Origin of the sequence: Paenibacillus sp. FSL H7-0756, from assembly GCF_038006765.1 — a bacterium.
In the GTDB taxonomy this organism is placed as follows: Bacteria; Bacillota; Bacilli; order Paenibacillales; family Paenibacillaceae; genus Paenibacillus_AQ.
In genome coordinates this window covers 3,287,271-3,517,956 of record NZ_JBBOVT010000001.1, presented here as the reverse complement: position 1 = coordinate 3,517,956, position 230,686 = coordinate 3,287,271, and the positions used below count along the sequence as shown (strand labels likewise).

The 230,686-nt window shown below is 53.5% G+C and carries 221 protein-coding genes and 2 riboswitches (2 of these 223 only partly in view); of the genes, 47 read left to right on the top strand and 174 right to left on the bottom strand.

What is annotated here, in order from left to right; all coding sequences use genetic code 11:
- The 3 genes from NST04_RS15345 to NST04_RS15335 all read left to right on the top strand — a co-directional run.
- A protein-coding gene (locus NST04_RS15345; protein ID WP_341184941.1) for a carboxymuconolactone decarboxylase family protein crosses the window boundary here: on the top strand, positions 1 to 294 show its 3' portion. 87 nt of this gene lie to the left of the window's left edge; 294 of the gene's 381 nt are visible here — the last part of the coding sequence; the start codon falls outside the window, past its left edge; it ends in the stop codon at positions 292 to 294.
- Between the two features lie 151 nt (positions 295 to 445).
- Positions 446 to 796, top strand: coding sequence for a hypothetical protein (locus tag NST04_RS15340; RefSeq protein WP_036727352.1), 351 nt, complete (start codon positions 446 to 448; stop codon positions 794 to 796).
- A 139-nt stretch (positions 797 to 935) separates the two neighbouring features.
- Positions 936 to 1,928, top strand: a complete 993-nt coding sequence (locus tag NST04_RS15335; RefSeq protein ID WP_341184940.1) for a 3-oxoacyl-[acyl-carrier-protein] synthase III C-terminal domain-containing protein — start codon at positions 936 to 938, stop codon at positions 1,926 to 1,928.
- Positions 1,929 to 2,008: 80 nt separating this feature from the next.
- Here the strand turns inward: NST04_RS15335 and glpK are convergent, their stop codons facing one another.
- The 21 genes from glpK to NST04_RS15230 form a co-directional block, all read right to left on the bottom strand.
- A complete protein-coding gene (gene glpK, locus NST04_RS15330) occupies positions 2,009 to 3,514 on the bottom strand; it encodes a glycerol kinase GlpK (protein WP_341184939.1) in 1,506 nt (501 codons plus the stop codon).
- Positions 3,515 to 3,635: 121 nt separating this feature from the next.
- Positions 3,636 to 5,075: a HAMP domain-containing sensor histidine kinase gene (locus NST04_RS15325; RefSeq protein ID WP_341184938.1), complete on the bottom strand. Its 1,440-nt coding sequence runs from the start codon at positions 5,073 to 5,075 to the stop codon at positions 3,636 to 3,638.
- Complete coding sequence (locus tag NST04_RS15320; RefSeq protein WP_036727360.1) at positions 5,076 to 5,792, bottom strand: response regulator transcription factor; 717 nt, start codon at positions 5,790 to 5,792, stop codon at positions 5,076 to 5,078.
- A gap of 78 nt (positions 5,793 to 5,870) precedes the next feature.
- Positions 5,871 to 7,133 carry a cytochrome c biogenesis protein CcsA gene (gene ccsA, locus NST04_RS15315; protein ID WP_341184937.1) on the bottom strand — a complete coding sequence of 421 codons (1,263 nt, stop codon included), beginning with the start codon at positions 7,131 to 7,133 and terminating at the stop codon, positions 5,871 to 5,873.
- Positions 7,130 to 8,818 carry a cytochrome c biogenesis protein ResB gene (gene resB / locus NST04_RS15310; RefSeq protein ID WP_341184936.1) on the bottom strand — a complete coding sequence of 563 codons (1,689 nt, stop codon included), beginning with the start codon at positions 8,816 to 8,818 and terminating at the stop codon, positions 7,130 to 7,132. The genes ccsA and resB overlap by 4 nt, the downstream gene beginning before the upstream one ends.
- Entirely contained in the window at positions 8,815 to 9,339 is a 525-nt protein-coding gene (resA, locus tag NST04_RS15305; RefSeq protein WP_341184935.1) for a thiol-disulfide oxidoreductase ResA, read from the bottom strand. The genes resB and resA overlap by 4 nt, the downstream gene beginning before the upstream one ends.
- A gap of 112 nt (positions 9,340 to 9,451) precedes the next feature.
- On the bottom strand, positions 9,452 to 10,210 hold the full coding sequence (locus NST04_RS15300) for a pseudouridine synthase (protein ID WP_036727368.1): 759 nt from the start codon (positions 10,208 to 10,210) through the stop codon (positions 9,452 to 9,454).
- A 20-nt stretch (positions 10,211 to 10,230) separates the two neighbouring features.
- Complete coding sequence (locus tag NST04_RS15295) at positions 10,231 to 10,575, bottom strand: N-acetylmuramoyl-L-alanine amidase (protein WP_341184934.1); 345 nt, start codon at positions 10,573 to 10,575, stop codon at positions 10,231 to 10,233.
- Between the two features lie 756 nt (positions 10,576 to 11,331).
- The gene (locus tag NST04_RS15290; protein ID WP_341184933.1) at positions 11,332 to 11,865 is read right to left on the bottom strand and encodes a spore maturation protein; all 534 of its coding nucleotides are present in this window, start codon (positions 11,863 to 11,865) and stop codon (positions 11,332 to 11,334) included.
- 6 nt (positions 11,866 to 11,871) lie between these two features.
- The gene (locus NST04_RS15285; protein WP_076162260.1) at positions 11,872 to 12,543 is read right to left on the bottom strand and encodes a nucleoside recognition domain-containing protein; all 672 of its coding nucleotides are present in this window, start codon (positions 12,541 to 12,543) and stop codon (positions 11,872 to 11,874) included.
- Positions 12,544 to 12,597: 54 nt separating this feature from the next.
- Positions 12,598 to 13,881, bottom strand: coding sequence for a D-alanyl-D-alanine carboxypeptidase family protein (locus NST04_RS15280; protein WP_341184932.1), 1,284 nt, complete (start codon positions 13,879 to 13,881; stop codon positions 12,598 to 12,600).
- A 175-nt stretch (positions 13,882 to 14,056) separates the two neighbouring features.
- Positions 14,057 to 14,551: a GerW family sporulation protein gene (gene ytfJ / locus NST04_RS15275; protein ID WP_076079149.1), complete on the bottom strand. Its 495-nt coding sequence runs from the start codon at positions 14,549 to 14,551 to the stop codon at positions 14,057 to 14,059.
- Positions 14,552 to 14,631: 80 nt separating this feature from the next.
- Positions 14,632 to 15,330, bottom strand: coding sequence for a DUF2953 domain-containing protein (locus tag NST04_RS15270; RefSeq protein ID WP_341184931.1), 699 nt, complete (start codon positions 15,328 to 15,330; stop codon positions 14,632 to 14,634).
- Between the two features lie 176 nt (positions 15,331 to 15,506).
- Positions 15,507 to 16,103, bottom strand: a complete 597-nt coding sequence (gene scpB, locus NST04_RS15265) for an SMC-Scp complex subunit ScpB (RefSeq protein ID WP_036698207.1) — start codon at positions 16,101 to 16,103, stop codon at positions 15,507 to 15,509.
- Positions 16,072 to 16,863, bottom strand: coding sequence for a segregation and condensation protein A (locus NST04_RS15260; RefSeq protein WP_036727376.1), 792 nt, complete (start codon positions 16,861 to 16,863; stop codon positions 16,072 to 16,074). The genes scpB and NST04_RS15260 overlap by 32 nt, the downstream gene beginning before the upstream one ends.
- A 133-nt stretch (positions 16,864 to 16,996) precedes the next feature.
- Entirely contained in the window at positions 16,997 to 17,464 is a 468-nt protein-coding gene (ribH, locus tag NST04_RS15255; RefSeq protein WP_341184930.1) for a 6,7-dimethyl-8-ribityllumazine synthase, read from the bottom strand.
- Positions 17,465 to 17,506: 42 nt separating this feature from the next.
- On the bottom strand, positions 17,507 to 18,760 hold the full coding sequence (locus NST04_RS15250) for a bifunctional 3,4-dihydroxy-2-butanone-4-phosphate synthase/GTP cyclohydrolase II (RefSeq protein WP_341184929.1): 1,254 nt from the start codon (positions 18,758 to 18,760) through the stop codon (positions 17,507 to 17,509).
- Positions 18,761 to 18,822: 62 nt separating this feature from the next.
- The gene (gene ribE, locus NST04_RS15245; RefSeq protein WP_340939598.1) at positions 18,823 to 19,491 is read right to left on the bottom strand and encodes a riboflavin synthase; all 669 of its coding nucleotides are present in this window, start codon (positions 19,489 to 19,491) and stop codon (positions 18,823 to 18,825) included.
- A 26-nt stretch (positions 19,492 to 19,517) separates the two neighbouring features.
- Positions 19,518 to 20,624 carry a bifunctional diaminohydroxyphosphoribosylaminopyrimidine deaminase/5-amino-6-(5-phosphoribosylamino)uracil reductase RibD gene (gene ribD / locus NST04_RS15240; RefSeq protein WP_341184928.1) on the bottom strand — a complete coding sequence of 369 codons (1,107 nt, stop codon included), beginning with the start codon at positions 20,622 to 20,624 and terminating at the stop codon, positions 19,518 to 19,520.
- Positions 20,625 to 20,847: 223 nt separating this feature from the next.
- Positions 20,848 to 21,021: riboswitch (FMN riboswitch) on the bottom strand.
- Positions 21,022 to 21,138: 117 nt separating this feature from the next.
- Positions 21,139 to 21,540, bottom strand: coding sequence for a large conductance mechanosensitive channel protein MscL (gene mscL / locus NST04_RS15235; RefSeq protein ID WP_341184927.1), 402 nt, complete (start codon positions 21,538 to 21,540; stop codon positions 21,139 to 21,141).
- 780 nt (positions 21,541 to 22,320) lie between these two features.
- A complete protein-coding gene (locus NST04_RS15230) occupies positions 22,321 to 25,866 on the bottom strand; it encodes a collagen binding domain-containing protein (protein ID WP_341184926.1) in 3,546 nt (1,181 codons plus the stop codon).
- 281 nt (positions 25,867 to 26,147) lie between these two features.
- On the opposite strand from NST04_RS15230, the gene NST04_RS15225 reads away from it, so the two are divergent.
- Complete coding sequence (locus NST04_RS15225; RefSeq protein WP_341184925.1) at positions 26,148 to 26,909, top strand: YwaF family protein; 762 nt, start codon at positions 26,148 to 26,150, stop codon at positions 26,907 to 26,909.
- Between the two features lie 301 nt (positions 26,910 to 27,210).
- Here NST04_RS15225 and NST04_RS15220 read toward each other — a convergent pair whose 3' ends face one another.
- The 5 genes from NST04_RS15220 to NST04_RS15200 all read right to left on the bottom strand — a co-directional run bounded on the left by NST04_RS15220 (position 27,211) and on the right by NST04_RS15200 (position 33,128).
- The gene (locus NST04_RS15220; protein ID WP_036727386.1) at positions 27,211 to 27,642 is read right to left on the bottom strand and encodes a peptidylprolyl isomerase; all 432 of its coding nucleotides are present in this window, start codon (positions 27,640 to 27,642) and stop codon (positions 27,211 to 27,213) included.
- A 125-nt stretch (positions 27,643 to 27,767) separates the two neighbouring features.
- Positions 27,768 to 29,102: a diaminopimelate decarboxylase gene (gene lysA, locus NST04_RS15215; RefSeq protein WP_341184924.1), complete on the bottom strand. Its 1,335-nt coding sequence runs from the start codon at positions 29,100 to 29,102 to the stop codon at positions 27,768 to 27,770.
- Positions 29,103 to 29,294: 192 nt separating this feature from the next.
- Positions 29,295 to 31,058 (bottom strand): spore germination protein, encoded by a 1,764-nt coding sequence (locus NST04_RS15210; RefSeq protein ID WP_445667920.1) that lies wholly within the window; start codon positions 31,056 to 31,058, stop codon positions 29,295 to 29,297.
- Positions 31,059 to 32,040: 982 nt separating this feature from the next.
- Entirely contained in the window at positions 32,041 to 32,466 is a 426-nt protein-coding gene (locus NST04_RS15205; RefSeq protein WP_339249408.1) for a stage V sporulation protein AB, read from the bottom strand.
- Positions 32,463 to 33,128, bottom strand: a complete 666-nt coding sequence (locus tag NST04_RS15200; RefSeq protein WP_341184923.1) for a stage V sporulation protein AA — start codon at positions 33,126 to 33,128, stop codon at positions 32,463 to 32,465. Before NST04_RS15200 ends, NST04_RS15205 begins: the two co-directional genes overlap by 4 nt.
- A gap of 188 nt (positions 33,129 to 33,316) precedes the next feature.
- Here NST04_RS15200 and NST04_RS15195 point away from each other — a divergent pair, with 188 nt between their 5' ends.
- Positions 33,317 to 34,474: a hypothetical protein gene (locus NST04_RS15195; protein WP_341184922.1), complete on the top strand. Its 1,158-nt coding sequence runs from the start codon at positions 33,317 to 33,319 to the stop codon at positions 34,472 to 34,474.
- 147 nt (positions 34,475 to 34,621) lie between these two features.
- Here the strand turns inward: NST04_RS15195 and NST04_RS15190 are convergent, their stop codons facing one another.
- The gene (locus tag NST04_RS15190) at positions 34,622 to 35,584 is read right to left on the bottom strand and encodes a DMT family transporter (protein ID WP_341184921.1); all 963 of its coding nucleotides are present in this window, start codon (positions 35,582 to 35,584) and stop codon (positions 34,622 to 34,624) included.
- A 127-nt stretch (positions 35,585 to 35,711) separates the two neighbouring features.
- Positions 35,712 to 35,860, bottom strand: a riboswitch (FMN riboswitch).
- 236 nt (positions 35,861 to 36,096) lie between these two features.
- Here NST04_RS15190 and NST04_RS15185 point away from each other — a divergent pair.
- The gene (locus NST04_RS15185; RefSeq protein WP_341184920.1) at positions 36,097 to 37,275 is read left to right on the top strand and encodes a PstS family phosphate ABC transporter substrate-binding protein; all 1,179 of its coding nucleotides are present in this window, start codon (positions 36,097 to 36,099) and stop codon (positions 37,273 to 37,275) included.
- 739 nt (positions 37,276 to 38,014) lie between these two features.
- On the opposite strand, the gene NST04_RS15180 is transcribed toward NST04_RS15185, so the two are convergent.
- The 5 genes from NST04_RS15180 to NST04_RS15160 form a co-directional block, all read right to left on the bottom strand.
- Positions 38,015 to 39,496, bottom strand: a complete 1,482-nt coding sequence (locus NST04_RS15180) for a carboxylesterase/lipase family protein (protein WP_341185259.1) — start codon at positions 39,494 to 39,496, stop codon at positions 38,015 to 38,017.
- 20 nt (positions 39,497 to 39,516) lie between these two features.
- Positions 39,517 to 40,674 carry an AI-2E family transporter gene (locus tag NST04_RS15175; protein ID WP_341184919.1) on the bottom strand — a complete coding sequence of 386 codons (1,158 nt, stop codon included), beginning with the start codon at positions 40,672 to 40,674 and terminating at the stop codon, positions 39,517 to 39,519.
- Positions 40,675 to 40,775: 101 nt separating this feature from the next.
- The gene (locus NST04_RS15170; protein ID WP_341184918.1) at positions 40,776 to 41,507 is read right to left on the bottom strand and encodes an SDR family NAD(P)-dependent oxidoreductase; all 732 of its coding nucleotides are present in this window, start codon (positions 41,505 to 41,507) and stop codon (positions 40,776 to 40,778) included.
- 42 nt (positions 41,508 to 41,549) lie between these two features.
- Positions 41,550 to 42,359 carry a GNAT family N-acetyltransferase gene (locus tag NST04_RS15165; RefSeq protein ID WP_341184917.1) on the bottom strand — a complete coding sequence of 270 codons (810 nt, stop codon included), beginning with the start codon at positions 42,357 to 42,359 and terminating at the stop codon, positions 41,550 to 41,552.
- A gap of 110 nt (positions 42,360 to 42,469) precedes the next feature.
- A complete protein-coding gene (locus tag NST04_RS15160; RefSeq protein WP_341184916.1) occupies positions 42,470 to 42,829 on the bottom strand; it encodes a (2Fe-2S) ferredoxin domain-containing protein in 360 nt (119 codons plus the stop codon).
- A 145-nt stretch (positions 42,830 to 42,974) separates the two neighbouring features.
- Between NST04_RS15160 and NST04_RS15155 the strand changes: the two genes are divergently transcribed.
- The 3 genes from NST04_RS15155 to NST04_RS15145 all read left to right on the top strand — a co-directional run bounded on the left by NST04_RS15155 (position 42,975) and on the right by NST04_RS15145 (position 46,070).
- The gene (locus NST04_RS15155; RefSeq protein ID WP_341184915.1) at positions 42,975 to 44,564 is read left to right on the top strand and encodes an AraC family transcriptional regulator; all 1,590 of its coding nucleotides are present in this window, start codon (positions 42,975 to 42,977) and stop codon (positions 44,562 to 44,564) included.
- Between the two features lie 103 nt (positions 44,565 to 44,667).
- Complete coding sequence (locus NST04_RS15150) at positions 44,668 to 45,693, top strand: ABC transporter substrate-binding protein (RefSeq protein ID WP_341184914.1); 1,026 nt, start codon at positions 44,668 to 44,670, stop codon at positions 45,691 to 45,693.
- Positions 45,694 to 45,836: 143 nt separating this feature from the next.
- On the top strand, positions 45,837 to 46,070 hold the full coding sequence (locus NST04_RS15145) for a hypothetical protein (protein WP_341184913.1): 234 nt from the start codon (positions 45,837 to 45,839) through the stop codon (positions 46,068 to 46,070).
- Positions 46,071 to 46,075: 5 nt separating this feature from the next.
- On the opposite strand, the gene NST04_RS15140 is transcribed toward NST04_RS15145, so the two are convergent.
- The 29 genes from NST04_RS15140 to NST04_RS15000 all read right to left on the bottom strand — a co-directional run bounded on the left by NST04_RS15140 (position 46,076) and on the right by NST04_RS15000 (position 79,283).
- Positions 46,076 to 47,173 (bottom strand): GerAB/ArcD/ProY family transporter, encoded by a 1,098-nt coding sequence (locus tag NST04_RS15140; RefSeq protein WP_341184912.1) that lies wholly within the window; start codon positions 47,171 to 47,173, stop codon positions 46,076 to 46,078.
- Between the two features lie 34 nt (positions 47,174 to 47,207).
- Entirely contained in the window at positions 47,208 to 48,413 is a 1,206-nt protein-coding gene (locus tag NST04_RS15135; protein ID WP_341184911.1) for a Ger(x)C family spore germination protein, read from the bottom strand.
- A complete protein-coding gene (locus tag NST04_RS15130; protein ID WP_341184910.1) occupies positions 48,403 to 49,935 on the bottom strand; it encodes a spore germination protein in 1,533 nt (510 codons plus the stop codon). Before NST04_RS15130 ends, NST04_RS15135 begins: the two co-directional genes overlap by 11 nt.
- 278 nt (positions 49,936 to 50,213) lie before the next feature.
- The gene (locus NST04_RS15125; protein WP_341184909.1) at positions 50,214 to 51,254 is read right to left on the bottom strand and encodes an NAD(P)/FAD-dependent oxidoreductase; all 1,041 of its coding nucleotides are present in this window, start codon (positions 51,252 to 51,254) and stop codon (positions 50,214 to 50,216) included.
- 27 nt (positions 51,255 to 51,281) lie between these two features.
- Positions 51,282 to 52,316, bottom strand: coding sequence for a FecCD family ABC transporter permease (locus tag NST04_RS15120; protein ID WP_341184908.1), 1,035 nt, complete (start codon positions 52,314 to 52,316; stop codon positions 51,282 to 51,284).
- A 2-nt stretch (positions 52,317 to 52,318) separates the two neighbouring features.
- Positions 52,319 to 53,377, bottom strand: a complete 1,059-nt coding sequence (locus tag NST04_RS15115) for a FecCD family ABC transporter permease (protein WP_341184907.1) — start codon at positions 53,375 to 53,377, stop codon at positions 52,319 to 52,321.
- A 174-nt stretch (positions 53,378 to 53,551) separates the two neighbouring features.
- Positions 53,552 to 53,863: a hypothetical protein gene (locus tag NST04_RS15110; RefSeq protein WP_341184906.1), complete on the bottom strand. Its 312-nt coding sequence runs from the start codon at positions 53,861 to 53,863 to the stop codon at positions 53,552 to 53,554.
- A 95-nt stretch (positions 53,864 to 53,958) separates the two neighbouring features.
- The gene (locus tag NST04_RS15105; protein ID WP_341184905.1) at positions 53,959 to 54,180 is read right to left on the bottom strand and encodes a hypothetical protein; all 222 of its coding nucleotides are present in this window, start codon (positions 54,178 to 54,180) and stop codon (positions 53,959 to 53,961) included.
- Positions 54,181 to 54,250: 70 nt separating this feature from the next.
- Positions 54,251 to 55,945, bottom strand: coding sequence for an oleate hydratase (locus tag NST04_RS15100; RefSeq protein WP_341184904.1), 1,695 nt, complete (start codon positions 55,943 to 55,945; stop codon positions 54,251 to 54,253).
- A 133-nt stretch (positions 55,946 to 56,078) separates the two neighbouring features.
- Positions 56,079 to 56,684 carry a TetR/AcrR family transcriptional regulator C-terminal domain-containing protein gene (locus tag NST04_RS15095; RefSeq protein ID WP_341184903.1) on the bottom strand — a complete coding sequence of 202 codons (606 nt, stop codon included), beginning with the start codon at positions 56,682 to 56,684 and terminating at the stop codon, positions 56,079 to 56,081.
- Between the two features lie 85 nt (positions 56,685 to 56,769).
- Positions 56,770 to 57,531 (bottom strand): metallophosphoesterase family protein, encoded by a 762-nt coding sequence (locus NST04_RS15090; RefSeq protein WP_341184902.1) that lies wholly within the window; start codon positions 57,529 to 57,531, stop codon positions 56,770 to 56,772.
- A gap of 141 nt (positions 57,532 to 57,672) precedes the next feature.
- Positions 57,673 to 59,268 (bottom strand): sigma-70 family RNA polymerase sigma factor, encoded by a 1,596-nt coding sequence (locus NST04_RS15085; RefSeq protein WP_341184901.1) that lies wholly within the window; start codon positions 59,266 to 59,268, stop codon positions 57,673 to 57,675.
- Between the two features lie 167 nt (positions 59,269 to 59,435).
- Positions 59,436 to 59,969 carry an RNA 2'-phosphotransferase gene (locus tag NST04_RS15080; protein ID WP_341184900.1) on the bottom strand — a complete coding sequence of 178 codons (534 nt, stop codon included), beginning with the start codon at positions 59,967 to 59,969 and terminating at the stop codon, positions 59,436 to 59,438.
- A gap of 812 nt (positions 59,970 to 60,781) precedes the next feature.
- Positions 60,782 to 61,537, bottom strand: coding sequence for an RNA polymerase sporulation sigma factor SigF (sigF, locus tag NST04_RS15075; protein WP_209984211.1), 756 nt, complete (start codon positions 61,535 to 61,537; stop codon positions 60,782 to 60,784).
- 11 nt (positions 61,538 to 61,548) lie between these two features.
- Positions 61,549 to 62,004 (bottom strand): anti-sigma F factor, encoded by a 456-nt coding sequence (gene spoIIAB / locus NST04_RS15070; protein WP_036698265.1) that lies wholly within the window; start codon positions 62,002 to 62,004, stop codon positions 61,549 to 61,551.
- Positions 62,001 to 62,354: an anti-sigma F factor antagonist gene (gene spoIIAA, locus NST04_RS15065; RefSeq protein ID WP_042138682.1), complete on the bottom strand. Its 354-nt coding sequence runs from the start codon at positions 62,352 to 62,354 to the stop codon at positions 62,001 to 62,003. The genes spoIIAB and spoIIAA overlap by 4 nt, the downstream gene beginning before the upstream one ends.
- A gap of 193 nt (positions 62,355 to 62,547) precedes the next feature.
- On the bottom strand, positions 62,548 to 63,786 hold the full coding sequence (locus tag NST04_RS15060) for a D-alanyl-D-alanine carboxypeptidase family protein (protein WP_445667897.1): 1,239 nt from the start codon (positions 63,784 to 63,786) through the stop codon (positions 62,548 to 62,550).
- A gap of 135 nt (positions 63,787 to 63,921) precedes the next feature.
- The gene (locus NST04_RS15055; protein WP_341184898.1) at positions 63,922 to 64,926 is read right to left on the bottom strand and encodes an acyltransferase family protein; all 1,005 of its coding nucleotides are present in this window, start codon (positions 64,924 to 64,926) and stop codon (positions 63,922 to 63,924) included.
- An 833-nt stretch (positions 64,927 to 65,759) separates the two neighbouring features.
- Positions 65,760 to 66,722, bottom strand: a complete 963-nt coding sequence (locus NST04_RS15050; RefSeq protein ID WP_341184897.1) for an ABC transporter ATP-binding protein — start codon at positions 66,720 to 66,722, stop codon at positions 65,760 to 65,762.
- Positions 66,719 to 67,696 carry an ABC transporter ATP-binding protein gene (locus tag NST04_RS15045; RefSeq protein ID WP_341184896.1) on the bottom strand — a complete coding sequence of 326 codons (978 nt, stop codon included), beginning with the start codon at positions 67,694 to 67,696 and terminating at the stop codon, positions 66,719 to 66,721. The genes NST04_RS15050 and NST04_RS15045 overlap by 4 nt, the downstream gene beginning before the upstream one ends.
- Positions 67,697 to 67,857: 161 nt before the next feature.
- The gene (locus NST04_RS15040; protein WP_341184895.1) at positions 67,858 to 69,138 is read right to left on the bottom strand and encodes a M20 family metallopeptidase; all 1,281 of its coding nucleotides are present in this window, start codon (positions 69,136 to 69,138) and stop codon (positions 67,858 to 67,860) included.
- A 119-nt stretch (positions 69,139 to 69,257) separates the two neighbouring features.
- Entirely contained in the window at positions 69,258 to 70,859 is a 1,602-nt protein-coding gene (locus tag NST04_RS15035) for an ABC transporter substrate-binding protein (protein ID WP_341184894.1), read from the bottom strand.
- A 146-nt stretch (positions 70,860 to 71,005) separates the two neighbouring features.
- A complete protein-coding gene (locus NST04_RS15030) occupies positions 71,006 to 71,902 on the bottom strand; it encodes an ABC transporter permease (RefSeq protein WP_445667896.1) in 897 nt (298 codons plus the stop codon).
- 30 nt (positions 71,903 to 71,932) lie between these two features.
- Entirely contained in the window at positions 71,933 to 72,943 is a 1,011-nt protein-coding gene (locus NST04_RS15025; protein ID WP_341184893.1) for an ABC transporter permease, read from the bottom strand.
- 241 nt (positions 72,944 to 73,184) lie between these two features.
- Entirely contained in the window at positions 73,185 to 74,711 is a 1,527-nt protein-coding gene (locus NST04_RS15020; RefSeq protein ID WP_341184892.1) for a PucR family transcriptional regulator, read from the bottom strand.
- A gap of 1,033 nt (positions 74,712 to 75,744) precedes the next feature.
- Entirely contained in the window at positions 75,745 to 76,416 is a 672-nt protein-coding gene (locus tag NST04_RS15015; protein WP_341184891.1) for an aspartate/glutamate racemase family protein, read from the bottom strand.
- Between the two features lie 180 nt (positions 76,417 to 76,596).
- Positions 76,597 to 77,541 carry an aminopeptidase gene (locus tag NST04_RS15010; RefSeq protein ID WP_341184890.1) on the bottom strand — a complete coding sequence of 315 codons (945 nt, stop codon included), beginning with the start codon at positions 77,539 to 77,541 and terminating at the stop codon, positions 76,597 to 76,599.
- Between the two features lie 17 nt (positions 77,542 to 77,558).
- A complete protein-coding gene (locus tag NST04_RS15005) occupies positions 77,559 to 78,227 on the bottom strand; it encodes an AroM family protein (protein ID WP_341184889.1) in 669 nt (222 codons plus the stop codon).
- A 105-nt stretch (positions 78,228 to 78,332) separates the two neighbouring features.
- On the bottom strand, positions 78,333 to 79,283 hold the full coding sequence (locus NST04_RS15000) for a DUF1177 domain-containing protein (protein ID WP_076086874.1): 951 nt from the start codon (positions 79,281 to 79,283) through the stop codon (positions 78,333 to 78,335).
- Positions 79,284 to 79,528: 245 nt separating this feature from the next.
- On the opposite strand from NST04_RS15000, the gene NST04_RS14995 reads away from it, so the two are divergent.
- Positions 79,529 to 80,578, top strand: coding sequence for a serine hydrolase domain-containing protein (locus NST04_RS14995; RefSeq protein WP_341184888.1), 1,050 nt, complete (start codon positions 79,529 to 79,531; stop codon positions 80,576 to 80,578).
- Positions 80,579 to 80,697: 119 nt separating this feature from the next.
- Here the strand turns inward: NST04_RS14995 and NST04_RS14990 are convergent, their stop codons facing one another.
- From NST04_RS14990 to NST04_RS14940, 11 genes are all read right to left on the bottom strand, one after another.
- Positions 80,698 to 82,887, bottom strand: a complete 2,190-nt coding sequence (locus NST04_RS14990; RefSeq protein WP_445667919.1) for a collagen-like triple helix repeat-containing protein — start codon at positions 82,885 to 82,887, stop codon at positions 80,698 to 80,700.
- A gap of 332 nt (positions 82,888 to 83,219) precedes the next feature.
- Entirely contained in the window at positions 83,220 to 84,551 is a 1,332-nt protein-coding gene (locus NST04_RS14985) for a pyrimidine-nucleoside phosphorylase (protein ID WP_341184886.1), read from the bottom strand.
- On the bottom strand, positions 84,551 to 85,414 hold the full coding sequence (locus NST04_RS14980) for a purine-nucleoside phosphorylase (protein WP_341184885.1): 864 nt from the start codon (positions 85,412 to 85,414) through the stop codon (positions 84,551 to 84,553). Before NST04_RS14980 ends, NST04_RS14985 begins: the two co-directional genes overlap by 1 nt.
- Positions 85,415 to 85,475: 61 nt before the next feature.
- The gene (locus NST04_RS14975; protein ID WP_341184884.1) at positions 85,476 to 86,300 is read right to left on the bottom strand and encodes a purine-nucleoside phosphorylase; all 825 of its coding nucleotides are present in this window, start codon (positions 86,298 to 86,300) and stop codon (positions 85,476 to 85,478) included.
- Positions 86,301 to 86,319: 19 nt separating this feature from the next.
- Positions 86,320 to 87,498, bottom strand: coding sequence for a phosphopentomutase (gene deoB, locus NST04_RS14970; RefSeq protein ID WP_341184883.1), 1,179 nt, complete (start codon positions 87,496 to 87,498; stop codon positions 86,320 to 86,322).
- A gap of 198 nt (positions 87,499 to 87,696) precedes the next feature.
- Positions 87,697 to 88,590, bottom strand: a complete 894-nt coding sequence (gene xerD / locus NST04_RS14965) for a site-specific tyrosine recombinase XerD (RefSeq protein ID WP_341184882.1) — start codon at positions 88,588 to 88,590, stop codon at positions 87,697 to 87,699.
- A 140-nt stretch (positions 88,591 to 88,730) separates the two neighbouring features.
- Positions 88,731 to 88,964 (bottom strand): DUF4227 family protein, encoded by a 234-nt coding sequence (locus NST04_RS14960; RefSeq protein WP_036732023.1) that lies wholly within the window; start codon positions 88,962 to 88,964, stop codon positions 88,731 to 88,733.
- Positions 88,965 to 89,746: 782 nt separating this feature from the next.
- Positions 89,747 to 90,214: a ferric iron uptake transcriptional regulator gene (gene fur / locus NST04_RS14955; RefSeq protein WP_036698309.1), complete on the bottom strand. Its 468-nt coding sequence runs from the start codon at positions 90,212 to 90,214 to the stop codon at positions 89,747 to 89,749.
- A gap of 204 nt (positions 90,215 to 90,418) precedes the next feature.
- Complete coding sequence (gene spoIIM / locus NST04_RS14950) at positions 90,419 to 91,054, bottom strand: stage II sporulation protein M (RefSeq protein WP_341184881.1); 636 nt, start codon at positions 91,052 to 91,054, stop codon at positions 90,419 to 90,421.
- A 67-nt stretch (positions 91,055 to 91,121) separates the two neighbouring features.
- Positions 91,122 to 92,315 (bottom strand): endonuclease Q family protein, encoded by a 1,194-nt coding sequence (locus tag NST04_RS14945; RefSeq protein WP_341184880.1) that lies wholly within the window; start codon positions 92,313 to 92,315, stop codon positions 91,122 to 91,124.
- Positions 92,306 to 92,878 carry an NUDIX domain-containing protein gene (locus NST04_RS14940; protein WP_209871107.1) on the bottom strand — a complete coding sequence of 191 codons (573 nt, stop codon included), beginning with the start codon at positions 92,876 to 92,878 and terminating at the stop codon, positions 92,306 to 92,308. The genes NST04_RS14945 and NST04_RS14940 overlap by 10 nt, the downstream gene beginning before the upstream one ends.
- 77 nt (positions 92,879 to 92,955) lie before the next feature.
- Between NST04_RS14940 and NST04_RS14935 the strand changes: the two genes are divergently transcribed.
- Positions 92,956 to 93,129 (top strand): hypothetical protein, encoded by a 174-nt coding sequence (locus NST04_RS14935; protein ID WP_209871109.1) that lies wholly within the window; start codon positions 92,956 to 92,958, stop codon positions 93,127 to 93,129.
- Positions 93,130 to 93,394: 265 nt separating this feature from the next.
- Here the strand turns inward: NST04_RS14935 and NST04_RS14930 are convergent, their stop codons facing one another.
- Positions 93,395 to 94,522, bottom strand: coding sequence for a M20/M25/M40 family metallo-hydrolase (locus NST04_RS14930; RefSeq protein WP_341184879.1), 1,128 nt, complete (start codon positions 94,520 to 94,522; stop codon positions 93,395 to 93,397).
- Between the two features lie 99 nt (positions 94,523 to 94,621).
- On the opposite strand from NST04_RS14930, the gene prli42 reads away from it, so the two are divergent.
- Entirely contained in the window at positions 94,622 to 94,723 is a 102-nt protein-coding gene (prli42, locus tag NST04_RS14925) for a stressosome-associated protein Prli42 (protein WP_143803916.1), read from the top strand.
- On the opposite strand, the gene lipB is transcribed toward prli42, so the two are convergent.
- The 5 genes from lipB to lpdA form a co-directional block, all read right to left on the bottom strand.
- On the bottom strand, positions 94,720 to 95,478 hold the full coding sequence (lipB, locus tag NST04_RS14920; protein ID WP_445667895.1) for a lipoyl(octanoyl) transferase LipB: 759 nt from the start codon (positions 95,476 to 95,478) through the stop codon (positions 94,720 to 94,722). The two genes, prli42 and lipB, sit on opposite strands and share 4 nt — an antisense overlap.
- A gap of 33 nt (positions 95,479 to 95,511) precedes the next feature.
- Complete coding sequence (locus NST04_RS14915; protein WP_341184878.1) at positions 95,512 to 96,963, bottom strand: dihydrolipoamide acetyltransferase family protein; 1,452 nt, start codon at positions 96,961 to 96,963, stop codon at positions 95,512 to 95,514.
- A 370-nt stretch (positions 96,964 to 97,333) separates the two neighbouring features.
- Complete coding sequence (locus tag NST04_RS14910) at positions 97,334 to 98,320, bottom strand: alpha-ketoacid dehydrogenase subunit beta (protein WP_341184877.1); 987 nt, start codon at positions 98,318 to 98,320, stop codon at positions 97,334 to 97,336.
- Between the two features lie 3 nt (positions 98,321 to 98,323).
- A complete protein-coding gene (locus tag NST04_RS14905) occupies positions 98,324 to 99,355 on the bottom strand; it encodes a thiamine pyrophosphate-dependent dehydrogenase E1 component subunit alpha (RefSeq protein WP_036731999.1) in 1,032 nt (343 codons plus the stop codon).
- A 294-nt stretch (positions 99,356 to 99,649) separates the two neighbouring features.
- A complete protein-coding gene (gene lpdA / locus NST04_RS14900) occupies positions 99,650 to 101,071 on the bottom strand; it encodes a dihydrolipoyl dehydrogenase (RefSeq protein ID WP_341184876.1) in 1,422 nt (473 codons plus the stop codon).
- 167 nt (positions 101,072 to 101,238) lie between these two features.
- On the opposite strand from lpdA, the gene NST04_RS14895 reads away from it, so the two are divergent.
- The gene (locus tag NST04_RS14895; RefSeq protein WP_341184875.1) at positions 101,239 to 101,544 is read left to right on the top strand and encodes a DUF2627 domain-containing protein; all 306 of its coding nucleotides are present in this window, start codon (positions 101,239 to 101,241) and stop codon (positions 101,542 to 101,544) included.
- A gap of 128 nt (positions 101,545 to 101,672) precedes the next feature.
- On the opposite strand, the gene NST04_RS14890 is transcribed toward NST04_RS14895, so the two are convergent.
- From NST04_RS14890 to NST04_RS14880, 3 genes are read right to left on the bottom strand one after another with little or no spacing between them, the layout of a single operon-like run.
- Positions 101,673 to 103,520 (bottom strand): ABC transporter ATP-binding protein, encoded by a 1,848-nt coding sequence (locus NST04_RS14890; protein ID WP_341184874.1) that lies wholly within the window; start codon positions 103,518 to 103,520, stop codon positions 101,673 to 101,675.
- The gene (locus NST04_RS14885; RefSeq protein WP_341184873.1) at positions 103,501 to 105,243 is read right to left on the bottom strand and encodes an ABC transporter ATP-binding protein; all 1,743 of its coding nucleotides are present in this window, start codon (positions 105,241 to 105,243) and stop codon (positions 103,501 to 103,503) included. The genes NST04_RS14890 and NST04_RS14885 overlap by 20 nt, the downstream gene beginning before the upstream one ends.
- 18 nt (positions 105,244 to 105,261) lie before the next feature.
- Positions 105,262 to 105,471, bottom strand: coding sequence for a hypothetical protein (locus NST04_RS14880; RefSeq protein ID WP_340752771.1), 210 nt, complete (start codon positions 105,469 to 105,471; stop codon positions 105,262 to 105,264).
- Positions 105,472 to 105,653: 182 nt separating this feature from the next.
- On the opposite strand from NST04_RS14880, the gene NST04_RS14875 reads away from it, so the two are divergent.
- Positions 105,654 to 106,223 carry a thymidine kinase gene (locus NST04_RS14875; protein ID WP_036731981.1) on the top strand — a complete coding sequence of 190 codons (570 nt, stop codon included), beginning with the start codon at positions 105,654 to 105,656 and terminating at the stop codon, positions 106,221 to 106,223.
- Positions 106,224 to 106,296: 73 nt separating this feature from the next.
- Here the strand turns inward: NST04_RS14875 and NST04_RS14870 are convergent, their stop codons facing one another.
- Positions 106,297 to 106,551 (bottom strand): hypothetical protein, encoded by a 255-nt coding sequence (locus NST04_RS14870; protein WP_340951491.1) that lies wholly within the window; start codon positions 106,549 to 106,551, stop codon positions 106,297 to 106,299.
- A gap of 15 nt (positions 106,552 to 106,566) precedes the next feature.
- Positions 106,567 to 107,085, bottom strand: coding sequence for a DinB family protein (locus tag NST04_RS14865; RefSeq protein WP_340951488.1), 519 nt, complete (start codon positions 107,083 to 107,085; stop codon positions 106,567 to 106,569).
- A 137-nt stretch (positions 107,086 to 107,222) separates the two neighbouring features.
- Here NST04_RS14865 and NST04_RS14860 point away from each other — a divergent pair, with 137 nt between their 5' ends.
- The 5 genes from NST04_RS14860 (at position 107,223) to sda (ending at position 109,279) form a co-directional block, all read left to right on the top strand.
- Positions 107,223 to 107,888 (top strand): hypothetical protein, encoded by a 666-nt coding sequence (locus tag NST04_RS14860; RefSeq protein WP_341184872.1) that lies wholly within the window; start codon positions 107,223 to 107,225, stop codon positions 107,886 to 107,888.
- Positions 107,872 to 108,396 (top strand): accessory gene regulator ArgB-like protein, encoded by a 525-nt coding sequence (locus tag NST04_RS14855; protein WP_341184871.1) that lies wholly within the window; start codon positions 107,872 to 107,874, stop codon positions 108,394 to 108,396. Before NST04_RS14860 ends, NST04_RS14855 begins: the two co-directional genes overlap by 17 nt.
- Positions 108,393 to 108,512, top strand: coding sequence for a cyclic lactone autoinducer peptide (locus NST04_RS14850; RefSeq protein ID WP_341184870.1), 120 nt, complete (start codon positions 108,393 to 108,395; stop codon positions 108,510 to 108,512). The genes NST04_RS14855 and NST04_RS14850 overlap by 4 nt, the downstream gene beginning before the upstream one ends.
- Before the next feature lie 21 nt (positions 108,513 to 108,533).
- Positions 108,534 to 108,869, top strand: coding sequence for a LytTR family DNA-binding domain-containing protein (locus NST04_RS14845; RefSeq protein WP_341184869.1), 336 nt, complete (start codon positions 108,534 to 108,536; stop codon positions 108,867 to 108,869).
- A gap of 236 nt (positions 108,870 to 109,105) precedes the next feature.
- Positions 109,106 to 109,279, top strand: coding sequence for a sporulation histidine kinase inhibitor Sda (gene sda, locus NST04_RS34015; protein WP_445667894.1), 174 nt, complete (start codon positions 109,106 to 109,108; stop codon positions 109,277 to 109,279).
- A 100-nt stretch (positions 109,280 to 109,379) separates the two neighbouring features.
- Here sda and NST04_RS14840 read toward each other — a convergent pair whose 3' ends face one another.
- A complete protein-coding gene (locus tag NST04_RS14840) occupies positions 109,380 to 109,688 on the bottom strand; it encodes a hypothetical protein (RefSeq protein WP_036698353.1) in 309 nt (102 codons plus the stop codon).
- Positions 109,689 to 109,807: 119 nt separating this feature from the next.
- Positions 109,808 to 110,467, bottom strand: a complete 660-nt coding sequence (locus tag NST04_RS14835) for a helix-turn-helix domain-containing protein (RefSeq protein WP_341184868.1) — start codon at positions 110,465 to 110,467, stop codon at positions 109,808 to 109,810.
- Between the two features lie 239 nt (positions 110,468 to 110,706).
- Between NST04_RS14835 and NST04_RS14830 the strand changes: the two genes are divergently transcribed.
- Both NST04_RS14830 and NST04_RS14825 read left to right on the top strand, forming a co-directional pair.
- On the top strand, positions 110,707 to 111,078 hold the full coding sequence (locus NST04_RS14830) for a hypothetical protein (RefSeq protein ID WP_341184867.1): 372 nt from the start codon (positions 110,707 to 110,709) through the stop codon (positions 111,076 to 111,078).
- A gap of 1,028 nt (positions 111,079 to 112,106) precedes the next feature.
- Complete coding sequence (locus tag NST04_RS14825; RefSeq protein ID WP_341184866.1) at positions 112,107 to 112,508, top strand: hypothetical protein; 402 nt, start codon at positions 112,107 to 112,109, stop codon at positions 112,506 to 112,508.
- A gap of 5 nt (positions 112,509 to 112,513) precedes the next feature.
- Here the strand turns inward: NST04_RS14825 and spo0A are convergent, their stop codons facing one another.
- The 26 genes from spo0A to NST04_RS14695 form a co-directional block, all read right to left on the bottom strand.
- Entirely contained in the window at positions 112,514 to 113,332 is an 819-nt protein-coding gene (gene spo0A / locus NST04_RS14820) for a sporulation transcription factor Spo0A (RefSeq protein WP_036731960.1), read from the bottom strand.
- A 197-nt stretch (positions 113,333 to 113,529) separates the two neighbouring features.
- Positions 113,530 to 114,639, bottom strand: coding sequence for a SpoIVB peptidase (spoIVB, locus tag NST04_RS14815; RefSeq protein WP_341184865.1), 1,110 nt, complete (start codon positions 114,637 to 114,639; stop codon positions 113,530 to 113,532).
- 138 nt (positions 114,640 to 114,777) lie between these two features.
- Complete coding sequence (gene recN, locus NST04_RS14810; RefSeq protein ID WP_341184864.1) at positions 114,778 to 116,505, bottom strand: DNA repair protein RecN; 1,728 nt, start codon at positions 116,503 to 116,505, stop codon at positions 114,778 to 114,780.
- Between the two features lie 49 nt (positions 116,506 to 116,554).
- The gene (ahrC, locus tag NST04_RS14805) at positions 116,555 to 117,004 is read right to left on the bottom strand and encodes a transcriptional regulator AhrC/ArgR (protein WP_340752740.1); all 450 of its coding nucleotides are present in this window, start codon (positions 117,002 to 117,004) and stop codon (positions 116,555 to 116,557) included.
- Positions 117,005 to 117,030: 26 nt separating this feature from the next.
- The gene (locus tag NST04_RS14800; protein ID WP_341185256.1) at positions 117,031 to 117,507 is read right to left on the bottom strand and encodes a hypothetical protein; all 477 of its coding nucleotides are present in this window, start codon (positions 117,505 to 117,507) and stop codon (positions 117,031 to 117,033) included.
- Positions 117,508 to 117,623: 116 nt separating this feature from the next.
- Positions 117,624 to 118,514 carry a TlyA family RNA methyltransferase gene (locus NST04_RS14795; RefSeq protein WP_341184863.1) on the bottom strand — a complete coding sequence of 297 codons (891 nt, stop codon included), beginning with the start codon at positions 118,512 to 118,514 and terminating at the stop codon, positions 117,624 to 117,626.
- Positions 118,515 to 118,556: 42 nt separating this feature from the next.
- On the bottom strand, positions 118,557 to 120,461 hold the full coding sequence (gene dxs, locus NST04_RS14790; RefSeq protein ID WP_341184862.1) for a 1-deoxy-D-xylulose-5-phosphate synthase: 1,905 nt from the start codon (positions 120,459 to 120,461) through the stop codon (positions 118,557 to 118,559).
- Positions 120,462 to 120,558: 97 nt separating this feature from the next.
- Positions 120,559 to 121,506, bottom strand: coding sequence for a polyprenyl synthetase family protein (locus tag NST04_RS14785; RefSeq protein WP_341184861.1), 948 nt, complete (start codon positions 121,504 to 121,506; stop codon positions 120,559 to 120,561).
- The gene (gene xseB / locus NST04_RS14780) at positions 121,493 to 121,750 is read right to left on the bottom strand and encodes an exodeoxyribonuclease VII small subunit (protein ID WP_036698378.1); all 258 of its coding nucleotides are present in this window, start codon (positions 121,748 to 121,750) and stop codon (positions 121,493 to 121,495) included. The genes NST04_RS14785 and xseB overlap by 14 nt, the downstream gene beginning before the upstream one ends.
- Positions 121,734 to 123,107, bottom strand: a complete 1,374-nt coding sequence (gene xseA / locus NST04_RS14775) for an exodeoxyribonuclease VII large subunit (RefSeq protein ID WP_341184860.1) — start codon at positions 123,105 to 123,107, stop codon at positions 121,734 to 121,736. The genes xseB and xseA overlap by 17 nt, the downstream gene beginning before the upstream one ends.
- A 9-nt stretch (positions 123,108 to 123,116) precedes the next feature.
- Complete coding sequence (gene folD, locus NST04_RS14770) at positions 123,117 to 123,974, bottom strand: bifunctional methylenetetrahydrofolate dehydrogenase/methenyltetrahydrofolate cyclohydrolase FolD (protein WP_341150857.1); 858 nt, start codon at positions 123,972 to 123,974, stop codon at positions 123,117 to 123,119.
- Between the two features lie 86 nt (positions 123,975 to 124,060).
- On the bottom strand, positions 124,061 to 124,510 hold the full coding sequence (gene nusB, locus NST04_RS14765; protein WP_036698385.1) for a transcription antitermination factor NusB: 450 nt from the start codon (positions 124,508 to 124,510) through the stop codon (positions 124,061 to 124,063).
- A 133-nt stretch (positions 124,511 to 124,643) separates the two neighbouring features.
- A complete protein-coding gene (locus tag NST04_RS14760) occupies positions 124,644 to 124,877 on the bottom strand; it encodes a DUF2273 domain-containing protein (protein ID WP_036698387.1) in 234 nt (77 codons plus the stop codon).
- A gap of 15 nt (positions 124,878 to 124,892) precedes the next feature.
- A complete protein-coding gene (amaP, locus tag NST04_RS14755; protein WP_036698389.1) occupies positions 124,893 to 125,432 on the bottom strand; it encodes an alkaline shock response membrane anchor protein AmaP in 540 nt (179 codons plus the stop codon).
- Between the two features lie 72 nt (positions 125,433 to 125,504).
- Positions 125,505 to 125,921 carry an Asp23/Gls24 family envelope stress response protein gene (locus NST04_RS14750; RefSeq protein WP_036698392.1) on the bottom strand — a complete coding sequence of 139 codons (417 nt, stop codon included), beginning with the start codon at positions 125,919 to 125,921 and terminating at the stop codon, positions 125,505 to 125,507.
- 112 nt (positions 125,922 to 126,033) lie between these two features.
- Positions 126,034 to 127,377, bottom strand: a complete 1,344-nt coding sequence (gene accC, locus NST04_RS14745; protein ID WP_341184859.1) for an acetyl-CoA carboxylase biotin carboxylase subunit — start codon at positions 127,375 to 127,377, stop codon at positions 126,034 to 126,036.
- Between the two features lie 56 nt (positions 127,378 to 127,433).
- Complete coding sequence (accB, locus tag NST04_RS14740) at positions 127,434 to 127,943, bottom strand: acetyl-CoA carboxylase biotin carboxyl carrier protein (protein ID WP_341018124.1); 510 nt, start codon at positions 127,941 to 127,943, stop codon at positions 127,434 to 127,436.
- 277 nt (positions 127,944 to 128,220) lie between these two features.
- The gene (locus tag NST04_RS14735) at positions 128,221 to 129,135 is read right to left on the bottom strand and encodes a SpoIIIAH-like family protein (protein ID WP_341184858.1); all 915 of its coding nucleotides are present in this window, start codon (positions 129,133 to 129,135) and stop codon (positions 128,221 to 128,223) included.
- A gap of 109 nt (positions 129,136 to 129,244) precedes the next feature.
- Positions 129,245 to 129,886: a stage III sporulation protein AG gene (spoIIIAG, locus tag NST04_RS14730; RefSeq protein WP_341184857.1), complete on the bottom strand. Its 642-nt coding sequence runs from the start codon at positions 129,884 to 129,886 to the stop codon at positions 129,245 to 129,247.
- A gap of 17 nt (positions 129,887 to 129,903) precedes the next feature.
- Entirely contained in the window at positions 129,904 to 130,704 is an 801-nt protein-coding gene (spoIIIAF, locus tag NST04_RS14725) for a stage III sporulation protein AF (RefSeq protein WP_341184856.1), read from the bottom strand.
- 24 nt (positions 130,705 to 130,728) lie between these two features.
- A complete protein-coding gene (gene spoIIIAE / locus NST04_RS14720; RefSeq protein ID WP_341184855.1) occupies positions 130,729 to 132,024 on the bottom strand; it encodes a stage III sporulation protein AE in 1,296 nt (431 codons plus the stop codon).
- A 47-nt stretch (positions 132,025 to 132,071) separates the two neighbouring features.
- A complete protein-coding gene (gene spoIIIAD / locus NST04_RS14715) occupies positions 132,072 to 132,461 on the bottom strand; it encodes a stage III sporulation protein AD (protein WP_036698407.1) in 390 nt (129 codons plus the stop codon).
- 9 nt (positions 132,462 to 132,470) lie between these two features.
- Positions 132,471 to 132,674 carry a stage III sporulation protein AC gene (gene spoIIIAC / locus NST04_RS14710; protein WP_020426549.1) on the bottom strand — a complete coding sequence of 68 codons (204 nt, stop codon included), beginning with the start codon at positions 132,672 to 132,674 and terminating at the stop codon, positions 132,471 to 132,473.
- A gap of 13 nt (positions 132,675 to 132,687) precedes the next feature.
- Positions 132,688 to 133,206 carry a stage III sporulation protein SpoIIIAB gene (gene spoIIIAB / locus NST04_RS14705; RefSeq protein ID WP_341184854.1) on the bottom strand — a complete coding sequence of 173 codons (519 nt, stop codon included), beginning with the start codon at positions 133,204 to 133,206 and terminating at the stop codon, positions 132,688 to 132,690.
- The gene (gene spoIIIAA, locus NST04_RS14700; RefSeq protein ID WP_341184853.1) at positions 133,199 to 134,206 is read right to left on the bottom strand and encodes a stage III sporulation protein AA; all 1,008 of its coding nucleotides are present in this window, start codon (positions 134,204 to 134,206) and stop codon (positions 133,199 to 133,201) included. The genes spoIIIAB and spoIIIAA overlap by 8 nt, the downstream gene beginning before the upstream one ends.
- A gap of 81 nt (positions 134,207 to 134,287) precedes the next feature.
- Positions 134,288 to 134,551 carry a YqhV family protein gene (locus tag NST04_RS14695; RefSeq protein WP_445667893.1) on the bottom strand — a complete coding sequence of 88 codons (264 nt, stop codon included), beginning with the start codon at positions 134,549 to 134,551 and terminating at the stop codon, positions 134,288 to 134,290.
- Between the two features lie 242 nt (positions 134,552 to 134,793).
- On the opposite strand from NST04_RS14695, the gene NST04_RS14690 reads away from it, so the two are divergent.
- Positions 134,794 to 135,660 carry a YitT family protein gene (locus tag NST04_RS14690; RefSeq protein ID WP_341184852.1) on the top strand — a complete coding sequence of 289 codons (867 nt, stop codon included), beginning with the start codon at positions 134,794 to 134,796 and terminating at the stop codon, positions 135,658 to 135,660.
- Between the two features lie 165 nt (positions 135,661 to 135,825).
- Here the strand turns inward: NST04_RS14690 and NST04_RS14685 are convergent, their stop codons facing one another.
- The 5 genes from NST04_RS14685 to NST04_RS14665 all read right to left on the bottom strand — a co-directional run bounded on the left by NST04_RS14685 (position 135,826) and on the right by NST04_RS14665 (position 140,116).
- Positions 135,826 to 137,079, bottom strand: a complete 1,254-nt coding sequence (locus tag NST04_RS14685; RefSeq protein ID WP_341184851.1) for an aspartate kinase — start codon at positions 137,077 to 137,079, stop codon at positions 135,826 to 135,828.
- A gap of 541 nt (positions 137,080 to 137,620) precedes the next feature.
- Positions 137,621 to 137,794, bottom strand: a complete 174-nt coding sequence (locus NST04_RS14680; protein ID WP_341184850.1) for a hypothetical protein — start codon at positions 137,792 to 137,794, stop codon at positions 137,621 to 137,623.
- 80 nt (positions 137,795 to 137,874) lie between these two features.
- A complete protein-coding gene (gene efp / locus NST04_RS14675) occupies positions 137,875 to 138,432 on the bottom strand; it encodes an elongation factor P (RefSeq protein ID WP_036731916.1) in 558 nt (185 codons plus the stop codon).
- 45 nt (positions 138,433 to 138,477) lie between these two features.
- A complete protein-coding gene (locus tag NST04_RS14670; protein ID WP_036731914.1) occupies positions 138,478 to 139,548 on the bottom strand; it encodes a M24 family metallopeptidase in 1,071 nt (356 codons plus the stop codon).
- A gap of 76 nt (positions 139,549 to 139,624) precedes the next feature.
- Entirely contained in the window at positions 139,625 to 140,116 is a 492-nt protein-coding gene (locus tag NST04_RS14665; protein WP_341184849.1) for a YqhR family membrane protein, read from the bottom strand.
- Positions 140,117 to 140,322: 206 nt separating this feature from the next.
- On the opposite strand from NST04_RS14665, the gene NST04_RS14660 reads away from it, so the two are divergent.
- Together NST04_RS14660 and NST04_RS14655 are read left to right on the top strand one after the other, a co-directional pair.
- The gene (locus NST04_RS14660) at positions 140,323 to 141,276 is read left to right on the top strand and encodes a DUF1385 domain-containing protein (protein WP_445667918.1); all 954 of its coding nucleotides are present in this window, start codon (positions 140,323 to 140,325) and stop codon (positions 141,274 to 141,276) included.
- Between the two features lie 7 nt (positions 141,277 to 141,283).
- Positions 141,284 to 141,622, top strand: coding sequence for a hypothetical protein (locus NST04_RS14655; protein WP_341184847.1), 339 nt, complete (start codon positions 141,284 to 141,286; stop codon positions 141,620 to 141,622).
- Between the two features lie 74 nt (positions 141,623 to 141,696).
- Here NST04_RS14655 and NST04_RS14650 read toward each other — a convergent pair whose 3' ends face one another.
- From NST04_RS14650 to mntR, 3 genes are all read right to left on the bottom strand, one after another.
- A complete protein-coding gene (locus tag NST04_RS14650; RefSeq protein WP_341184846.1) occupies positions 141,697 to 142,677 on the bottom strand; it encodes a patatin-like phospholipase family protein in 981 nt (326 codons plus the stop codon).
- A 64-nt stretch (positions 142,678 to 142,741) separates the two neighbouring features.
- Positions 142,742 to 144,418: a family 10 glycosylhydrolase gene (locus tag NST04_RS14645; protein WP_341184845.1), complete on the bottom strand. Its 1,677-nt coding sequence runs from the start codon at positions 144,416 to 144,418 to the stop codon at positions 142,742 to 142,744.
- A 177-nt stretch (positions 144,419 to 144,595) separates the two neighbouring features.
- A complete protein-coding gene (gene mntR, locus NST04_RS14640; protein WP_036698430.1) occupies positions 144,596 to 145,021 on the bottom strand; it encodes a transcriptional regulator MntR in 426 nt (141 codons plus the stop codon).
- Between the two features lie 193 nt (positions 145,022 to 145,214).
- Between mntR and splB the strand changes: the two genes are divergently transcribed.
- Positions 145,215 to 146,291, top strand: coding sequence for a spore photoproduct lyase (splB, locus tag NST04_RS14635; RefSeq protein WP_341184844.1), 1,077 nt, complete (start codon positions 145,215 to 145,217; stop codon positions 146,289 to 146,291).
- A gap of 9 nt (positions 146,292 to 146,300) precedes the next feature.
- On the opposite strand, the gene NST04_RS14630 is transcribed toward splB, so the two are convergent.
- The 27 genes from NST04_RS14630 to NST04_RS14500 all read right to left on the bottom strand — a co-directional run bounded on the left by NST04_RS14630 (position 146,301) and on the right by NST04_RS14500 (position 183,165).
- Positions 146,301 to 147,032 carry a cytochrome c biogenesis CcdA family protein gene (locus NST04_RS14630; RefSeq protein ID WP_445667917.1) on the bottom strand — a complete coding sequence of 244 codons (732 nt, stop codon included), beginning with the start codon at positions 147,030 to 147,032 and terminating at the stop codon, positions 146,301 to 146,303.
- A gap of 90 nt (positions 147,033 to 147,122) precedes the next feature.
- Positions 147,123 to 147,926, bottom strand: a complete 804-nt coding sequence (locus NST04_RS14625) for a metal ABC transporter permease (protein WP_341018096.1) — start codon at positions 147,924 to 147,926, stop codon at positions 147,123 to 147,125.
- A 697-nt stretch (positions 147,927 to 148,623) separates the two neighbouring features.
- Positions 148,624 to 149,373 (bottom strand): metal ABC transporter ATP-binding protein, encoded by a 750-nt coding sequence (locus NST04_RS14620; protein ID WP_076154425.1) that lies wholly within the window; start codon positions 149,371 to 149,373, stop codon positions 148,624 to 148,626.
- Positions 149,374 to 149,406: 33 nt separating this feature from the next.
- Positions 149,407 to 150,384 carry a metal ABC transporter solute-binding protein, Zn/Mn family gene (locus tag NST04_RS14615; protein ID WP_341184842.1) on the bottom strand — a complete coding sequence of 326 codons (978 nt, stop codon included), beginning with the start codon at positions 150,382 to 150,384 and terminating at the stop codon, positions 149,407 to 149,409.
- Positions 150,385 to 150,440: 56 nt separating this feature from the next.
- Positions 150,441 to 150,563 (bottom strand): hypothetical protein, encoded by a 123-nt coding sequence (locus NST04_RS14610; RefSeq protein ID WP_341184841.1) that lies wholly within the window; start codon positions 150,561 to 150,563, stop codon positions 150,441 to 150,443.
- 22 nt (positions 150,564 to 150,585) lie between these two features.
- Positions 150,586 to 152,616 (bottom strand): methionine--tRNA ligase, encoded by a 2,031-nt coding sequence (gene metG, locus NST04_RS14605; protein WP_341184840.1) that lies wholly within the window; start codon positions 152,614 to 152,616, stop codon positions 150,586 to 150,588.
- 360 nt (positions 152,617 to 152,976) lie between these two features.
- Positions 152,977 to 153,240, bottom strand: coding sequence for a membrane protein insertion efficiency factor YidD (gene yidD / locus NST04_RS14600; protein WP_339249555.1), 264 nt, complete (start codon positions 153,238 to 153,240; stop codon positions 152,977 to 152,979).
- 2 nt (positions 153,241 to 153,242) lie between these two features.
- The gene (locus tag NST04_RS14595) at positions 153,243 to 153,704 is read right to left on the bottom strand and encodes a Fur family transcriptional regulator (RefSeq protein ID WP_341184839.1); all 462 of its coding nucleotides are present in this window, start codon (positions 153,702 to 153,704) and stop codon (positions 153,243 to 153,245) included.
- A gap of 174 nt (positions 153,705 to 153,878) precedes the next feature.
- Positions 153,879 to 156,173, bottom strand: a complete 2,295-nt coding sequence (locus tag NST04_RS14590) for a copper amine oxidase N-terminal domain-containing protein (protein WP_341184838.1) — start codon at positions 156,171 to 156,173, stop codon at positions 153,879 to 153,881.
- Between the two features lie 452 nt (positions 156,174 to 156,625).
- Positions 156,626 to 157,417, bottom strand: coding sequence for a response regulator transcription factor (locus tag NST04_RS14585; protein WP_341184837.1), 792 nt, complete (start codon positions 157,415 to 157,417; stop codon positions 156,626 to 156,628).
- Positions 157,395 to 159,248, bottom strand: coding sequence for a cache domain-containing sensor histidine kinase (locus NST04_RS14580; protein ID WP_341184836.1), 1,854 nt, complete (start codon positions 159,246 to 159,248; stop codon positions 157,395 to 157,397). The genes NST04_RS14585 and NST04_RS14580 overlap by 23 nt, the downstream gene beginning before the upstream one ends.
- Positions 159,249 to 159,275: 27 nt before the next feature.
- Positions 159,276 to 160,106 (bottom strand): carbohydrate ABC transporter permease, encoded by an 831-nt coding sequence (locus NST04_RS14575; RefSeq protein ID WP_341184835.1) that lies wholly within the window; start codon positions 160,104 to 160,106, stop codon positions 159,276 to 159,278.
- A complete protein-coding gene (locus NST04_RS14570; protein WP_341184834.1) occupies positions 160,106 to 160,990 on the bottom strand; it encodes a carbohydrate ABC transporter permease in 885 nt (294 codons plus the stop codon). The genes NST04_RS14575 and NST04_RS14570 overlap by 1 nt, the downstream gene beginning before the upstream one ends.
- A gap of 161 nt (positions 160,991 to 161,151) precedes the next feature.
- A complete protein-coding gene (locus tag NST04_RS14565; RefSeq protein WP_341184833.1) occupies positions 161,152 to 162,555 on the bottom strand; it encodes an ABC transporter substrate-binding protein in 1,404 nt (467 codons plus the stop codon).
- A 198-nt stretch (positions 162,556 to 162,753) separates the two neighbouring features.
- A complete protein-coding gene (gene pflA / locus NST04_RS14560) occupies positions 162,754 to 163,491 on the bottom strand; it encodes a pyruvate formate-lyase-activating protein (RefSeq protein WP_341184832.1) in 738 nt (245 codons plus the stop codon).
- 122 nt (positions 163,492 to 163,613) lie between these two features.
- A complete protein-coding gene (gene pflB, locus NST04_RS14555; protein WP_341184831.1) occupies positions 163,614 to 165,875 on the bottom strand; it encodes a formate C-acetyltransferase in 2,262 nt (753 codons plus the stop codon).
- A 261-nt stretch (positions 165,876 to 166,136) separates the two neighbouring features.
- The gene (adhE, locus tag NST04_RS14550) at positions 166,137 to 168,758 is read right to left on the bottom strand and encodes a bifunctional acetaldehyde-CoA/alcohol dehydrogenase (RefSeq protein WP_341184830.1); all 2,622 of its coding nucleotides are present in this window, start codon (positions 168,756 to 168,758) and stop codon (positions 166,137 to 166,139) included.
- Between the two features lie 415 nt (positions 168,759 to 169,173).
- The gene (locus NST04_RS14545; protein ID WP_341184829.1) at positions 169,174 to 169,557 is read right to left on the bottom strand and encodes an S-layer homology domain-containing protein; all 384 of its coding nucleotides are present in this window, start codon (positions 169,555 to 169,557) and stop codon (positions 169,174 to 169,176) included.
- A 593-nt stretch (positions 169,558 to 170,150) separates the two neighbouring features.
- Positions 170,151 to 171,617, bottom strand: a complete 1,467-nt coding sequence (locus NST04_RS14540) for an ABC transporter substrate-binding protein (protein WP_341184828.1) — start codon at positions 171,615 to 171,617, stop codon at positions 170,151 to 170,153.
- Between the two features lie 132 nt (positions 171,618 to 171,749).
- Positions 171,750 to 172,622: a carbohydrate ABC transporter permease gene (locus tag NST04_RS14535; protein WP_341184827.1), complete on the bottom strand. Its 873-nt coding sequence runs from the start codon at positions 172,620 to 172,622 to the stop codon at positions 171,750 to 171,752.
- A 1-nt stretch (position 172,623) separates the two neighbouring features.
- Entirely contained in the window at positions 172,624 to 173,547 is a 924-nt protein-coding gene (locus NST04_RS14530) for a carbohydrate ABC transporter permease (protein ID WP_341184826.1), read from the bottom strand.
- A gap of 118 nt (positions 173,548 to 173,665) precedes the next feature.
- Positions 173,666 to 174,994, bottom strand: a complete 1,329-nt coding sequence (locus NST04_RS14525; protein ID WP_341184825.1) for a response regulator — start codon at positions 174,992 to 174,994, stop codon at positions 173,666 to 173,668.
- Positions 174,995 to 175,007: 13 nt separating this feature from the next.
- Positions 175,008 to 176,801, bottom strand: a complete 1,794-nt coding sequence (locus tag NST04_RS14520) for a cache domain-containing sensor histidine kinase (RefSeq protein ID WP_445667892.1) — start codon at positions 176,799 to 176,801, stop codon at positions 175,008 to 175,010.
- A 214-nt stretch (positions 176,802 to 177,015) separates the two neighbouring features.
- Positions 177,016 to 177,816 carry an alpha/beta hydrolase gene (locus NST04_RS14515; protein ID WP_341184824.1) on the bottom strand — a complete coding sequence of 267 codons (801 nt, stop codon included), beginning with the start codon at positions 177,814 to 177,816 and terminating at the stop codon, positions 177,016 to 177,018.
- 80 nt (positions 177,817 to 177,896) lie between these two features.
- Positions 177,897 to 178,526 (bottom strand): beta-phosphoglucomutase, encoded by a 630-nt coding sequence (gene pgmB, locus NST04_RS14510; protein ID WP_341185253.1) that lies wholly within the window; start codon positions 178,524 to 178,526, stop codon positions 177,897 to 177,899.
- Entirely contained in the window at positions 178,526 to 180,862 is a 2,337-nt protein-coding gene (locus NST04_RS14505) for a glycosyl hydrolase family 65 protein (RefSeq protein ID WP_341184823.1), read from the bottom strand. The genes pgmB and NST04_RS14505 overlap by 1 nt, the downstream gene beginning before the upstream one ends.
- On the bottom strand, positions 180,862 to 183,165 hold the full coding sequence (locus NST04_RS14500) for a glycoside hydrolase family 65 protein (protein WP_341184822.1): 2,304 nt from the start codon (positions 183,163 to 183,165) through the stop codon (positions 180,862 to 180,864). The genes NST04_RS14505 and NST04_RS14500 overlap by 1 nt, the downstream gene beginning before the upstream one ends.
- A 415-nt stretch (positions 183,166 to 183,580) precedes the next feature.
- Here NST04_RS14500 and NST04_RS14495 point away from each other — a divergent pair, with 415 nt between their 5' ends.
- On the top strand, positions 183,581 to 184,300 hold the full coding sequence (locus tag NST04_RS14495; protein WP_405115098.1) for a Crp/Fnr family transcriptional regulator: 720 nt from the start codon (positions 183,581 to 183,583) through the stop codon (positions 184,298 to 184,300).
- A gap of 110 nt (positions 184,301 to 184,410) precedes the next feature.
- Here NST04_RS14495 and NST04_RS14490 read toward each other — a convergent pair whose 3' ends face one another.
- The 6 genes from NST04_RS14490 to ric form a co-directional block, all read right to left on the bottom strand.
- On the bottom strand, positions 184,411 to 185,031 hold the full coding sequence (locus NST04_RS14490; RefSeq protein ID WP_341184821.1) for an NAD(P)-dependent oxidoreductase: 621 nt from the start codon (positions 185,029 to 185,031) through the stop codon (positions 184,411 to 184,413).
- A gap of 91 nt (positions 185,032 to 185,122) precedes the next feature.
- The gene (locus tag NST04_RS14485; protein ID WP_341184820.1) at positions 185,123 to 185,941 is read right to left on the bottom strand and encodes a formate/nitrite transporter family protein; all 819 of its coding nucleotides are present in this window, start codon (positions 185,939 to 185,941) and stop codon (positions 185,123 to 185,125) included.
- A 19-nt stretch (positions 185,942 to 185,960) separates the two neighbouring features.
- Positions 185,961 to 186,305, bottom strand: a complete 345-nt coding sequence (nirD, locus tag NST04_RS14480) for a nitrite reductase small subunit NirD (protein ID WP_341184819.1) — start codon at positions 186,303 to 186,305, stop codon at positions 185,961 to 185,963.
- Between the two features lie 25 nt (positions 186,306 to 186,330).
- Complete coding sequence (nirB, locus tag NST04_RS14475) at positions 186,331 to 188,757, bottom strand: nitrite reductase large subunit NirB (RefSeq protein WP_341184818.1); 2,427 nt, start codon at positions 188,755 to 188,757, stop codon at positions 186,331 to 186,333.
- Positions 188,758 to 188,991: 234 nt separating this feature from the next.
- Complete coding sequence (locus tag NST04_RS14470; RefSeq protein ID WP_341184817.1) at positions 188,992 to 189,612, bottom strand: hypothetical protein; 621 nt, start codon at positions 189,610 to 189,612, stop codon at positions 188,992 to 188,994.
- A 198-nt stretch (positions 189,613 to 189,810) separates the two neighbouring features.
- Positions 189,811 to 190,536, bottom strand: coding sequence for an iron-sulfur cluster repair di-iron protein (ric, locus tag NST04_RS14465; protein WP_445667891.1), 726 nt, complete (start codon positions 190,534 to 190,536; stop codon positions 189,811 to 189,813).
- Between the two features lie 196 nt (positions 190,537 to 190,732).
- On the opposite strand from ric, the gene NST04_RS14460 reads away from it, so the two are divergent.
- The gene (locus NST04_RS14460) at positions 190,733 to 190,957 is read left to right on the top strand and encodes a helix-turn-helix transcriptional regulator (protein WP_036698494.1); all 225 of its coding nucleotides are present in this window, start codon (positions 190,733 to 190,735) and stop codon (positions 190,955 to 190,957) included.
- On the top strand, positions 190,935 to 191,381 hold the full coding sequence (locus NST04_RS14455) for a DUF6773 family protein (protein ID WP_341184816.1): 447 nt from the start codon (positions 190,935 to 190,937) through the stop codon (positions 191,379 to 191,381). Before NST04_RS14460 ends, NST04_RS14455 begins: the two co-directional genes overlap by 23 nt.
- A gap of 109 nt (positions 191,382 to 191,490) precedes the next feature.
- On the opposite strand, the gene NST04_RS14450 is transcribed toward NST04_RS14455, so the two are convergent.
- The 4 genes from NST04_RS14450 to NST04_RS14435 all read right to left on the bottom strand — a co-directional run bounded on the left by NST04_RS14450 (position 191,491) and on the right by NST04_RS14435 (position 194,235).
- Positions 191,491 to 192,213, bottom strand: coding sequence for a hypothetical protein (locus NST04_RS14450; RefSeq protein ID WP_341184815.1), 723 nt, complete (start codon positions 192,211 to 192,213; stop codon positions 191,491 to 191,493).
- A gap of 287 nt (positions 192,214 to 192,500) precedes the next feature.
- Positions 192,501 to 192,818 carry a winged helix-turn-helix transcriptional regulator gene (locus NST04_RS14445; RefSeq protein WP_341184814.1) on the bottom strand — a complete coding sequence of 106 codons (318 nt, stop codon included), beginning with the start codon at positions 192,816 to 192,818 and terminating at the stop codon, positions 192,501 to 192,503.
- 125 nt (positions 192,819 to 192,943) lie between these two features.
- On the bottom strand, positions 192,944 to 193,267 hold the full coding sequence (locus tag NST04_RS14440) for a hypothetical protein (protein WP_341184813.1): 324 nt from the start codon (positions 193,265 to 193,267) through the stop codon (positions 192,944 to 192,946).
- A gap of 32 nt (positions 193,268 to 193,299) precedes the next feature.
- A complete protein-coding gene (locus tag NST04_RS14435) occupies positions 193,300 to 194,235 on the bottom strand; it encodes a Gfo/Idh/MocA family protein (protein WP_341184812.1) in 936 nt (311 codons plus the stop codon).
- Positions 194,236 to 194,507: 272 nt separating this feature from the next.
- On the opposite strand from NST04_RS14435, the gene NST04_RS14430 reads away from it, so the two are divergent.
- Complete coding sequence (locus NST04_RS14430; protein ID WP_341184811.1) at positions 194,508 to 195,008, top strand: TVP38/TMEM64 family protein; 501 nt, start codon at positions 194,508 to 194,510, stop codon at positions 195,006 to 195,008.
- 98 nt (positions 195,009 to 195,106) lie between these two features.
- Positions 195,107 to 196,093, top strand: coding sequence for a peptide-methionine (S)-S-oxide reductase MsrA (gene msrA, locus NST04_RS14425; RefSeq protein WP_341184810.1), 987 nt, complete (start codon positions 195,107 to 195,109; stop codon positions 196,091 to 196,093).
- A gap of 374 nt (positions 196,094 to 196,467) precedes the next feature.
- Here the strand turns inward: msrA and NST04_RS14420 are convergent, their stop codons facing one another.
- Positions 196,468 to 197,607 carry a DUF4349 domain-containing protein gene (locus NST04_RS14420; RefSeq protein ID WP_341184809.1) on the bottom strand — a complete coding sequence of 380 codons (1,140 nt, stop codon included), beginning with the start codon at positions 197,605 to 197,607 and terminating at the stop codon, positions 196,468 to 196,470.
- Positions 197,608 to 197,982: 375 nt separating this feature from the next.
- On the opposite strand from NST04_RS14420, the gene NST04_RS14415 reads away from it, so the two are divergent.
- A complete protein-coding gene (locus NST04_RS14415; protein WP_076079942.1) occupies positions 197,983 to 198,135 on the top strand; it encodes a DUF1540 domain-containing protein in 153 nt (50 codons plus the stop codon).
- Positions 198,136 to 198,324: 189 nt separating this feature from the next.
- Here NST04_RS14415 and metE read toward each other — a convergent pair whose 3' ends face one another.
- Positions 198,325 to 200,625 carry a 5-methyltetrahydropteroyltriglutamate--homocysteine S-methyltransferase gene (metE, locus tag NST04_RS14410; protein WP_341184808.1) on the bottom strand — a complete coding sequence of 767 codons (2,301 nt, stop codon included), beginning with the start codon at positions 200,623 to 200,625 and terminating at the stop codon, positions 198,325 to 198,327.
- Between the two features lie 193 nt (positions 200,626 to 200,818).
- Entirely contained in the window at positions 200,819 to 201,679 is an 861-nt protein-coding gene (locus tag NST04_RS14405; RefSeq protein ID WP_341184807.1) for an undecaprenyl-diphosphate phosphatase, read from the bottom strand.
- Positions 201,680 to 201,878: 199 nt separating this feature from the next.
- Here NST04_RS14405 and NST04_RS14400 point away from each other — a divergent pair, with 199 nt between their 5' ends.
- The 4 genes from NST04_RS14400 (at position 201,879) to NST04_RS14385 (ending at position 204,645) form a co-directional block, all read left to right on the top strand.
- Positions 201,879 to 202,910: an NADH:flavin oxidoreductase/NADH oxidase gene (locus tag NST04_RS14400; RefSeq protein WP_341184806.1), complete on the top strand. Its 1,032-nt coding sequence runs from the start codon at positions 201,879 to 201,881 to the stop codon at positions 202,908 to 202,910.
- A gap of 88 nt (positions 202,911 to 202,998) precedes the next feature.
- Positions 202,999 to 203,433: a MarR family winged helix-turn-helix transcriptional regulator gene (locus NST04_RS14395; protein ID WP_341184805.1), complete on the top strand. Its 435-nt coding sequence runs from the start codon at positions 202,999 to 203,001 to the stop codon at positions 203,431 to 203,433.
- 127 nt (positions 203,434 to 203,560) lie between these two features.
- Positions 203,561 to 203,833 (top strand): PQ-loop domain-containing transporter, encoded by a 273-nt coding sequence (locus NST04_RS14390; protein ID WP_341184804.1) that lies wholly within the window; start codon positions 203,561 to 203,563, stop codon positions 203,831 to 203,833.
- Between the two features lie 77 nt (positions 203,834 to 203,910).
- Positions 203,911 to 204,645 (top strand): class I SAM-dependent methyltransferase, encoded by a 735-nt coding sequence (locus NST04_RS14385; protein ID WP_341184803.1) that lies wholly within the window; start codon positions 203,911 to 203,913, stop codon positions 204,643 to 204,645.
- A gap of 128 nt (positions 204,646 to 204,773) precedes the next feature.
- Here the strand turns inward: NST04_RS14385 and NST04_RS14380 are convergent, their stop codons facing one another.
- The 5 genes from NST04_RS14380 to NST04_RS14360 all read right to left on the bottom strand — a co-directional run bounded on the left by NST04_RS14380 (position 204,774) and on the right by NST04_RS14360 (position 210,154).
- Positions 204,774 to 205,460: a YitT family protein gene (locus tag NST04_RS14380; protein WP_036698508.1), complete on the bottom strand. Its 687-nt coding sequence runs from the start codon at positions 205,458 to 205,460 to the stop codon at positions 204,774 to 204,776.
- 321 nt (positions 205,461 to 205,781) lie between these two features.
- Entirely contained in the window at positions 205,782 to 206,282 is a 501-nt protein-coding gene (locus tag NST04_RS14375; RefSeq protein ID WP_341018027.1) for a Crp/Fnr family transcriptional regulator, read from the bottom strand.
- 175 nt (positions 206,283 to 206,457) lie between these two features.
- Complete coding sequence (locus NST04_RS14370) at positions 206,458 to 208,395, bottom strand: PTS fructose transporter subunit IIABC (RefSeq protein WP_341184802.1); 1,938 nt, start codon at positions 208,393 to 208,395, stop codon at positions 206,458 to 206,460.
- A gap of 46 nt (positions 208,396 to 208,441) precedes the next feature.
- Positions 208,442 to 209,353: a 1-phosphofructokinase gene (pfkB, locus tag NST04_RS14365; RefSeq protein ID WP_341185251.1), complete on the bottom strand. Its 912-nt coding sequence runs from the start codon at positions 209,351 to 209,353 to the stop codon at positions 208,442 to 208,444.
- Positions 209,354 to 209,392: 39 nt separating this feature from the next.
- Positions 209,393 to 210,154, bottom strand: a complete 762-nt coding sequence (locus NST04_RS14360; RefSeq protein WP_341184801.1) for a DeoR/GlpR family DNA-binding transcription regulator — start codon at positions 210,152 to 210,154, stop codon at positions 209,393 to 209,395.
- 377 nt (positions 210,155 to 210,531) lie between these two features.
- Here NST04_RS14360 and NST04_RS14355 point away from each other — a divergent pair, with 377 nt between their 5' ends.
- Positions 210,532 to 210,849, top strand: a complete 318-nt coding sequence (locus tag NST04_RS14355) for a hypothetical protein (RefSeq protein WP_341184800.1) — start codon at positions 210,532 to 210,534, stop codon at positions 210,847 to 210,849.
- Positions 210,850 to 210,875: 26 nt separating this feature from the next.
- Here the strand turns inward: NST04_RS14355 and NST04_RS14350 are convergent, their stop codons facing one another.
- Positions 210,876 to 211,343, bottom strand: a complete 468-nt coding sequence (locus NST04_RS14350) for a general stress protein (protein WP_341184799.1) — start codon at positions 211,341 to 211,343, stop codon at positions 210,876 to 210,878.
- Positions 211,344 to 211,516: 173 nt separating this feature from the next.
- Between NST04_RS14350 and NST04_RS14345 the strand changes: the two genes are divergently transcribed.
- Entirely contained in the window at positions 211,517 to 212,653 is a 1,137-nt protein-coding gene (locus NST04_RS14345; protein ID WP_341184798.1) for an AI-2E family transporter, read from the top strand.
- A 79-nt stretch (positions 212,654 to 212,732) separates the two neighbouring features.
- Here the strand turns inward: NST04_RS14345 and NST04_RS14340 are convergent, their stop codons facing one another.
- From NST04_RS14340 to NST04_RS14325, 4 genes are all read right to left on the bottom strand, one after another.
- Entirely contained in the window at positions 212,733 to 213,137 is a 405-nt protein-coding gene (locus tag NST04_RS14340; RefSeq protein WP_341018019.1) for a hypothetical protein, read from the bottom strand.
- A 31-nt stretch (positions 213,138 to 213,168) separates the two neighbouring features.
- The gene (gene ung, locus NST04_RS14335; RefSeq protein ID WP_339219046.1) at positions 213,169 to 213,837 is read right to left on the bottom strand and encodes a uracil-DNA glycosylase; all 669 of its coding nucleotides are present in this window, start codon (positions 213,835 to 213,837) and stop codon (positions 213,169 to 213,171) included.
- A 71-nt stretch (positions 213,838 to 213,908) separates the two neighbouring features.
- A complete protein-coding gene (rnhA, locus tag NST04_RS14330) occupies positions 213,909 to 214,574 on the bottom strand; it encodes a ribonuclease H (protein WP_341184797.1) in 666 nt (221 codons plus the stop codon).
- 155 nt (positions 214,575 to 214,729) lie between these two features.
- On the bottom strand, positions 214,730 to 215,305 hold the full coding sequence (locus tag NST04_RS14325; RefSeq protein WP_341184796.1) for a TetR/AcrR family transcriptional regulator: 576 nt from the start codon (positions 215,303 to 215,305) through the stop codon (positions 214,730 to 214,732).
- 157 nt (positions 215,306 to 215,462) lie between these two features.
- Here NST04_RS14325 and NST04_RS14320 point away from each other — a divergent pair, with 157 nt between their 5' ends.
- The 3 genes from NST04_RS14320 (at position 215,463) to NST04_RS14310 (ending at position 218,447) form a co-directional block, all read left to right on the top strand.
- Positions 215,463 to 216,017, top strand: a complete 555-nt coding sequence (locus tag NST04_RS14320; protein ID WP_341184795.1) for a hypothetical protein — start codon at positions 215,463 to 215,465, stop codon at positions 216,015 to 216,017.
- 91 nt (positions 216,018 to 216,108) lie between these two features.
- Positions 216,109 to 217,470, top strand: a complete 1,362-nt coding sequence (locus tag NST04_RS14315; protein ID WP_341184794.1) for a metallophosphoesterase — start codon at positions 216,109 to 216,111, stop codon at positions 217,468 to 217,470.
- A gap of 74 nt (positions 217,471 to 217,544) precedes the next feature.
- A complete protein-coding gene (locus tag NST04_RS14310; RefSeq protein WP_341185250.1) occupies positions 217,545 to 218,447 on the top strand; it encodes a manganese catalase family protein in 903 nt (300 codons plus the stop codon).
- Positions 218,448 to 218,572: 125 nt separating this feature from the next.
- On the opposite strand, the gene NST04_RS14305 is transcribed toward NST04_RS14310, so the two are convergent.
- The gene (locus tag NST04_RS14305; RefSeq protein WP_341184793.1) at positions 218,573 to 219,682 is read right to left on the bottom strand and encodes a hypothetical protein; all 1,110 of its coding nucleotides are present in this window, start codon (positions 219,680 to 219,682) and stop codon (positions 218,573 to 218,575) included.
- A 201-nt stretch (positions 219,683 to 219,883) separates the two neighbouring features.
- On the opposite strand from NST04_RS14305, the gene NST04_RS14300 reads away from it, so the two are divergent.
- The 7 genes from NST04_RS14300 (at position 219,884) to NST04_RS14270 (ending at position 227,816) form a co-directional block, all read left to right on the top strand.
- Positions 219,884 to 220,102 (top strand): hypothetical protein, encoded by a 219-nt coding sequence (locus NST04_RS14300; RefSeq protein WP_341018011.1) that lies wholly within the window; start codon positions 219,884 to 219,886, stop codon positions 220,100 to 220,102.
- A 227-nt stretch (positions 220,103 to 220,329) separates the two neighbouring features.
- Entirely contained in the window at positions 220,330 to 221,325 is a 996-nt protein-coding gene (locus tag NST04_RS14295; protein ID WP_341184792.1) for a LacI family DNA-binding transcriptional regulator, read from the top strand.
- A gap of 134 nt (positions 221,326 to 221,459) precedes the next feature.
- A complete protein-coding gene (locus NST04_RS14290) occupies positions 221,460 to 222,881 on the top strand; it encodes a tagaturonate reductase (RefSeq protein WP_341184791.1) in 1,422 nt (473 codons plus the stop codon).
- Positions 222,882 to 223,007: 126 nt separating this feature from the next.
- On the top strand, positions 223,008 to 224,495 hold the full coding sequence (locus NST04_RS14285; RefSeq protein ID WP_341184790.1) for a UxaA family hydrolase: 1,488 nt from the start codon (positions 223,008 to 223,010) through the stop codon (positions 224,493 to 224,495).
- A 45-nt stretch (positions 224,496 to 224,540) separates the two neighbouring features.
- Positions 224,541 to 225,962: a glucuronate isomerase gene (uxaC, locus tag NST04_RS14280; protein WP_341184789.1), complete on the top strand. Its 1,422-nt coding sequence runs from the start codon at positions 224,541 to 224,543 to the stop codon at positions 225,960 to 225,962.
- 16 nt (positions 225,963 to 225,978) lie between these two features.
- Positions 225,979 to 226,665 carry a rhamnogalacturonan acetylesterase gene (locus NST04_RS14275; RefSeq protein WP_341184788.1) on the top strand — a complete coding sequence of 229 codons (687 nt, stop codon included), beginning with the start codon at positions 225,979 to 225,981 and terminating at the stop codon, positions 226,663 to 226,665.
- A gap of 308 nt (positions 226,666 to 226,973) precedes the next feature.
- The gene (locus NST04_RS14270; RefSeq protein ID WP_341184787.1) at positions 226,974 to 227,816 is read left to right on the top strand and encodes a sugar phosphate isomerase/epimerase family protein; all 843 of its coding nucleotides are present in this window, start codon (positions 226,974 to 226,976) and stop codon (positions 227,814 to 227,816) included.
- Between the two features lie 203 nt (positions 227,817 to 228,019).
- Here the strand turns inward: NST04_RS14270 and NST04_RS14265 are convergent, their stop codons facing one another.
- From NST04_RS14265 to NST04_RS14250, 4 genes are all read right to left on the bottom strand, one after another.
- Positions 228,020 to 228,160 carry a hypothetical protein gene (locus NST04_RS14265; RefSeq protein WP_341184786.1) on the bottom strand — a complete coding sequence of 47 codons (141 nt, stop codon included), beginning with the start codon at positions 228,158 to 228,160 and terminating at the stop codon, positions 228,020 to 228,022.
- A 705-nt stretch (positions 228,161 to 228,865) separates the two neighbouring features.
- Positions 228,866 to 229,306, bottom strand: coding sequence for an L-fucose mutarotase (gene fucU / locus NST04_RS14260; protein ID WP_036698546.1), 441 nt, complete (start codon positions 229,304 to 229,306; stop codon positions 228,866 to 228,868).
- A 25-nt stretch (positions 229,307 to 229,331) separates the two neighbouring features.
- Entirely contained in the window at positions 229,332 to 229,982 is a 651-nt protein-coding gene (locus NST04_RS14255; RefSeq protein ID WP_341184785.1) for a class II aldolase/adducin family protein, read from the bottom strand.
- Between the two features lie 42 nt (positions 229,983 to 230,024).
- On the bottom strand, positions 230,025 to 230,686 hold the 3' portion of the coding sequence (locus NST04_RS14250; protein WP_341184784.1) for a rhamnulokinase. It continues 919 nt past the right edge of the window; 662 of the gene's 1,581 nt are visible here — the last part of the coding sequence; the start codon falls outside the window, past its right edge; the stop codon is at positions 230,025 to 230,027.

The window sequence follows — 230,686 nt, the reverse complement described above, 5'->3', positions numbered from 1 at the left end:
CATTTCCCGGAATTAGCCGAGTATATCATGGGCAACGCCTATGGTGATATTTTTCAGCGGACCACAATTGGCTCTGACTGGAAAGAGATCGCGGTGATCTCGTCTCTGATTACGATGGGGCAATATGAGCAGTTAGGGGTTCATTATGTAATGGCGCTCCGCGTTGGCATGACCATCGAGCAGATCAAGGGGGTGCTGCTGCATCTAACTCCTTGCGTCGGTGCCCCCCGGGTGATTTCAGCCTTTAATGTGCTGCTGGATACCCTGGAGGAGATCAAAGAAAAATCTTCATAAATCTACAATTTTCGACTTTTGATTGCACATTTCAGTATGATCTGGTTATAATGAAGGCAAAATATCCCAAATCCAATTGCGATTTTGTCGAATAGAGTCGCAGAAATGAGGTTTTGGAGGTATTACAAATTACACTTAGGGAGAGATCAACATGGGACAATTTATTTTGAAGACAGACACTGCGAAGAAAGTAATCAATATTGAGCTGGAGGGAACTTTTTCTAACGAGGACGGGCTCAAATCTATACAGGCTTACCAGCAGACCATTAACCCGATCAGCCCTGCTGAATATGCATTAGAGATCGACTGCCGCAAGTTGAATGTAACGGCTCCTGATGTTGTACCGCTGCTTGAAGGCTGCTTCATCATGTTCAAGGCTGACGGCTTCCAGAAAGTGAGTCTTACCCTTGAAAATAACCCGATCCTCAAAATGCAGCTGGCACGTCTGGGCCGCAAAGCCGGACTTGAGAACCTAGAGATCACTTCAACCGTACAAGCTTAACAATTACAATTTAAACTAAAATCCGCAGCATGAAACGCACATATTCATTCATTGTTCTGGCTGCTAACGCCGGAAGAGAGTTTTGTAAGAAGCAGATTCGTGAGAAGTATAGCTAACAAAACTTTAGGAGGTCTGTACTATGGCGGGGATTCGCATTAAGGACATTGATATCTACCATCCAGACAAAAGAATCGGCAATGAGTTTTTCATTCAGCATTTTGATGACAAAGGTATTGATATCCGCGGACTGCTGGCTACTCTGGGCCGTGAAAACCGCTACAGCATCGACAGCCCGGATGAGAACTCCCTGACAATGGCTTTTGAAGCCGCAAGTAATGTTCTGGAGAAGACCGGTCTTACCGGCCCTGACATTGACCTGATCGCTTATGCAAGCCAGACCCCTGAATATATATTTCCTACGAACTCATTGATGATTCACCGCCTGATTAACGGGGCTTCGCATACCATCTGTATTGACAGCAATGCCAACTGTGCCGGAATGACCGCCTCCGTTGAGCAGGTCAGCCGCCAGATGATGGCGAACCCGAGAATCCGCCGCGCTCTGGTCATCGGCTCTGATTACGTGGCGCCTCATGCGGACAAGAATGATCCGGTATATTACGCGAACTTCGGTGATGCCGCTGCGGCGGTCATTCTGGAGCGCGATGAGCATTCGGTCGGCTTCATTGACTCTATCTACCAGACAGACACCTGTGTGTACGGCAACTCTCTGTTCCCGGCAGAAGGCCTGGCTAAGCTCGGACGCACCGGTGTTGCCGCAGGAGAGTTCAATGTGAAGTTCATTCCGTTCGATGATTCCATCTGCGTGGACGCTGCTTCCGAATCGATTAACATTCTGCTGAGCAACAACGGGATTGCCCCTGAATCGGTTAAGGCCGCCTGCTTCTCACAGCTGTCTCTTCCGAACATCCAGGCTGTCTCCGGCAAAACCGGCATTAACCCTGAGGCCGCAGTCTACATAGGCGATGAGTTCGGCTATACCTCGACCAGCAGCCCGTTCATCGCCCTTCACAAAGCCGTCACTACCGGGCAGCTTGAACGCGGAGACAAGGTCCTGTTCTGGACCGTTGGCGCCGGATGGCAGAATGTCGCATTTGTAATGGAGTACTAATCATACTGTTCATATTGTTCCAGCGTAAAAAAACGGCCCGCAGCAGAGTCTCTGCCTACGGGCCGTTTTTGTTCTTATATTTAAAGTCTGCCTTCGTGCTTGCTCTCATGCTTCTCCCAGCCCATCGTACGCGACACAGCATCCTGCCAGGCGCCGTATCTGCGTTCCCGCTCTTCAGGCTCCATCTGCGGCGAGAATACCTTCTCAGCGGTGTTGAAGCTCTCCAGCTGCTCACGGGTCCATACCCCGGAGGTGAGTCCGGCGAGCAGCGCAGCACCAAGTGCCGTAGTCTCGGCATAGGTTGTACGTGTCACCTCGCTGCCCAGAATATCGGCCTGGAACTGCATTAGCAGATTGTTGCGCACCGCCCCCCCGTCCACTCTCAGGCCGGTGAGCGGCATGCCGGCGTCCTTCTGCATGGCATCGATGACATCACGGGACTGGAAGGCCAGGGATTCCAGCGTCGCCCTTACCAGGTGGGCAGAGGTGGTGCCCCGCGTCAAGCCGAATATGGCGCCACGCGCATACATATCCCAGTAAGGCGCACCCAGTCCGGTAAAGGCCGGTACCACCACAACCCCTTCACTCTCATCCACTTCGCTGGCCTTCTCTTCCGAGTCAGCGGGCGCAACAATCAGCCCCAGCCCCTCTTGCAGCCACTGTACAGCCGCTCCAGCTACGAACACACTGCCCTCCAGAGCATAATAGAGATCATCGCCCATGCCCCAGGCTACCGTGGTCAACAGGCCGTGACTGGATGCCACAGCTTCAGTGCCAGTATTCATGAGGATGAAGCAGCCTGTTCCATAGGTATTCTTGGCACTGCCGGCTTCCAGGCAGGTATGGCCAAAGAGTGCTGCCTGCTGATCTCCCAGCACCGACCGGATAGGAATCTCCAGACCGAACCACTGCTGGTTACAGAACCCGAAATCTCCGCCCGACATCCTCACCTCCGGCAGAATGGACGGCGGAATACGCAGCATGTCCATCAGCTCTTCATCCCACTGACGCTCATGCAGGTTATACATCATCGTTCTTGAAGCATTAGTAACGTCTGTAGCGTGAACAGCGCCTCCGGTCAGCTTCCAGATCAGCCAGGTGTCTATTGTCCCTGCCAGGAGCTCTCCCTTGGCTGCCCGGTCTCTTGCTCCCGGTACATGATCCAGAATCCACGCCAGCTTAGTCGCCGAGAAATACGCGTCAATGACCAGCCCCGTCTTGTCCGCAATGACTCCGGCCATCCCGCGTGACTTCAGCTCCTCACATTGATCTGCTGTCCGCCGGTCCTGCCAGACAATTGCCGGATAGATCGGCTCGCCTGTAATTTTATCCCAGATGAGTGCCGTCTCCCGCTGGTTGGTAATGCCGATAGCCGTTATGTGATCAGCCGGTTCGGAGCTTGCTGCAATGGCATCTCTGGCTGCTGCAAGCTGACTCTCCCAGATCTGCTCCGGGTCATGCTCAACCCAGCCCGGGCGGGGAAAGGATTGCTTGATCTCATATTGCCCCTGCGAGATCACTTCCGCCTCTGCATCAAAGAGAATTGCCCGTGAGCTGGTAGTACCTTGGTCCAAGGATAAGATCATAATGCCCAGCCTCCTGCAAGCCTTAGCTTGAAATATATGTTTCACGATGAACAATATTAATGTGGTGATTTCAACAAAAAGCACCTCTGCTCTCAGAGGCGCTGTCATGCATGGTCTTGGTTTACTGTTTTTCGACAGGAAGCCGCAGGGTAAATGTGGTGCCTTCTCCTAGCTTGCTGGAGGCATAAATACTGCCGTGATGCGATTCGACGATATTCTTCACGATCGCCAGCCCCAGCCCCGTACCGCCCGATTCTCCGCGCAGGCGGGCTTTATCTGCTTTGTAGAAGCGTTCGAAGATAAACGGCAGATCCTCGGGATTGATTCCGGCCCCCTGGTCTCTGATCGCGATCTCCACCAGACTTCTGCCTTCCAGTATTACTGTGCCTGCCAGAATGGAGATTCTCCGGTCAGCCGGAGTATGGCGGAAGGCATTATCCAGCAGATTGGTCAGCACCTGCTCCAGCTTGTCTTCATCGGCAGCCCCCAGCAGCAGTTTCTGCTCCGGCCGCTTCAGTTCAAGCATAATATCCCGCTCCTTGGCTCTGACGGAGAATTTGCGGTACACCCGCTCCAGCAATTCTCCCACATCGACCTGAGCTTTAAGCATATCCGTATGCCCTGCTTCCATTCGTGCCAAGTCCAGCAGATCCTTCACCAGACGGCCCATACGCAAGGATTCATCATGAATAACCTGAACCAGCTCACTGCTCTCCTCCGGTGAGGAGGCCATTCCGTCCAGCAGCGCTTCACTATAGCCCTGCATCATCGAGAGCGGGGTGCGGATCTCATGGGATACATTCGCCACGAAATCACGCCGCATCTTCTCCAGTCGCACCTCTTCCGTCACATCACGCAGAACAGCAACGGCGCCGCGCAGATGATCTTCGGAATAGAGCGGTGCCATGTGCACCGACCATACCCCCTGCCGGACATGGACATTGGAGCGCTGATCGCCCCCGTTCTCAAGGGTGCTGAGGAATAATGGACGCAGCGGCGGCGGGACCTCGCTGGAAGCAGAGGCCTTCGGAACAGGTCCGTTATCCTCTTCCTCCTCCCAGGCAAGATCACTCCACGTTTCGAGGAGGGTCTGGCCATGCGGATTGGTGAGGATGATCCGGCCTTCGATATCGAAGGTAATCACCGCATCGCTCATACTGCGCAGGACACTGGATAAATGCCCTTTTTCATTATTCAGACTGCGTATATTCTCTTCCAGCTCTTCTGCCATGTGGTTAAACGATGTGGCGAGCTGGCCGATCTCATCGCTCGTGACCAGGGTCAGTCTTGTTCCATATTCGCCGCGGCGGATGTCATTCGCTGCCTCAATAACCTGCTGCATCGGCTGAGTGATCTTCGTGAACAGGAACAGGGCAAAGAAGGTGGTCAGCGAGAACCCAATCATGCACGTATACATGAACAAGCGCTTGATTGCCCCGGAATTGGTGAAATTACTGTCGATGTAAGGCAGCAGGAACAGCCCGAGTGTAATGAGCACGACAGCAACCAGAAAGATAATCGTGATCCACAGCTTACCGACTAGGCTTCTCCAGAAGTTCACTTATTTAGGCACCTCAAGCTTATAGCCTACTCCCCACACCGTTGTAATCATCGCTGCCGATTCCGGGGATACCTTATTCAGTTTTTCACGGAGACGCTTGACATGGGTGTCCACGGTGCGCAGATCTCCGAAGAACTCGTAATTCCATACATCCTTCAGCAGTTCCTCACGCGAGAATACCTTGTCCGGTGAGATCGCCAGATAATGCAGCAGCTCGTATTCCTTGGGCGTCAGACTTACCTCTTGGCCCCCTGCGCTTACGCGGTGTGCATCATGCTCAATAATCAGGAACGGGAACACGATATTGTTGCTTGAATTACTCTCTTTGGACAAAAATGCTGTTGCGGAAGAACGGCGCATAATCGCCTTGACCCGGTAGATCACCTCGCGCGGGCTAAATGGCTTGACGACATAATCGTCTGCCCCCATCTCAAAGCCCTGAACCCGGTTGATCTCCTCGCCCTTAGCGGTAAGCATCAGGACCGGTGTGGATTTCACGCCTCTCAGCCTGGTCAGCACTTCTATCCCGTCAATACCCGGCAGCATCACATCCAGCAGAATCAGACCGTAGTCATTGGCGGTTGCTTTGCGCAGGGCGATTTCACCGTCCTCTGCCTCATCAATCTCATAGCCTTCTTTTTCAAGATACATTTTGAGCAGGCGGCGGATGCGTTCTTCGTCATCCACTACCAGAATTCTATTCAAGTGCTCAGCCATTTACACAACAACCCCTTCATCAATTACAGTAGAACGTCACCTTGGATCATACGCATGCCCGAAAGAAGCCTGAGCTTATCAGTCCGTTCCCGCATATGAATGAAGTCCGGCGATAACCAGGTTAACACCGACCAGGGTAAACATTACGATTAGAAAGCCGAGTACAGCGAGCCAAGCGGATTTGCGTCCCTGCCATCCGCGGGCCAGCCGCAAATGGAGATACGCACTGTAGAACAGCCAAGTGACGAGTGCCCAGACTTCCTTGGGGTCCCATCCCCAGAATCTGCCCCAAGCCACCTCAGCCCATATCATTGCAAAAATCAAAGCCCCCAGTGTGAAAATCGGGAACCCGATGGCGATTGCCCTGTAGGTAATCTCATCCAGGTCATTCTCGTCGATTCCATCAAGCACCGGATGAAGGGCCTTCCCAAGCGGCTTACGCACGGCCAGCCGAAGAATGCCATACAGTATCAGTCCGGATAGCAGTGACCAGATCACAGTGTTGAACTTGCGCCCTGCATTGACACCATTCATCCAGGAAGGCGCTTGAAACAAAGGCTTCTGAAGCCCAAGAAACGGCTGGAAGCTCTCAATTTCGCTATGGTACGGTGCCACAATCGGCGGCATTTTATAACTCACTTTCTCTATTGTACTATCTTCCTGCCCGGGGCTGTCAATCGTAACGTTCGAACGGACAAAAACAGATTCATAGCCCGCGCCGCGAAAGGCAAATACCGATCCAAGAAATCCAATTATAACAATGATCGAGAACAGAGTAAATTCGACCAGCCGCTGCTGCTTACGGTCACTGCGTTCCTTGCTGTCAAATTTCACTGTCCGCAGCAGATACATAAGTCCGGCAGCAAAGCCCACCGCGAAGAAGGACTCCCCGAGGGCTGCCAGCGTGACATGAATATTCAGATAGATCGATTTGAGTGAAGGAATAAGCGGCTGCACTTCCTGCGGAAATACCGCTGCATAGGCCATCACAACTATGGAGATCGGAACCGCGAATACCCCGAGAATTATCTTGCGGTAGATGGCAAAGATCACCGTAAAGGCAACCATCACCATCATCGATAGGAAGGTCATGAACTCATACATATTGCTGACCGGAATATGACCGGCCCCCATCCAGCGGGTAACGAAGTAGGCCAGATGGCAGATCAGCCCGAGTGAAGAGGTGATAAAAGCAATCCGCCCCCACCGTGCCGTATGCTCCTCCGGCTTCCTGCCCGACCATTTGCGGCCCATAATGGCAATGGTGAACAACATGAAGGCACCGCTGTATAAAAGAAATGCGGCTATAAAGACGTCACTGCTGAAATCGAGCAAGCTCATGCCATGCCTCCTCCGTTGTCCAATGATTTGTCATCGACTGTCATGTCTATCTGCTCCAGAATAGAAACGAGCTCACGGCGGAAGCCGAACCAGTTCTTGTTGGTATGGCCTCCAAGCACCAGCTGTCCGCCCTCAACGATCAGCCAAATGCGTCTGTGCTGCCAATAGAAGCCGAGAATCAGCCCCAGCATGACAATACCCGCACCAATCCAGACAAACGGCATTGCCCGGTCTACACGGATATTGAGATAGGTGGTGGATTCCGAGAAATCCACATCCGTCATACTGCCCACCTCAAGCTCCAGAAACCGTGTGCCGCCTCCAAGCTTGTCATTGATGGCCGACTGCTGGAAGCGCTCCTTGTCGACCTGCTTCGGGAAATAGAAATATTGCTGCCCCTCTGCCGGCAGATCCGGACCACGGATCAGGAAGAGAAACGCCGGAGCGTTCGGATAAGGGGAGGTAGAGACCGGACGGCCTTCCTCATTCAATCCGAAATCCATATACTTCTCCTTCAGCTCAAGGGTGTAGGGTCCCGCCTTGAAGCTGCGCTGCGGATTCTTCATATCCAGTCTGAACTTGCCGTAGCTCTCACCGGTTGAAGCATTGACGAGATCAGGCTGCACGGAACGCAGCACAGGCGTAAGATCATAGTCGAACTGATACGCTTTCATTCCTTGGTAGCTCAGCGGAGAATTCACCTGAATGTCGTGCCGGGCAACTTCCGCAAGCTGAGGCTCCTTGGAGGGATCGCTGCAATCCGCCGTACATTCATATAGAACCGCCTTAGTCTCGTAAAGCTTAGGGAGAACCTTCTTGCCCCGGAATTCCTCGGGCATCTCTTCTTCACTATAGAATTCTACTGTGAACTTCTCATTCTTCAGGTACATGCTGGTGTCCGGTATCCGTACTGCCTCTCCCTGCGGGAAGGCAAGATGCTGATCCATATTGAGACCCGGCAATCCTCTGGCGAGCACAGCAAGCAAAAATATAATCAGGCCAATATGTATTACATAAGGTCCCCAGCGGCTGAAACGGTGTTTCTCGGCCAGTAATGCCCCTCCCTCCGTCCGCACGCGGTATCCTTTCTTCTTAAGCGGCTGAACGATCCGTGCCACCCATTCCTCCGGCTCCCCCTCCACCTCTGTAATCAGCGTAAGCTTTTGACGGGTAAGGAACTGGCGGTGCTTGCGGACCTTCTGCCGGGTTAGCGCCTTGTAGAGCGGAAGCACGCGGTCCAGGCTGCAGATGACCAGAGAAGCTCCGATCATGACCAGCAGTGTCACGAACCACCAGGATTCATAGGTATGCGAAAGGCCGAGTCTATAATATATATTCCCGGCTGTTCCATACGTTTGTTCATAATAGGTTGAAGCGTCAATATTCAGAAAGGTGCTTTCTTGCGGAAAAATCGTACCGAGCATCGCACCGAGCAGTGTCAGCACAATCAGGTAGATGGCAATTTTGACTGAGGAAAAAAAGTTCCAGACCTTATCGATCACTCCCGGACTTACCCGTTGTGAACGGCGGGCTACCCCATCGTAGCGCATCTCCAGGTTCCCCGAGGCGTTCTCTTCCTTCTCATCCAGCGGCTTGCCGCAGGCTTCACAGAGAACCGTTCCTACCGGATTCTGGTGACCGCATTCACATTTGGTGTTGCTGATCAGCGGCTCACGCTTATTCATGGTTCCACCAGCTTCCCGATTTGCTCGTCAAGCGAGCTCAGATCCAGCTGGCCGATATGAATGCTGTCCACCCTGCCCTTTGTATTAATGAAGAAGGTGGTGGGCAGCGGGGAGACCCCGTAGCTGCGGACCGCGTCGCGTCCCTTATCCATCACAACCGGAAAATCAATATCCACGAGCTTCACGAAATTGTCCACCGTCATCTGATCCTCGCCCACATTCACGCCCAAGACTACAACACCCTGGTCCTTCCATTTCTCCCACTGTGCCTGGAGTGCAGGCATTTCCTTCACGCATGGTGCGCACCAGGAGCCCCAGAAGTTCAGCACAACCGACTTCCCTCTGAATTCCTCCAGCGTATGGGTCGCACCGTCCAGCCCAAGCAATTCAAAATTAGGCGCTTTCCCGCCTTCTTGCGGCTTGCCGTCCCCCCCGAACACAGAGGAGCTGATAGCATAACCCCCAAGCAGTACGATTAGAAATAGTATCACGATTTGGATTGGCTTCCTGGCTTTGCCCATACAGGGGTACCCCCTTCTGTGACGCAACTCATTACTTTAGTTGTAAGGTGTGAACATCCTATGAACATTATAACGAATATTGTCACAGTTTTAGGAGGGGAAATTGTGAACTTTATGTGTCTTTACGTGTCTGATTATCCCGAAGCATTCCCGCTTTGGCAATTTGCTGCAGATGATTGATCTCATCCTTGGTCAAATGGCGGTAGGAGCCGCGTTTGAGATTCTGGAGCAGGATATCCCCGAAGGAAATCCGCTTCAGCCGGATAACCGGATGTGATACGGCCTCGAACATCCGCCGGACCTGGCGGTTGCGGCCTTCATGGATGGTGATGCTGATTACCGCTTCCTTATTGGCTTCATCGATATCCTTGTATTCAACTTCCGCCGGAGCGGTCATGCCGTCCTCCAGCTTAATGCCGGCCTTCAGCTTGTCCAGCGCTGTGCCGTGCGGCACACCCTTGACCGTGGCCAGATACGTCTTCGGCACATGATGCTTCGGATGCGTGAGCAGGTTGGCAAACTCACCGTCATTCGTCAGCAGCAGCAGCCCTTCGGTATCGTAGTCCAAGCGGCCTACAGGGTATACGCGCTCTGTGATTCCTTTCAGGTAATCCGTTACTACCTTGCGGCCCTTGTCATCCGAGGCGCTTGTAATTACACCTTTGGGCTTGTTGAACATAATATAGATTTTATTCTCGCCCCGGATCAGTCTGCCCGAGACTTTAATAATATCGGTTGCGGGGTCCGCCTTCGTGCCAAGCGTAGTTACGAGTTCCCCGTTGACTTCCACTTTACCGGCCAAAATCATTTCTTCACATTTGCGTCTGGACGCAACACCTGCTTGCGCCAAAATTTTCTGTAATCTTTCCATTTTCGACTACTCACCTCAGGTTAATGATAACCATCAGAGGCATAAATCACAAGGTCATTCCACGGAAAAAATGCGCCGGGGCAAGTTTCGCTATGCGGCTCCACCGTAAGCGGCGACATTTGATAGCGCCCGGACAGCTCCAGTATAAGCTTCCCTGCCGCGAACAGCTGCTGCTGGCGCTCCGCCAGCTGGGGCAATTGCTCCGCCTCCCCATAGTTGCCCTCAAGGCATATATGAATATGCTCCGGGTCTGTCAGCAGCGGAGCCGCATAGACCGAGCCGTTCAGTCCGACCCAGAAGTCAAAGCCTTTGCCGTTAATAGACGGACAGCGGGAATGATGCAGAATAAAGCCTTTGTATTCCACCCTTGTCGTCCTCCCTCCGTATTGCTGAAATAGCATATGAAGTGGGGGGGCGGGCGGTGAGAAATGTTTGTTAAAATGTTTGGGGAGCGGGGTGGGAGCGGGGCCAAAGAGAATAAAAGCGTTGACTAATCGTAACCCCGAGGAATGTTTGGACTTCCGGCCACTGTTAAAGTTGGATTTCCTTGATTAGACTGCCCTGCGGCAGTAGAAATCCAACTTTAAAGGCGGACGCTAGCGCTCCTCCAGTTCCAAAATTCCTCTCCGTTACTCCGTCTACGCACGGGCAAACCTAATAACAATCAGTCCTCACCTCCCGGAAGGGGGGGAGGACTGTAGGGAAGACGCGGGACGAGCAAGCGGCTGCGGGGCAGCGCTTGGGAATCACAACCACTGGCGGCAGGTTGCCAGGGAAGTGATCAGGTGCATTTATACCCTTCATTTGCTCATCCGGCTAACTTTTGCTGAAATCAAGTGCATTAATACCCTTCATTCGCTCATCCGGCCAACTTTTGCTGAAATCAGGTGTACTTATACTCTTCATTCGCTCTCTCCTGAAGGCAACAATTGGATAAACGTATCGTAATTTATGAGTTTCGGGGATATTGGCTGAAACAGGTGGAAAAAGGGCATTTAATTTGTTTAATTTCAACACTTTGGCGAGAATGCGTATAATTAAGCGGCATTTTTCCAACTGTTGTCTTCACAGCGCTCATTCGTCTAGCAGCAGGTGGAGGAAATCCATCTATCAATCTACTGCTACCCGAACACCAGCAGACAAACGGCAATGGCAGCTATAAAGCCGACAACGTCCGAGAACAGGCCCACCTTCAGGGCATAGCGGCCGTTGCGGATGCCTACGGCGCCGAAATACACAGTAAGCACATACAGGGTGGTGTCTGTGCTGCCCTGTATAGTAGAAGCAATCATACCGATGAGAGAGTCCGGGCCGTGGACGCGGATCAGGTCTGTGGTATAGGCAAGTGATCCAGTGCCCGTCAGCGGGCGCAGGAGACCGAGCGGAAGCACCTCTGACGGAATGCCCAGCCCCTGCAGCAGAGGGCTTACAAAGCCCATGAGGAAGTCCAGCGCGCCGGACGCGCGGAACACACTGATCGCCACCAGCATACCGACCAGATGGGGGATAATTGCAATGGCGGTGCCGAACCCGTCCTTCGCACCCTCCACGAAAGATTCATAGACCGGAACCTTACGCGTGAAGGCATACAGCGGAATAAAGGTAACCATCACCGGAATCGCCCAGGCAGAGATCAGACTGATCAGTTGTAACACGGACGGTCACCCTTTCACCGAAGATTGTGGGAGTGCCCCGCTCCCGTTCGCCGGGCCTGTCCCGGTGTTGAGGACCGGCGGCGGTCCGGGCGGCCTGCGGAGCAGAGTCAGGCGGCGGAACAGCCTGTCCGCAGCAATCGCCGCCAGGGTCGCCACCGCCGTCGCCGCCAGAGTGGTTCCGACTATGGCCGCCGGGTCCGCGGATCCGTAATTCAGCCGGATCGCAATCAGGGTCGCCGGAATCAGGGTGATGCTGGCGGTATTCAGCGCAAGCAGGGTACACATGGCCGGCGTTGCGGTCTCCTTATCCGGGTTCAGTGTCTGCAGCTCCTGCATCGCCTTAATGCCCATCGGAGTGGCCGCATTCCCCAGACCCAGCAGGTTGGCGCTCATATTGGAGAGAATGTAGCCGATGGCGGGGTGCCCTTTGGGCACATCCGGGAACAGAAAGGAGACTACCGGACCCAGCACTCTGGAGATTTTCTTCAGCAGGTCGGCATCCTCCGCAATCCGCATAATGCCCAGCCAGAACACCAGCACACTGATCAGCCCGAAGCTGACAGTCACCCCGCTCTTCGCACCATCGAATACAGCGGCGGTGAATTCATTCATCCTTCCGTTAACTGCCGCAAAGCCAAACCCGATCAGAATCATCCCCAGCCAGATTCCATTTAACATGGGTATCCCCTCCCCCGCTTCATTTTTTATACTCTATCTTACCGAATGCTTTCGCTATTCCCCCGTGTGAAACAGCGCCCGCAGCGCACTGCCGAAGGCCTGCAGCCAGTTGCCCGCCGGGTAGGCGGAGGCACTCGCAGCGTTATATTTTTTCACATACGGCGAGGTCTCCGGCGGGAGCTGACCAGGCGTGTACACCGGAACCCGCCCGATCTCCTGATCCCCCAGCCGTAAAATAATCACACCTCTGAGCCCGAAGTTAACATCGCCCTCACTCCCGCTGGCATTTACACCTGCCCTGCCCGCACCCGCACTTACACTGGAACCAGCACCTGCGCTCCCCGTACCCGCAGCATTGCCATTCGCAGAAGTCTGCGGATCTGCACTAAGCACCAGCTTGTTGACGAGCCTTGCTTCCTCCCCCTGACCCAGCGGATAGGCGAAGGCCTTGCCGGTCACCAGACTGTAGCCTTTGACGGACTCGCCCCGCTCGACCAGCGTCTTCAGAGGATAATGGTTGAAGCCGAAGTCCAGCAGTGAGGCATGGTCGTTCCAGTCATTTCCGTCGTTCAGCGTAACGGCCACGAGCTGCTGCCCGTCCCTTGTAGCGGAGCTTACCAGGCAGCGCAGCGCTTTTTTGGTATACCCCGTCTTGACCCCATCCGCTCCTTCGTAGAGGCGCAGCATCTTATTCTTGTTGCTCCATTTATAGTCCCACTTCTCATAGGGATTGTCCGCTGTCTTCTCTTTGGTGGCTACGATCTCCTTGAACACCGGATTATGCATTGCATAGGCAGTCAATATGGCCAGATCATTTGCACTGGAAAAGTGGCCTTCTGCATCTAATCCGTGCGGATTGGCAAAATGCGTATTTTTCAAATTCAGCTCCTGCGCCTTGGCGTTCATCAGGTAGACGAACCCCTGCTCCGAACCGCCGACATGCTCGGCGATTGCCGTTGCCGCATCATTGCCGGAGCGCAGCATCAGTCCGTACAGCATATCCTTCAGCGTCATTTCCTCGCCCAGCTTCAGGTACAGGGAGGAGCCCTCCTTGGCAAAAGCATTTTTGCCGACCTTGACCTTCGACGTAATATCGCCGTTCTCTATCGCCACAAGGGCGGTCATAATTTTGGTCAGACTGGCAATCAGCATCGGTTCATCCCCGCGGCTGCTGTACAGAATTCTTCCGGATGTCACATCAATTAGCGCAGCCGCCCTCGCGTGCGTGGAAATCGAAAGGTTCTCCGCCCGGATGGCAGACACCGGCACCAGCGCAAGCAGCAGCGCACATAACAGTAAGGACAGCATAGATTTTCGGGTTAATGTCTTCATGTTCATCCTCCGGCTTCTTATCCGTTCCTTACGCAACGGTTCATCAGTCTTGCCTGGTTGTACAAGTGTATGCGGGGCATGGGGCAGGTATGTCCTATCCTCTATCATCCGGCAAAAAAGGGATACCACCTTCTAAGGTGATATCCCTGACCATCCATACTTTTCTTGAGTTCGCTGTACCCTAATGTGTTGACGAATGGTCAGACGAGCCGGACCCGGTCTCTACAACGGTTTTGGTTACCTTGGAGCCGGGAATGTCCGAAGCTTCGGGAACCATGCCGGGCTGGAACATATTCTGAATTTTGTCGAGCAGGTTAGGCGTGGCATCAATAATTTTCTCGAACAGATGAGTCTGATTATCCAGCGGCACAATATGTACCCCTTCCCTGCCAACGACTAGAAAAGCAATCGGACGAATAGACACACCGCCCCCGCTGCCGCCCCCGAAGGGAAGCATTTTGACACCGGACCCGCTGCTGTTCACGCCCGGACCATCATCCTCCACCCTGAAGTCACTGCCGCCTGCTGCGAAACCGAACGTCACCTTGCTAATTGGCAGAATGACGGTGCCATCGGGCGTTTCAACCGGATCTCCGACAATTGTATTTACATCAACCATGCCTTTAATATTCTCCATTGCGGTCTGCATGAGACCTTGAATCGGATGATCTGACATTGTTTGTCTCCTCCTCGAGTGTATATAAATGTACCTGCAGTATTTATCTTGCCCACTATAGATTGGAGTATGTAGATTATTTAGGAGCGTTCACGTCTGAGCAATTTCTTCCACCGGCCCAGACCGCCTTCCACCTTCGACACTCGGCGCAGCAGCAGAAGCCCTGCATAGAGCGCATATCCGGCGGACAGCTTGCCGCTGCAGACGGCTTCCGTTGCAAAAGAAGGCTGATCCCGGAAGACAGGAGCCACAAATATTCCCGGCTTATGCACCAGTCTGACCATGCGGGAGAGCACGCCGATCATCGTCCACTTCAGTCCCCATAAGGCCCCTACCGCCGTGGCGGTCGTTGCAGCCTCCCCCAGAGAGAAGTCCGTGGACCAGTCCAGCTTGGTGATCTGAATATGGGACAGGGTGTCTTTCAGCCATTTTTTCAATCCGCGGGTGGCATGTAACGCAGTACGTACATTCTTTAGCCATTGCGTCACAGATTCCTTATCGACCTGCCCTTCCTTCTCGCTATCCAGCTTCACCGGTGCGATTCCGCTTTTCTCCACCTTGAGCTTAATTCCCTGTTCGAGGCTCTGGAAGACCAGTGCAGGCACCTCATAATGAATTTTAACGAGGCCATATACAGCTTTGATGTCGAATTCGATGCGGTCATCCTTCCCCAGTCTTCGTACACGAAAGTGAAAATGAATCGATGACGCCAGAACCAGCAGGAACAGCAGAACAACGAGCAGCAGCAGGATTAAAGGTATTGCCAGCCATAACGTCACACGGTTAACCTCCAAGCAGACTTTAGAATAATAAACATGGAGCCTCTGGATTAGTATGGCAATTACGGCTGGATAACATTCGGTGATTTCGCTAACATCTCTATTATTTGCAAAAAAAATGCCGCTGCCCCGGCAGGGACAGCGGCATCACTATGAACAGCGGCAATACGCTGCGGTTATTCGACCTCATCGAAGGTCATCTGGCTGTCCAGCTTGCTGAACAGCAGTTGGGTCTCCTCTTCCAGTCCCTCCGAAGTGTCGAAGCTCGACGGCTCCGGCAGCTCCTTCAGGCTGGCCAGCCCGAAGCTGTCCAGGAAGGACTTGGTGGTGCCATACAGAATCGGACGCCCGACAGCCTCCGCCCGGCCCACCTCGTGGATCAGATCCTTGTTGCCCAGCGTGTGGATGGCCCGCTCGGATTTGACGCCCCGGATCTCCTCGATCTCCACTCTCGTGATCGGCTGGCGGTAAGCCACAATCGCGAGTGTCTCCAACGCCGCCTGGGACAGGGAGGATCTGGAGGGCGAATAAGCCAATCGCTCGAAATACTGCGCATGCTCCGGGAGTGTCGCCAGCCGGTAATTCCCGGCAATCTGGACCACCTGAAGACCCCGGCTCTGCGAGTGGTAGTCTTCTTTTAAATCATCCAGCGCTCTTGTCGCCAGATCGGGCCGCTGCTCGGTAATCTCGGCAATCTGCCGGACCGACAGGCCTTCATCCCCTGAGAGAAACAGCAGGCCTTCAATAATCGATTTCAGCGTGTTGTAGTCCACTGACATCCTCTCCTCCTCTCCACTCCATAACAATATCCTCAAATAATTTCTCCTGGTAGCAATAAATGGCCTTCATCTTCATCAGCTCCAGAATCGCCAGGAAGGTGGTGACAATCTCATGCCGGTCCATCTCCTCATGCAGCAGGGACGAGAACCGCATTCTGCCGCCGATCCCTTTGCGCTGGAGCGCTTCGGATACATCACGAATCCGGTCTTTGACCGAGATCTCATCCCTGGTAATCCGCTGGTATGAGGTACGCCGGGCAGCCTTGCTTAGCGCCTTGCGGAACGCAGCGATCAGATCGGCGGTATGCAGACCCTTCAGTGTATTGTCCGTCTGCGCAGGGACGAAGGGGCCAAGATCCTCCGGCTCCTTCGTAAAAATCAGGCTGCGCTCGCTCTCCATATCCAGCAGCTGCACCGCGATGCTCTTGAACTTACGGTATTCAATCAGTCGCTGCACCAGCTCCGCGCGCGGATCATAGCCGTCATCCTCATAATAATCGAAGTCCTCGATTTCAATGACGGGCGGCTTCGGCAGCAGCATTTTGCTCTTAATCGACAGGAGAGTGGCAGCCATCACCAGAAATTCACTCGTGATATCCAGCTCCAGCTCCTTCATTCCCTGTAGGAATTCCATATACTGCTCGGTGATCTCGCTGACCGGAATGTCCTGGATGTCGATTTCCGCCTTGTCAATCAGATGCAAGAGCAGATCGAGCGGACCTTCGAACGTCTCCAGCTTGTACAATACAGTCACGCGGTTTCCTCCAGCCCAAAAAAAGTAAAGTGCAGCGCCGCAAGGACGCTACACAAGTAGAAAGATCTATATTCATGCTTTCTTCTCATACCTATAAATAAGCACGATTTACGCTCTTTCGTCAAGAGGTGGTTTATTTGAACAGCTTATTCAGGTTAGCCATCTCAATCGCGGCAGTCGCTGCATCCCAGCCTTTATTGCCGGCTTTAGTCCCGGAACGCTCAATGGCCTGTTCAATATTCTCCGTTGTAACCACACCGAAAATAGTAGGAACACCGGTCTTAAGATTAATCGCTGCTACACCCTTAGCCACCTCGTTACACACATAATCATAGTGCGTTGTAGATCCGCGAATGACTGTGCCCAGCGTGATGACGGCGTCGTATTTGCCGCTTTCGGCCATTCTCTGGGCGATCAGCGGAATTTCGAATACGCCCGGTACCCAGGCCACATCCACTTCATCATCGGCAACGCCATGGCGCTTGAAGGCATCAAGTGCCCCGGAGAGCAGCTTGCTGGTAATGAACTCATTGAAACGTCCTACAACCACCCCATATTTCAAGCCCTCAGATACTAAATGTCCTTCAAAATAATTCGGCATGCTACTCATCAACCCTTCGTGTATAGGATAGGTAATCTATGATTAAATTTTGGTATTCTCATTCTGTTCGATCTTGTCAAAATTCAGCAGATGCCCAAGCTTCGCCTGCTTGGTATGAAGATAATTGGTATTGTCCTTATTCTCCGGCATCTGGATCGCTACGCGCTCCACCACCTCAAGTCCGTAGCCTTCCAGCCCCTTGATCTTGCGCGGATTGTTGGTCAGCAGCCGGATCTGGCGGATGCCGAGATCCTTAAGTATCTGTGCCCCGATACCATAATCCCGCAGATCCGCCGCGAAGCCCAGCTTCAGGTTGGCATCCACAGTATCCAGCCCTTCTTCCTGCAGCTTATAGGCGCGCAGCTTGTTAATCAAGCCAATGCCCCGGCCCTCCTGACGCATATAGAGGAGAACGCCCCGGCCGGCTTCTTCAATCTGGCGCAGCGCCGCTTCGAACTGCGGACCGCAGTCGCAGCGGTGCGAATGGAACACATCGCCGGTCAGGCACTCGGAATGCACACGCACGAGCACCGGCTCATCCCCGGAGATATCGCCTTTAACCAGGGCAACATGCTCCTTGTCGTCTACCTCATTCGTATAAGCGATGGTCTGAAAATCACCGAAATCCGTCGGCAGATTCACCGCTACCTCACGGGTAACCAGATGCTCCTTCTCATTACGGTAGTGAATAAGGTCCTTGATGCTGATCAGCTTAAGATCATGCTTCTTCGAGATTTCAATCAAATCAGGCAGGCGGGCCATAGTACCATCCACCTTCACCACTTCACAGATGACGCCTGCCGGGTAAGCCCCGCACATGCGGGCCAGATCGACAGCAGCCTCCGTATGCCCGGAACGCCGCAGGACTCCGCCCTTCTTGGCGATCAGCGGGAACATATGCCCCGGTCTGCGGAAGTCGGCCGGCTTGGCCTTGGGGTCCAGCATGGCCTTTATCGTCTGGGAGCGTTCACCGGCCGAGATGCCGGTCGTCGTATCCGCGTGGTCAATGGATACCGTGAACGCCGTACCATGGTTATCGGTATTCTGGGATACCATCGGGTGCAGGTCCAGCTCCTCTGCACGCTCCGCTGTGATCGGTACGCAGACCAGGCCGCGTCCTTCGGTAATCATGAAGTTAATGACTTCCGGAGTAGCCCGTTCCGCCAGAGCAACGAAGTCTCCCTCATTCTCGCGGTCCTCATCATCTACAACGATAACGACCTTACCGCGCATTAAGTCATAAATCGCATCTTCAATCGGGTCTAGAACACTGTCTTTATCAGCTTGCTGGCTCATACTACTGTCCTCCTAATGGCTATGCGCTTGCCTGACGGCCTGCCGCATGCCTGATCTATAGATTATACGAACCCGTTGGCCGCCAAAAAATCATGGCTGATCTTCGAGCTTCCTCCATCCTCTTCATTGCCCGCGCGCGAACCGTAATGGAGCAGATGGTCCACGTATTTACCGAGCACATCACATTCGATATTCACCCGGTCTCCCGCCCGCTTGTGGGCCAGCACCGTCTCTCCCAGCGTGTGCGGGATAATCGATACGGTGAAGGTTGCGGCTTCCGTCTTCACAACCGTAAGGCTGATGCCGTCTATCGTAATGGAGCCTTTGGGAATGATGAATTTGAACAGAGATTTGCGGTCCGGGGCAATCTCGAACACTACTGCATTCTGATCGCGCCTGACGCTGCGAATCTCACCGGTTCCATCCACATGTCCTTGGACAATATGCCCTCCGAAGCGTCCTCCGGCAGCCATGGCGCGTTCCAGATTCATTTTGGACCCGGTGCGCAGCTCCTTGAGCGTACTGTTGCGGTAGGTCTCGGGCATCACGTCAACGGTGAAATGATGGTCCCCGAGCGAGGTTGCCGTGAGACAGACTCCATTGACCGCCACACTGTCGCCGATCTTGAGATCTCCCATGATGAGCGAGGCGCCGATGTTCAGCACCATCATTTCCCCGCCGCTGGTAACGCTGCGCAGAACTCCTACCTCTTCAATCAAACCGGTAAACATACCATCCCTCCTCCCTGAATGTTCGGTTAATGCTGAGGAACCGGGGTGCCGCTGATACACACATTATCCCCGAGCACTTCCACTTCCAATCCTTCAAGCTGGATGGCATCACGCATCAGCTCCACACCCCCGAAGTCGAAGGTCCCCGCTGCTTCCGCGCCGCCGCCGACAATCTTGGGCGCGAAGAAGAGGACCACCCGGTCAACCAATCCTTCCGCAAGCATCGCTCCATTCAGCGTCCCGCCGCCTTCCAGCAGAATAGACCCAATCTCCATTTCACCGAGCGCAGCCATAGCGGCCTTCAGATCCACACGGGGACCAGTCCCGGCAGCAATTACCTGTACCCCTGCAGCCAGCAGCGCCGCTCTGCGGTCAGGATCGGCTGCTTCTGTCGTTACGACCACCGTAGGCGCGAGTCCATCCTTGACCACCGCGCTCTCCAGCGGAAGACGCAGCGAGGAGTCAATGATAATCCGCAGCGGATTCCGCCCGGGCACATTCAGTCTGGTCGTCAGCGAAGGGTTATCGGCAATCACCGTATTCACCCCGACCATAATCCCCTGATGGCGATGACGCAGGGTATGTACAATCTCCCGTGCCTCAGCATTCGAGATCCACTTACTGTCTCCGGTCCGGGTGGCGATTTTGCCGTCCAATGTGCTGGCGCTCTTGAGAGTTACGAACGGCTGCTTCGTCAAAATATACTTGATGAACTTCTCGTTCAGCCGCAGCGCCCGGCCCCGCAGCAGACCTACTTCAACATCAATTCCCTGCTCGCGCAGCATCGCAATCCCCCGGCCTGCCACCTGAGGATTGGGGTCCTCACAGGCGACAACTACTCTGGCCACCCCTTCGTCGATCAGACGCTGGCTGCATGGAGGCGTAATGCCGTAATGACTGCAAGGCTCCAGCGTAACGTAGGCTGTACTGCCTTGCGCTTTACCGGCTGCCATATTGAGCGCATGCACCTCGGCGTGTCCGGTCCCGCGCTGCAGATGCGTTCCAATCCCAATCATAGCGCCGTCCTTCACGACTACGCAGCCGACCACAGGATTAATTCCGGTCTGTCCCTGTGCCCGCTCCGCCATATCCAGCGCAAGGGACATGTAAAACTCATCATTCATCTTATCCATGTCTTGCCTCCTATCCCAAGGCTGTATTCTTCATGTGTACCAAACCATAAACAGAAAAACCCGTCTCAATCTCCAGGAGGAGTTCAAGACGGGATATACGAGAGGTGATCGCAGCAAAGAATATATGCGTAAATAAACGCCGGACCTCCATCATTGTGAAAGTTCGCACATAATATCCGAAAACACTGCTGCTCGGCCGCCTGTTGTAAGCACGGCGCGTGAATCTCTCCTTCTTCCATCCAGACTATACTGTCGGTCCCGGAATTACACCGGGTCCACCGTCCGTAGCAATATCATACGAAGCGGGTAGCGGACTAAGCATCAGAAGCGGCAATTATAAGCCAGTTCCAACAGCATCACCGCCGGTAGGGAATCACACCCTGCCCTGAAGGATTGATCTATTCAGTTCAATACCAAGTTACGCCTACAACAAAATTATCACTTCACTGCCGGAAATGCAAGTGTGCTTCGGAAATTTACTATATTTATGTAACCTAATTCCCTATCATACCTGTCAAATGCCTGTCTCACGCTGCTTGTCCGCTCTCAGCAGATCACGGATTTCCGTCAGCAGGACCACATCCGGTGCCGGAGCAGGTGTCTCCACAACCTCAACCTTGACGGTCTCCTTACGTCTGAACCGGGTACTCAGCTTCACCACCATGAAGATGGAGAAGGAAATAATGAAAAAGTCGACTACGGTCTGGAGGAACATACCATATTTCACCGCAACATCTCCTATGCCAAAGCTAAGTTCCTTCAGATCAATACCACCGCTGATCAGACCGATAAGCGGCATAATGATATCTCCCACCAGCGAGGTAACAATTTTGCCGAATGCCGCTCCAATGATTACGGCCACCGCCAGATCTAGTACATTGCCTTTCATAGCGAAGCTTTTGAATTCCTTCCACATGACGAACCATCCCTCCGAAACTTTGAATTTGAAATTATTATAGCATTTATAGTAATACATATAGCAACCTGCAAGTTGAAAAATGTATAAACGGTATATGGTTTGCGATATAGCCGCTTTATATGCGGAGTAGGATTAACGTATGCACTTGGATGGACGCTCCGCAAACGGACCGTTGTTCCACTCGCTGTGGTCGTAAGAATTTTTTTATTCCCCTGAGCGGTGAAAATCTGGAGACTGCTGATGCTTCCGAAGCGAGCTTTCCTGCGGAAAGCTTTCAGGCAACCGCTGCCGCTTTTCCGCGGGTCGTTCCGTCCGCTCCGCTGTTTAAGCGGGAGGCGAAATAACTAATATTCTAAAAAGCTCAAAATCCATTCACCTCAAAAGAACGATCTTAGTACGCTCAATTTTAGCATGGTCGAACTGACTCTGAATTAACGGAATGCAGCCCACATGAGCGAATGAGGTGCGAAAGTACACCTGAATTCATCAGAAGTGAGCAAAACGAGCGAATGAAGTGCATAAGTACCCCTGAATTCCCACGAATTGAGCAAAACGAGCGAATGAGGTGCATAAGTACACCTGAATTTATCAGAAGTGAGCAAAACGAGCAAATGTAGTTTATAACCAGAAGCACAAAGGAGCGTTTCTCCAATAAGGGAGAAACGCTCCTTTTTTCATATTCAGCTTCGAAGAAGATATAGGTTTTGTTGCCACTTATGGAATATTTACTTTTGGCACAGCTCCTGCTGTGACCCTATCCTGCTGCTCTAATTCAGCCTAATCCTGCTTGCGTGTTCTGCGGAATACCCGGCTGAGGATAAAGCCGCCCAGAATGAGGCCTGCACCCGTCAGGTAGATCGGCAGCGGGCTGTTCTCTCCGGTCTGCGGCAGTCTGCCGCTGCCGTCATTCGTACCCGAGACCGTCCCCTGCGGAACCGCATTGTCTTCAATATCCACTTCCGGATTGCCCAGCGGGATATTATCGTCGATTGGCGTCACCACTTCAGGCGCTGCCGGTCCTGGAGTCACAGTTGGTACCGGTGCAGATGGCTGCGGCGTTCCCGGCAAGCCTGGTCCTGCAGGAATCTGCGAATCATCGATAATAACTCCCGGTTCGAATGTGCCGGCTGGTGTTGGTGCCGGAGTAAATACCGGTCCTCCACCAGGCGATGTCGGAACAGGTGTAGCCTCTGGCCCCGTAGAATCTGTAGGCGCTGGCGATGGCACTGTAGTCGGAACTGTAGTCTCTACAGGTGTCTCGGTTGGCACCGGAGTTACAGTCGGCGTTGGTGTTACTGTCGGCGTTGGTGTTACTGTCGGCGTTGGTGTTACTGTCGGCGTTGGTGTCACTGTCGGCGTTGGCTGCTCCTCCAGCTTATTATACAGGGTAAGATTCAGTACGGCCGATGAGCCGATCGTCACCGGATGCTCCGTGGAATCAAGCACATAGCCTTGCGGTGCAACCGTTTCAATCAGGACATAGCTGCCCAGCCACAGATTGTTGAACGCGGCGATGCCTGCTGCATCTGTGGTGCGGGTATTCACCAGCACCCGGTCGCTTCCGTTCAGGCGGTATAGCTCATAGGTAGCTCCCGCAAGCGGTTTGGCAACATTACCTGCTTCCAGCTTGAAGACATTAAGCGTCCCTCTGACGCCGCTGCCTGTTCCCGAACCGCTGGATACTCCCACGATAATCTCCTTGGTTGTTTCCTTGGTGATAAGCTTAACGTTATTACCGCTGAAGCTTACAGAGTTGACCAGCTTATCACCAGTGTTCGCAACGATCAGCGACTGATATTCCAGCACATAAGCGGAATGGATATCACCAGGGAAGCTTAAGACGAAGGACTGCCTGCCCTGTGCATCGGCGCTGATCGTTAAGGTGTAATCCGTATCCTTCTGAAGTGCAGGTCCGCTCTTCGTCACTTCGCCGTTCACGGACGTAACCGTACGATAGAGCTGGAAGCTGTCCGGCAGCAGGATCTGATTCGTGCTTGGCACATCGGTGATTACGGCATCTTTTACATGGGACTGGGTACGGTTGATCGCAATGGTCCAGTTCAGCTTATCTCCATTCTGCGCACCGTCTTTGAACACATATTCGTCCCCATGCGGGATATCTACCGTAGCCTTCAAATCCTTGGAGACCTTCTTAGTGCCATCCAGCAGATTCGCTGTATTGGCTACCTTAGTTCCAATTAGCTGTCCGGCCAGGCTGGTCTTGAACACGATATAATAAGGCGAATTAATCGCTTTGCCAAAATCAACCCTCAGCTCATTGCCGCTTCCCACGCTATAGCTGAACTCATTGCCGTCCACCTCAGCGCCAGGACTATGGTCCCCATTCTTGGCAATATTCATTTTGTATACCTTAAGTGAGCCAGGCACCAGGGACTGTCCGTCACCCAGTACATCCGTCACAACAGGATCGGCAATGGATTTGCTGTTGTAATTAACGCCTACGGTCCAGGTCAGCTCTTTGGCAGAAGCATCATAGGCTCCCGATTTGAACCCGTTGTTCTTCACCTCGGAATTGGGAATGAACTTCCCGCTGGCTTCGGTCCACTGTGGCTTGTTCTGGCTGTCCTTCCAGTCAATCCGGGCCACGTTGATGAAATCATTCGTATTGCCGGTAAGCCAGTCATTGCTGAATTCCGTCTGATAACTAATGGTATAAGTACCTGTAACCGGTGCATTAAACTTCACCTGGAAGCCTTTATTAGGCTGAGCCGGTGAATCCACAAGCAGGGTATAAGCCGATGAAGGGATCACTGTGCCGGATAGAGTACGGACCACCAGAGAACCTGAGATGTATTTCTGTCCTCCCTGCGGGAAGCTGTCTGTAACTACCACTTCGTTCATTGGGTAATTGTCACCATTGAACGTGATTTTCCAGTCGGTCGTATGCTTGTTGTAATCCACCCCGGACAGATTCTTATAGATAATAATGGGCCGGATCAGTTGAGTAGCGTTGCTGCTATAGGTACTGTCAGAGACAGTGTTCGTGATCTTCGTATCTTTGAACACGCGGTCTGCAGCTTTGGTCGTATATTCGATCAGATAAGCCGATTTCACTGTATGCTTGAACTCCAGTCTGAATCCGTTGCCGGATTCGCTGCTGACTGGCGTTACTGTGTAATCACTGCCTGCATTAAGAGCCGTACCCTTAGTAGCTTCTCCGGCTGCATTCAGAGTAACCGGATAGATCCGCACCGAGTTCTCCAGGAGCACCTGGGAGCTGTTGAACACATCCGTCAACACCGCGTTCTCCGGGGAGACCGTCCGGTTATTGTAGTTGTATTCGATGGCCCAGTTGATGGTCTGGGTGCCCCAGTCATAACGGACGGCTTTTTTGTTAAGGCTGCCTCCGCGTTCAATGTCCACGGTATCCGAAGCGCTTACCGGGTCACGTCCATCTCCTGTGAAGGTTGCCGTGTTGGTGAAGCTGGACAAGTTGTCGCTTACTACCTGCGTGGTATAAGTGATACGATATGCCCCTGTTATCACAGGGTCTGTGAACTGAAGCTTCAGCGTCCCGCCGGAGACGCCGGCAGTATATTTGCTGCTGTCTATCAGCTGCCCTTGCGTAACTGTGCCGTCTAGCTGAACATTCAGCTGATAGACGGCAAGCGTAACCGTACTGTCCAGTGCCAGCCCGGCAGGAATCGGGTCGGTCACAGCCGCGCCGCTTACCGGCTCCAGTCTTTTGTTCACATCAACAGTCCAATCAATATGATCCGCGTTGAAGCCGCTGGAGATTCCCTTCTTGGTAATTGTCGAGCCTACAGTAGGCTTGAATGATACCGTAACCGTCTGGACACCCCCGTTCACCGGGAACAGAATCTGCTGGACGGTGCTGCCGCTGATCACTTTTTTGTCAAATTGGGTATTAATACGTAAGGTTCCCTGCACATTGGCATGACTCTCGATATAATCGTTGAACGTCATCACTACCTGATGCGTAGCCTGGCTCACTGTGAAGGTGCCTACCGCCCCGTCGTCCGATTCCAGTCCGCCCTGAATGTCATTGAAGAGCTGGAACTGCTCGGGAAGCTGGAAGGTGAAGCTGTCTCCCTGGCTATAGCCGTGGCCGTTAGGAAGCGACCAGGTATAGTCCAGCTTAACGGTCGAATCCACATCATACACACTGCCTGTCACCGTCTGTCCATCCGGACCATATACCGCCATGGATACACTGGTAATAATGTCCCGGTCCTGCTCAATAGCCGCCGCTGTTGCCTGTTTGGTGAAGCCCAGCCCTGAGACCAATTGCACAACCAACATGACCAGGACCACTGCCAGGCTTGTTCTTTTTTTCACCATTTCCCATAAGCCCCCGTTCTTTCAATTGAATGATTTGAAACATACCTGCTAAAAAGATGGCTGCTGAACGCACCGGTAAGGACACACTCCACCTGAAGTTTCGTTATGTATACGGGCTAAGAGTCCATCTTATGTAAATAAACTAGTAAACCTGACTTTTCTGCCCACAACAGACGATATATACTTATATCACCTAAGAGTAGAACTTTAGAATCAGAAATGGTTAAAATTAAAGAAAATATTATGCAACTCTTAATTCCGGACTCAAGGAGAGATTCCAAGTGAACCGAACTTTATTCTGGGACCGTGCCCGTGACAGCGATTTCGTCATGCTATCCGTCTCCCATCTCGTTGCCCTGGCTATTATTTCCTTATGCTGCTTGGCGCTCTTTGGTTCCCGCTTCGCCCTGCGCAGCCGGTCCGGCTTGCGGTTAGGTATACGCCTGCTGCTGATCCTGCTGCTGGCTGCTTCCGAGGGCGGCCTGCATGTCTGGTATCTGTCCCATCACAGCTGGAGCCGCAGTACATCCCTGCCGCTGGAACTATGCGGAATTACCCTGCTCCTGTCGATCGTGATGCTGCTAACGAGCAGCAGACTGCTGTACAGCTTTCTGTATTTTGCCGGAATCGGAGGTGCATTCATCGCCCTGCTTACGCCTAATCTGGTCTATCCGTTTCCTCATTTCCGCTTCCTGCTCTTCTTCATCGCCCACGGGTCGATCATACTTGCGTCTCTGTACATGACCTGGGTCGAAGGATATAAGCCCACCTGGCGCTCGCTGTTCTTCACCATGCTCTGCCTGAACCTTGTCGCTGCTTGTGTATACGCCGCCAATGTACTGCTGGACTCCAACTATATGTTCCTGATGCACAAGCCCAGCACGTTCTCGGTACTGGACTATTTCGGCCCTTATCCCTACTATCTGCTGGTTGAAGAAGGCTTTGCCTTCGTCATCTTCCTCCTGATGTTCCTGCTCTTCTTCAAGCTGCCGGAGCTGTACATGGCCCGCCGCGCCGCAGCCAGCCGGAAACTTGGCCGGTAAATGCAGAGGGGGAGATTCAGGGGCATTAGTGCCCTTCATTTCTGCCTCGCGCCGATTTTCTGCGGATTCAGGGGCACTTGTGTCCCTCATTTCTGCCTCGAGCCGATTTTCTGCAAGTTCAGGAGCATGTTAGTTAGACAAACGTATTTTGTTTCGGATGTTTTGAAGCTTTCTAGGAAATCCAACTGCTATGTTCAATTCCCCGCACGGCAAAAAGCACCCGGCTGGATAACCCAGCCGGGTGCTTCGGCGATGCCATAAAGAGGAGATCCTCCCCTATAGCATCTATGGAGTGCTTGTATTAAGCTTCTACAATTTCAACGGTCGTCATCTTGTCGCGGCCTTTGAAAGCGTCAACCAGATCCATGCCTTCAACCACTTTGCCGAATACTGTGTGTACTCCGTCCAGGTGCGGCTGTGGAGCATAAGCGATATAGAACTGGCTTCCGCCTGTGTTCTTGCCGGCATGGGCCATAGCCAGGGAGCCGCGCTCGTGCTTGTTCGGGTTGATCTCGCAGTTGATGGTGTATCCAGGACCGCCGGTGCCTGTACCGTTAGGGCAGCCGCCTTGTGCTACGAAGCCTGGAATCACGCGGTGGAACAACAATCCGTTGTAGAAGCCGTCTTTAGCCAGCTTCTCAAAGTTTGCTACTGTATTAGGCGCATCCTGATCGAACAAGTCGATCAGCACAACACCGCCGTTTTCGAGTGTAATTTTCGCTTGCTTAGCCATATGTAAATGACCCCTTTCGAAATGACAAATGTAGAACACGTTTATTAGTTTACTATGAAACGGGGCACAAAGCAAAGCAAGCGGGAAGTCTTCCCGCCTGCCGCTATAGCACAACCCGTATAGTCTTATTTCGTAACGGCCTGTTTGGCAATCCGTGCAGGCACGATATCATTGGCAACAATGTCCTGATGGGACTCACGGCGTACTACCAGATCGCTCTGCCCGTTCTGCACGAATACCACCGCCGGACGGCGGATACGGTTGTAGTTGCTGGCCATGGAGTAATTGTAAGCACCAGTGCAGGCCACAGCCAGCAGATCGCCGCTCTCCACCTTAGGCAGCTCAACGTCCCAGATCAGCATATCGCCGCTCTCGCAGCATTTGCCGGCGATGGATACCTTCTCCACGTTAGGCTCAGTCGCACGGCTTGCCAGCAGCGCTTCGTACTTGGATTCATACAGGGCCGGACGCGGATTATCGGTCATGCCGCCGTCAACGGCTACGTATTTGCGCACACCCGGAATCTCCTTGCTGGTTCCAACTGTGTACAGGGTCGTACCGGCATCCCCTACGATGCTGCGGCCCGGCTCCACCCAGATCTGCGGCAGTGAATCGTTAATGCCGGTGAAGTGGGTCTTCACAGCATCTGTGATGGCTGCGACATATTCGGATACCTGCAGCGGCGTATCGCCGTCCACATAACGGATTCCGAAGCCTCCGCCCAGGTTGACTACAGGGAAGCTGATTCCCAGCTCTTCCTTGACGGCACGGGTGAACTCAGCGATACGTTCAACAGCAAGCTGGAAGCCTTCGGTCTCAAAAATCTGCGACCCGATATGCGAATGCACCCCGAGCAGATTCAGATTAGTTAGGCTGTCAGCCAGGCTAACCGCTTCACGGGCCGAACCGTTGCCGATATCGAAGCCGAATTTGGAGTCGGTCTGTCCTGTGGAAGCGTAGGCATGATGGGCATGGGCTTCCACCCCGGGCGTCACGCGCAGCAGAATATTAACCGTCACTTCTCTGCGGGCGGCAATGGACTGAAGCAGGCGGAGCTCCACCAGATTATCGGCGACAAAGCAGCCAATCCCAGCATCGATCGCCATCTCAATCTCATCCGGTGTCTTATTATTGCCGTGGAAATGAATGCGTTCCGCCGGGAAACCGGCTTGCAGCGCAGTATACAGCTCTCCATCGGAGACCACATCCAGCGACAATCCTTCCTCATCCGCAAGCCGGCACATCGCCATCGTCGAGAACGCCTTGCTGGCATAAGCCACCTGGAACCCGAGACCGGAAGCTGTGAATGCCTCCATGTACTCGCGGCAGCGGCGGCGGACCAATTGCTCGTCCACTATATATAGCGGTGTTCCATATTCCGCCTTCAATTCGGTTACATCACATCCGCCGATCTCCAAATGCCCTGCATCATTGATTCGGCTCGTCCCGTGTAAAAACATTGCGCAGTCCTCCAATTTCTGTGGAATCATCCGATCCACCCTGTCTAGTATATGATTTGGGGCCCCGATGCGTTCCTGTAAAAGATGCTCAGAATACAAATCCGGCTTATTGCGGGGCTATTCAGTATACTCAGTATAACAGACAGAGGGAACACCGTTGAATGGACTTTTTTGCAGTTGATTTGTATTTTCCTACGACTTGCGCGGGGCGTCCTTATTCTCAGGCATCCTGGTGTTATCTCTTGTTTTGTTGAAGGATGGCCTTGTTTTGGAGCTGAGCACCGGCTGACGCAGAAGGATCTCCGCCATAGCTTTTGCATTAAATGGTATAAACGGCCACATGTATGGAGAGTTATACGAACGGTGTGTGGTTAGCAGCACCACCAGCAGTGTCGTCCCGATCATGAAGCCGGGGATGCCATAAGCAGCTACCGCCAGCAGCAGTGCAAGCCGGACAATCCGGTTAGCCAGCCCCAGCTCGTAGCTCGGCGTTGCAAACATCCCGATAGAGGCCACCGCCATATAGAGCACCACTTCATTGACAAAAAGCCCGGTCTGTACGGCGATATCACCGACCAGAATGGCAGCGATCAGCCCCATCGCGGAGCCGAGCGGGGTCGGTGTATGCACCGCAGCCATCCGCAGCAGGTCCACCCCCAGCTCAACGATCAGAAACTGGGCAATAAGCGGGAGATTGGCTGATTTTTGCGGACCGATGAAATCCAGCATGCCGGGCTTCAGCTCCGGATGAAGCACCATCAGCATCCACAGCGGGAGCAGGAACATCGACGCAAAGATCCCGATGAAGCGGACCCAGCGCAGATAGCTCCCCATAAAAGGGGTCTGGCGGTTCTCTTCCGCATGCTGGCAAAGATCAAAAAACGTCGTCGGCAGCACCATGACACTCGGTGAGGTATCGACAAAAACAACGACCCGGCCCTCCAGCAGATGAGAGGCAACAATATCCGGCCGTTCCGAATAACGGACCAGCGGATAGGGGTTCCAACCGCCGCCGACAATAGCCTCCTCCAGCTGCTTGTCTGCCAGGGGAATGCCGTCGAGATTGACGCTTTTCAGCTTGTCGGTAACAGCCTGCACCTGGGTCTTATCCACGATGTCATCAATGTAGGCCAGACAGACATCCGTCCGGGTCCGCCGTCCGATCTGGTGCATCTCCAGCTTCAGCCCCGGGTCGCGGATACGCCTTCTCACCAGGGCCACATTGCTCAGCAGCGTCTCTGTGAAGCCGTCGCGCGCTCCGCGGACCACCCGCTCAATCGACGGTTCATCCGGGCTTCGGGAAGGGTACGAACGGGTATCCATGATGATAGCCTGTGATTCCCCTTCAATGAAGAACGCACTCATGCCGGATAACACTTTGTTGATGCTCTCGCTGAACAGCTCGCCTTTCTCCACCTGAACATGGGGAATATATTCACTCATGAAGCTGGCGACGACATCGGTCGATACATTTTCAGGGGTCAGATAGGTCAGGCGCTTCAGAATTTCATCGATAATCGTATCCTTGGCGAAGCCGCTGATGCAGAGCAGTGCTGCGCGTTTTCCGCCGAAGGACATTTCCCTGAACACAATATCGAAGGATGAGCCCAGCCCAAGCACCTCGGTCAGTGTATTCTTGGCATCCGCAAGTGATTGCGGGATCTTGTCATTGCCTTGCCAATACGTAATCGACTGCTCCAGGGAGTCAGAGCGTTCATTGTCCCTTTTTTGCTGCATGGGGTCCTTGGGCTTGCTTGCAGAATCCGCTCCCTGACCGGCTTTGGCCTTCTTGGGGGCGGACTGCTTAGGTGCGGACTGCTTCGGCTGCTCTGGCTGACCAGTTTCCTGACTGTCCTCCTGATCCTCAGACTCTTCATCATCTCCAAATAATCTGGCAAAAAAGCCTTTATGGCTCTTATCCGGCGACTGCGCCCCCAGTTCGTCCGAGGTTTCCATGTCCTGTGACTTGTCTCTGCCGTCCTCACGGGCTCCATCTTCCAGGCCGGAATCCGCACCTGAATGTTCCGTCACTGAATGTTCCGTCCCTGCCTGCGCAGCTTCTGACTGCTCGGTTGTACCGGCTCCTTCAGCATCCGCTGATTCCGGGCCTGCAAAACCGGCGGAGGCAGAATCTCCGGCAAAATGCGCGTCCTGCTGCGAATGGTCATTTGTTTGGTCAGTTGCCTGGTCTCCCTTCCCGGATTCCGCAGACGCTTCCTCCGGCTGACCGGACTTACCCAGTTCATCCGCAGCTTCCATCTCCTGATTCGGTCCATCCGTATTGCCGGAGCCGTCCCCGGCCTGCTCCTCCGGCCCGGCATCGTCGCCGAACAGACTGCTGAAGAACCCTTTGATCCCTCCGCCGGACGATTCCTGATCGTCTCCGTTCCCGGATGCGGGATCGTCCTCGGTGCGGAACTCCTCCTCTGTAGCCGGAGCACTCTGAGCGCCGTCAGCCACACTTTCTCCAGACGCAGCATCTTTCCCGCTAACAGCCCCAGTGTCTCCAGGTGCAACATTCTTATCACCGCTTGCTTCATTGTCCCCAGACGCAGCACTCTGACCGCCGTCATCCTCACCTTCTCCAGCTGCTGCGTTCTTACCGCCGCTATCCTCCCCGCCGGTATTGGACGGAGCATCCAGGCCCGAAGGGCTCTCCTGCCCGCCCTCAATCGGGCGTGTCACCGCGCCCAGCTCCGCTGACGCCTCCAGCTCCTGCCCCTTGCTACTCTGGGACGCAGGCGCTTGCTCTTCCTGCTCTGGCGACTGCTGCCCCGTCACCGCGCCCAGCTCCTGACCCTTGCTACTCTGGGACGCTGCCGGTTGCTCTGCTTGCTCCGGTGACTTCTGCTCCGTGCTCTGCTCCGCAGAACGGTCTTTCTTTTTATCCGTCTCTACCGGATCACCGCTGTGAATATATCTCACTCCCTAGCCCCCTTTACTGTTGATAGACAAACCAGTCGAACAACGAGCCCGCCACCTTGCCGCATACCATCGCCATTAAGAGACCAAGCAGCAGATGGGTCATATGCAGACGTTTGGCCAGGATCGGCAGGACATTGAGCACCTCAGTCAGTGCCGCGGCCAGCATGCCGATGAATATGCCGTTGAACAGGCCGACCCCCAGCTCAATTAGCGGACCGGCCGCCATTTTCCAGTTCCAGAAGTCACTCACCGTCCCCAGCAGGGAACCGCCGACCATCGCTCCCTCATACCAGTGAACCTTGTCATAGGAGGAGGTGAGCTGTGCCAGCCGGGGAATGATATCCAGCACTACGAATAGCGCAATCACCCCTCCGCCCACTGCGATTCCCCCGGCAATCCCGAGCAGCAGATGAAGTCCAAGCGACAGCGGTGCCGTCATGCGCCCCCCTCCCGGCTGCCGGGTGCCTCGTCACTGCGGCGTTTCATTTTGCGGTACTCCTCGTTGATTACATATTGATCGATATTCTTCTGATACAGGAACATTTCCACCTCAAGGGGAGTCGGCTCCTCATTCCATTTCTTTTTGAACAAATGATTGAAAAAAATGACCATCCCAAGCCCGATGCCCAGCGAATAGGCAATCTGAAACAGATAAGGATGCTCGTCCCTGCGGCCGGTCAGCATCTCCACAATCCGGATCTGTACCTCCAGCATGCTGACATCGGCATGGAAATTCATAATCGTCAGCGCCGAGCCGAAGAACAGCAGCAGCCAGACCAGCACGAACAGGGCTATAGAAGGTTTAGCAGCCGTAGAGGGACCTTCAATCTGTACAATGGTGCGGCCTTCGCCAATCGGTTGGATCTCCGCATCAGGGTACACTTCCTGAATCCGGGGAATGACGGTCAGCAGATCAACCAGAATCAGATTGCCGTCACTCTCCTTCGGCTGAAGCACAAGCAGTGTATACAGCGGCTCCCGCCACTCTTGATCAGTGATCAGATAAGCGACATCGCGCAGCAGCACCCCCTTGCCCTTGGGCACCGTCACCCGGTTCTTAAGCTGGATATAGACGGCTGGAGCCGGGGAATCAGTGTTCATCTGCGGGGCCTCCTTAAGCTCAGGTGTGAAGCTGTCCTACGGCAAGAATAAGGGTAGTATGGGAAAAAAGGCTTATTTTTACTCTTCCCCTCTGTAATTCATCGTGATTAAGCAGGACCAGCGAAACTTTTCCTGCCTCAGGGCCGTCTATAGTTACAGTTATTTACACAGAAGGGATGGAAGTTCATATGAGAAAAGCACTGCACCACTCCTTACGGATGGTTCTCTCTGCATCAATGCTTCTGGCATTCGCAGCACCGCTCACAGCACATGCAGCCGAGAAGATCGAGGTATACGATTCCTATACCAGCAAAAGCTCCAACGTACAGCTATATTCTGTGAGCCAATTGGACGGGAACCAGTTCATCAATGCCGTCATTGCCCGGCAGCCGGACGGAACGTATGCCAAATGGCCGGAGGCCTTTCAACATTTCTGGAAGTATGACAGCGGGAACTTACAGTTGACGGGGATGGATGATCCGGAGCAAGCCTATGTATACGATACGCAGAGCCAGTCCATTGTACGCAAAAGTGAATACTCCTTCTCCCCTGACGGCCGCTGGGGTGTTCTTGAGCGTTCCCGTTATGAACGGCAGCCGGAGGGCTATGTCGCCAAATTTGGTGATCAGTATCTGAGAAACTCGGCGACCGGCAAGGTCTCCGTCTATTATTCTACTCAGTGGTACTACAGTGCACGGTGGATCAACCAGCATACGCTGCTTGAGAGCGGATATAATGAGACTGCCAAACAGAATGTGATCAGTACGTACGATCCGTCCACCGGGAAGCGGCAGGAGCTGCTGAAAGGGACCTTGAACAACTTGAACCTGTCGAAGGGACTGCTGCAATATGTCAAAAACGAGCCTAAGCGCCTCCCATGGATCTATAATCTGAAGGACGGATCGTCACGGCTGGTCAAGGACACCCGCGAGCTTGAAGCCTTGTTCCCTGCTCCTCCTTCCTCCAGACCCGAAGTTGCTTTTCCTAAAGATATGCTGCTGAAAGACTTGCCTGTCACGGACATGCCGATCACCTTAGCCTATGAACACAACCTGAATCTGGACGGAAAAAGTGTCGATGTATCCACCGTATTCACTAAGGGCGGACAAGAGTGGATACCGGTGAAGCCGCTTGCTGCGGCACTCGGCTGGAAGGTCGAAGTCATGAACCTTAGCGCAACCGGCGACCCTTCTGCGGCTTATATCTATAAAATCACAAACGGCAGCAATCACACGGTTCTTACACCTGTTAACAGCTTCAATTCGGCAAGCCGGCTGTATATCGCACCAGCGCAGCTTAAGGAGCTTGGGTACAAGAGCATCAAGATCACTCCATATCTGAAATAAAATCACTCCAGCGGCGGCACTCTTGCCTTGCGTCTGCAATACAACAAAGAGGATGTTCCCGGACGGCGCGGCCGTGTAGGAACATCCTCTTTGACTATGATGCGCTGGGTCCTGGGGTATGTCCCCTCAGACTGTAGCGCTATGAAGTTAATTCTGTTTGGCCGGCTGCAGCTGATCCCGCTGCTGACTGGAGATGAAGAAGAGTGCCGTCCAGATCAGCGCGAAGCCGACAATCTGCGGCAGGGTTACAAGCTGCTGATAGACCACCCAGTTAATCAAAATCCCTGTCATCGGGAAGCTGAGTTCGGCCAGTGTCGCTACCGAAGCTTTGGTCGTATTCAGTCCCTTGTAATAGAGCAGCATGCTGAGCAGTCCGGGGAGCAACGCCTGCAGCAGCAGGTTAACGGCAACTGCCGCCGAGCCGCTGACTCCGCCGCTCATCTGCCACGGGGCGCCTTCCATGCTTGTAATTACGAACAGCAGCGGGAGCGCCAGAATGAAGCGCAGTGAGGTTACGGTCTCATATTTCATCGAGCCCAGCAGATAGCGGCCCATAACTGTAGATCCGCCCCACAAAGCTGCAGCACCCAGCGCCATCAGGCTTCCTACACCCATGAAGCTGTTCACATGGCCGAAGGGAATCGTCCAGCCGAAGGTCAGCAGGTACGTTCCGGCCAGGGCAACGATAAGCAGCGGTGCGAAATGGCGCGGCAGGCGTTCTTTTAGAATAACAGCAGCAAGACCAATGGCGAACAAAGGCTGAAGCTTCTGGAGCAGCAGCACGGCATTGAAGTCTCCGCTGGATAGAGCTTTGGTGAACAGAATGGTCGCTACGGCTGAGCCGCCCCACGATACCACTAGCAGCGCTGCGGCCTGACGCAGACGTACACCCTTCAGCTCTGCGCGGTTACGCCACATTACCGGAGCGGCCACCAGGAAGAGCACAACATGCTCAAGCAGTACAATCTGGGAGGAAGTCAGGGATTTCAGCAGGATAATGCGGAACAGCGGGTCAACTCCCCATAAGGCCGCCCCCAGAACCACCAGCCAGAATCCGCTGCGCACCGGTGCGGTACGCACGCCTTGGGATGAAGCAGTTACATTACTCATCTTTCATTCTCCTTGTCGATACAAACCCTCGATAGAGACCAAAAACCCCCGAGTCTCCTGTGAACAGGACAAACATCGGGGGTTGTTATCAATAAAGACATACGGAATAGACCCGCCGCCTTTATCTTATGATCCTCTCCCATCCGGACTTTACCGTCGGCTCTGGATTGTCACCAGATCAGTCGCTTCCTCTTGTGAAAAGAGTAACGAGTCGCGGGCTTAGTTCTCACGAACATCACCGCCGGTCAGGAATTTCACCTTACCCCGAGAATCTTGTATTCTGTTATTATTTTCACAATCTCAGAATACCTCTGATTTTTGATTTCGTCCAGCTTTTTATGAAAATAATCATTATATTTCATTCAATAATCATTCAACCCAACATTACATTCTGTTAATTCAATTTGCGGGCCGCATCCAGGTTCTGGTTCGTTTGGCAGAAACGGCAGTGTGCGCTACACTATAGTATGAACATTGATCATCCCTAATATAGAGATTTTATGGAGGTTATCATGAAAAGAAGTATTCCGACCAATCTGCTGTATTCCATCCTAGCTCTGGCCGGCCTTGCCATCCTCGGCTTCATAGCTTATGTTATCGCCGCTTTTACAGGAGGAATGCTCTTCTATGGTCCGCTGGCCCTCGTGGTCGCTTCAGGGCTGGCTGTATTCTCCGTGCTCAGCATCTTTGGCCTGTTCAGCAGCAAGGTACGGCGGATGCTCCTGGCCGCTTTTGCCGGAATCTGTGTGCTGGCAGCCGCAGGCCATGAGATCAGACAAGCGTATGTGAACAGCCTGGCAGAAGTCAGAGAACCAGAGGTGAACCTGTACCAATACGCCCCCTTTGAGGCCAATACCAAGGCTGCTTCTCTCGATCATAAGGCATCCTATCAGCTTACGGAGCAAATGCCCCGTCTGGATGGCGCAACGGCACTGTATCCGCTATATTCCGCTTTTGTCCAGGCCGTGTATCCGCAGGATACCTATAACTCCAGCATTGAGCTGACCGGAAATGATCTCGTCCTGTGCACCAGCACTTCCGAGGCTTACAAGCGTCTGATCGCCGGGAATGCTGACATTATATTTGCCGCAGCCCCTTCGCTGGCCCAGACGAAGCAGGCGAAGCTGGCGGGCCGGGAGCTGAAGCTCACTCCGATCGGGCGCGAAGCGTTCGTCTTCTTCGTCAACAAGCGCAATCCGGTGGACAGCTTAACGGTAGATCAGATTAAGGATATCTATTCCGGCACGGTTACGAACTGGAAGGAGGTCGGCGGCAAGAAGGCGTCCATCCGGGCTTTTCAGCGGGAAGAGAACAGCGGCAGCCAGACCAAGCTGCAAAAAATCATGGAGGACCGCCAGCTGATGGCTCCCCCCAAGGAGAATGTGGCAGACGTCATGAGCGGCATTATCAGCCTGACCGCCAGCTACCGCAACTTCAATAACGCACTTGGATTCAGCTTCCTGTTCTACGCCTCACAGATGAATGCCAGCGATGAGATCAAGCTGCTGGCCATCGATCAGGTACCGCCTTCCAAGGAGACCATCCGCAGCGGCGATTACCCGCTCGCCGTCGAATTCTACGCCGTAACGGCCGGCAGCACCAACCCGAACATCGATCCGTTCCTGGACTGGATTCTGTCCGCCGAGGGCCAGGAGCTGGTTGAGAAGACCGGCTACACGCCGGTGAAATAAGCAGAACACCAGCATCCTAGCGGGGTAAGGGGATGCTGGTGCCTCATCGCTTTCTGATGGCATAATATACAGCCCGCACACCACCGCGTCCGTCCATTGTAATCGGTTTTTCGATTACATTCCCCCAACACACCCCGCGCCTGCCCATTGTAATCGGTTTTCCGATTACATTTGGCCACACACCGCCGCGCCTGCCCATTGTAATCGGTTTTCCGATTACATTTGGCCAACACACCCCGCGCCTGCCCATTGTATTCGCTTTTTCGCGTACATTCTAAAGTGTTCTCCCACTCATTCTGGCGCTCAGCCCAACTCTGGCCAATCTGAGAGTTTTATCTCTCACCGAACGCTTGTATAGAGCAGCATAGTTGCACTTTTTGCAGGATTTCTCTATGACTGTTACTGGCTGAGGGCTCATTGTTGCATCATTTGCAGGAATTATAGTGTATAGAGTAAGTCAGCGCTGGATTTGTTGCAATTCGTGCAAGATTTCAACATAAACCGTTCCTATCGAACAGGATTGCTGCAATTCGTGCAGGATTTCTCAATTAATGTTACTGGCTGTGGAGCAATGGACCCTTCCCTTATCGCAGCACCCATTGTATTCGCTTTTCCGCATACATTCGCCCGCATATCTCCGCACTTGCTCAATGCATTCGCTTTTACGCATACATTCGCCCGCATACAGGCAGCAGCCCTCCCGGGGGTCTTCCTCCGGCGAGGGCTGCTGCCTGTAAACTTATCCCAAGTAATGCTCAAAAATCCGTCTGCGCTTCTCCCCGTCCGGGTCATTCACCACAAGCGAGGATTGGTCAAATATCATCGTTGCCCGCGTCTTCGGCGTGTACTGCGGCCAATCCAGTCCCGGCGCTGCCGGATCTCCACTATGGGCGAAGGCAGTCCAGGCGGTCTGCATCGCCTCGGCCACTGCCTCCATCTCCGGCGTCACGCTCAGGCCGTACTGCTTGAGCAGCGGGAGGTTGTTGAAGACATACAGAATCTCCGCGCCGTGAATGGCCTTCTCCAGCAGCGGATGCCCAGCCACCGTCCAGTCAAAGCGGTACATCCAGACGGGGGCATGCCCTTGCTGCTTCTCCGCGAACGAAATCGAGCTGGCCCAGAAGAAGAGGTCAGTCAGCACCTCCGCCTGTCCTTCCCAGGTCTGGCTGTAATCGGAGGTCAGCTCGGAGAGGTCGTCCACTCCCATCAATTGCTCCAGCGCTTTGAGTGATTGCTCGAAGTTATCCGCCTTCTGCCCCTCGCGGAAGAACAGATTGCCTTCATGCAGATTCGTTCCGATCAGCACGGGAATGCCGCTGGCAGCTCCCGCTGCGATGGCCTGTACCGGCTCAACCGGCAAGGTGCCCGGCTCAACAACCGGCTGGAAAAACATATTCATCGAGTCTCCGGACAGCTTGTACGCCATCCGGCCTGCGGCTTCCATGATCTCTCCGGCCGTCAGCGTATGCAGAAGCTGCGTATCGCCGCCGGGCTGAAGGCCCAGCTCTGCCAGGAAAGCGGCGGCAATCTGCCCGCCCAGCTCCCCATTCAGCGTCTGCGCCGCGCCGCTCTCCATAATAGCCCTGGCGAACAGTCCCTTCGCCGCAGGCATCGCCAGCAGCGCGGCAATACTCATGCTCCCTGCCGACTCCCCGAAGACCGTGACTCGCGCCGGATCACCGCCGAAGGCAGCGATATTTTGCTGCACCCATTCCAGGGCAGCAATCTGATCCAGGAGACCCAGATTGCTGCCCAGTCCTCCGCCCAGCGGAGACAGATGCAGGAACCCGAGCGGACCCAGCCGGTAATTCACGGTAACCACCACGACCTTCCCGGAGACGGCCAGATTGCTGCCTTCGAACATCGGCTGGCTGCCTGCGCCGGTAACGAAGGTGCCGCCGTGAATCCACACCATCACCGGCAGCGCTTCGCTCTCCTCCGCCACCGCCGGGGACCAGACATTCAGATATAGACAATCTTCATCATAGATAGGGGTGGTGCCGCCGAACCGCGTCCCGCTGGTGCTGACCGGCTGCAGGCTGACCGGTCCGAACTTGACGGCCTCCCGCACGCCGCTCCAGGACTCCGGCGGCTGCGGTGCCCGGAAGCGCAGCTCTCCAAGCGGCGGGGCAGCGAACGGGATGCCGCGCCACACGTTCACGCCGTTTCCCGCTTCTCCCTTCAGTTGCCCATAAGCTGTATTCACCAGTTGTCCTTTCATTGCACTCATTCCTTTTCGCTTTATTCCTCAGTCTTTTCTTCGATGACTCTGTAGAGCCCGGAGCGGAAGCGGAACCACTGGAAGATATGGGTCATTACCACCTTAAGCACGGCGTAGCCCGGCACCGCAAGTATGATACCGAGTACACCGAACATTTTCCCGGCAAAAATAATCACAAAAATAATCGTAATCGGGTGGATCTTCAGCGATTTCCCCATAATTTGCGGCGAGATGAACTTCCCTTCAATCAGCTGGACGGCGGTCCAGACAATGACCATCTTCAGCAGCATAAACGGTGAGGTCACCATCGCTACAATCAGCGCAGGGGTAATTGCAATGGCCGGCCCCAGATAAGGAACTACAGCCGTACAAGCGGCAACGATCGCCAGAACCAGCGAATACTCCAGCCCGATAATCAGATACCCGATATAGAGCAGTGCTCCGATGCAGCAGCTGACAATAATCTGGCCGCGGATATACGATGCGATCTGATTGTTCATTTCCTGCATCACCATCCGGGACTGCGGCCGCAGCGCGGTAGGGATGAGTCTCATGAGATAGTCGGGCAATCTTTTGCCGTCGCGCAGGAGATAGAAAAGAATGAACGGTGTAGTCACTACAGCCAATACAATTTCGGTCAGTGTTCCCACGAAGCTGCCCACGCCGCTGACGGCATTATTCAGGAAAGTGGAAGCCCAGGTCGTCACCTTGCTGGTGATATCACTAAGGTCCGTGCCCACGCTCGACTGGATCTTATTGAACAATTCACTGCCCGTAAGCTGGAGGAATTCCTCCTGGATCTGCTCACTGTAGACGGGGAAGTTGTCAATCAGGCCCATGAGCTGGGTGCGGATGATCGGGATGACCATAAGCAGCACCAGAGTAATAATCCCCATAATAATCAGATACAGAATGACAATGCCATAGGCCCGCTTCACCCGGCTTCTCTTCTCCAGACGGTCCACCAGCGGATTCAGCAGATAATAGGCGATTCCTGAGAGCAGCAGCGGCGCTGCCACCGTATGCAGAAGCACAGACAGCGGCTTGAACACAAACGGAATCTTTGAGAATACGAGTATCGTTAAGCCCACCAGCAACGCAATCAGCAGACCTACCACAAACTTGTTGTTCAGAAAAAACTTCTTGAATTTATCCGGCCATACCTGCCGTCTATCCATATCCTGCCGCCCCCTAGCTGCAACTCTTACCTGTTAAGTGTGATTATTTGCACTATGTATAAGCATAGTAACCCTGTAGCTGCAAGTCAAATCAGGGTTGATCACCGCAAATAACAGCCATTGTTAATGTCAAAGGTGGCTCCGGTATAAGCTCTGGCTCTGCTGCTCAGCATAAAAATCACCGTATCGGCAACATCCTCCGCCAGCAGCGGTTCAGGATTTAACTGGTGCTCCCGGTATTCCTGCTGTCTCCAGGCGGGGATATGTCCCATCATCGGGGTGTCCGCCATCGTCGGGGCCACTGCATTTACGCGGATCAACGGGGCAAAATTCATTGCGCAGCTCTTGGTCAAGCCAAGAATAGCAGCCTTCGTTAGACCGTACACTGCATCGGAGCTGCCTTCCTGGCCGGAGACCGATGACATGTTAACGATGACGCCCTTCTGCTTCTGCTCCAGCAGCATCCGTCCGAAGGCCTGGGAGAAATAGACATACCCTTTGATGTTGATATCCATCACCCGGCTGATCTCCTCAGGCGTATACTTCAGCAGGCTGCGGCCCAGATAGATCCCTGCATTGTTAACCAGCCCGCTCACATCGGCATGCTCTTGCTGAAGGGCTGAGAAGAAGTGCTCCACCTCGCTGTAATCGGCTACATTCAGGCGGTAAGTATAGAGCTTATCCGAAGCAGCTTCGCGCTTCAGCTCCTCCAGACGCGGACCATCCAGGTCACAGCCAATGACCTCAGCTCCCGCCTCCAGACTATGTCTGACAATGGCCTTACCAATACCTGAAGCCGCACCGGTCACTATTAGTTTCATTCCTTGCAGCATTCTTAGACGTTCCTCCTTGTATTAGGCTTAATAATTACGGACTTACTGAAAGCGCAAATCAACAATACTTCCGGTCCGCTTGAAGCCCACCGACTGATAAACCTTGTTAGAATCAGGGTTCGCCGCATCGGCGTAGAGCATTGGCGTCACACCCTTGCTGAGCAGTTCGTCACATAGGGCAGCTACAGCCGCACTCGCATACCCATACTTGCGGAACTCACGCGGAGTGTAGACCTCATTGATTCGTGCATGTCTGGCAGACTGATGGGCCAGATTAACCATGGACACCGGCTGGTCCTTGTCGATCCACAGACGGAGCTTGCCAGACTCCATGACCGTCCCGGCATAGTCCAGATGATCCTCCGGCGCACTCTCCGTTCCGAAGCATTCCTGCACGAACCCAGCTAAATACCTGGCGATGAGCGGAATATCGCCTGGCTCCGCCTGCTGCAGCTTGCCGCTGACACCATGCGGCAGCTGCACCTGCGGGCAGTGATAGGCCTCCATCATCATCCGTACGTGGTGAGACTTGCCGATAAGCTTGCTGTACGCATCAGCGAACAGCCTCCCCGTCCCCGGCGTTCCGGTAACCCCCGGCAACTCGCGGTCCGCCAGCATTTCCGTCAGCTCCCGGACAAGGGAACGGCGCCTCTCTTCTTCCAGCTCCGGCGATAACCACAACCACGAGTTACGCCCTGGGGCATGGGCGAAAATCAGGTCATTCTCCTCCGTCTTCAGCCGCATGGACTCCTGATTCCCCGCGATCAGATGAATCAGGTTATATTCTACCTCCTCCTGCATGAACAGCCTGCTGTGCAGCACATCATCCTCCGGCCCAAAGCCTACAAACATTCCGCTTCCCCCTCTTAGACTTTTCTATCTATTGTAAAGCCCCCATTGGAAAAAATAAACAACCCGCAGCCGGAATTATTCCGTCAACGGGCTGTACTACGGCTCTTATGTTATTTCTTCTTCTTCCCTTTGGCACCCTTCGGGATCGCGGCCTTGAGGCCATCTTCGTAAGTGTAGAGCAAATTCTCTTCGAGCTTTTCTCCCTTCAGCACCTTGCGCACCAGACTTTTGGCCGTCTTAGGGGTAACATCCCTGTACCATACGCCTTCCGGGTAAGAGATCACGACACAGGCATCCGAGCATCTTCCGTTGCAGCGGGTTACTGTTGTATGTATCAGCGCGTCTGCCCCTTGCTTCGTAATCTCATCCTCGATCGCTTCCGCTACCTCTTCGCCCTTGTGCTTCTTGCAGTCACTTCCGTTACAGATCAGCAGATGGCTGACCGTTCCTTGCAGATTCCAGGTTGTCATGGCAGTTCCGCCCCCTTCAATACAACAATACCCAGCTTGTCTATAACCCTAAACTACCTTCCTTTTCGGGGATCGTCAATAGAAGGAAAGACTGTTATACTAACATTGAGAATGATTATCATCTAAGAAAAGAGTGACTTGAAACATGCAGACGCGAAATACCGGCAGTTCATGGCCTAATCCTCACAGCTTTTATATTCCGGTACGTGTAATGGCACTGGATCAAGCCTCCTTTAACGGGGACAATCCCACTCAGCCCTTCACCTCATTCCTGGTGGTGATCACCAGAGGAAGCGAAGTCATCGAGCTGGATGGCGAACGCATCCGTCTATCCGGCGGTCATATTCTGTGCAGTGACAGTTCGGTGGATATCAGGCTGCCCCGCAGCCATAAGCTGCAGGGTGTATGGATCGAATATGCGGCGATCTCCGGCAACATCCGGACGTTCAGCCCGCTGAACCATCGTCAGCCGGTCCGAAGCTGTCCGCCCCACGTAAGCACAATGGCTGTGCAGCTTCTTAGCGGCTGGAACCAGCCGGAGCAGCGGAAGCCGTTTGCCTTGCAAGCTCTGTTCACGGAGCTGCTCAGTGAGCTATATGACAGTTCAGCGGAGGACGCAGAGCCGCCCTCTCAGTGGATTGACCGTGTCCTGCAATATATAGAATCCCATTATAATGAAGATTTGACGAGAGAACAGGCTGCCGGGCTTGCCGGAATCACCCCGGAGCATTTCTCCCGGAGCTTCCGCAAGTTCACCGGACAGACCTTCAACCAATACATAACGCTGCTGCGCATCCGCAAGGCCCAGCAGCGTATCCTTACAGGAGCCCCGAATCTGAGTACGCTGGCGCTTGAGATCGGGTATAGCGAAGGAACTTATTTAAGCCGCAAATTCAAGCAGGTCGTAGGAATTTCGCCATCAGCCTATCACCGTAAGAGCAAATCCGTAGTCTCGCTGAACTTCAATCATACGGCCAGTCTCCATGCGCTCGAAGTCGTTCCCAGGCTGGGAGTCTATTCGGCCTGGATGGAGAGCCTGCAGCCCGTTCCTTCCAGGAAGAAGCTGCTGGATGAAGGAATCAGCTCCTCAGGTCTTTACGAACGTCTATCGTCCGCCCGGCCGGATGTTATTATCAGCTACTCCTTGCCTGACAAGAGCAAGCAGCTCCTGTCCGTCGCACCGGTGATCGAGATTCCCTTCATGCAAATGGACTGGCGGGAGCAATTCCGGCTGATTGCCGAGGTGACCGGGCGTCAGCCGCAGGCAGAGGCCTGGCTAAGCCTCTATGACTGGCATTGTTATCAAGCTAATCAGTTGCTTGACCGGCGGATCGGTGACCGGGGAACCGCCCTAGTCCTGGAGCTTGGCGCAGAGGCGGCCTACTGCTTCAGCAGCAGCTACGGCCGCGGGACGCAGATTCTGTATCATGATCTTGGCTTCCGCCCGCCGCTTGGCCTCATTGCAGAGGGACTGCTGGATAAGGGCTACCTGGAGATCGCCTTCCATAACATTGCCCGCTACCCCGCTGACCATATCTTCATTACCTCAAGCAGGGAGGCTGCTGAAGCGCTGGAGCCGCTGCAGAGCTTACTTCACCCTGTACACCAACATCATACCGATGATTCTCCAGGCGGAAGAATCTATTTCCTGAATCAGCCCTGCATGTTCTACGGCTTCGACCCCCTCTCCTCCGAAGCGCAATTGAAGGTCCTGGTGCAGGCGCTGACATCATAAATTTACATAGCCGGACATCACATTCAGCCATAGTCTAATCCGAGCAAACTCTGTAAAGTGTTACCTGAGAATGATAATCGTTCTACATTAAGGAGGCAACCTCTTGAAGATCCCGTATTTACGTTCACGCAACATCCACCTGAAGCATTGGATCATAGTAACTCTGCTTCTGGCATTGACTCTTATGGCCTCAGCTTGTGGAAACAACACCTCTACTACCAGCAGTGGTGCTGCTTCAGCTAATGCCACTGGAACACCCGATTCCACTCCTCAGCCGGAGAAGGCTGCTGCCACCACAGCTCCGGCTTTCCATACTGTGACAACTGTGAATGGAGATATTGAGGTGCCGGCAGCACCGCAGCGGATTGTGGCCGAGGAATATCTGGGCAGCTTGATTGCACTGGATACGATTCCGGTCGGTGCTCCGGGGCTTACACTGGAGAATGTGTACTTCAAGGAATTCCTGACAGGAGTCGCCGATACCGGCACATACGGTAAAATGTCACCGGAGAATATACTCGCGCTGAATCCCGACTTGATTATCTCAGGCAATGCAGACAGCTATGCCGCGCTCAGCCAGATTGCCCCAACGGTCATTGTGCCGTACGGTGATTTGAAGAATGCGCATGATGAGCTGACCTTTTTCGGCGAGCTGCTGGGCAAGGAGCAGGAGGCAGCAGCATGGCTGGCTGATTACGATAAACGGATTGCTGACGCCAAGGCCCGTGTGGATGCAGCCATTCCTGCCGGGGCCACCTTCAGCATTCTCGAGCATGCAGACAAATCCACCTGGGTCTATGGGGACAACTTCGGACGCGGAGGCCAGCCCATCTATCAGGCGCTGGGGCGCAAGCCTCCGGCTGGAGTGGCTGCTGAAATTATGGAGAAGCAGTGGGCTGAATTATCCGCCGAGACCCTGGGCAAGTATGCGGGTGATTATCTGGTCATCACCGACAATACCTGGACTGCTCAAGACTTCCAGGCAGACCCGATCTGGGGCAGCCTGCCGGCGGTCAAGAACGGGAAGATCTATGTATGGAAAGAAGAGCGCTCCTGGTATTATGATCCGATTGCCGTCCTGGCCCAGACGGAGGAGCTGGCCGATTGGCTGACCTCGATACCACAATAATAGAGTAATGATCAAGCTGCCTGAAGCCTTGAATGGCTTCAGGCAGCTTTTGGCGTTTACCCCATTCATTACTCGGAGATAATATCTGTAGCCCGCCTCGCCGGACACGGCAAAACATCCTGCGGTGCATAAGGAGACCCGCCATGAAGATTATCAGTATCTATGTCCTGTTCGCTGTTCTTACGCTTACGTTAATAGTCATCATTGATGTGATGACCGGTATCAGTCTGTCTGCCTCCATTCATTCGCTCGGGACCATCTTTGCCACAACTACACTGCAGGAAGGGATATGTATCACGATCTTCCTGCTCCTCCCCTTCATCCAGGTAGCCGTTCATGCTTCTAAGAAGCGTCAATCCCGCCGGAAACACTCATAATTCCTCTAACGGTACAAGCCGAACCTCCGCCGGACACGATGAATCAGCAGCAGCAGGATGGGAATCACCGCACAGAATACTGGCAGAATCGTCATCAGAAAGGTCTTCCCGTCATTCATATGCTCGGGATAATTCTGCGCGCTGACAAAAGAGCTGAACAGCATAATCACGCCTGCCGGAATAACCAGCCTGCTTGTATCGTTCACCTTGAACAGATCATTTGCTATCGCGACAGCAGCATAACAGTAGACGGTCAGCTTGAAGAATGCCCCGATAATCAGTGTAAGGACGACAAGGGCATCCAGCCGCTGGATGAAATTGGCCAAATTCACAAGCGTAATGGTCGTAAACATGGGAAAGGCGGTCCGGCTGTAGAGATTCTCTCCCAGCACCGCCATCTCAATGGCATGGGTGAAGCTCAGCAGGCAGGCGCTGACAATAATCGCTGCGATACCTGCTTTCTTGATTTTCCGGGATTTGTTGAAGTGGGGCAGAATGGTGGTGAAGCACATCAGCTCGCCGAACGGAAAGATCAGGATGCTGGGATAGGCTGATTTCAAGGCTTGCTTATAATCGCCCATATGAAGCGGAAACAGATTTCTGTACTCCACCAGCCCGGCTGAGATTACAGCGGCAATACAGATGCACCCCATAATGATCACGATCCACAGGACAATTTCGGCGGTTCTGGCGAACACTTCTATCCCTTTTCTCAGAATATACATCACAGCAATAATCATGATGGAATTAATAATCAGAATCGGGGTTTTGTCATAGGAGGCCGAGATCAGCAGATCCCCCGCCTCCCGCAGGTTTCTCGATCCGTTATAGAGAATTACCGGCAGAAACAGCAAACTTACCGGCCAGCCCAGCCATGGCCCTAGAATAGAACGCGTATAACCGCTTATAATCTGGTTCGGGAACTGAAGATAGAGATGTGCGAACACCAGATACAGCAGAATGCCTCCGGGGAGGGCAAACAGAATTGCGAGCCAGACCGCATGTCCGCTCTCCAGGCCAATAGGGACAAGCACGGCGGTTCCCAGCTCAAACAGAATGATCAATGCAAGCAGCTGGCTCGGGCCGATCACTTCTTTTTTCATAACAACAATCACCTGATTTCTGCGGTTAAGCCGATTATTTACCTTCGGGGATATAGGGTTTCAGACTCATGCCAGTGCTGCGGATGTAAGCCTTGATCTTAAGGTCCAGCCTTCCCTTCGCAAAGATTGGGCCCCAGTCCCCGTCCAGTGCCGCCCACTCCTGCGGATTCGTCCGTTTCAGCTCATTGCCGAAATTGAAAATATCACTCTCCAGCTGTTGCCCCTTCTGAAAAGCCTGCATGACGTCGATCCTCGTCTTCTTCTCCAGCCCCCGTTCAAGCTTCATGATTTCTTCCCGTTTGCTAAGATCCACGTAGCTATCCGTTTCATTGATGCCTCCCTCCTCCGCAATTGTCACATGAAAGACCGGAAGCCCGTCCTCCATCGTAGTCTTTACCTCCGTTCTGGAATAGATGATATTGACGGCAACGGACTCTTTTTTATCATCCGCATCAATATTAAGTACTGTTTCTTCTATCTGGTTAAGCAGCCACTCAGTTCCCCGTGCCTCGGAGTCCTTCATCCAATAGATCAGCTTCCCCTGCCTGAAGACCCCAAGCCCGTTCATCACTGTCTCAGTCAGGGTCTCCGACCCCTCCAGATTGCTTTTCTTCTTCCCTTCCTCAGCATTCCCCTTGATTTTCACAGCATTAATTGTCAGATCACCTTCTCCTGTAATAGCGTGAATGACATCGAATACGCTGATTGGCCGATTCTCCCCCCATACGCTGGAGGTATTCTGCGCTTTTTTGACCAGCCCCAGTGCCGGTAGACTCTCTACAGGAGTCAGCAGCTTCATGACAGAGGCGGCATCGCTGCCGCAGGCGACCAGTATTTCTGAATTGAGCCGCAGCTCATGGGACCGCTCGAAGATGTCGAAGATATCGTTAATCCCGTCCCGCGCCAAGGACTCTCCAAGCACAATAAGCTGGGTATGGGCAAAAAAAAGCTGGCGGGTCGCATGCTTTGACGCCCGCCGTAACGCACCGAACATGGTTTTATCGGTGGCAGATACCACTACTACAGCAGGCTTGCCGCTTCCTGGAGAGGTACTTGTCGATGTGGAAGACGGATTGACCAATTGAAAGGTTACCCGGTATTCATCGGTCTCCGGAACGAGATCCATCCCTATGCCGCTGACAACGGCCAGCTCGTTCAATTCCCGGCTGTTCCAGCAGCCGCCAAGCGGCAGGACCAGCACCGCTATAGCGATCAGGCGCAGCAGCCCCTTACCGTTCATCGGATTTCCTCCCGGCGGCCCTTTTCCCTGCGGGAGAGGCTGAAGAGCGCTTGCTGTTGTTGACCAGCCGCTTTCTGAGCCTCGTGAAGCTCTGCGGGGAGCGGATGAAGGTATCCTTCAGATTCCCCGGTACAAAGGGACCGATAGGAGTCATGTAAGGAACCCCGAGCGAACGCAGGCTGCATAGATGAGCAATCAGCATAATAGTGAATATGGCGATGCCATACAGCCCCATAAATGCGGCGATTGCCATGATGATAAACCGCAGCATGCGGATGGAGAGCGCCATGTTGAAGGCCGGTGTAGCAAAGCTCGAGATTCCTGTCAGCGAGACTACGATTACCATCGCCGGCGAGACGATCCCTGCCTGAACTGCTGCTGTCCCGAGCACCAGACCGCCGATGATGGAGACCGTCTGGCCGATGGGCGAAGGCATACGTACCCCTGCTTCCCGGATAATCTCGAAGGTAACCTCCATCAGAACCGCTTCAACAAAGGCAGGAAACGGCACCCCCTCCCGCTGTGACGCCAGATTGATCAGCAGCGGGGTTGGAATCATCTCCTGATGGAAGTTCAGCGCAGCGACGAAGATCGCCGGGCCATACATCGAAATGACCAGGCACACGAACCGGAGCATCCGGATCAGCGAGGAGATATCATACCGCTGGTAGTAATCCTCCACCGTATGAAAAAACATGAAGAAGGTGGTAGGGGCAATAAGGACAAACGGGGTACCGTCCACGAAGATCGCTATCCGTCCATCCAGCAGATTGGCTGCCACACTATCCGGGCGCTCCGTATTGAATATGGTGGGGAACGGGGAATATTTATTGTCCTCTATGATCTGTTCGATATATCCCGACTCCAGAATCATATCAACCTTAATCTCCTGAAGCTTGTCCTTGAACGCCTGAATCGTCTCTTCATCAGCAATGCCGCGGATATACATAATCGTGATATCCGTGTGGGTGACATCACCCAGCTTCATCGTTTCAGTCCAGAGGTCCGGGTTCTTGATGATTTTGCGGACCAGGGCAATATTCGTGCTGATGGTCTCCGTGAAGCTTTCTTTGGAGCCGCGGATGGCGACCTGGGTACCTGCCTCGGTAACAGCTCTGGCCTCTCCGCCGCAGGTGCTTCCACTGACGCCTCCCCCCACTCCGTTCACCAGAATAACCGTATCGCCCGAGAGCAGCGCCTCCAGCAGCCCGTTGATATCTGTAACCAGCTTCTCCTTGCCGATACTAAGGGCATTCTCTTTAATATAGCTGTACACTTCCTCCGGGGTTACCGCAAGCCGCGCACGGTCATTCAGAGCCTGAAAGGACATCACATGCGAGATATAGTCATCGACCATCACTCTGTCTGTTATGCCAGCGATATATACTGCAGCCACACGGGCTGTTCTATTAATTAATTCATAGGTGCGTATAACCAGATCGGGGCTGTTCCCGAGCCTTGCTTGAATGGTACTGATGTTGTCTTCCAGCTTAGGGGAGACCGGCGAATTTATATTCTCCATATCCGCACCTCCTGGCTCTTACTATTCGCCCGATATCCTATTTTTATACAGCATATGGAATGGGAACCAAGTAGAAACGGCTTTGCCGTCCTTTTAAAGGACGGTACCGTTTCAGCGAGAAATAGAAGGATAATTTAGCATGTGCAACATATAAATTCTTATATTTAAGCAGAAACAAGCTGTCCCGGTACGGAATAATCCGTGTAAGGGACAGCTTGTGCAGATATAGCTTATGACATAACGCAGGTACACTTGCTGGCATCACTGAAGTAGGAATGCTAGTGGTTATCTACTACGCCAAGCGCCTTGTTCTTCTCCTTGAACCGGTCATTATGGGAGGAGACGTAGGCTACCTTCTCAGCGGTAGGGTCCATGTACAGCTTCGCACTGTTCAGGGCAAGCACTGCGTCGGTGAATGTTCCGGCGATGAGCCTCACCTTGCTCTCATAATCCACGAAGTCCCCGGCAGCGAAAATACCCGGGAGATTGGTCTCCAGCTTCCCGCTGACGTTCGCACACCATTCTCCCATATCCAGCCCCCAGTCCTTCAGCGGACCGAAGTCGCTTCTCAGCCCGTGGTTGACAATGACGGCATCGACCTCAAGCTGCTCATGCTCTCCGGTCTGAATATGGCAGACGGTCACCTGATCGATCTGCTCTCCGTCACTGCTGTGCAGCTGGCTTACCGCACAAGGCACTCGCACATCCACCGAGGAGGCCTTCATCCGGGCAATATTCTTCTCATGCCCGCCGAACTGCTCCCGGCGGTGTACCACGGTTACACTGGCGGCAATCCCCTCCAGCTCATTCGCCCAGTCTACTGCCGAATCGCCGCCGCCCGAGATCAGCACCCGCTTGCCGCGGAAGGGCTCCAGCTCCTGTACCGTGTAGTGCAGGTTCGTAACCTCATAGCGGTCCGCTCCTTCAATCTCAAGCTTCGCCATCTGCAGAATACCGTATCCGATGGTGAGAATAACGGTACGGGTCCAGTGCTGCTCGCCTGTGGCTGAGGTCAGAATATACGTTCCGTCCTCTTGGCGGGCCTGGTGAACAATCTGCTGTCCGAATACAAGGGTAGGATCGAAGGTGCGTGCCTGCTCTGCCAGCTGGTCAATTAACTGGCGGCAGAGAATAGGTGTCACTCCTCCGACATCCCAGATCATTTTCTCAGGATAAATCAGCATTCTGCCGCCCAGCTCATCTTTCGCTTCAATCAGCTTGGTCTTCAGATCCCTCATTCCGCTATAGAACGCTGTATACATGCCTGCGGGGCCGCCGCCAATAATGGTCACATCGTATAATTCCATTGATTCATTCATTGATATCCCTCCAAGGTCTGGTTGTATTTAAGATTTGGTACGGGCCAGAAGATACAGAAAGTATGGAGCGCCGATGACAGCTACCACTATGCCGGTAGGAATCTCGGACGGCTGCAGAATCCGCCGCCCGATCGTATCCGCCGCAATGACAAGCAGCGCGCCGATCAGCGCGGAGGCGGGCAGCATCAGCTGATGCTTCGGTCCAACCAGCCGCCGTGCCAGATGCGGGCCGACCAGCCCGACGAAACCGATGCCGCCGCTGACCGCTACGCTGGAGGCCGCAAGGCCCACCGCTGCTGCCAGCAGGCGGAACTGCTCTCTGCTCACATTAGCTCCGAGTCCTGTCGCTGTCTGCTCGCCCAGATTAAGTACATTCATCACCCGTGCCTTGTAGATGACATAAGGCAGGAGAATCACGATCCAAGGCAGCAGGGACAAGACAAACTTCCAGCTTGTGCCCCAGATGCTGCCCGCCAGCCAGGTAGCCACGAACTGATACTTATCAGGGTCTAGGCGAAGCGTCAGCACGATCATCGCCGCGCTCATGCCTGCCGCCACTGCGACCCCGGTAAGCAGCAGCCGGATCGGGGAAATGCCCTGATGCCGCTTGTAGGCAAGACTGTAGATCAGAGCGGCAGTGCAGGCTGCCCCGGCAAAGGCTACCACAGGCAACAGATAGACCGGTGCCGCCGAGGTCGTAGGATAGAAGGAGATCAGCAGCATGACCATCAGTCCGGCTCCGGCATTAATGCCGAGAATACCCGGATCGGCCAGATCATTGCGGAAAACCCCCTGCATCACTGCGCCGGATACGGCAAGTGCGGTACCAATTAACAGAGAAATGACAATCCGCGGCAGGCGGAACTGGAACAGAATCAGCTCCTGCTTGTCCGTCCCCTTACCGAACAACGTATCCAGCAGCTCAAGCGGGGTAAGTCTTATGTATCCTGTATTTACACTTATAATGAACATGATCACAATCAGAACAGCCAGCACGGCGATCACCCTCAGGCCATGCTTACGCCTTGCATCTTCTGAAGAGATTATCTTATGGCTCTGCATCTTTACAGCTCCCTTCTTTCTTTTCGGGCCAGATACAGGAAGAACGGCACGCCAATCAGCGCTATAATCGCACCTACCGGCGTTTCATGCGGCGGATTGATCATCCGGGCCGTCAGATCGCCCCCGACCACCAGCAGCGCACCCAGCACCGCAGAGCAGGGAATAATCCAGCGGTAATCCACACCGACCAGATAGCGGGTCAGATGGGGAATGATCAGGCCGACAAACCCTACAGCTCCCACTACAGCTACCGAGGCTCCGGCCAGAATCAGAACAATTAGCGTACCCGCTAATTTCACCAGCCCTGTACGCTGTCCAAGCCCCTTGGCAATATCCTCACCCAGGCTGAGCATCGTAATCGAACGGGACAGCACAATGGCTCCGAGGATAGCCGCTATCACCCATGGAGACATGATCTGCAGCTGGAACCACTTCGTTCCGGCCAGACCGCCGGCATACCAGAAGGCGAGATCTTGTCCGATCCGGAAATACAGGGCGATGCCTTCACTTAGCGCTGAGAGCAGCGCACTGAGGGCAGCACCTGCCAATACAAGCCTGGCCGGGGTTAGCCCGCCCTTCGCCAGTGAGCCTACTCCATAGACAATTCCCGCTCCCGCTCCGGCGCCAACGAAGGAATAGAGAATAAGATACATGAACGGCAATCCCGGAAAAAAGGCAAAGCAGACCGCCAGCGCAAAGCCTGCGCCGGAGTTAATGCCCATCAGTCCCGAATCCGCCAGCGGATTGCGGGTCATCCCTTGCATAATAGCCCCTGCCACAGCGAGGCTGGCTCCCACCATTACACCGCCCAGCACACGCGGCAGTCTAAGCTCGCGGATGATCTGATGGTCGGTAATCTCGGGATTGAAATGAAAGACTGCGGTCCATACGACCGACAGCTTAATATCTGCGGCCCCGAACGATACGGATATAGCGATACCAAGCGCCAGCACAATAAGACCGCCTATAAGAATTAGTGTTGCCGCCCAAGGACGGGACCGCAGCTTGAGCCGCTTGGCCTTCTCATCCAGCCCGCTCCCGGACACTGCCTGTTGATTCATGAATGTCACCTGTTTCTTTGAAATTGATTCTCATTATCATTATAATATTGTAATGGAACAGGTCAAGGTTTGGCAATGGACAAAAAAATAAAATAAAACAGCCTATCCTCCCGGTTCCATCCTGTTAGAGATGTAGCTGGAGCATAGGCTGTCAGATTAGCTGGTAGTTGAGTTCTATACATTCTGAAGCGTACCGCCGAATATTTTGCGGATGTACCCTTGCAGCTTGCCGATATGCGGCACGAAGAAGCTTTTGTCATAGACGTAATTCGATTGGGTTACCAGCTGTGAATAGAGCAGGAAGAGGATGGCCGCAAGCTCCCGGTCAATCTGCCGCTCATGCTCCATCAGAGCATACGTCTCATCCAGTGCCTCATAGAGCTGAAGCATAGCTGCCTCATTAATGATCTTGCGCCGCAGAGGTACAAGAATATCTGTAGCAATAGCATCAATCCGCAGAATAACAGCTGCCAGTCTCTCGTTCACTCGATTCTCCTCCTGCAGTGGCTGAATGGTAGAGCGCTTGCTTATTACCATCCTATGTCTGCCGGACTCCTGGCATGCCTGGGCTGCGGAATCAGCTACCTCGTGTAATCCTCGTACTCGTCTCTCCTGTTCAGCTTGGAGTACATATATTCATCATTCTTCAGCTTATAGAGCTGGCCCATGGCACCAAAGATCAACAGCAGCACTACAATCAGACCATAGGCATAGCTAAACTGGTTGAAATAGAAGCACAATACAATGGCTGCAAAGGTCATAAGCAGCAGTGCAAGTGCGATCCGGCTCAAAATTCTCTTCATCAGGTTCCTCCGCAGAAATTTTAGCTAAATATATCATAATCTGCGGACGAATCCTGTCGAAAGCTGGCAGCTAGATCAATTTCGAAAGTACCGTTCCCGCCAGCAGCTCACCGAGCGTCTTATCGAGCGGCAGCGGCTTGTTACCCAGACAGGTGCGGAGCGCGGTCAGCAGCACACGGACATCATATTTGCTCGGATGGACGGGAATCACCTCTTTGTCCAGCGCGAGCAGATTGTAGACAGCCATCATTGCGGAGCGGACCGAATACTCCACGGTGAACACGCAGTCGTCCGGCACTTCGGCGAACTGGCCGAGGAAGGCCAGATTCACGCTGCCCTGCGGCACGACCTGCGGACGGTCACCAAGCACGCGCGGCATGAACTGTGCAGTGATATAAGGCATCATACAAGGGATGACGTTGGTGGTATGCTCCAGAATCTCGGGAATGCGGTCCGCAAGCCCCATATGGTAGCACAGTTCCTCCAGCAGCTCGCGTCCGGTGCAGTCGCTCATTTTTTTCTTAATATAGTCGCCTTCGGCATCCGGGAACAGGCCATACGCCCACAGCACCTTCACATTGTCCGGCTGGTTGATGAAATGCGGCTGCTTCGGTGCGGTCCAGGACATCATCCAGCTGGAATCTTTGATCGTCACCACGCCGCCCATGCCGGGAGCATCTCCCGTCAGCTCCAGCAGATAAGGGAATACAATCTCATCATCGGTAAAAGTCATCGTGAACGACAGCCATTTGGACTTGTCGATATCCCCGCAGAACACCTCGGGACGGCCGAAATCCGGAGATTTAGCAGCAAGCTTCTCCCATAGGCTCCAGCAGCCGCGCTCAGTCAGAGAGCGGTTCAGCACCGCCGGATGGTCCAGATCGCCAAGCGTAGAATTCTCTGTCATTGAGCCGTTCGTGACCATGACCAAATCCCCGCGCGTCACCGGAATGATCTTCGGCGAACCGTTCACAAGCACCTGAATCGCGGTTACAACCTTCTCATCCCCGTTGATATCAAGCTCCAGATCCGTGACCTGGTGCCCTTTGTCAAAATGAACGCCCTCACGCTCCAGCCACTTCATCAGCGGCAGGATCAGCGAGTCGAACTGGTTGTATTCAGTGTGCAGAATCCCCTTCAGCTGGTTCATCCCGGAGATCAGGTGCATGAACCGTTCCATGTAACGCTTGACTTCAACCACACTATGCCAGTTCTCGAAGGCGAACATGGAGCGCCAGAAATACCAGAAATTCGTCTCCAGGAAGCTCGGATCAAAAAACTGCTCAATTGTCACCGCGCCCAGTCTCTCTTCGGTAGCCAGCGTCAGCTTGCCTAATTGCAGGGCGTGTGCGGTTGAGAGTCCAAGTGAGGAGAAGTCGGCGGGGGTGCCTTGCTTTTCGACCAGACGGCAATGCGATTCAATCGGTTCTGCCAGGTTCAGCTCCCGGAATTCATCCAGTACCGTCCGGTCCGGATTGGTCAGGGAAGGGATGAAGCCGAACAGCTCCATGAAGCATTCGAAGTGCTCTTCAATCTCGCGTCCGCCCCGGGCGCTGTAGCCGTCCTTGGCATTACCCGCCCCGTCCATTGAACCGCCGTATATCGATGATTGCTCCAGAATATGAATATTCCGGCCGGGCATGTGCCCGTCACGGATCAGGAATGCCGCCGCCGACAGGGAGCCGATTCCTCCTCCGACGAGATATGCCTTGCGTGAAGCGATGCCTTCTTGTACCTGCGGATGAATTCTTTGATATGTACCCATGTGTCCTCTTCCTTCCTTGATCAGGGGATAAGTGCCTGCTAACTGCCTTCACTATACCCACCGTGAACCAGGGATTCTATGGACAGCCGGACGCAACTGTCTAGGGATTACACATCCGCAGGATATTGTGTCATTACTTCGCCGGATGCACCGCAGTCTGATAATGTTCTAGTCCCCGGGCAATGCATCCGTCCATAATCCTTGATACCTTATCCACCACTCCAGCCGGATCTGTATTTGCGCCTGCTCTGAGCCAGTGGATCACCTGTTCAAGGATGGCCAGTGTGTAGAAATCGGCTATATCCAGTCTGGCCTGCATTCTCACTGGCTCTGGGATCTGCTCCTGTCCAGGCCACGCCTGCCCGTCCAGCTCCTCCACTACGCTGATCATGACGCGGTAAATCACCCCGTACAGGAACTCTTCCAGATGCTCGCGCCCCAGCGAATGGAAGGTGTTCAGACAGATGGTTTTGTTATTTACGGTGTAACGCAGGACGCTTAAGAACCCTTGCTTCCAGCCCGCCCAGCAGCAGTATTGGTCCAGTCCTTCAATCACTTCTGACTTGTAGATCCAGCCGAGCAGCTGATAGATATCCTGAAAATGATTATAAAACGTATGGCGGGTCACCCCGCAATCCGCCGTAAGCTGCTGGATCGTTATTTTATTCAGCGGCCTTGTGAGCATTAGCTTCTTCAGGGACCGGGCTAACGCGTTCTTCGTTAAAAGGGAATTGGACATCTCTTCCTCCTGAGCATTCAGATTTGATATTCCAATTATAACCAATTGCGGGTTTGTTTTCACCCCGTCTGACTCAGAGCTCTTATTACTCCCGCTCGCCAAGCCGAACGGCATAGGTCTTATATCCGGCTTCGCTAATCTCCAGGCAATTCAATTGCTCCCCGTATACACAGCCGCCGTCGATGCCTATTTTGTCACCCAGCGGACTGAACCAGACGCCTGCCCCGTCCTGCAGATCTACCGTAGAGGTATGGCCGAATACAACCGTCTTCACCGTAGAAGTAACAGGATGATTGTAGAAAGGCTCCCGAATCCAGATAAAATCATACTCCCGCTGGGTCCGCCAGTCGGCAAGGGATGGATCAATGCCCGCATGAACGAACAGATGGGTCTCCGTCTCATAGTAATAGGGCAGCGAATTCAGGAAATCCAGGTGCTCCTTATACTCGGTGCGCATGAACTGCTTCATCTCCGTATAATCCCTCCAGCCTGAATCCGGGTGCAGCAGCACCGAATCCCTGCCTCCGCAATAGCTCAGCAGGGTGTGGAAGCCCCCGTTCGTAATCCAGTGGGTATCCCGCTTGTCATCCTCTCCCGCCAGCGCATCGCAGGCCATCTGATCATGGTTGCCCCGCAGCACAATAACCCCCTCCGCCTCGGCAAGCCGCTTCACCCGTTCCACGACCGCTCTGCTGTCCGGCCCCCTGTCCACATAATCGCCCAGCAGGATCAATTGATCCCTGGAGGGGTCATATTCCGCCCGGCGGAGCAGCAGATTGAATTCCTCTATGCAGCCGTGGATGTCACTGACCACTAATGTTCTGATGCCGCTCTCCTCCTTCTTCACTTGCAACTGTGTTTATCTGGAGTATTTATTATACTATATAGGCATGAGGCGCACTCATAAGGCATAAAGCGTACTCAATAACACAAAAAGAGGTTCACCCGCCAAGCATTCAGCTTAGCAGGGAAACCTCTTAGTTACATTCTATTCCTTCAGCGCGGATGAAGGGTGCTGTACAGGCCGTCCCGCAGTACGATCCCAGCGCCAAGGGAAGTCACGCCCCTTCAGATGCAGGCCGCCGTACCATTCATCGATACTTTGCAGCTGTAGCCGGTCGGATGCTCCGTTCAACACCTGCTCTCCCCATCCAGTCAGCGTAACGCTGCGGTGCAGGAATTCCGGTAACTCCCTGTAATCTGTCAGCTCTGTTGCACCATCGATCTCAAGCAGAGGCCTCTCCCCGGCTGTAAGTGTGCGCAGGACCTTCCAGTATTCCGTATCGCCCATGCCAAGCCGGTGCAACTCATCCGTAACCTGACGGAACAGCTTAAGCGGCGTATCCATACCGCCAGCTACAGCTTGGAGAGTGGTCTGTTCGACAATACCAAGTCCATTTTCTACGGAAGGCAGGCGGGAGAGATGGGCCATGAAGGCATCATAGGCAAAAGCAAGCGCGCCCCCCGCCAGCTCCTCCCGCTTCCCCGCAAGCAGATCCGCCAGCTCGCGGGGATCGGCAGCCGCGTATGCCTCCCACAGCAGGCTCCCCAGCTCCAGCTCCTTGCGGCCAATGTTCCGCCAGGTTCCCTGCAGGGTGCTAAGCTGGGCTTCCGTCAGCTGTCCCAGACCATGGAACCGCTGAATCCCGGGGAATTCTCCGATGCAGAGCAGGCTCAATTTCGTGTTGCCCAGCTTTTGCCCATTGAACCAGTGTAATAGATAGGCCAGCATACTCTGGTCAAACAGATCATGCTCGAACCACAGCACCACCTCATCATACTGGCGGAATCCGCTAATTCTGCGCTCCTGCTCCTCGCAGCCTGCCCGATATTCATCCGCCGGAATGCCCATCGTGGCCTGTAGCACCTCAGCCCGCAGCAGCCGATTCTGCTCTGCCGCCGGATCGGTGAAGACCGGCCCCGCCGAATAGATCTCTCTCCACACCAGCACCTCCCCCTGGACAATTCCCCGTTTCAGCTTATCTCCCACCGTATCACCATTCACAATATGCAGCATACGTGCTCCCCCTTCATGTAACAGATGAAATGCAGCAGCCAGATCGGCAACAGGTAAAGCGCCCTTCAGCTTGCGTCTGCCGTCATATAGCCTTTTCTTCAGCGTAGCGGCGGGAAGACCCAGATACACGGAAATCTCCTGAAGCGAATACCCGTAGAAGTAGAACAATTGCAGCGGTACCCGCAGCTTAGCGGACAATTCCGCCACTGACTTGTGCAGCACCTGTGTCCATTCCCGGTATTCAACAATCTCCTCCGCGCCGGGGGATGACCCGGCAACCTGCTCCGCTGCTTCCAGAGGCAATATTGTCTCTGTCTTGCGCCGCAGCAGCCGGTGGCATTGCCTGACCACGATCGTTTTGAACCATCCCGGGAACGCGGCCGGCTCTTGAAGGCTGCCAAGATTCATATATGCCTCCAGCAAGGCTTCCTGCACCGCGTCTTCCGCGAGCTGTACATCCCGGAGCATATCGTAGGCCACTACGTAAGCCATCCCCCGCACATGCCCGCTAAGCTCCCGGAAGGCTTCGGCATCGCCCTTCTGCGCTTGTTCAATCCACTGTTGCATCCGTCTACCGAACCTCATTTCTGTAAGTGTTTATCACGTTACATTACTAAGTGCCATCAAGGGAGAAAAAGGTTACAAATAAGGCTTAAGAAGAGATTTGTGAACACTCGTTATTAATAAAAGCGTCCCGCAAGTCGTGAACTGGCTGGCTGGAGCGCTTTTGTTAATTAAGCAATGAATTCGGGCGGAATATAGTCCGCGAGCCAAATATTATGATTTCCGTGGTAGAACTTGATTCCTTCCTGTGCGGCCCGCCCGGCATCGATGGTTAAGATTACAGGACTTGAATCCTTGCGCCCTCCCACCAGCTTGGCTGTAGCCGTATCCACCGAGAAATGAACATACTGCCTCTTCATTGGTTTCAGTCCTTCGTGCAGAATCGTCTCTACCCACTCCCTGGCTGTTCCGTGGTACAAAATAGGGGGCGGCGTTTCAGCCTGCTTGATTATTTTTTGCGGGACCGAGTGACCATACAGTGCCCTTATTCTGCCCTCCGCAAGCTCATGCCGCTGCTTATCCGATGCTGCGATCATTTTGTCCAGATCCTCTGCATCGACTGTTTCCCACTTCTTGTCCTGATGCAGCGCGTGGAGCAGCTGTTCAATATCCACCCACCCCTGTTCATCCAATTCCAGTTCATATTCCCACGGCGCATGACGCAGGGCGTAGGAGACCTCTTTGCTGAGCTTTGCATAATCCATCGGGTTTAGTCCTCCATAGTCATTTGGGATCATTAGTTAGTTGCCGCAATCATCGATTGTTACAAGTTTAGCCTAGTTTAGCATATGTGAAGCTTCAGGTATAACCATGCGCAAGAGCATCCGGGGTTCCATCGGCGGGTTCCCTCGGGGTGGGGCTCCATCTGAGGCTCCATCGGCTACGAAAGCGGACTGACATTCCGCTATTTCCGCTAATCCGGCGGACGGACTGACATTCCGCTATTTCCGCTAATCCGGCGGATATATGAAATACGCGGACTCAGAAGCCGTTATTGGGCTGGATTCCGCTTATTAGGTGCCGTACAGGCAGGATAACGGAATCTGTGTCCGGTTCAGCTCTAAAAAGAGACATTTGGGCCGAATAACGGAATCTGAGTCCACCACACACTTCTCAGCTATGCATTATAGAGCATTCTAGCTAAGCAGCTATCTCAGCACTGACCTTAAACTAATCGGGTCTCTGTATAGCTCAGGCAAGGGAGCCGTCGCGGTACAAAGATCGTGGCGGATGGGGCTGTGAGCGCACGCAAAAAGCCGCCCCTCTAGGGGCGGCCCCTTGCACCCGTCACTGTACATTACTTACCTAACCATGCTCCACACGGACCCTGCCGCTGGGCGGCCGGGCTTCCTGCCTGCTGCAATGCTCCTTGCTGTACCGGAGCACGCTGAGTTGTTACCGCAACCTACATGTTGCAACATACCCGCTGCAACCGATGCCACTCCGCAGTATACGCCACCCGCTGCTGCTTATCAGCGACGGCTGCACGAGGCGGGCTGCGCACCAGCCTTAACCCTTACTGCGCAATCTGCTCGCGGATGTTCGCGAGGATCTTCTTCTCCAGCCTCGACACCTGCACCTGCGAGATGCCGAGGCGGCTGGCGACTTCGGACTGGGTCTGATCGCGGTAATAGCGCAGATACACGATCAGACGCTCGCGCTCGGTTAGCGCACCGATGGCCTCATTCAAGGCCAGCTTATCGAACCAGCGCTCCTGCGACTCGTCGGCGATCTGGTCGATCAGCGTGATCGGATCGCCGTCGTTCTCGAAGACGGTCTCGTGGATCGAAGTCGGCGGCTTGTTGGCCTCCTGGGCGAAGACGATTTCTTCGGGCGTGACGCCCAGCGCTTCGGCCACTTCACCGATGGTCGGGAGGCGGTCGAGCGTTTTGGACATCTCATCCTTCATCTTGCGCACCTTGTTGGCCATCTCCTTCAGCGAGCGGCTGACCTTAAGCGTGCCGTCATCGCGGAGGAACCGCTGGATCTCACCGATAATCATCGGCACCGCATAGGTGGAGAACTTGACCTCATAGCTGAGGTCGAATTTATCAACGGACTTCAGCAGTCCGATACAGCCGATCTGGAACAAATCATCCGGTTCGTATCCGCGGTTCATAAACCGCTGCACCACCGACCAGACGAGGCGGATATTGCAGTTGACCAGCGTGTCGCGGGCCGTATGGTCCCCTGCTTGACTGAGCGCGATTAGACGTTTGACCTCCGCATCGTCCAAATAGGTCGGCGGAGCTTTTTTTGATTCTGCTTCCATGGCTCCAACCCCTAATTGTATAAAGCTTTTTTCGAGACGATGGTTTTCTTCATGGAGATTGAGGTTCCGCGTCCCGGTTCGCTGATAACCTCGAATTCATCCATGAAATTCTCCATAATGGTGAAGCCCATACCTGACCGCTCCAGCTCCGGCTTCGAGGTATACAGCGGCTGCTGGGCCAGCTCCAGATCCTCAATGCCCCGGCCCTTATCCTCAATCGTCAGGTGCACGGTCTCATTATCGAGTGAAGCGGATATACTGACAACGCCTGCGGGATCACTGTCATAACCGTGAATAATACAATTGGTGACGGCCTCCGAGACTACCGTCTTCAGGTCATTCAGCTCCTCCATCGTCGGATCGAGCCGGGAGACAAAGGCAGCCACTACCACACGCGCGAACGATTCATTCTCCGACAGCGCAGCAAACTGGACACTCATGAAGTTACGGGCTTCGCTACTAGTCATAACGCGACCTCCAAATCCGAGAGTGCAGCGCTCTCGTTGTCATATAGGGGCATGATTTTGAACAGGCCCGACATTTCCAGCAGGCGCTTCACTGGCGCTGTGGCATCGCAGACTGCCATTTTGCCGCCCTTACTGCGGATCAGCTTGTACCGCCCCAGAATCACTCCGAGACCCGAGCTGTCCATGAACTGCAGCTCCTTCAGACTCAGGATCAGATGCTCCACCTGGCCCCGCATAATTGCTTCATCCATATCCATACGTACATAATCGGCTGCGTGATGGTCCAGTTCTCCGGACAACCGGACAATCAGCACACCCCGGTGATGCTCCATCTCCACATGAGAATTCATGCTTGCCACTCTCCTCTTCGTTGCTTGGACAACCGCCCTGTAACAATTCTTTCCCCTACAAGGACAAGGTTTCTACACCGCAATTGAGGATTCCTGCCTCACGACAAAACTAGAAGAAAACCCCTAAGAACTTACACAAAGCCCCTAGTTCAATCTACAAAAAGGAACAAACAAGCTTGAACCGGCTGCGGCCTTAATCCTTCGTGAACATAGCGCCTGTTGCCCGCTTAAACAGCTTCCACCAGCCCGCCTTAGCGATTGGCTCGCCTGCCTTCAGCTCATATTCCTTCAGGACAGCGGTTCCCTGGTAAACCACCAGCTTGCCGACCGTCTGGCCTTCGGCCACCGGAGCCTTCACCTGCTCATTCAGCACAAGCTCGTGGCGGATGCCCTCCTGGGTCACTCCTTTGCGGAGCAGGACACTATAGTCTTCCTTCGCTACCAGCGGCAGCTGTGACTTCACGCCCTTCTCAATCCTTACCGTGCCGATGGTGTCGCCTTCCTTGTGAATCGTATGCAATTTATATTGGGAAAAGAGGTAGTCAAACATCGCCGAGACCTCGCTGTTGCGGGTCTTGGTATTCGGCTCGCCCAGCACAACCGCTACAGCGCGCAGACCGTCTCTGGCCGCCGTCGCGGACAGGCAGAATTTCGCCTCGGACGTATATCCCGTCTTCAGTCCATCCGCCCCCGTGTAGAACCGCACCAGCTTATTGGTGTTGACCAGCCAGAACGGCTTGGTGGAATCCTTGCGCAGGTAATCCTGATAAGAGCCGGTGTATTTGATAATCTGCTCATGCTTCAGCAGCTCCCGGCTAATGACGGCAATATCATGCGCGGAGGAATAATGATTCGCAGCCGGCAGGCCGTTACAGTTGGCAAAATGAGTATCCTTCAGGCCCAGGTCCTGCGCCTTCTGGTTCATGAGATCAACGAAGGCACTCTCCGAGCCGGCGATTTTCTCCGCCATCGCTACGGAAGCATCATTGCCGGAGGCCATCGCGATGCCCTTCAGCATATCGTCCACCGTCATTTCCTCACCCGGCTCTAAGAATATCTGCGAACCGCCCATCGATGCCGCATACTCGCTGGTCCGCACCTTGTCGGTCAGCTGCAGTCTGCCCTCGTCCAGCGCCTCCACGGTCAGCAGCATGGTCATAATCTTGGTGATACTGGCCGGCGGAAGTTTATCATGGCTGTTCTTCTCATAGATGACCGTGCCCGTGCTGGCATCCATAAGAATGGCAGAACGCGCCCCCGGTGCCAGCTCCGCAGCCGCCCCTCCGGCATTGCCGGAATTTGCGGTGCCTTTGGCTTTTTCCTCGGCCCAGGCTCCTGTAGCGCCTCCCAGAACCGACACAGCAATGCACAGCACAAGCGTTACATAACGAATTTTCCTCACAATGGTTCCCCTCCTGAACTTAACCTTCATTTCACAGGTACTGTGTTCCAGTTTCGTCAGAATGGCAGGAAATTATTCCATTTCAGCGCAGAAAAAAAGAAGCCTCCCAAGGTTCGTCACCGATCCTTAAGAGAACTTCTGCTCAGGTTAGATTGGATTAAATGGTCAGCTGACGCTTCTGGACACCGGACGGCTCCCGCCCTTATGCCCGAGATAGAGTCTGGAGAGTACCGGAGAGCGCACAGCCCACATGGCTACGAGCAGCGGCACGCCCACCCCGATCAGTGTAAAGGGGATCAGCCCGTAATCCGCGCCAAGCAGATATTTCAGGCTGTAATTCAGCGGCAGATGCAGGTACATGATCGCAATAGAGTTGCGGCCCAGGCTGCCCATCCAATCAAGCGGAACAAGCTGTACCAGCCGGTACACCCCGGCGCAAATGGTCAACGAGACCAGCAGCGGAACCGCGAGATCCAGCACCAGCGAGGTATACTCCTTGTATTTCATATTCAGGCTGTATTGAATGACACCCGTCCGCTCCAGCAGCAGTACAAGGCCGCATAACGGGAGCAGCACCAGGAGCGCCGAATAGCGGCGGATCAGCGCAGGGATCACCTGTTTGCCGTAGAAGCCAATGGCATAATAAGTGATGGCGAGCAGCGACACATCTATATTCCAGGGGAGGTTGAAGTTCTTGAGCGTGGTAAGAGAGATCACATGAGAGAGGAGGTAAGCAGAGGCAATAAGGAGAAATTGGATGCTGCGGGAATAACGGACGATATATCCGAACAGCAGCTGGGTGAACAGCAGGCAGGTGATGAACCAGAACACCCCGTAAGGACCCGTAAGCGACAATCCCCCGTAGAGCAGCCTCGCCACATTCTCTGCGAACCCCTTAAGATTCAGGTTGAACACTAGCAGCACTGCCGCAATCAGGAGTCCGTAGGCAAAATAAGGAGTCATCAGCCCCCGTGTCCGCTTCACCGCCCAGCGCAGATAACGTCCGGGTTCGACCGGCTTAAACAGCAGCCCGCTTAACATGAAGAACAAAGGCATCCGGAACCAGGACAAATAATGGTTCGCTGCCGCATCGCCCGAGTGGCCCATAACGACAAAAATAATACTGAATCCCTTGGCGGCATCAATCCATAATTCGCGTGGTTTATTCACTGTCTCCTCCCATCTCCTCCCATATCAGTTGTAATTTAAAGTAATTATAAAAGGGTTTGCTTTTATTTTCAAACTTCGATGAAACATTTCAGTGGTATTTCTGAAAGAATATTCCCTTAACAACGGAGCAGACTCTGTAAAAATAAGTCATTCTGCCTAGATGGGGGACGCTGTCCTATCCGGCCTACAAATAGGGCTAAAGTCCGGCGATGTTGCCGGTGACGTAGCGGGCAGGAAAAGCGGCAGGTAGGGTGCAGAAAGCAGGAGGCGGGAGGCCGAATGTAATCGGTTTTTCGATTACATTTAGACCACGCGCTTTCGCAGCGCCGAATGTGATCGGTTTTTCGATTACATTTGGACCACGCGCCTCCGTAGTGGCCGAATGTAATCGGTTTTTCGATTACATTTGGACCACGCGCCTCCGTAGCCCCGAATGTGATCGGTTTTTCGATTACATTTGGACCATGCGCCTCCGTAGCCCCGAATGTGATCGGTTTTTCGATTACATTTGGACCACGCGCCTCCGTAGCGCCGAATGTAATCGGTTTTTCGATTACATTTGGATCACGCGCCTCCACAGCGCCGAATGTGATCGGTTGTTCGATTTGGTACTGGAGGCGCTGATTAATGAGTACCAGGAGTGTTGATTGGAAGGTGGGGAGCGCTGAGCACTTAGTGCCGGAGGAAGCGTTAAGCTGGCGGAGTGTGGTTAGTCCGGAATTGAATTGCGTGGTTCGTGCGTTAGAATGGCGTAGCATCAGTAGCCTGGCATCAGTAGCCTGGCATCCAGCAAAAGCAAGGGCCACCCGCTGCCGGATGGCCCATAATATAGCTTAATACAGATGACAGGCCACCTGATGGCCTGAATCCAGCTCCCGCAGCAGCGGCGCTTCCGACTTGCAGCGGTCCATCGCATGCGGACAACGGGGGTGGAAGGCACAGCCCGTGGGCGGTGTCTCCGGGTTCGGAACATCCCCGGTCAGGACGATGCGCTGCTTTTTCAGTCCCGGATTCGGTACCGGAACGGCAGACATCAGCGCCTGCGTATAAGGATGCAGCGGCTTTGCAAAGAGCGCCTTCGTCGGCGCAAGCTCGACAATCCGCCCCAGGTACATGACCGCCACCCGGTCGCTGATGAACTTGACAACCGACAGGTCATGCGAAATGAACATATAAGTAAGGCCGTATTGCTCCTGCAGATCCTGCATCAGATTCAATACCTGAGCCTGGATGGAGACATCCAGTGCCGATACCGGCTCATCGCAGACAATGAACTTCGGATTCAGCGCAAGCGCACGGGCAATCCCGATCCGCTGCCGCTGGCCGCCGGAGAATTCATGGGGAAAACGGTGAGCCTGATAGGGGGACAGGCCCACCACCTCCATCAGCTGCTCGACCCTGCTTCGCAGCTCGCCGGCGGGAGCCGATCCGTGGGTACGGAGCGGTTCCTCCAGAATGCGCTGGACAGTCCAGCGGGGGTCGAGCGAAGCATAAGGGTCCTGGAACACCATTTGCATATCGGTACGAAACTTGCGGAGCTGCTCGGTATTCAGGCTGCGCACATCGGTTCCGGCGAACATAATCTCGCCTTCTGTCGGCTCAATCAGCCGCAGAATAGCCCGTCCGGTGGTCGACTTCCCGCAGCCGGATTCTCCGACCACCGCCAGCGTCTCTCCTTGCTCAACGGATAGGGTAATGCCGTCAACGGCTTTGACTGCACCGACCTGCTTAGAGAAGAAGCCTTTGCGGATCGGATAATGCTTTTTCAGATTACGGACTTCCAGTAATGTGGTCATAGAATCCCCTCCTGCTGCAGGATACAGCGGCATGTATGGCCCGGCTGCACTTCAAGCAGCTCCGGGAGCTGCTCCCGGCAGCGGTCCACCGCTACAGGACAACGCGGCGCGAACCGGCAGCCGGGCGGCAGACTGGCCGGATTCGGCACCTGCCCCGGAATCGAGCTGAGGCGTTCCTCATCCCCCGCCAGCTGGGGCAGGGAAGCCAGCAGCCCTTGCGTATACGGATGCAGCGGCTGGCTGTACAGAGTAGCCACATCTGTCTCCTCAACAATCTGACCCGCGTACATAATAACAACCCGGTCACACATCTCGGCAACGACTCCCAGATCATGTGTGATCATCAGGATCGACATGCCCTCATTCTTTTGCAGATCCCGCATCAGATCAAGGATCTGCGCCTGAATCGTCACATCCAGCGCTGTCGTCGGTTCATCGGCAATGAGCAACTGGGGACTACAGACCATCGCCATCGCAATCATTACCCGCTGCCGCATCCCGCCGGAGAGCTGATGGGCATACTGCTGGGCAATCTTCTCCGGGCGGGGAATTCCTACCTTGCGCAGCATCTCCACCGCCCGGGCGTCGGCTTCCTTCTTGCTCAGCTTCAGATGATAACGGGCGGATTCGGAGATCTGGCGCCCGATCTTGAACACCGGATTCAGCGAGGTCATCGGCTCCTGAAAAATCATTGCAATCCGGTTCCCCCGGATGCTCCGTACCTCTTTTACCGACATCTCCAGCATATCCTTGCCCTCAAAGCGGATTTGGCCGGAAGCAATCCGGCTGATCCGCTTAGGCAGCAGCTGCATGATGGAGAGTGAGGTGATGCTTTTGCCGCAGCCGGATTCACCGACAATGCCCAGCGTCTCTCCCTTGCGCACTGACAGACTGATGCCGTCCACCGCACGGATCGTACCCGCCGCTGTCTGGAACTCGGTGCATAGCCCTGATACCTCCAGCAGTTCTGTCATGATTGCATCTCCCCCAATAAAAACTCCCCACAAAGTGATGTTTTGCTTCGATGATTACTCAGGTACTTTGCGGGGGCCCCAAAAAAATCCCCACAAAGTGATGTTTTACTTCGATGATTACTCAGGTACTTTGCGGGGGCCCCAACTAATTATTCCTCTTCTTATTGCTCTTCTTCCACGCCCAGATATTTAAGCGCCGTCAAAGCATAGACCTTCGCACACTGGATAATCTGCCAGACGGGAGCCTTCTCGTTAAAATTATGAATCGTTGACAGCTCGGCCGGGCCATATTGCAGCACCGGAATGTTATGCTTGCGGAAATGGCGCGCATCGCTGGAGGCCCATTGCAGCACACCGTAGGCTTCTTCGCCGCTTACCTCACAGATACTCTCCACCAGATCCTTGACCACCGGCTCCTCATTAGAGGTCCAGTTGGCATTGCCCTGGAAGCCAAAGCCCTTGACCTCGGATTCAATGCCGGCTTCAAGCAGCAGGGAGCGGGCACGGTCCAGCACATCCCGGTAGTCTACCCCGAAGGGTACACGGGAATCGACCTGAATCGTGCAGCGGTCCGCCACTACGTTCACCTTGGTTCCGCCCTGGATCGTTCCGATGTTCACTGTCACATGGTCGAATACCTGATAGGCAAGGGAATCTCTTTCTTCGCTGCCTTTCACATACTCCTGCGAGATGCGGATAATCTCCCGGACTTCCTCGGGAATGTCCACTTTGATATCCCATAGCCGCTGTAAGGCTTCAATCCCTTTGGCTGCCTTCACAATCGCACTGTCTCCAACCACTGGCGACAGGCTGCCGTGACCCGGTGTGCCTTCGACGGTGAATTCGAACCAGCAGCTGCCCTTTTGCCCGATGGTCGGGTTCAGCGGGCCGGAAGGCTCGGCAATCACCGCAGCGGTTCCGGTAATCAGGCCGCGCTCCAGCACCCAGGGAACTCCAAGATGACCTCCGGTCTCTTCATCAGGCACGATCAGCAGGGACAGATCCCCTTGCAGCGGAACGCCCAGCTTCGACAGCAGTGCAGTGACGTAGATTAACCCGGCCAGCCCCGCTTTCATATCCGAAGCGCCTCTGCCCAGCAGATAGCCGTCCACAATATCGCCGCAGAACGGATCGAAATCCCAGCGCGAGCGGTCTCCCGCCGGAACGACATCGGTGTGTCCGCAGTAGATCAGTTTTTTACCGGTGCGCTCTTCTGCTCCTGCGCCCAGTGTGGACACCAGATTGAACATGGTTTCAGTCGCCGGATAGATCGAAGTATCGATCCCGGCTTCCTTCAGATAACTAATAATATAAGCGCTGATCTCCCGCGAATCTCCCGGCGGATTCTCCGAAGGGAATCGGATCAGCTCAGAGCACAGCGCAAGCAGCTCCTCCTGCCCGGCATCAATGGCCTCCAGTACCTTGCTTTTCCAGTCCGTCATGGGTTACGAATTCTCCTTTGTGACCCCGCTTCCCTGCATGCAGCAGGCACAGGGTCCTGTGAATTTGTGCAAAGAGGGACAAGCCTGGGGCCTGTCCGCTCTCTTTTAGCCAAACCTGCTTATTCTGTAATCGACAGCGGATAGAAACGGATCACTTCATCCGGGTAAAAGGCGTAGCCGCTGATCTTGTTGCTCATACCGACAATGCGGTTATATTCGTAGAGATACGCCCAAGGTGCTTCTGTCGTGATGATCTCCTGTGCCTGCTTGTAGAGCTCTGTGCGCTTCGCCGTATCTGTCTCCAGGTTCGCCTGCTCCCACAGCTTGTCTACTTCAGCGTTCTGGTAGTTGATATAGTTGGAAGAGCCCTTGCCGTACAGCAGGAAGCCGAGGTGGTAGCCGGGATCATTGACGAATGAAGTCCATTTAGAGATATAAGAGGTCAGATTATTGGTCTTCTGCTGCTCCAGGAACTGGGCACGGGCCAGCTTGTTGATCTTCATGTTGACTCCGATTTTGGCCAGCTCAGCCTGGATCAGGACCGCATCATCTTCCCAGTCATCGAAGCCGGAGCCCAGCGTGAAGTCGAAGTCAAAGCCTTTCTCGTAGCCTGCTTCCTTCAGCAGCGCCTTGGCCTTGTCCAGGTTGTACTCATACACATAGCCTGCATCGGTGAAGCCTGGTGTGTTGCTCGCTACCGCACTCTTCATCTGCTTGGCCTGGCCGTACATGACCCCGCTCAGCAGCTGATCGTAAGGAATTGCATAGTTGATCGCTTGACGGACTTTTACATTATCGAACGGCTTGACCTTGTTGTTCATGGCGAAGAACAGAATCCGGTTACTCGCATTGGAAGCGACCGTCAGCGCCGAATTGCTCTCCAGCGTGGATACATCCTTCGGAGGAATCTCAATCGCCATGTCTACATCGCCCTTACCCAGCAGCAGCACGCGGTTCGAGGCTTCCTTGGTGAACTTCAGAGTTACCTTGCCGAGGCTTGGCGCACCCTGCCAGTAGCTATCATTAGCGGTGAAAACAGCTTCAGTAGCCGGGTCCCACTTCGTAAGCTTGAACGGGCCGGAGCCGGCTGCATTCGTCTTCAGGTAGTCTGCACCCTGTGCTTCCACCGTCTTCTGGTCCACGATAGAGAAGGTGTACATCGCCAGAATCTGCAGGAAATTATGATTGGCATTCGTCAAGGTCACTTCAACAGTCGAAGGGTCTTTTACCGCAACCGATTTAATGGAAGCCATGCCGTAGAGGAAGCTGCCGGAGCTGGACTTCGCCACACGTTCAAAAGAATACGCCACCGCCTCGGCATCCACCGGATTGCCGCTCTGGAAGCTCACGCCGGATTTCAGCTTGAACGTATACACCGTGTTGTCAGCATTCACTTCCCAGCTCTCTGCGAGCATGGGCTTGATATCTTCGGTATTGGCGATGCTGGCGCCATTCTCGGTCTTGATGCCGTAGGTGACCAGCTGATCATAAGCGGCCAGCACAAGCGTATCGGAGGTCAGATCATTGGCTTCCGCCGGGTCGAGCGTGGTGCCGCCCTCGGAATAGGCCACCGTCAGGTTCTTTTTGACCGGGGCTGCGGTTGCTGCCGTATCTGTTCCCGCCGAAGTGGCAGCAGGGGTCTGCGGATTGGCGCTGCTGGCGCATCCGGCAAGCATGATTGAAAAAGCGACGAGTGTGGACAACAGTTTAACTTTTTTCATCGGTAATTCCTCCCTTTTCTATATCCTGCCTGCATAACAACTACTTGTGCTGCTGATGATTGTCTGCCGCCCTGCGTTCCAGCTGACATTAATCTATCTATCTTTATCAGGGATGGGGCAGCCTTGGGGGATTCCCCTGCTACGCCTCATTTCCCCGAACGCAACCGCGGGTCAAGCACATCCCGGAAGCCGTCTCCGAGTAAGTTGAAGCCTAAGATAGAGGTGGCAATGCCGAGGCCTGGAAAAGTAACCAGCCACCATTGCCCGGAAATGATATATTCCCGGCCTTCAGAGATCATCGCGCCCCATTCGGCAATCGGGGGTCTGACCCCCAGCCCCAGGAAGCTGAGACTGGACGCGGTCAGGATGGCGAAGCCCATCCCGAGCGTAGCCTGCACCATTAGCGGAGCCAGGGCATTCGGCAGAATGTGGCGGTACAGAATGACTCTATCCTTCACTCCAATGGCGCGGCTGGCCTCGATATACTCCTTCTCCCGCAGCGAGACCGTCTGGCCGAACATCAGCCGGGCGAATTCGGGAATGCCGACAATGCCGACGGCGATCATTGCGCTGCTGAGTCCGGCGCCTATCGAGGCCGCAATCGCCATCGACAATACCAGTGAAGGGAAGGAGAGCAATACATCCATGACCCGCATGATGATGGTTCCGGTCCGGCCGCCGTAGTAAGCGGCAATCCCGCCCAGCGGCATCCCGATCAGAAAGGAGATCGAGACCGCGATCAGGCCGGTCCAGATGCTGATCCGTGCGCCGTACAGCACCCGGCTGAGAATATCCCGGCCGAAGTTGTCGGTTCCGAACCAGTGGCTGCCGGAGGGCGGCTGCAGCTTGCTCGCCATATCCGTGACGAACGGATCATGCGGAGCCAGCCAAGGGGCGAAGATGGCTACCATAGTCCAGATCAGGATGAAGGTCAGCCCGATGGCCGCCAGGCGGTTGTGCAGCAGCAGAGATAATAGGGTCCGGGGCTTAGCCTGTGCGGGCTTCGCCGGGCTGCCCTGTGCTGAATGTGCTGCAGTGCTCACAAGCAATCTCCTCCTTTCACACAAGCTGTTCTATTCATAACGGATTCTCGGGTCGATGAACCCGTAGATCAGGTCGACCGCCAGGTTAATTCCGCAGTAGAGCACGGCACTGACCAGGGTGAACGCCTGGATCGGCGCGTAATCCGCCGCCAGTATGGAGTCGGTGACATAGCCGCCGATTCCCGGCCAGGAGAAGATGGTCTCCGTGATGACCGCACCGCCCATCAGGAAGCCGAACTGGAGTCCGAGCACCGTTAATGTAGGAATCAGCGCATTGACCAGCGCGTGCTTGTAGATGACAGCCGATTCCCGCAGCCCCTTGGCCCGGGCGGTGCGGACGAAGTCCTGATCGACCACCTCCAGCATGCTGGAGCGGGTCATCCGGGCGATGATCGCCATCGTGCCGGTACTGAGGCAGATCGCCGGAAGCAGCAGATGCGCGAGACTGCTTTTGAGTGCGGCGGTATCTGCGGAGAGCAGACTGTCCAGTACGTACAGCCCGGTGATATGCACCGGCGGGTTAAGATCCCCGCTGATCCGTCCCATTGGTGCCGGTGCCCAGCCCAGAATGGAGTAGAAGATATAGATGAACATCAGTCCGAGCCAGAAGATCGGCACACAAGCACCTATCAGGGAGAACACACGCGAGATGTGATCCAGCAGGGATTCCTTACGGGTAGCGGCCACAATGCCTACCGGAATGGCGATTAGAACGGCAATCAGGATGCTGGCCAGGGTCAGCTCAATCGTAGCCGGGAAGCGTGAGGCCAGATCGCTGGCGACCGAATGTCCCGTGTGATAGGCATAGCCGATATCGCCTTGCAGCAGCTGCCCGATGTAAGCGAAGAACTGGATATACAGCGGCTTGTCCAGCCCCATATCCTGGCGGATCTTGTTCACAATCTCCTCTGGAGCCTGCTCTCCGGCCAGCATAATCGCAGGATCGCCCGGCAGCACTCTCGACAGAATGAAGGTGATGACGATAATGCCGAGCAAGGCTGGAATCATCTGCAGAAGTCTTTTTAATGTATAAGCAAACAATGAATCAACCCCCTTACGACTTCGACTGCTGTGCCTCTGTGACGGAATTACGCTCTCATGTCAGGTAATGCGTGTATGCTTTGTCTTATTAAAGTGTTGAGCTAATTCTACATAGAATTTCACAGTCACTCTACGTCCCGTTCAGCTAAAAAAATGCACAACCGTTTGTCGATTGTGCACTATCAAGGACTATGAATGTTAGATTTACTCACACGACATTCCAGAAATCTTCCAAAGCGCCCTATTTTTCCTGGAGGTAGTAATAAATCAGGCACAAATGACAGACGAACTGCTCGCGCGGATCATTCAGATCGAAGCCGGTGATATCCCGAATCCGCTCCAACCGGTATTTGACGGAGTTGCGGTGGATATAGAGGCTGTTCGCTGTCTCAATCAGACTGCCCCGGCATTCCAGATAATGATAGAAGGTCAGCAGCATATTGCTGTCATGCTCCTGGTCGTATTGCAGCAGCTTGCCCAGCTTACGCTCGAACAGCCGCTCGAATCCGGGACCGCCAAGCCCCTCCAGCAGATGATAGACCTCCATCTCTTCATAGCGGGTGATCCCGCCGGGACCTTGTCCCAGCCTTCTGGAGATGGACAGCGCTTTGCGCGCCTCGTTATAGCTGGTGTGGATGTCCCACAAATATTCCGAGGTGCCGATACCGCAGCGGTAGCTGCTTAAGCCTTCGTTCTTGTCCTGCAGCCAGCCGCCCAGCGTCTTGTCCCACGGCTCCTCTGCGTCACCGCCCGGCGTGAACCTGCGCCCCTCCTGCGTAGGCAGGAACAGCACCGCCCGGCTCGAACGGTACTCTGCGTGCGGTGTGACCCCGCGCTTCTTGGCCTCCCGCTCCAGCAGCCGGTTCACCGTCTCCTCGCTCGGTGCCGTTTCCCCTTCGATGACGGCCACCTCCCACTTGTGCTCCGGGTTCATCCCGAGCTGGCGGGCCCGCCGCTGGACCTCATGTCTCGACGGCAGCGGCGGAGTCAGCAGCTCATCGATGAAGTTGCCGCGCAGCCGGAATTCCGTATCTTCAGCTACCTTACGCCGCATCAGTTCAAGGGCAAAAACAAGCCGGGCCTGCTCTATGCCCACCTCTTCCATATCATCGAGCCGCTCCTTGTGGACGAGCAGCCGGGCAACCGTCCGGCGGTCCACATGGATGTTCCAGCTCAGCGGTGCGGCGCTCTGCGCCCAGTCATAGTCTGCCGGTGAGGATACAATAATCTTCCGCTCCGTATCCACGAGTGCCACCGGGGCCTTAAGGAACTCCGCCACACTATCGCTGACCGCCTGAATGCCGCTGTTCTCCAGCACCATGGTGGTCAGCGTGCGGTAGACCTCCTCCGCCCGGCGCAGCAGCATCGCCTGCCGTCCCAGCAGCAGCTCCATCACCGGCTGGGTGATATCCGTGTACGGAATCTCGGGCGGGATCTCCACAATCGGCAGACCGCAGGCATTGCTGGCCTCGATGGCCCCCTGGGGGATCTCCTTCAGGAAACGGGCCGGCTTGATCGCCAGCGCCGCTGCCCCCAGGTTGTCGAGCGTGTAGATCACCTCGGTCAGCAGTGAAGGATCATGCCGGATTGAATAGGCTGTCGTCAGCAGCATCACCCCTTCGCTGATCCAGCCCTTCAGATCCGGAACCTCCATAATATCGACGAACCGCACCACCCGGTCCAGCCCCTGCTCCCCGCTGATGACCTTCGCTTTCCCAAGAACCGAGAGCTCCATTAGCTCCCGTAGCGTAATTCCTCGTGTATTCACCCTTCCGCCTCCCTTTGCTGTCTTCAGTATTTCATGATTTTTCCTGAAATATGCCATATCTCTGCCGCCAGCCACTTTTTGCGTTCCCGCTAGTTTATCAGAGATTCCCGCCGAGCCACAGGAAATTCGTATCCAGTTGGTGATATTTTCGGTGTGAAAACGCATTAGGAAGAAATTGGATGGTGGTGGATGCGACGGGAGCGGTTGCTGGGGGAAGGGGTTAGTAGCACTAGGGACAGAGATAGGGGCGTCAAATGGGAAGATGGTGAGAGAGGGAGGTAGGGAGGCGGGTCAGAGGGATTTATCCCTTTAATTATGCGCAGCGGGCGCGTTTCTCCGCATTCAGAGGGATTTATCCCTTTGATTTCGAGCTGCGGGCGCGTTTCGCCGGATTCGGAGGGATTTATCCCTTTGATTACCAGCGGCGAGCGCGTTTCGCCGAATTCAGAGGGATTTATCCCTTTGATTACGCGCGGCAGATGTATGCAGATATGTTACCTATGGCTAAGTGCTCTAACCAATTTAGTACTCTACACCTTCTGGCTATTTCCCATTCTATAGCGCTGCATCATACTCCCTATGTACCTGACCAACTATAATTCACCTGGTTACTCTCCTCACTAACTGTTCTATTCAGCACAGCTAACCACAACGATTCAACAGATCTTTAACTAACTGTTCCCTAATTTGTCTCCCCTCCCATTCACTGAACACATGAAATGCCAAATGTTACTCAAAAGATACTCATCCACGCCGCCCCACTCTCCTGCTTCCCCAAAGCTCTCCCCGCCAATACTCCCCTCATAGTCAATCTGCCGAATTCAGGGCACTTGTGCTCCTCCAATCCCTAAACAACAAATAAGCGTCCCCCGGCCTGAGCCAGGAGGAACGCTTTGAAAAGACCAGCTATTAGTTTGCCACACATTGATTTTCACGCATTATTTGCCACACATTGCCTACACACGTAGTCTGCCCCACACTTAGAGCAACAGCGAGTTTCAACAAATTGCAAAACCGTCCAACACAAGGCTAACTACGAGCGACGCACATCTCCCGCAGCAGATGCTCCTGCACCAGAGGCTGACGCAGCGACAGCAGCCCCGAGGCAAAGAATCGGATCGAACGCACGGATACCCAGCCGTTCTTCCAGTTCCGCTGCCAGTCCGATGGTGGCGAAGCCGGTGCACGCCAGCACCAGAACTTCCGCGCCGCGCTCCACGAGCCGGGCGGCACCGGCCAGCGCACCTGCCCGTCCGGCGGGCGTGCCCAGATCCAGCGTGGTCGTCACGCCGTCGGGGCGGTCCATGCCAATGTAAGCCCCTCCGAGAATGCTGCGGATGAGCGGCGGCACCTCTTCCAGAATCGTCAGCACGCCCACCCGGTTGCTGTAAGCCATAGCCATATGGGCCGCGCAGGAGCCTGCTCCCAGCACAGGAACAGCCACCGCCTCCCTGGCTTCTGCCAAGGCCGGATCAGCAGCACAGCTGATGCCGATTGCCGTGCAGCCCTGCTGCTCCAGTTCCCGCGCAAGTGAGATAATCTTCGGAATGGATTCCGCCTCTGTCTGCGCATCATACACTCCTTGAGGCTGATCCGGGATGCAGCGGCTCATCACCGGCAGACCGTACCGCCGCTCAATTAGATCCCCATGTAACTGAATTGCAGAGCTCTCCTGCAAAGTAATAACACGTATGATTCCAAGCATCCTGTCTCCCCCTGATCCGCTTGATTTAGATGCTGCAAAAGCATAACCAGCCGCCCTATTTCAGCCGTAAACAGCAATAGCAGCCGGAAATCCAAAGATTCACTACAGTGGCGATTGCGCCACCCGTCCAAATCTGTGGTGCGGCTTATTTAACCTTGCATTCAGCTGCTTCCATTCCGCTTACAGCAATTCCCCTGCCTGCATAATCAGCTTATCGTCGATGTACACATCCGGCTTCATGACTACAGCGTCAATATGTACGCCCGCCGCCACAACTCCGCCAAACGTATTATTGCTGCCAAAAGCCACATGGATCGTCCCGTACACCTTCTCATCCTCCAGCACCACACCTGTAATCCGGGCCTTGTTGTTGGTCCCAATGCCGAATTCGCCAAGCAGCCTGCCATCGCCATCGCCAAGCATGTCCAGCAGCTTGCCGCCATGCTCCCCGTCAGCATGGACCAGCCGTCCCTGCTCCACAGTCAGCACCATCGGGCCATCCAAGGCACCGATCCCTGCAACTGAACCATCCACCTTAATCTGGCCGCTAGCTGTGCCTTCCAGCGGCGCAATATAAGCTTCACCGGAGGGCAGATTGCCTGACTCGCCCGGATTTAGATATAATCCGGTGCTGAGAATACCATCCCGGCCGTCAATAGAGAAACTAAGAATCAGACCTTCCTTCTCTACACGCACCCGGCTGCCCGCAGACAACAGCGCAGCAACCTGCTCGGTCAGTGCCTTCACCTGCCCATAATCCGCAGTAATCGCCCCGTTGCTGAACATATCATCGGTGATTCCCGGCATCGTTGCCACCCGGGTTCCCGCTGCGGCTGCCTGCTTGCGCGCCGCTGTATGTGTCATCGAATGGGTCGTAATGCATACGGCCACATCCGCCTTAGCCATAGCTTCGGCAACCGGAGCCGGAGGCTCTTCCCCCGATCTGCTCCGCGGCTGCATGACCAGCAGCATCGATTCCGCTCCCAGCCGCTTGCCTGCCTCATAGACCGACTCAGCCAGATCACGCTTATCATCATCAGCTACTACGGCCAGCAGTTCTCCGCTGGCAACCCCGAGACAATCCTTAAGAACGTTCATACTAATTGCTATTCTTGCTTCACTCATCTTCATTTCCTCCCGAATTACACCATTTCTGCTACCAGCTTGCCCATCAGGGCATTGGACAGCACGGCGGGCACTCCTGCGGAGGCCGCCCACTGTCTATGCTGCTCCACATATCCCATACAGTCAAGCACTATCACGTCCGCATGATCCCGCAGACGCTCTGCTGCGGCGCGAAAATCCGCTTCCGTACCGGTATAAGGTGAAGCCGCTGCAAACGGCAGCCGCACTCCGGCTCCTGCGAATTTTTCAATCATTGCGTCCTCCTGCTCGGGCAAAGGTCCGATCAATCCCAGACGGCGCCCGTCCAGCATCGCCTGCACGACTGGAGGAATGATCCGGTCCGGCTCAATCAGATGGGCAGCAGACGTATGCAGTCCCGGAAAAACTCCCGTACACGCCAGCAGGATCGTCCGAATCCCAGCGGCTTCCATAGCATCAATCTTCCCTTGGAGAACGGACTGTATCCGCTCCCGTGAGATTACCGCAGCGGACCCGTCCGCCATGCGGGTGGTCAGCACATACTCTCCCGGCCCTGGACTGTAGAATTCACGCACCTGTTCAGCCGTGAACCCGTCCAGCACCCCGGACTGAACCAGTCCCGCCTTGCCTTCCAGATATTTCTCAATGATGGGCGCGACATCCTGCCTGGGTGCTTGCCCAATCGTAATCAGCCCGATATTCTTCATTCTTGTCCCTCCAGACGCTATGGGTTACAGCCAAGCTGTTGTGCTAATAGAGCAGGCGCTGAAGGAAGCTCAGCGCCTGACTGTAATCGTACATCTGTTATCCTGTTATTGAGAAGTGACTGCCGGTTTGCCCAGCGTCTGCAGTACGCTCATGGAGCCGTACAACTCAGTAATTTTGGCAAACTCCGCCTCGTTGTAGAAGGAACATGTCCCCTGCGTTACTTCCTTGGCCGTCTCGATAGCAAAACGCACCGCCTGAGCAATATCCACCTCATGACTGGCACCAGTACCGCAGCCCGGAACCATAGACTGGGCAGTAATCGCGAGACCCACCACCGGAGCAGAGGTAGCTACCGCAGGCTGAAGAATGGAATTGATATGATACAGCCCGTTGCCGTAAGGGGTAATATCCTGAGTCGTCACCGGAAAAGTAACCGGATACTGTCCTGTCGTCATCTCCTTGATCCGCAGCAAATCTTCGCTGACCCGCAGAATATAGCCTTCTTTAACGGTCGGCGAGATGGCGATCCCTTTGTGGTTAACCACACGGTTGCCTTTGGTCGTATCAATCGATAGAACCGCTTCCATCTCCGGCAGCACTTCATGCTCATTCATCTGCAGAATATCAACAGGGGAATCCATAAAATCCACCGGCTCGTGCGGCAGGGTCGGCGCATCCGGGCAAATATGGGTGGTCACCAGCACATCTCCCAGCAGCACATCCCCTTTGGTCTGCATGTCTGCCAGCTTCAGCGCAGAAGCAATCGCCGCTACCGCACCGTCTGCATCAGAGACCAGGCCAATCCGGCTCGGGCGCGCCCCGATCCCCCCTAGTCTGCCGACAATGCCGAACGTTGGTGCAGATCCGCCGCCAAGCTTGCCTTCGCTGCCCGGGATCGTGATTTTGACGAATTCTGTGCTGCCCTTCTCCCCTTCCACCTTCTGAATCTCAACCTTAACCGCAGGATATTCTGCGAATAACTGCTTGACCTGCTTACCGTTAACATAAGCGCTGTCCAGTGCGTTCAAGACTGTAATCGTTTGATGAAGTGCCATTCTAATTCCTCCCCGGATGCATGCTCATGTTTGTCATGTTTGCATTTATACTATCTCATCCGGCAAAATGTCCACAATGTACCGCCCTGCCAAACTGGAACAGCATTTCTTGTCCTTTGCAGATAAACCTTACGCGCAGAGTACACTCTTACGGCTTACCGCTAATGAATAAAGGTTAATTCTCCCAAGCAGCGAAATATAACAGGGTAATGGTGCTTATTTTCAGACAGGAGGTGCTTCATAGGATGAAGCCTGCACATCAGATTAATAAGGACAAGCTGGTCCAGATTATCAGTGAAGAGGCCCGGCGGACGGGGTTCTCAGGGGTCGTACAAGTGACGGAACGGGAGCATGTCCTTGCAGCCGCAGCTTTTGGTATAGCTAATATCGGGGACGTACGGCTCAACCAGGCCCACACCCGCTTCGCCATTGCTTCCGGCAGCAAACTATTTACCGCCATTGCGGTCTGCCAGCTCGCAGAGCAAGGTTTGTTTTCTTTTGACGCCAAAATACTGGACATCCTGCCGAAGCAGGAATTCCCATTGTTCGACCCAGCGATCACCGTGCATCAGCTATTGACTCACAGCTCGGGCATACCGGATTACTTCGATGAAGAAGAGATGGAGGATTTCACGGCACTGTGGAAGGAGACCCCGATGTACACGCTGAGGCGGCCTGGAGATTTCCTCCCGCTGTTCGCCGGACTTCCTATGAAATTCGTCCCAGGCGGGCGTTTTCACTATAACAATGCAGGATATATCATGCTTGCTATGCTCGTAGAAGCCATCAGCGGGCAACCGTTCACGGAATATGTAGAACAGTATATTTTTCTGCCTTGCGGGATGAAGGATTCCGGTTACTTCGCGCTTGATGCGCTTCCGGCCCACACCGCTCAGGGATACATCGACAGCAGCAATGGGAAAAAGACCAGCAACATCTACTCCATTCCGGTGGTCGGAGGCGGGGACGGAGGGGCATTTGTTACGGTGGCGGATATGCATAAGCTGTGGAGCGGCTTGCTTGAACACAAGCTGTTACAGGCAGAGACTACGGCTCTGCTGCTGACACCGCATATTTATGAGCGGAAGGACAGCTATTATGGTTATGGCGTGTGGATACAAGCCGGCCCCAGCGAAAAGGTGCTAAAGTACCATATCATGGGCTACGATCCCGGGATCAGCTTCCATTCCGCATACTATCCCGAACGCGGCCTAACGATTACTGCTCTCTGTAACAAGGGTAACGGGGCTTACACGATGATGTCTGCCACGGAGGGCCATCTGCCGGTGGGGTAGCGGTATAATCCCGTTTAGGGGTTACGGAGCATTATTCAACTGTCCTCAGATGCACTTATAGCCTTAGCTCAGTTTCTGGGCTAAGGCTCTTTACTTTAAATCTGCTGGATGGAATGGGATTAGGGTGTGAAAGTAACAATATTGAGATTTCGATTAATCACTGTTACTGAGGTTATATTTGTATCCGTGGTAACAATTGAACGCACTTGGTAGGATACAGAAGCTGTAGCCGGAGCTGTATCAACATAAGTGTCCGCAATAGGAAAACGTTGAGTTCCTGACGCATTTCCGCTACGGTTAAGGGTTCTTGTAGAGATCAGCGTTGCATCGCGGTAGATTCGAAGCTGAGCAACAAAGGACCAGTTGGACCCTGTAACAGCTTCCACTGATACAGCATAATCAATTTTCAGCTGCTGGGAGATGACTTCTGCCTGATTCACCGTAACGGCAACGACTTCTGTATTCAGTGGCGGATAGACGGCTATCGAACCAGCTGTATTGGTAAATGCCAGGGTAGGCGCACCCGTGGCTCCTGTTGCTCCCGTAGTCCCCGTTGTTCCTGTGACCCCGGTTGCCCCTGTTGCCCCTGTCGCTCCTGTTGCTCCTGTGACTCCTGTCGCTCCGGTTGTTCCCGTTACACCTGTGGTTCCAGTCTCGCCTGTCGCTCCTGTGACTCCTGTCACTCCGGTCGCTCCCGTTACACCTGTAGCTCCAGTCTCGCCCGTTGCTCCTGTGACTCCCGTTGCTCCGGTTGTTCCCGTAACTCCAGTAACTCCCGTCGCTCCCGTTACACCGGTGGCTCCCGTCTCGCCTGTTGCTCCTGTGACTCCTGTCGCTCCGGTTGTTCCCGTTACACCTGTAGCTCCAGTCTCGCCCGTTGCCCCTGTGACTCCCGTTGCTCCGGTTGTTCCCGTAACTCCCGTCGCTCCTGTTACACCGGTGGCTCCCGTCTCGCCCGTTGCTCCAGTAACTCCCGTCGCTCCCGTTACACCGGTGGCTCCGGTCTCGCCCGTCGCTCCTGTGACTCCGGTCGCTCCGGTTGTTCCCGTTACACCGGTGGCCCCAGTCTCGCCCGTCGCTCCTGTGACTCCGGTCGCTCCGGTTGTTCCCGTTACACCTGTGGTTCCAGTCTCGCCTGTCGCTCCTGTGACTCCTGTCGCTCCTGTGACTCCTGTGGCCCCGGTGGCTCCCGTAGTTCCCGTTGTACCTGTAAACCCTGTTGCCCCTGTCGTACCCGTGGTTCCGGTCTCGCCCGTTGCTCCGGTGGTTCCCGTTACACCTGTGATCCCGGTCCCACCCGTAGTTCCCGTAATTCCAGTTGCCCCGGTGGCTCCCGTGGCTCCCGTTACACCTGTGATCCCGGTCTCACCCGTTGCCCCCGTAATTCCAGTTGCCCCGGTTACTCCTGTAGCTCCAGTTGCTCCCGTTACACCCGTGATTCCGGTCTCACCCGTAGTTCCCGTAGCTCCAGTCGCTCCTGTTGCACCTGTGGTTCCGGTCTCTCCCGTCGCCCCCGTAATTCCAGTTGCTCCGGTGACTCCCGTTCCTCCCGTTACGCCTGTCGCCCCGGTGATTCCCGTTCCTCCCGTCACACCTGTCGCCCCGGTGACTCCCGTTCCTCCCGTCTCGCCCGTCGCTCCTGTAACTCCTGTAACTCCTGTTGCTCCGGTTGTTCCTGTAACTCCAGTAACTCCCGTCGCTCCAGTTACACCGGTGGCTCCCGTCTCGCCTGTTGCTCCTGTGACTCCTGTCGCTCCGGTTGTTCCCGTTACACCTGTAGCTCCAGTCTCGCCCGTTGCTCCTGTGACTCCAGTTGCTCCCGTTACGCCTGTCGCCCCGTTAACTCCTGTTCCTCCCGTTACGCCTGTCGCCCCGGTGTTTCCCGTTCCTCCCGTCACGCCTGTCGCCCCGGTGACTCCCGTTCCTCCCGTTACGCCTGTCGCCCCGGTAACTCCTGTTCCTCCAGCTACTCCTGTCGCCCCGGTGGCTCCAGTTACACCAGTCGCTCCCGTTACCCCTGTCACACCACCCCCTCCAGAATAACCTAGTAATTCTGCTGAGACTAGGCGATGAGGCGTAGTTAGCTGTCCTGAACTTCCTTTTCCCCATACAGATATTTCTGTGTTGTCTACTGCTCCGCCAGTGACTGTAAATACAAACTCAAAGGAATTAAGATTACTATAATAATTCTTTGAAAACACCGTATTAGGTAGAATCTCATCCTGGCTCAAGATAAATAATGTTCTGATTCCACTGAGATTGTAACCCTGAGTTAAGACTACTGCGTTTTGAGTTGCACTTTCATTCACGATGATTACAGTCGTTGATACCGTGGGTCTTGAGCCGTTAACGGCATTATTCTCAATAGGCCCCGTATTCCATTCAGCCATTATACGTCCTCCTACTCTATAAATTAGCTGCTCACTTCATCCACAACCTATCTATTCCTTCCATATGAATCCGGTAATAAATAGTATGTAGTCTATCATATTCATGCTAATTTCAATTGCGTATGCTGTTGACCCCAGTAATTCGGTGCATAGCCGGATTGCTACAAAAAAAACAAGCCGTACGCCAGCAACATGCTGATTCGTACGGCTTGTTTGTATAAACGTAGATTCCAAAGTATATTCCGTTCCGGTTAGTAACGCGTTACCCCCTCCTTGGTCACCAGCGCAAAAACCAGCGGCTGCGGCGGAACCGGCTGAGCGGAGATGCGGTAAGCCTCCAGCACTTTGGCTTCGGCCTCCAGCACCTTGCTCTCACTGGCATCGTTCACATGCAGCACTGCCAGAATATCGCCTGCGGCAACGGCGTCGCCGACCTTCAGCGATAGCTGAATGCCGACCGCCAGATCGATCACGGACTCCTTCGTCTCGCGTCCGGCACCGAGCAGCATCGCGGCCACACCGATCTCTTCGGCCTGGATACTCTCCACATAACCTGCCGTTGCCGCCTTCACTTCGATGAACTTGCGGGCGGACGGCAGCGTGTCCGGCGATTCAATCTGTGTGACATCGCCGCCTTGGGCAGACACCATCTGCTTGAATTTATCCAGCGCACTGCCGTCTTCGATATGAGACAGCAGCATGGAGCGTGCTTCTTCTTCGTCCTTCGCCTTGCCGCCAAGTACGAGCATCTGGCTGCCCAGGATCAGGCAGACCTCCTGCAGATCCTTCGGGCCGTGGCCGTTCAAGGTCTCGATGCCCTCCTTGATCTCCAGGGCATTGCCGATGCCGAAGCCCAGCGGCTGGTCCATATCGCTGATGACCGCAACCGTGTTGCGGCCAAGGTGAGTGCCGATATCTACCATCGCCTGGGCGAGCGCAATGGAATCTTCCAGCGTCTTCATGAATGCGCCGCTGCCGGTCTTCACATCCAGCACGATGGCGTCCGCGCCTGCGGCGATCTTCTTGCTCATGACGGAGCTGGCAATCAGCGGGATCGATTCCACCGTGGCTGTCACATCACGCAGGGCATACAGCTTCTTGTCCGCCGGCGTGATGTTGCCGGACTGGCCGATCACCGCCGCGCCAATCTCGCCCACCTGGGCGAAGAACCGTTCCCGGTCCATCTCTACCGAGAATCCCGTAATCGACTCCAGCTTATCCAGTGTGCCTCCGGTGTGGCCCAGGCCGCGCCCGGACATTTTGGCTACCGGAACTCCGGCAGCCGCGACCAGCGGTGCCAGCACAACTGTCGTCTTGTCGCCCACGCCTCCGGTAGAATGCTTGTCCACCTTGATGCCCGCAATCGGGCTAAGGTCCACCTGGTCGCCGGACATTGCCATCTCCAGGGTCAGGTCGCCGGTCTCCCGCGCGTTCATTCCGCGGAAATACACGGCCATTGCCCAGGCGGAAATTTGATAATCCGGGATTTCCCCTTTGCTGTAGCCTTGAATCAGAAATGCTATTTCTTCGCGGCTAAGCTCACCGCCGTCTCTTTTCTTCTGAATAAGATCAACAGCACGCATTAGATCTGTACCTCACGGACGAAGGAGCGCACCAGTCCGATGAATTTGGGCTTGGTCAGGTTCGCCACTTTTACCACCTGCTCATGGGTGAGCGGCTCCAGCTCATCGCCAATCGCCATGTCGGTGATACAGGTAATGCCGAGCACACGCAGCTTACTGTGACTGGCCACGATAACCTCCGGCACGGTGGACATTCCCACGGCATCGCCGCCGAGATAGGCCAGCATTTTCAGCTCAGCCGGGGTCTCATAAGTAGGGCCGCTGATGCCGGCATATACGCCTTCCTGCAGGACAAGTGCTTCACCGTCCACACCAGTAACTCCGCCTGCAAGCTTTTTGGCAAGCTGGATATATTCAGGGTCATAAGCACTGGACATATCAGGGAATCTTACGCCCAGCTCCGGATCATTCGGTCCGATCAGCGGGTTGTCGCCGGTCATATTGAGGTGGTCGGTAATCAGCATCAGGTCGCCTGCCTTGAACGCTCTGTTCATTCCGCCGCCTGCGTTGGTAATAACAAGGGTGCCGATGCCCAGCTTAGCCATTACATAGACCGGAAGAACTACCTTGCGCATCTCATAACCTTCATAGTAGTGAAAACGGCCCTGCATGATCATAACTTCCTTGCCTTCCAGCTTACCGATCACGAATCTTCCGGCATGGCCTTCTACCGTTGAATGGGGGAAATGCGGAATTTCTTCGTAAGGCAGGTAGACTGCATCTTCGATCTGATCGCCCAGGTCGCCAAGACCTGAACCCAGAATAAGACCGATTGCCGGTGTATAACCGCCGAATTTGGATTGAATAAATGCAGCGGCTTCCTGAACTTGAGTGCCGTATGGGACTGTTGTTGGTGTTGTCATAGGTTGATCCTCCCGGATATGAATTGTGTATTATAGGATGCGCTATAGCGTGAAGCAGAAACTACATTTTCGGTATAAAAGCCAGCACCAGCTTGAGGAACTGCTCGCGCACACGCTCGGCTGTCTCCATCACTTCTGCATGGTTCAGCGGCTGCGGCAGAATACCGGCAGCCATGTTGGTGATACAGGAAATGCCCAGCACTTCAATTCCGGCATGACGGGCAACGATGGTCTCGGATACGGTGGACATGCCTACGGCATCTGCTCCCTGGCGGCGCAGCATTACGATCTCAGCAGGGGTCTCATAGTTCGGTCCGAGCAGACCGGCGTATACACCTTCTTTGAACTCGAAATTCAGTCCCGCAGCAGCTTCCTTGGCGGCTGCAATCAGACGCGGGCTGTACGCCGAGGACATATCCGGGAACCGTACGCCCAGCGCATTGTCATTCGGTCCGCTCAGCGGGTTGCGTCCGGTCAGGTTCAGATGATCCGTGATCAGCATGAGATCGCCCGGTGTGTATTCAGTGTTGACGCCACCGGCAGCGTTGGTGACCAGCAGGCTGGTTACGCCCAGCTCCTTCATCACCCGTACCGGGAAGGCTGTAACCTCCGGGCCGTAGCCCTCATACATGTGGAAGCGTCCCTTCATCATGACCACGCGGCGGCCTTCGATCATGCCGATCAGCAGCTCACCTTCATGTCCTTCTACCGTGGACACCGGAAAATGAGGAATCTCATGATAAGGAATAACAACTTCATCTGTGATCAGATCCGCCAGAATGCCGAGCCCGGAGCCCAGGATCAGCCCGATTTCGGGGGCGACGGTGCATTTATCTTTGATATATACGGCGGCTTCTTGAATATGGTTAAGAGTCACACTGGTCATGGTTTGGTTTCCTCCAGAATTAGATTAGTTGAGCCAAAAAGCTTGTCCCGTACTTCGGAGCCTTCGCCCCGAAGTTATCGGCGATTGTCGCGGCCACATCCGAGAAGGTCTGGCGGATGCCCAGGCTGCCGGGAGTCTTGAATCTCGGACTGTAGACCAAGAGCGGCACATACTCACGCGTATGGTCCGTTCCGGCATGGATCGGGTCATTGCCATGGTCTGCGGAGATGATCAGCAGATCATCCTCACCGAGCGTACTGAGCAGCTCAGGCAGCGCCTGATCGAATACCTCCAGCGCACGGCCGTAGCCTTCCGGATCACGGCGGTGGCCGTACAGGGAATCGAAATCAACCAGATTGGTGAACAGGAAGCCTTCAAATGGCTTGCGTAGCTCATCAATGGTAATCTGGATGCCGTGCTCGTTGCTCTTGGTCGGATACGTTGCTGTGACGCCTTCGCCGGTGAAGATATCATTGATCTTACCCACAGCAATCACATCCTTGCCGATATCCTCCAGCGCATTCATCACCGTAGGCTCCGGCGGCTTCACCGCATAATCATGGCGGTTCGGTGTACGCACGAAATTCCCCGGCTCGCCGACATAAGGGCGGGCGATCACGCGGCCTACGGAGAACTCGGGAGCCATCGTCAGCTCACGGGCAATTTTACAGGCGCTGTACAGCTCCTCCAGAGGAATAATATCTTCATGTGCCGCAAGCTGGAACACGCTGTCCGCCGAGGTATAGACAATCCATGCCCCCGTCTTCATCTGTTCCTCGCCGTATTCCACAAGAATCTCCGTGCCGGAGGCCGGCTTGTTGCCGATGACCTTGCGTCCGGTAGCCGCTTCGAATTTCTCGATCAGCTCGGCCGGGAAGCCGTCAAAGTAAGTGTTAAAAGGAACCTCGATCTTCAGCCCCATCAGCTCCCAGTGGCCGGTCATCGTGTCCTTGCCTACAGATACCTCCTGCATTTTTCCGTAGTAGCCTGTAGGGGCGGATACCGGTTCAAGCGGTGGCAGCGGTGCGATATTCGCCAGCCCGAGCTGCTGCAGATTCGGAAGCTTAAGACCCGGAACCCGTTCCAGAATATGGCCCAGCGTATGGGAGCCTGTATCTCCGAAATTAGCGGCATCCGGCGCTTCACCGATACCTACACTGTCCAGAACAATAAATCCGATGCGTTTAAATGAGGACATTGCCGTCTTCACTCCTTTTATAGTTTGCCTAATCTTGTCGTCTGCTCTAAGCATGAAGAAACTCCGGGAGACCCTCTCCCGGGAGCGATTTCTTCAGTATGATTCCATCATAACTTTCTTACTCACAAAAAGCATCTTTTCGGCCCAATCCGATCCGCCCGCCCGTATCCCTAAGGTCCCTCATCCCTGTACAGCCAGCTATTTCGCCCGGGGATGATGATTCTCGTAGACCTCCTTCATATTCTTGCGGGCAATTCCGCTGTAGATCTGAGTGGTCGAACTATCGGAATGGCCCAGCATCTGCTGCACAGAGCGCAGGTCCGCCCCGCCTTCAAGCAGATGCGCAGCGAAGGAGTGGCGCAGAGTATGCGGTGTGATGTCCTGCTCAATCTGAGCTTCACGCGCGTATTTTTTGATGATTTTCCAAAAGCCCTGACGGGTCAGCCGTCCGCCCAGACTATTCAGGAACAGCGCAGGCTCCTCCCGGCTCGCACGCAGCAGCTTGTCCCGCATCCCCGAGGTATAACGAGCTACGCAATCAGCCGCAATCACGCCGATCGGGACCACCCGCTCCTTGCCGGAGGCGCCGCTGCAGCGTGCGAACCGCAAGGATGTGTTCACATCCTCCACATTCATCGAGATCAGCTCCGTCACACGGATACCCGTCGCATACAGCAGCTCCAGCATAGCCTTATCGCGCATCCCCTGGGGAGCAGCTTCATCCGGAGCCGCCAGCAGACGCTCGATCTCCGCAATGCTGAGAATGACCGGCGGCTTGTGAATCGGCTTCATGGCTTCCATATCCAGCGTTGGATCTTGGACAATCAGTCGTTCCTTCAGCAAAAAATGAAAATAGGCGCGCAGCGATACCGTATTCCGGTTCACCGTGGCTGCTGCCTTCCCTGCTCCGCGCAGGGCACCCAGATAGAGCATAATATGCGTTCTTCTAATATCTTCGGCCGCGTCCAGGCCCCGCTCTTCCGTAAACTCCAGAAACTGCGAAATATCCCGTCCATAGGATTCCAGCGTACTAGGAGACAATCCTTTGTCCCCGGACAAATACTGCATAAACGGCTGTAAGTATGACTTCATCAATTCACGCTCCTGTCAGACTCAGGCTGCTTCATGCGGCTTCGCAGCGGGTTGAGATCCAGCAGCCGGAACAGCGTTGTTCCATGACATGCTATAGATTGATTCGACATACTTCTCCCTTAATCCTGCAATCCGTCCCGTTACTCCCCGTACCAGTAAAAAAGGCGCAGGCGCTCCCCCGCACTTATCCCCTGTTCCCCATACTGGACATCCTGAAACGCCCGGACGGCGGTGCCTTCCGGAATCTCAACATTGCGGGCCGGACTGATCCATGCGCTGACCCAGCTCAAAACATAATACAGCACACAGCTTACCGCCACAAGCATCGTCATGAAATACAGCCGGCGCACCGTGCGGGGCAGAGAAATAATCATCCAGGCAGCCTCCTCAAAATGATATCAGCGTCTGCGTCAGCAGCCTGCACATGCTCCCCTTCTGCTGCGCCTGAGTAAGCGCGCGGCCGGACGGCGAATAGAAGGATAGCGGGCAAAAGGGTTGCGGGCAGAACTCGTCCTTCACTTTATGCGCCGGAGGGCCTTGTTATGTACGTTAAGTAATTTTTTGATCTTTGCGCATCCAGCCCAGTCCGGCCAAAGCAGCTCAGCCGAAATAGGTGCGCTAATGCACCCTATTTGCTGGCTTAGCCGACTTTGGCTGGGATCAGGTGCACTAATGCACCCCATTTGCTCATTTAGCCGACTTTGGCTGGAATCAGGGGCACTTGTGCTCTTCATTCGCTCATCTAGCCCGCATCTGCTGAATTCAGGGGCCCTTGTGCTCTTCATTACTCACCTTCAACTGCCCGTCCAGCACACTTTTAGCCAATTCAAAGGGGATTTATCCCCTTCATTTCCTCGTCCTGCCCACTTTCAGCGAATTCAAAGGGATTAATCCCCTTCATTTCCACTTCCAGCACGCTTTTAGCCAATTCAAAGGGATTTATCCCCTTCATTCCCTCGTCCTGCCCACTTTAGCCGAATTCAAAGGGATTTATCCCTTTCATCCCCCGCCGCAGCCCGCTTACCTACTCTCCAGGCAATCAAAAAGCTCCCCTCCAGCCATTCAGCCGGGGAGAGCTTGCGCGGTTCTTTTTCATCTGAAGATGAACTTAGGAAATTCGCAATGAAGCATTCATAAGTCCACATTCTATATACGCTTATTCGGGAGTATTGTCCTCTGCCGGATTCTTGTCCTTGCAGCGGTGGCATATTCCGTGAAAATCAAGTCTATGATCAACCACCGTGAAGTTGTATTCCTGCTCCAGCCGCTCTTCCAGCGGTCCGAGCCAATCCTCACGAATCTCATCCATCGTTCCGCACTGCACACAAATCAAATGATGGTGATGATGCTTCGCCGTATCCGTACGCAGATCATAGCGGGCCACACCGTCTCCGAAATTGATCTTCTCCACGACATGAAGCTCGCTAAGCAGTTCCAGGGTACGATACACGGTGGCAAGACCGATCTCAGGCGCCTTTTCTTTCACAAGCATGAATACATCTTCCGCACTTAAATGATCATCCTCGTTCTCCAGGAGAACTCTTAAGGTCGCTTCCCGTTGAGGTGTAAGCTTGTATCCTTGGGATTGTAGTTGTTGCTTAATCTTGTCTATTCGGGCTTCCATTGTCTGCCTCCCCCTTGGAAAATTACCACACCGGGCTTCAAGCCACTTCTTCCATTATAGGGGGATTTCCTTTGAGAAGTCAAACGGTTTTAGCATCTGGAGGGAGCTGACCCGCACGTTCACAAATACTCCATATTAGTAAAATATTCCACTCTCTCTCCGCAGCACCGGCGCCGATTCCCTGCCCCTGTCTGCTTCTCACTTTCACCCGGCTGACACCAGCAGCGGCGTCACCCAGCGCATCATCACCGGAGTCACGTAAGCCTCGAAGCCCGAGATTCCCATCACCAGCAGCGCCATCCCCAGGGAGAGCAGCGTGTACATCATGAACGGATGGGTGATCTGCGTGCGGCGCTGCTGTCCGAGCACACGGCTGCGGATCATCAGCAGGGAGAACCCGAGCGCAGCCGCACTGCATACCAGCAGCACCGGAATCAGCACCAGATTATGCGGAGCAACGGAGACCAGGGCGAACAGCATGCCGTGCCAGGAATATTGGCTGACCAGCGTGCCGACGGTGAAGCCGATCAGCACACCTTTGAGGAAATCCAGAATCAGAATGCCCGGGAGCCCGATTACAGACAAGCCAAGCACCCAGATCAGGCCGACCCACTTCAGATGAAAAGCGGCGATGCTCCAATATGAATCCTGCGCGTCAGGCAGTCCCTGCTGATCGACCGTCACGAAGAAGTTGCTTAAGTAATCGCCCAGCTCCTGCTGCTGATCCAGTGTTAGCGCACTGACGATAAGCGCTCCGAATACCACCCCGACCAGAAATAATACCGCGACAAAAATATAAAGAGGCGTCTGTTCCTTCACCATCAGCTTTAGACTGCGCACCCTGACATTCCCCTTTCCAGTCACATGTTACACCATATGAGGGAATGCCCTGATCTATGACTTGTCCTTAGCTCTTGACCACCTTGCCGTAGGTCCCGCCGCCTCCCGAGGAGAGGACGAGCTGCCCGCTGCGGGCCAGCACGATCAGCCCCGCCAGCTCTGCCCCCGCTACAGCGGCAAGCTCGGCTTCCGCAGCACGGTGCAGAATGTTCATCTCTGTGCCAAAAGCCTCCAGCAGCAGATTCAGCTTACGCTTGCCGAGGCCGGGAATGAACTCCAGCGGCACCTGGTAGTGGTACGGAGGCCGGTAATCCGGGACCTGCGGCTGCGAACGGTCGGCAATGTGCAGAATCCGGTCCAATACACCCTGGACCAGCTTCGGACTGCCGCAATACGGGCAGCGTTCTGAGGTGCTGTAGGCTTCGTCAATGATGCTGCCGCAGCCGCCGCAGTAGGTCCGGTGATATTTGCCCAGCCGGGGATTCAGCCCGAAGTTGGCGCTGACCCTGCGTCCTTCCGAGCGCTGGAGCGCAAGCTTCAGCTCCTCGAAGGAGGGCTCCTGCATCTCGATGACATTGTACTCTCGGCCGATTTTGCCGAGGGAATGGGCATCGGAATTGGTCAGGAAGCTGTAACGGTCAAGCTCCGAGATATATCCTGCCATCTCTGAATCCGCACTGAGACCCAGCTCCACGGCTGCGATGCGGTCCAAATCGAATAACTCCGCCATCCGCTCGGCCGCGCAGCCATAGAGCCCCTTGTGAGGCGTGAAAATATGGGCCGGGATCAGCAGCCCGCCCCGCCCGGTAATCTCGTCCTGAAGCACCCTTGAAGGGGCGTACAGGCGCTGTGAGCTGAGACTCACATTACGCATATGGGCGCTCATCCAGGTGCTGAAATCCTCCATCGTTCCAAGGTCCGGCATGAAGGCCAGGACATGGCACTCCCGCCGCCCGGGCTCACGGATCTCAATCTCGGTTCCCAGCAGGATCGTTGTCCCCCGGTACGCAATTCCGCCGCCTGCGGCTATCGTCATTTCACCGGAATCCAGCGCGGTATGAATATCACGCAGCACGCCCGGTGAGTGGCTGTCGATAATGCCGATCAGGCCAATCCCCTTGCGCTCCGCCGCTTCCCTGGCAATCCCTGCGAAGGTCAGATCACGGCTGCCGCTGATTTTGACCGCCTGGCCCTCCGAAGTCCGTCCGATATGCACATGCAGATCGCAGTAGACGCTGCTGAGCTCCTCCGCTAGTGCCATTGGCCTGTCAGCGTGTAAAGATGCCAGGCATAGACCGCCATCATCGTCTTGGCATCGGCAATACGTCCGTCCGCAATGTACTGGTAGGCTTCCTCCAGCGTCAGCTCGGAGACCTCCAGGAACTCATCCTCATCCAGTGCCATCTCGCCCGGCTGGGCATCCTCGGTCACATAGAGGTGAATGATCTCGTCGGCGAATCCGGGAGAGGTGTAGAACGACTTCAGCAGCTTCAGCCCTCCGCTATGAAATCCGGTCTCCTCCTGAAGCTCACGGCCCGCAGCCGCCAGCGGATCTTCTCCCTGATCCAGCTTCCCTGCCGGAATCTCCACCTCGGTACGGTGCATCGGCTGACGGTACTGCTCTACGACAAGCATTTTACCCTGATTCAGGGCCAGCACGGCTACAGCTCCAGGGTGCTTCACGACCTCGCGGGTTGCGGTGTTGCCGTCAGGAAGCCTTACGGTATCCACCTGAAGCGAAATAATGTGGCCTGCAAAAATCGGCTTCGTTGACAATGTTTCTTCATCCAATGCGGGGTTGCGGTTTATTTCATCTTTTTTCATAGATTTGTGGTCTCCTTTGGCATCGTTATGCATAGGGTGTATTATAGCAAACTTAAGAAGAAAGAAGGAATGCAGGCATGAATAACATCCTTGTCCAAGCAAGCTCATCCGCAGTTACAATGGTAGGTAAACCGGAACAGATTATGGCCGTAATGGCCGGGTGGATGAAGCAATACGGGCGCGATATGCCCCTGGCTTACATCCTGCTGCTCCAGGCAGATTCGCGGATCAAAGCTTCTAAGGCTGGATAATGCCGCTTCGTTCTTCCGGTCAGCGTCTATGATATTCCAGGGTATAAGAAGGAGCTGTCTCCCGGATCATCCCGGAAGCAGCTCCTTTATTGTTATTCATAAGCGGCAGGTGACCGCCTAAGTGGAAACGGCTTTGCCGTCTTTTTAAGGACGGTACCGTTTCAGCGAGAAATAGAAGGATAAGTTATCGTGTGCAACATATAACTTCTTATATTTTTAGCAAAAGCCTTGCCCTGGCCGGGTCCCTGCACAGCCTCTTATCGGCTTAGCCCTTCTGGCTCTCGGCCACAATGGCTACAACCAGACTGGCCACCTTGACGATGTCTGCAGCCTTGATCCGCTCCTTCGTGGTATGGATATCCTCGTAACCAACTGCCAGGTTCACAACCGGAACGTTCAGGCCGTTGAACACATTGGCATCACTGCCGCCGCCGGAAGCGAACAGGCGGGGGGTCAGGCCCTGCGCAGTGACCGCACGGGCCGCCAGTTGAACGACCGGATCACCCGCACCAAAGCTGAATGCCGGATAGATTGTCTCGCTGCGGAATTCACTCTGCGCCCCGTGTTCGCGTGCTGTTGTCTCCAGTGCCTCCCGCATGGAGGCCACCTGAAGGTCAACCTTCTCCTGCACAATACTGCGGGCCTCCGCATCCAGCTGCACATGGTCGCAGACCACATTCGTCGGCCCGCCGCCGGCGAACTTGCCGATATTCGCTGTCGTTTCGTTGTCGATCCGTCCCAGCTTCATGGCCGAAATAGCTTTGCTTGCTACCTGGATGGCGCTGATGCCGTCCTCCGGGTTCACGCCTGCATGGGCGGATTTGCCGAAGATCTGCATCGAGATCCGGGCCACGCCTGGTGCGGCGGTAGCAATAGCTCCCACTTCTCCGTTGGAATCCAGCGCGAAGCCCATATCTGCATCCAGATTCGCCGGGTCCATGGCTCGTGCGCCCATCAGCCCCGACTCTTCGCCTGCCGTGATGACGAACTGAATCTGGCCGTGCGGCAGCTTCTGCTCCTGAATCACCCGGATGGCCTCGAACAGGGCAGCCAGTCCTGCTTTGTCATCCGCCCCAAGAATGGTGCTGCCATCGCTTCGAATCCAGCCGTCTTCCCCAAGGGTTGGCTTGATCTTCTGGCCGGGCACCACGGTATCCATATGGCAGGTGAACAGCAGCTTCGGCGCGCTCACTCCGCTGTCCGCAGGCCAGGTCACGAACAGATTGCCGGCTCCGTGTCCCGTTCTCTCCTGCGAATCGTCTTCCACTGCGCTCAGCCCCAGGCTGCTGAACTTCTCCTTAAGCACATCGGCAATCTGCCGTTCATTCCGGGTCTCACTGTCAATCTGGACAAGCTCCATGAACTCATGGATCAATCGGTCTTCTGATATCATACGGACTTCCCTCTCTTTCTCAGATACGTTACAATGGTTGTACTGCGTTCAATTGTGGGCTCATGCTCATAACTTAAACTAATCTCAAAGGAGTCACTCATGCAACGACAAAAATGGTTTCGCATTATCATCTACATCATGCTGTTCGCTATGATCGCCTCTACGGTGCTGTTCGTCATCGAGCCGTTTTTGGCCGGTTAATCACGCTTAGCACTTAAGTAACAGCGTCCGGGTTCCCCGGGCGCTGTTTGGCTATACGGAAACTGCTCCAGGAAATAAGGCACCAATTCTTCAGCAACCGTCCCGATGTCAAAAGCGCGCCCCGTGCATTCCTCCAGCGAGGTCACTCCATATTCCGCAATACCGCAGGGGATAATGCCGGTGAAGCCGCTTTGCCCGATCCCGGCCGATACGTTGAAGGCGAAGCCATGACTGGTGACAAACCCCCGGCGGAATTTACACTTGTTGAACTTGACGCCGATTGCACAGATTTTCTCATCACCGACCCATACCCCGGTATACCCCTGCTTGCGGGTTCCCGTAATTCCATAGGCCTCCAGGTACGCAATAATCACCGACTCCAGCTTGCGCAGATAACCGTGCAGATCGACCTTGCCGTGCTCGCCCAGCTTCAAAAGCGGGTAACCGACCAGCTGGCCGGGCCCATGATATGTAATATCTCCCCCGCGGTCAATCTCAAACAGCGCAATGCCCTGCTGTCTGAGCTGTTCCCCGCTGAGGAGCAAATGCTCCGGATGATTCTGCGAACCGATGGTGTACGTGGGCGGATGCTGCAAAAGAATCAGTTGCTCGGAAGCGGTGCCCGCGTCAATCGCATGCACCGCTTCCTTTTGCAGCTCCCAGGCCGCCCCGTACTCCATCAGCGGAAGAATGGTAACTGTAAGTTTGCTTAGGTTCAGGTTCTCCATGATCGTAAGTTCCCCTTTGCTTCTCATTCTCCCTGTTCCAGGGGTCCGCAGCCGCCTTACTTAGTAGAGCTTCGTCTCCGGGGTGTAGCCTTCCACATTATCCTTCACGCGCTGCAGGAACCGTCCGCTGATGACTCCGTCCAGAATCCGGTGATCCAGCGACAGGCAGATATTCGCCATCGAACGAACGGCAATCATATCATTGATGACGACAGGCTTTTTGACAATGGATTCAAAAGTGAGAATCGCTGCCTGCGGATAGTTGATGATTGGATAAGACAGAATCGAGCCGAACGAACCGGTGTTGTTCACCGTGAACGTGCCGCCCTGCATATCATCCAGGCGCAGCTTGCCCTCCCGTGTCTTCAGTGCCAGTTCGTCGATCTCGCGGGCCAGCCCGGCGACATTCTTCTGATCGGCTTTTTTGATGACCGGCGTCATAACCGAATCCTCTGTGCCTACGGCCAGCGAGATGTTGATGTCGCGTTTGACGATGATTTTGTCCACGGCCCAGACGGAGTTCATGATCGGGTAATCCTTGATCGCACTAACCACAGCCTTCATCAAAAAAGCGAGATAAGTCAGGTTGATCCCTTCCTTGCGCTTGAACTCATCCTTCAGCTTGTTGCGCAGCACCACCAGATTGGTCACATCGACCTCGATCATCGTCCAGGCATGCGGGATCTCCGAGACGCTCTGGCGCATTCTGGTAGCAATCGTATTACGGATCGGCGTAACGTCGATCAGATACTCCGAGCTGCTGCCCCGTCCGCCTTCAATCTCAATCGTCGGAATCTTCGGCGATTCGCTGAGGTGCAGGCCGGAGTTGCGGACCGGCTGAAGTGCGTCCGGCACAGGCTGGAGCACAGGCTGCTGCGCTGCGGGTACAGCGGCAGCAGGAGCCGTGTCAGGCACGGGCGCTGCGGCAGGGGCTACAGCGGATGCCGGCGGCTGAACGGCGGCCGCACCGCTTGCAAGGAACGTGAGCACATCCTTGCGTGTGATACGTCCGCCCAGGCCGGTGCCCGGCACGGCCGCCAGGTTGATGCCGTGCTCGGCGGCCAGCGACTGCACAGCCGGAGAGTACCGGGCGCGCATTGGAGCTGCGGCGTCATAAGCCGCAGCGGGCACGGGCGGCCGCGCGGCGGCGTGGGCCGCCTGCGGGGCAGTGCCAGATGCCGCAGCCGGGGCAGCGGCAGGGGCTGGGGCGTCACCGGAAGCTGCCGGTGACGGGGCCGCAGCGGCTGGCGCGGCTGAGCCAGCCACAGCGATGCGGGCGATGATCTCGCCGACGCTGACCGTCTGGCCCTCCTCGGCCAGCAGCTCGACCAGCGTGCCGTCTACCGTTGCAGGCAGCTCCGCGTTCACCTTATCCGTAATCAGCTCGCAGATCGGCTCATATTGCTCTATCGAATCGCCCGGCTGCTTCAGCCATTTCCCGATGGTCGCCGATACCAGCGATTCAGCCAGCTGCGGCATAATTACATCCGTCAGCGTTGTATTGTCAGACATAATGTCACTCCTTAAAATTTTGTAAGCGTGGACTCCTCGAATTTGCTTCGTGCAAAACTGTCTTCGGAAGCACGCGCTTAGTTTTGTAAGCGTGGATTTCTTGAATTTGCTTTGCACAAAACTGGATTCTAAATCCAGCCATCAAATCCTGCACTTTATACAACATTCGCTCAAACAAATCTGCCCATAATCAAAAATGTTGCACAAAACGCAGCAATTCTCTTCATTCGGGCGGCTGAGCGGACATAATGTTGCATTTCCTGCAGCATTCTTCCCAGTCAAGCTGTATATTCCATATCCAAGTTGCACATTCTGCAACATTCTTGCCCGGGCCCGGGTCACGGTGTCCCGGAAGGATAAATTATTTAACTTAGTACTGCGCCAGACGCAGCATTTCAGCCTTGACCTTGTCCTTGCTGAGCAGGAAGAATTTCTCCATCGGCGGTGAGATCGGCATCGCCGGAACATCAGGTCCGCACAGGCGGAAGATCGGGGCATCGAGGTCGAACAGACAATGCTCGGCGATGATCGCCGCCACTTCAGCGCCGATGCCTCCGGTTTTGTTGTCCTCATGGACAATCAGCACCTTGCCGGTCTGCCGGACAGCAGCAATAATCGCCTCGTGGTCCAGCGGCTGGAGGGTACGCAGATCCAGGATATGTGCGGTGACGCCATGCTCCTTCTCCAGCTCCTCCGCTGCCTGCATCGCAAAATGCAGCGGCAGGCTATACCCGATCACCGTAATATCGCTGCCTTCACGCAGCAGATTCGCTTCACCAATCGGCACGGTGTAGTCGCCTTCGGGCACATCGCCCTTGATCAGCTTGTAGCATTTCTTGTTCTCGAAGAACAGCACCGGATCTGGATCACGGACAGCCGCCTTGAGCAGTCCCTTCGCATCTGCAGCCGAATAAGGGGCCACAATCTTAAGTCCCGGCGTGCCGAAGAAGATCGACTCCGGGCACTGCGAATGGTACAGCCCGCCGAAGATGCCGCCGCCGATCGGCGCACGGATGACGACCGGACAGTTCCAGTCATTATTGGAACGGTAGCGGATTTTGGCTGCTTCGCTGATAATCTGGTTCGTTGCGGGCAGCATGAAATCCGAGTACTGCATCTCTGCAATCGGCTTCATGCCGTACATCGCGGCACCGATGGCCACACCTGCAATGGCAGATTCCGCAAGCGGTGTGTCCAGCACCCGTTCTGCGCCGAACTGCTCCTGCAAGCCTTTGGTCGTTGTGAAGACGCCGCCCTTCACGCCGACATCCTCACCCAGCACGAACACTGACTCATCGCGCTCCATCTCTTCCTTCATCGCCAGCCGGATTGCATCGATATATTCCATCATCGCCATAGCTTAAGCGCCCCCCTTCAGGCCGGATTCATCGTAGACATGCAGCAGCGTATCTTCCGGTTTCGGGAACGGCGCATTCTCCGCGTAGGTTATAGCTTCTTTCAGTTCAAGATTATATTCGGCAGCCAGATCACGCTCCTGCTCGTCACTCCATAGACCGAGTCCGGTAAGATAGGTGCGGAACGCGGCGATGCCGTCTTTTTTCCAGTTCTCATCGACTTCCTCCTGCGTCCGGTAAGCCAGATCGTTATCCGAGGTGGAGTGCGGCGACAGGCGGTACATCATTGCTTCAATCAGGGTCGGGCCTTCTCCGGCCAGCGCCCGTTCGCGGGCTTCCTTCACCACGCGGTACACCTCCAGCGGATCATTGCCGTCCACCCGGATGCCGGGGAAACCGTAGCCAAGCGCACGGTCGCTGACCTTGCCGCCAAGCTGCTTGTGGGCAGGAATCGAGATCGCATACTGATTGTTCTGGCAAAAAATAATCATAGGCAGCTTATTCACACCGGCAAAGTTACACGCTTCATGGAAATCCCCCTGGTTGCTGGAGCCTTCCCCGAAGGTGACGAAGGAGACGAACTTCTTCTTCTGCATCTTCGCCGCCAGCGCGAAGCCTGCTGCATGCGGAACCTGGGTCGTGACCGGGCTGGAGCCCGTTACAATCCGCAGGCGCTTGCTGCCGAAGTGGCCTGGCATCTGCCGGCCGCCGCTGTTCGGATCTTCCGCCTTGGCGAACACGGACAGCATCAGCTCGCGCGTGGTCATTCCAACAGAGAGGACAAATGCATAATCCCGGTAATACGGAAGGAAATAGTCGTTCTCCCGGTCCAGTGCAAATGCCGCCGCAACCTGTGCCGCCTCCTGCCCGATGCCGGATACATGGAAATTGATCTTGCCCGCACGCTGTAACAACAGACTGCGTTCATCATATTTTCGTCCGAGCTGCATGAATCTGTACATATCGATAACCTGGCCGTCTGTGAGTCCAAGCTGCTTATGTCTGTTAACGGTGTCTACAGTACCTTGGGATTCCATATAAGAGGTACCTCCTTGAAAGTATTGCCGGCGCCAGCTTCCAGCCCCCGCTATCTCTAACCGGTTCAGGACGCGTCCGCCAGGCGGATTGACCTTAATATTATTATATATGCCCTGATCCTATCACCAGGTACTAAATTCATTATAATCGTTTTCCCGGCAAAAAGAAAAGCCAAAATCCCTCCGCCATGCAGAAGCACTGGAAACGAACAAATATAGCCGGTATGGAGCGATATTGGCGCAGTACGCGCCTTCCGCTCCCTCCGGCCTTCTTGTTAAGCTCTCTATCGCACGCTAGAATCCGATTGCTCTTCCATCTACCGCCAGCATCGCCTCGCCCAGAACCTCCGACAGTGTCGGATGGGCATGTACAGCCTCCCCGACCTCCCAAGGTGTGGCATCCAGGATCTGTGCCAGCGCCGCTTCACCGATCAGATCGGTCACATGCGGGCCGATCATCTGCACGCCGAGAATATCCCCGTTCTTCGCGTCCGCTACTACCTTCACGAAGCCGTCCTTCATGCCATAGACAATGGCTTTGCCGATCGCGGAGAACGGGAACTTCCCGGTCACCGTCTCACGGCCGAGCTGCTTCGCTTCCTGCTCCGTGTAGCCGACACTTGCCACTTCCGGCCGTGTATAGACACAGCGCGGAACCAGATGGGCTTCATACGGATGGAGCGCTTCACCGGCCAGATGGTTGACGGCACGGATGCCCTCATGACTGGCAGCATGAGCCAGCTGCAGTCCGCCGATACAATCGCCAATCGCATAGATATGCGGTTCACCCGTCTGCATATTGGCATTTACCGCAATGACACCTGTGTCGAAGCGGATATCTGTATTTTCAAGCCCGAGATTCTCAATATTCGCTACGCGTCCCACGGATACGAGCAGCTTGTCAGCCGACAGGCTCTGGCTCTGCTCCCCCTTGCGGGCTTCAATCGTAATTCCTGTCTCTGACACCGTGCAGGTCTCGGCATCCACCGTTGTTCCGGTGAGCACCCGGACTCCGCGTTTCTTCAGCAGGCGCAGCAGCTCGCGGGCCACCTCTTCGTCCTCCTGCGGCAAAAGCTGTCCGGCTGTCTCGACAACAGTCACCTGTACACCAAAATCAGCCAGCATCGATGCCCATTCCACACCGATCACTCCTCCGCCTACGATAATGATCGATTCCGGCAGCTCCGTAAGCGTCAGCGCTTCCTCACTGCTCAGAATTACCTTGCCGTCGGGCACAAGGCCCGGCAGAACGCGCGGGCGCGAGCCGGTAGCGATAATGAGATTCGTAGAGACCACGGTCTCCATCTCGCCATTCTCCAGCTCCACAGCCACTGCGCCGCTTCGGGGAGAGAAGATCGAAGGACCGATGATCCGGCCTTTGCCCTTCAGTACCTGAATCTTGTGCTTGCGCATCAGATACTGCACCCCTTGATGAAGCTGCTCCACTACTGCTTCCTTGCGCTGCTGTACTTTGGGGAATACCAGCTTAGTGCCCGTAGTCTCTATACCGTAGCTTTCGCTCTCGTTGATTTCAGCCAATACCTCTGCACTGCGCAGCAGTGATTTGCTGGGAATACAGCCGCGGTGCAGGCAGGTTCCGCCCAGCTTGTCCATTTCAATAACGATAACGGATTTGCCCAGCTGCGCAGCGCGGATCGCTGCTACATAACCGCCGGTGCCACCGCCAAGTATCGCTACATCACAGGTCATTGTCATGATATGTATCCTCCAGTCATTCCTCTTGAATTCAGTTCAATCTATTATATTGTACTCTCTTTCGGGAGTAATACAAAACCTACAAACGTCATGTATTCATGGACTTTTGCAGGTTAAAGCGTTATCATATGGGTGAATTCAAACGGCTGCGAAGAGGAGCGACTGTGATGAAACTGCTAATTTCACGCTTCATTGCCATCCTTATTCTGGTAATCCCCGGCCTCCTGGCCATGACGGGCTTCCTGATGATGAAAGATGATCTGTTCAATTATTTCGCCATGCATGGCGATGAGACTGCTATTCCCAAATTTGCGTGGCTGCATTTCGGCGGCGGACTGCTCTTATTCCTGGCGGGCATGACCTTCCTCGGCGGCTGGATTCTAACCCGAGACCGCAAAAAGAACTACGTAGGCCCCCGCTTCCGGGAGAAGCAGCAAACGCAGCAGCCCCCGTCCACCGAAGCCCGCTCCTAATCCTACAACTGAAACAGGGGATGTCTCAAGCCATGAACGAACCGGCTGCTGAAGCATCCCCTGTTGGTTATTGATCACCCGCTATGAGTTACCTGCTGGACACGCCCGCTCTCTCACTCAGCGCTCATTCACTCTCCAGCCGCTTCCTTGCTCCCCCGCACCAGCTCGCTGTAGAGGCCGCCCTGCTGAAGCAGCTCCTCGTGCGAGCCCTGCTGAAGCAGGCGTCCGCCCTCAAGCACCAGGATGCGGTCGGCCGCACGGATCGTGCCCAGCCGGTGAGCGATGACGAAGCTGGTCCTCCCGCGCATCAGCGCCTGGAGCCCTTCCTGAATCTTAATCTCAGTCACCGTATCGATGCTGCTTGTCGCCTCATCCAGCACCAGCATGGACGGATTCGCCAAAATTGCCCGGGCAATAGCCAAGAGTTGCTTCTGTCCCTGGCTGATGCCGCTGCCGTCCACAGACAGCATCCGGTCGTACCCATCTTGAAGTCTCATGATGAAGGCATGGGCATTGGCCAGCTTCGCGGCCTCCTCCACCTCTTCATCGGTTGCACCCAGCCGGCCGTAGCGGATATTATCGCGGATTGTGCCTTTGAACAGGAAGGAGTCCTGGAGGACGAAGGCCATATGGCTGCGCAGACTCTCGCGGGTGACCGTTGACAGCTCCCGCCCGTCCAGCGTAATACTGCCACGACTTGGGTCGTAGAAGCGGGACAGCAGGCCGATTAGCGTTGTTTTGCCGGCACCGGTAGGTCCAACCAGCGCAATCATCTCTCCGGGCTTCGCCTCGAACGTAATTCCCTGGAGCGTATCGGCGCCACCTTCATAAGAGAAGGACACATCCGTGAACTTTACGGCTCCCTCCACATGTTCCAGCTTCACCGCCTCGCCTTCATCCCGGGCCTCCGTCTCCTCATCCAACACCTCGAAAACGCGCTCCGCACCGGCGATAGCTGATAGCAAGGTATTCCACTGGTTCGCGAGATCATTCAGCGGCCGGGTGAACTGGCGGGCATATTCGGCAAAAGCAATAATAATCCCCACTGTCACCAGCCCGCGGATCGCCAGCAGCCCCCCGACTCCGGCCACGATGGCAAAGCTCAGATTGTTCAGACCATTCATCAGCTTGGGAATGAAGCCCGAAATCGATTGCGCCCAATACCCCGACAGCATAATCCGTCTATTACGCTCTCTGAAGCCGGTAATTACCCGCTCCTCCTGCGAGAAGGCTTTGATAATCCGCTGCCCGGACAAGGTCTCTTCAATGAACCCGTTCAGCTCCCCCATGTTCCGCTGCCGCTCCTTGAAGAGCGGGCCGGTACGCCGGGTAATCCAGCGCATGCCCAGCATCATCAGCGGCACCACAATGAAGGTTAGCAGCGTCAAGAGCGGACTGAGCCATAGCATTACGCCAACCGTTCCCACCAGCGTCAGGATACTGGAAAAAATCTGAATCGCCGAGCTGTTCAGCGTCGAGCTGATATTCTCGATATCATTGGTCAGACGGCTCATAATCTCTCCCTGCTGCCTGCGGTTGAAGAAGGAGATCGGCAGGCGGTGCAGGTGTGAGAACAGATCCGTCCGCATCCGGTAGACCGTCTCCTGGGCCACTTCGATCATCCAGACATTTTGCAGCCAGGAGACCAGGGAATTCAGCAGGTAGACGAGCGCCAGCACCAGCAGGAAGAGGCCCCACGTTCTTCCGCCCTCCCCGCCCAGATAGTCGTCCACTGCCCGGCTGATCAGGTAGGGTCCAAGGAGCGACAAAGCTGAGCTTAGTAGAACCATGAACAGCACCAGTAGCAGCTTTGTCCGGCGTTCAGCGAGATAAGTCCATATACGTCCTAATGTGCCAGACCAGTTCTTGGCCTTCGCCTTCGGCTTCCGGCTGCCCATCGCCCCGAAGACCTTGGCTTCGCCGTGGCCTACTTCCAGCTTCGGATAGCGGAACGGCTCAATGAGTGCTTTGAACATGCTGCCCCTCCCCTGTCTGCGATTGATAGATTTTGCGGTACAGCGCGGACTCATCCATTAGTTCGGAATGGGTCCCCTGCGCAATGAGCCGGCCTTCGTCCAGCAGCAGAATTAGATCCGCCGAAGCAGTGGAGCTAATTTTCTGTGTGATCAGGAAGGTCGTGCAGGACAACTTCTTCAGCTCTGCCAGCAAAAGCCCCTCCGTCACCGCATCAAGCGCACTGGTGCTGTCATCCAGAATCAGGATCGCCGGTCTGCGCACCAGCGCCCGTGCAATGCTCAGACGCTGCTTCTGCCCGCCCGACAGATTAACTCCGCGTTGCCCAAGGGCAGTATCGTAGCCCTGCGGCAGCCCGGCAACTGTGTCATGAATCTGCGCTGCCGCTGCTGCCTGCTCAATCTCTGCGTGACTCGCCGCTGCATTTCCCCAGGCTATATTCTCCCGGATCGAGCCGGTGAATAGCAGCACCTCCTGAGGTACATAGCCAATCGAGCCCCGTAAGGTCTGCATATCCATCTCCGTATGCTTCTGTCCGTCCACCAGGATGCTCCCGCTGCCGCATTCATACAGCCTGGGAATCAGCGTTACCAGAGAGGATTTGCCTGAGCCGGTCGCGCCCATAATCGCCACGCGTTCCCCCGGCTGCACCGTGAAGGAGATATCGTCAAGCACCTTAATATCACTGCCGGGATAGCTGAAGCTGACCCGCTGGAATTCAACCTTGCCTTGAACAGCTGACGCAAGACCTTCTCCAGAAGTCATACCCAGCTCGCCCGGGCCATCGCTTGCCGCCATCACTTCAGTGACCCGTCCCGAAGACGCCCGTGCGCGGGAGAAGCTGACCATAATCCAGGATAGCGCTGATAGCGCTCCCATCGTCCGCAGCGAGTAGTTAATGACAGCAACCGTCTGCCCCAGCGTCGCATCCCCTGCAGAGATCTCAATCCGCCCGAACCACAGCACAGCCAGAATCCCGGCATTGACGATGATCATTATGAACGGGGTTGAGGTCTCAGTAAGCCGCAGCGCAGCAATAGTCGATCTCATCAGCTCTCCGCTGAATGTTGCGAACCGTCCAATCTCATGGCCCATCCGCACAAATACACGGATCAGCCGGATTCCGGTCAAATTCTCCTGAATCACACCATTCACGCCGTCAAGCCGGCTCTGCACATTGCGGAACAGCTCGGACGCTCTGCGCATCAGCCAGATCATGAAAATCACCAAAAACGGTAGCGTCACGGTCAGCAGCAGCCCCAGCTTGATATGTACAACAAGCGCCATAATCACGCTTCCGATCACAACCAGCGGAATACGGGTCATGAACCGCAGCCCCATGAATATCGTATCCTGAATTTGTGTTACATCCCCGGTAAGGCGGGTGATCAGGGACGAGGTAGGGAAGCGGCTAAAAATATCGTAAGAGAACGACTGTACCTTTTCATACAGTTTGTCACGCAGGTCGAATGCGAACCCCTGACTGACATGCGACGCAAAAAAGGAGCTGAGTATTCCCGCCAGAAACGCCACAGCGGCACTCCCTACCAGCACCCCGCCCCACAGCCAGACGACAGCCGTGTCCTGTTGCCGGATACCGTCATCAATGATTTTGGAGATCAGCAGCGGCTGCGACAGCTCCACGGCCAGCTCAATCAGCATCATGACCAGCGCGGCAATGGCGGCGACCCGGTATTTTTTAAGAAAAGTCAACATTAGCTTCATCGAAGATACCCCATTTGCTTATTCGTAGAGCGCATCCCGCAGGCGGGTAGACATGGCAGAGCCTTGTCCCGACTTCAAAATGACCCGGCGCAGTGCCTTGTTGCTGCGGTTAAGCTCGGTGAGCTCGGCCAGCATGTCTTCCAGTAAATTCTCCGTACCCGGGATAAGCTCCCCCTTCTCCCGCAGCGCATTAATCCGTTCCTTATATTGCTCCAATTTCTCTGTCACCTGACTAACTTCCCTTCTGTTCACTATATTCTCCTGCTGAAGACACAATTGCGTTCATTATAGCACATCCCGGGCGGAAGCAATGTTTGCACTGGCTACTCCGGCCCCGAGTATGATACTCTAGAAAGGTCGATTTTTGGGTCGTGTTGCAGATTAGCTCAACAGTGAAAGGATAGATGGACGTGGCACAATTATTTTTCAGGTATGGAGCTATGAACAGCGGCAAATCCATTGAGATTCTCAAGGTTGCACATAATTATGAAGAGCAGGGCAAGTCGGTGCTCCTCTTCACACCTTCCATTGATAACCGGGATGAAGTGGGATACATCTCCTCCCGGATCGGACTGCGCAAGCAGGCCATTCCTATCGACGAGCAGACCGATATCTACAGCATTGTCAGCAGCAGTCTGCCGAAGCCGCACTGTGTACTGATAGACGAGTGCCAGTTCCTGAGCAAGGACTGCATCCTGCAGCTGGTGCGTATTGTGGATGAGCTGGACATTCCGGTGATGGCCTTCGGCCTCAAAAATGATTTCCAGAACAATCTGTTCGAAGGCAGCAAATATATGCTGATCTACGCCGACAAGATCGAAGAAATGAAGACCATCTGCTGGTTCTGCGCACGGAAAGCCACCATGGCGCTGCGGGTCGAGAACGGCAAGCCGGTATACAGCGGCAAACAGATACAGATCGGCGGCAATGAAGCCTATTACCCGGTCTGCCGTAAATGCCACAAGAATCCTCCATTGTAAAATACCCTAAAACAGAACATTAAAACGCACTCCAGCCCTCAACAGGCCAGAATGCGTTTTTTTGTGTTCCAGTCTATTGAACCGCTTGAAGCGCCCTGTGCTCATCCTCCTTGCGGACGAACAGATCATGCTGGATCGTAGCCTTCCCGCCGAAGTCAGCACGCCGTGTGGTCTCTCTCATTCCGCCATTAATCCGGGAACGGTGCGGGATGCCAGCTGCTGCAAGGCGGCTTTTGACCCGGAGATATTGTCCCTGATCGAACGTGGTGTACACTAATGTGCGCTCCCTCGGGACGAAGACATGCCAGATACCTCTAAGCAAGCCCACATGCGTCTCCTCCCTTTAGTTCAGATAACGTTCATGAAGAACCCGCAGATGATGCCGTTCATGTCCGATGATCAGAGCAATCTGCGCTCTAACCGACATCGCAATGCCATTGGAGCTGCCTGTACGGGTATAATCATTATCCACCAGACTGTCTACCAGCGCCAGGGTGGACTCCCGGACGATCCGGTAATGCGCAATCATCTCTTGCAGCGTGAAGCGGTCGAACGCCCCGGCAGCCGCATAATCATTCTCTTCATAGCCCGGCAGCGGCGCCTGTTCTCCCCTCGCAAAACAAAGCAAGCGGTAAGACATAATGCGGTCATTATCCGTCAGATGCCCTAGCATTTCCTTGATACTCCACTTCCCGGGGGCATAGCGGTAGGCCCCTTGCTCCTCTGTCAGCCCGCCGAGCAGAGCCAGTACCTCCTGAGTCTGCTCTCTTAGAATAACGCCCAGTGCTCCTTCCGGCGGCACCAGTGTAATATATCTGGACTGAAATTCGGTATACTCTCCTTGCGCAGGACGCTGATTCATGGTAAAAACCCCTCTCCAAACCAATTTTCAAGAAATATTTGCCGGATTGTGTCAAAACCTGTTGTTGTATCTTAGCCTATTATGTATAATATCACCAGGATTACAGATTTGTTAATCTATTTCCCGGGAGTGTAAGCATGCTGGATTTTGTGCTTTATATGGTGTTTTCAGTTTTAGAAACATCTGCAATGTTTTATTTGGCTTTCAAGGTTTTTAAAATTGATGTTTTTCTTGTGGAAATGATATTTGCTGCTACATTAATGGCATTTGTCTCGTTTGTTCTCCGTAATGATTATAAACTGATATTAACCGATGTATTCTTCCAATATTTATTGACCTTCTGCTTTATCTGGCTTTTATTTAGAATTCATATTTTTTATGCTGTTTCTATGACAGGACTGACATACCTTGCCTATATGTTCATACAATCCTCATGTTATCTCTTGATGAAATTAATAGGACTGTATCAAGTTGGGTTACCTTATACGTCAATAGCTGTATATCTCCTTCAATTTATTTCTGCAACCGGAGCTATAACTATTGGAACTTATATCGGCAAGAAGAAAAAAGGATTTGACTTCGTGCCTGACAAACAAAATGTCAAAGTTAAAATTGAACTACGTGAAATAAAAATTTTGATTCTAAGTGCACCCTCCTTAGTTTTTGTTATATTATTGGTGTTCCTAACAGAAAAATATTCGCAATATTTCTTCCTTATGCCCATGATTTATGCTGTTTTGCTCTATTCTTACCTATATCTTTCATATAAGAAGGATCGAACACACAATGAATTTATTAGCTAATAGAATTGCTATCACAATTAAAAATGCTAACCCCGAGGAAACTCATTCTGTCGAAGTCATGCAATACTCCCTCGGCATTATATTAAATACATTACTAATCATAGTAAGTACAGCAGTTATAGGCCTTATTGCCGGCCGTTTAACAGAATGTTTAACCTTTCTGTTAAGCTTCTGTATCCTTCGCCTCGCCTCTGGCGGATTTCATTTAAAAACAGCTATGGCTTGTAATATTGTCACTACTTTGTTAAGTACCCTACTACCCACTTTAATCACATTTTCAGAATTCGGCCTTTGGATGGCTAACTCAGCCAGTTTGCTTGTCATGATTTTATTCGCTCCAAACCCTGATAAAAACTCAAGAATTTCCGCTTCAATTTATCCTATTTTGAAGTTGGTTTCTATAGTAATGGTCTCATCTAATTTCTTTATTCAATCAACTGTGCTAGGATTGGCGTTTTTGGTCCAGTCATTAACAGTAATTCCCTGGTCAAGGAGGCAAACACATTGAGAAAATTTATCGCAAAGCAGCTTTCATCCGCTCTTGCCGGATCAGCGCGTTTCTTTGTTTCAATCATGAAGCCAGCGATTCACAGCCCGGAAGCGCCAAAAGAATTACGCAAGTAATTACACAAGGATGGGGAGTACATGCGTGTCTTACTAAACGACGGCTCTTCCCGCAGTATCCGGGAGGAGGAGATATTGTATTTCTCTAACCACAAGAATACGATATTCGTCCATACGAAAGAAGGCGAATTTGTTCTCCCTACCACTCTTTCCGATTTGTATGCAGCTTACGGAGGCATGGGCTTTGAACGTCTTGACCGCAGCAATGTAGTCAACATTGGCAATATTGACGGTTATGATCCGGAACGGAAGATTGTTCTGTTCAATCAAGGGGAACAATTTGCTACTGTATCGGAATCCAATGAAACACGTATCCGCAGATTTCTAGCTTCAAGGAAAAACGAATCACCGTTATAGAAAGTAAAAAAGCAGCGATCCTCCAATAAGAGGGTCGCTGCTTTTTTTACAGTCATATATGGCTAATTAAAACAAATTCAATCATTATCACATATTATCCAACTTATGTAAAGAAAAATTCAGAGGGCGAATCCCAGCAGACGGATTATATTCCAGATGGTACCATTTAGCTAGAAGCATATTATGAATATTGTGATTATCTTTCTCACCACTCTCAACCATGATGGAGGAATACAATGGAAACTTACTTTCATCCTTCTCCGCGCCCCTCATCACTTGAGCTATTGTCTGACGAACAATTAAAGAGCATCTACGAATTGGCGCTGGAAGCCAAGGCTTCACCGGATTTTATTCAGATTATCAGGAACGTTCTCACTACGCGGAATATCTCAAAAACCCAACATCATTAGAATGCGAAGCTCTCCATCCATAAGTTACACCTGCACAGACGACCAAAAACCATCCTCCATGTTAAACGGGGATGGTTTTTGGTGTGTAGCAACCTTTTGTCTACTCGATGATTTCGGTCTTGAACACGTTCTCCAGCTTACCGCCGAGGCGCTTTTTCAGGGGAACCTTGATGTCGCGTCCCAGCTCTTTGAAGAAGGTCTCTGCATCACATTTGACGTTCTGAGCCATGGCAATGACGGTTCCATCGGCAACGATATTCTGATTCACTTCAAGCGGTACATCTACTTCGATATCGTATTTTTTGGTCAGTGTCTTGATGTATCGTGCAAAAATCTCCAACAGCTCTTCGTTGTTGAAATTCTCGATCGCAGCTTTTCCTTTACTGGTAAACTTCATATTGATTCTCATGTTTCTTATCCCCTTTTCTGTCTAACCATTTGTAGTTTGTTTATGGATCAAGATGAATAGATGGCTGCAAGAAAGGGCAACATTATTCATTTTTGAAGCAAGCTAAGCCGGGCCCTTCATTACTTATATATGCCCTTGATCTGCTGCACTTTGAACTGGGTGAATTCCTTCAAGGCCTGAATAACCTGGTCCTGTTCGTCTTCCTTCAGCTCATAGATACCTTCACGCAACCATTCACCAAATAAGTACGCCTGGCGTCCCTGACGCGGCTGCCTGCGGAGACTGTCCAGACTTCCCTCGAATTTATCGTTCAGCACGTCGGTCAGGTTGTATTTCTCAATCTTCTCAATAACCATTCCTGCCCCATATTCCGTTTCATAAACGATGACCTCGTCAGAATCGAAGGAAACATATGACGTTTCTTTGTCTTCCTTCGCCCGGAATTCCTTCAGCTTGTTAAATGCCGTCTCGTAGATATAGTCCTGAGACTGATTATGCTGCGGCAGCTTGTATCCCTGCTTGAGTGTCTTGATATACTCGATATCAGGCATATAGTCGGCCAAATGATACATCCGGTTCTTGAGATCTCCTCCGAGGGCCTCAATGATCTTGTCGAGGTTATCCTTCAGCGGGATACTCTCTCCCCGTTCAATCTTGCTGAGCTGTGAATAGCTGATGCCGCTCTTCTCTTCCAGCCCCCTGAGGGTTAATCCGCGGGCCTTTCTGAAGTGCCGGATGAAATTCCCCAGCTCATCGGGGTAATTATCGAAATCGTTCATTTGAGCCACCTCTACCTATATCATAACACAAGACAACAATTTGTGTTTCATAATAACAATTGTTTGTGTAAAATCTTTGTTCCTGAACCGTAAAAACCAACACATCCATTTAATATATATGGAGTTAATCCCCATAAATGCAAGCTCACGTGATCCGATTTCCTTATTCTCTCAAAAACACCCCGATTTTATCCGATATACTCTAATGTAAACTTAATACCACAACTGGAGGAATGTTCATGTCTTACACAATGGAAGTCAATGTTGCAAAAAACCAGGTGATCGTTAGGGCCTACGGGTTGACTGAGAGTGACGTACCCGCATACATAGCAGATTTCGAAAATGCACTGAAGCAGCTGAAGCCGGGCTTCACCGGATTCACCGATGTGACGGGTTCCCCAACCGTGCTCTCCCCTGAAGTAGCCGCAATGCTCGCTCCCACCGGTGACCGCGCGATAGAAGCAGGGGTAGGAGGCTGGGTATACGTTGCAGATTCCCCGGTCTGGAAAATGCAAATGAAACGGCTGTTCGGCAAATTCGCCGTACATTACCCTACATATCAAGAAGCCGATGCTTACCTGAGCAGCCTGGGCAACCAGTCCGTTAATTAAGTAGGAGGAGGAAGTTCTCTTGTTACCCATCTCTTCAACTTCTTCTCCGGGTGTTATCCCCGTGACGGATTCGAATTCGATGCATGCGATTATCTCAAGCAGTATCACATATGACCGTAACAGGATCGACAGCAAGATTTCGGAGTTAGCTTCAGAATTGCGGGAAGACAGCAGTGCGCTGCACAGCACAATAATGTTCCAAGCTCACTCTCCCGGATTAAAGAGGACAGCGATGAGATCAATTCCTCCAACCCGGAAACCAGCACCGACCCTGCTCCAGATTCAACTTCGCTGGATATTCTGGTGTGACTGCACATGTAAAAACCGTTCCTTACCGGAACGGTTTTTACTTTGTTAACGGATTCACCACATATAATGACCCAGGTATTTTTTATTATTCCTTAATACCCCGGCCAAGGACGCCGCACACAATATAATATAGAGTCCCAGGAAAAGCGGCATGGACAGGACCGCCTTACGCTCAATAATTCCCATTCCAATAAAAGTCATCCCTAATATGAGATAGGGCAGGACCATCCCTCTTTGAAAAGAGGCCCGCTCCTCCTTACTCAAACCATCCCTAACGGATTGCCGAAGGAACACATCAAGTCCAAAAAAGTGACAAGCCGCTTGTGTGAGCATCCAGATCCCTAAAAGAATCTGCGCTATGATTTATACCACCTCCTTTGCTTATCCCTTCATTATAAACTAAAAAAGCCACTCGAATGAAGGAGTGGCTTGATTTGTTATTTATTCCGTTGACGAGCTTCACTAGCTTTGATATATAATATATTCCAGCAGTTTACAATATTCATCCTCATGATACCTTTGATTTTCGTTGTTCAATCCAATCCTTACTATATAGCTATTATCTCATTTGTTGTTCTCTATTCGCTTTTAACAGGCGTTTACAGATCACATGCAAGCCATGACGCAGACGTGGCCGTTACTCAATGGCGACTGTCTCAGGATCATCCTAGACAAATAGAACGTTACATCATAACCGACCACTGTATGGAGCCACATTGTTGCACTTCTTGCAGGATTCCCCTGAAATCTTACTGGCTGTGGAGTTAGGCCTCTACATCATCGCAGCAGCGCCGAATGTAATCGGTTTTTCGATTACATTTGGGCCACATGCCTCTGCCGCGCTCAATGTAATCGGTTTTTCGATTACATTTGAGCCACATGCCTCTGCCGCTCTCAATGTAATCGGTTTTTCGATTACATTTGGGCCACATGCCTCTGCCGCACTCAATGTAATCGGTTTTTCGATTACATTTGGGCCACATGCCCACGCAGCGCCGAATATCGTTGGCTTTTCGTGTATATCGGACCTGGCTTCAGTGAAACAAAATACCACTGGCTATTGGGGAATACGATTTCCCATTAGCCAGTGGTATTTATTGTTAAGCTATTCCTGCCCCTAACCCTTTCAAGACACCTTATGCTCAATGCGCAGCTTGTCGGCGACCATGGCAATAAATTCCGAGTTAGTTGGCTTGGATTTGGAGATATTAATCGTATAGCCGAACAGGTGGGAGATGCTGTCGATATTGCCACGGGTCCAGGCGACTTCAATCGCGTGACGGATGGCGCGTTCTACGCGGGAAGGCGTGGTCTTGAACTTCTCGGCAATAGCCGGATACAGCGTCTTGGTGATGGCACCAAGTATCTCAATGTTGTTATAGACCATGGTGATGGCTTCACGCAGGTATTGGTAGCCTTTGATATGCGCAGGGACGCCGATTTCATGAATGATTGAGGTAATATTCGCGTCCAGGTTCTTGCCCTTGGACAGCGGAACCACATTACTGGAAGATCTGGAAGAAGAATAGCCGGACATGCTTCCGGAAGTGCTCATGCTGCCCTGCGTGCCGACCAGCTGACGCACACGGTTCGCCAGAACCTCCATGTCAAACGGTTTCAGAATATAATAAGAGGCTCCAAGCTGAACGGCTCTCTGTGTAATGTTCTCCTGGCCAAAAGCGGTCAGCATAATGATCTTGGGCTGCGGGTTCAGATCCATATCACGCAGGCGTTCAAGAACGCCGAGGCCGTCCAGATGCGGCATAATGATATCAAGGATAAGGACATCGGGGATCTTGCGTGCTCCGCTGAGCATCTGAAGTACCTCTTCCCCATTGTAGGCAATGCCTGTCACTGTCATATCTTCTTGTTCAGTAATGTACTCGGCGAGCAAGTTCGTGAACTCCCTGTTATCATCGGCCAACAACACTTCAATATTCTGCACTGGCTGCTTCCTCCTTATATATCTGCTATTCAGAAAATATTTATCATCTTCTCTCCCTATAACTTTCGACATCACGTTTGAATATCCTTCTGTCGAAAATTATTTTTCTTTATTTTTTTTCGTCGTTGATTTATAATTAAATATTTTGTTTCACGTTTCGAGGATAATCGCTGCCCTTCGACAAAAAAATCTTAAGGCTAAACCGCCTTAAGATTGTATTGAAGCTCCTGATCCTGTTGAACCACACCGGAGTCCCTAAGCATCCACTCAATGAAGCAGCCATACCCTGACTTAGGATCATTGACGAACACATGGGTCACTGCACCGATTAGACGGCCGTTCTGGACAATCGGGCTACCGCTCATCCCCTGGACAATCCCCCCGGTCTTATCAAGCAGACGCGGGTCGGTGATGCGCAGCACCATGCCCTTAGTAGCAGGGGTCTGTTGACGGGCCACATGGATGATCTCTACGTTGAAGCGTTCGACCTGCTGACCATCGACGACAGTAAGAATCTGTGCGGGACCTTCCTTCACTTCCGAACTCATGGCTACCGGAATCGGCTCCTGATACAGGCTGTGCTCGGGATTACGGGTCATTTTACCGAAAATTCCGAAATCCGTGTTGCTCTCCACATTTCCGAGAACCTGGCTTTCTTTCAGAAAATGGGCCCGTTTCTCCCCCGGATCGCCATCCTGGCTCTTGGAGATTGAAGTGACGCTGGACTGCACGATATGGCCGCTGCCAACCACAATCGGCGTACCTGTGTTCATGTCAGTGATGACATGCCCAAGGGCCCCATACACCCCCTGCTTCGGGGCATAGAAAGTTAGGGTCCCTACACCTGCTGCGGAATCACGGATGTAGAGCCCGAGCCGCCACACCTTGTCTGTGCGGTCATACGCGGGCTTCAGCTGAGCCGTATGCTCTTTACCGCCGCGTTTGTAGACGATGCTTAAGGAATCATTGCTTTTGCCGGCCTGCTCGACCAGCCTTGCTACCTTCGATACCTCGTCCAGCTTCACCCCGTTGATGGAGATCATCAGATCGCCGGGCAGGATGCCGCTGTTCTCGCCGGGTGAAATCTTGGACTGCTCCGATACTTCAATCAGATGATGACCAACAACCAGCACGCCTGCCGACTTCACCTTCACGCCAATCGTCTGACCTCCGGGGATGACCTTAAGTTCATTCTCGGTTCCCTGTACCGCCCTAAGCGGCTGATGTTCAAGCGGTGCTGCGTGGATCTGTGAGGGTCCCGTTATGCCTGATAAACTGAGAAAGAAGGCAAATAAAAGGCCGGGCATTAACTTCCTGAGGTTAGGCTTCAATGGCTGTCACACTCCCTTTTGCTTCTTTCGCTTGACGAAAAAGGTGGTCGCCAATTGCGTACCTATAAGATAACCCTGCCCCCAGGCTTTTATTACTGTCAATCATTGTCCCGCTTAGCTTGCAGCTGCCTTGCTGGCCTCGGCCAGACCCAGCATCTCCTGTGCGTGATGCAATGTTTTTTCGGTAATTTCCACACCGCCCAGCATCCGGGCCAGCTCCATTACGCGGCCTTCAGCCGAGAGGGAGTCCACCTCGGTCATCGTGCGTCCGTCTTCGACTTTTTTGGCAATCAGGTATTGATGATCCGCCATACAGGCCACCTGTGGCAGGTGGGTAATGGAGAACACCTGGCAGGTGGAGGACAGCTTATACAGCTTGTCCGCGATGGACTGGGCTGCCCGCCCGCTAACCCCGGTATCCACCTCATCGAAGATAAGGACTGGAATCGCATCATGCCGTGCAAAAATACTCTTCATTGCCAGCATAATCCGCGACAGCTCTCCGCCGGAGGCGATCTTGCCCAGCGGACGCAGCGGCTCGCCGGGATTCGGGGAGATCATGAATTCAGCGCTGTCGATCCCCTGCCGGGTCAGACGGTACCGCCGTCCCTGATACTCCATGCCGCGCGGATCTTCGAGCGTCTCCATCTTCACCTGGAGTGAGGTCCGTTCCATCTGCAGATCCTTCAGCTCTCCCTCGACCTGTGAAGCAAGATCCGTCGCACACTGCCGCCGCGCTCCGCTCAGAGCTTCGGCTGACTCCATTAAGATATGAAGCAGGCCATCGCGTTTGGCCGTTAATTTCAGTATATATTCGTCTTTATTCTCCAGAAGATCCGTCTCCCGCTCAATCTGCTGATAATATTCCAGAATCTGCTCCACGCTATCCCCGTATTTGCGCTGCAGTCCGGTGATCAGATCCAGCCGGTTCTCAATATCCTCCAGCCGCGCCGGATTGAATTCAATCTCTTCACGGTAGTCGCGCAGCTGAAACGCCGCATCCTCCAGCTGGTAATAAGCCGACTGCAATTGCTCGAAGACTGCCCGCAGACCCTTCTCGTCATACCGCACCGCATCTTCAAGCCTGGAGATTACATTGCCAATGGACTCCAGCCCTTGCCTGTCATACAGCAGCTCGTATGCGCCGGATACTGAATCCATCATTTTCTCACTGTGGGATAGTTTTACCCGTTCTTCGGCAAGTAATTCATCTTCTCCCGGTTTTAGTCCCGCAGCAGAAATTTCCTCCAGCTGAAAACGGTACAAATCCAGCATCTGATACGCCTTTTGGCTGGATTCCTGAAGTTCCCGGAGTTCTTTTTCCACTTTGCCGAAGGCTGTATATTTCTCCTGATAATCCGCTTTGAGCGGTCCGATCACCGGTTCCCCATAGGTATCCAGCAACCCTAAGTGACGTTCAGCCTTCAGCAGGTTCTGATGCTCATGTTGTCCGTGAATATTGACCAGCTGTTCTCCGATTTCGCGCAGCATGCTCAGATTGACCATCTGGCCGTTCACGCGCGAGGTACTCTTGCCCTGGGAGGTAATCTCCCGGCGGATCACCAGATGCTCCTCACGCTCTGCCCCGATGCCCAGCCGCTCCAGCGTATCCCAGACCGGATGAGTTCCCGGCAGACTGAAAAGCGCTTCCATTTCGGCCTTCTCACACCCGTACCGGATGGAGTCAGCGGAACCGCGTCCCCCGGCAATGAGTGCGAGCGCATCGATGATAATTGATTTTCCGGCACCGGTCTCCCCTGTAAGCACATGGAATCCCGGATAAAAATGCACATCCACCGCCTCAACCACGGCCAGATTGCGTATAGACAATGTCTCTAACACGAATACAGCACCTCCGACATGATGATTGTCTGTCTGCCCGCAGGCTGAATTACGATATATAGCCCATAATTTGTGAAATGACGTCCTTGCTGTCCTCCGGCTGGCGGCAGATAATCAGAATGGTGTCGTCTCCGGAGATCGTACCCATAATTTGCGGCCAGTCGATATTGTCGATCAGCGCAGCCACGGAATTGGCCGTTCCCGGCAGACATTTCATGACCACAAGATTCGCGGAATAGTCGATTTGTACAAAGTTGTCCACCAGTACACGCTTCAGCTTCTGAGTCGGGTTGTAACGCTGGTCAGTGGGCAGAGAATACTTGTATCGACCGTCATCCATCGGCACCTTAATCAGCAACAGTTCCTTAATATCGCGGGATACGGTCGCCTGTGTTACTTGAAAGCCTGCTTCCCGTAGCGCCTCGACCAGATCATCCTGGGTTTCGATTTCCTTTTGCGAGATAATTTCTCTAATCTTGATATGCCTGTGTCCCTTCATTGTTGCCTCCCGTATTTATATAGTGCTTAACTGGATTCTCCGTCGTCCTTGCCGAAATTAATTACATGAATGTTGGAATTCACCGTATCCACATAGAGTACCCCGCTGCAATCAGGGTAGATCAGCAGATAGGGGAGGATGTAGTCACGGAGTCCGCTGCCGGTGAATTCAAGCTCCTTGCGGGGGCGGGACAGGATGACCAGATAGTAATGCTCCTCATTCCTGATGGCTACGTAATCAATGAACAGCCTGCTGTACATCGGTGCCCCATTCACCTGAAAAGACAGCGGGATCTTCAGCTTCCCGCCGATGACCTCGTACCCTGCATCTTCCAGCAGAGCGATGGACGGATGGGGCTGAATGACCTTGTTGATCGGCACCCGGTCCTTCATGAAGGAACCCGGGGACCCCTGCAGCCAGATATAGATTCTATAAAGGATAAAGATTGCCGCCGCCAGTCCTATAAGTGCCACTACAGCCTTGTCCGAGCTCGCCACTCCCATCACCTCGGTGAATCTATTCGCGTGCGGGCGGCTGAAATCCTGCTTCCGGCTGACAATCTGCCGCTAATTTCGGTTCGTGAAGACCTGTGAATTGTTATCTTGGCAGCAAAAGAAACTCATCTCTTCGATGAGTTTCCATGGCCCGCAGCGCTGAAGGTTGCATTCGCTTCCTTAATGACGGAGTCGGCAAGCGCGGCGAAATTATTCGGCTGTGCTTCAGCCGCAGAAGTCTGCTGCACTGAAGGCTGCTCCGCAGCCTCTGCAGGCAGCAGCTTCCAATGTACCAGAAATTCGATATTACCTTCCCCGCCGGTAATGGGGGAATATGTCAGTCCTGCAAGCGTGTAGCCCAGTTCGGCTGCCATGGTCAGTACGTTTACCAGCACCTCCCGGTGAACAGCCGGTTCGCGTACGACTCCAGACTTGCCCACCTTCTCGCGCCCGGCTTCGAACTGCGGCTTAATCAGCGCAGCGATATCAGCAGGACGGTTCAGCAGCGCCATAAGCGGCGGCAGGATGATTCTCAGTGAAATAAAGGAGACATCGATACTTGCAAAGTCAGGTACCGGTCCCTTCAAATCAGGCGGGGTCATGTAACGGAAGTTGGTCTGCTCCATTACGGTTACCCGCTCATCATTACGCAGGCTCCAGTCGAGCTGGTTATGTCCCACATCAATCGCGTACACATGGGCTGCACCGTTCTGAAGCGCACAATCGGTGAAGCCTCCTGTAGAGGAGCCGATATCCAGCATGTTGCGGCCGGTCAGCTCGATGCCGAACTGCCGCAAGGCCTTCTCAAGCTTCAAGCCGCCCCGGCTGACATACGGGTGCAGCGCTCCCTTGACTCTGAGGACAGAGCTGCGGAGCACCTTCATCCCCGGCTTTTCAATCCGTTCTTCGTTCGCAAGCACCAGGCCCGCCATAATGGCAGCCTTTGCCTTCTCCCGGCTGTCGTAGAAGCCTTGCTCCACCAACAGCACATCAATTCGTTCTTTAGGGTGTTCCATGTTCATCTCCCGATCACTTCGGTCCGCCCTCCGTCCCTGCCCTTAGGAGGTGGAGGTTGACTTATAGGTATAAGTGCTGAGCCCTTTCATTGACTTAATACGTGCGCACACGGCTTCAACGGTAAGCCCCGTCTCCTGCCGCTGCTCCTTGATGGACCCATGCTCGACGAAAATATCCGGCACGCCCATCAGGTGAACATGCGCATCATATATCTCCTGCTCTGCAAAGAACTCCAGCACCGCACTGCCAAGGCCGCCGGCCTGGCTCGCTTCTTCCAGCACCACCATACCCGTTCCGGCATGTGCCAGATCAAGCAGCATCGTGTTATCCAGCGGCTTCAAGAAGCGCGCATTGACTACACCGATCTGAATACCTTCACGCTTCAGTACTTCCGCCGCTTCTTCGGCCACATGAACCATCGGGCCGCAGGCAAGCACGGCATAATCCTCTCCGGGACGCAGACGTTCCCAGGTGCCGATAGGCAGACTGTGCAGCTCAGCATCCAAAGCCACCCCCGTGCCGTTAATCCGCGGATAACGGTAAGCAATCGGTCCTTCATTATAGTCCAGCGCCGTCTTCATCATGTGGCGCAGCTCATTCTCATCCTTCGGCATCATAAGCACCATGTTCGGGATATGACGCATAAACGCGATATCGTACACGCCCTGATGGGTCTCTCCGTCCGCACCGACGAAGCCCGCACGGTCGATGGCGAACATAACATTGGCATTATGGCGGCAAATGTCGTGAACAATCTGATCATAGGCGCGCTGCATGAAGGTGGAGTAGACGGCAAATACCGGCTTCATGCCTTCCATAGCCAAGGCCGCACATAAGGTGGCCGCATGCTGCTCCGCGATCCCGACATCAATCATCCGGTCCGGGAATTCCTTGGCAAACGGGAATAGTCCCGAGCCGCCCGGCATCGCCGGTGTTACGGCAACCAGCCGCTTATCCTGATGCCCCAGCTCAATTAACGTCTGTCCGAAGACTTCCGTATACATCGGATTGCCGACCGCTTGAAGCACCTGGCCGGATTCGATTTTGTAAGGGGAAATGCCATGCCATTTATAGGAATCGACTTCCGCCGGTTTGTAGCCCTTGCCTTTGGTGGTAAGAACATGCACCAGAACAGGCCCGGATACATTATCCGCCTGATGGAAGGTGTCGATCATCTTCTCCAGATCATGACCGTCTACGGGCCCCAAATAGGTAAATCCGAGTTCTTCGAACAGAACACCGGGTACCAGCATGTTCTTCAGGCCGTCCTTCACATTCTGCGCAGTCTTCGCCAGACGTCCGCCGATGGCCGGGATTTTCTTCAGCAGGCCTTCGACCTCGTCCTTAGCCCGCAGATAATGACGGTCCGAACGGATCTTGCTCAGATAGTTATGCATCGCCCCAACATTCGGCGCAATGGACATTTCATTGTCGTTCAGGATCACCATGAGCTTGCGGCGCTCATGCCCGATATGGTTCAGCGCTTCAAAAGCCATTCCGCCAGTGAGGGCGCCATCGCCGATAACGGCAATTACCTTATTGTCTTCACCCTTCAGATCACGGGCCATCGCCATGCCCATTGCCGCTGACAGAGAAGTGCTGCTGTGTCCGGCTTCCCAGACATCATGCTCACTCTCCGTACGTTTGACGAAGCCGCAGAGTCCGCCCTGCTTGCGCAGCGAGTCGAACCTGTCCTGACGGCCGGTCAATATCTTGTGGACATACGCTTGATGCCCTACATCATAGATCATCTTATCCCGGGGACTGTCATAGCAGTAATGCAGGGCCAGCGTGAGCTCCACGACTCCCAAATTGGATGCGAGATGTCCCCCTGTTACTGACAGCTTCTCGATCAGAAACTGGCGGATTTCCTCCGCAAGGGCAGCCAGTTCCCCGACTGATAAAGATTTTAGCTCCTGAGGATCATTTATTTGTGGAAGCAGCACGAGTATTCCCCGCTTTCCTAGATGTTGTTAAAATATAAACCCCATTATAACACAAACGAAACGGCTGCCGAAACACAGCCGTTTGCCGAATCTTCATTTAGTGGTCACGTGACATCAAATAATCTGCAATTTCCAGCAGCCGGGACGGGTCCTGGAACCCTCCCTTTAGGATCGCCAAATGCGCAGCAGCCGTAAGTTGCTTCACCTCTTCGCGCGAAGCTTCAAGGCCGATGAAATACGGATAGGTCACCTTCTGCTGCTTGATATCACTGCCGGTTTTTTTGCCCAGCTTGCTCTCATCACCGATGAGGTCCAGAATATCATCCTGAATCTGGAAGGCAAGGCCAATCTGTGTGCCGAACCGGCGCAGGGCCTCCAGCTGCCCCTCATTCGCACCGGCGATTCTGCCGCCCGCAAGCAAGGAGAAGATCATCAGATCGCCAGTCTTGTGCAGATGAATATACTGGAGCTGCTGCAGGTCGGTCATTCCCTGCTCGCCTTCCATATCGGCTACCTGACCGCCGACCATACCGCGCGGGCCTGCCATCTCAGCCAGATCCTCCACGATGGACAACACGCGCTCTGCCGGAACCCCATACTTACGGGAGGCTTGTACCACACTGTAGAACGCATGGGTCAGCAGCGAATCCCCGGCCAGAATGGCCATCGCTTCCCCGAAGACCTTATGGTTCGTCAGCTTGCCGCGCCGGTAATCATCATTATCCATCGCAGGAAGATCGTCATGAATCAGAGAATAGGTATGCACCATTTCAATCGCAGCTGCTACAGGCAGCGCAGCTTCGCGGCTGCCGCCCAGTGCTTCGCAGGCAGCGGTAACCAGCAGAGGCCGCAGGCGCTTACCACCAGCTTGCAGCGAGTATTCCATCGACTCTCTTAGGACCCCGGGGACGTCCCAATGCTCCGGTACGACCCCGCTTAGAGCAGCAGCAACCCAGCTGCTAATGTCAGCTATATACTGCTCCAGCGGTTCGCGGCCCTGCGGCCCCGCCGCCCCGCCGGATGGCTCAAGCTCAGAATGACTCATCGCTATCGCCTTCCAGCCGGCTGCCGAACGGCTTCTTCCGCAGTTCGCCATCCTCTACGGTGATCATCTCAATCTTGCGCTCTACCTGCTCCAGCTTGCTGCCGCATAGCTGCGAGAGCTTCATTCCCTGCTGGAATAAATCAATCGCTTTCTCCAGGGGAACGTCACCGTGTTCAAGCTCACGCACGATACCCTCCAGGCGCTCCATGGCTCCTTCAAAATCCAACTCAGCTTCCTTCGCCATTCGCTTTGCCATCCTCCTTCATTCCCCATACGTGGCAGTTTAGTTGTCCGTCATTAAGCTTTATGTTGACCACATCGCCAAGCTCTACTTCCTTCAGCGATTTGATTAAATGCTGTTCCTTCTCGTCATACACAAGGCTGTAGCCCCGTGACATGACCTTAAGCGGGCTGAGCGCATCCAGATGGCGCAGCTCTGCCCCGAACCGCGCGCGATTATCTGCAAGGCGCGCCTGCATAGCCGCCGTCAGCTCACGGGTGAGGCCATCCGTGCGCCGGCGGGCAGCGCTGACGCTGCTAAGCGGATGGAAGCGCTGCAGGCTCTGGTGCAGCAGCGCGCTGCGCCCCTGTGCGCGGCTGTGCCTTGACTCTGCTGCGCGGAGCAGGGCCGCGCGCAGCATGTCCAGCCGCTGCGCGTGCTGGGCCAGCTGCCGGCGGGGGCCGGCCAGCGCCAGCGAGCGCTGCAGCGCAGCGAGGCGTTCGCCGCCGCGCTGCGAGCGGCGCAGCAGCCCTTGGCGCAGCCGCTGCCGGGCCATGCGCAGCTGCCCGGCCAGCTCGGCTGCGCTCGGCACAGCGAGCTCCGCCGCTGCCGTAGGGGTGGCCGCCCGGAGATCGGCGGCGAAATCGGCGATCGTGAAGTCGGTCTCGTGGCCCACGGCCGAGATGACCGGAATCCTGGAGGCCGCTATCGCCCGGGCGACGGCCTCTTCATTGAAGGCCCACAGCTCCTCCAGGGAGCCGCCGCCGCGCCCGACAATCAGCACATCGGCCTCACCCATGGTGTTCAGGTTCTGAATGGCCTGTACAATAGACGGGCCAGCCCCCTTACCCTGCACTAGTACAGGGTAGAGCACAATCGCCACCTGCGGGTAGCGGCGCTGCAGAGTGATGATAATGTCCCTCACAGCCGCTCCTGTCGGGGAGGTCACAACCCCTATACAGCGCGGGAATTGCGGCAGCGGACGCTTGCGCTCCGCTGCGAACAGTCCTTCCTTCTCCAGCTTGCTCTTCAGCTGCTCGTATGCGAGATACAGACTGCCGATTCCGTCAGGCTGCATATGTGTCGCATAGAACTGGTATTGCCCGTCCCGTTCATATACGGTCACATTTCCTCTGGCGATGACCTTCGTGCCTTCCTTCGGCACGAACGGCAGCCGCGAGTTATGCGAGGCGAACATGATGGCTTTGATCCGGCTGCTCTCATCCTTTAGCGTGAAGTACATATGCCCGCTTCCGTGATGGGTGAAATTCGAGATTTCACCGCGAATCCATACATCGGACAGCAGCGTATCCGAATCCAGCTTCATGCGGATATATTTGTTAAGCTCCTTGATGGAGTAGATCTGCCGCTCTGCCGCCATAAGTCCGGCCTACTTCAGGCCGCGGAGGCGTTTGGCCGCGATCAGCGTGTTGCTCATCAGCATAGTGATCGTCATCGGTCCCACTCCGCCCGGCACCGGCGTAATGAACCCGGCTACTTCCCGGGCACTCTCATAATCCACATCCCCCGCAAGCTTGCCGGTATCCAGACGGTTCATGCCGACATCAATCACAATCGCCCCCGGCTTCACGAACGAAGCATCAATGAAGTTGGCCCGGCCAATCGCTACCACCAGGATATCAGCCTGACGGCTAAGCTCAGCCATATTCGCTGTGCGCGAGTGGCACATGGTTACTGTGGCATTCTCACGCTGTAACAGCAGGGATACAGGCTTGCCGACAATATTACTGCGGCCGATCACAACAGCATGCTTACCGGAGATGTCCGTACCGGTCCGCTTGATCAGTTCAATGACCCCGGCAGGCGTGCATGGGAGCAGACTGTCGTCCCCAATGACGAGGTTCCCCACATTGACCGGGTGGAAACCGTCCACATCCTTCTCTACCGAGATGGCGTCAATCACAGCCTTCTCCTCAATATGCTTCGGAAGCGGCAGCTGAACGAGAATGCCGTCAATATCGCTGCGGCCGTTCAGGTCTGCCACCAGTGCCAACAGCTCCTGCTGGGTGGTAGCGGCATCCAGCCGGTGCACCTCGGAATGGAAGCCCAGCTCAATACAGGACTTCTCCTTGTTGCGCACATAGACCTGGGAAGCCGGATCTTCGCCGACCAGAACGACAGCCAGACCCGGCTTCACGCCGCGCTCCGCTAGATCTGCAACCTCCCGGGCAATCCCGATCCGAATGTCGTCCGATACCTGTTTACCGCTGATAATCGCTGCTGTCATGTAAGTCTCTCCCCTATTGTCTATTGAAGGCTTATAAGCCTGTTACTGCCGCTTGCTGCTGAATCTGAACCGGTTCTGAAGCTGAACTACAGCTCCGCTCTAAGCGTGTCCACATCCTGAATCATCTTGCCGAGGACACCGTTCACGAATTTACCGGAATCCTCTGTGCCGAAATGCTTGGCCAGATCAATTGCCTCATTGACAGATACCTTGGCCGGCACATCGCTGGCGAAGATCATCTCGAAGGTCGCCAGACGCAGAATCTGACGGTCTACGCGTGACAGGCGGCTCATCTGCCAGCCCTTAAGATAATGCTCCAGCATATCGTCAATCGCCATTTTGTGCTCCCACACGCCGTTGACATGCGTAACTACATAGGCCTTCAGTTCGATCTCATCCGTAATGACGCGCTCGGTTTCGTTCTCATCCGCCGCTTCTTCAATCAGCATGTCAACCGCCTCGGTTACTTCAACATCATTCATTTCCATCTGATACAGGCTTTGTACAATAATTTCTCTCGCTAAACGTCTCTTCATGTGTTCCTCCTACGAACTAACTTTCATTCTTGTTTTGATTTTATATTTCAAAAAAAACCGCGCAGCCTTTCTTCCGCAGGTCAGCAACTCAAAGTAACGGGTTCCAGGCTTCCGGGAGAAAGACTATCGCGGTTCACTTGAAGGGACGCCAGCGCCCGGACAGCCGCTCTGCGATCTCCTGCCATTGAAACAGGGGACCCTGCGCGGTATCCTTTCGTTTGCCGAACGTATATCCAATGAACACTACCAGTGCAAAGAACAGCATATCCCAAAAACCGCTAATCAGATAAATCAATCCGAGAAAGACACCGAAGGCAACTCCGGTAATTCTACCCCCGTGACTTTCCCATACTTCTCTCCAGGACATCAGGGAAACTCACCTCTATTCCACTCGACTTTTGAAGCTTGGTGCCTGTGTGAGGTTAGCAATGTATACAGACACATCGGCAACCGGAATTCCGGTTGTCTCCTGCACGAAATCATGCACCTGGCGCTGTACATCTGTGGTAAGCAGCGGCAATGAATGCTCGCCGTCGACGACCGCCCGGATCATAATCTCAAGACCCGCCTGTGAGACACGGATGCGCGATTTCAGGTCGCGTATACCCTTCACTTTGCCCGCAGCCTTCAGACTCAGGTTCTCAATGGTCTCCATTGAGATCTGAATATCCCCGTATTCTGTACGCTGATCCACAGACGGCAGGGATGCGCGGTCGCGGCGCAGGGAGATGTAGAAGAAGCGGATGCTCAGCAGAAACAGAATGACCGCCACCGAGATTGCAGCAATATAGACCGCCGGTCCGTCCGAAATCTCATACTTGTCCGGGATGACACCGCTTAAGAGGAGGATGGCAGTTACAGATAGTATTCCAATGCTTAAGCTGTACAGGAACAGCAGAAGCCTGTCCAGAATTTTGGCCACGAGTCTCACAACCTCCTAAAATTAAGGTAAACCCTCGACGCACTGTCGGGGGTTTATGGAAGAACTGAACCCTTACTTCACGCGGATAACCGCATCCGTGTCCTCGCTCTTGTCAATGCTTGTATTGCTTTTGAACTGCACATCATGAATATGCACGTTCACTTCCACAACGGTCAGACCGGTCATGGTTTCGATGGAGCGCTTAACATTACGCTGAATTTCAGCAGCCACTTCCGGAAGACGGTAGCCGTATTCGATAATTACGGACACATCCACCGCAGCCTCGCGCTGTCCAACCTCAACCTTAACCCCTTTGGACAGGTTCTTGCGTCCGAGAAGCTCAACGATTCCGCCGGCGAAACCGCCGCTCATTCCGGCCACACCTTTCACCTCAACGGTTGCCAAACCGGCGATCACCTCGATCACCTCTGGAGCGATCTGGATTTCACCGATTTCCGTACGTTCAAATTCTGTCGGCAATGTACTCATTTTGGACTTCACACCTTTCCAGCAAGTAGGGGCACTTCAAGCGGGCAGTACGCCTCTTATTAAACATACTATATCATTTGACGAACTTTATGACAAACCATGAGAAGCCGTCCTAAACTTCATACTCCTCAAGGAACTTGATATCGAAGTTCCCGTCCAAAAACACCGGATGCTCCAGCAGTCTCTGATGAAATGAAATGGTGGTATGTATGCCCTCCACCGCAAATTCAGCCAGTGCACGCTTCATCTTCGCAACAGCCTCATCCCGGGTAGGTGCCCACACGATCAGCTTGGCAATCATGGAGTCATAAAAAGGTGAAATGGTATAGCCGGGGTACGCTGCGCTATCCACCCGTACGCCGAGTCCGCCCGGAGGCAGATAGAAGCCGATTTTGCCGGGAGACGGCATGAAATTACGTTCAGGGTCCTCCGCATTGATCCGGCACTCGATCGACCACCCGTTGATGACAATATCCTCCTGGGTGAAGGAGAGCGTGTTGCCTTCCGCCACAGAGATCATTTCCTTGATCAGATCCACTCCGGTAACCATTTCTGTCACGGGGTGCTCCACCTGGATACGGGTATTCATCTCCATGAAATAGAACTGGCCGTCAGGTCCGAGCAGGAATTCCAGGGTGCCCGCCCCCGAGTAATTAACCGCAAGCGCGGCACGTACAGCTGCTTGGCCCATTGCCTCACGGGTCTCCGGTGTCAGGATGGAGCAAGGTGCTTCCTCCACCAGCTTCTGGCGGCGGCGCTGCACAGAGCAGTCACGTTCGCCCAAATGGACTACGTTGCCGTGATTATCGGCGATGATCTGAATCTCCACATGCTTCATGCCGGTCAGGAATTTCTCCAGGTAGACCCCGGCATTGCCGAAGGCCTTCTGCGCCTCCTGCTGGGCTGCGGTAATCTGCTTCACCAGCGATTCTTCATCCTCGGCAATGCGGATGCCCTTGCCTCCGCCGCCTGCGGTAGCCTTGACGATGATTGGATACCCGATATCCCGGCCAAGCATCACCGCTTCTTCTATGTCGCCGACAAGCCCGTCGGAGCCCGGAATAATCGGAACCCCCGCCTGCTTCATCGTCTCCTTGGCTACGGCCTTGTCGCCCATCCGCGTAATCGCATCCGGTGAAGGGCCGATGAAGGTAATGTTACAGGATTCACAGATCTCGGCGAAATCCGCATTCTCGGCCAGGAAGCCATAGCCGGGATGAATAGCATCGCATTCCGTCAGCGTGGCAACGCTCATAATATTAGTAAAGTTCAGATAGCTGTCCTTGGCGGGCATCGGTCCGATACAGTACGCCTCATCTGCAAGTCGGACATGCAGGGAATCGCGGTCCGGCTCCGAATAGACAGCCACGGTGGCAATACCCAGCTCGCGGCAGGCCCGGATAATGCGGACCGCAATCTCGCCGCGGTTGGCAATCAACACTTTTTGAATGTTCATGCGTTTCCTCCCAAAGTTTAGCGAAGCTTGCAAGCTCCTCCTCATTCTCGCGGCAATTATTCCGCTCTCACCAGAAACAGCGGCTGGCCGTACTCCACCAGTTGGCCGTTCTCAACCAGGACAGAGACAATCTCGCCCTTCACTTCGGCCTCCAGCTCATTCATCAGCTTCATCGCTTCAATGATGCAGACCGTGGATTTCTCATTCACCCGGTCTCCGACATTAACAAAGGCAGGCGTCTCCGGTGAAGCGGCACTGTAGAAGGTCCCGACCATCGGCGAGACGATTTTATGTAATGCGCCTTCAGCGGAGGTTGCGGGCTGCTGCGCCGCAGCAGGAACTTCACTAACAGCCGGAGGGGCAATGATCTGCGGACTTTGCGGCTGCGGGGCTGGCGTAAAGGGGTAGGTATAAGGAGCCGCCTGAATTACTGTTCCTTCAGCTTCAGAGCGATCCGGTTTACGGATAGCCAGCTTCATACCTTCGCTTTCAATCTCCAGCTCGTGCACGGAGGAAGTCTGGTCCAGCAATTGAATCAATTCCTTAATCTCGCTTAACTTGAACATTGGGTAGTTCACTCCTTCAGCTTTCTCTCGAAGCCATTTTGGGACGCTGGCTGAGCAGGGTACGATATCCGTTCTGACAAGCTTACCCATAAGGCGGGTGTGCTCTGTAACTCTCTTGAATCGCTACCTTGTGTAACCGCTGCCTGCGTAATCTTCTTTTTCTATACATCGATAACTTTATGTATTATATCACAAACGCTAGAAATGGAAAGAGCCTGGGACGCGCCCGGGCTCTTTCGGCATTTTATTCTATTTTCCCTGATTATATTCAGCCGGCTTACTGCTCCGAGACGTATTGGACCTTAATCTTGTCCTGGGTAACGCTCAGTTCCTTCATTACAAAGTCCACGATGCCAACCGCCTGCTTCACATCCAGCTTATCGCTCAGCACCACGATCGTGTAGGCGTCACCGGATTCTTCTTTCACGATGGCCTCGCCGTATTTTTGTTGAAGCTTCTCTTCAATCCCGGTGATCTTGGACTCCTTCTCCTCCAGCTTGCTGAGCTGCTCCTGGGCTGCTGCATTCTCAGCCGGTGTCTTATCCATATCATTAATCAGCGCCAGCAGATCATTGTGATCCTTAAGGTTCTTTTGCTCGCGTTCATACAGGTAGTTCGTGAACAGGCTGCTTGCTGATACGCTCTGCGAAGCCACTTCATCCAGAATCGCCTCGTCGTCCTTCGCCGGAGTCTTGTCTGCAGCGGCTGACGTATCCTTGCTGTCTTTGCTGTCCTTGGTATCCTTAGTGTCCTTATTTTCCTTGGTATCCTTGCTGCCAGCCGTATCCTTGCCTTTATCAGCCGTAGCCGCCTTGTCCGTTGCAGCAGTTGTATCCATGGCAGTGTTGCTGCTGTCAGCAACCACACTGCTGTCATCTATCACGGCCGGAGTCGTACTGTCCTCGGTTGCCACTGTTGATGCCGCTTCATCCTTGGTGGTCTTGCTGCTGTCATCTACGGTTCCTACTGCAATTCCCTTGTCCGTGCTGACCTCTTTGATGACAAGTCCGCTGTCCAGCGTAGTTGCAGTTCCGCCGCCCGTTCCGTCTTTTATAGTATCCACCTGGATGCTGCCTGCGGTTTCTTTAGGGATGGGAGCCCCCGTATCTTCCGTGAACAGATAATATGCAGAGAGCACTACCATCAAACTGAGCATAGAAACCAGCCAAATCGTTTGTCTTTTGCCCTTCATTGTTTATACCTCCTATAATTTTGTTGCCAGCCCTCTTGTCGTCTCTGAGTCGTGTGTATCGTACAAGCCTCTTCTGTTAAAGCATATGCCGGGGTTGCCGGAGACATGCCTATTCCTGCTTGCGCGGGACAACAGAAATCCGGTAGACCGGTACGTTAAGCCCTTTTTCAACCGCCTGCTCAATCAGACTGCGCACGACCTTGTTCTCTGCCCCTTTGGCGACCACCAGCACTCCCCGTACCTGGGGCTTCACCCGCTTGGTGATGATCGGAGCCTCGTTCCCTGACTGGCTGTAAGTGACGATCTGGCCGTCCCTGGTGTACTGGGTGGTATGGCGTTTACCGCCGCTGGCATCCGTTTCTTCACTTTGCTGCTGCGAGTCGTTCATATTGCGCTGCACGATAATTTCCTCTGTGGAATCTACAGTGACCATGATATCCACAGTCCCGACCCCCACAATTTTCTCCAGAATCTCCTTGGTGCGGTTCTCCATCGCCAGTTCGATGCTGTCAAAAGAATTCGCGCTCCCGGCCTCCTGCTGCAGGACGGTCTGCGAGGTCCCGCTGTCCGGCGGTTCACGCCCCGTGTTCTCGTTGTCCAGCTTCTTCACATTCACGAAGGAGTTGAACAGCATGATCGCAACACCCAGCAGGCCGATAATGATCAGCCAGCGGAAGGTGTGGCTGCGCTTCGGGCTGCCGCTGCCGCCGCCTCCGGCCCACTGCTCCAGCTTTTTCAGCCAATTGCCCATTGATTGCCCGCCTCCTCTTATGATTTCACGGTACCGGCCCCGCTGCTCTGCACCTTGATCAGAGCGGGGTCCAGGTTCCAGTTCTGCTCCAGCAGCTTGATAATTGTTCCGGCTTCCTCCGCCAGGGTCTCCTTCACTCCTTCTGTGCCGTTCGCGGAAGAGGAGGACGCCGGAGCCGCACCTCCTGAGGAGGACGCTTCCTGCGCTTCCCCCTCTCCGCCGCTATCCTCCAGGCTGACCTGGACCGGCTCCACAGGGGTGATCTGTATCGGCCCGGATGACGGCGGGGCTACAGTGCCATTGCCCGGGACAGCACCTCCGGAGGCACTCTGCTCCGGCGGGAGAGCTACCATGACTGAGGAGATCAGCGGCACCTCCTCGCCCAGCGGCGCATTCGGATTCGGGCCCATAGCCAGGGCCACCGTCACCTTCACCCCGCCTAGCCCGGTGCTCCCGGCAATCTGGTCGCGCATCTGGCCGGCGATTTCCTCGGCAGCCAGCTTCAGGCTCTGGTCACGTGCTCCGGCAGCAAGCATCCGCCCGTCTGCCAGAATCTTGTCCAGCGAATCCGGTGCACCCTCCGCTCTGTTCAGCAGCCCCCCGCTTCTCTCCTGCTGCTGCATCGCCATGGTCAGCTCCTTGCTCGCATCCCCCTTCAGCAGAGAGATGATCGGGCTGAGCATCGTCAGCAGAACCAGCAGGCTGAGCACCAGCCTGGCGTAGCGTTCCATGGATTTACTGGGCAGGAGCATCTCCACGAATGCAGCCATCAGTACGACGAGAATCAGCTCATGGAGCCAACTGCTGAGCCAGGACATGGCGCACCTCCTTATCATTTCGTGCTATCGCATCATCACAGTCACATTGCCCGCGGTCAGCATAATGGTTACCGCCAGGAAGAACATCAGCGAGACGGCGGCCAGCGCCGCGAAGACATAAATCATGCTTTTGCCGATCGTCTGCAGGCAGGTCACGATCGGTGTCTCGCCCAGCGGCTGCATGACGGCTGCGGCCAGATTGTAGATCAGGGCGAGGATCAGGATTTTGATCGCCGGGAATGCGCACAGGAAGAGGATAATGATTACTCCCGACAGCCCGATGGCGTTCTTCACCAGCAGTGAGGCCGAGATGACCGTGTCCGTGGCATCCGCGAACATTTTACCGATCACCGGCACGAAATTCCCTGTAATATATTTGGCCGCGCGTATGGTCACTCCGTCTGTAACCGAGCTGGTAATCCCCCGGACAGAGATCACGCCGAGAAACACCGTCAGCAGCACCCCGAGCAGCCCGGCCCCGATATTGCGCAGCAGGTTGGCCAGATGGGTCAGCTTGTATTTCTCCGACATGGCGCTCACCAGATGCAGTACCGCCGAGAAGAACAGCAGCGGGAAGACCAGCGTATGAATCAGCGTGCCTACGGTATGGATCATGAATACGATCAGCGGGTGGGTCACAGACACCGTGACGATATTGCCCATCGAGGCCAGCAGCGCGAACAGCAGCGGAATCATGGCCATCATGAAATCGATCATCCGGTCGATGGCATCCTTGGCATAACCGATCGCGACATTGAAGCTGTTAACGGCGATGACCAGCACCACCATGTAGCAGAGCATATAAGCGATCTTACTGACGGATTTCCGTTCAAAAGCAGTCTGCAGCGTCTCCAGAATCATGCTCAGCACACTGATCATCACAATCGTGACCAGCAGCTTGCCGTTATAGAGCACCTCGTGCCACATGAAGTTCATCAGGCCGGACAATACGCTTTTGAAGCTTAAGCCCTTATCTCCCGGCAGCAGCATATCCATCAAGGAAGGCGTCCGGCCCTCCGGGAAAAATCCCCCGTAATCCTTCATCAGCTGGTCCCAGTAAGACTCCACTTTGTCCTTTGGCAGATGCTCCACCTGCCCCTTCACCCACTGGTCAACAGGAGACGTAGAGCCTCCGCTGCCGCCTGCAGCCGGGGACGAAGGAACCGGGGCTGTGCTTGCAGCATCTGCAACACTTGCAGAACTTGCGGCGCTTGCCGTGCTTCCACACAGCAGAAGCAGTTGGAGCACCAGCAGCAGGGCTGGCAGAAGCAGGAGAGCTTTTACCCCTTTTGGCGGCCGAAAAAACCTATGCTCCTGCATTCCCCTCACCTCCGCTTTACTCCAACTTGTCCGGCATATCCGCTGTATCAGGCTGGCAGCAGCTTCATGACGGTTTCAATAATAATGCTGATAATCGGAACAGCCAGCACCATGATCAGCACCTTGCCGGCCAGCTCAATCTTGGAAGCAATCGATTCCTGCCCGGCATCCCTCACAATCTGCGCCCCGAATTCCGCGATATAGGAGATGCCGATGATTTTGAACACGGTTTTGATATGGATCATTTCCATCCCGGAGGATTCCGCGACCCGCTCCAGCGTACCGAGAATCGTTCCGATCTTGCCGATCAGGAACAAGAATATGAGAATGCCGGCCGCAGTGGTGAGCAGGAAGGCAAATACCGGCTTTTGCTCCTTCAGGACGAGGATCAGGACCGTCGCCAAGATGCCAATTCCCACAATCTGAATGATTTCCATAACTTCAGCCTACTGAAAAAGAAAAATCGTTTTGATTTCCTGCAGCAGCCCATCCAGCATCCGGATGACCATGAACAGGACGATGATAAAGCCGACAATCGTTACCCAGTGGGCGATATCCTCTTTGCCCATCTGCTTAAGCACCGTGTGGATCATGGCGATAATGATGCCGATGCCGGCAATCTGAAAGATCGCGTTGACTTCAATATTCATTCCTGGCACCTCGCTAAAAGATCAAAATGACGATCAATGCTCCAAGCAGCAGCCCCAGGCTTTTGCTCACCTTCTCATACTTGCCCTGATCTTCTCTGGCCGCTGTCTCCTCCTGCTTCAATTGCTGTAAAGCCAGAGCAATATGCGTGCTCTGATTCGGCCGGTCACTGGTTCCAAGCGTGCAGCTGAGCTGCCGGATAATCTCCTTCTCCGTGCCCCGCAGCGATGCGCTGCTCCAGTGGGCTTCCACCGCCCGCCGGATGGCCTCTTCCGCACTGTAGTTATGCGGCGGATTCATCTCATCCGCCGCCGTAAGGAAGAAGGCCCGCAGCGGCTCCTTCGTCTGCAGCCCGATCCGGCGCAGCGCCTCCGGCAGCGGCGTGTAGCCGTACTGGATCTCGGTCTCCAGCCGCTGGAGCGCGGCAATCAAGGCCCGGATATGCCTCGGCCGGTCCGCATACTGGGCCGCCCGCTTGAAGCCGGCCAGTGTGCCGGCCAGCACAATCAGTACCGCGCCAAGGAGCTTAAACATGGCGGTCACCCCCTGACACCGGCTGCTCCTCCGGAGAGACCAACAGCAGCCCGCGCTTCTGGGCGTCCAGAATACGGAAGGACAAGCCGGAGGCTCCGCGGTGCAGAATCACATACCGCTCGAACATCCGGTGCTCCAGCAGCCCGCCGAGCCCGGGCCGCCGGGCCAGCTCGGACACTTCCTTGCCGTGCGCGGAAGCGACCACCGAGATTCCGGCGTGCAGCGCCTCGGTCACCGCCTCCGCGTCCTCCACGCGGCCGATTTCATCGGCGATCAGCACATCGGGCGACAGGGAGCGGATCATCATCATCATGCCTTCCGCCTTGGGGCAACCGTCCAGAATATCCGTGCGCGGCCCGACATCAAAAGCCGGAATTCCCCGGCGGCTGCCCGCAATCTCGGAGCGTTCGTCGACGATGCCGACCTTCAGCCCCGGCCGGCTGCCATCCCGGCCCCCGCTTGTACCTGCCGACAGCTGCCTGGCCAGATCGCGCAGCAGTGTGGTCTTGCCATGCTGCGGCGGGGACAGGATCAGCGTATGCATGACCCGCTGCCGCCCCCGGTCCAGCAGATAAGGCAGCACGCCGTCGGCGATGCCGTGCACCTCACGGGCAATCCGCACGTTGAAGCCGGTAATATCACGCAGATGCTCCACGCCGCCCCCGCTTAAGACCGTCCGGCCGCAGAGGCCGATCCGGTGTCCGCCCGGAATGGTGATGAAGCCCTTGCGCAGCTCCTCTTCCATCGTATAGAGGGAATGATTGCTGATGAGGTCCAGCAGCCGGTGCGTATCCTCCCGGTCCGGCCGGTACGCCTCGCCGGGTAGCTGGGTCAGGGTGCCGCCAGTACCGATGAAATGATACTTGCCGGAATAGTTGATCTCCAGCGGCCGTCCCTCACGGACGCGAATCTCCTCCACCTTGTCCAGGAGCGCAGCGGGGAGGCCGCCGAGCAGCGCTCTTACTTTTTCGGGAAACAACAGAAGCCAGTCATTTGCCATACCAGGTACCCCCAAGCTGTCCTCTACTAATAGCTTTATTTCATATTTATGCTTGTACTTATGCTTTATGCCTATCATCTATCATTTCTTGAGAATCCCGAATAAGAGAATAGCCACCCCGCAGCCAATCCAGCCTAGCTTGCCCCAGGACAGCTGCTCTGCCATCCCTGTAAGGCCGACAGCCGTGGTCAGAATGAGGATCGTAGGGCCGACAAGCGCCAGTCCCGAATTGACAGCCAGCGCCTTATCCACTTGGTTCAGCTTCAGCATAATCAAGGCCGCCGCAATCTCCACAGTGCCGGACAGCAGCCGCAGGCCAGACATCCAGCTTACATACTTGTCCAATGTTCTCAACTCCTTCGTTCAAATCTATGGATCGTACACATACCCTGCATATCAAACAAGCTGTTATCCATGGATATGCGGAAAGGGGCGACTTTAGACAAGAAGAAATGGGGATACTAGCGGAGAATTCAGGAGGTGTGAAAGAAATCATAGTGTTGCCCTCTATAAAAAAATATCATCGGTATGATAAAATTAATTTTGCCGTATCCAAAGATAACTGAGCAAAGAAGGGGATCACAGTCATGCAAGTTCGCAATTTCGTAGTACCGCTTGTATCAGGAACGATAGCCAGACAGGTAAAAGAGGTAGCTATTATTGTATTTTCAGCCTTTCTGGTAGCAGCAGGGCTCCGCCTGTTCCTGATTCCGCACCAATTGCTCAGCGGCGGTGTAGCCGGGACAGCTTCCATCATCGGGTATTTGACTCATCCCAAATTTATCTCGCTGTACTATTTCGCCATCAATCTCCCGATCCTGATCTGGGGCTTCGTCGCCGTGGGCAAAAAGTACATCTGTTATAGCATGCTGTCTGTACTGTGCACTACCTGGTTCCTCACCGTTATCCCTGTGGTGAAGCTCACCAAGGACCCGATCCTGGCCAGTATCTTCGGCGGGGTGATTATTGCGGGAGGGGTTGGCTTCTCGCTGCGGGCGGGCGGTTCTTCCGGGGGCTTCGACATTCTCGGCTCTATCATTACCCGTAAGCGGGATATTCCCATGGGCACCGTGTTGTTCGTCATGGACGGCCTGGTAATCTTAAGTCTGGGCTTCTTCAAAAGCTGGGATTCCGCGCTCTACGCGATGCTCTGTATCTTCGTCAAAAGCCGGGTGGTTGATATGATTCACATCCGCCATATCAAGCTGACCTGCTTCATCGTCACCAAGGAGCGCGAGAAAATGCTGAACCGGCTGACCAGCCTGCCGCACGGCATCACCGTTGTGAACGCAGAGGGTGGATACAGTCACGAGGGCAATACGATGCTGATGACCGTAACCACCCGCTATGAGCTGGCAGATCTGCGCAAGACGATTCTGGAGACCGATCCGAAATCTTTCGTTAACGTGCTGGAGACGGTAGAGATTATGGGCAGGTTCCGGCGGCTAAGCTAGCGAGTGCATGTTGGCGGGCCATTCCTAACTTATGTATGATGCAAAAAGAGTGCAGTTCTCCGCTTCGGCGGGGAACTGCACTCTTTTTGTTTTGCGTCTTTGTGTTAAGCATGATGGCACAATGTACTTGGTTATTCGCATACATTCAACCTTATAATCTGCGGCTTAGCGGCGGTCCTGTGGACCTCCAACGAAGGCTTGCTCTTGTGTATCCAGGTTATAGGCGGTATGCAGCGCCTGAATAATCTGCTGCAGGTTGCCGGATTCAATCACACAGGACACCTTGATCTCGGAGGTGCTGACCATCTTGATGCTCACGCCTTCATTCGAGATCACCTCGAACATTTTGGCGGCAACACCCGGGTGGCTGACCATTCCGGCGCCGACAATCGACACCTTGACCAGACTGTCCTCGGAAGTCACTTCACGGTAAGGCAATACGCTGTGCAGCCCCTCGATGACCTCCTTGGCCTTCACCAGATCGCCAAGCGCTACAGTGAAGGAGAAATCTGCCGTCTCGTTCTGTACTCCGCTCTGCACGATAATGTCAACATCCACGCCCTCATCGGCCAGCTTGCCGAATACCTGGGCGAGTACCCCCGGCACATCAGGAACTCCCAGAATACTGATCCGGGCCACATTCTTGTCATAGGCAATTCCGCTTACTACTACACCCTGCTCCATGCTTGCTTCCTCCTTCACCACAGTACCTTCATTATGGTTAAAGCTTGATCTTACGACCAGCTTCACTTGATATCGTTTGGCATATTCCACGGCACGCGGATGCAGCACAGCTGCCCCGAGATTCGCCAGCTCCAGCATCTCGTCGTAGGAGATTTCCTTCAGCTTGCGCGCCGTCTTCACAATACGCGGGTCAGTCGAGTAGATGCCGTCTACGTCAGTGTAGATCTCGCAGACATCCGCTTTGATCGCTGCGGCCAGCGCAACCGCTGTCGTATCCGAGCCTCCGCGGCCCAGGGTAGTGATCTCGCCATCCAGCGTCATGCCCTGGAAGCCGGCTACAATCACAATCTGCTCACGCTCCAGCGATTCCAGCACCCGGCGTGGAACAATCTCACTGATCCGTGCCCGGCCGTGGGTCTCATCAGTACGGAACCCGGCCTGCCAGCCTGTATAGGATACGGCATTCCGGCCGATTCCGTGAAGCGCAATCGACAGAAGCGCAACGGAGATCTGCTCTCCGGTAGTCATCAGCATATCCATCTCGCGTGCGGGGGGCTGACCGTTCAGCTGATTCGCCTGATCGATCAGATCATCTGTGGTATCTCCCATAGCGGAGACCACCACAACGCAGCGGTGTCCTTCATCCTGCTTGGCTGCGATACGCCCGGCGACCCGCTTCATACGTTCAATGTCGCCGACGGAGCTGCCCCCGAATTTCATGACATAAAGTGACAAAGTTCCATTCACTCCCTATTTCGCTCTAAAGTAGCTTAAATTTTGGTTAACGCTTTAACACAGTATAATACGAAAATCATAACATGCGTTAATGGTTTCACAAAATAATATGCCCATTTTTGAAGAACCCGGCCATAACCCCGAACCCGCCACGGCCTGCTCAGGCTCCATTCAGGGGCACTAGTGCTCCTCATTCGCTCATCCAGCCCGCTTCGGCCCAATTCAACAGCACTAGTGCTCCTCATTCGCTCATCCGGCCCGCTTCGGCCCAATTCTGGTGCACTAGTGCACCTCATTCGCTCATCCGGCCGCTTCAGCCCAATTCAACAGCATTTGTGCTCCTCATTACTCTCCTTCACGCCACATTCCGTCCCACCGTAGGCTTCCGTCAAAGGGATTTATCCCTTTGATTCCTAATGTGCTGCCCACTTTCTGCGAATCTGAGGGATTCATCCCTTTGATTTCCCGGTCCTGTCCACTTTTAGCTTAATCTAAGGGATTTATCCCTTTAATTCCCCCGTTTAGCTAACTTCCCGCTAAATCAGAGGGATTTATCCCTTTCATCCCTTTCATCCTTTTTATCCTTTTCATCCCCTTTCCCCATCACTTCTTCCCTCTCGGCCAGCTGCCACACAAGTGGAAACGGCCTTGCCATCCTTTTGAAGGACGGTATCGTTTCAGCGTAAATTGAAGGATAATTTATAGCTTGAAACATATAAGTTTATTTGCAAAAAAAGACCTCCGCCGCATCAAGCGGGGAGGCCCTCAAGTTACATCTGGAATCCAAAAAGGCTCCTACGCGCGGGAGATATATTTACCTTCGCGGGTATCGACCAGGAGAACATCTCCTTCATTGATGAACAGCGGTACCTGGACCGTATGACCGGTCTCCAGAACAGCCGCTTTGGTTGCGCCTTGAGCCGTGTTGCCCTTAACGCCAGGTTCGGTCTCGGTAACCTTCAGCTCTACGCTGGTCGGCAGGTTGATCCCGAGAATTTCGCCCTGATAGCTGACGATATTTACCGTCATGTTCTCTCTAAGGAAGTTAAGCTCCCATTCAAGCTGCTTGGCTGTCAATTCGAACTGGTCGTAAGTCTCGTTGTCCATGAACACATGCTCAGAGCCGCTTGCATACAGATACTGTACGCCACGGTTCTCGATGATGGCGCGGCCAATGGTTTCACCGGCACGGAATGTGCGTTCAACCGTATTGCCGTTACGCAGGTTCTTCAGCTTGGAGCGGACGAAGGCTGCGCCTTTACCCGGCTTCACGTGCTGGAAATCTAGGACGGTGAAGATGTCCCCTTCTACTTCTACGGTCAGGCCTGTCTTAAAATCGTTAACTGAAATCACAAAAAATCCCTCCTGGAATCCATAAATGAACTGAATGATAGTGTCTTACAGTACCAAATAATCCTTCGATGAATGTGTCAGCAGCGTGATGCCGCTCTCGGTAATGACAATATCATCTTCAATCCGAACGCCGCCAAGGCCCGAGAGATAGATTCCCGGCTCCACAGTGACAACCATCCCCGGCTGGATGACTTCATCCGCCAGCTTAGATAAGCGCGGCCATTCATGTACTTCCATCCCGAGACCATGGCCTGTGCTGTGGCCGAAGTATTCACCATACCCGTAGCGGGTGATGATATCACGGGCCAGGGCATCACACTCACGGCCGGTCATGCCGGGCTTGATATGCGCCAGCGTATGAAGCTGCGCTTCAAGCACAATATCGTAGATCTCCTTCAGCTTAGGGTCCGGTGATCCCAGAGCAATCGTACGGGTCACATCGGAGCAGTAACCGTCCAGGAGTGCGCCGAAATCGAAGGTGACGAATTCGTTGTTCCCGATAACCTTGCTGCTCGCTACACCATGCGGCATAGCTGAACGCTCACCGGAAGCGACGATCGTATCGAACGAAGACGAAGTTGCACCATGCGTACGCATGTAGAACTCCATTTCCAGATCGACATCGCGTTCTGTCATGCCCGGCTTGATCACATTCAGGATATGACTGAACGTGGCGTCTGCCAGATCGGCAGCCCGCTGCATAACAGCCAGCTCTTCCTCGTCCTTGAACATACGCAGGTTCTCAACAGCCTTCGATACCGGTACCATAGCTGCCGGGGCAAGAGCCTCCGCATAAGCGGTGTACGCACTGAAGGTCACATCATCCTGCTCGAAGCCGACACGGACTTGTCCGCCCTTCGGCAGCAGTTCCCGCACGGTGTCAATGAATTTCGAGTCATGCTGTACCACCTTGAGGCCATTCACCTGTTCCGAGGCCTGTGTCATATACCGGAAGTCCGTCAGCAGATAACTGTCATCACCGGTAACCAGTACATACCCGGAGGAGCCGGTGAACCCACTCAAATAGCGGCGGTTATATCCGCTGGTAATTAACATCGCATCCAGTCCCAGTTCCTGCAGAACCTTACGCAGCTTGGAGACGCGCTTGTTGCCCATTTTCATTCTCCTCTCGAAATAGCCACATTGTATTTTACCATAGCGGCAGGCCAACTGAGAAGTTTTTTCGAAGGGCCTAGGCTAGCTTCGTCTGCTGTTCGCGTTTGCGTTCATCCGTATACTCGATTGCCGCCGTATATCCGATGAATAATCCCCAGAGCAGGAAGAGGCAGAATTCGCTGATGACCGTGTTCCACGGCAGCTTGAACGGCGGCTGGAGCAGGAATAAGCGCGAGCATGCAAGGAATAGGACCGACCACCACAGCACCCCGTATATCATCCCAGGCCAAGGGCCGTTAAGTTTCCGGAAAATAAACACGTAGATCAAGGAAGCCAATACAGAGAGTACGATGAAGCATAAATAACCAAGCAGATGCCCGGCAGGGGTCAGCAGAAATTCATGCTTGAAAAAGGGTTCCGCCAAAAATCCCGGAATGACCTTGGTAAAGTGCAGAACATACATCAGCCAGTGCAATCCACCCCAGATTAAACCGGCGAAATAACCTAGTTCAATGGAGAAATAAAAAGGATTCGTCTGAACGTTTTTTTGCTTGCTTGAAGAACTCATAGAGCCGCCTCTCTTTCGGTATGGGGTTAATCCGGTTTCCACTCCGCTCTCTATGCCTAGTATGTACAGCTAACGGCAATCCAACTAGTAATGTGTTTAAAAATTAGTTACAATGTATTATATAAATCATATCAATATACGGGAAGGTGAATTGGTTGTCCCAGGAAACTCCCAGTTACGGCGGCCAAGCCGTCATCGAAGGCGTCATGTTCGGCGGCAAGCATGTCAACGTAACAGCAGTAAGACGAAAGAATCAGGAGATTACATTTTTGGAGGTGCCGAAGAGCGATAAGAGCTGGGTCCTTAAACTGCGCAAGATTCCGCTGCTTCGCGGCATTGTCAGTATTATAGATTCCAGCGCCAAAGGCTCGAAGCATCTGAACTATTCGGCAGAATCCTATGCCGAGGATGAGACGGAGCCGGAAGAGCTTGCCAAGCAGCAGGCGAAAGGCAAGGACAAGAAGAAGGACGAAGGCTGGAGCCTCGGAATGATCTTCGGCGTAGCTGTAATGGGGATTCTGTCTTTCCTGTTCGGCAAGCTGATTTTCACGCTGGTCCCGGTATTCGTAGAAGATTTTTTGTTCAAGAATGTATTTGACAACTATATTCTGCACAACCTTGTGGAAGGCGGCATCAAGCTGATTCTCCTGCTTGTCTATCTCTGGGCGATCTCACAGACGCCAGTAATCAAGCGGCTCTTCCAGTATCACGGAGCTGAGCACAAGGTCATCAGCGCCTTTGAAGCCGGTGAAGAGCTGACCGTAGCGAACGTACAGAAATACAGCCGTCTGCATTACCGCTGCGGAAGCAGCTTCATGATGCTGACGATTATCCTCGGTGTAATTATCTACTCGGTCGTCCCGTGGGATTCCCTGATGGAACGGGTGCTGCAGCGTATCGTTCTTTTGCCGGTGGTCATCGGAATCTCATTCGAGGTACTGAAGGGCACCAATGCGGTAAGAGATATTCCCGGCCTTAAGTATCTGGGGTACCCGGGCCTGTGGCTGCAGTTGCTGACTACCAAGGAGCCTAAGGACGATATGGTAGAGGTGTCGATCGCTTCCTTCAACCGGATGCGGGAGCTGGACGCTGCAATTGAAGCAAAAGGATATTCGGAGGCAAGTGTGTCAGGCGGCATTTTGGATCCTGCGAAAGGATGATTAGCCAATGATCAGACATGCTTTGATATTTTGGATCACGACAGCTCTTGCCGTATGGGGCCTGGTGGCAGATATTATGGCGCGCGGCCTGATGGCCCTGTCCATCTTTATCTTACCCCTGATTCTGTTGGGACTGTTGTATTACGCCTACAAGATAGCCCCCGGCAGAATGGGCGGCGGACCCGGACGTCCGCGCACCAAGGTTAAGCCTTCAGCCAAGACGATGTCCAAGGTTGCCGGCATCCGCAAGACCACTGGCTCACCCGGTAAGCGCAAAAGCTATCCCTTCCAGGTTATCGAAGGCAGTAAGGGTAAGAATGACGATCAGTTGCCCAAATATCACTGAATACTGAATTTGCGAAATAAAGCTGCAAAAGGCATCCCCGCGTTATTGAAATAACGTGGGGATGCCTTTTTTTGTTACCGCCTTAGAACGGCGGGCTGAAGGGGTGCCCTCCTGGTGTAGGACGGCGGTGCCGGACGATAGTTAGCGAAGAACTCTTCTCCGGCTGTGATGCCCGCCGTATACAAGGCGTCCGTCTGTGCCTGCGTGATATGAAACTCGGTGGTTGATATGCCCAGCGTAGGGATTTTGACCGTACGAACGAATTTATCCGTCTCAATATACCGTTCATCATGCGCGGAGAGCATCGTCTCCACCATCGCCTCCAGCATGCTGAACGGCCCCGTAATATGATGGGGCTGCGGAGTAGTCTTCCCAATCAGCTGATAGCCGATGGTTGGTGTCCTGCGCTGCGGTGAGAGGAAGCCGTCCTTCTTCTCATCGAACAGCCAGAGCGGGAAATTACTCAACACCCCGCCGTCCACCATATAGACCAGCTGCCCGCTGAACGATTTTCCTCTGGCCGCCTCTCCGGCCAGCCGCAGGATCACCGGATCGAAGAAGTACGGAATGCTGCAGCTCATCCGCACCGCCTTGGCAACTTCGAAGCGCTCAGGCTCGATCCCGTACAGCACCAGATCATCAGGCAGCACCACAATCCGCCCGTTGCTGATATCTGAGGTAATCACCCGCAGCTTGCCGCGCGGCAGATCCCGGAACGTAACTACCCCCTGCTCCAGCAGCAGGCCGCGAATCCATGCTTCCAGCGCCTCGCCGGAGTACAGCCCCTTCTTGAGCAGCACACGCAAGGCCGGTCCGACGAAGGCGGTGTTGTAGAGCGCTCCCCGCTTCAGGAAGGAGGTGAACGGCGTACGCCGGATAATCCGGCTCATGGTCTCACCGCTGTACCCCGCTGCCAGCAGCGAGGCAATGATCGAACCGGATGAGGTTCCTGCCACCCGCCCGAAGCTGCGGCCCGAGCGTTCTGTCGCCTCCACCGCACCTGCCAGAGCAACTCCTTTTACTCCCCCGCCTTCAAATACTGCATTAATCTCCATACATGGCAAACCCCCGTTCCATAGAATGTATTGTTATCTATGAGCACGGGGGACTATTCATGACTTAACTCTTGAAATAGAAGCTGAGCAGACTGGCCAGCCCGTACGGGTCACGGACGACAATATCATTCGCCCGGAACAGGATGCTGCCTGACACCTCATCGTATTTCTCATTATATTTGAGCTGGTTGATAATTTGATCTCCGCTCTGCCATTCCGCTGTTTGCTTGGGATCCCCAACCTTGTAGGAGGCCAGACCGATGTACAGCTTAACCTTCGTTCCCTTAACCTCGTTCACCCACCAGTCCACCAGCTTATCATAACGGGCGGCGCTGAAGGAGAGACTCCAATAGACCTGCGGAGCTACATAATCGATCCAGCCGTTTTGAATCCAGGTGCGCACATCCGCATACATATCATCATAGGCTGACACCCCTGCTGTAGTATCTGAGCCGGTGCTGTCCACCTTTTTGTTGCGCCATACCCCGAACGGGCTCACCCCGTAAGAGACGGACGGCTTCGCTGCATGAATCTCCTGCCCCAGCTGACGGATGAACTGATTGATATTATCCCTCCGCCAGTCGCCTTTGCTGGTAATCCCTTGTGTATTGAAGGTCTTGAAGGCCGTATCATCGGCAAAAGCTACATTGGACGGATAGAAGTAATCATCCAGATGTACTCCATCGATATCATACCCTCTGACCACCTCCATCACCGTGTCAATGATATGCTGCCGCGCTTCCGGAATCCCCGGATTTATGTACAGCTTGTTATCGGCCTTGACGATCCAGTCCGGATGAAGCTTGGCTACATGGTTGGGGGCCAGACTGCTGGTAGAAGCATCTGTGGTGGCCCGGAACGGATTGAACCAGGCATGCAGCTGCATCCCCCGGCTGTGGGCACTGTCAACCATATAGGCAAGCGGGTCATAGCCGGGCTCTTTTCCCTGTGTACCGCTAAGCACCTTGGACCAGGGAACGATCTGTGAAGGATAAAGCGCATCACCAGACGGTCTGACCTGAACGAATACACTATTGAATCCGGCTGCCTTCAGCTTGTCCAGCAGGCTGTCGAACTCCTTCTTCTGCTTGTCGGGATTGCCTGCCGAAGACGTTGAGGGCCAATCCAGATTATACACGGTAGATACCCAGGCGCCCTTCATCGCCTTTGCGGTCTTGGCACCAGGAATCGAAGGTACGGTTGGTGACGGTACCGTTGGTATTGGCACAGATGGCGTAGGTACAGTTGGTGTAGGCACTGACGGAACTGACGGCGTCACAGGTGTAGAAGGACCGCCGATTTCCATGCCGGAGTATAAGGAAATATGCTTCGTAGCCTGATCCCAGAGTACCTGCAGCCCAAGCTGCTCGCTTACAAAGCGAAGCGGTACCATCACCCGCCCCTGCGTGATCTGTACAGAAGTATCCAGACGGACGGCAGCACCGTTAACGATGGCGCTTGTTTTGCCGCTGGTCAGCTGCAGTACATTATTATCCTTGCTGATGGTTGCTGTCTTACTGGCCTGATCCCATTTCACACCGGCCCCCAGTCCCTGGCTAATCACCCCAGCAGGCACCATTGTAACATTAGTACGTGTAATATAAGGCGGCACATCCGGGTTCAGCGTCTCCCCATCCAGTTCAATGGTGATTTGCACAGCAGCTGCGCGCACACCCGGCGTCCACACGGGCAGACATAACATAATCACGAGCAGTCCTACGATCCATTTACGGTAATTCATAATTCCTCCCAGGTGTTGAAGTTGTATATAGACAAAAAAATAGCCCTCTCGTCCTTGGTTCAGGGAGAAGGCCGTTCTTTTGTAAACGGAAGCCTTCCTTAGGTGAAAAAGGAACGGTACCCGTTTTGACGTAAAAAAACTGGAAAGGTTGCGCTAATCAAACAAAAAAAGCCACGTTTATGAATCGCTGGCTATCTCATGGTGAATATCGTACAAGGTCTGCACACGCGCTTCATCCCGGCGGAAATATTCCACCAGCGTTTCGATCCGGGTGATGGAATCCCAGCTCAAGTGATGCTCAATGCCTTCAACATCCTTATAAATATGCTCTTGCTGTACCCCAATAATCCCGAGGAACTCCTCCAGCAGCTGATGGCGGTCCACAAGACGTTTCCCCACTTTTTTTCCTTTGCTTGTTAGGACAAGCCCACGATATTTCTCATAGATGAGATATTCGTCCTTATCCAGTTTTTGGATCATCTTGGTCACAGAGGAGGGATGGACTTCCAGCCCCTCGGCAATATCCGAGACCCGCGCATAACCCTTCTCGTCGATGAGCTTATATATGCGCTCCAAATAATCCTCCATGCTGGGTGTTGGCATTCTAGCTTACCTCTTTTCTATAATGAGCGTAACGGTGGGACCGGGCCTTGCTCTAACAATGATACATGCTTCTGCCGCTCCTTGGCAAGTCCTGCCGGTCAGCCGCTTGCCCGCTTAGTGATGTTTACCATGATTCCATTCGCCTGCGGATTGGCACAATAACGTTATCCTCATCCCTAAGGAGCGTGAAATTATGAGCTTAATCACACCCGAACGCCCTCCTGCCAAAAGAACGCGCAAGCCCACCGGCCTCTTCATCCCGGAGCTGGTGTTCTTTGAACCTGATGCGCTGAATTATCCCAAAGGGGAGCGGATTATGGAGTGGGTCAAGTCCCGCAATATTCCCTACCGCATGACCACCTCGCATAACCGGATTACCAATCTGCCGGGCGAGACGGAAGTCGAGCAATACAAAATCGCCAAACGGACGCTGGTGGTCGGCTTGCGCAAGACGCTCACTTTTGACCAGTCGAAGCCGTCTGCCGATTATGCGATTCCGATTGCCACCGGCTGCATGGGCCACTGCCATTATTGTTACCTGCAGACGACGCTGGGAGCGAAGCCCTACATCCGTGTCTATGTCAACACCGGGGACATCATCGATGCCGCCAAAAAATATATCACGGAGCGCTCCCCGGAAATCACGACATTCGAAGCGGCCTGTACCTCAGACCCGCTCGGCCTTGAGCATATTACCGGCTCGCTGACAGAACTGATCGAATTCATGGCGGAGGAGCCGCTCGGGCGGCTGCGCTTCGTGACCAAATACCAGCATGTCGAGCCGCTGCTTAAGCTGAAGCATAACGGCCATACCCGTGTACGCTTCAGCGTGAACGCCGATTATGTAATCAAGAACTTCGAACCGGCCACCTCACGCTTCGAGGAGCGGATTGAGGCCGCCGGACAGATCGCCCGTGCCGGGTATCCGCTGGGCTTCATCATTGCCCCTATCATCTGGCATGACGGCTGGGAAGAAGGCTACAGCGAGCTGCTGGAGAAGCTGGCGCATGCCCTGCCGCCGGAGATTGGCAAGGGGCTGACCTTTGAGATGATCCAGCACCGCTTCACCAAGACAGCTAAGACTGTCATCGAGAAGCGTTATCCGAAGTCGAAGCTGGAGATGGACATTGAGAAGCGCAAGAAGAAATGGGGCAAATGGGGACAGAACAAATACGTCTACCCGGACGAACAGCAAACCGCCCTGCGCGAATTCATCACAGAGCGGATTTTCGAATATTTTCCGGAAGCAGCTATTGATTATTTCACTTAAGTCACCTAATTAGAAAATCAGCCAGCGCGGCGTGATGCCCTGCAGCCAAATCGTAATGCGAAACATCTGGTCGGTGAACAGCAGGATGCCCATGAATACCATCAGCCCGCCGCCCAGCTTCATCAGCAGGTTGGAGTATTTCAGGATTTTGCGTGCTCCGCCCAGGAAAAAAGCCAATCCGAAGAACGGCAGGGCAAAGCCGATACTATATGCCGTAATCATCGTAAACCATGTTCCCGGATCACTGGCCGATAACGCAATTATAGCTGTTAGAATGGGACCTATGCAGGGCGACCAGCCTGCCGAGAACCCGATACCGAAGATAAAGGAGCCGAGGTACCCGGCAGGCTTCCATCTCAGCTCCAGCTTGCGTTCCCGGAGCAGAAACTGCGGCTGGAATACCCCCAGCAGGAAGAGTCCCATGACAATAATAAGAATCGCCGATAGTTGACGGATCAGATCCCGCTGCCCGTTGAAGAATTCACCGAACAACCCGGCTCCAAAGCCAAGCGTATAGAACACTGCCGAGAAGCCCAGAATGAACGCCAGCGTATGCGAGAGAGTCCGGAGACGGACCTCTTTGCTGTTGCTGCCGTTCTTCAGCTCCTGGACCGATAAGCCGGTAATATAAGATAGATAAGAAGGATAGAGCGGCAAGCAGCAAGGCGATATAAATGACGCCACTCCGGCGGCAAAAGCGATTCCTGCATTCAGGTTGGACACGGGCGCATCTCCTTCCATAGTCGGGGTCACTCGGGTCACTTCATGTAGCAACAGAACAGATACAATTATGTAGGTGGTGCAAAGGGCGGCCGGTTGTACGCTTATTTGTTAGGCTGGCAGCCCTTTTTTGCCGATGAGGGTTAGGGTCAATAGTGCAATTAACAGCAGAACAATCGTTGCTCCCGGAGCCAGATTCCATACTCCAGCAATGACCAGTCCGGAAGTGACAGCAATCTCGGCAATCGCCACGGACAAAATAACCGAGGACTTGAAGCTCCGGGACAGCAGCAGACTAATGGCTACAGGAATGGTCAACAGCGCAGAGACCAGCAGTGAGCCGACAATTTTGATCGCCGTACTGATCACCAAAGCCGTTAACACCGTAATCAGCATATTGAGCAGCTTCACCGGAAGTCCGCTGACACTGGCCGCATCCTCCTCGAAGCTGAGCAGGAAGAATTCCTTGAAGAATAAGGTTACGACGACCACAACTGCAATTGTAACGATTCCCACCACGACAAGATCGGTAGTATTGAGCGTATAGATGCTGCCGAACAGATAGCTCATTACATCTGCATTATACCCTTTGCCCAGGGTGAAAAAAAGTGAGGCCAGCGCTACACCGCCCGACATGATGATCGCAATGGACAGCTCGGCGTAGCTTTTGTAGGCTTTGCGCAGCTTCTCAATGGCAAATGAGGCCACGACTGCAAAGATCAGCCCCGCCCCCAGCGGGTAAAAGCCGGTCAGAAAGCCCAGCGCTACCCCGGCGATCGTAACATGCGCCAGCGTATCTCCGATCATGGACAGACGCCGCAGCACCAGAAAAACGCCGATCAGCGGCGCCGTAATGCCAATCATCAGCCCGCCGGCCAGCGCCCGCTGGAAAAAATCACTAAACAGGATTTCCAAGATGAATGTCTCCTACCTTTCAAATATAAACCTTTCATGCGAAAAGCTTTATCAAACCCTTTTTCAAACCCTTTTCGATCCCTCCCAAACCCTCCCTTCCCGAAGGGAGGGCCCCAAGGGCTCTGCCCTATGGACACCCGCTAAGTGCAATGGGCGTGGGAGGACCGATTTTTGCTGCTTAGGGACGTTGGTGGAAGGATCGCTTTGCCTCCCTGCGGGATACGCTTCACAGAAGACGGGATCTACTTACGTCACAAGATTAAGATCAAAAGACTAAGATCAAAAGATTAAGGTCAAAAGATTAAATGATCGTCCTATGTTGCATAATGGACGATCCAAAAACTGACTTAAGCGTCCTATGTTGTACAATGGACGATCCGAAAACTGACTTGGTCGTCCTATGTTGCACAATGGACGATCCGGACAGCACCCCACCCCTTAATTGCAGAACGTACAACAGAATCTTAACTTTTGAGCGGTTAATCGGGTTCTGTTGTATTTCGTACAATGGATATTGGCAGAAAGGCTGGAAAAAGGCCCATTTCAAAGAATCTAATGTACAAACTGCAACAGAACAGCAAAAAGGGCAGAAATTCGGGCAATCTACTGTACAAAATACAATAGGCTGCAGTTCTAGCATACCGTTTAATGATCAGGGTAACTATCCTCTTATCAGCCAATTTCAACGATCAGGATATCAGGACAACGTATGCTGCAAATTGTCGACGGCGCAGTTCTGCGCCTCGTGTGAATGGCGGCAGTAGAAATTAATCTTACCGTTCTTCTGGACTGGCTCGCTGCCCAGGTAATTCTTCATCATGTCGATATCATGCGAGACCATCAGGAAGGTCATATGGTGATGGGCATGCATATGCATGATCAGCTCGAAGAACCCGGCCTGGGTCTCGGCGTCAATACCGACGGTAGGCTCATCCAGAATCAGCAGATCCGGGTGGTTGATCAGCGCGCGGGCCAGAAAGACACGCTGCTGCTGGCCGCCGGACAGCTGGCCGACTCTTTTCTCGGCGATGTCCTGAATCCGCATGACCTCCAGCGCATCCTCACATTGCCGGTGCTGGGCCTTCGAGACCCGCCGGATCAGGTTCTTGTTGTTGTACAGACCTGACAAGACCACTTCGCGCACGGTTGCCGGGAACAGCGGGTTGAACGCATTCTTCTGCGGCACATAGCCAATCCGCTCCCAGTCCTTGAACCTCCGCACAGGCTGCCCGAATAATTTGATCTCTCCGCTGGTGGCAGGCAGCAGGCCGACGATCATCTTAAGCAGCGTAGTCTTACCCGCACCGTTAGAACCGAGGATGCCGAGGAAATCACGTTCTTTTACCGTATAATTCAGATTTGAGATCACTTTCTGTTCCCCGTAGGAGAAGGACAAATCCTGTATTTCGATCATATGCTGATGGCAGTCCAGGGATACCGGTTGCATGTGAAGTACCGCCTTTCACTTATACTTTCCTTATTATTGTAAGGCCAGAATGAGATTTTGCAAATTTTTCTCCATTAAGGTGAAATAGTTGTCCCCGTTCTTCTGCTGGGCCTCGGTCAATCCTTCTACCGGATTCAGTACCATCGTGGACACACCGGTCTCACTTGCCAGTGTCTTAGCCAGCTTATCAGATACAAGCTCCTCGAAGAAAATATAACGGATGCCCTCTGCCTTAACCAGCGCCGCCAGCTTCACCAGATCCTGACCGCGCGGCTCAGCGTCCGGCGACAGCCCCATAATGGCATGCTGGGACAGGCCGTAGTCCCGCGCCAGATACGAGAACGCCTGATGTGATACGACAATCTCCTTGTTAGGCAGCTTGCCCAGCTCTTCAGTGAACTTCAGATCCAGTGCGTTCAGGCGGCCGGTGAGCTTTTGATAACGCTCTTCATACCCTGCGGTATGCGCAGGATCAACGGCTTGAAGACTATCCTTGATATTCTTAGCCATCACAAGCGCTGACTTCGGGCTTACCCAGGTATGCGGGTCGGTGTGCAGGCTGTCGCCATGCCCGTCTGCTTCAGCCTCTTCACCTTCATGACCGTGATCATGCCCATCGTCTTCGTCGGTTGTAATCAGCTTCACCCCTTGGCTAACCTCTACAGACTTGGTTTTACTGTCACCATCGAGGCTCTTAAGGAAATTTGGGACCCAACCTTCCAGACCGGCTCCATTATAGAGGAACAGCTGCGCCTTGGAAGTACTTATGATATCCTGGCTGCGCGGTGTCCAGTCATGCGGCTCAACCCCTACTGGAAGCAGGTTGATTACATTGGCATCGGCGCCGCCGATTTCGGCAGTGAATTCATATATAGGATAAAAAGTAGTTATAACGTTCACTTTACCTTCAACAATGCTTCCGCTGCTCTTCGGCCCGCATGCCGCCAGCGACAGCGTAAGCAGCAGAACAGCAGCGAGCAGCAGCCCTTTTTGTAAGCTTTTAGTTACCATTTCTCTATCGACCCCTTAAATCGTAAAATTTACTATTAGAATTATAATAGTAATGCTTACGATAAGTCAACTCCGATCTGCATTTCGCCAGTCTGCAGGGCTTCCTGTGCACGGTTAACTCGGAGCAAAAAGAAGCAATCCCCGCTGCCTCTGGCCTGCGGGGATTGCTGTACGGTCACTATACGGATGCTCTTCGCATCCCTATTTCACAATTGCTCCGTTCGGCATGCTATCCGGCACGGTAGCAATGGTCAGCTGCTCGCCCTTGGAGGCGGCCAGGATCATGCCCTGGGACAGCTCACCGCGCAGCTTCACCGGCTTCAGGTTCACAATGCAGATCACCTTGCGGCCCACCAGCTCCTCCGGTGTGTAGAACTTCGCAATGCCGGATACCACCTGGCGCTGCTCGTAGCCAAGATCCAGCTGCAGCTTCAGCAGCTTATCCGCCTTCTTCACCGGCTCGCAGGCGATAACCTGGGCTACGCGCAACTCCGCCTTGGCGAAATCGTCGATGCCGATTTCTTCCTTATGCTCCTCTTCCTCCGGATCGGCAGCAGCCGCTTCCGGGGCCACAGCAGCCGCAGCAGCAGGCGTTGCCTCTGCAGCGGCCGGCTTCCCGGCTCCCATCGCTTCGGCGATGTACGCTACCTCCTGCGCCACATCCAGGCGCGGGAAGATCGGGTCGCCCTTCACCAGCCGGGTACCTGCTGGAATCAGGCCGAAGGATCTGCCGCTCTCCCACGTAGTCAGCTCGCCCGGCTGAATGCCCAGCTGCTCCCAGATCTTCGCCGGAGCGCCGGTCAGGAACGGCTGGAGCAGAATGGACGCGGTGCGCAGTCCCTCTACCAGATGCCGCATCACCGAAGCCAGCTCAGCGCTGCGGCTCTCGTCCTTCGCGAGCACCCAAGGCTGGGTCTCGTCAATGTACTTGTTCGTCCGGCTGATCAGCGCGCCGATCGCGGTCAGGGCAACGGAGAATTCCATCTTCTCCATCGCCTCTTCCACTTTGGCGTAAGTGTTCTGCACTACCGCCTCAAGCTCGCCGTCAAATGCGGTGACTTGCCCGGCGTATGCCGGAAGCTCCCCGCCGAAGTACTTCTCAACCATTGCGCCGGTCCGGTTCAGCAGGTTGCCAAGGTCATTGGCCAGATCATAGTTGATCCGGTCCACGAAGCTCTCCGGCGTGAAGGTGCCGTCCGAGCCAAAAGGAACCTCGCGCAGCAGATAATAACGCAGAGCATCCAGGCCGTAGCGGTCAATCAGCGTCACCGGATCAACCACATTGCCCTTGGATTTGGACATCTTGCCATCCTTCATCAGCAGCCAGCCGTGCGCAAATACCTTCTTCGGCAACGGTTCGCCGAGCGCCATCAGAATGATCGGCCAGTAGATCGTATGGAAGCGGACAATTTCCTTCCCGACGATGTGTACATCCGCAGGCCAGTACTTCTCGTACAGACTGCGGTCCTCCGAGCCATAGCCGAGAGCCGTGATGTAGTTGGTAAGCGCATCGATCCACACGTACACTACATGCTTCTCGTCGCCTTTTACCTTAACGCCCCAGTCAAAAGTCGTACGGGATACCGCCAGATCCTCCAGACCCGGCTTGATGAAGTTGTTAATCATCTCGTTCTTGCGGGATTCCGGCAGGATAAACTCCGGATTCTGCTCGTAGAACTTCAGCAGGCGGTCAGCATATTTGCTCATGCGGAAGAAGTAGCTTTCCTCCTTGACCAGCTCCACCGGATGACCGCTGTCAGGGCTTTTTCCGCCAATAATCTTGCCGTCAGCATCACGTTCAATATCCACCAGCTGGGTCTCGGTGTAGAAGGTCTCATCCGAAATACAGTACCAGCCTTCGTATTCCCCTTTGTAGATATCCCCCTGCTTCAGCAGACGGTCAAAAATATCCGCAACCACCTTCTTGTGGCGCTCCTCTGTGGTACGGATGAAATCATCATTCGAGATGTCCAGCTTCTTCCACAGATCCTTAATACCGACGACAATCCCGTCCACGAACTCCTGCGGGGTCTTCCCGGCCTTGCCGGCCTTCTCTTCAATCTTCTGCCCATGCTCGTCCGTCCCGGTCAGATAGCGCACCTCATAGCCGCGCAGCCGCTTGTAGCGGGCCATCGCATCACCGGCTACCGTGGAATACGCATGCCCGATATGCAGCTTGTCGCTCGGATAGTAGATCGGTGTTGTCAGATAAAAGGTTTTGTTCTCACTCATTACTTCATCATCCCTTCGTTATCCCTAATCGTCCATTTCACACAAAAAACTCCCGCCCCCATTATGGGGCGAGAGTAAACTCACGCGATACCACCCAACATTCCCCGGCTCCTCACAGAGCACAGGCTTCGTCAGTTCCTCAAGCGGAACTGTCCATTAACGCTGGAACACGCCGTGCGCTTACGCAGACCCCGGCTTCAGGCCTTCCGCTCGAACACAGTTCCTCCCGGACCATATTCAATCTGGCATCCCATACCGGCTCCCAGCAGCCCCGGCTCTCTGTAATGGTGTCCATATCTACTTATCCGTTCCTCGGAATATCACTTATTATTCAAAATATACCCATCCCGGCAGCCCGTGTCAAGTCGTATGCAGCGGCTTGTCCCCGGAGGGCTGTTCTTTGCGCGGCGGCACCGGGTCAAGGCCTCCCGGATGGAAGGGATGACAGCGGGCGATCCGCCTGGCAGCGAGCCATGAGCCCTTGAGTGGTCCATGGACCTCAATTGCCTCCAGCGCATAGGCCGAACAGGTCGGGTAGAACCGGCAGGTGGCGGGCTTGAGCGGCGAAATGAACTTGCGGTAGACCCGGATAGGAGCCTGTACCGTTCTTCGTAAGCTAGCCATATTCAGCGTCCCTCTTTGCTGCGGGCGGCCCCGGCCGGCTCTTCTACTCTTCCCTGCTCACAATCCTTGCAGTAGCCGAACACCTCGAATTTATGCTTGACCACCCGGAACTGATCCGGCGGATCGGTTAGATTCATCGGGCAGAATTGAATCGGGTACGTCTTCATACACTGCAGACAAATCATATGGTGATGATGGTGATCCTGACTGCAGCTTGCCTTGAATTTGACGCCTTCTTCAAATACAATCTGCTCCAGTACCCCCAGTTCCTCCATAACGCGCAGGTTACGGTAGACTGTATCGAAGCTCAGCCCGCTATACTTGCGGCCCATATGCTCATATACATCCTTCGCAGACAAATATCCCGTGTTCTCGCCGAATAATTTGGCAAGCGTCTTGCGCTGATCGGTGATTCGCAGCCCCTGCCCCGACATGGCTTCCAGGATTTGATCTGTCGACAGCATTCGCTCATCTCCCATAACATAGGTCGTTTGTGTTGCACTCTCTTTATAATGCCCCAAAAGCACTGCCCCGTCAATAAAAGCGCCTGTTGCCTGCCCTCATCGGCAGACTTGCGGCAGAATACAAAACGGCAGCCGCCCCCTCAGGAGCGCTGCCGTTTTGTATTCTAGAAGAAATTATTTTTTCGCCGGAAGCGGCGTGAAGACAAAGTTAACGGGCAGGTTGCTGCCGGAAGCAACGGTGAAGACCATCTCCACACGGCTTTCGTATTCACCGGTACGGTAGACTACGGCGTTCATGTCCGACTTATCTAATTTGCCCTTGTTCGGCAGATTTACAACCGTGCCGTTTACGAGGATGGATCCAAGGTACCCTCCCCCACGCGGGTTGAAGGTAATCAGCGTATTGGCTGCAACACGTTCCAATACAATTTTGTACAGAACCCCGAAGTTACCGGAGTTGGAAGCTGTTGTCCCGTTCATCGGATCAATGCCGTCCAGGTTCTTGTCATTGACGTTATCGCCCAAGATCAGCTTGGACTGTGAAGAGCCCACCAGATCGGTCACATTCATGATGCGTGTAGAATCCGGATAGGTTCCCCGGTTATGCACGCCGTCTCGGTCAAGAATCGGTAGAATTGGCAGTTCAGCAAGCGGATCTTTGGACTGCTCGACCATAACCACGTTGTATAGAACAGGATAATCACTATTCAGATCCGCACTGAGGGACATAACGTCCTTTGGCTTCATAGCCACTTTGTTCAGGTCTGTCATAATAGAAATGCTCTGTCCCGGCTGCAGGGTAATCTGCGATTGGGCAGAACCGGTAATCATGGAATTATAATATTTCTCAACCGATATCTTACCTGTATATTCCGGAGATACAACCGGACCGGCGATCCCCAGATACTGGGTAGTAATCGTAGTAGGATACAGGTTATTGTTCGTAGCGATCACATAGAGCTTCTGTCTTGTAGACATATTGTTCATATGATGCACAAGGAAGCGTGTGTTGCCTACAGAAGTCTCACGGTACAGTACACCTTCCGTATTAACGGTCTCCGGGCTGTTGCTGCGGATCAGGGTGTAGCCTTCGGACGACAGCGTATACGGCAGGTTAGGGAGCGCCGGGATCATCCCGCCGTCCATACTGATGATGTCCCCAGGAATGGTGAACAGCTTTGTTACTTCATCTTGTGTATACAGTTGTTCATTGGTGATTGTAATCATCTTCTCAAAAGTACTGCTAAGACCGTGCTTATCCGTAACCGTCAGTTGAATGGACAGCGGACCCGGGGTGAAATACGCCAGGGAACGATTGTTCCAGGTAACAGTCAGCTCTTCATTCTCGGGATCATAGCTGGTATCGGTCAGGATTACCGGCTCACCCATTTTGTATGCGTCCTTATCGGTCGTGAATTGCGCGACCGGCGGCTGATTCGGCTGCAGCACTTGGATAGTCACCGGATAAGGATCACTCCACATGTTGTTGGCATCCCGTACCGAATACATAACCGTATAGAAGCCCGGCTGATCATACATATCCCGCTTATTGTCACTCCAACGTTCTTCCACAATCGGCGTACCGTTCGGCGAAGAGCTGGAGGTCACATAAGTCACGATCGTTTCCCCGGCGTAGATTTCCTTCGGCTGAACCGTAAAGGAAGCTGTCGGCTTCGTATTCAGCGTAAGAATAACCCGCTTCTGAACATTGTCAACGGTGTAGGGAATTTTGAGTGCAGAGGTTATCGAGGTTAACGGTATCATGAAGGTGCCTTTGAACTGGTAAGCAGGACCCTTCATGGTAACCTTGGTACCATCGACTGTGTATATCTTGCTGTCTGTCTTGAACCGCATAATGCTAGTGCCCTTGGTTACAATAACTTCTTTGGTTTTGGCGTCATACGTGAAGGCAACGCCGACCATTTCCACCATTGCACGGATGGATACGTACGAGACGCCGTTCTTGACTGCCATCGGCTGATTGGCGGTGTAAGGCGTACCATTCTTGAACATCTTGTTGCTGTTCATCATCAGAATAAGCTGACCGCCACCTGCTGTAGAGGAAGTCATGCTTGGGGTTACAGGCGTGTCCGTTAACGGAGTAGCCGTAGGCACAGCGGCATCGGTTGGAACTGTGCCGTCCACAGGAGCAGCCGTTGCCCCTGGAACCTCAGTAGCGGCCGGAGCCGGAGTCTCTGTTACTGCCGGAATCCCTTGAACCGGTGATGCTGTAGGAACAGGTGCCGGTGTTGGGGTTGGAATCACTGTACCTGCTGGCGGCTCGGTAACAAGCGGCGGCAGCGGATCTGTTGACTCGGGCTGAAGCTGTGTTACCTCAGTGCCTGCCGCTGCGGCCACATTCCCGGTTGTTGTAGTCTGTGTGCTGACAGGCGCGGCCCAAGCCGGGATGGCTGCAGCGACTTGCGACACAGCCAATACTGCCACTAAAAACATTTTTTTGAAATTCATTGTACGACTCCTTCTGCTCCCATTGTAGTATATAAGGCAGGTATCTTCTTGGCTTTCTCTCCACCTTATATTTCCCGTAAAAACGGGAACCGCCCTCTTCAGGACGGCAGCATATTTTGCCACGTTCATTTTACAAAACATAGTATTAGACGCAAGGAACAACGAAAAGTTTCATTCTGTGTAAAGAAAGATCTATATAAATCCAATTATCGCCATTTTCAATGGGGTGACCCACCGATTCTATTATTCGACTGAATGCACTTAGCACATTTTTGCTTGCGATAAGTAATGGGCCTGCTGTCACCAGGAGAGTATAATAGTGTTACAGAAGGCATAAATTAGGATGATTGTTGACAAGAGATCGTGGTCGGGTCCTGATTAAAAACAGAGGGCTGTCCCGCAAAGCTATGAAACGGCTTTGCGGGACAGCCCTAATTACTGGAAAAGCAGACTTACTGTGCTTCAGCAGTCCGGTACTTGCTGCGGTATTCCTTCGGGGTCATTCCCGTCTGCTTCTGGAACACCTTGGTGAAATAACGCCGTTCCTGATAACCGACGCCCGAGCTGATGGCGGTGATGCTCTTATCGCTGCTGGCGAGCATGAATTTGGCAGCTTCAATCCGCTGCTGGGTGACATACTCCACGAAGGTCACCGCGAAGCGGTTCTTGAACAGCAGGCAGAAATAACTGCTGCTAATGCCAATCGTATTCGCCACCTCATCAATACCGAGATCTGTGTGCAGGCGCTCCGTAATGAATTGTGCGGCTTGATTCATCAGCTGCTCCGGTGTTTTTTTGACAGGCTCGTCAGCCGCAGGCACTTCCTGAAACAACGGGATGCTGTTGTACAATTTGTCCTTATACTGCCTGCTGCGAATCCGGGAGCCGATCTCCCGCACCTTATCGCCAAGCTCCCCGTAATGAATCGGCTTGCAGATATACTCCTTCACCCCGAGCCGGATCGCTTCACGCGCATAATCGAATTCCTGGTAGCCGCTGAGCAGCAGCACCTCGCTCGTAAGCCCCATCTCCCGCAGCTTGCCTATGAACGTCAGCCCATCCATCACCGGCATGCGGATATCGCAGAGCACCAGATCAGGCGGCGTTTCCTCGGCGATGCGCAGCGCCTCCATCCCGCTTCGTGCCAGCCCCGCAACCTCCATCCCCATGTCCTCCCAGGGCAGTACAGTATTGAGATTGCTCAGAATAGGCGCTTCATCGTCAACCAATAATACTTTTAGCATAATGGCCTTCCCCCTGCCCGTATTTCGGAATGACGCACTGGATGATCGTTCCTTCCCCAGGACTTGCACATATGAAAATCCCATATCTGTCGCCGTATTCAATCCGTATCCGGTCTGCGACACTGCGTACACCCAGCCCACGCCGCTCCAGATGAATGCCCTGCCCCGGCCTGCATGCCGGCTGCTGCTCTGCCGCATCATTCACCATATATTGGAACATAGACAGCTGGGACGGGGTCATCCCGATTCCGTTATCCTGTATCCGCAGCAGCAGATTCCCCCTGTCTTCCCACACCTTAACACTCACCAGACCCTTATACCCGATCCCCTCAAAACCATGCTGAATGCTGTTCTCCACCAGCGGCTGGAGCGTAAGCTTCAGAATCCCGCAGCCCAGCAGCTCTGCTGGAACCTCAAGCTCATAATCGAACAGGTCCTCGAAGCGGAACTTCTGGATATCCAGATAATTGCGCAGATGCTTAACCTCTTCCTCCAGCGTAATCTCATCCCTGTCCTGAATGCTGATCCGCAGAATACTCGCCAGCCGGTAGACCATCTCACTGACCTTGCGGCCTTCATTCTGCACAGCCAGCACATTGATCGACTCTAGCGTATTGAACAGAAAATGCGGCTTGATCTGCGCCTGCAGCACACGCATTTCTGCCTGATTCTTGCGCTGCTGCTCCACATGAACCCGGTTAAAGAGCGTGTTGATTTTGTCCATAAGATCATTGAAGCCTTTGGCCAGCAGCGTCATCTCATCGTTGCCCTTCTCCTCGACACGGGTAGTAAGGTCTCCGTCCTCCACCCGGCGCATGAAGCGCACGATCACAGCAATACCGCCTGTAATCCGGTTCATGAAGAACAGATTGAAGATGACAGCTCCCAGCAGACAGAGGAACATTACAATGACGAACCAGCGGGCGAATACCGTCACCTCATGAGACAACGTGTCCCAGGAAGTGACGGAGACCAGACTCCAGGGATATTCCTTGAGATGGTAGACCGACAGAATGCTTTTTTCACCGCCGAACTGTGTCTTGAAGCTCTGAAAACCGGGCTTAAACGTAATATCCTTCGTGGTAAAGCCGCGGAAATCCTGTCCATCCAGCTTCCTGTCCGGGTCCAGCAGAATCATCCCATCATCATTCACCAGCATGAAAGACACCTTCTGATTGGTGCCCCCGATCTTAAGATTGCGGAAAATCGACTCAAATTCCCAGTTCTTGATCTGCACGACCAGAATACCGATATTCTGAAAAAAGCTTAGCTCCTTGACGAGCCGGATCTGCGTAAATACAGCCTCCGTCCCGGTCAGCTCAGGATACTCATGCGGAGCCAGCCATTTTGGAACCCCGTTCAGCTTCATGACCTCCTGGTATAGCTCGCTGCGTTTGAACTTATCATAGGGCAGCGTGCGGAAGTTCTCCTTATTGAAGACCGATACAATCTCCGAGCTGCCTTTTCCGTTGAAGTTGTACAGGAAGGCATAGCTGATAGACGGATGATTATAGAGCAGACTGCGGAAATTGCGCTGGCTGGCATTCAGGCTGAGCTGCTCGGCGTCGGTTAGATCCTGCTTGGAGGGATCATCCGCGCTGAGCGCCATATGAAAGACCGAGGTGGCAATTCCGTTGTCTGTCACATTGTCCATATCCTTGAACACATTGGAAATGCTGTAGCTGATCGCTTTGAGCGAATATTCGGACTGCTGGCTGTATTTCTTCTCAATGGAATTATAAGTGACGAAGAACATAATCATGCCAAGAATGAACAGCGGAATGATAATCAGGCCTAAGAATGCCGTAAACAATTTGTAGCGCAGATTCATCGGCTGTTGCTCCTGACATGATTAATGTTATCCTTTTACACTGCCTGCGGTGACGCCTTCAATAATTTTCTCCTGCAGAACCGCATAGATCACGATGACCGGAACCACGCTGTAGACAATCCCCGCGGACATCTGTGCGTAATTCATCTGGTACTGATCGCGGAACTGGACCATCCCCACAGGAAGCGTCCGCAGCTCGTCATTGGAGAGGAAATAGTTGGCCAGCAGGAACTCATTCCAATTTCCCAGGAAATTAACAATGAATACGGTAACCATCGCCGGAACTGTCAAAGGTACAATAATTCTAGCAAATATACCCGGTGCCTTCAAGCCATCCATGACCGCCGCTTCTTCGATTTCACTGGGCAGCGAACGCATGAATGCCGCCAGAATAATAATCGTGAACGGGATTGCATTGGCAATGTAAGGAATAATCAGCGCCCAGTGGGTATTCAGAATATGCAGCTTGCGGACAATCGTATAGATGGGCAGCATCAGCGCGTTGTTCGGAATCAGCATTCCAATCAGGACTAGCGAGAACAGGATCTTGTTCCACTTCCCCTGGCGCATCCGCGTGACCGCGAAGGCGAACATGGAAGCCAGCAGAATAGACACAACAGAAGCCAGAACCGAAATATATAAGCTGTTGAAAAAATAAGTGCTGATCTTGGCATTCACCCAGGCTTCCACATAGTTGGACCATTCGAAGCTCTTCGGAATGCCGAACGGATTGAGGGCAATCGCATTGTTATCCTTCTTCACCGAGGAGAAGAGGACGAAGAGGAACGGGAACAGCACAATAACCAGATACCCGAGCAAGGCGATGTGCGGCAGACTTTTCTTCAGAGCGCGCGGCATCAGTATTCAATCCTTTCCGTACGGCGGGCAAACACCAGCTGGTAGAGGGCGGTTACCACGAGCGTGAACAAGAAAATCAGAACGGCGATCGTATTGCCGTACCCGTATTTGAAGTTGGTAATCGCATACTTGATCATATAGGTGGCCATGACCTCTGTTGAACCCGCCGGACCGCCCTTAGTCATTACAATGACGATATCGGCCGCCTTCATCGCACCGGCAATCGAGAGCATGATCACCACCGAGATAATGGGTACAATCAATGGCAAGGTGATGCGTGTAGCCCGCTGGAACCCCGTAGCGCCATCAATGGCCGCTGCTTCATCCAGCTCACCGGGAATGGATAGAATCGCCGCCAGCACCATCACAATATAGAATCCGGTCCACTGCCAGGCATTCGTAATCAGAATCGACAGCATGGCGAACCGTTCGTCCGACAGCCAGTAGATCGGCTCCACGCCGACAAGACTAAGTACTTTGTTGAATAATCCGATGTTCGGCTCGTAGATGAAGCCCCAGAGAATACCGATTACAGCCGTAGACATAATGGATGGCATGAACACTGCCGTCTTATATAGTCCCTTCAGCTTCTTCACATTGGCGATCAGTAAGGAGAAGAACACAATCAGCGGCACCTGTATACCTACAGAGAACAGAATGAACCAGCCGTTATTTTTGACAGAAACCCAGAAGCGCTGATCTCCCAGGGCTTTCTTGAAGTTGTCCACTCCGGCATATTTGACCGTATCGGATACCCCGTTCCAACTGGTGAAGCTGTAGTAGATCGAGCTGAAGATGGGATAGATGAAGAACATAATGAACAGAACCAGTGCCGGAATAACGAACAGAATGAACACCAGAGGATTTCTCAGTGCCTTATTCATGACTACCTCCATATTGCTTTTCTTTTGAAAAATGCACCCTGGAGCAAGCACCAGGGCACATGTACATGGGACGCACTTAAGGTTTGAACTCAAAGTATGGTCGTCACTGCGGTGAACATTTGGACATTCAGCCGCTGTTCTCCCCGGATTTCTAGTGCTTCTTATTCCACTGCAGCGTTGGCCTCTTCCTGAATCTTTTGCAGTGCAGCACCCATCTTCTCCGGAGTCGTCTGCCCGCCGATCAGGCTCTGAATCTGGATATTACTGATTTCAGTAGTGACATCAGCCTGCACCAGTGAGTCAAAGGCCGGGAAGGACGATTTGGAGCTGTTCAATACCGCGACAATCTCACTCATCAGATCATCCGTAATATTCTTGTTCAGCACCGCCTGATCGATCTTCATGGCAGGCAGGACTCCGTCCTCTACCAGACCGCGCAGCTGCATTTCTTCATTGAACATATTCTTAATGAAAGATTTCACGGCCGCAAGCTGCCGCTCATCTTCACCCGCTGATGCCGAGAAGCCATAACCGTTGTTCACATCCCGCATCAGTGCTGTCTGGTCACCCACTCCGCCTTCAACCGCCGGAATATTGAAGAAGCCGACCTTGCCGATCAGACCTTCGCCGGATTGCCCGGCTTTGAACACGGAAGACTTCCAGGTCCCGTCATACATCAGGATCGCTTCACCGCTGGTGAACTGGGTGGTATATTCAGCATACTCGAAGCCGAGCTCACCCTTCTTGAAGTAGCCTTTATCCACCCATTCCTTGTATTTCGCCAAGCCCTTGATTACGTTCGGATCACTCCACTTTGCTTCACCGGTAGCGAATTTCGCAGTCACATCCGGTCCGGCATAGCGGGACCAGAGATGATTGGCCAGCATCAGCGGTACCCAGCCTGCTTTGGAAGCACCAGCCATTGGCACTTTACCATCCGCTTTAATATCGGCCAGCTGCTGCTCCAGTTCAGCGAAGGTCGTTGGAGCCTTCCAGCCCTTGCTGTTATAGTATTCTTTATTATAGAAAAAGCCTTCTCCGGAGCCGCCGATCGGCAGGCCGTAGATTTTGCCTTCATAGGTGAACGGGTCCAGATTGGAGAACTTGTCTTTGATGCCTAATTCATCAAGAATTGGGGTCAGGTCCAGTAGCTTGCCTTCCTTGGCATAGATCTTGGAGTCCGGACTGCCGAACAGGTCGAAGATCTCCGGAGGGTTGCCGGCTGCCATCTCACCGCGCAGCTTCTCTTTACGGTTCACATCCGAATCTACTCCATCCAGCTTGAAGGTCAGCCCAGGCACATCCGCCTGCACTTTGCCCACTACATCCTCAAGAATAGCCAATCGTTTCTGCTTATCTGCCCCAACCTGGGTATGACGGACCGTCATCTCAAAAGGTTCAGCGCTGGCAGGTTCTTCTGTTGCAACAGCATTGGTTGCAGCGGCCTCATTCGTCGCAGCAGGCTCTGTCGTTGGAGACGCATTATTCTTGTTGCCTCCACAGCCAGCCAGCAGCGCCGAGCTAACGAACATCAGGGACAATAGCAGTGTTAGACTTTTTCTCATTACGGGTGACCCTCCCTATTTTATGAATTCCCTTACAACTCTAATTATAGAAAATCACTTTTGTATTCGTAAGGTTAAGATTTATCTTCAATAGGGATAAAATCCTCTAATGAAAGCGAATTCAGTCAGGTTTCCTGACATACAAAAAGCGAAACTCCTCAGAATAGAAGCTCCGCTTTCGATAGTTACTCTATTCAATTAGACCAATGCAGACTCTTTACGGCCCTCTTCAATCAGCCGGTACGCACGCTGCACTTCTTCATCGGAAGGTGACTCCACCCCTTCAAGCTCATAAGGACGGCCAAGCTCCTTCCATTTGTAGATCCCCATTACGTGATAAGGCAGGATTTCGAACTTCTCTACTCCATTTAAGGTGCCAATGAACCGTCCAAGATTCTGTAAATCCTCTTCTTTATTATGAATGCCGGGAACATAAACATGGCGAATCCACATTTTGCGGTTATTATCAGATAACCAGCGGGCCAGTTTCAAGGTACGGTCGTTGGATTTGCCCGTCAGCTTGATATGCGCTTCATCATCAATATGCTTCAGGTCCAAGAGTACCAGGTCGGTAACATCCAGCAGGTCGCTAATTTTCGATCCATCATTATAGCCGTTAGTATCAAGCGTGGTATGCAGATTCCAGCGTTTCTTCACCTCGGTGAACAATTGCTTCACAAATTGCGCCTGGAGTGTTGGTTCACCGCCGGATACGGTCAGGCCGCCGCCGGACGTTTTATAATAATTCAGGTAAGGCTCAATTTCCGCCAGTACTTCCTCAACGGTCATTTCTTTGCCTTCATTTAATTCCCATGTATCCGGGTTGTGGCAATACTGACACTTGAGCAGGCAGCCCTGCATAAAAAGCACGAAGCGGATACCCGGGCCATCCACCGTTCCAAACGTCTCCAAAGAGTGGATATGTCCTTTAAGCATGAGATGTCATCCTTTCAAAAAAACCTTAAAATTTTAACCACTTTCAGACAAGAGTGTACCGCCCTCTTGCAAGGGCGGCAGCTCTTCAGTTCATTTCAGTTCTTGTAGAACAAGAATGCTTCTTACATGGAATCGTGGAATGTACGGTTGATAACATCCATCTGTTGTTCACGGGTCAGCTTGATGAAGTTAACAGCATAGCCGGATACGCGAATGGTCAACTGTGGATAGTTCTCTGGGTGATCCATAGCGTCAAGCAGTTGCTCACGGTTAAACACGTTAACGTTCAAGTGCTGAGCATTATTGTGGAAATATCCGTCCATCATGAAGACCAGGTTGGACTTACGGGAATCTTCGTCTTTACCCAGCGCCTTAGGTACGATGGAGAAGGTATTCGAGATACCATCTTGTGCATCGGAGTAAGGAAGTTTGGCAACAGAGTTCAGGGATGCCAGGGCGCCCTTCTTGTCGCGTCCGTGCATTGGGTTAGCACCAGGAGCGAATGGTTCGCCTTTTTTACGTCCGTCAGGAGTAGTACCGGTCTTTTTACCATATACAACGTTCGAAGTGATTGTCAGTACCGATTGAGTCGGCACAGCATCACGATACGTTTTGTTTTTGCGGATCATCGACATGAAGGTTTCAACCAGTTCAACTGCGATGCTGTCAACAGCGTCGTCGTTGTTACCGTAGCAAGGGAATTCACCCTCAGTTTCAAAGTCGATTGCGATGCCTTCTTCGTTACGGATTGGCTTAACCTTAGCGTATTTGATTGCGCTTAGGGAGTCAGCAGCAACGGACAGTCCAGCGATACCGCAAGCCATCGTACGCAGAATGTCGCGGTCATGCAGCGCCATTTCGATACGTTCGTAGGAATATTTGTCATGCATATAGTGAATGATGTTCAGCGTATTGACATAAGTCTTAGCCAGCCATTCCATCATTGGTTTGAAACGTTTCATTACTTCATTGTAATCCAGGTATTCAGAAGTGATCGCAGGATATTCAGGACCTACCTGAACGCCGGATTTCTCATCTTTACCACCATTGATCGCATACAACAGAGCTTTAGCCAGGTTGGCACGGGCACCGAAGAACTGCATTTGCTTACCGATACGCATTGGGGATACGCAGCAGGCAATCGCATAATCTTCACCCCAGTATGGACGCATTACATCATCGTTCTCATATTGGATAGCGCTGGTCTCAATGGATACCTTGGCACAATATTTCTTGAAGCCTTCAGGAAGCTTCTCGGACCACAGTACTGTCAGGTTTGGTTCTGGAGCCGGTCCCAGATTGTACAGGGTATGCAGGAAGCGGAAGCTGTTCTTAGTTACGCGGGTTGTACCGTCTTCAGCCATACCACCGATGGATTCTGTTACCCAAGTAGGGTCACCGGAGAACAGATCGTTATAGTCAGGCGTACGCAGGAACTTCACGATACGCAGCTTCATTACGAAATGGTCAACGATTTCTTGAGCTTGCTCTTCAGTCAGAGTACCTTCTTCAATGTCACGTTGTACATAGATGTCCAGGAAGGAGGATACGCGTCCAAGGGACATTGCCGCACCATTCTGTTCTTTAACAGCTGCCAGATAACCGAAGTATACCCATTGTGTAGCTTCTTTGAAGTTGACAGCCGGTTTGGAGATGTCCATACCATGTGCTGCAGCCATTTGTTTCAGTTCGCCCAGAGCACGTATTTGCTCGGACAGCTCTTCACGCAGACGGATAACATCTTCTGTCATGGAGTCTACTTCAAGCTCAGTCAGTTGCTGCTTCTTGTCTTTAATCAGGAAATCAATACCATACAGAGCAATACGGCGATAGTCGCCGATGATACGTCCGCGGCCATAAGCATCAGGAAGGCCTGTGATTACGCCGGATTTACGCACCGCTCTCATATCTGGTGTATATGCATCAAATACGCCTTGGTTATGCGTTTTGCGGATGTTCGTGAACATGTCAACGATATTCTGCGGAAGCTCGAAGCCGTAAGCCTTAGTAGCATCGATCATCATCTTGATACCGCCGAACGGTTGGATGGAACGTCTGAAAGGCGCATCAGTCTGAACGCCGACAATCTGTTCCTTGTCCTTGTCAATGTAACCAGGAGCATGGGAAGTGATAGTGGAGACAGTATCGAGGGAAACGTCCCATACGCCGCCTCTTTCTCTTTCTTCCTTACTCAGCTGGGAGATAATCTTCCACAGTTCAGTAGTGTTGCTGGTAGGACCTACGAGGAAATCTTCATTTCCTTCATATGGCTTGATGTTCTTGGCAATAAAGTTATTAACGTCAACTTTCTTGGACCATGTGCCTTTTGTGAAATTTCTCCAGCCAGACTTAACCTCTTGTACTTCTTTTTCAATCACCGACATGCTAAATCCCTCCATTTATATTTAGTATATTTGTAGAGATCGCGGGCTTGAAGGTTAATCCCGTGTCTCGTGATCCCATGAGCTATGGTTGTTATAAAATTCACAATCGCATCTTCATAACCGGGACCGTTGTTTATATAAACATTTTAGTTTATTTTCTGAAAAAGGACTGTGACAAATATCACTCTTTCGGTGATATTTGTCACTTCCATCCAGTCCCATATTAACCTTTAACCTTATTCTTTGTCAGGCAACCGTTAATTAGTTATCGAATTTGCCATAGAATGCGTTGCGGTATACATCAGCAAGCTCGGATACCAGCGGCATTTTAGGGTTGGCAGTTGTACATTGGTCTTCAAATGCACGGTCAGCCAGATAGTCTACACGGGATTCGAAGTCCTTAGGATCGAAACCAAGAGCCGAGAAGGATTCTTCGATGCCGAGTTTTTTATTCATGTCGCGGATCGCATTGATCAGGCTGGTTACGCCTTCTTCGGTAGTGCGTGCTGGCAATCCCAGAATACGGGCAATTTCAGCATACCGTTCGTCAGCTACAAAGTGCGAATATTTAGGGAACGAAGCGAACTTCGTAGGCTTCTTGGCATTGTAACGGATAACATGCGGCATCAGGATTGCATTGGTGCGGCCGTGTGCGGTGTGATACTGTCCGCCCCATTTGTGCGCCAAGCTGTGGTTAATCCCCAGGAATGCATTGGCAAAGGCCATACCGGCAAGTGTCGATGCGTTGTGCATTTTCTCACGGGCCAGTTTGTCACCTTGCAGTGCGGATTTCTCCAGCCACTGGAATACCAGCTGAATAGCTTTGATTGCCAGACCATCGGAATAGTCACTGGCCATTACAGATACATAAGCTTCAATAGCATGTGTCAATACGTCCATACCTGTGTCGGCGACAGCCGTTTTAGGCAAGCTGTATACAAACTCAGGATCGATAATAGCTACGTCTGGAGTCAGCTCATAGTCAGCCAGCGGATACTTAGTATTGTTCCCTGTTGTTTTATCTGTGATAACTGCGAACGAGGTTACTTCGGAACCTGTACCGGAAGTTGTAGGAATCGCAACGAATTTCGCTTTGTTGCCGAGCTTAGGGAATTTGTATACCCGTTTACGGATATCCATGAACTTCTGCTTCAGACCGTTGAAGTCTGCATCCGGATGTTCGTAGAACAGCCACATGCCCTTGGCAGCATCCATCGGGGAACCGCCGCCGAGTGCGATAATGCAGTCCGGCTGGAATCTGTTCATCATAGCTGTACCTTTTTCCACTGTAGTAGTCGACGGATCAGGTTCAACTTCCGAGAATACTTCGATCGCTACAGGAGTCTGGCGTTGACGCAGATAGTGCTCAACTCTTTCTACATATCCCAGCTTCACCATTACAGGGTCAGTGATAATAGCTACGCGTGTAATATCAGGCATTTTGGCCAGGTACTGAGTGGACCCCTTCTCGAAGTAAATCTTGTCAGGTACTTTAAACCATTGCATATTCACGGTACGACGGTTCACCCTTTTCACGTTGATCAGATTGATGGCAGTCACGTTCTGCGATACCGAGTTGCGTCCATAAGATCCGCAGCCCAGTGTCAATGAAGGGATATTGGTGTTGTAAATATCGCCGATTGCGCCGTGTGTAGATGGCGAGTTGACGAGAATACGTCCGGTCTGCAGACGGTTGGAGAACTTCATGATGACTTCTTCATTATTGGAATGGATAGCCGAGCTGTGGCCCATGCCGCCAAATTCAACGACTTGAGCTGCGCGTTCGATACCCTGGTCAGCATTCTTCACTTTGTAGCAAGCCAGAACCGGGCTCAGCTTCTCAGCGGACAATGGATATTTAGTACCTACGCCTTCAAGCTCAGCTACCAGGATCTTCGTTCCGGCAGGAACCTGAATGCCGCACATTTCAGCGATCTTCACTGCGGATTGGCCAACGATAGCCGGGTTAACCGCACATTTCTCTACATTCATTGCGCCGCTGGTCAGCTTAGCTGCTTCTTCTTTGTTGACAAAGTAACAGCCGTTCGCAATCATTTTCTTCTTCACTTGATCGAAGATGGCTTCTTCAATAATGACTGCCTGCTCGGAAGCACAGATCATACCATTATCAAAAGTCTTCGACAGGATAAGGTCTGTTACAGCCTGATCGATATCAGCACTCTTCTCAATGAAGGCAGGCACGTTACCAGGACCTACGCCGAGTGCCGGCTTGCCGCAGCTGTAAGCTGCCTTGACCATTGCCGATCCGCCGGTTGCCAGAATCAGTGCAACGTCCGGATTGTTCATCAGTGCGTTTGTTTTGTCCATCGTAGGAAGCTCAATCCATTGGATGAAGTTCTCAGGTGCGCCGGCTGCTACGCCTGCATCATGCAGAATTTTGGCTGCTGCCGCACTGCACTCTTGCGCTGATGGGTGGAAACCGAATATAATAGGGTTACGTGTCTTAGCGGAAATCAAAGCTTTAAACATCGTGGTGGATGTTGGGTTGGTTACCGGTGTGATACCCATAATGATTCCGACTGGTTCAGCAATCTTCTGGAAGCTGTCATAAACGTTATCCTCAATAACGCCTACAGTCTTGTCGTACTTAATTCCGTGCCAGATATATTCAGTGGAGAAGATGTTCTTCGTAATTTTGTCTTCGTATACTCCGCGTCCTGTTTCTTCAACTGCCAGTTTTGCCAGGTACATATGCTTGTCGAGTCCGGCCAGCGCCATTGCATGAACGATTGTGTTTGTCTGCTCTTGATCCAGGCCCATGAACGCTTCGTGGGCTTTCTTTGCTTTATCCACCAAAACCTGAATATACTCTTCAGCGGTGGTTTGTTTCACTTGGGCGGCGACTTCGTTTTTAACTGCCATCTCCCTCGTCCTCCTGTCAATTTTTAGGTTGTTTCTTTCTATACATTTATCTTAGCACATCCTTTTCACCTTGTATAGTGAAATCTTTCACAAAGTTTAAAGTTTTTTTTGAGTTGTTTTCAAAGCGCTTTCATTCGATCATTAACCGGTATTTTTTCCATATTATATGTATTATTTAATTAATATTTGTCTATTCTGCGAACGCAATACGGTAGTCTGCAGCGTTGATGGCCCATCTTGCCTTGCAATGACGGTTGGGCTTCAGGAATTTTGCTCAAGAATGCCAAGCCGTCCCTTCGGTTCATCCGGTGCTCTTCTACAGACTCACTCTGACGGTGAATATAAATATAAATCTCAGCTAACAAGTGGAACCGGCTTTGCCGTCCTTTTAAAGGAGGGTAGCCCATTCTTCCCATTAACAAGCAGAATCATGCTCTGTAACGCATCCTATTCGGAAAAACACTGAGATAGCCTGATCAGGCCGGAAGCTTCCATCTTGGAAGCCTTTGATATACCCGCCTCCTATCCATTCGCTCATTTGCGGCTCCACCCAATGGCCGCTAATATCGCTCGCAGCAGAGGCTGTCCCATTAACAACCGCAGTTTTAACCACTGGAGTAGTTGCATCTGCTTCTGTAGATGAAACTATATCCGTAGGCGCACCTGCTTCTGTAGCCGCTGCCGCAGAAGCCTGCCCCGCCTGCCAAAGTCCCGGAGGGATCAACCCCGCCATCAGACTCACGATTAATAGCAAATGGAGCGCGTGCTTCTTTCCTTGTCTTCCTGAGGGCTTTTTCACTCCTATTCCCCCTTCATCACAGCTTGAAAGTATCAGACTGCGAACACCAAAAAACCGTGCAGCAGCACGGCTTCGCGGTTTTTTGGTGCATGAAATAAATAATTTGAGTGATTGGGACTGGGAGTCTCTTATATTGCCAAAAAGACACCTATTCTGCTGATTGCGGACTGAGCGGCCGTTATTGGGTCTGGACGAGCCGAACACAAGAGCAAATAAGTTAGTTAAGAGCACCTCAGTCCGCCGAGCGTGCAGAATAGCCCAAACGTCTGAAATAACGGCCTCCCAGTCCGCATGGATTGCTGTAACATCGATGATGTATGGCTGTGATAGGCAAAACTACTGAATACTACGTACGTACCCAAGACTATACAAAATAACCCCACAAAGCCATCCATGCCGCTGACGCGGCACCACAGAAGATGGAAATGGGGAAGTAAAGTTACTTCCAGGGTAGTGGAGCTTTAGCGTAGGTGTTGACTCAGGTACTTTGCGGGGCCCCAAAACATATAAATCTGAGCTTTCAAAAAAGGAGACAGCATCTCTGCTGTCTCCCGTCCCGTTCATCCTTCGCCCCGACTCTAGAGGGGCTTAAACTACTCCACCTTAATCGTATCGAAGAATTTCTGCTGAACCGTTGCGGCCGCTGCATCAAGCTGGGCCTTCGAGTCTGTGCCCTCCTTGGCGAACAGCTCCTGGATCACGTTGGACATCGTTGCATAATAGTCCTGAGTGTTGTACTGGGCTTCGGGCTTGCCGTCCAGCAGCGCCATGATTTCGGGACTATACTGATATACAATATCGTACTTGTCATAGACGGCCTTGGTCTTCTTGCCGAAGTCGGAATCGGCAGCATAGTAATCCAGAAGCGGCGGGATATAATATTTGCCGTCCGTTTTACGCTGGCTGATAATGGCGTCGAGCGCTTCCAGTCCTTTATCTGAGAAATAGTCGAAGGTAATATAACGGAAGGCCATCTCCTGTTCATCCTTGCTGGCATTCGGGTTGATGACCAGATAGTCGCCGCCGAGTACGCCGGTATGCTTGCCGCCCTTCTCTGCCGCTGGCATCGGATAGGTCAGCACATCCTCAGGCTTGAACCCGCCCTGGTTGAGCGCCTGTTCGATGACACCGTCAGACCCAGCCATAACCATCGCTGTGCGGCCCTGCTGGAAGGCGCCCACAGCATCCCCCCAGCCAAGCGCCCAATCCTGGGGAACCGCTTTGGCTTCCCATCTCAGCTTCTTGTAGAAATCCAGCGCTTTGATCCCGGCTTCGGAATTGAAGGTTGCCACTACCTTGCCGCCTTCAATCTTCTGAATCTCCCCGCCTGCTTCAAACAGGAAGTTGGTCCAGTTCCAGCCGGCTTCATTGCCTTTGCCCATCGGGGCAATCCCGGAGATACCTTTCTTGGGATCGGCCACTCCTTTGGCTGTGTTCAGCATGTCGTCCCAGGTCCAATCCATTGGAGGTACGGCTACACTTTTGTCATCGAGCATCTTCTTGTTGATCATTGTTGTAGTGACGTAACCCTTCTGCGTAACCCCATACACCTTGCCGTCAATGATGAACTGGTTCTGCAGCACAGGATTGATCTGATCCTTGAACTCATAGTTGTTCCACAGATCGGTGATGTCGGCAACCCAGCCCTTCTCAATCAGGAATTTGGCTTCGGTGGCATACGTGTTGAAGAAGGTAGGCGCTTCGTTCGCTGCCATCTTCACCCCGATCTCGCTTACATTATACTGCCAGTCGTCCTTGACGATCTCCACATTCGGATAGACTTCCTGGAACCGCTTGATTTTGTCATCCTCCTGCGCTCTCACCTCGGTCAGGTCCGGCGTAGGATAGTGGATTTTAATTGTTACCTTTCTCTGGGTGATATCGTCAGCCGGTGCTGCAGACGGAGTGGCTGACTCTTCGGCCGCCTGGGTTTCCGCTGGTGCAGGTGTCCCCTCCCCTCCATTGGCCGCGGGCTTGTTCCCGTTATTATTGCCGCCGCAGGCGGACAATAAGGTCCCCGTGACCAGGAGACAGGCGAATATGCTGGAAACTTTACGCATGGTAACTCCCCTTTTCCATATCATAATGAGCTTACAAGTTCATCTTAAAAGAGAAACCGGTTACAAACGAGGTGTATTTATATTCCCTTCATGTGCAGGTTTACGATCTCTGCCGGATCTTTTCCTTCCTGCCTAGCCTTTGACCGCTGACAATGAAACCCCGCGCATAATGAACTTCTGGAAGACCAGGAACACCAGGATCGGCGGCAGAGAGACAATGAACAGAATCGCAAATTTGATGTTCGTATTCAGCGCTTTTACATTGATAACGTACTTGTAGATGGCGGTAGCGAGCGTATACTTCTCCTCACTGTGCATAACCAGCGACGGCCAGAACCAGTCATTCCAGGCTGTGGAGAAGATGAAGATCGCCAGTGTTGCAAAAATCGGAATCGACAGCGGCACCGCGATGGTGAAGAAGCTTCTCGGCTCCGAGGCCCCGTCCATCCGCGCCGCTTCCAGAATCTCCGGATGAATCCCGTCAAAGAAATTCTTAAGCAGCAGGAAAAAGAACGTGTTCGCGCCTGCCGGCAGCCAGAAGGCCGCATATTGATTGAGCAGGCCCAGCTCCTTTAGATTAACAAAGTTCGGAATCATATAGCTCGTAGCCGGAATGAACAGGGTCATCAGGAAGAAAAAATAGAAGGCCTTGCGGTAAGGCACATGCATCCGTGAGATACTGAAGGACGCGAGTCCCAGCACAATTAAGGTAGCGACCATATTTCCTGCAAAAATATACAGGGTGTTCCGCAGAAACATGGCCAGATCGATATAATCCAGCGCATCCTTCAGATTGCCGAAATGCCATTCCTGCGGGAAAAAATGCGGCGGAAAGGAATTGACCTCGATATTCGACTTCAACCCGTTGAACATCGTCATGAGGATAGGATACAGCATGCTGAATATCATCAGGACAATGAACAGCACCATAATTCCGTATACCACCCTGTTGCTGGTTTTCTTAAGATCATGCTCCGAGAGAATCCCTCTGTCTGCGCTCTTCATCCTAGTTGTCCTCCTTGTTAAGCTTGAACTGAAGAATGCCCAAACCGCCCAGAACAACAAACATCAGCATCCCCAGCGCAGTCGCCGTACCATAATCCAGTCTGGTAAAAGCATACTTCACAATAAGCAGCGCATACGTCAGCGTAGCATTGTTCGGCCCTCCGTCCAGCAAGGCCATCTGCGACTGGTAGCCCTGAGAGGTGGCGATGACCTGAAGAATCAGCATCAGGAGGATCAGATTGCGCAGTGAAGGCAGGGTGATGTGGCGGATACGCGCCCATACTCCGGCTCCGTCAATCTCGGCGGCCTCATACCAGTCCCGGGGAATACTGAGCACCGCAGCAAGATAGATCAGCATCCCCGAGCCGAACTGCTGCCAGGTCTCCATGAAGACCAGCGAGATCATCGACCACCGGGTATCGGTCAGGAAGGCGATCTGCTCCGCTCCGGTGCTGCCGATGACCGCATTGATCGGTCCAACGGGATCATACAGCCAACGCCACAGCCCGTATAGGACTACAGCAGGCATGACATATGGCAAATACGCGGCAACGCGCACGAATCCGCCGAATTTCCGCAGCTCGGAGATGGCAATGGCAAAGGCAATCGGAACCCAGAAGCCGATCACCAGGCAGAGCAGCATATAGTACAGGGTGTTTTTGACAGCAATAAGTACATCGGGGTCGGTAAGCGCCCTGGCGTAATTGTCCAGGCCGGCGAAGGTATTCCCTTTGACGAAATCAACGGTGTAGAAGCTATACAGGAACCCTTTGAAGATAGGCACCCACATAAACATAATGAAGATAATCAAAGCGGGGACAAGAAACATCACGCCCCAATAATTCTTTTTCCAGCGGTTCTGCTTGTACGGCTTGTTCTCCAGCTCCGCTGGAAGGTGATCGTGTAACGCAGCAGACTGATTCATTCCGGCTCCCTCATTCCTGTCGTCTTTCAGCACTTTATGGGAAAGCGCCTCCTGTCTTCATTGTAGGAAATGAGGGCGAGACTTAACATGTCTATATCTATGGCAATCGTAAGCGTTCTTACTTCTTCAGTTCGCTGGGACTGAACCCAAAGTATTTTTTGAAAATTTTGCTAAAATGCTCCGGCGACTCGTATCCTACCCGCTCCGCAATCTCATACCGCCGCAGATCGGTGTTCAGAATCATCTCCCGGCTGTCCTCCATCCGCAGCTTAATGACATATTCCCACAGGTTATAGCCTGTATTCTTCTTGAACAAATAGCTCAGGTAATTGGGACTGACATGATTCTTCTTCGCTACTTCATGAATCGTCAGCCCCTTCTGGGCGTAATTCCCGTCAATGTACTCCTTCGCCTTCTGCACGATCAGATTGCTGTGCGTATGCAATTCCTCGGGCGACGGATCAGCAGCGTAGTTATTCCAGTTGAAATCCCCATAGTAGAACACATAATGATCGGCATGCTCGTTGTTCCAGAGGATCGCCTTCGAGGCTTGCCGGTTCAGCACATCCATGAAGCTCAGCCCCTTCAGAATCTGGCTGATGCCGATGACGGCCCGGAGCTGCAAATAGCGGTTAATATTGTAATGAAGGCTGCGGCCCAGCACCTCCAGCCGGCTCAGCTGGCCGGTGGACGGCTCCTCGTAGCTCTGCTCATCCCACTGGATGATTATGGTGATTTCCTGGTCCGGCGAATAGAAGGCGGTGGAATTCCACTCCTGATCCAACAGCTCCTTGGCAATATTCAAGGCGGCGTAGCGCAGCAGGCCATGATCACGGGTAGTGTACCTCTGCTCAGGCCGGTCTTGCGGCAGGGGGAGCCTGATTTTGATCACCGCAAAAAATGGTCCCTGCAGACTAAGCTCATCCAGCTTGCGCCGCTTCTCCTCTGTCCCCAGCACCGCCGCGGTCTCCGTAAGCAGACTATTCAGCAGCTCACTGTACTCGGGAAGCGGCTCCTCCAGGCGGAAGCGGTCCCCATTACCATCCATATATGTAGCCAGCTCCGGCGACGGTCTATTCATCTTCAGAACAACACTGCGCACCGAATCCAGGAACTGCTCACTGTTCAAGGGCTTGATCAGATAATCTCTCGCCCCCAGCCGGACGGCCATCTGGGCATACTGAAAGGTCTCATGCGCAGAGATGACGATCGTCTGCATCCAGGGCCTGGTCATTTTGGCATGCTGCATCAGTTCGATCCCGCTCATAGCCCCCATCTGGATATCGGTCACAAGCAGATCGATCTCCTCCATACGAATACAATCCAGTGCCTCATACCCGCTGCCGGCTGTATAGATATGGTCAATATCCAACCCGGAAGCAGCCAGCAGGCTGCTTAGTCCTTTGCAAATGAGCGGCTCATCATCAACAACCAGTATATTGAACACCGTACTCTCTCCTCTACTCTATAGTCTCTGACTTCGGAAGGATCACACTTACTATCGTGCCTCCGCGCTCGCGTGGTCCGTAGCTGATCCCGCAATCTCCGCCAAAATGCAGCTGCACACGCTGATGGATATTGCGGATACCGTAGCCGTTCACCGGGTTCGGGCTGTCGTCATGGAGAATCTGTTCGATAGCCTTATAATCGACCTGCTTATAGCCGTTATCCTCAATGGTAATCCGAATCCGGCTATCCTCCAGCACAGAGCTGATGATGATCTCGCCGTCCTCCTCCATATGCTTAACCCCGTGGATAATGGCATTCTCGATCAGGGGCTGCAGGGTGATCTTGGGAATCAGATTCCTGGTGGTCCCGGGAGCGATATTCCAGATAACGGCGAACACATAATCATGCCGGTGCTGCTGGAGCTTGATGTAGGCACTGGCATGTTCAAGCTCTTCTTCGAGCGTGATCAGCTCCCGGCCCCGGCTTAAGCTGATCTTCATCAGCTTGGATAATTCCTTGATCATTTCCGCGGATTCCACGTTGCCTTCGAGCGAGCTTTTCCAATAAATACTCTCCAGGGTATTGTATAGCAGATGCGGGTTGATCTGCTGATAGAGCAGCTGCAGCTGCGATTCCTTCTGCTTCAGCTCCATCTGGTATTTGTACATAATCAGGCTGTTGAGCCTGCGGGCCATATCATACGTGGCGGTAATCAGCACACTGACCTCATCGTTGCTTCCTCTGCGGGGAGTCTCGGGCACACGGTTGCCCGGCTCATACTTGCGTACAAAAAAAGCCAGCTTCTGCAAAGGGGTCATCAGCGAACGCCAGAAGTAGGTAATGATGATCAATCCGAACAGCGCGTAGGCCACCGTTATGTATTGAATAACGCGTTTCATTTCATTCTGCTGCTGGAGCAGGGATTTGACGGGCACCTTGTAGACCAGCTTTTGCTCAAAGGCATGATTGTTGTTCACCACGTAGATGAAGTCATCAGTGATAATATCCTCGGTTCCCTCCGGATCTCCCGCCTCCGAGCCGTCCGGCAGGACGATCACCTCTCCGGTTGAATTCGTGGTTGAGGCCAGTACACGGTTGTTCATATCCGTCAGATAGATTTCCCCGTCCGGCAGCGAGATCGACCTTAGCGATTCACCGATTTTCGATTCCATCTTGGTCACCACCAGCACGCCGAGCGTCCCTGCCCCCCGGTAGATATTATTGACGGCCCTGACATACGTAAGCGTCTTCAGATCTTCGGCCTGCGGGCTCAGCTTCTCGGCGAACATCAGGTATCCGCGGCCTTTCTGCTGTACCACCTGTTCGAACCAGTACGGCCGTTCCTCCTTGGAGAAAAAATAAACCCCCGCCTTCTTCACCTGCGGGAAATTGGGAGCGAAAAAGTAGTAGTTATCGGGATCATATACGTATAGCGAGTAGTAGATGCCGTCCCCCCGCTCCGCTCCCTGCGAATAGCTGCCGAGCAGCTTCTCGATGGTCTCATAACGTTCCACGCGCTCAAGCACTGTATCATCCCCGCTCATGTTGAGCTGCTGCAGGACCGGATTTTGGATGACGGTGGTCGTGATTTTGTTCACCGTATCGATGTCTCTGTTAATAATGGCGAGATTCTGCTTGTTCAGCTCCACATAGGCATTGGTCACATGGCGCTTCAAAATCTCCTCTGCCTTGTAGTTGCCGTAGCTGTTCAGAATCAGAATAGGCGTAATCATGATCAGGAACAGCAGAATCAACTGCTGCTTGACACTGAGCCTGACAATGGGTTTTACAAGCGTGGACAACACCCTGGATTCACCTCCAGTTCCAATAATACAAGTTCTTATATTTTAACAAACCTACAAGCGCTTACACAGGTTTATTTCCAAGTTCTTTATGTCCATTTGTATGGAGTTTTGCTATTGCATCAACCCAGAAACAAAAACCAGCCACAACACGGAGCTGCCGTGGTGACTGGTTTTTAGTGAATAGTACTTATAGCACGGACCTGGCAGCAGAAATTCAAGCTCTGGTATACCCTTGCAATTGCAGCCACGAGGCACAAGCATCCGTCCATGTCTTGGTGTGCAGCTCATCAGGGGCTAAGCCCAGACCGTGTACACCGTGCGCATAGATATGCAGATCGAATGGAACCTTATGACGGCTAAGCCCTGCGGCGAACAGCAGGCTGTTCTCTACCGGGACGTAATCATCATCAGAGGTATGCCAGAGGAACGTTGGCGGCGTGTCCGGGGTTACCTGGAACTCGCTGCTAAGCTTAAGCGACAGTTCTGCATCGGGAACAGCTCCCAGCAGATTCTCCTTCGAGCCCTGATGGGTCACCCCCTCGGTCATCGAGATAACCGGGTAACATAGAATCAGGCGGTCAGGACGGCTGGACAGCCGCTCCAATGGCTCCGGGTGATCAGGATTGCCCAGATCATAAGCTACCCCGGCGGTAGAAGCCAGATGTCCACCCGCCGAGAAGCCCAGAATGCCGAGCCGGTCCGGGTCAATGCCGAATTCGTCCGCACGGAAGCGGATCGTACGCAGCGCCCGTTGCGCATCCTGGAGCGCACTCGGATATTGATAAGGCGCTACACGGTAACGCAGTACGAAGGCAGAGATGCCCAGTGTATTCAGCCACTCCGCAACCGGACCGCCTTCATGGTCGGCACGCATCGCATACCCGCCTCCCGGACAGACCAGAACAGCGGCATTCCCTTTGCCTTCAACTAAATAAGGTGTGATCGCAGGCTGATCCTCTTGACTGGTTCCCAGCGCTCCAGGCACCCCTTCAGGCCATAGCAACAACGTTTCCATTATCATCCCTCAAGCTTTCCTTCTATAATAGAATAGATAATAGAGGAAAAAAGTTCCTCAAGAGCCATTCTATCAAGCTCTTACAATTCATGCAATGCGGATATCACCAGATCCGCTGCCTTCAGCAGCTCCGGCCGGCCAATCCCGACCACGTACATGCCGGCCGCCTTCCCGGCGGCTACTCCGGCCTCTGCATCCTCGAACACCACACAGTCCTGCGGCCCCAGCCCCAGCTCCCTGCAGGCGGTCAGGAAAACCTCAGGGTCCGGCTTCGCCCGCGAGACCTTGTTGCCGTCTACTACCGTATCGAACAGCCCCGCGATACTCAGCTTATCCAGTATGAATTCTGCATTCTTACTCGCAGAGCCAAGGGCGATAGCCACGCCGCGTGCTCTCAGCGCATTCAGATAGGCTCTGACACCGGGCAGCAGCTCCGATTCGTCCAGTCTGGAGATATATTCTACATAGAGGCGGTTCTTCTTCTCCGCCATCGCGAGCTTCTCTCCTTCGCCGAAGCTCAGACCGCCAATCTGAAGCAGAATATCAAGCGACCGCATCCGGCTGACGCCCTTCAGCTGCTCGTTGTCCTCCTCAGTGAACGGGAAGCCAAGCTCACCGGCGAGCGAGCGCCAGGCCAGATAGTGATATTTCGCCGTGTCTACAATCACGCCATCCAGATCGAAGATAGCGCCCTTCATATGCTCCAGCATCATGTCATGCTCCTCTCTGATTGGACTAAAGACGCTAACTCCAGGATTGCACCGGGCGGGCACAGCACCGCCTCCCCGCCGAATCCGGCGAAGCTTACCGCTTCGCTGTTGCCCGGCGCGGCCGTAACCGTTATCTCTTCGCGGCCGATCCGCAGCCGGAAGCTGCCTCCGCGCAGAATCACTGGCAGCTCGACTGCGGTCCAGCCTTGCGGCAGGGCTGGCTGGAGCCCGGCGGTCTCTCCGTCAAAGCTGAGGCCGGCATAGCCAAGCACTGCCGCCATCCATGCGCCGCCGTTCGCCGCCGGATGCGTTCCGCCAATATAGAGATCGCCGACATACTGCTTCGACTCACCGGTAAGATCTACGGTGGCAGTGCGCATAAAATACGGATATCCCCAGTCCGGCAAGCCGATATCCGCTGCAGCCAGCGCGTAGATACACGCACTGAGGCTGGAGCCATGCTCGGTTCGCGGCTCATAGAATTCCCAATTGGCCTGCTTCACTTCCCTGCTGAACCGGCTCTTGAACAGATGTAACATCAGCACCACATCGGCCTGCTTCAGGATTCTTGTGGTTGCAGCCAGCCCATTGCCTCCGCCCCAGTACTCATTCGGGTGGATGACCCGTGCCTTCAGCTCAGCCAGAGATACATCCTCCAGTTGCAGATAACGGTCGAATTGTTCAATCACCAGTGTATCCGGGTCCGGCTGCGGAACATAGAGCTGTGCCAGCATTGCAGTGAATTCATCCAGGAACGGCCCGTCTGCATAAGATTCAGCAAGACCGTTATACACGGCAGAATATTTGTCCTGCAACCGCTCAGCTGTCTGCAAGGCAATCTTCAGTGTCTCTTGAACCATGGCGCTCGTAAATACGTTATTATTCACACGTTCATGGTATTCATCTGGTCCGGTAACATCCAGCAGCTCATAACGCCGCTTCACAGGATTATAGTAAGCATAGGAATAGAAGAAACGCGCACATTCCCAGATGACTTCCGCCCCGCCGTCCGCCAGGATGCTGTCATCTCCAGTGAAGGTCACGTATCGCCAAAGTCCATGCACGACATCTGCACTGATATGAATCTGCTTATCGCGGAAATAGGTCCGCATGGGCCGCCCTGTAAATACATCGTTCACATTGAACAGGGTGCAGGCATCATCCCCCGTATCCTGACTCTCCCAGGCATAAAAAGCGCCTAAATATCCATACTCCGCTGCCTTCCGCCGCGCACCATCCAGCGTGTGGATACGGTACATCATCAGATTGCGGGCAATCCCAGGATCACTGTGCAGGAAAAAGGGCAGCATGAACATCTCCGTATCCCAGAATACCGCCCCCTTATAGACCTGCCCGGACAGGCCGCGCGCCGGAATCGAGACCTTCTCCGACTTCATCGGTGCAATGATCAGCAGCTGATACATACTGTACCGCAGCGCGAACTGCGCCTCTTCATCGCCTTCAATGACACAATCACTGCGTGACCATCGCTCCGCCCACTTGCGCCGGTGCGCCTCCAGCAGCCCGGCGTATCCTGTAGCGGCCGCTGCCTGGAGGGTCTGCACCGCCCGCTCATCCGGCCCGCCTTCGGCAGGATAGCCTTTCACATCGAGCCCCGTGTACACGGCTGCATATTTGTACCATGTATAAGTCTCACCTGCCCTGGCTTCTATAGAAAGATGGCGCAGCGCGGTCCCTCCATCCAGCTCGATAACAGCGTCAACCCGCTTCGGCTGTTCAGCCGTACCTAACGCTATAAGCTCCGCTACCGCCACCGGCAGCCCCAGCTCACCGGTGCATGCGGTTGACAGCAGCACCCCTCCGGCCGAGCGGCTCTGCTGCTCCAGCAGATGGGGGCCGTTAATATCCCACACCGCGCCATCGATTCCAGTCGTAATCTCGATCCGGCAATCGGCGGTACAGTGCAGAGTCCATCTGGCGGCCAGCAGGTGTAGCTGGTCCATGCTGGCGAACCGCTCTGCGGTCAGGGTCACCCTTCCGCCTCCCGGGATGCCGAACATTGTCTCCCGCCGGTGAATAGCAGCACGGAGATCCAGGCTCTGTGCATGAGCCAGCGGTTCGGACTCCAGCACACTAAGTTTGCAGCCGTTGGCACTGACTACCGTATACAGTCCATTCGGGGTGTTCACCGGCTCTCGCCATTTGCCGCCCGTCTGGTCATACACTCCTGCTAGCGTAACCGCTGCAAGCTGCTCCTTCCCGAACTCCTCCAGCACTCCCCGGAAGCCCATGTAGCCATTGCCGATCATATATTTGTTGCCGTTCGCCGTAATCCGCCCGGGTTCAAAGCTATGCTCGCTTACCGTCCAGTCCATTACACACCCATCCCTTCAGCAAGCGGAAGCTCGATCCCTGCTTCATCCACGGTCACCCGCTGATCATAGATCAGCACCTCCGCACTTCCGCCATTGACTGCCCTGAAGGAAACCGACTCTGCATTTACCTTAATGCCCAGCAATACTCCCCTGCACATCACCTGGAAGCTGTAGGCATTCCACTGCTGCGGCAGCACCGGCCGGAAGGACAGGCAATCTCCATCCGAGCGCATACCGCCGAAGCCGTATACAATGTTCATCCAGGCTGCGGCGATCGATGTGGTATGCAGCCCTTCCCGGGTATTCCGGTTATAGTTGTCCAGATCCAGACGCGTAGCGAACTCGAAGAATTGGTATGCTTCCTCCGGCTTGCCGAGTTCACTGGCCAGAATCGAGTGAATGGACGGAGAGAGCGAGGACTCATGAATACATCTCGGTTCATAATATTCGTAATTCGCCAGCTTTGCCTCACGGGAGAATTGCCCGTTATACAGGAACAGGAACATCAGCACATCCGGCTGCTTGATCATATCGTAACGGTACAGGCGATCATATGACCAGTTGGCATAGAGCGGGAACTCGGACACCGGAATGGAGTGAATGTCGAGATGCGGCATATCGAAGAAGCCGTCATGCTCCTCGTAAATGCCGCTGCCGGGATCGAACGGGATTTTCATATGGGCACTCTTGTGGTCCCAGTCGGCCAATTCCTCCTCGCGGAGCGCAGTAGCCGTTATAACCGCCGCATAATCCTCCGGCGTCTCCGCCTTCATTAGGGCTACCGTTTCAAGCGTATATTCGAATAACTTCTGGGCCATCAGATTGATGTAACAGTTATTGTTAACCATCAGCTGGAATTCGTCCGGCCCCATCACGCCGAAATATCCGTATTCCCCGGTGCGTTGACCCCACTGGCCGCGGGATGCGTAGAAACGGCTGATCTGAATCAGCATCTCGGCGCCTTTGCTGTAGAGAAATTCCAGGTCGCCGGTGTTCTTCACATAATGCCAGATGCCGTAGGCGACCGCCGTCCCGACATGAAGCTGCAGATTGGAGTGCTGCCACAGGTCACAGCTCTCTGATCCGTCTATTGTGGCAATCGGATAAAAAGCCCCCGCGCAATCCACCTCCTGCCCGCGCTGCAGCGCCTCCGGCAACGTCTTGTAGCGGAATTCCAGCAGACTGCGGGCCGCCTTGGGATTATTAAACAGATAGAATGGCAGACAGTAGGACTCGGTATCCCAGAAGGCAAGCCCCCGGTAAGCTTCACCGGTCAACCCTTTGGCACCGATGTTGTACCCGGGATGATCTCCGTGATAGGTCTGATACAGCTGAAAAATACAAAAACGGATGCCCTGCTGATTCTCCGGGTCGCCCTCAATCCGGATATCGCTGGCGGCCCAGATGCTGCTCCAATAGTCGGTCTGGTCGGCAAGCACCTCTTCCTCCGCCAGCCGGTCCGCCGCTGCTGCAAGCTCCATGCCTTTTGTCCAGAGACAGTCTGCTGCCTCTGAAGCATCACTGCCTGTCACATTGACCACCAGCTTCGTGAAGGAGGCTGGCTCACCTTCAGCCAGCATAAGCGAGAATTGCCGCCCGATATAGCGGTCCTCTTCCACAAGCTCCGTATGCAGCGCCTGCGGAGACTTCAGGACAAAGCCCGAATACAGCTGATTCCCGGTTGTCAGCGTACGGGCCATAATGGCAGTCACCGTACCCTCCTCTCCGCTGCGCAACTCCCTCCACATGCTCTGGCCGTGTTCCTCATGAGCCATGCCGAAATCAAGCCCTGTGCGAATATCTACTGTACCGTTGAAATTAAGCGGCGTGAACGTGATTTGCTGCAACCCCAGATGGGACAGAGTCATACTTACCAGCCGCGTGAAGCAGAGCTTCAGCTTTTTCCCGTCCGCCAGCTCCCAGATGAATTCCCGTCTGTAGGTCCCGGTTCGGAAATCCAGTCTGCGGGTGTACTTGTCAATACGGGAATGAGCCAGATCCAGCGGTTCACCATCCACCGAGATCCGGGTATGCAGCCAATCTACCGCATTCACCATATACCGCAGCGACCGGATAATGCCCTTATAGTGGTTGCCAACCTCCATCTGCTCATTCAGCCCATTGAAATAGCTGCCCGGCAAAGAATCCCCGCTGTAGCCCTCGTCTGCATACCCCCGTACTCCCATATACTCATTGCCCAGTGAAAAAATCGATTCTGAAGTCCGGTTTCGTTCCGGATCAAAGCCCTCCTCAATAATTGCCCATGGATCGACCTTCAGATAGGGATCTGCTACTTTTGCCATAATTGAAACTCTCCTTCGCTATGTGATGCTTGGGTCTGCTCCTCCGCTCACAGCGGAAACAACGGACACTTTAGTTCCAGAGTATCTCTAACCCCGCGCAGGACCAAGGTCAGCACGTAAGCGAGTTATGTGCATTTGTACGGACATCATTAACATGCGGGAAAACCAAAAAAAGCCGCCCCCTCCCTAGAACTATCCAGAACAGGGGGGAGCTGCTATAATATCCTATAACACAGGTAAAGGAACTCTTTTCAAGGAAAAAACGTAACCAATCTCACACAAATGAAGTGAAAATTATCACAATGTTAAAAATTCGACACTTTTATGCGAAAATAATTACCCATAAAGAGGAATTCCAAGGTATAATTAATTTAAAATTTACTGAAAAACTGAGGGAATAAAGGGGATGTCGATTATGATAAAGGAACATTATAATGTTATCGAAGCCCGCGGCAATACAAACTGTTTCTCCGAACAGAACTTTAACCGCCTGTTGGTCACCATGAAGGAACGTGTAGTCCCTGAAGGATCACACCTGTTCTGGGAAGGCGATTTCTCGGATAAACTGTTTTATATCAAGCGTGGACGTGTGAAATTAACCAAATCTACAGACGAAGGCAAGGAACTGATTCTGTATATGTATCAGGCAGGCGACATGGTCGGTCAGGCTGACCCTTTCTTCAGCACGAAGCACAGCTTCACAGCCGAAGTCATTGAAGAGAGTGAAGTCGGCGTGATTGAACAGAAGGATCTGGAGATTCTGATCTGCCAGCACTGCGACTTCGCCATCGACTTCATGAAGTGGATGGGGATTCATCACCGTCTCACACAGACGAAATTCCGCGATCTGATGATGTACGGCAAACCGGGCGCACTCTGCTCCACACTAATCCGTCTTGGCAACACCTATGGTGAGAAGACGGGCGACAGCATTCTGATCAACAAAAAAATCACGCATACAGATCTGTCCAACATGATCGGCGCTACCCGTGAGAGCGTTAACCGCATGCTGAGTGATCTGCGTAAAAAAGATGCAGTGGAGTATGAGAACGGCATGATTGTCATCAAAGATCTGGCGATGCTTCAAGAAATCTGCCACTGCGAACTATGTCCCAATGAAATTTGCCGAATTTAATTTCCTATCAATAATACCCTCTATTCACCTCATTGAAACATATCTGACCCAATAAATTTAATAGAGTGGTCAAGGCGCCCTCTCCGGCGTCTTTTTTTCTATCCCCCCTATCAGTAAGCTATACCGACACGGGATCTTATGAAATCGCCAGCATCAATTTGACTATAAATGAATTCCGCTGTATCCGCTACAGATATTTCAGTACCACCTTGGGGCAGAATGTCTTGTCTTACACGATAGGTCCCCATGCGTTCTCCGTCCAGCAGAGCGGTTGGGCACACAATGGTCCATTTCAGAGCCGATCGCTCCAGCAAGCGGTATGCTCGTTCATGTTCTTCTGCGGCACGGGTTGACCTGCGTTTAGACTCGCTGGATTGGTAACGCAGGAGTTCCGGGGAAAGCTCACTTTGAAGAATGCCCGCAGTTCCTACGGTAACAATGCGCTCTATCCCTTCCTCATACATGGCTCCGATGATAAAAGGCATGCTGTCTGTAAGCGTGGTTGTCCCAACGGTGTTCAATGCACTAATCACTACATCCTTTCCCTGCACTGCCCGGGCGACATCCTCTTGATTAAGCACATTACCTTGGAGGATCGTCAGGTTGGCATGGAAAGGCTGAACCTTCTCTGGCGTACGGACCAGCGCAGTCACATGATGTCCATCCTGAAGAGCATGGGTAACAATATGGCTCCCCACCCGGCCAGTGGCACCAAGAATCAATATATTCATATGAAAATAACCTCCTGAAGTGTATTATAGCAGGGATTGAGCGGCAAAAAAGCCCCGCAGCATGTAACAGCTGCGGGGCTTGGTACTGGAACTAGCTTGCTTTCTTAGTCTGAGGAGGAACAGATACTTTACGCGGAGTACGCACAGGTGAAATTAGCCAGTAAGCCATTCCGACAAAGACACCGCCGCCGATAATGTTGCCAAGCGTAACAGGAATCATGTTGTGAAACCAGCCGGCGATGCTCACTGTCTCTGGATGATTCGGCAGCAGCACAGCTACGCTGAGCAGCGTCATGTTCGCAACACTGTGTTCATAGCCGCTCGCGATGAAGGCGAACAGACACCACCAGATCAGGACCAGCTTCGCTGCTTCACTCTTGGCGCGGGAAGACATCCATAGCGCCAGGCAGACCAGCCAGTTACAGAGGATGCCGCGGAAGAACAGCTCCGAGAACGGAAGGCTCATCTTTTTGGCGGCGGCCGCGAAGATCAGATGCTCGGCAGGCGCTGCTTTGAAGAGGCCCGATCCCTGAATCAGCAGTGCCAGCACCACAGCACCGGCCACATTGCCGAGGAATACCAGAACCCAGTTCTTCACCGTGTCCCAGACTGTAGTTCTCCCGGCAAGCGTGCTTACCGTGAAGAACATATTATTACCTGTAAACAGCTCTGAGCCGGCGAATACAACCAAGGTCAAGGCAATCCCGAAGGAGGCTCCCATAATCAGCGGCTGGAACGGTGACTTGATCGCCGCCAGCGGTGCCCCCAGTGAGAAGATCAGAATAATACCAATACCCACATATGCTCCTGCCAGGAGGGCCGCCAAAAAATATTTGGGCAGGCTCTCATTCATTTTGTCGCGTTTCCCTACGGCTGTCTCTACGATATTCTCTACGCTCTGCGTAAACATATCCGCACCTGCTCTTCCTTTAATTTAGGTTTGCTACTCCTGCAGGCAGAGTGACCTTAACAACTCCGCCCTCTACTGTAACCGGATAGACTTCTGCCTGCCCACGGTCCGGTGCCTGAACCTCTCCCGTGCGAAGGTCGATCTTCCAGTCATGCAGCGGATCATATAAATAATAGCCTGATACGATTCCCTCCGCGAGCGGGCCGCCCTTCGGGTGGGGACTGTGGTTGCGGACCGCATAAATTGCGCCGTCCGATGTGCGGAATATCGCTAATTCGACTTCTCCTGCATGAACTACCCGGCCGATCTGCAGCATGAAATCTTCCACTGCGCCTATCGTGTATTCCCGATTGCTCCGTTCCATTATGCTCTCTCCCTCTCCCTTTAGACTATACCTGTGTCTCTTCGAACAGCGCGGTGCGGGTGTTTTTGTCATCCAGCATTTTCCGCCAAGGATCACTCACCTGGGCCAGGGCAAAGTCAATACGTGCCGCAAGCTCTTTACGGTTGTCGTCATTACCCATAACCACAGTCTGGATTTGCTCAAGACCCATACGCTCTACCCATTCGGAGGTTCTCTCCAGGTAGTTGCCGGTCTCACGGTAGTACTGGATGACAGCGGAGCAGACCTCAACCAGTTCCTCGTCGGTCTTCACCTTGCAGAAGGCATCTGCGATGCGCGGCTTAATCCCGCCGTTGCCGCCGATGAACACTTCCCAGCCGCCGTCATTGCCGACAATCCCGATATCCTTCGTGCACGATTCTGCACAGTTACGCGGACAGCCGTTAACCGCCATCTTGAACTTAGCCGGCATATCCAGCCGCTCATATTTACGCTCAAGCATAGCGCCCATGCCCATGGAATCCTGTGTGCCGAAGCGGCAGAACTGCGAACCTACGCAAGTTTTTACCGTACGCAGCGACTTGGCATAACCATAGCCGGACGGCATATCCAGCTCCTCCCACACCTTAGGTACATCTTCTTTTTTGACACCAATCAGGTCAAGACGTTGTCCGCCCGTTACCTTCACAACCTTCACATCATACTTCAGGGACACATCGGCAATCCGCTTCAAATCCTCAGGAGTGGTCACACCGCCATACATCCGCGGTATAACTGTATAAGTTCCGTCCTTCTGAATATTGGCGCTCATCCGTTCATTGACGAACCGGGATTCCTTCTCGTCCTCATGAGTGTCAGGGTAGATCATCCCCAGATAATAGTTCACTGCCGGGCGGCATTTGGAACAGCCTTCTGCCTGCTTCCAGTCCAGGACATGCATAACTTCCTTAGTAGTCCGGAGGCCTTTAGCCGTAATCTCGGCTACGATCTCATCCCGGCTTAGCGAGGTGCAGCTGCAGATTCCCTGCTTGGCGCTCTGCTGGAAGCTGTCTCCGAGAACGAATTGCAGAATCTGCTCCACCACTGGCTTACAGCCGCCGCAGGAGCGGGTTGCACCCGTGCAGGCTTTGATCTCATCCACCGTGGTGAAGCCATTCTCCGTAACAGCATCCACAATCGCTTTTTTGGTTACGCCGTTACAGCCGCAAACGATTTCTTCATCAGCCATCGCTTCAACGGACATCCCCTTCTTGGCTCCTCCTCCGCCGCAGCAGCTTGTGCCCATAACCTCATCATAGATTTCATCCGTCATCTCTGTGCTGTTTTTCACAAGCTTCTGCAGGCTGGCAGATTCCGTTACATCACCGAACAGAACAGCACCGACAATCACATTATCCTTAAGCAAAATCTTCTTGTAGGTTCGCTTCCATTCATCCTTGGCAGAAATAACGGTATGCTCCGGCGTTTCTGTGAATTCACCGGCGGAGAATACATCTACTCCGGAGATTTTGAGCTTGGTAGCTACAACTGAGCCTTCATAGCCCGGAGTCTGTACACCAGACAAATGCTTGGCGAGAACCATGCCCTGCTCAAATAGCGGTGCAACGAGTCCGTAGCAGGTTCCCCGGTGCTCTGTACATTCGCCGACAGAATACACATTTGCCATAGAAGTCTGCATATAATCGTCAACTACGATCCCGCGGTTAACTGTAATTCCGCTGTCCTTTGCAAGCTGGACATTCGGCTTAATTCCAACAGCCATCACTACAAACTCTGACGGCAGCACACTGCCATCACTGAAGCGTAGACCAGTAACCCGTTCTTCGCCGGTCAATTCAACTGTCTGCTTACCCATGGCGAATTTCACACCTTGCCGTGTAAGCTCTGCCTGCAGCATTGAAGAAGCGGTACGGTCCAGCTGGCGCTCCATCAGATCCTCCAGCAGATGCACAACGGTAACATCCATGCCCAGATTGACCAGGCCTTTCGCAGCTTCAAGACCCAGCAGTCCTCCGCCGATCACAGCCGCCGTGCGGTACTGCTTCGCCGCTGCCAGCATCGCATCGCAGTCCGCGATATCGCGGAACCCGACTACCCCATCCTTAGTACTGCCGGGTACGGGTAGAATGAAAGAATTCGAGCCTGTTGCAATAATTGCTTTATCGTAAGGAACCGCCAGTCCATTATCGGTCAATATCAGTTTGTTCTGTTCATCGATCCGGGTAACCGTTGTGCTGGTATGCAGTGTAATATGATTATCTTCATACCACCCGAGATCGTTGAGGATGATGTCTTCAATCGTTTTGCTGCCTTCAAGTACATAGGACAACATAATCCGGTTATAGTTGGGATGCGGCTCACTGCCGAAGACCGAAATATCATAAGCGCCGCCCAGCTTCAGAATCTGCTCAATAGTGCCTACTCCCGCCATGCCATTCCCAATCAGCACTAACTTTTCTCTTTCCGCTGCCACTGGTAGACCCTCCTTCAGAAACTCTGATTTCTTCAATAACTTTACCTGATAGAGAAATTATACTGTCCCCCATTCCATGGCAAGTGTGACCACAGTCACACCTTATGTGAATTTTTTCACACAAGTGAATATGATTGCTCCGTTCTTATATAGGACAACTTCTGGCGTGAATCCAATAGGAATATTATTCAAAAAAACGGATACCCATGCAGTTTAACACAGTTATCCGTTCACTTATTTCAGTACCAGAGAGATCTCCAGCTTGTCCTGCGGACTGAGCTTCATGTCCACTCCATTGCCGAGCAGCCCTTTATCGTTGACCTTCAGTCTCCATTCCTCGCTGCTGAGCGGGGTATAATCCATCACAGTAAGCACCGTCCGGTTATCTTCGGCAAGCCGGACCATACCGCTGTTCTTGAGCAGTCCCTTGACGGACATATCCTGCATAAAAGAAAGCACATGCGAATGTGTCAGCTCCGGCTGCTCGCTCCCCCCGTTCACCGTGACGATGACAGGCTGAAACATCTTTCCGGTTCCGGCAGGCCCTGCTGACATCGTAATGGCCGAACCCGGTTCCAGGGTCGTATTCAGCTCTTGAACCTTCTTGCCGTTTACCTGAATCTCCCAGCTCATATCCTGACCCAGGGAGACCTTATTTACTTCAAGAATATTAGGGCCATCCGCTGAAAATGTAACAACACCGCTCTTCTTGAACAGCTCTATTATTGAATTTCCAGGCACGTAAGCTTCGTTAAGCAATCTGGCCGAGCTTCCGGCCATTTCACTGTCACCCACCATGACTGAAAAGGTTAATCCCTGGCTTCCGTTACTGCTGCCGCCATTCCCTGATCCCAAGCCACAACCGCTTGCCGCGGTCAGCAAGAGCAGGCACAGCATTAAGCGCATCCATTTCGTGGACATTCCACGGCACCGCCTTCATATGTATTTTCCCGGACTCTTTAAGGATAACGCATAGAGGAAGGGTTCTCAAATCATTTCTGCCGGCAGAAAAAGTAAAAAGTCCCCGAAGGGACTTTTACCTTACAGCAGGTCCTATTGATAACGCAGGAACAGAATGTTGTTCTCCAGATGCACGTGCTCGAAGGTCATGCCTTCCAGTTCTTCAAGGCGGGCATATGTCAGTCGATAAGTCGTGCAGGCATGTGCAGGCGGTGTGTAGTCATTAGTTACTCTACGCAGCTCACGCAGAATCTCTCCGGCCCCGTCATGCTCTGCTTCCAGATTATGCAGCAGTCCGCGCAGCTCCGCAAGTCCTTCTTCAGTTGGATTCTGAGTGTAAGCCAGCATCTTAGGGAATTCGCTCTCTTCTTCCTTCGCCGTGTGCTGCAGCAGCTCTTCACGCAGCATATTGAACAGGCGGTGCATTTCTCCCAGATGCGGTGAATCCTCACCATGAACGCGGAATACCTTGGTTACATTTTGACTGATTAACGGAAGCTCTTCACGCAGATAACGGTGATGCTTGTTCACAATATAATTCACCAGCTCCTCTGAAGAAGCCTCGTTCCAGGCGGTGTCTTCTTCCAGAACGGGGTGCTGCTCCTGCAGCTTGTTCAGCTCCTGCACCATTGCTGCCGGGTCAAGACCCTTCTCGGCAGCGGCTTCAGCCAGCGGCTTTGCGCCTCCGCAGCAGAAATCGATCCGCTGTGCTTTGAAATAATCTGCTGCTTTGGGGAACTGCAGAACAATATCTCTGACCATTGCTTCCGGGGTGAACCCGGGATGAATTGTTGTATCGTTTAATTGATTGGACGCCATGTTGGCCCCTCCTCAGGTTAAAATGTAGGTTTGTGTTTCTTTTCACTTCTACACCTTATCACTGGCCTTAGGCGGAACTTGTGATTGTACGCACTGAATATAACAAATTTTAATGAACGTGAAATTTAAGTATTTCAATGTAAAATATACTAGACATTTTGTTTTATATATTTTACAATATGCGTGAGGTGAGGGAATGGGGAAAAACTTAAGGCTCAAAGCCTCCAGAGCGGCAAAAGACATGTCGCAAAAACAGCTCGCAGATGCCGTGGGGGTCACAAGGCAGACGATTATCGCGATTGAGAACGGTGATTACAACCCCACCCTGAGGCTGTGCATTGACATTTGTGTAACACTCGGGAAGACGCTGGATCAACTATTTTGGGAGGGAACGAAGGATGAACAGAACGAACCTGGATGAGAGACAACTGCAGAAGCGGCACAAGGCGGGGAATCAGGCATTTCTTTTGATGGCATTCTTATTGCTGGCAGACATGGGGCTGCAAAACTACGGAATGAAGTGGCTGGAGTATCCGCTCAGCAATTACGCAATTTTCATGCTGGGTGTAGGCTCCTATCTGGTAAGACTGATCTGGAGCGGTTCATATGTGGGACCGGGCGGCGGGCAGAACGGAGTGAACGGGAGAAGCATTGCGGGTGCAATTCTGGCCATAGTGGTGGCGGCCTGTATCCTTATCGTTACCTTCGTGAATCCAACCGCCGCCCAATCAGCAGCTGACAGCGGTGCGAACGGGAAAGTGATTCTGATCATTTCTGTTACAGCAGGACTGATCATCTTAAGCACTGTATACTTGATCCGGCGGAGGAATAACCGGGCGGAGTAGAGCGGTTAATATCAGGAAATCCAAACTGGGCGCTGGCCGGAAGTCCAAATGTTCACCGCAGCGACGGCCTGGCTTCAAGTTCAACTCTTTTTTTCGAGTTTCATCTTTTTTATTGAACCGTCGCCTGCATATAAGTCCGCTTGCCCTGCGCATCCTTCAGGTAGGGGCCAAGTCCGGCGAACCTTGAATGATCCACATATACACCCGTCATCCATCTGCCTTCGGTCAGGCCGCCGTTCCACTGCAGCACCAGATCGGGGGCAGAGATCCATTCCTGATACACCCTAATGTTCTTGTCCTTATATTCTTTGGCTGGTTTGTTCAATTCGCTCAGCGGCGCCGGGGTCAGATAGGTTGGCACGAAGTATACAGAGATTAGCTCCATATCCTCCTCACTTAGAAAAGCCTCCTCCCCCAAGTAAGGCTGAAGCAGCCGGGTGTTCTCGTACATAGACCAGATTACAGCTTGAAGTACCATGCTCTGGCTAATTCCATTATGAAAAGTAAAACGGCGCTGAGCATTTGAGCCATTCCCTCCCCTTGCCGTTACAGGCTCCAGACAATGACGCTCACAGCCGATGCATTTCCAGCCGGACGGGCCTTGAATCCATTTCTGAAACACACTCCCGCTGTCATTGTCCCCTTTATATAGCGAAGAAATGATCTCATATGGCACGCCGATCCATGCATCCCACAGAGAATCCGGGAGATGGTTATGAAGCATGAACAACACCTTGTCATAGATTAGCTGTACTTTAATCGAAGCAGTCTCCAGTTCGGCGACATCCTTTTTTCCATAGGTTATTTCCCGGGAAAACAAGGTGATGGTCATGGTCCTCGCCTCCTAAAAGTTGTGTAAGCCCTCCGCTTCCTTCCATCAGCATCGTCCAAAACACATCCTGTAAGCATCCGCGCTGCCATATAACCCTGGGCTTTTCCTACTTTTGTTAACGCTTCCACACATCCGTAATATTTAGTATGTTCTATTATATTACACAGGTGGGGCCTAAGTGCAAGGTTTATTTGGGCAAAATCCGCATAAATAAGCAGAACTGCATATGAAAAGCCCCTTACCCGGATACCGGACAAGAGGCTGTCATCAAATATATTACGGTACTGCTACTCCACCCAGCTCTCGGCCCAGGTCTGGATTTGCTGCATGACCGGCTCAAGCGCACGGCCCTTCACTGTTAATTCATACTCAATGCGCACCGGTGTCTCCGGGTACACATGCCGTACCAGAATGCCCTCGCATTCCAGATCCTTCATGCGCTCGGACAGCATCTTATCGCTCATTGACGGAATCAGTCCGGAAATATCCTTGAACCGCTTAGGGCCGCTCATCAAGGTCTGAATAATGAGTCCGTTCCAACGCTTGCCCAGAAACGAAAAAGCCGTCTCAAATCTCGGGCACATCGTCAATTGATGTTCTTCCATGGTTATCACCTCTCACTTATGAAGCTTACAATTAGTTAGTATATATAATTTTACCACATTTATTCTGGAATGAACATCGTTTGGCAAAAAAAAGTTCATTAACCACTAGTATTATATTTCCGCTCTCAATCCTTGGTGTCTTCTGCTTTGCGTCTTAGCTGGATGGCTTCTGTAACCACATAGGCAAGATCATCGTTGCTATATAGAGAGAGTACCCCCAGCACAGTATCATCGGAGATGAATCCGGCCTCCTCTGCGGATACCGTCAGGGCCAGCGCATTGGCCAGCGCCTGATTGCCCTCCTGCTGCGGATAAGCCTGCAGATACAAGGCATGCGGGTCCAGCTTGTTATTCACACACCACTGGGCAAATACGAGAATCATCATTTCCTCGTCCCGTTTATAGCTCTCGTTGATCCGCTCTTCCATCGACTTGTCGTAATCCTCCATGTTGTCCTCCTCTCTGCTGCGATTCTGACCGCTCAGCGGCTTAGTCTTGCTGCTAATTCATGGCTCGGCAATACAGCCGAAGCGGAAATGCCGCATTGCTCCGGTGTCGCTATATTGCTGAGATAATGGCTGACCGCTCCGCTGAAGCCTCTGCGCTCCAGTACGGTATCCCAGCTGCCAAAGTTCTGCGTGCGCGGCAACGAGCCCTGCTCATATAATATAACCCGTTCCATGTCGGTCACCTCAACCGATCTCCCATGTCCGTGCAGCTCCAGCTTCTCCAGATCGGCTCCGGCATCCCGGACCATGCTGTAATGGCCGGTGGTCCCGTTCTCCCAGCCCAGCATTCCCGAAGCCTGCAGAAGCCGCCCCTCCGCATCCGCCTTCAGGCTGCTATGCAGCAGCTCATAATCCCCGCCGGACAGCCAGAGCAGCAGATCCAGCATATGGATCAGGTCATCATGGATCGTCTCATGGCTGCTGCCCTGCTGCAGCTTCGTGCGGTGCTTGACTGCGGTGGATTGGCTGATGCCTCCGGCCTTATGCAGCCAAGATTTGGCTGCGGCATACATCGGGGCATAGCGGCGGTTGAAGCCCACCCCCAGCAGCAGCCCCTTGTTCTCAGCAAGCTCTGCCATCCGGCGGGATTCCTCCAGATCATAGGAGAGCGGCTTGTCCACATACACGGATACCCCATGCTCCAGGCAAGCGGTCACCAGCTCATAGTGCGTGGTTGTAGGACTATGTATGAACACAGCATCCAGATCCCAGGACAGCAGCTCCGTAAGCTCGGTTGTGCCCCGCTGAAGGCGATAAGCCTGAACTGCCCGCTCGACCGTAGCAGAGGAATGGCTGAGCACACCCACCACCTCGGCCTGATCATGCCGGGAGAGCAGCGGCAAATAGACTTTACGGGCAATATCGCCAATGCCGATCAGTGCCACTCTTTTGCGGACAGATAGTTTCATTAACAGCATCTCCCTTACATACTCGGGGGAATTTCTATTCCCTTATAGATGTATTATACCGTGACATGCTGCGGGAACAATGATCTTTGCTTCAATAATTGCTTTAATTGCTTTTTTTTCAGTATGATGAAATGGATGGAGTGAAGAAGGGGCATAGTATAATGAGAAAATGGCTAACAATTATTCTGTATGTTTCGTGCATAATCCTCGCGTTTATCTACAGGTATGAACTCTTGGCCTGGCTTAGAGAGGATCATCCTTTGTATTTGTCCATGCTCGCGGCCACAGTGCTGGCCTTGTTTCCGGTCCTGCCCTATAAGCTGATTATCGGTCTGTTCGGGTATGCATACGGAAGCTTCGCAGGAGCGTTAATCTGCTGGAGTGCTACCACAATAGCGGCAGCCCTTGTCTATGGAGCCGTTACATCCATGTTCCGGAGCAAATCAATGGCCTATCTAAGCAGAATTTCGGCGCTGGACAGATTTGTGTCCGCTGTGGAGCAGCGTCCTTTTGCATCCGTAGTGATTGCCCGGCTGGCACCGTTTATCCCGCAGATGGCTGTGAATATCTATGCCGGTGCCGCCGGACTGCCTTTCTGGAGCTATCTTGGAGCCACCGCGCTTGGCAAAATCCCCGGCATCGCCCTATACGCCTTCCTCGGAGGACAGATGTTCCAGCATCCGCGAAGTGCCTTTGTAGCTATAATCGTGTATATTGCCGTACTGGCTGTGGCCGGATTGTCCATGCGCCGCCGTCCTTCTGCGGGCCGCTAACACTTCAAGAATATCAGGCATGCTGGCAGTAAGCCTCTATTTGATTTATAATTAAATTGTGATCTATTTAATTGCATTCTACAGATGGAGGGATAACAATGAGTGAATTTCAAGCTGATTCTATAAATTTCAAGACCGAACAGGCCACCTTCGCCGGTGGATGCTTCTGGTGTATGGTATCCCCTTTTGAAGAGCTTCCCGGCATTGTCAAAATTATCTCCGGCTATACAGGCGGACATACTGTAAATCCGACCTACGAAGAGGTATGCTCGGAAATGACCGGACATGTTGAGGCGGTACAGATTACGTTCAATCCGGATATTTTCCCATATAGCAAGCTGCTTGAGCTGTTCTGGCAGCAGATTGACCCTACCGATGCCGGAGGGCAATTCCATGACCGCGGCACTTCTTACGGAACGGCCATCTTCACCCATTCGGAGGAGCAGCGCCAGCAGGCAGAGGCTTCCAAGGCGGCCCTTCAGGCCAGCGGACGCTTCTCTGCTCCCATTGTGACGCCTATTCTTCCGGCTAAGCCCTTCTACCCTGCCGAAGAATATCATCAGGGCTATCACCACAAGAATCCAGGCCATTACAAGCGTTACCGCAAGGGCTCGGGCCGGGAAGCATTCATCGAAGCCCACTGGACCCACAAGGAGGACCCGCAGAGCCTGAAGGAGCGCCTGACTCCGCTTCAATATGAGGTGACACAGAACAGCGCAACGGAATCTCCGTTCCGCAACGAATTCTGGGATCACCATGGGGACGGGATCTATGTGGATATTGTCTCCGGGGAGCCGCTGTTCAGCTCAGAAGACAAGTATGATTCCGGCTGCGGCTGGCCGAGCTTCACGCGTCCGATCCGGGACTATGCGGTCAAGGAGAAATCCGACCTCAGCCACCTGATGGTCCGCACTGAGGTACGCAGCAAGACAGCGGATTCCCACTTGGGCCATGTGTTCAATGACGGCCCTGGAGCGAATGGACTGCGGTACTGTATCAACTCGGCAGCTCTGCGCTTTGTTCCCAAAGAGGATCTGGAGAAGGAAGGCTACGGCGAGTACCGCGTGCTCTTCCAGCATGCTTAAGGCTGGAGATCCCGGCTTGCTTCAAGCTATAGCTTCCTATTTTGCATAACTTGCCTGTGGCCCGAATGTATGCTGTTTTTCACATATATTCGGGTCACTTGCCTGCGTACCTGTACAATGTATGTTGTTTTCCGCATACATTCGGGCCACACACCTGCGCATCAGCACAATGTATGCTGTTTTCCGCATACATTCGGGCCACACGCCCACGTTCGTGCACAATGTATGTTGTTTTCCGCATACATTCGGACCACACACCTACGTACGTGCACAATGTATGTTGTTTTCCGTATACATTCGGGCCATATAATTTCCTGAACAAAACAAAGCCTCCAGCCCGGAGTCACGGGTATGGAGGCTTTGTTCTACTTGTTTTACTTGTTCTGCTTATCCATATTCTCCTCTTCCGTTGCGGCTGGAACTACAGGTGCCGCTTCAGTATGAGGCTGCGGTTCCCGGTCCGGCAGCCGGTTGCCGCCTAGCCGCGCCTGTTCAAGATGCGCGGGTTGCCGCCGTTTGATGCTTTTCCGTAACCAGAGCACCAGCGCCACCACGACACCTGCTACCAGCAGGACGGGGAGTGCAGCCGCCAGTACAACAACAAGCCACTGGAACATCACAGACAACGCCTTCATGCTGCTCTTGAGCGCTTCGGAAGCTCGTTCACCCAGCGGCCCCTGGGCATTGGTCTTGGTAAGGGTAAGACTCTTCTCAGTCTGGTAGAGGCGAAGCTCGACTGTAGAGAACGATACGTTCTGATCGATATACCGCATTCTGCCCTTAATCTGTTCGATTTGCTCTTGGATTTCCCCAAGCTGGTTGGCGAACTGGACGAGATCGGCCGGTTTGGTCGCTTTTTTCATAAAATCAATATATTGTGCCTCCATCATTTGCTTCGCCTTAAGGCGTGACTCCAGGTCCACATATTCCTCCGACACATCCTGCCCCTGGATGCTTCTCTGGAGCTTCTCATGCTTAATCTTCTCCAGATTGTTCAGGAACGGAGAGAAGCCTGCCGCAGGCACTTTTAGGATAAAGGTTCCGCCCTGTTCATATTCAGACATATTCTCTGAGAATTCGATAATGTAGCCTCCGGCCAGAGTAACCATATTCCGCACTTCAGTCTGCGCTGCCCCATAGTCGCTTACCTCCATATTGAGGTTCGCCTTGTAGATCAGCTTCTTGTTCAGCCCTGCTACCACATCGGTGCCGGTGAATCCGGCAGAAGCATCTGTCCCTTGCCCACTATCCATCTTGGGGAGTGCCGAATTTCCCCCGCCGCCCTTCACCGCAGCCTGACCATTGTCAGCCATTGCCGTGTTAGCTAGACTATCCTCCTTAGCCTCTACCGCAGCAGGCGCACTTTCCGCTGATCCGTCTGATGCTGCTTCATTTCTGAACGCGCTTTCTGAATTCGCTGCCGAATCTGAATTGCCACTCGACGCGCCGCATCCCGTCAGAACCACGGCTACAACCACTAGATACAATAAGTAATGCAGACCCCATTTTCGCATGCTCATTCCTCCATAAAGTGTAATTGTATACTGCTTACGGTGTTTCAGCTTAGTCGGAGTACGGCCATTATCTCTATCGGTCCGTCCGTTCCGCACTTATCCCTCTTGACGTTCCAAAAGCTGGAAGGTTGCAGCCATTTACGGAAAATAACAAAAAAGACCATTTCGCGATAATTTGTTCTGCGTGGCCTTGTTTGCGTAATGTCTCTGTATTTGTTACAATTACGATGATAAAACGGCAAAAAAACACCAAAAACCCTATTCGCATAGAATAAGGTTATGGCGCTATTCGGACAAGCTCCACCTTGCCCGGGCAGCTGTATTGATTTCTTGCCGATTTATGTTGCCTACTACTACAAGAGGAGGTGAACCCTCATGGCAAAAGACGTATTGTGCGCAGTTAATTCTTGCACCTACTGGGCTGAAGAAAACAAATGCAACGCTGAATCCATCTTCGTTGCTTACCACAGCTCCAAGCAGCCTACACAATCTGAGGAAACAGATTGCAAAACCTTCGAAAGCAAATAATGAATGATTGCAGAATATGAAGGAGCCCTCCACAGGTTCCTTCTTTCTTTTCTCATTCTATCAAGAATGAGAATTATTATCAAGTGTTTCCTGCAAAAATAAAACCACTGCAACCGGAGACTGTACTCTCCCGCTTGCAGTGGTTTTTCTGTGCAACTCTGAGGATTTTAAACGGAACAGCCTCGTCTGTTAACGGGTCGCTGCGCTGTGCTGCTCTCTTACCAGGACCGCGGCCTTCACCATATTGCGCAGTGCGCCTGTGGTCTCTTCCCAGCCCCGTGTCTTCAGTCCGCAGTCGGGATTAATCCAGAACTGCTGGACATCCAGCACGCGCAGCGCACGTTCGATGGCCGAGGTCATCTCCTCTACCACCGGTACACGCGGACTATGGATATCATACACACCCAGTCCAATTCCCTTGTCGTATTCCTGCTCCTCGAAGCTGACGATCAACTCACCATGGCTGCGCGAGGTCTCAATGGAGATGACATCCGCATCCATCGCCGAGATCGAACCGATCATATCATTAAATTCACTGTAGCACATATGCGTATGCACCTGCGTGGTATCCTTGACATGATTCGTGGCGGTACGGAAGGATTTCACCGCCCAGTTCAGGTAATACTCATGATCTCTCGCCTTCAGCGGCAGACCTTCGCGGATCGCCGGCTCATCGACCTGAATCATCTCGATACCAGCCTCCTCGAGCGCGGATACCTCATGACGCAGGGCGAGGGCGATTTGTCCGGCCACCGCTTCCCGGCTGAGATCATCGCGGACAAAGGACCAGTTCAGGATCGTGACCGGTCCGGTCAGCATTCCTTTAACAGGCAGCTTCGTGAGTGACTGGGCATACACGCTCTCCTTCACAGTCATCGGCTCTATAAAGGCAACATCGGCATAGATTACCGGCGGCTTCACGCAGCGTGAGCCATACGACTGAACCCAGCCGCCTGCGGTGAACAGATAGCCGGCCAGCTTCTCGCCGAAGAATTCCACCATATCCGTACGCTCGAACTCTCCGTGTACCAGCACATCCAGACCAAGCTCCTCCTGAAGCGTAATCGCCTCGGCGATCTGCCGCTTGATGAACAAGTCATAACGCTCCTGGTTCCAGACACCCTTGCGCCATTTCAGACGGGCCTGGCGGACTTCAGCCGTCTGCGGGAAGCTGCCGATGGTCGTGGTCGGCAGCAGCGGCAGACGCCACTTCTCCTGCTGAACCTTGACACGCTCGGCGAACGGAAGGCTGCGGTGGTCCGGCAGCTGGGCAAGGGCACGCACCTGCTCCGCTACATCCTCACGCCCGCGCTCCGGTAAGGCACGGAATACGGCCAGCACCTCATGGCTGCGCTCCAGCTCGGCGGCATAACGCTCTCTACCTTCGTTCGCGGCTGCCGCAATCAGAACCAGCTCTGCCAGCTTCTCATTGGCGAACGCCAAGGCATTCTTGACCGCAGCCTTCAGCTTGACCTCACTCTCAACCGTTACAGGCACATGCAGCAGACTTGACGCTGGCTGGAGAATTAACTGTTCCTGAGGCACATAGCTCAGCAGCTTCGCTACCAGCTCCAGCTTGGCATCGGTATCGGCGCGCCAGATGTTGCGTCCGTCCAGGATACCGGCGCCGAGTGTCTTATCCTGCGGCCAGCCCAGGCGTGCAACCGACTCCAGATTCTTGCCGCCGTCATGGACGAAGTCAAGCCCCAGACCTTGCACAGGCAGTGCCAGCAATGCTTCAAGCGGCTCCGCAGCTTCGAAATAAGTCTGCAGCATCAGCTTCAGTCCTGGTACAGCAGCAGCAATCTCATTGTAAATGTTCTGGAGCAGTGCGGTATCCTCAGCCGTTAAGCCGGTAACGATTGCCGGCTCATCGATCTGTACCCAGGCTACTCCTTCAGCCTGTAGCTCCTGAAGCAGCTGTACATACAGCGGGAGGAAGCGTGCGGCAACGGCGGCGATGTCGGCTGCCGGGAAGCCCTTGGACAGCTTCAGGAAGGTATACAGTCCGACTATAACCGGCTTGCCCTCAATGCCTGCCCGCTCTTTGGCGAAGCGGTAGGCGGCCAGCGGCTTATTCGCTGTCAATACCGGGGTCAGGCTGCCGATTTCAGGAACAATGTAATGGTAGTTCGTATTGAACCATTTGGTCATCTCGCAGGCCGGGGCTTCTGCATTGCCGCGCGCCATGGCAAAATACAGATCAAGCGGAATCTCCCCGCCCTTATAACCGTAACGCGCCGGTACGATCCCGAACATGGCGGCGGTATCCAGCACATGGTCATATAAGGTGAAGTCGCCCACCGGGATCAGATCAATTCCGGCCTGCTGCTGGGTCTGCAAGTGCTGAAGCTGGATATCTTCCATCTGTGAGCGGAAGCTCTGCTCATCGATTTTGCCGGCCCAATAAGCCTCCAGTAATTTCTTCCATTCACGGTTCTTGCCGATTCTCGGATATCCGAGGCTGCTTGTCTTGATTCCTGTACTCATTGATGTCCACTCCCCTGTATAATTGTCTGCCCTTATGCCTGCAAGCCTTAATCTGATGCCATCTTACTGCACGCCTCCAGCGCCCCGCAACAGATTCCACGCAATCCGGCTATACAGATTCCCTATAGCAGAACGCCAAAAAAGCTGCACCCTCATAAAGGAGGAGCAGCTTAGACATGGAGTTCCGGCGAAATCAGAACCAGATCAGATAAACCACACCCGCAAGTACAATCCGGTAGATCGCGAAGGGCAGCAGCTTGATCCGGTTAATCAGCTTCAGGAAGAAACGCATCGATACCAGTGCGAATACGAAGGCGCTGATGAACCCGGCAATGAAGAACGGCAGGGCATCCAGCGTAAAATACTGCCAGTTCTTCAGCAGTGAAATCAGGCTCGCCCCGGCCATAATCGGCACCGCCATGATGAAGGTGAAGTCGGCTGCCGCACGGTGGCTCATGCCCAGCAGAACCCCGCCGGATATCGTCGACCCCGACCGCGAAAAACCCGGCCACAGGGAAATGCATTGGATCAATCCGACTGATAGCGCCTGCCTATATGTAATTTGATCCACACTCTCAGTCCGGGTATTCGCAGGCGCAAAACGGTCGGCACAGATCATAAATACGGCTCCTATCACCAGTCCGATCAGCACTGTGGATATCGAGAATAAATGTTCATCAATATAATCCTCGAACAGAAATCCGAATACACCTGCAGGTATCAGCCCTACGATCACCTGGCCCAGCTTCAGCCTGCCTTCTGCCGGAGCCTGCGGCTGACCTTCTGGGACTACAGTCAATTCCTTGCGGCTGAACCTCTTCAGTCCCAGCAGGTCAATGAACCGGTTGCGGAAAATGATGACGACTGCAAGTATGGAGCCCAGCTGAATGACTATCTTGAACGTATTCGCCGTATATTTACCCAGGAACTCCTGCGATTTAAGCCACATATCATCCACGATGATCATATGGCCTGTCGAGGATACCGGAGCAAATTCGGTCAGCCCTTCCACAATGCCCAGGATAATTGCTTTGATAATAGTCAGCAGCTCCATAACTAGCCCCCTAAATTGTTTTCATTATAATAGTTGTAAACTCGCACAGCTATTTCTGAAACTTACAGATACCATGCAATATTGCAGAGTCTAATCCATAACGCTGACTTGACAGACCGGAACGTACACCTTATATTTATATGCATGCGCATGCATTCATTATTTCAACAATTCCATTTACATCAAAGGAGCGAGACCCATGACAAAAGATCTGTTCACCCCCTATGAGTATAAAAGCTTAAAGCTGAAGAACCGGGTTGTCATGCCGCCCATGTGCCAATATTCAGTTACCAATAAAGATGGAATTGCTAACGACTGGCATTACAACCACTATGTCAGCCGTGCCGTCGGCGGTGCCGGACTAATTATTGTCGAGATGGCCGATGTGGAGCCGGATGGCCGGATTACCGATTATGATCTGGGGCTGTGGTCTGATGAACAGATCCCGGCGCTGGCGCGGATTGTGGAAGCCAGTCATGCCCATGGGGCCAAAATTGGAATTCAGGTGGCCCATGCCGGGCGTAAGGCGGAGGATGCCAGCGTCCCTGTCTCCGCTTCCGCTATTCCTTATGACGGCAAGTCCAAAACTCCTCATGCCCTGTCAACAGAAGAAGTTAAAGACATGGTCCAGAAATTCAAACGGGGCGTAGAGCGTGCGGTTCAGGCCGGGTTCGACACCATTGAGCTGCACGGCGCCCATGGCTATCTGATTCACCAGTTCCACTCGCCGCTGACCAATCAGCGGACTGACGAATACGGACAGGATCTGACCTTGTTCGGCCGGGAGGTTATCGCTGCCGCCAAGAGCGTTATGCCTGAGGATATGCCGCTGATCATGCGGATTTCCGCACGGGAATATGTGAAAGGCGGTTATGGCATCCAAGAGGGTCTGGAGATCAGCAGAGCTTATAAGGAAGCCGGGGCCGATATTTTCCATATCAGTTCAGGCGGTGAGGGAGCAGTTGACGCAGAGAATGGACCGGGCAACCATGCAGCCTATCAGTTGCCGCTGGCCAGAACGATCCGCCAGGAGCTGAACGTGCCGGTAATTGCTGTAGGACGGTTGGATGAAGCGCTGCTGGCCAATGCCGTAATCGGCAATGAAGAAGCTGACCTGGTGGCGGTAGGCCGGGGAATGCTGCGGAATCCTTACTGGACACTGGAAGCGGGTGTGACGCTGCGCCAAGACGCAGATGTGCCTAAGCAGTATGCCTTAGGATTCCCGCGTTAAGGACAATTCGTCAGCAGGTTGCCTATGGTGATGGTATACTTATAACAACTACTACTCATTACAGGTATACACCGGGAGGATGGAAGACATGACTAACCCCCCTTCGAATGATCTGATTAACAGCTGGGTATCGCTCTCTCTTATACAGACGAAGGTGGCCGCAGCCCTTGAAGCGAAGCTGACCGAGAACTATGAGCTATCGCTTAAGGAATTCTATGTTCTGCTGTTTCTGTCCGAAGCCCCTGAGAAAAAATTGAAGCTTCAGCAGCTGGAATCAATGGTCGGGCTTAGCCAGAGCGCTGTGTCTCGGCTGGTCAGCCGCTTCGAGGCCAAGGGCTGCGGAGCGCTTGAGCGCAAATCCTGCGAGACAGACCGCAGAAGCATTTATACTTCACTGACTGCCATTGGCCAGGACAAGGTTGACCGGGCGAAGCAGACCGTTAATGAAGTGCTGCAGGAAGCCTTTCCTGTAGACGACACGCAGCTGCTGCTGGAGCAGCTTATCCAGCTGAAGCAATCCTAGACCCGGGCAGCTGCCTGCCGGGGCAACCGCCGTCCCTCCCGAGGGGCGGCGGTTTTTTGTCTGAACCTCCCTCTCTCCCTGAGCATACATCATACTAATACGTAATTAAGAATAGCGGGGTGTATGAATGGTATTCTCTGTTATGCAGCTGGTCGGCGGCCTTATTCTGTCATTAGGCTGGATTCCGCAGATTGTGCAGATCCTCCGGACCCGTTCGGTTGCAGATCTCAGTCTGAAAGCTTACCTGCTGATGCTGCTCGGCATCCTTCTTATGGAGGCATATGCGGTTAACCTGGCGGCGCAAGGGGTCGGATTTGCTTTTCTGATCACCAATTCCTTATCACTAGCCGTTGTAACAACGGTAGTCCTGCTGATTATCCGCTACCGGACCCAAGGGTAACGTTGGTTTTAAAGGCTGCACCTCCGTCCTATCTGCGTTATACTTTCTGTAACAAAAGGATGTGGGAGGTACTGTAAATGAAGCAGAATAAATATGATGATGAGGGTTTCTTTGCGAATTACAGCCAGATGCCCCGCTCTACGGGCGGGCTGGAGGCTGCCGGAGAATGGGAGGTCTTCCGTACCCTGCTGCCTGATCTGACGGGCCAGCGGGTGCTTGATTTGGGCTGCGGCTTCGGCTGGCACTGCCGGTATGCCCGTGAGCAGGGGGCAGATTCCGTTGTAGGCATCGATCTTTCAGAGAATATGCTGGAGCGGGCCAGAGCGATGACTCATGATCCGCAGATTAAATATCAACGGCTGGCGATTGAGGATGCTGCTTTTGGTGCGGATGAATTCGATACCGTTATCAGCTCGCTGGCGATCCACTATATTGAAGATTTCGGCAGCCTCTGCCGCCAGGTCCGGCATTGTCTGAAGCCCGGGGGAGCCTTCGTCTTCTCTGTAGAGCATCCGATCTTCACCGCGCTCGCCGCGCAGGATTGGCATTACAGCCCGGACGGGGAGAAGCAGCACTGGCCCGTCGACAACTATCACTTGGAAGGCGTGCGGCAGGCTGACTTCCTCAATCATGTCGTCATGAAATACCACCGGAATGCTGCTACCTATATCAATACACTGATCCGTTCCGGCTTCACCTTGACCGGGATCTCCGAGCTGCAGCCGACTCCGGATATGCTGGAGCAGAATCCTGCCTGGCAGGAGGAGACCCGGCGTCCGATGTTTCTGCTGCTATCGGCAGTGAAGCGGTAGCTGTTATAGAATATACAGTATTAATGCAGACCAAACAGATATGCGAACTCAGGTGCAGACATGCGCAAAAAAAAGACCAGCCGGACGGTAGTCCGCTGACCTTTTATCATCCCCGTGGTTCACGGAGTTCACATTGCATTATTCACATTCACTGTGCCTTCCTGAGTCTTGGCAAGTGCGGACGGAATCTTAGGTGCCTGAACCAGCTTCCGTCTGCCCAGAGAGGTTGTAAAAGTGATTACATAACCGGCTACAACTACAGCCATCACCGTATACAGCGTTTCTCTTAACGGCATATAGAAGAGGGAAAAAGCCAGAACGATTACATCCATCAGGATAAATACGGTTCCTACCTTAATACCTTTCCATTCACTGATCAGCACGGACAAAATATCGTCCCCGCCGCTCGCCCCGCCGCCCAGCAGGACCATTCCTGCGCCCAGACCTGTCAATACCCCGGACAACAGCGCCGCAACCGGCAAGTTATCCTGCAGGTCAATAACCCAGCCGGAATAGCGTTCCATCAGCCCGTAGAATACCGTGAAGGCCACTACGGATATGAAGGTGTTCACTACGAATGACTTTCCTTTGAAAATGATTGCGATGATGAGTACCGGAATGTCCAAAATCAGGATGCTTAGTGATGGTGAAATCCCCAGTACATACTTGCCGAGCAGCGACAATCCTACGAATCCGCCTTCGGTCAAGTGGTTCTGATAATTAATGTGATAATACGTAAATGCAAGCAATAGTGTTCCGGTCAAAATAATCGCTAACCGGAGCGGCAAACTCATGCCACTGTCTTGTTTCCTCATTACTCGGTCTCCCCTTATCGTATATGGCGGCTAGACGTTCGTGCCGGTCTCTACGAGGGGATGTACGTGAGGAGGTGTTAGTCCTTCGCATACAATACTCCCTTCCCTTCGCAGAAGCGGCTTCGTCAATGAACAACGGTTCGCGCACATTCTACAGGGAAGCTAAGTATAAGACAGATCATAACGTTTCCAAATCGTCCTTTGGGGAATCGTCCTTCGGGGACACATGGTATCCTGATCCTTTCTTTAGTTTGATATGTTCTGAATAGATTATACCACGCGGAAGGGCCACTCTAAACAGTTTCCATCAAAAATAAGCAATCAGCCCTGATTTCTCAGCAGACGGTTGACCGTCTCGCGGCGGACGCCGATCAATTGTCCGATTTCTTCCTGTGTCAGCAGATCTGTAAGCTGTGCGCCATGAGAATATTCGGTCAGCCAGCGGGTCAGCAGAGCCATCCGCTCCCCCGGCGTCCCAACAGTGAGATGATCGAGCCTCGTCTGCATGAACCGCACCTTCTCCTGAAGCAAAAGGGCGATCTCCATCACCTTCTCAGGCTTCTCCCTCAGCTCCCGGTACCATTCTGCAGCCGGAATCAGCTCGACCTCACTTTTCATCATCGCCACTGCGGTTCCATGCGCCTCCTTCGGCGAAATGAGGGAATGATGCGGAACGGTCTCACCAGGATATAACAGGTTGAACAGTACCATGTTCCCGTTCTCATGCAGTCTCGTGACCTTGAACAGTCCGCTCTTCACCTTGAACAGGTTCTGGCCGCCGTCTCCCTGGCGGAATAAGACCTCACCTCTGTGCAGAATCATTTCGCATTCTCCTTTGCCTTCTCTGTATATATATTTTTAATTATACCGAAATAAGACACCAAAATGGAGGGGCAAGCGTAAAACAGCCATTATTCATGAGTTCAACGGTAAAGAAACCGCCCGGGGCAGAGAATGGTCTCTGCTCCCGGGCGGTGTCAGGGAAAGGTAAAATAGGTTATTTCGCTTCAATCGGCTTCTTCCAGAGCCCAAGGATCAGCCCGGAAATCACGGAGCCGATCAGCACAGATAACAGGAACAGCGCGGCATTGCTGGACAGGAAGGCTACGAACACACCGCCATGCGGTGCGGGAACGTTGAGGTTCCACAGCTGGGTAAGTCCGCCGGCTACGGCAGAGCCCAGGATACAGGAGGTAAGCACCCGCAACGGATCAGCCGCAGCGAATGGAATGGCTCCTTCGGTGATGAAGGATAAGCCCAGCACATAGTTGGTTACGCCGGATTTACGTTCGGTCTCCGTGAATTTATTCTTGAAGAATGAGGTGGCCAGAGCAATCGCCAGCGGAGGTACCATCCCTCCGGCCATGACTGCGGCCATCATCATTCCGTTCGTATTGCCACTGGATGTAAACACGCCGATAGCAAAGGTATAAGCTGCTTTGTTGAACGGGCCGCCCATATCAATAGCCATCATCCCGCCAAGCACCAAGCCCAGCAGAATCTTGTTACCGGTGCCCAGATTATTAAGCACATCGGTCAGTCCCCCATTGATCCAGCTGAACAACGGATCGAACAGGAAGAACATAATCGCACCGGTAATCAGCAGGCTGAATACAGGATAGAGCAGAATCGGCTTCAGTCCGTCCAGTGTGCGCGGCAGGCCCGAGAAGGCTCTGCGGAGCATAACCACAACGTAACCGGCCAGGAACCCTGCGGCCAGACCGCCGAGGAAGCCTGAATTGGAGTTAAGGGCCATTAGACCGCCGACCATACCCGGCATCAGTGCAGGCCGGTCGCCGATGCTCATCGCGATAAATCCGGCCAGGATCGGAATGAGGAAGTGGAAGGCCCCGTCACCGCCGCCGATGCTCTGCAGCAGCTTAACCAGCGGGTTGTCGGGGCTGGCCACCTGTTCAATCAGGAAGGAGATCGCCAGCAGAATGCCGCCGCCGACTACGAACGGCAGCATATGCGAGATGCCGTTCATCAGGTCTTTATAGATTTTGCTTCCAATAGAACCGGACTTCACAGGCGCAGAACCTTCTTCACTACGTCCAGAGCTGCGGTAGATAGGTGCATCCCCTGCTACTGCGATCCGGATCAGCTCCTCTGACTTGCGGATACCGTCGCTAACAGGACGCTGGAGCACAGGCTTACCGCTGAAGCGCTCCATCTCCACGTTCTTGTCGGCGGCAATAATGACCCCGCTGGCCCGGGCAATCTCGTCCGGTGTCAGCACATTCTGCGCACCCTCCGAGCCGTTGGTTTCGACGCGGATATTAACGCCCATCTCCTTGGCCTTCTTCTTGAGAGCGTCCTCAGCCATGAAGGTATGAGCGATTCCAGTAGGACATGCCGTTACAGCAACAACGAAGCTCTGTGAATCCGGGTTCCCGGTAATGATCCGTGCCGGTTCAGCTTGCGGTGCGGCAGCCTTCACTTCCGCTGCCTTGGCTTCCGCTTCCGCCTGAGCTTCAGCCTCCGCTTGCTTGGCATCGAATAAAGCAGACACCTCTGCAGGTGTCTTCGCACCCATGAGCTGTTCGATGAATTCGCTTTCAATGAGCAGCCTGGACAGTGCAGCGAGTGTTCGCAGGTGCATATTTCCAGCTCCGTCCGGCGCGGCGATCATGAAGAATATATGGGCCGGTGCTTCATCCAGGGAGGCAAAATCAATTCCGGCGCTGCTCTTCGCAAATACCACCGTTGCTTCCTTAACGGCCTTGGTCTTGGCATGCGGCATGGCAATGCCTCCGCCGATGCCCGTGCTGGACTGGGCTTCACGCTCCAGAATCTTCTCCTTGAACAGCTTCGCATCCGTGATACGGCCGCTGGCCGCGAGACTGGCAATCAGCTCGTCAATGGCCCCTTCCTTCGTGGTAGCCTGCAGCTCCATTATCATCGTTTCCTGTATCATCAAATCTGTAATTTTCATCAAATCTCAACTCCCCGAATGTACTTGAACCTCTTACCTCTGTTATTCATAGCTGAGATATGGCAATAAGCGGACGAAGCTCTTCAATCAATGTCTTGTCTGCCAGATCGTCGGAGAACGCTGTGGCACTTCCTGATGCCACACCGGCACGGAAGGCTTCAAGCACATTCCCTGTCAGCGATAAGGTGCCCACGAATCCGGCAATCATCGAATCTCCCGCACCTACTGAATTTCTCACCTGGCCCTTAGGAGCGCTGGCATGGTAGACCTCTTGCCCTGTAATGAACAATGCGCCTTCTCCAGCCATGGAGACCAGCACATGCTTAGCGCCGCCCGTAAGCAGCTTGCGTCCGTAAGTGATAATCTCCTCCCGGGTGCTGATCTGAACACCGAACAGCTCTGCCAGCTCATGGTGATTCGGCTTGACCAGCAGCGGTCCCTGGGATAAGGCATCCTGCAAGGCCTGCCCGGTTGTATCAATAACGAACTCCGCGCCCTTCTGCTTGCATACTGCAATCAGCCTGCTGTAGAAATCTCCGCCGAGCGAAGGTGGCGTGCTGCCTGACAGGATCACTATGTCACCCGGCTCCAGGGCTTCCAGCTTGTGCAGCAGCGAATCCGTCTCGGTCTCCGTAATGACTGGCCCGGCCCCGTTAATCTCCGTCTCCTGGCCGGCCTTAAGCTTGATATTGATCCGGGTATCGTCCGCAATAGGAACGAAGTCGCGGGATATCCCTTCCTGGCCCAGCCAAGTGTCAATATAGCCGCCGGTAAAGCCGCCAAGAAATCCGGTGGCCGTATTCTCCACGCCGAGCTGCTTCAGAACACGGGATACGTTAATTCCCTTCCCCCCGGGCAGCTTCATATCCCGCTTCATCCGGTTGAGTCCGCCTAATGTTAACTCTTCTACCTCCACGATATAATCGACGGAAGGATTGAGTGTCACCGTATAGATCATCATTCATCCCTCATTTATAATGTTTGTCTTCCCATCCCATCACACCAGTGTATAATCCACATCCAGCTTCTCAAGCTGCCTCCGGAAGCTATCCGGTATCCCGGTGTCCAGAATGCAGTGGTCTATCTCCTGCAAATCTGCAACCTTGCAGAAGGAGATCTGCCCGATCTTGCTATGGTCGGCCAGCAGGATCGTCTGCTTCGCTACAGCGATCATTTTGCGCTTCGTGGCCGCTTCCAGCATATTCGGCGTCGTAATCCCTTCGCGGATATCCAGCCCGTTGGTGCCGAGGAAAGCCTTATCCACCCTCACCATGTCCAGCGAACGTTCGGTCATCGGCCCGACAAAAGCCATAGTGTCCGGCCTTAGCATCCCGCCTGTAATGGACACCTCAATATGCCGGCAATCCTTCAGCTCATTCAGCGCCATGATCGAGTTGGTAATAACCTTGAGATTGCGGAACGGTTTCAGCGCCCGGGCAATCTGCAGGGTGGTGGTACCCCCGTCAAGGAGAATGGCATCGCCATCCTCTATCATCTCCACAGCCTTCCCGGCAATCCGCAGCTTCTCCTCCAGGAACCGGTCTTCCTTGTCCGGAACCGCGGCTTCAAAGTTCACACTCTGCAGGGACACCGCACCGCCATGCGTACGCTTCAGCAGCCGTGCTTCCTCCAGCTCCTTGAGATCCCGGCGGATAGTGGATTCCGAGACGGACAGCTCCTGGCCCAGCTCCTGAACCGAGGCTCTTGTATGCTTCTCGACAAACAGCAGAATCATCCGTTTGCGTTCTTCTTCAAACATGCATCTCACTCCTTAGGATGTGCAGCTACCCGCTGCCGGATTCCTATATATACAGTAACTACTGAATTTAAAGATAAGATGACTGGATTCAAATCACTCGTGACTGATGTTGACCATTTGTGCTCATTTATGATTGTAACAGCGTTTTCATGAACTGTAAAGAGGCTTTCTCTGCTTATTTTTCGCCACTAAATCATGAGTTTAGCCCTGACATTCCTGCCGTATTCACTTCTGCTGCAAGAATTGGAGCAATCCATGCTCATTTCAGCCCGCTACTATATCATCCTGTGCGGCAAATTACCTCCCGATTGCCTATTTCACAATGGCAGCGAGCGACATATTTATATTACATATGGGGAAAAGCGGGTGAACAGGAGATGGCCTATTACAATAACAACGGATATGGCAGCGCGGGCGGTAACGGCGGCAATGGCAGTAGCAGCGGCATTAACGGCCACGGAGGGGCGGGCAGCGAAGGCCCAGTAGAAACCGAGGAGCTCAGTGCAGAGGATTATGCGATTATTGCTGCCGGCTTCGGCGTTCTCGGGGAACTGTTCACTTTTTTCTCTCTGGTAAAAGCCAAGCAGGTAACCCAGGAAACAGGCGGAAAGGTAGGTCCGGTTATCGACCCGGTGCTGTTCGTACAGAACCGCAAAAAAAAAGCAGCCAGACGAAAGTCCCGCCGGCTGCGTTGAACGTTTATTTTGTCCCAACCCATCGCTTACTTCAAAGGAATGGCCTCATGCTTCGCAAATATCCCTTGCACCTTCTCCCTCAGCTCCTCTTCAGGCAGAAGGACAATAACAATAATATGCTCCAGATCAGCATGCTCCGCATACGCCTCCGCGTCCTCTTGCGGAATGCCCATCCCGATCAGGCTGACCGCAAGCCCGTCTGTCTCCAGATCTGCTCCCGCCAGCTTGCGGGCTGCCGGACCTGCTGCGACCGCTGAATCGGCCACCATATCCAGTCCTACCCCGAGTCCGCGGGCTGTGCCGAACAAGCCCTTATTCCCCTGCCCTGCCTCCACATCCCCGATTCCGGCATCCTGGCTGATCATCTCCAGCGTGTTCTTCTGCTTCGTCACGGCTGAGATATGCTTCGCCTTGATCCCGTTCTCCTTCAATTCCCCGATCGCCAGCACCGCATCACTCCGGTGTCCAAAAATCCCCAAAATCAATGTTGGCATGCGGCATCCCTCCTGTTACTGCGATATTACCACCCTGCCTGGCGGTTGAACCTGTCTTGTACCTTGCTGGCAACAGCGGCTCCGGCCGGTCGTGAATCAATCTCTTCTAATTCGGTTATAAAGATACGTATACATAAATATAAACATAACTTAAGAGATAGGGGGGACTGCCTATGCTTCAAAGCAAGTATTTCCGGACTTGCCTGGCCATTATCGCCTTTTTGACGATTCTGTACCTGGGCTCTAAGGTCATTTTTCTGTTCACACCGCTGGTATCTATCATTCAATTGCTGCTTGTACCGATGATGCTGTCGGGCTTCATGTATTATCTGCTGCGGCCGATCGTCAACTATCTGGGCACCAAAAATGTAAACCGCGGGCTGTCCGTGCTGCTGATCTATCTTGTGTTCGCCGGACTGTTCGTCCTATTCTGGGTACTGGTCTGGCCTACACTGCGTGAGCAGATCCAGAACTTCATTGACAATACGCCATATCTGGTCGAGGGTATACAGAATCAGTTCAACAAGCTCCAGAATGATCCGTCGCTCTCCCGCTTCTTCAAGGGTGATACAGATGTGACCACACGCCTGACGGAGTATCTGAACAATGTCATTACCTGGGTAACGAATTCAATGTCTAATCTGATCGCAGTGATCTCCAGTATTGTCGTGGTAATCGCCACCCTGCCGATCATTCTCTACTATATGCTGAAGGACGGCAATAAGCTGTCTCCGATTCTTCAGGGCCTGATCCCGAGAAAGTACCGCAAGGAAGGCCAAGAGATGTTCAAGGATATCGACTCTGCACTCAGCGGCTTCATCGTTACGCGCGTCCTGCTTAATGTGGTGCTTGGCATCTTGCTGTATATCGGATTTTTGCTGATCGGTCTGCCCTATTCCCTGCTGCTCGCCTTGATCTCCATTCCGCTGAATTTCATTCCTTATGTGGGCTCGCTGCTGGCGGCGGTTCCGGTTATTATCGTGGGGTTCATCGAATCGCCTTCACTCGCGATCTGGTCAGCCGTTGTTATTCTGATCGCGCAGCAGATTCAGGATAACGTGCTGTCCCCGGTCATCTACGGCAAGTCGCTGGATGTGCATCCGCTGACCACGGTGCTGCTTGTACTTGTGGGGGGCGACTTCTACGGCCTGATCGGCGTCCTCATTGCGCTTCCGGTCTATATGATTATCAAAATCATCTTCCTGCGCATTTACGAGATCATTGTCGCCGAACGGGTGGATCAACCCGTCCCTGAGCCCGGCGCTCCGCCAGGGATTGAGATCGAGATTGTCAAGGACGATCAGCTATAGTTGGACAAAAAGCCCTCCGGCGCAGATGATCTCCGCGCCGGAGGGCTTTTCAATGTACACACTTGGATGAATCTGGACTTCAGCCCCGGAGCGAACGGACCACGAAGATGTGGTTGCCCTTAGGCAGATTCTGCCCGTCGCGCAGCGTCACAGAGCCTTTGGTATGTGCGATGATCGTCGCATTGAACGCCACCAGCTGGTCTCCTTTCCAGACGGTAACCGCTGATTTGAAATAGACGGCATTATCAAACTGCAGGCGTTCTGTCATAATATATCCGACCGAATGGAGAACCGGGGGCAACGCTCTCTCTTTGGGAGCCAGAGCTTTGATGTATACAATATCGCGGAAAGGGACGGCAATCTCCTGATGCCCGATGACGGCTACCGAAGCTGCAAGATCCCATCTGCGCAGAACGCCTTTCATGATCGTATATGGCTGCTCGCCGCAGTACATAATGACCGGTCTGCCAACCCAATGCTTCATGGCTCCACGCCCTTCCCTGTGCCTGAACTACTTATACCTTCGGTATGGACCAGTCTATGCCCTTAAGCCCATGCTGCTCCAGATACTGGTTGGCCTGAGAGAAGGGGCGGCTGCCGAGAAATCCGCGGTGTGCAGAGAACGGGCTCGGGTGCGGAGACTGGATCACCTTATGTCTGCTGCGGTCCACGACCGCGCCCTTGAGCTGGGCATGACTGCCCCACAGGATGAATACCATCGGTTCTGTCCGCTCGTTCAGCTTCTCCATAATGGCATCCGTGAAGGTCTCCCAGCCCAGACCCTTATGTGAATTCGGCTGGCCCTCGCGTACTGTCAGCACTGCGTTAAGCATCAGCACACCCTCTTCCGCCCAGTGCAGCAGCGATCCGTGACCCGGCACCTCTACACCTAGATCACTATGCAGCTCCGCATAGATATTGCGGAGTGACGGCGGAATCCTTACACCCGGCTCGACCGAGAAGCTAAGGCCATGGGCCTGTCCTGCGCCGTGATACGGGTCCTGTCCAAGAATGACTACCCGGGTCTTACTGTAAGGCGTCAGCTTCAGCGCCGAGAACAGCTTGTCCTTCGGGGGATAGACTGTATACTGCTTGTACTCGCGTGCCAGAGCATAGCGCAATTCCTCAAAGTAAGGCTTCTGTGTCTCTTCCTGAAGCACTTCATCCCAATCGTTGCCAAACATCCTGTTCTCCTCCCAATTCCCCTGCTATTAGTATTGTTTCATTACCTGTTATTAACCAGAATAACAGGAACTTATTTGCGGCCATAGTCCGCTTTGATCTCGCCCCATGACTTCGTCTGCCATTTCAGCACCTTATTGTCATAGGTATGGCTCCGCAGCCAGCTCTCCGCCCGGTCAATCAGCTGCCAGATCTCCTCTGTGGAGGAATCCCGCGGCAAGGTCGTGGCCACCTTTTTCTGCTTGACCCATTTCATTGCATTGACAGAATCACTGTAGACCGTCTTGCTGCTGCCTTCCTTCTTAAGCAGAGCCAGCGCATGCACAATCGCAAGGAACTCTCCAAGGTTATTAGTCCCTTTGCGGATCGGGCCGCAGGAGAAGATCACATCCCCGGTCTGGGTATCCACGCCTTTGTATTCGACCGGTCCGGGATTGCCCCGGGTGCCTACATCCACGGAGATGCTGTCATAATCGATCTCCTCAGACGTCTCCACGCCAGCACTTCGGCTCCAAGACTTGCCTGACTTGCTTGTACCGGACGTCCCTGAAGCTGCCGCACCCGTTCCCCAGTTGCCCTTCCAGCCTGCCTTGTAGGCTGTCTCAGCAGCCGCCTTGCTCTCATAGGACTTATATTTCGCTCCGGTGTAATGATCCGTCTGCGCTTGGCATTCCGCCCATGTATTGTAGACTCCAGGCTTCTTACCTTCCCATACTACGTAGTATTTCTGCTTCGCCATTCCTGTTGCTCCCTCCTGCCGGTGTAACCTTAATCCAGATTCATATTGTAATGCATCCCGCGTTCATATTGAAGCCCGAATACACTCGAACGCCTGCTGATCCCGAATATATATTGGATAATTACCGGCAGGCGCGTTCATACTAATACGGCAGCTTAGTCCAGCACAGCAAGCGTAGTATCGGCAATGGTCTGGAGCTTGCTTGTATCCTGTGTTGCCTTGACCATAACCCGCAGACCTACCAGGGCATTATGCAGATAAGCAGCAAGCGCCGGGGCCGCATGCCGGGAGGATAGCTCTCCTGTCTCGTGACCGTGCAGGATTAGCCTCTCAATTAATCTCTCTGTATTCAAAAAAGCCTCATTCGCCCGGCCGGCAGCTTCCGGATCATGACCCGACAGCTCCACTGCCGTATTCACCAGCATGCAGCCCTTCGGCTCCTCTTCACTTCTGTGAATTGTGGCTTCGAATAATAGGCGGATAGCTGCCTTGGCGGAGGTGATACCCTCGATCCGGCTCTCCATCCGGGAGCTTATAAGGGATGCATAGCGCTCCAGCGCTTTTATATATAAGGTATGCTTGTCTCCAAAGGTGTCATACATGCTTCGCTTATGAATTCCCATACCGGTTACAAGATCCTGCATGGAGGTCTTCTCATAGCCCTGCTGCCAGAAAATCGTCATTGCCTTGAGCAATACATCATCAATGTCAAACTCTTTGCTTCGTGCCATGATCATGCTCCTTTCGCGGTCTATTTTACCATTTATAGAACGATCGGTAAATATTATTGTAGCAGTGTTAATTAAATCACATCCATTCCGCACCAATCATTCTATATTAATTTTAAGGAAAATCACATCAGCATTTCACACCCAAGGAGGTTATCACATGAGAAAAATCGCATTAATACTTGCGGCATTCACCCTGACCCTGCTCATCGGATGCGGCAACGCAAACAAAAATGCAGGCAACACTGGCACAGCAGCGAACACGGGCAATACGGCGGCTACGGCTGCGCCGGATGCAGTCACTTCGGCTTCGGTAGTCGATAACGGGGAAGCGTTCAAGAAGGCGATCAGCAAAGACGGCACCTGGATTGCGGCTACGCTGAAGGACCTGAGCTTCTCCGAGGAGCTTGTGCTCGACGGACAATTCATTCATAAGGAAGAGCCTGCCCGCAAAATCGCGCTCTATACCCAGGATGCTGATCACAACATCACGAACTCCTTCAAGCTCACCGCTCCGAAATTGACGATCCGCAGTGAGAATGCCCGGATTCAGGGAGGGACGTTTGTGGGTGATGTCTATGTGGAGGCTGACGGCTTCGCCGTCGTGAATGCCACCATTGAAGGCAATGTCTATTTCTCCGATGACAAATACCAGGCTACCTATTCCGCAGCAGATCAAGGGAAGGTAACCGGCGTCACTGAAGTGAAAAAATAATGCGGCAGGGTGCGGGGTGTTTCTTCGGGCAATCAGCCGGGGAGAACACCCTCTTTTTGCATTGTTACCCTGGAAAAGAGGTGCTGGCCTAATGAAATTCATCCGTAAATATGCTATCCTTCCTCTTCTGCTCCTGATGCTCTCCTCCTGCAACGGACAGGATGCGGCCGAGACAGAGCCGCAATACCGGATTCAGTCCGGTCATGATCTGAGTATCCTGACAACGAGCGATACCCATTATTTAGCGCAGGAGCTTAGAGATCTCGGGCCTGCCTTCCAGCAGTTTCTGGCTGCCGGTGACGGCAAGCAGCTCGGCTACAGCAAGGAGATGATGGAGGCTCTGGGCTATGATATCGGAATCCGCAAGCCGGATGTGGTGATTATCAGCGGAGATCTGAGCAACAACGGGGAAGAAGCCAGCCATAAGGAGCTGGCCGGACATCTGAAGCGCATTGAACAAGACACCGGAACCCGGATCTATGTGATCCCGGGCAATCATGATATCCGGAATCCCTGGGCCCGGAGCTTCCGCGATAAGCGCCAATACGCCACAGATTCCGTGAGCGCCACAGAATTCCGCAAAATCTATGGCAGCTTCGGCTATGATGAAGCCCTGCTGAGGGACGAGGATTCGCTCAGCTATCTGGCTGCCCCGTCGGAGGAGCTATGGCTGCTCATGCTGGATACTGCACAGTACGGGGACAATAAAGCGCTGGGCCATCCCCAGCTGGAGGGCCGGATCAGTGACCGGACCCTGGAATGGATCGCCGCCTGCGGCGCGAAGGCCGCTGCCGCAGGCGCGCAGCTCGTGACAGTCATGCATCACAGCCTGCTGGACCACAGTGAATTCATTCAGGAGGGCTTCACTGTAGAAGACCATGCCAAGGTTACAGATGCCTTGATGAAGAGCGGCGTGCAGACGGTTCTCAGCGGGCATATACACATTCAGGATATCAGTGAATACAGTCATGACGGGGAGCGCATCTATGACATCGCCAGCAGTGCTTTATCCGTTTATCCCCATCAATATGGAATCTTAACCTATTCCTCTGCCCGTCAGAGTCTGGATTACAGCACTGCAAGATTAGGGATGGATCAATGGGCAGCCGCCACCGGCAATACCGATCCGAACCTGCTGGGCTTCAGGGCTTACAGTGAAGCGAGTTTCCGCAAGCGGTCTGCCACCCGGAGTTATTCCCGTCTGGCTGAAGACCCCGCCTACGCCCGTTATACGGAGGCTGAGCTGAAGCAAATGGCTGACGTTGTCGGAAGGTTGAACGAGAACTACTTCGCAGGCTCTGCAAGTACGGGCAACGCTGCCGTGACCGCTACAGAAGGCTACCGGCTCTGGCAGGACGCCCCGGCAAGCTGGACGAGAAGCTATGTTCTGAAGATGGCCTTGCAGCAGCCGAAGAACAATCATGAGCTGCATGTCCAGTCTCCTCAGCAGTGATGTTTGAATAACTGGAAAAAGGTGTAAGATAGACAAGTATGCTTACACCTTTTGCTGAGGAGATGATGATCACCATGTTCACACGTATGGATGAGATTATGATTGAAATCCCGGACGTCGAGAAACCGGATCCTAATGCCGCAGCAGCCGTACAAGAGCTGCTCGGGGGCAAGTTCGGTGAAATGTCAACACTTAATAACTACTTGTACCAGTCCTTCAACTTCCGCTCCAAGGACAAGCTGAAGCCCTTCTACGACCTGGTGATGAGTATTACCGCCGAGGAGCTGGGCCATGTTGAACTGGTCTCCCACGCCGTGAACAAATGTCTTAGAGGTTCCACGGCCTATAAGAAACCCGATTCCACGCCTCTGGGGGATGTCAAAGACGCACGGCTGTCTTATCATTTCCTGGCAGGCGCACAAGGGGCCATGCCGTTCGATTCCATGGGCAATCCGTGGACCGGAGCCAATGTGTTCAACAGCGGTAATTTGGTTGAGGATCTGCTGCATAACTTCTTCCTAGAGTGTGGAGCCAGAACCCATAAAATGAAGGTCTACGAAATGACCGACCACCCTGCCGCCCGGGCGGTAGTCGGCTTCCTGCTTGTCCGTGGAGGTGTTCACGTAGTTGCTTATGCCAAGGCCCTGGAGATTGCCACAGGTGTCAATGTCACCAAGCTCGTGCCGATTCCTTCGCTGGACAATAAAGCATTCAACGAAGCCAGGAAGTATGAGGAAAAAGGTGTCCATACGAAGCTCTACACCTGGAGCGATAAGGATTTCAACTCGATTGACCAGATCTGGAAGGGCACGCACCCTGAGGACGGGCTTCCACTGGAGGTCATTCAGGGTGTACCGAAAGGCTTCCCTATCCCCGAAGCCCCGGAATCGAAGGAAGAATTCGCACCGGGCATCTCTGCCGAGGAATTCAAGGAGATTGCCAAACGGCTGAAAATGGCCGGGAATATTCACGACTAGCAGCCAGATCCAAGCCTATCCTAGCGAATAATAGCACCTATAAAGAAGCGGATGTCCCGGAAGCCATGAACTGGCTGCCGGAACATCCGCTTTGTTTGGGTATGGAGACTTGTATGATCTCCGCCTTATAACTCAGGCTCAAGCAGTAGTAGGGTATCGGCCACAGCCCGCCCATTCACAAGCAGCATAATCGTATGCTCACCGGGATAGTGCTTGCGTGTCGTCAGGTTGGCCCAGCGGTGGGTCCGGGTGCCGGAGAGTCTGGTGCCGCCGGGCACGGTTTTGTCGGATAGCAGAAACAGCTTGCGCGAGGTCTTACCGCCGGCCTTGACGAAGTTGATCCCATATTCAATACGGATGCGTACCGGACCGCCCTCCCGGATCGTCAGAGCGTATTGAAGCTCACAGTGCTCCCCGATCCGCAGTACAGCCGGGTCAGCAGCCAATGCAGCCGAGCTGACCAGCGGGGTGCCGCTCTCCTCCGGAGCATATCCGAACAGCTCCATGATCTCAGGGTCGGCCTTGCGGATCAGCGAGCGGCAGCCATGCCGCACAATCCAGTCTGTGTTCACGTTACTGCCCAGCCAGCGGCGGGCGGTGGCTATGACGATATCGGGGTGATCCTTCGCGATATCGTTCAGGTTGTTGGCTACACTTTTGCGCACATAGAGTGACGGGTCAGCCTTTAGCTTCTCCAGCAGCGGCAACAGCGGAGACGGGTCGCGCTTGAACACCGGCAGTGCCTGGCCCCAGGGCAGACGGGGACGGCTGCCCTCGCTGGCAAGCCGCCGCACATGCTCCCCCGGATGCTCCGCCCAGATCAGCATCTGCTCCATCATCCGCTGCGGATCACGCAGCAGGAACGGCCTGACGGCAAATTCCGCCGAGGACCTCTGGGTGAACCGCTCCAGCGCCTCCATCGACAGTTCCCAGTGCTCCCCGCTTCCGCCATACACCTCCACGAAATCCGGGAAGATCAGATACGGAAAGCCGACACAGTCCTTATCTATCGCATACAATATCTTCAGCGCTTCCTCATAGGCCGGGGGCAGGCAGCTGCCCAGCGTCTCTGTAATCCGCCGCATCCGCGCCTTCAGCTCCAGCTCCTCCCACGGCTCCTTCATCGCCTCCGCAACGAAGCGGCCTAGCTCGAACGAACCGTAGACGGCTTTAATTTTCATTCCCAGACTGTGCAGGAATTCTTGGTTGTACATTGCTTTCAGGGGTTCGGCCATTCTTGAATTCCTCCTGCTGATGTAATGGGATTCTCTTATGATGAGAGCATACCATACGAACCGGACAACCCTGTGTCAACTTTCAGCTGGATATATATACACAAAGTTTAGCCTATGTTCAAATCCGGCAGCCTGTCGTACAATAAGATTTAAGTTTTTTCCCGCTGACGATGAACTTATTCAATGAAAGGACTGGGACTTTTGCCACAGACACTTGTTAAAAATATTGATTTTTTCGTAGCCGCACTGTCACAGACCTTCGTATCCGCCCTCCAGCTTGACCCTGACGGAATGTACTCCCAGGTAGGCAGCGGAGTCGTTGAGAAATTCTCTGAGGAGTATGTCCGGCTGAAAAGATTCGACGGCACCACCTCACATTACGCCCGCGACATTACGAAATTCCAGCACAACCATGCCTGAGAAGGCTTCGGGTTTATCAACTAGAGGAAAACCGGCAGAGGAGAAGCAGCGCCCGCCTGTGATCCTCCATCCCTCTTCAAACGCAGACCCTGGACCTTGATCCGGGTCTGTTTTTGCGTTTACTTTTCACAAAATATTAACGTGTGCATTTCAATAAACTATTGACTTGACGTTGCTGGAGAACTAAACTGAAATCGTTAACAATTCCATGTACCCGGGGAGATCCTATGATTACCATCAAAGATATTGCCCGTGTTGCCGGTGTGTCCCATACTACCGTATCGAGGGCGCTGAACGGCAACCCGCTGATCAAGAAGGCCACCCGGGATAAGATTGAACGGATCGCCGCCGAAATGAATTATGTGCCGAATTACAGCGCCAAGAGCCTGGTCACCAAGAGATCATTCATCATCGGCCTGTTCTTCTCCAGTATTGAGCAGGGGACTTCCTCAAGCTTCCTGGTGGATGCGATCAAAGGCATTACGCATAGCCTCGATGAGAACTATAATCTGACGGTGAACGGGATCGACGGTGTCCAGCATTTCAGCAATATTCAGCCGCAGCGCTTCGACGGCATTCTGGTCATGAGCCAGAGCGATGAAGACAATGCCTTCATTTATCATGTGAAGAAGATGGGCATTCCGCTAGTGGTGCTTAACCGCCAGCTGGAGGACCCGGGCATCATGAACGTGGTGGCCAATGACCGTGAAGGCGTGAAGGAAGCAATTGACTATGCTGTGCAGCAGGGTCACCGCAAGCTGGCTATTATTGAAGGAAAGCCCGGCTTCAAGTCCTCAAGCGAACGCAAGCAGGGCTTCCTGGACAGTCTGATTGCAGGCCGGCTTCCGCTGAATCCCGATTATTTTGCCTCAGGAGATTATAGCATTGAGAGCGGATATGCCGCGATGAGCAAGCTGCTTAGCCTGGAGGACCGGCCTACGGCTGTGTTCTGCTCCAATGATGATATGGCGATTGGCGCCATGAATGCCTGTTATGCCCACAAGGTCAGGGTGCCGGAGCAGATCTCACTGATCGGCTTCGATGATATGATGTTCGCCCGCTATACGAATCCCGCCCTAACCACCGTCCGCAAGCCGATTGCCGAGATCAGTGAGCTGGGCATCGCTATGCTGATCCAGCTGCTTCAGCAGCCGGAGACCCCGCCGCAGCAGCTGTTCGTCAAGACTTCGCTGGTTGTACGGGATACGGTGGCCGCAGAATAACTCTACCAGAACCGCCGCTATTTTCTGCAGATACGGAGCCTTCCTGGAGAAGTGAAGGAATTCCGTATCTTGCTTAAAATAAAATGTTAACGTGTGCAATTTATCACTGTATTCTAAAGGAGATCATGACCACTATGACAAACCGTTTATCCAGAAGCACTCACCCGGAGCTAACCCTCCATCCTGAACGGATGATCCAGTTCGGCGAAGGCAACTTCATGCGTGCGTTCGTGGACTGGCAGCTGCAGCAAATGAACAATCAGGGTCTGTTCAACGGCAGCGCCGTCCTCATTCAGCCTATTGCGCAGGGCCCCGGAGGAGTAGCTGAATTGATGGCCGCTCAAGACAACCTGTACACTGTGCTGCTTAACGGCATTATGGACAACGAGACCGTCAATTCCCGCGAAATTATCGGCTCGGTCAGCCGGGTGATTAATCCATATACCGATTATGAAGCTTATCTCGCGCTCGCCGAGAATGATGATCTGGAGTTCATTACCTCCAATACTACCGAAGCCGGCATAGCCTATCTTCCAGGTGACCGCGCAGACGATGCTCCCCCTAAGAGCTTCCCTGGCAAGCTGACTGCGCTGCTCCACCGCCGCTTTGAGCTTGGCAAGAAAGGGTTCGTCATTATCCCCTGCGAGCTGATTGACCGTAACGGCGAGAAATTGCAGGAGATCGTAGAACGTTATGCGGCTGACTGGAACCTTGGCGCAGAATTCCTGCAATGGCTGAAGTCCGAGAATACTTTCTGCTGCAGTCTGGTAGACCGGATTGTTCCCGGTTATCCGCGTGACCAGGCTGCTGTCCTCGAAGCTGAGCTCGGCTATCTCGATAACGTGATGGTAACCGCAGAACCGTTCCTCTTCTGGGTCATTGAAGGGCCGGAATCTCTGGCAGAGCGCCTGCCGCTAGCTAAGGCCGGACTGAATGTCGTGGTGACACCGGATATGACGCCTTACCGCGAACGCAAGGTTCATCTGCTGAACGGACCGCATACTGCTATGGTTCCTCTGGGCCTGCTCGCCGGTCTTGAGACGGTTGAAGACGTCATGAACGACGGTACCTTCTCCCGTTTCGTGAAGCAGTTGATTGAAGAGGAGCTGATCCCGATGCTGGATCTGCCTGCTGAGCAGCTATTGTCCTACGCCGATGCCGTACAGGAGCGCTTCCGCAATCCGTTCATCCGCCATGAGCTGACCTCCATCTCGCTTAACAGCATTTCCAAATTCAAGGCCCGCCTGCTCCCGGTCCTGCTTCGCTACCAGCAGGAACGCGGCAAGCTTCCGGAGCGGATGACTCTCGCCTTCGCCGCCCTGCTGCTCAGCTACCGCGGAGACCGTATTCCCCGGCAGGACGGCGCAGAGGTACTCGCGGTGTTCGATCAGGCCTGGAGCCAGCCGGCCAGCTTCGTGAACACTATTCTTGCCGACACCAGCCTGTGGGGACAGGACCTGACCCGGCTGCCGGGGCTGGCTGATGCGGTTGCCGCCCATTTGCAGCAGCTGGAGCATGAAGATTCCCGCGCAGCATTACAGGAACTCGTCGGCTGAACCCGCTCGTTTGTATGAAGAAGTTCGGAGAAGTGTAGGCTTACAAACTTGGCATATGCTTCCGAAGCGAGTTTGTACGAAGAAGCTCAGGGAAGTGTATGCTTACAAACTTTTAGGAGGGTCAACATGAAGAACTTAATGAAAATGAACCCGAGAGATACGGTAGCTGTAGCCTTGAGGCCGATTGCTGCCGGAGAAGAACTGACGATAGACGGACTGACGGTTCAAGCCGCCCAGGAGATTCCGCAGGGTCATAAGATTGCCCTGACCGGCTTCAGCAGCGGAGATACGATTACCAAATACGGTTCCCCGATCGGTCATGCCACGGCACAAATTGCCGCAGGCGACTGGATTCATACGCATAACATCAAAACCAATCTGTCCGGCGAGGAAGAATACGAGTATGTGCCGGATGTCCATCCGGTAATCTATCCGCGCCGTGATTTGACCTTCCAGGGATACCGGCGGAGTAACGGTAAGGTGGGCATCCGTAATGATCTGTTCATTATTCCGACTGTGGGCTGTGTGAACGGCGTGGCTGAACAGATGCTTCAGGAATTCAAGGCTGAGCATCCCGATCTTGGCGGATTCGACAATCTGACCGTGCTGAAGCATCCTTATGGCTGCTCCCAGCTGGGCGATGACCACCGCATGACCCGCAGCATTCTGCTCGATGCCGTTAATCATCCCAATGCAGGCGGCGTACTCGTCTTCGGCCTGGGCTGCGAGAACAATATCGTCTCCGAGTTCCGCAGCATGCTGGGCGATTATGACGAATCCCGGGTTAAATTCCTGGTAGCCCAGGAGGTAGGCAATGAGCTGGAAGCAGGTCTTGTACTGCTGGAGGAGCTGTATGAAGCCGCTGCGAACGACGTTCGTGAGCCGGTTCCGCTCAGCGAGCTGAACATCGGGCTGAAATGCGGCGGATCTGACGGGTTCTCCGGCATCACAGCCAACCCGCTGCTGGGCGCATTCTCCGACTTCATTATCTCCCAGGGCGGAACCTCAGTGCTGACGGAAGTGCCGGAAATGTTCGGCGCAGAGAAGGTGCTGATGGCCCGCGCAGAGAGCAAGGAGGTCTATGATGATATCGTCTCGCTGATCAATAACTTCAAGCAATATTTCCTCTCTTACGGCGAGCCTGTCTATGAGAATCCGTCTCCGGGCAACAAGGCCGGCGGCATCAGCACGCTGGAGGACAAATCACTCGGCTGCACCCAGAAGGCAGGATCGTCACCAGTCGTGGATGTATTGCAGTATGGCGTGAAGCTGCGCAAAAAAGGGCTGAGCCTTTTGCAGGCTCCCGGCAACGATCTGGTCGCCGCCTCCGCGCTTGCCGCTTCAGATTGCCAGCTTGTGCTGTTCACAACGGGCCGCGGCACGCCGTTCGGCAGCTTTGTGCCAACGGTTAAGATAGCAACGAACAACGACCTTTTTGCCAAAAAAGGCCACTGGATGGACTTCAACGCCGGTCCCCTGCTGGAAACGCCGATGGCCGATGTGCTGGAAGAATTCATCACCTATATTATCGATGTCGCCAGCGGCCGGAAAACACGGAATGAGCAGAATGAAGTGCGTGAGCTGGCTATTTTCAAAACTGGCGTTACCTTGTAGAACTTATTCTATTTATCCTAATCCATTCAAAGGGAGATCCTATTCATGTTCCTAAACGAGGACTTCATGTTGTCCGGCGAAACAGCACGGCTACTCTTTCATAATCACGCCAAAACCATGCCCATAATCGATTACCACTGCCATCTGGACCCGCGCGAAATCTATGAGGACCAGCCATTTGAGAATCTGACCGCAGCCTGGCTGTACGGCGATCATTACAAATGGCGGCTGATGCGCGCGAACGGCGTGCCTGAATCGCATATTACCGGTGACGCCTCTGATTATGACAAGTTTCTGGCCTGGGCCCGTACACTGCCTAAGGCAGTTGGCAACCCGCTGTACAGTTGGACGCATCTGGAGCTCCGCCGTTTCTTCGGGGTAGAGGAGATGCTAAATGAAGCCACAGCGCCGGCCATCTGGGAGAAGGTCAACCGTAAGCTGGCTGAACCGGGCTTCACCCGGCGCGGACTGATCCGCAGCAGCGGTGTCAAAGTGATCTGCACCACCGATGATCCGGCAGATTCCCTGGAGTACCACAAGCTGCTGAGTGAGAGTGAGACTGCCTTCCAGGTGTTCCCGACCTTCCGTCCTGACAAGGCGCTGAACATCGATGCCGAAGGCTTCGCCGCCTGGACCCTTAAGCTGGAGTCGGCCTCCGGCCTGCCGGTCAAGAGCTATGCCGGGCTGCTGGAAGCCCTGCGTAACCGGGTCGCCTTCTTCCATGAGCAGGGCTGCCGCCTGTCGGACCATGCGCTGGATGTCCTGCGTTATGAAGCGGGTGAACCTGGAGCGGTTGAAGCTATTTTTGCCAAAAGAATGCAGGGCGCTACTCTGTCGCCGGAGGAAATCACCCGCTACCGCACAGAGCTGCTGACCGCGCTGATCGGCTTCTATCATGACAAAGACTGGACCATGCAGCTTCACCTGCATGCCTACCGCAACAACAATACGCCGATGTTCCAGCGGCTTGGACCGGATACCGGCTATGACGGCATCAACGATCTGCCGCTGACCACAGCGCTGTCGCAGCTGCTTGACCGGGCCGAGAGCGGCAGCGGCTTGCCGAAGACGATCCTCTACTCGCTGAATCCCGGCGACTACCCTGCCCTGCTGGCTCTGCTGGGCTGTTACCAAAAGGACACCCCCGGCAAGCTCCAGCTTGGCTCCGGCTGGTGGTACAACGATACCCGCAGCGGCATGCGCCAGCAGCTGACGCTGCTGGCCGAAGGCAGTCTGCTCGGCAACTTTGTCGGCATGCTGACCGATTCGCGCAGCTTCCTCTCCTATACCCGGCATGAATATTTCCGCCGCGTACTGTGCGGGCTGCTCGGTGAACTTGCCGAACGCGGGGAAGCGCCGGATGACCTCAGCGTCCTGGGGGCTATGGTCGAAGATATTTCTTACAATAACGCAGCCGGATATTTCGGGTTCCAGACGGCCGACAGCGGAGCCGGGGTCACCGTCTAATGGAGGCATGCTGAAGATGCCGACAATCTATATCGCCGGAGACTCTACCGCTGCCCAGAAGGGCGGCGGGGAATGGCCGATGGCCGGATGGGGCGAATACCTGCAGCAGTATGTCAGCCGGAAGGTGCGGATTGAGAACCGGGCCATCAACGGACGGAGCACACGCTCCTTCCTGGCTGAGGGCAGACTGGCAGACATGGAGCGGGATTTTCTCCCCGGAGACTTCCTCCTGATCCAGTTCGGCCATAATGACCAGAAGCTGGAGGACCCTCTCCGTTATACAGAACCGCATACCGATTACCGCGAGAATCTGAAGGTATTCATCGATTCCGCCCGCAGCCGGGACTGCTTCCCTGTGCTGCTGACATCGGTGAGCCGCCGCCGGTTCACCCCGGACGGTGAACCTGATCCGCTGGCCGTCGGACTTTATCCGCAGGTCATGCGGGAGGTTGGCGTGGAGACCGGAACGCCTCTGCTCGATGTTTTTGCCGCCTCCCAGCAGCTCTACCGCAGGCTGGGAACCGAAGCATCAGCCGGGCTGTTCATGCATCTGCCGCCGGGTGCCCGCCCTAACTACCCGGACGGCATTACGGATGACACACATTTCTCCAGATCCGGGGCGCAGCAGATTGCAGCGCTGGTAGCCAAGGCGCTCGCCCAGTGTGCGGAGCTGAAGCTGCTGCACCCGTATTTGAGGGTGTAGTTGGGGGATGTAGGCAAGGTAGCAGAAGCGCTCGCATAGTCTGCAGAGCTGAGGCAGCTGTACCCGTATCTGCTTGTGTAGGCGGGAGATGCAAACAATTGTGTCGTGCGAATTAAGTTGTGTATCAGTCTGTGGGGCATTGTAAACGTACTGCACATATTCGCCATGCTTACATGTTGCTTCAATCCTCATTCAGCATGACCAGGCCGCCTGTGACCACTTTTGGACATAGGCGGCCTGATTTGCGGGAATCTCCCCGCGGCGCTCCATGCGAACTCTTGTCCCAGAATACAAAGGAGGCTAACCCTATGACCGTTCCATTTCACTTGGGCGTCCGCGCCCATGACTTCAAGCGGTGTTCGCTGCCGCAATTAATAGATAAGCTGAAAGAGCATGACTTCCCGGCGATTCAGTTGGCGCTGCATAAGTCTTTTCCGGAGAGTGTGACCGAGCTTAGCTCATTGAGTCCGGGGACTGCTGCGTACTATGGCGATGCCTTCAGACAAGCGGGTATTAAGATTGCAGTCCTCGGCTGTTATGTGAACATTATAGATGCTGACCCTGCCAAGCGCATGCAGGCGCTGAGCGACTTCAACACTCATCTGCGGCTGGCCCGTGACTTCGGTGCGAGTCTGGTCGGCACGGAGACCGGCAGCGTAGGTCAGGGGTATACAACGGATAATTTCACGGAGGATGCTTTTGAACAAGTGGTTGAGTCCGTTAGTGCCATGGTTGCTGAGGCCGAACGCTTTGGAGTAACTGTAGGCATCGAGGCAGGCGTCAACCACCCGCTCTACACGGTCCCGTTAGCCCGGCGTCTGCTGGATACTGTGCCGTCTAATAACCTGCAAATTATACTGGATGCCGCGAATCTGATGACCCCGGACAATTACCTTCAGCAGGAGCAGATTGTGACAGAAGCGCTGGAGCTGCTGGGTGACCGGATCGCGGTTCTGCATCTGAAGGATTTCACGGTTAAGAACGGCGCCATCGACATCGTTCCTGCCGGACAAGGGATGCTGAACTTCGCCCCGCTGCTCCGCTACATGAAATATAAGCGCCCTCATATCCAGGGCCTGCTGGAGAGCACTCCTGAGGAACATCTCCAGACTAGTGCTCAGTTGCTGCGAAACATGTATAACGAGGTTTAACAAAAGTGCTCTGTGGATGGATGTTGGAAGGCTGGGAGGCTGGGTAAGAGATGCTCGATAATGGAGGTTGGATGAGAGATGATTAATGAGAGGTAATGAGTGAGGGATGAGGTAAGGACTTCGGCGAATTCAGGGGCATTAGTGCTCTTTATTTGCTCATTTGTCCTGCGTTTGCTGAATTCAAGTGCATTAGTGCTCTTCATTTACTCATTTCGCCCACGTTTGCTGGATTCAGAGGCATTAATGCTCTTCATTTGCTCATTTGTCCTGCGTTTGCTGGATTCAGGGGCATTAATGCTCTTCATTTGCTCCCACTGGGCTGCATCTGATTTACGCACCTTCATGACTGCCCAAAGTATTCAGTTTTTCACACACATTTGCTCCGCTTGCCTCACTGCCGCTCAGTGTATTCGGTTTTTAGCACACATTTGGTCCACGTGCCTTACTGAAGCTGTTTTTCGGTTTTTCACATACATTTACTCCACTCACCTTCGCGCCAGCGCATTACACCCCAACTTTGTACTCCCCTTATCCACGACAGACGCATATTACGATTACTGTACAGTACAAAAGTGCCCCGCCGTATCGATGCATGGGGTACTTGTGCTGCATTCTTGTGCTGTATTTCTGTGCATCAACGTACAGAGGGACGGATACAAGGTACGTATGAGTAAAAGAGAAACAAAGCAATGGAGCAATAAACATATAGCCTTCCCCCTACAAACTAACACCAATAATCTTGCACAAACTGCAGCTTCTCCCCCAACATATACACTCCATAGCTAGTATTGTTGTACAAAAAGCAGGATTTCTCCTCTACCCAAGCTGCCTAGCCTGCACATTCCTGCATTTCCTGCAACAATCCTCAGGCAGGCCCTGGTTTAGGGGGTGCCAGGTTGCATAATCTGCAACATTTGAGGGTATTCGCTCTATATGAGCGCTCCTCTAAATGAACGGTCTTCCAAACGAGCGGTCGACTAAGCTGCGCGCTATATGCATGGCAATAAGACCGCCCATAGCCTAACCGGGCGGTCCGTTGCTTGGTGCCGCTATTCCCCGGCCTCGGGGGAAATCACACCTTTTTTGAGAATAATATTCCCGTAGAGCGCTTCTTCCCCAGTAATTAGAATGGCGTAGCTGTGCTTGGAGCGGTCATAGAAGTCAAAACGCTCTTCATACTCCACCTGCACCGCAGGATCATGCCGGGTGAGAATCTCCTTGTACGTGTCCCATATCACCGGAACGGTGGGGTCCCCCTCCACTACGGCCATGAAGGCCGCCTGAGCCGGAGCATAATGATCCAGCGGGAGCAGCTCCAGGATCGCGTCAAGCAGCCGGGGGATGCCGATCCCGTCAGCCCGCAGCACCCGGGAATGCAGCGCATGTCCCGGATAATTGGCATCTGCCAGCACCAGCTCATCCCCGTGGCCCATCTCCATCAGGGTGCGGACAAGCTCGGGGGAGAGCAGTTTGGGTATTTTTTTGAGCATAGCTTTCGTCTCCTCTCCGGCCTCATTACATTCCGTAGAATGATCTCAGCGCCACAAGTTCCTCAATCCGGTGCGGCGGCAGCTCACGCTCTCCATCAATCATGCGGGTCAGTAAGGTCAGCTTCGCCGTATATTCAAGCCGCTCCATGTTCATATAAGCAGCCATTACATCCTTGCCCCAGGTCAGGGCTCCGTGGCTCTCCAGCAGCACAGCCGTCTTCTTGCCCAGGAAGGGAGTCAGCGAATCCGGGATCTCTTCGGTCGAAGGCGTCCCGTATACCGCCAGTGGAATGTCGCCCATGGCAATGACGGATTCCGGCATCATCATTTTGTCCAGAGCTTCCCCCTTGATGGCAAAAGCGGTAGCATACGGCGGATGCGCATGAACCACCCCGCCCATCTCCGGCAGCTCGTTGTAGATCTTCAGGTGCATCTTCACCTCCGTGGACGGCCGATAGCCCTCCGCTGCATCCAGGATCTCTCCCTGCAGATTGACTTTGACCAGCATATGCGGCTGCAGATAGCCTTTGCTGACTCCTGTAGGCGAAGTAATGACCTCGGTGGCTGACAGGCGGGCTGAGATATTACCGTCGTTGGCCGCGATGAAGTCTTTGTTGAACAGATTCCGGCCGATATCACAGATTAGGCGCCGTAGTTCTTCTTCGTGATTATTCATAATTGCCTCCTTGATTGCTGCTTGATTACTGTATGAAACTTGTCAGTTCTGATGTGTTAAAGAAGGCTGGTACCGCACGGTTGAGCAGGACCGGGCTGCCACGCTGCGGACCTCTGCGGGATCGACGGCTCCAAGCGCCGTCAATTGCACCAAAATGTTGCCGATCGCGCTCGCTTCTACCGGTCCGGCAATAACGTCTTTGCCGGTGGCATCCGCCGTCAGCTGGCACAGCAGCTTGTTCTGAATGCCGCCGCCGACCATGTGAATGCAGTGCACCGGACGGCCGGTGAGCGCCTCCAGCTCACGGATCGTATCCGCATAAGAGCGGGCCAGGCTCTCCAGAATCGAGTGGATGATCTCCGCCCGGGTCTGCGGCACCGGCTGTCCGGTGCGGATGCAGTAGGATTCAATCCGCAGCGGCATATCGCCCGGCGTGCTGAAGAGCGGATCGTTCGGGTCCAGCATGGCTATGCACGCCCCCTGCCGGTCCAGCTGCCCGGCAAGCTCGGCAGCTTCCTGATGGCTGAGCGGTTCCCCCGCTTCAGCCCAGCTCCGCTGGGTCTCCTGGAGCAGCCAGAGGCCGGTGATATTTTTCAGCAGCCGGTTGGTGCCGCGAAAGCAGCTCTCGTTAGTGAAGCCGCTGGCCCGGGCGGCATCGCTTAATACAGGCTCGGCCGTCTCCAGGCCGACCAGCGACCAGGTTC

Excerpts from the sequence above, each read along its gene's own strand:
- NST04_RS15340 (WP_036727352.1), top strand. The coding sequence starts at position 446 with ATGGGACAATTTATTTTGAAGACAGACACTGCGAAGAAAGTAATCAAT.
- NST04_RS15335 (WP_341184940.1), top strand. The coding sequence starts at position 936 with ATGGCGGGGATTCGCATTAAGGACATTGATATCTACCATCCAGACAAA.
- glpK (WP_341184939.1), bottom strand. The coding sequence starts at position 3,514 with ATGATCTTATCCTTGGACCAAGGTACTACCAGCTCACGGGCAATTCTC.
- NST04_RS15320 (WP_036727360.1), bottom strand. The coding sequence starts at position 5,792 with ATGGCTGAGCACTTGAATAGAATTCTGGTAGTGGATGACGAAGAACGC.
- ccsA (WP_341184937.1), bottom strand. The coding sequence starts at position 7,133 with ATGAGCTTGCTCGATTTCAGCAGTGACGTCTTTATAGCCGCATTTCTT.
- resB (WP_341184936.1), bottom strand. The coding sequence starts at position 8,818 with ATGAATAAGCGTGAGCCGCTGATCAGCAACACCAAATGTGAATGCGGT.
- resA (WP_341184935.1), bottom strand. The coding sequence starts at position 9,339 with ATGGGCAAAGCCAGGAAGCCAATCCAAATCGTGATACTATTTCTAATC.
- NST04_RS15300 (WP_036727368.1), bottom strand. The coding sequence starts at position 10,210 with ATGGAAAGATTACAGAAAATTTTGGCGCAAGCAGGTGTTGCGTCCAGA.
- NST04_RS15285 (WP_076162260.1), bottom strand. The coding sequence starts at position 12,543 with ATGTTAAATGGAATCTGGCTGGGGATGATTCTGATCGGGTTTGGCTTT.
- NST04_RS15280 (WP_341184932.1), bottom strand. The coding sequence starts at position 13,881 with ATGAACATGAAGACATTAACCCGAAAATCTATGCTGTCCTTACTGTTA.
- ytfJ (WP_076079149.1), bottom strand. The coding sequence starts at position 14,551 with ATGTCAGATCATCCGATTCAAGGTCTCATGCAGACCGCAATGGAGAAT.
- ribH (WP_341184930.1), bottom strand. The coding sequence starts at position 17,464 with ATGCCGAATTATTTTGAAGGACATTTAGTATCTGAGGGCTTGAAATAT.
- NST04_RS15250 (WP_341184929.1), bottom strand. The coding sequence starts at position 18,760 with ATGAGCCAGCAAGCTGATAAAGACAGTGTTCTAGACCCGATTGAAGAT.
- ribE (WP_340939598.1), bottom strand. The coding sequence starts at position 19,491 with ATGTTTACCGGTTTGATTGAAGAGGTAGGAGTTCTGCGCAGCGTTACC.
- ribD (WP_341184928.1), bottom strand. The coding sequence starts at position 20,624 with ATGGATAAGATGAATGATGAGTTTTACATGTCCCTTGCGCTGGATATG.
- mscL (WP_341184927.1), bottom strand. The coding sequence starts at position 21,540 with ATGTGGAAGGAATTCAAAAGCTTCGCTATGAAAGGCAATGTACTAGAT.
- NST04_RS15230 (WP_341184926.1), bottom strand. The coding sequence starts at position 25,866 with ATGGTGAAAAAAAGAACAAGCCTGGCAGTGGTCCTGGTCATGTTGGTT.
- NST04_RS15220 (WP_036727386.1), bottom strand. The coding sequence starts at position 27,642 with ATGGCTAAGCAAGCGAAAATTACACTCGAAAACGGCGGTGTTGTGCTG.
- lysA (WP_341184924.1), bottom strand. The coding sequence starts at position 29,102 with ATGTTTTTACACGGGACGAGCCGAATCAATGATGCAGGGCATTTGGAG.
- NST04_RS15210 (WP_445667920.1), bottom strand. The coding sequence starts at position 31,058 with ATGGAAACCTCGGACGAACTGGGGGCGCAGTCGCCGGATAAGAGCCAT.
- NST04_RS15205 (WP_339249408.1), bottom strand. The coding sequence starts at position 32,466 with ATGACGGCACCGCTGTCGCTTGGACTTCATCTGCTGCTCGGGATTGCC.
- NST04_RS15200 (WP_341184923.1), bottom strand. The coding sequence starts at position 33,128 with ATGAACACTGATTCCCCGGCTCCAGCCGTCTATATCCAGCTTAAGAAC.
- NST04_RS15195 (WP_341184922.1), top strand. The coding sequence starts at position 33,317 with ATGAGAAAAGCACTGCACCACTCCTTACGGATGGTTCTCTCTGCATCA.
- NST04_RS15190 (WP_341184921.1), bottom strand. The coding sequence starts at position 35,584 with ATGAGTAATGTAACTGCTTCATCCCAAGGCGTGCGTACCGCACCGGTG.
- NST04_RS15185 (WP_341184920.1), top strand. The coding sequence starts at position 36,097 with ATGAAAAGAAGTATTCCGACCAATCTGCTGTATTCCATCCTAGCTCTG.
- NST04_RS15180 (WP_341185259.1), bottom strand. The coding sequence starts at position 39,496 with ATGAAAGGACAACTGGTGAATACAGCTTATGGGCAACTGAAGGGAGAA.
- NST04_RS15175 (WP_341184919.1), bottom strand. The coding sequence starts at position 40,674 with ATGGATAGACGGCAGGTATGGCCGGATAAATTCAAGAAGTTTTTTCTG.
- NST04_RS15170 (WP_341184918.1), bottom strand. The coding sequence starts at position 41,507 with ATGCTGCAAGGAATGAAACTAATAGTGACCGGTGCGGCTTCAGGTATT.
- NST04_RS15165 (WP_341184917.1), bottom strand. The coding sequence starts at position 42,359 with ATGTTTGTAGGCTTTGGGCCGGAGGATGATGTGCTGCACAGCAGGCTG.
- NST04_RS15160 (WP_341184916.1), bottom strand. The coding sequence starts at position 42,829 with ATGACAACCTGGAATCTGCAAGGAACGGTCAGCCATCTGCTGATCTGT.
- NST04_RS15155 (WP_341184915.1), top strand. The coding sequence starts at position 42,975 with ATGCAGACGCGAAATACCGGCAGTTCATGGCCTAATCCTCACAGCTTT.
- NST04_RS15145 (WP_341184913.1), top strand. The coding sequence starts at position 45,837 with ATGAAGATTATCAGTATCTATGTCCTGTTCGCTGTTCTTACGCTTACG.
- NST04_RS15140 (WP_341184912.1), bottom strand. The coding sequence starts at position 47,173 with ATGAAAAAAGAAGTGATCGGCCCGAGCCAGCTGCTTGCATTGATCATT.
- NST04_RS15135 (WP_341184911.1), bottom strand. The coding sequence starts at position 48,413 with ATGAACGGTAAGGGGCTGCTGCGCCTGATCGCTATAGCGGTGCTGGTC.
- NST04_RS15130 (WP_341184910.1), bottom strand. The coding sequence starts at position 49,935 with ATGGAGAATATAAATTCGCCGGTCTCCCCTAAGCTGGAAGACAACATC.
- NST04_RS15125 (WP_341184909.1), bottom strand. The coding sequence starts at position 51,254 with ATGAATGAATCAATGGAATTATACGATGTGACCATTATTGGCGGCGGC.
- NST04_RS15120 (WP_341184908.1), bottom strand. The coding sequence starts at position 52,316 with ATGCAGAGCCATAAGATAATCTCTTCAGAAGATGCAAGGCGTAAGCAT.
- NST04_RS15115 (WP_341184907.1), bottom strand. The coding sequence starts at position 53,377 with ATGAATCAACAGGCAGTGTCCGGGAGCGGGCTGGATGAGAAGGCCAAG.
- NST04_RS15105 (WP_341184905.1), bottom strand. The coding sequence starts at position 54,180 with ATGAAGAGAATTTTGAGCCGGATCGCACTTGCACTGCTGCTTATGACC.
- NST04_RS15100 (WP_341184904.1), bottom strand. The coding sequence starts at position 55,945 with ATGGGTACATATCAAAGAATTCATCCGCAGGTACAAGAAGGCATCGCT.
- NST04_RS15095 (WP_341184903.1), bottom strand. The coding sequence starts at position 56,684 with ATGTCCAATTCCCTTTTAACGAAGAACGCGTTAGCCCGGTCCCTGAAG.
- NST04_RS15085 (WP_341184901.1), bottom strand. The coding sequence starts at position 59,268 with ATGCAACAGTGGATTGAACAAGCGCAGAAGGGCGATGCCGAAGCCTTC.
- NST04_RS15080 (WP_341184900.1), bottom strand. The coding sequence starts at position 59,969 with ATGGATTATGCAAAGCTCAGCAAAGAGGTCTCCTACGCCCTGCGTCAT.
- sigF (WP_209984211.1), bottom strand. The coding sequence starts at position 61,537 with ATGGAAGCAGAATCAAAAAAAGCTCCGCCGACCTATTTGGACGATGCG.
- spoIIAB (WP_036698265.1), bottom strand. The coding sequence starts at position 62,004 with ATGACTAGTAGCGAAGCCCGTAACTTCATGAGTGTCCAGTTTGCTGCG.
- spoIIAA (WP_042138682.1), bottom strand. The coding sequence starts at position 62,354 with ATGAATTCTCATGTGGAGATGGAGCATCACCGGGGTGTGCTGATTGTC.
- NST04_RS15060 (WP_445667897.1), bottom strand. The coding sequence starts at position 63,786 with ATGAAGGTTAAGTTCAGGAGGGGAACCATTGTGAGGAAAATTCGTTAT.
- NST04_RS15050 (WP_341184897.1), bottom strand. The coding sequence starts at position 66,722 with ATGACCACATTACTGGAAGTCCGTAATCTGAAAAAGCATTATCCGATC.
- NST04_RS15045 (WP_341184896.1), bottom strand. The coding sequence starts at position 67,696 with ATGACAGAACTGCTGGAGGTATCAGGGCTATGCACCGAGTTCCAGACA.
- NST04_RS15040 (WP_341184895.1), bottom strand. The coding sequence starts at position 69,138 with ATGACGGACTGGAAAAGCAAGGTACTGGAGGCCATTGATGCCGGGCAG.
- NST04_RS15035 (WP_341184894.1), bottom strand. The coding sequence starts at position 70,859 with ATGAAAAAAGTTAAACTGTTGTCCACACTCGTCGCTTTTTCAATCATG.
- NST04_RS15015 (WP_341184891.1), bottom strand. The coding sequence starts at position 76,416 with ATGCTTGGAATCATACGTGTTATTACTTTGCAGGAGAGCTCTGCAATT.
- NST04_RS15010 (WP_341184890.1), bottom strand. The coding sequence starts at position 77,541 with ATGAGTGAAGCAAGAATAGCAATTAGTATGAACGTTCTTAAGGATTGT.
- NST04_RS15005 (WP_341184889.1), bottom strand. The coding sequence starts at position 78,227 with ATGAAGAATATCGGGCTGATTACGATTGGGCAAGCACCCAGGCAGGAT.
- NST04_RS15000 (WP_076086874.1), bottom strand. The coding sequence starts at position 79,283 with ATGGCACTTCATCAAACGATTACAGTCTTGAACGCACTGGACAGCGCT.
- NST04_RS14995 (WP_341184888.1), top strand. The coding sequence starts at position 79,529 with ATGAAGCCTGCACATCAGATTAATAAGGACAAGCTGGTCCAGATTATC.
- NST04_RS14985 (WP_341184886.1), bottom strand. The coding sequence starts at position 84,551 with ATGCGTGCTGTTGATCTTATTCAGAAGAAAAGAGACGGCGGTGAGCTT.
- NST04_RS14980 (WP_341184885.1), bottom strand. The coding sequence starts at position 85,414 with ATGACAACACCAACAACAGTCCCATACGGCACTCAAGTTCAGGAAGCC.
- NST04_RS14975 (WP_341184884.1), bottom strand. The coding sequence starts at position 86,300 with ATGACCAGTGTGACTCTTAACCATATTCAAGAAGCCGCCGTATATATC.
- deoB (WP_341184883.1), bottom strand. The coding sequence starts at position 87,498 with ATGTCCTCATTTAAACGCATCGGATTTATTGTTCTGGACAGTGTAGGT.
- xerD (WP_341184882.1), bottom strand. The coding sequence starts at position 88,590 with ATGAAGTCATACTTACAGCCGTTTATGCAGTATTTGTCCGGGGACAAA.
- NST04_RS14960 (WP_036732023.1), bottom strand. The coding sequence starts at position 88,964 with ATGATTATTTCTCTGCCCCGCACGGTGCGCCGGCTGTATTTCATGACG.
- fur (WP_036698309.1), bottom strand. The coding sequence starts at position 90,214 with ATGGAAGCCCGAATAGACAAGATTAAGCAACAACTACAATCCCAAGGA.
- NST04_RS14945 (WP_341184880.1), bottom strand. The coding sequence starts at position 92,315 with ATGGCACTAGCGGAGGAGCTCAGCAGCGTCTACTGCGATCTGCATGTG.
- NST04_RS14940 (WP_209871107.1), bottom strand. The coding sequence starts at position 92,878 with ATGAAAAAAGATGAAATAAACCGCAACCCCGCATTGGATGAAGAAACA.
- NST04_RS14935 (WP_209871109.1), top strand. The coding sequence starts at position 92,956 with ATGAATAACATCCTTGTCCAAGCAAGCTCATCCGCAGTTACAATGGTA.
- NST04_RS14930 (WP_341184879.1), bottom strand. The coding sequence starts at position 94,522 with ATGATATCAGAAGACCGATTGATCCATGAGTTCATGGAGCTTGTCCAG.
- prli42 (WP_143803916.1), top strand. The coding sequence starts at position 94,622 with ATGCAACGACAAAAATGGTTTCGCATTATCATCTACATCATGCTGTTC.
- lipB (WP_445667895.1), bottom strand. The coding sequence starts at position 95,478 with ATGAGAAGCAAAGGGGAACTTACGATCATGGAGAACCTGAACCTAAGC.
- NST04_RS14915 (WP_341184878.1), bottom strand. The coding sequence starts at position 96,963 with ATGTCTGACAATACAACGCTGACGGATGTAATTATGCCGCAGCTGGCT.
- NST04_RS14910 (WP_341184877.1), bottom strand. The coding sequence starts at position 98,320 with ATGGCGATGATGGAATATATCGATGCAATCCGGCTGGCGATGAAGGAA.
- NST04_RS14905 (WP_036731999.1), bottom strand. The coding sequence starts at position 99,355 with ATGGAATCCCAAGGTACTGTAGACACCGTTAACAGACATAAGCAGCTT.
- lpdA (WP_341184876.1), bottom strand. The coding sequence starts at position 101,071 with ATGACAATGACCTGTGATGTAGCGATACTTGGCGGTGGCACCGGCGGT.
- NST04_RS14895 (WP_341184875.1), top strand. The coding sequence starts at position 101,239 with ATGAAACTGCTAATTTCACGCTTCATTGCCATCCTTATTCTGGTAATC.
- NST04_RS14890 (WP_341184874.1), bottom strand. The coding sequence starts at position 103,520 with ATGTTCAAAGCACTCATTGAGCCGTTCCGCTATCCGAAGCTGGAAGTA.
- NST04_RS14885 (WP_341184873.1), bottom strand. The coding sequence starts at position 105,243 with ATGAAGCTAATGTTGACTTTTCTTAAAAAATACCGGGTCGCCGCCATT.
- NST04_RS14865 (WP_340951488.1), bottom strand. The coding sequence starts at position 107,085 with ATGAATCAGCGTCCTGCGCAAGGAGAGTATACCGAATTTCAGTCCAGA.
- NST04_RS14860 (WP_341184872.1), top strand. The coding sequence starts at position 107,223 with ATGCTGGATTTTGTGCTTTATATGGTGTTTTCAGTTTTAGAAACATCT.
- NST04_RS14855 (WP_341184871.1), top strand. The coding sequence starts at position 107,872 with ATGAATTTATTAGCTAATAGAATTGCTATCACAATTAAAAATGCTAAC.
- NST04_RS14845 (WP_341184869.1), top strand. The coding sequence starts at position 108,534 with ATGCGTGTCTTACTAAACGACGGCTCTTCCCGCAGTATCCGGGAGGAG.
- sda (WP_445667894.1), top strand. The coding sequence starts at position 109,106 with ATGGAAACTTACTTTCATCCTTCTCCGCGCCCCTCATCACTTGAGCTA.
- NST04_RS14840 (WP_036698353.1), bottom strand. The coding sequence starts at position 109,688 with ATGAGAATCAATATGAAGTTTACCAGTAAAGGAAAAGCTGCGATCGAG.
- NST04_RS14835 (WP_341184868.1), bottom strand. The coding sequence starts at position 110,467 with ATGAACGATTTCGATAATTACCCCGATGAGCTGGGGAATTTCATCCGG.
- NST04_RS14830 (WP_341184867.1), top strand. The coding sequence starts at position 110,707 with ATGTCTTACACAATGGAAGTCAATGTTGCAAAAAACCAGGTGATCGTT.
- spoIVB (WP_341184865.1), bottom strand. The coding sequence starts at position 114,639 with ATGCCCGGCCTTTTATTTGCCTTCTTTCTCAGTTTATCAGGCATAACG.
- ahrC (WP_340752740.1), bottom strand. The coding sequence starts at position 117,004 with ATGAAGGGACACAGGCATATCAAGATTAGAGAAATTATCTCGCAAAAG.
- NST04_RS14800 (WP_341185256.1), bottom strand. The coding sequence starts at position 117,507 with ATGGGAGTGGCGAGCTCGGACAAGGCTGTAGTGGCACTTATAGGACTG.
- NST04_RS14795 (WP_341184863.1), bottom strand. The coding sequence starts at position 118,514 with ATGGAACACCCTAAAGAACGAATTGATGTGCTGTTGGTGGAGCAAGGC.
- NST04_RS14785 (WP_341184861.1), bottom strand. The coding sequence starts at position 121,506 with ATGAGTCATTCTGAGCTTGAGCCATCCGGCGGGGCGGCGGGGCCGCAG.
- xseB (WP_036698378.1), bottom strand. The coding sequence starts at position 121,750 with ATGGCGAAGGAAGCTGAGTTGGATTTTGAAGGAGCCATGGAGCGCCTG.
- xseA (WP_341184860.1), bottom strand. The coding sequence starts at position 123,107 with ATGGCGGCAGAGCGGCAGATCTACTCCATCAAGGAGCTTAACAAATAT.
- folD (WP_341150857.1), bottom strand. The coding sequence starts at position 123,974 with ATGACAGCAGCGATTATCAGCGGTAAACAGGTATCGGACGACATTCGG.
- nusB (WP_036698385.1), bottom strand. The coding sequence starts at position 124,510 with ATGAAGAGACGTTTAGCGAGAGAAATTATTGTACAAAGCCTGTATCAG.
- NST04_RS14760 (WP_036698387.1), bottom strand. The coding sequence starts at position 124,877 with ATGTCCTGGAGAGAAGTATGGGAAAGTCACGGGGGTAGAATTACCGGA.
- NST04_RS14750 (WP_036698392.1), bottom strand. The coding sequence starts at position 125,921 with ATGAGTACATTGCCGACAGAATTTGAACGTACGGAAATCGGTGAAATC.
- accC (WP_341184859.1), bottom strand. The coding sequence starts at position 127,377 with ATGAACATTCAAAAAGTGTTGATTGCCAACCGCGGCGAGATTGCGGTC.
- accB (WP_341018124.1), bottom strand. The coding sequence starts at position 127,943 with ATGTTCAAGTTAAGCGAGATTAAGGAATTGATTCAATTGCTGGACCAG.
- NST04_RS14735 (WP_341184858.1), bottom strand. The coding sequence starts at position 129,135 with ATGAAGGGCAAAAGACAAACGATTTGGCTGGTTTCTATGCTCAGTTTG.
- spoIIIAG (WP_341184857.1), bottom strand. The coding sequence starts at position 129,886 with ATGGGCAATTGGCTGAAAAAGCTGGAGCAGTGGGCCGGAGGCGGCGGC.
- spoIIIAF (WP_341184856.1), bottom strand. The coding sequence starts at position 130,704 with ATGTCCTGGCTCAGCAGTTGGCTCCATGAGCTGATTCTCGTCGTACTG.
- spoIIIAE (WP_341184855.1), bottom strand. The coding sequence starts at position 132,024 with ATGCAGGAGCATAGGTTTTTTCGGCCGCCAAAAGGGGTAAAAGCTCTC.
- spoIIIAD (WP_036698407.1), bottom strand. The coding sequence starts at position 132,461 with ATGGAAATCATTCAGATTGTGGGAATTGGCATCTTGGCGACGGTCCTG.
- spoIIIAC (WP_020426549.1), bottom strand. The coding sequence starts at position 132,674 with ATGAATATTGAAGTCAACGCGATCTTTCAGATTGCCGGCATCGGCATC.
- spoIIIAB (WP_341184854.1), bottom strand. The coding sequence starts at position 133,206 with ATGTTTAAGCTCCTTGGCGCGGTACTGATTGTGCTGGCCGGCACACTG.
- spoIIIAA (WP_341184853.1), bottom strand. The coding sequence starts at position 134,206 with ATGGCAAATGACTGGCTTCTGTTGTTTCCCGAAAAAGTAAGAGCGCTG.
- NST04_RS14690 (WP_341184852.1), top strand. The coding sequence starts at position 134,794 with ATGCAAGTTCGCAATTTCGTAGTACCGCTTGTATCAGGAACGATAGCC.
- NST04_RS14680 (WP_341184850.1), bottom strand. The coding sequence starts at position 137,794 with ATGTTTCAAGCTATAAATTATCCTTCAATTTACGCTGAAACGATACCG.
- NST04_RS14670 (WP_036731914.1), bottom strand. The coding sequence starts at position 139,548 with ATGGGCAACAAGCGCGTCTCCAAGCTGCGTAAGGTTCTGCAGGAACTG.
- NST04_RS14665 (WP_341184849.1), bottom strand. The coding sequence starts at position 140,116 with ATGAGTTCTTCAAGCAAGCAAAAAAACGTTCAGACGAATCCTTTTTAT.
- NST04_RS14660 (WP_445667918.1), top strand. The coding sequence starts at position 140,323 with ATGTTCGGCGGCAAGCATGTCAACGTAACAGCAGTAAGACGAAAGAAT.
- NST04_RS14655 (WP_341184847.1), top strand. The coding sequence starts at position 141,284 with ATGATCAGACATGCTTTGATATTTTGGATCACGACAGCTCTTGCCGTA.
- NST04_RS14650 (WP_341184846.1), bottom strand. The coding sequence starts at position 142,677 with ATGGAGATTAATGCAGTATTTGAAGGCGGGGGAGTAAAAGGAGTTGCT.
- NST04_RS14645 (WP_341184845.1), bottom strand. The coding sequence starts at position 144,418 with ATGAATTACCGTAAATGGATCGTAGGACTGCTCGTGATTATGTTATGT.
- mntR (WP_036698430.1), bottom strand. The coding sequence starts at position 145,021 with ATGCCAACACCCAGCATGGAGGATTATTTGGAGCGCATATATAAGCTC.
- splB (WP_341184844.1), top strand. The coding sequence starts at position 145,215 with ATGAGCTTAATCACACCCGAACGCCCTCCTGCCAAAAGAACGCGCAAG.
- NST04_RS14630 (WP_445667917.1), bottom strand. The coding sequence starts at position 147,032 with ATGGAAGGAGATGCGCCCGTGTCCAACCTGAATGCAGGAATCGCTTTT.
- NST04_RS14620 (WP_076154425.1), bottom strand. The coding sequence starts at position 149,373 with ATGCAACCGGTATCCCTGGACTGCCATCAGCATATGATCGAAATACAG.
- NST04_RS14615 (WP_341184842.1), bottom strand. The coding sequence starts at position 150,384 with ATGGTAACTAAAAGCTTACAAAAAGGGCTGCTGCTCGCTGCTGTTCTG.
- metG (WP_341184840.1), bottom strand. The coding sequence starts at position 152,616 with ATGAGTGAGAACAAAACCTTTTATCTGACAACACCGATCTACTATCCG.
- yidD (WP_339249555.1), bottom strand. The coding sequence starts at position 153,240 with ATGGCTAGCTTACGAAGAACGGTACAGGCTCCTATCCGGGTCTACCGC.
- NST04_RS14595 (WP_341184839.1), bottom strand. The coding sequence starts at position 153,704 with ATGCTGTCGACAGATCAAATCCTGGAAGCCATGTCGGGGCAGGGGCTG.
- NST04_RS14590 (WP_341184838.1), bottom strand. The coding sequence starts at position 156,173 with ATGAATTTCAAAAAAATGTTTTTAGTGGCAGTATTGGCTGTGTCGCAA.
- NST04_RS14585 (WP_341184837.1), bottom strand. The coding sequence starts at position 157,417 with ATGCTAAAAGTATTATTGGTTGACGATGAAGCGCCTATTCTGAGCAAT.
- NST04_RS14580 (WP_341184836.1), bottom strand. The coding sequence starts at position 159,248 with ATGAATCTGCGCTACAAATTGTTTACGGCATTCTTAGGCCTGATTATC.
- NST04_RS14575 (WP_341184835.1), bottom strand. The coding sequence starts at position 160,106 with ATGCCGCGCGCTCTGAAGAAAAGTCTGCCGCACATCGCCTTGCTCGGG.
- NST04_RS14570 (WP_341184834.1), bottom strand. The coding sequence starts at position 160,990 with ATGAATAAGGCACTGAGAAATCCTCTGGTGTTCATTCTGTTCGTTATT.
- NST04_RS14565 (WP_341184833.1), bottom strand. The coding sequence starts at position 162,555 with ATGAGAAAAAGTCTAACACTGCTATTGTCCCTGATGTTCGTTAGCTCG.
- pflA (WP_341184832.1), bottom strand. The coding sequence starts at position 163,491 with ATGCTTAAAGGACATATCCACTCTTTGGAGACGTTTGGAACGGTGGAT.
- pflB (WP_341184831.1), bottom strand. The coding sequence starts at position 165,875 with ATGTCGGTGATTGAAAAAGAAGTACAAGAGGTTAAGTCTGGCTGGAGA.
- adhE (WP_341184830.1), bottom strand. The coding sequence starts at position 168,758 with ATGGCAGTTAAAAACGAAGTCGCCGCCCAAGTGAAACAAACCACCGCT.
- NST04_RS14540 (WP_341184828.1), bottom strand. The coding sequence starts at position 171,617 with ATGCGTAAAGTTTCCAGCATATTCGCCTGTCTCCTGGTCACGGGGACC.
- NST04_RS14535 (WP_341184827.1), bottom strand. The coding sequence starts at position 172,622 with ATGAAGAGCGCAGACAGAGGGATTCTCTCGGAGCATGATCTTAAGAAA.
- NST04_RS14530 (WP_341184826.1), bottom strand. The coding sequence starts at position 173,547 with ATGAATCAGTCTGCTGCGTTACACGATCACCTTCCAGCGGAGCTGGAG.
- NST04_RS14515 (WP_341184824.1), bottom strand. The coding sequence starts at position 177,816 with ATGGAAACGTTGTTGCTATGGCCTGAAGGGGTGCCTGGAGCGCTGGGA.
- pgmB (WP_341185253.1), bottom strand. The coding sequence starts at position 178,526 with ATGCTGGAGCATATGAAGGGCGCTATCTTCGATCTGGATGGCGTGATT.
- NST04_RS14505 (WP_341184823.1), bottom strand. The coding sequence starts at position 180,862 with ATGGACTGGACGGTAAGCGAGCATAGCTTTGAACCCGGGCGGATTACG.
- NST04_RS14500 (WP_341184822.1), bottom strand. The coding sequence starts at position 183,165 with ATGGCAAAAGTAGCAGATCCCTATCTGAAGGTCGATCCATGGGCAATT.
- NST04_RS14495 (WP_405115098.1), top strand. The coding sequence starts at position 183,581 with ATGATAAAGGAACATTATAATGTTATCGAAGCCCGCGGCAATACAAAC.
- NST04_RS14490 (WP_341184821.1), bottom strand. The coding sequence starts at position 185,031 with ATGAATATATTGATTCTTGGTGCCACTGGCCGGGTGGGGAGCCATATT.
- NST04_RS14485 (WP_341184820.1), bottom strand. The coding sequence starts at position 185,941 with ATGTTTACGCAGAGCGTAGAGAATATCGTAGAGACAGCCGTAGGGAAA.
- nirD (WP_341184819.1), bottom strand. The coding sequence starts at position 186,305 with ATGGAACGGAGCAATCGGGAATACACGATAGGCGCAGTGGAAGATTTC.
- ric (WP_445667891.1), bottom strand. The coding sequence starts at position 190,536 with ATGGCGTCCAATCAATTAAACGATACAACAATTCATCCCGGGTTCACC.
- NST04_RS14460 (WP_036698494.1), top strand. The coding sequence starts at position 190,733 with ATGGGGAAAAACTTAAGGCTCAAAGCCTCCAGAGCGGCAAAAGACATG.
- NST04_RS14455 (WP_341184816.1), top strand. The coding sequence starts at position 190,935 with ATGAACAGAACGAACCTGGATGAGAGACAACTGCAGAAGCGGCACAAG.
- NST04_RS14450 (WP_341184815.1), bottom strand. The coding sequence starts at position 192,213 with ATGACCATCACCTTGTTTTCCCGGGAAATAACCTATGGAAAAAAGGAT.
- NST04_RS14445 (WP_341184814.1), bottom strand. The coding sequence starts at position 192,818 with ATGGAAGAACATCAATTGACGATGTGCCCGAGATTTGAGACGGCTTTT.
- NST04_RS14440 (WP_341184813.1), bottom strand. The coding sequence starts at position 193,267 with ATGGAGGATTACGACAAGTCGATGGAAGAGCGGATCAACGAGAGCTAT.
- NST04_RS14435 (WP_341184812.1), bottom strand. The coding sequence starts at position 194,235 with ATGAAACTATCTGTCCGCAAAAGAGTGGCACTGATCGGCATTGGCGAT.
- NST04_RS14430 (WP_341184811.1), top strand. The coding sequence starts at position 194,508 with ATGCTCGCGGCCACAGTGCTGGCCTTGTTTCCGGTCCTGCCCTATAAG.
- msrA (WP_341184810.1), top strand. The coding sequence starts at position 195,107 with ATGAGTGAATTTCAAGCTGATTCTATAAATTTCAAGACCGAACAGGCC.
- NST04_RS14420 (WP_341184809.1), bottom strand. The coding sequence starts at position 197,607 with ATGCGAAAATGGGGTCTGCATTACTTATTGTATCTAGTGGTTGTAGCC.
- NST04_RS14415 (WP_076079942.1), top strand. The coding sequence starts at position 197,983 with ATGGCAAAAGACGTATTGTGCGCAGTTAATTCTTGCACCTACTGGGCT.
- metE (WP_341184808.1), bottom strand. The coding sequence starts at position 200,625 with ATGAGTACAGGAATCAAGACAAGCAGCCTCGGATATCCGAGAATCGGC.
- NST04_RS14405 (WP_341184807.1), bottom strand. The coding sequence starts at position 201,679 with ATGGAGCTGCTGACTATTATCAAAGCAATTATCCTGGGCATTGTGGAA.
- NST04_RS14400 (WP_341184806.1), top strand. The coding sequence starts at position 201,879 with ATGACAAAAGATCTGTTCACCCCCTATGAGTATAAAAGCTTAAAGCTG.
- NST04_RS14395 (WP_341184805.1), top strand. The coding sequence starts at position 202,999 with ATGACTAACCCCCCTTCGAATGATCTGATTAACAGCTGGGTATCGCTC.
- NST04_RS14390 (WP_341184804.1), top strand. The coding sequence starts at position 203,561 with ATGGTATTCTCTGTTATGCAGCTGGTCGGCGGCCTTATTCTGTCATTA.
- NST04_RS14385 (WP_341184803.1), top strand. The coding sequence starts at position 203,911 with ATGAAGCAGAATAAATATGATGATGAGGGTTTCTTTGCGAATTACAGC.
- NST04_RS14380 (WP_036698508.1), bottom strand. The coding sequence starts at position 205,460 with ATGAGGAAACAAGACAGTGGCATGAGTTTGCCGCTCCGGTTAGCGATT.
- NST04_RS14375 (WP_341018027.1), bottom strand. The coding sequence starts at position 206,282 with ATGATTCTGCACAGAGGTGAGGTCTTATTCCGCCAGGGAGACGGCGGC.
- NST04_RS14370 (WP_341184802.1), bottom strand. The coding sequence starts at position 208,395 with ATGAAAATTACAGATTTGATGATACAGGAAACGATGATAATGGAGCTG.
- pfkB (WP_341185251.1), bottom strand. The coding sequence starts at position 209,353 with ATGATCTATACGGTGACACTCAATCCTTCCGTCGATTATATCGTGGAG.
- NST04_RS14360 (WP_341184801.1), bottom strand. The coding sequence starts at position 210,154 with ATGTTTGAAGAAGAACGCAAACGGATGATTCTGCTGTTTGTCGAGAAG.
- NST04_RS14355 (WP_341184800.1), top strand. The coding sequence starts at position 210,532 with ATGGCCTATTACAATAACAACGGATATGGCAGCGCGGGCGGTAACGGC.
- NST04_RS14350 (WP_341184799.1), bottom strand. The coding sequence starts at position 211,343 with ATGCCAACATTGATTTTGGGGATTTTTGGACACCGGAGTGATGCGGTG.
- NST04_RS14345 (WP_341184798.1), top strand. The coding sequence starts at position 211,517 with ATGCTTCAAAGCAAGTATTTCCGGACTTGCCTGGCCATTATCGCCTTT.
- NST04_RS14340 (WP_341018019.1), bottom strand. The coding sequence starts at position 213,137 with ATGAAGCATTGGGTTGGCAGACCGGTCATTATGTACTGCGGCGAGCAG.
- ung (WP_339219046.1), bottom strand. The coding sequence starts at position 213,837 with ATGTTTGGCAACGATTGGGATGAAGTGCTTCAGGAAGAGACACAGAAG.
- rnhA (WP_341184797.1), bottom strand. The coding sequence starts at position 214,574 with ATGGCGAAGCAGAAATACTACGTAGTATGGGAAGGTAAGAAGCCTGGA.
- NST04_RS14325 (WP_341184796.1), bottom strand. The coding sequence starts at position 215,305 with ATGGCACGAAGCAAAGAGTTTGACATTGATGATGTATTGCTCAAGGCA.
- NST04_RS14320 (WP_341184795.1), top strand. The coding sequence starts at position 215,463 with ATGAGAAAAATCGCATTAATACTTGCGGCATTCACCCTGACCCTGCTC.
- NST04_RS14315 (WP_341184794.1), top strand. The coding sequence starts at position 216,109 with ATGAAATTCATCCGTAAATATGCTATCCTTCCTCTTCTGCTCCTGATG.
- NST04_RS14310 (WP_341185250.1), top strand. The coding sequence starts at position 217,545 with ATGTTCACACGTATGGATGAGATTATGATTGAAATCCCGGACGTCGAG.
- NST04_RS14305 (WP_341184793.1), bottom strand. The coding sequence starts at position 219,682 with ATGGCCGAACCCCTGAAAGCAATGTACAACCAAGAATTCCTGCACAGT.
- NST04_RS14295 (WP_341184792.1), top strand. The coding sequence starts at position 220,330 with ATGATTACCATCAAAGATATTGCCCGTGTTGCCGGTGTGTCCCATACT.
- NST04_RS14290 (WP_341184791.1), top strand. The coding sequence starts at position 221,460 with ATGACAAACCGTTTATCCAGAAGCACTCACCCGGAGCTAACCCTCCAT.
- NST04_RS14285 (WP_341184790.1), top strand. The coding sequence starts at position 223,008 with ATGAAGAACTTAATGAAAATGAACCCGAGAGATACGGTAGCTGTAGCC.
- uxaC (WP_341184789.1), top strand. The coding sequence starts at position 224,541 with ATGTTCCTAAACGAGGACTTCATGTTGTCCGGCGAAACAGCACGGCTA.
- NST04_RS14275 (WP_341184788.1), top strand. The coding sequence starts at position 225,979 with ATGCCGACAATCTATATCGCCGGAGACTCTACCGCTGCCCAGAAGGGC.
- NST04_RS14270 (WP_341184787.1), top strand. The coding sequence starts at position 226,974 with ATGACCGTTCCATTTCACTTGGGCGTCCGCGCCCATGACTTCAAGCGG.
- NST04_RS14265 (WP_341184786.1), bottom strand. The coding sequence starts at position 228,160 with ATGAAGGTGCGTAAATCAGATGCAGCCCAGTGGGAGCAAATGAAGAGC.
- fucU (WP_036698546.1), bottom strand. The coding sequence starts at position 229,306 with ATGCTCAAAAAAATACCCAAACTGCTCTCCCCCGAGCTTGTCCGCACC.
- NST04_RS14255 (WP_341184785.1), bottom strand. The coding sequence starts at position 229,982 with ATGAATAATCACGAAGAAGAACTACGGCGCCTAATCTGTGATATCGGC.